Source organism: Streptomyces sp. L500, assembly GCF_054551825.1.
In genome coordinates, this window is record NZ_JBTOLC010000005.1 from 1 (window position 1) to 228,466 (window position 228,466).

A 228,466-nucleotide genomic window follows, 5' to 3' on the forward strand; every position below is an offset into this window, starting at 1 on the left:
GCTTACCTAAGTCAATTGCTTCCCGACATGCTGTCGGCAAAATCCTGCTGTCACGTTACGGCAAGGTCAGGATCTCCGCACCCGATTCCGTCACAACGAGCGTGTGCTCGAACTGGGCCGTCCGCTTCCGGTCCTTGGTGACGACCGTCCAGCCGTCCTCCCACATGTCGTACTCGTGCGTGCCCAGCGTCAGCATCGGCTCGATCGTGAAGGTCATGCCCGGCTGGATGAGCGTGTCGTGGTGGGGGCTGTCGTAGTGGGGGACGATCAGGCCGGAGTGGAAGGACGAGTTGATGCCGTGCCCGGTGAAGTCGCGCACGACGCCGTAGCCGAAGCGCTTGGCGTACGACTCGATGACGCGGCCGATGATGTTGATCCGGCGGCCCGGCTTGACGGCCTTGATCGCCCGGTTGAGCGCCTCGCGCGTGCGCTCGACGAGCAGGCGCGACTCCTCGTCCACGTCGCCGCAGAGGTAGGTGGCGTTGTTGTCGCCGTGCACGCCGCCGATGTAGGCCGTCACGTCGAGATTGACGATGTCGCCGTCGCGCAGCACGGTCGAGTCGGGGATGCCGTGGCAGATGACCTCGTTGATCGAGGCGCACAGCGACTTGGGGAAGCCTCGGTAGCCGAGCGTGGAGGGGTAGGCGCCGTGGTCGCACATGTACTCGTGCGCGACGCGGTCCAGCTCGTCGGTGGTGACGCCGGGGGCGATGTGCTTGGCCGCCTCCTCCATCGCCCGCGCGGCGATGCCGCCCGCGATCCGCATCTTCTCGATGGTCTCGGCGTCCTGGACCTCGGGGCCGTCGTACGGGGTCGGCGCCGGCTTCCCCACGTACTCGGGGCGCCGGATCGAGGCGGGAACGGGGCGGGTGGGGGAGAGTCTCCCCGGGACAAGAAGCGACTGGCCAGACATGTCTGCGAGTGTAGTTGCGATGGAACACACGCTGGAGGAGAGCTGATGGCACTGTTCAAGCGGCGCGCGGCCGGGAAACCGGGCGAGTGGTACTACTGCCTCAAGCACGGCACGGTCGAGGAGGGCCCGGAGTGCCGGGCGGCGGACCGCATGGGCCCGTACGGCTCGCGCGAGGAGGCGTCCCACGCGATGGAGACGGCGCGCGAGCGGGAGGAGGAGTGGCGGGAGGATCCGCGCTGGAAGGACGAGGGGTAGTCCCTCCACCTGGGGCGAAGTCCCTCGCCCCTCCGGGGGGGGGCCGGGGGCTTGCCCCCGGGAAACAGTGAAAGGGCGGGGCTGGGGCATCCTCCCGCCGCGACGGCGAGCAACCCCCGGCCGCGGAGTCCGGCGGTGCCGGACGGCCTCAGGCCGCCTCCGCCACCGCGTCCGGCCCGGTCGCCCCCGCCGCCTTGCGGCGCCGCATCGCCTCCGCGTGCGGATCCGTCCGCTGGTCGTAGGCCATCAGCTTGGGCAGCGACACCGCCAGCAGGCCCACCGCCGCCACGCACGCCAGGCCGCCCGCCCAGACGGACGTGCGGACGCCCGTCAGCGTGGCCATGCCGCCCGCGCGGACCTGGCCGAGCTGCGGGCCGACCGAGTAGGACAGCAGCTCGATGCCCGCGAGGCGGCCGCGCAGCTCGTCCGGGATGGTCTGGTCCCAGATCGCCGAGCGGAACAGGCCGCTCACCGTGTCGCAGCCGCCCGCCACGGCCAGGAAGAACAGCACCGGCCAGATGTCGTCCAGCCACCCCGCCACCGCCATGGCCGCGCCCCAGCCCGCCGCCGCGAGGACGACCATCCGGCCGTGCCGGTGGACGCGGGAGACCCAGCCGCTGGTCAGGCTGACCACGAGGGAGCCGACCGCGCCCGCCCCGTACATCAGGCCCAGCGCCCAGGGGGCGTGGAGCTCGTCCGCCAGGAACGGGAAGATCGCGGTGGGCATCGCGAAGAACATCGCCGCCAGGTCCACCGCGTACGTGCCGAGCAGTTCCTTGCGGCCCCACGCGTAGCGCGCGCCCTCCACGATGCCGCGCAGCGACGGCTTCTCGGCGTCGTGCGAGGCGGGGGAGGGGGAGAGCCCGGCGGTCAGGACGAGGGAGACGGTGAAGGTGGCCACGTCCAGCCCGTAGGCCAGCGGCAGCCCGGCGAAGGCGATGACGACGCCCGCCAGGGAGGGGCCGACGATGGCCCCGAGCTGCCAGCGCATCGAGTTCAGCGCGATCGCGGCGGGCAGCTGCTCGTGCGCCACGATCCGGGGGACGATCGCCTGGAGCGCCGGCCGCTGAAGTCCCGTGAGCGCGCTGACCAGCGCGGCCACCACGTAGAGCGGCCAGATCATGGGATGCGGCAGCAGTGTGTTGAGCAGCAGCAGCGCGCTCAGGACGGCGAGCCCCGCCTCCGTCCACAGGATCAGCTTGCGGCGGTCCAGGGCGTCGGCGAGCGCGCCGCCGTAGAGGCCGAAGACGATCAGCGGTACGAGCTCGACCGCGCCGACCGCGCCCACCGCGAGGGCCGAGCCGGTGAGCTCCTTGAGCTGGAGCGGCAGCGCGATGAAGGTCAGGAAGCTGCCGAAGACCGTGACGAGGCCCGCCAGCCACATGCGGCGGAAGTCCGGGGAGGAGTGCCAGGGGGCGAGGTCGGGCAGCAGGGCGCGTATCCGGCCGGGGGAGGCGTCCGAGGAGGAGGCGTCGGAGGGCGAGTCCGAGGAGGAGTCGTCGGAGGGGGCGGCTGAGGGAGGGGGATGGTGCTCGGTCACGGAGCACCATGGTCCGGACCGCGCGGGCCCGGAGCAAACCGTTTTACCGCCCGCCGCCAGCGGGCCCGCCGCTCGCGCGCAGCGCTCACCGCCCGCCCGTACCGCTCACCACCGGTGCGGCGGCGCCGCCAGCTGGTCCACCAGCCGCGACAGCCGGTCGCGGAAGCGGCGCCCCCGCGCGCCCGGCAGCGGCCCGTTCTCCCCGGCGGCCGCGCTGACCAGGTGCTGCACCGTGTCGAGGTCCAGGCCCGCCGAGTCCGGCACGGCCAGCGCGTCATGGGCGAGCGAGCACAGGTCCCGGTGCGCCACGGGCTCCGGACCGCCGTCGGCCGTCCCGTCCAGGGCCAGTACCGTCGCCCCGCCGCGCCGGGCGTCGTGCACCCGTTCCAGCAGCCCCTCGCCGGCGTTCCCCTCCGCCACCACCAGCAGCGTCTCCCCGCGTCCCGCCGCCTCCAGCCTGCCCAGGCCCACCGACAGGTGCGCGGGCGCGCCGGGCGGCGGGCGGTGCCGGACGAGCGTGGGGGACAGCTCCGGCATACCGGACCAGGCGGCCTCGTCGTCCAGGTGCGCGGCCAGGTGCCAGGGCTCGTAGTGGGCCGTCCCCACCAGCAGCAGCCCGCCGCCGTGCGCCCCGACCGAGCCGCGCAGCGTCCCCGCGAAGCGGCGGGTGTCGCGCACCCACTCGGTCCCGGCCAGTGCCTCGCGCAGCAGCGCGACCCTTACGGCGTCCATGCGCCGCATCCTGCCCCAACCGCCTCATCCGAAAGCGGAGTTGGTGAATGGCTCACCCGTTCGGACGTGGCGGGACGCGGGCGTGACAGTATCGCTGTCATGACTACTTCTGAAGCAGCCAAGGAAGACGCCAAGAAGGTGCCCGCGAAGGACCCTTGGGACCTTCCCGACGTGTCCGGCCTGGTGGTCGGCGTCCTCGGCGGCACCGGTGACCAGGGCCGCGGCCTCGCCTACCGGCTGGCCAAGGCCGGCCAGCAGGTGATCATCGGCTCCCGCGCGGCCGAACGCGCCCAGGCGGCGGCGGAGGAGCTGGGCCTAGGGATCGAGGGGCTCGACAACGCCGAGTGCGCGCGGCGCAGCGACATCGTGATCGTCGCGGTGCCGTGGGAGGGCCACGCCAAGACCCTTGAGGCGCTGCGCGAGGAGCTCGCGGGCAAGCTGGTCGTCGACTGCGTGAACCCGCTCGGCTTCGACAAGCAGGGCGCCTACGCGCTCAAGCCGGAGGAGGGCAGCGCAGCCCAGCAGGCCGCCGCGCTGCTGCCGGAGTCGCGGGTGACCGCCGCCTTCCACCACCTGTCCGCCGTGCTGCTCTCCGACCCCGAGGTCGCGGAGATCGACACCGATGTGATGGTGCTGGGCGAGAAGCGGGCCGACACCGACGTCGTGCAGGCCCTCGCCGGCCGGATCCCCGGGATGCGCGGCGTCTACGCGGGCCGGCTGCGCAACGCCCACCAGGTCGAGTCGCTCGTCGCCAACCTGATCTCCGCCAACCGCCGCTACAAGGCGCACGCGGGCCTGCGCGTCACCGACGTCTGACAGCCGGCGTCACCGGGCGTCCGGCGTCCGGTGTCACCGGGCGTCCGGCGTCCGGTGTCACCGGCGTCCGGCGGCCGGCGGGCATGGGGGACAATGACCGGGATCGTACGCACATGCGCCCCGGACCCGGAGTAGGAGCCGCCCCCATGCCCCGCCTCGCCCTCTACGCCTTCGCCGTCTGCGTCCTCGCCGTCGCCGCGGCCGTCGTCTCGTTCGCGCGGGGCAGCTGGCTCGGCGTCGTGTGGATCCTGCTGCTGGGCGTCTCGTCCAACATCGCCTGGTACTACGTGCGCAAGGCGAAGAACGACAAGGCTGCCGCGGCCGCCGCCGGGCGCTGACGCGCCCGGCGCGAGCTGCCGGTCAGCCCAGGTCGAGCGCGTTCAGCGGCGGGATCTCCGGCGTCCCCTGCCAGAAGCGGAACAGCTCCTGGCCCCAGTAGGTGTCCCACTCCGTGATGCCCAGGGTCCGCAGGACCGCGTCGACCATGTCGAAGAACGCGTGGTTGACCTCGGGGATCCACAGGAAGCCGAAGACCGCGAGCAGCCCGAACGGCGCGAAGGGCTCCACCTGCCGGCGCACCTTCGGCGACAGCCACGGCTCGATGATCCCGTAGCCGTCCAGGCCAGGCACCGGCAGCAGGTTCAGGATCGTGGCGGTGACCTCCAGCAGGGCCAGGAACGCGAGGGCGTAGCGGAAGTGGTCCGGGACGCCGTCCAGCGCGTGCAGCCAGAACGGGGCGGTGACCACGACCGCGAACACGAGGTTCGTGAGCGGGCCGGCGGCGGAGATCAGGCTGTGCTTCCAGCGGCCCCGGATGCGGTGGCGCTCGATGAAGACGGCACCGCCCGGCAGACCGATCCCGCCCATGATCACGAAGACCACCGGCAGCACGATGCTCAGCAGCGCGTGGGTGTACTTGAGCGGGTTGAGGGTGAGATAGCCCTTCGACCCGATCGTGATGTCACCGCCGTGGAGGGCCGTGCGGGCGTGCGCGTACTCGTGGAGGCACAGCGAGACGATCCAGGCCGAGACGACGAAGAGGAAGACCGCGAAGCCCGGCGACGCCGAGTAGTCCGTCCACACCGCCCATATGGAGACCGCCATGATGGCGACGAGGGCGAGGAAGACAGGGCTCACTCGCCCTTCGCCACGGGTCGCTTGCGTTGCCATGCCGCTGCTCCTGAACTCGTCTGGACCGTGGGAATTGTCCGGGCGTACGAACGTACCGGGTGACCGTACTCGGTGGGCCCGGGCCACGCGTAGTGGCCGACTGCTCGATCATGTACCGGACACGGGACAATGGGCCGGTGCGTTACGGCATCCTTGGCACCACCTCGGCCCACTCCGACGACGGTCAGCCCCTGGCCCTCGGCGGTTCCCGGCTGCGCGCGCTCCTGGCGGCGCTGGCTCTTCGCCCCGGACGGATCCAGAGCGTGCCCGCGCTGATCGACGCCGTCTGGGACGGCGAGCCGCCCGCCGACGCGACGGGCGCCCTCCAGGCGCTCGTCGGACGGCTGCGCCGGGTCGTCGGCCGGGAGGCGGTGGCCTCCGCGCCCGGCGGCTACCGGCTGTGCGCCGAGCCCGACGACGTCGACCTCCACCGCTTCGAGCGCCTCGCCGACGAGGGGGAACGGGCGCTCGCCGACGGCGACCCCGCGAAGGCGGCGGTCCTCCTCGACGACGCCCTCGCCCTCTGGCGCGGCCCGGCCCTCGCCGACCTGCCGGGCGCCACCGCCACGGCCGGCGCCCGGCCCGAGGCCCGCCGCCTCGCCGCCCGCCGCGCCCGGCTGGCCGCGACGGTGGCCCTCGGCGACGCGGCCGGGGCTCTGCCCGCCCTGGCCGAGCTGTGCGCCGAGCACCCGCTCGACGAGCCCCTCCACGCCCTCCGCCTGCGCGCGCTGCGCGCGGCGGGGCGGCCGGCGGAGGCGCTCGCCGCGTACGAGGCCGTGCGCCGGCACCTGGCCGATCGCCTCGGGACGGAACCGGGGCCCGAGCTGCGTGCGCTCCACGCGGAGCTGCTTTCGGGGTCGGAGCCCTCGGGGTCGGCCGAGGCCGGTTCGGCACCGCCGGTCACGAGCGTCGTGGCCGATCGCCGTGGCGGCGGGGAGGGTGCCCCAGTCCCGCCCCTTCCCGTTTCCCGGGGGCACGCCCCCGGCCCCCCGGAAGCCCGGACCGGGGAAGGAGCGGCGAGCCCGGCGGTGCCGGACAGAGCGCATCGTGGCAACCTCCGCGCCCGCCTCACCTCCTTCGTCGGGCGTGAGGACGACATCGACCGCATCCGGGAGGACCTGACGCGGCACCGCCTGGTCACCCTCCTCGGCCCCGGTGGCGCCGGGAAGACCCGGCTGTCGCAGGAGGCCGCCGAGACCGCCGCCGGGCCGTGGCCCGACGGCGTGTGGTTCGCCGAGCTCGCGCCCGTCGACGACCCGGCCACCGTGCCCGAGGCGGTGCTGACCGCCCTCGGCGCCCGCGAGACCGTGGTGCGCGGCACCACCGCCGAGGGGCTCCGGGCGGCCACCGACGCCACCGCGCTCGACCCCCTGGCCCGGGTCGCCGAGCACTGCGAGCGGCGCCGGATGCTGCTCGTCCTCGACAACTGCGAGCACGTGATCGACGCCGCCGCCCGGCTCGCCGAGACGCTCCTCGCCCACTGCCCCGGCGTCACCGTGCTCGCCACCAGCCGCGAACCGCTCGCCGTCCCCGGCGAGCTGGTGCGTCCCGTGGAGCCGCTGCCCGACCCGGTCGCGCTGCGGCTGCTCGCCGACCGGGGCGCGGCCGCCCGGCCCGGCTTCCGGGTGGCGGACGACCCCGAGGCCTGCGCCGAGATCTGCCGCCGCCTGGACGGCCTGCCGCTGGCCGTCGAACTGGCCGCCGCCCGGCTGCGGATGCTCACACCGCGCATGCTCGCCGACCGGCTCGACGACCGCTTCCGGCTGCTGACCTCGGGCAGCCGTACCGTCCTGCCGCGCCAGCAGACCCTGCGCGCGGTCGTCGACTGGTCGTGGGACCTGTTGGACGAACCCGAGCGCGCGGTGCTGCGCCGGCTGGCGGTGTTCTCCGGCGGCTGCGGCCTGGAGTCGGCCGAGGAGGTGTGCGCGGACGGCACCGCCGTCACGGCCCCGGACGTGGCGGCGCTGCTCGGCTCGCTGGTCGACAAATCGCTGGTGGTGGCCGTGCCCACGGCGGACGGCGAGATGCGCTACCGGTTGCTGGAGACCGTCGGGGAGTACTCCGCCGAGCGGCTGGAGGAGGCCGGTGAACGGGCGGACGCCCAGCACCGGCACATGGTGGCCTTCCGGGAACTCGCCCGTACCGCCGACCCGGCGCTGCGCGGCCCGGGACAGCGCGCCTGGCTGGACCGGCTGGAGCTGGAACACGACAACCTGCGCACCGCCCTGCGCCACGCCGTCGCCACGGGCGACGAGCAGGAGGCGCTGTGTCTGGTGCTGTCCCTGGGCTGGTTCTGGCAGTTGCGCGACCACCGGGCCGACGCCCGGCACTGGGCCGACGCGGCGGCCGGGCTGGGCCCGGACCCGTTCGCCGAGCCCGTCCCGCTCGCCCGGCCGCTGTTCGAGTCGTGCACCGCCGAGCCCCCGCCGATGGAGGGGGAGGTCCTGCTGGAGGCGCGGCGCGGGGTGCGGCTGCTGGCGCTGGCCAACAACGAGTCGGACCTTCGGGTGTTGGGCACCCCGGAGACGCAGCGGCGGCTGCGGGGCATCATCACCGCGTACGGCGAGGGGCAGCCGCAGAACTGCCGGGTGCCCGGGATGATGTGGTTCTTCGCGCTGTTGCTGACCGGCTCGGTCGAAGACCTGTGCGCGGTCGCGGACCGGGCCGTGGAGCGCTGCCGTGAGCTCGGGTACACATGGGAGCTCGCCAACACCCTCCAACTGCGGGCCAAGCTGCTCAACGAGCAGCCGGAACGGGCCGTTCAGGGCAGCCTGGACGCCGACGAGAGCCTGGAGATCTTCACCCGGCTCGGTGACGAGTGGGGCATCGCCGAGGCGCTGTCCAGCCGGGCGGAGGCCCACCAGCGGGAGGGCCGCTTCCACCACGCCGCCGAGGACTACCGCGCCGCGATCGAGCGGGTGCGCGCCGTCGGCTCCGAGGGGCAGGTGCCGCACCTGAGTTCCCGGCTCACCGATGTGCTCCTGGAGGCCGGCGCCATCGACCTGGCGGAGGGGGAGCGGCGGTACCGTGAGGCGCTGGAGGCGCTGGAGAAGGACCACCCCGACGCGGCCGCCTTCATCCACGTCCAGCTCGGCATCCTGCTCGCCCGCTCGGGCCGCACCACCGAGGCCCGCCTGCATTTCGGCCACATGGTCGACGAGTTCGGGCGGCGTCACCTGGCCCTCTTCGAGGGCATGATCCTGGGCCTGACCGCCTGGCTGGACACCCTGGAGGGCCGGCCGGAGGAGGCGCTGCCCAAGCTGCGCGAGGGGCTGGCGAAGCTGGACGGCGATCCGCTGGTCCATCTGGTCGCCGCGCACCTGCCGTCGGTGCACCTGCTGACCGCCGCGTTCGCCCACGTGGAGACCGGCGGCCGGGAGGGCGCGCTGCGGGCGGCCCGGCTCCTGGGCGCCGCCGTGACGCAGCGGCCGCCCGGCCACTTCGTCATCGCGCACGAGCGGGAGATCCGGGAACGCATAGCGGAGCGGGCCCGTGCCGAGCTCGGCGCCGAGGCGTACGAGCGCGCGTACGCCGAGGGCGCCCGCCTCTCCCCCACGGAGGCGGCCGCCCTCGTCTGAACCCGCGCCGACCGGACCGGCAACGTCCGGGTCGCGCGCCGTATGACGCGACCGGTGGCTGCCGTGCCGTCAGGTCTTGCGGCGGAACTTCGACACCGCCAGCGGCGCGGTCACCAGCGTGATCGCCGCCGCCCAGGCCAGCGTCATCCACACCGAGTGGGCCACCGGACCGCCGTTGATCAGGTTGCGGGCGGCGTCGGCGAGGTTGGAGAGCGGGTTGTACTTGGTGAAGCCCTCCAGCCAGCCGGGCATCTTCGTCGTGGGGGCGAAGATGGAGCTGCCGAACTGCAGGGGCATGAGCACAAGCATGGCGACCCCCTGGACGGCCTGGGCCGTCTTCATGGTCAGACCCAGCAGGATGAAGATCCACATCAGTGAGGCGCCGAAGGCCATGGCGAGCGCCACGGCCGCCAGCAGGTGGAGCACCGAGGTGTGGACGGTCAGGCCGAGGGCGAAGCCCATCGCCAGCAGGATCGAGGTCGCGACGAGCATCCGGCCGGCCTCGACGACGATCTTCGCGATGAGGACGGAGGACCGGGCTATCGGCATCGTGCGGAAGCGGTCCATCACCCCCTTCTTGAAATCGTCGTTGACGCCCGTGCCGACCGCCATGGCGATGTTCATGCCCATCATCGCCATCAGGCCCGGCACCAGGTAGTTCACGTACTCCTGCTCGTGGCCCTTGCCGGCGATGTTGCCGCCGAAGACATAGGTGAACAGCAGGATGAAGATGACCGGCATCAGGACGGCGTCGAACATCGACTCCGGGTCCGCCTTGATCTGCAGCATGTTGCGGCGCGCGAGCGCGCTGATGTGCCGCAGGTTGGCGCGCGGGCCGATCCGGCCGTCGTGGGCGGGCGCCGCCACGGGCGCGTCGATCGTCGCCGCGCTCATGCCGCGACCTCCTCGGGTGCGTCGGTACGGATGGTGTCGTCGCTGCCGGCGGCGTCCGTGGGCTCGGCCCCGGTGGACGCCTTCTTGCCCGTCACCGCCAGGAACACCTCGTCCAGGCTGGGCAGATGGGTGCTGATCCCCGAGATGGCGAAGCCGCGCTCGCCCAGCAGCCCGACCACGGCGGTCAGCTGCTCGTCGCTGACGATCGGGACGTTGACCACGCCCTCCGCCTCGTCGGCGGTCGCGCCGGCGATGCCCGCCAGCCCGGCCAGCTCCACCGCCTCGGCCATCCGCGCCAGCTCGGCGCGGTCGGCCGGGCGTATCTGCAGGGTGCGGCCGCCGACCTTGGCCTTGAGCTCGTCGATCCGGCCGCCCGCGATCACCCGGCCCCGGTCGACGACCGTCAGCTCGTCGGCGAGCTGCTCGGCCTCCTCCATGTACTGGGTGGTGAGCAGGACGGTCGCGCCCTCGGCCACCATCCGCTGGACCTCCGTCCACACCTCGTTCCGCGTGCGCGGGTCGAGGCCGGTGGTGGGCTCGTCCAGATAGAGGACCGACGGCTGCCCGATCATGGAGGCGGCCAGGTCGAGCCGGCGACGCATACCGCCCGAGTACTGCATGGCGGGGCGCTTGGCGGCCTCCGTCAGCGAGAAGCGCTCCAGCATCTCCTCGGCCCGGCGGCGGGCGTCCTTGCGGGAGAGGTCGAGCAGCCGCCCGATCATGTAGAGGTTCTCCACGCCGGAGAGCTTCTCGTCGACCGAGGCGTACTGGCCGGTCAGCCCGATGACCCGGCGCAGCTGCCGGGGCTGGGTCAGCACGTCGTACCCGGCGACCCGGGCGCTGCCGGCGTCCGGCCGGAGCAGCGTCGACAGGCATCTGACGAGCGTGGTCTTGCCGGCGCCGTTGGGGCCGAGGACACCGAGGACGGTGCCCTCGCGTACGTCCAGATCGACCCCGTCGAGGGCCTTGGTGGCACCGAAGTGCTTGACCAGGCCCCGTACTTCCACCGCGTTGCCGCCGCGGCGGGGGATGTCGTTTCGCGTCATGCCCACCACGGTGCCAGGGGGCACTGACATCGGGCCGACAGCCTGTGGACGACGTCGGCGGCCCACCGACAGATCACCGACAGGCCGCCGACACTAGACGTGTACGCCTAGTGGAACGAGTGCTCCTCCGCCGGGTAGGCGCCGTTCACGACGTCCTCGGCGAATCCCTTGGCCGCGTCCGCGAGGACATCGCGCAGCTTCGCGTACTGCTTGACGAAGCGCGGCAGGCGGCCGGGCGTCATGCCGGCCATGTCCGTCCACACCAGGACCTGCGCGTCGCACTCCACGCCCGCGCCGATGCCGACCGTGGGGATGTGGAGGATGCGGGTGACCTCGGCGGCGAGCTCCGCCGGGACCAGCTCCAGGACGACCGCGAAGGCGCCCGCGTCCTGGACGGCCTTGGCGTCGCGCAGCAGCTGCTGGGCCGCCTCCTCGCCGCGGCCCTGGACCGGGTAGCCGCCGTAGGCGTTGACGGACTGCGGGGTGAGGCCGATGTGGGCCATCACCGGGATGCCGGCCTGGACCAGCAGCTCGATCTGGTGGGCCGAGCGCTCGCCGCCCTCCAGCTTGACCGCGCCGACCCCGGCCTCCTTCACCAGCCGGGTGGCGCTGCGCAGCGCCTGGACCGGGCCCTCCTGGTACGAGCCGAAGGGCAGGTCGCCGACGATGAGGGCGCGCTTGGTGCCGCGTACGACGGCCGCCGACAGCAGGGTCATCTCGTCCATGGTGACCGGCACCGTGGACTCGTAGCCGAGGTGACAGTTGCCCATGGAGTCGCCGACGAGCATGACGGGTATGCCGGCCTCGTCGAAGACGGAGGCGGTCATCGCGTCGTAGGCGGTGAGCATGGGCCACTTCTCGCCGCGCTCCTTGGCGGCGGCGATGTCACGGACGGTGATGCGCCGGGAACTCGTACCTCCGTACAGCGCCTTGTCGCTCTTGCGGCTGCTGTCGGGGGTCTTCAAGGCATGCGTCATTGCCGTGGCTCCTGTGTTCGTCGTCTCGAGGCGCCCTGACGGCGTCCCCGGATCACCTCCATGCTGACACGCCCCTCCCGGGGGCGGTAGTGACCCCCCGGGAAACTTCTTGTACGACGCATGCGGTGTGTGGCGCCCCGCTCGCGGGCGTAATGACGGCGGTGTAAGGACGGCTGCGCAAGGACGGCTGCGTAAAGGCGGCAGTGCAAAGACCGCTCAATACGGAACGGGTCCGTCTCGAAATAACCGTAGGGTGGACGCATGGCAACCCCCGGGGCCGCGCCGCCCCCCTCCCGCCGGGTCCCCGAGGCCGTCCACCGCAGACGCTGGGCGATCCTCGCCGTGCTGCTGCTCAGCCTGCTCATGGTCGTCCTGGGCAACTCCGTCCTCAACGTGGCGATGAAGACGATCGCCGCGCCCGCCCCCACCGGTCTCGGCGCCACCCAGAGCGAGCTGGAGTGGGCCATCAACGCCTACACGCTCGTCTTCGCCGGGATACTGTTCACGGCCGGCCTGCTGGGCGACCGGCTGGGCCGCAAGAAGGTCCTGCTCTTCGGCATGGTGGTGTTCGGCCTCGGCTCCGCCCTCGCCGCCGTGGCGGGCTCGCCCGGAGAGCTGATCGCCTACCGGGCCGTGATGGGCCTCGGCGGCGCGTTCGTGATGCCCGCCACCCTCGCGATCATCATGAACGTCTTCGAGCGCGAGGAGCAGCCCAAGGCCATCGGCATCTGGGCGGGCGCGGTCGGGCTGGCCATCGCCATGGGGCCGATCGCCGGCGGCCTGCTGCTGAGCCGCTTCTGGTGGGGCTCGGTCTTCCTGATCAACATCCCGATCGTGGCCGTCGCCCTCGTCGCGATGACGATCCTCGTCCCCGACTCCAAGGACCCCCGCCCGGGCCGGCTCGACCCGCTCGGCGTGCTGCTGTCCGTCGTGGGGCTCGTCCTGCTGGTCTACGGCATCATCACGGGCGGCCGGCTCGCCGACTTCACCGTGCCCGAGGTCTACGGCACGGCGGCCGCGGGGCTGCTCGTACTGACCCTGTTCGTGCTGCACGAGCGGCGCAGCGAGCACCCCGCCCTCGACGTGCGCTACTTCCGCAACCCGGCCTTCTCCGCCGCGGTGACCTCGCTGGCGCTGGTCTTCTTCGCCCTGATGGGCGTCACGTTCCTCATGGTCTTCTACCTCCAGAGCGCCCGCGGCTACAGCCCGCTGCACAGCGGGCTGCTGATGCTGCCGCTGGCCGCCGCCCAGATGGTCTTCGCGCCGCGCGCCCGGCTGGCCGTCGCCCGCTTCGGGGCGCGGGCGGTGTGCACCGGCGGCATGGTGATGGTCGCGATCACCATGGCGGGCTACGTCCTGCTGGACCGGGACGGGCCGGTCTGGCTGATGGAGGTGCTCTTCTTCTGCCAGGGCACCGCGATGGCCCACATCAGCCCGCCGGCCACCGTCTCGATCATGCAGTCGCTGCCCCGGGAGAAGGCGGGCTCCGGCTCCGCCGTGAACAACACGTTCCGGCAGCTCGGCGCCGCGCTCGGGGTGGCCGTCCTCGGCTCGCTCCTCTCGGCCGTCTACCGCTCGGGCATCCGCGACCGGCTCGACGCCGTACCCGGCCTGAGCGCGGACGCCCGGCACGCGGCGGGCGAGTCCATCGAGGCCACCCTGACCGCCGCCCGGCGGCTCGGCCCGGCCGGCCACGAGCTCGTCGGCCCGGCCCGCGACGCCTTCGTCCACGCCATGCACGTCACCGTCCTCGGCGCGAGCGCCGTCGCCCTGCTGGGCGCGCTCGTCGCCGCGCTCTTCCTGCCCGCCGGCCGGCCCGGCCGCCCCGGCGGGGGCGCTGCCTCGCCGGGCGCGGCGGAGAGGGCGGAAGAGGCGGAAGAGGGCGCGGGGGCGGGCCAGTGAGCGGCGGGCGGGTGAGCGGTGCGCCCGTGAGCGACGGGCCCGTGAGTGGCGTGCCCGTTCCGGCGGAGCGGCGCGGGAGGCCGCGCAGCGCCGCCGTCGACCGGGCCGTCATCGAGACCGTGCTGCGGCTCCTCGAGGACGGCATGACGGTCGCCGAGCTGTCCATGGAGCGGATAGCCCGCGAGGCGGGCGTCGGCAAGGCCACCGTCTACCGGCGCTGGGCGGGCAAGGAGGCGCTGATGCTCGACGTGCTGCGCTCCCTCGACGCCGGCGCCCCCGAGCTCGCCGGCGGCCCGGCCCGCGACGACCTCGTCGCCCTGCTGGAGTTCCTGCGCCGGCGCGGCCTGGCCAAACGCTCCTCGGCCGTGCTGCGGACGGCCGTCGCGCAGGTCCGCGCCCACCCCCGGTTGTGGCAGGAGTACCACGACACGGTCGTCGCCGCCCGGCGCCGCGCCTTCCACGAGGTGCTGCGGCGCGGCATGGCGGCGGGGGAGATCCGGGCCGATCTCGACGTCGACCTCCTCACCGACCTCTTCGTCAGCCCCATGCTCTCCCGCGCGATCCTCCACGACTGGCAGGAGCTGCCGGAGGGGCTGGCCGAGCAGATCGTCGACACGGTCCTGGAGGGCGTGCGCGCCCGCCCGGCGGCCGGCCCAGGTGACTCGCCCGGGTCGTCCGGCGCCGCCGTTCCGGGCCGGAAGTCCTGATTCCGGAGGGTTCCGGGTGGCCTGGGACGTCCTCATGTGCCCGTTCTGTCACAGCATCCCGTGCCGGGCCCGCATCGCGGAACCCGGTGGGACCGGACGGTCGTCCTCCCACCCGACGCCCCGGCCAGGAGCGTTCGGGTCAGCCCCGCGTGCCATGATCACCTATCGTCCGGTACCGGGGGCGAGCAGCGATGGAGCAGTGAGGACAGCCGATGCCGCAGGCGCACATGGAGGAGACGGGCCTTGAGGGAGCGGGCCCCGCGCGGACCGATTCCGGGGCCCCGGCGCTCCAGAGCCGGCTGGACCGCTGGCGCCGCCAGTGGCAGGGCCCCGGCATCTGGCGGCGCGGCGTCGTGCTCGCGGTTCTCGCCGGTCTGCTGGGCCTGCTGATGCTGATCCACGCCGACCTGCCGAACAAGGTCGGCAACCTCGGCAGCCTCACCGAGACGTTCCTGCCGTGGCTGGGCCTGTTCGTCCCGGTGCTGCTGGCCCTGGCGCTGTGGCGCCGCTCGGCCACCGCGCTGATCGCCCTGTTGCTGCCCGCCGTCGCCTGGGTCAACCTCTTCGGCGGGCTGCTGACCGACAAGTCCGGCAAGGGCGGCAACTTCACCGTCGCCACCCACAACGTCAACGCCGAGAACCCCGACCCCGCCCGCACCGCCCGGGCCGTCGCCGCCTCCGGCGCCGACGTCGTGGCCCTGGAGGAGCTCAGCGACGCCTCGCGCTATGAGAAGGCGATGGCGGGCACGTACAAGTACCACTCCGTGCAGGGCACGGTCGGCGTGTGGAGCAAGTACCCGCTGACGGACGCCGGGCCGGTCGACATCAAGATGGGCTGGACCCGAGCGCTGCGCGCCACGGTCCAGACGCCGCAGGGCCCGGTGGCCGTCTACGTCGCCCACCTGCCCTCGGTGCGGGTCAAGTTCAACGCCGGCTTCACCGCCGGGCAGCGCGACAACAGCGCCCAGGCGCTCGGCCAGGCCATCGCCCGCGAGCCGGTGAAGAAGGTCGTCCTCCTCGGCGACCTCAACGGCACCATGAACGACCGCTCCCTCGCCCCCGTCACCTCCCAGCTCCGCTCGGCCCAGGGCGCGGCCGGCGACGGCTTCGGCTTCAGCTGGCCCGCGAGCTTCCCCATGGCCCGCATCGACCAGATCATGGTGCGCGGCATGGACCCGGTCTCCGCGTGGACCCTGCCTGCGACGCCCAGCGACCACCTGCCGGTGGCGGCCCGCGTCAAGATCTGAGGCCAAGGTCCGAGGCACGGACCCTTACGGACCGAGGCACGGACCTTTACGGGCCCTTACCCGGGAGTTCACCTCCCGGGTAAGGGCCCGTGGCCGTACCCCGTAGGCTGGAAGGCTGCTCCATACACCCTTCGCATCCTTCCGCCCTTCGAAAGGCCTCTCATGCCCCTGGCGCTGCTGGCGCTCGCCGTCTCCGCCTTCGGCATCGGAACGACCGAGTTCGTGATGATGGGCCTGCTGCCCAATGTCGCGGACGACCTCGGCACCTCCGTCCCCACCGCCGGCTACCTGGTCTCCGCCTACGCCCTCGGCGTCGTCTTCGGCGCCCCCCTGCTCACCGCCCTCGGCGCGCGGATCCCGCGCAAGCGGATGCTGATCCTGCTCATGGCGGTCTTCACGGTCGGGAACCTGGCCTCCGCGCTCGCCCCCTCCTTCGGCACGCTCGTCGCGGCCCGCGTCCTGGCCGGACTGCCGCACGGCGCGTTCTTCGGCGTGGGGTCCGTGGTCGCCGCCCGCCTGGTCGGCGAGGGACGGCAGGCCCGGGCCGTCTCCATGATGTTCCTCGGCCTGACGGTCGCGAACATCGTCGGCGTCCCCGCGGCCACCCTCCTCGGGCAGCACCTGGGATGGCGCGCGACGTTCCTCGTCGTGGCCGCGATCGGCCTCGCGGCGATGGCCGCCCTCGCCCGGCTGATCCCCGAGCTGCCGCCCGAGCAGGGCGGGGGACTGGCCAAGGAGCTGCGCGCCCTGGGCGGCCGTCAGGTGCTGCTGGGCCTGCTGACCACGGTCTTCGGCTTCGCGGGCGTCTTCGCCGTCTACAGCTACCTGTCCGCGATGGCGGTGGAGGTCACCGGCTTCTCCGAAACCTCGGTCACGTTCGTGCTGGCCCTCTTCGGCACCGGCATGACCCTGGGCGTCCTCGCGGCCGGCCCCCTCACCGACCGCGCCCCGCGCCCCACGCTCTACGGAGCCCTGGCCGGCCTCGCGGCGGTCCTCGTCGTCTTCGACCTCACCGTGCACGTGAAGTGGGCCGCGCTGGTGACGGTCGTCCTGCTCGGCGCCGCCGGCTCCATGACCAGCACGCCCCTCCAGATGCTCATCATGAACAAGGCCAAGGCCGCTCCCACCCTGGCCGCCGCCTCCAACCACTCGGCCTTCAACCTTGCCAACGCGGGCGGCGCCTGGCTCGGCGGCGTCGCCATCGCGGCGGGCTGGGGCTGGACCTCGCCCACGCTGGTGGGCGCGGCCCTGGCGGTGGTGGGCCTGGCGATCGCGGTCCTCGCGGGCGCCCTGGACCGGGGAGAGACCTCGCGTGTGGTCACGGGGGCACACTTGGAGCATGTGCCGCAGCATCAAGACGCTCAGACCGCCGGCCACACCCGAGCCCACTGAGGCCGACGTCCGCGCCGCCGCCCTCCAGTACGTCCGCAAGATCTCCGGCTTCCACGCCCCCGCCGCCCACAACCGGGCCGTCTTCGACGAGGCCGTGGACGCGGTGGCGGAGGCGACGGACCGGCTCCTGGCCGGGCTGGTCGTGCGCGGTGCGTCGTCCACGAACTCGTCCACGAACGCCGGACGGGCCGGCCAGGTGGCCGGCCCGTCCGGGGGCTGATCAGGGGTCGCGGGTTCGATCAGACCGTCTCGCGCCAGCCGTTGGTGATGGGGAGGCGGCGGTCCTTGCCGAAGCCCTTCGGGGAGATCTTGGTGCCCGGCGGGTACTGGCGGCGCTTGTACTCCGCCGTGTCGACCAGGCGCAGGATCCGGGTGACGAGCTCCGGGTCGAAGCCCGCCGCGACGATGTCGGCGCGGCCCCGGTCGCGGTCGACGTAGAGCTCCAGGATGCGGTCGAGGACGTCGTAGTCCGGGAGGGAGTCCGTGTCCACCTGGCCGGGGCGCAGCTCGGCGCTCGGGGGCTTGGTGATGGAGTTCTCCGGGATCGGCGGGGTCTCGCCGCGCTCGGCGGCCGCCTGGTTGCGCCAGTTGGCGAGGCGGAAGATGCCGGTCTTGTAGACGTCCTTGATCGGGCCGTACGCGCCGACCGAGTCGCCGTAGAGGGTGGAGTAGCCGCAGGCCAGCTCGGACTTGTTGCCCGGGGCCAGGACGATGTGGCCCTCCTGGTTGGAGATCGCCATCAGCATCGTGCCGCGCAGCCGGGACTGGAGGTTCTCCTCGGCGAGGCCGGTCAGGCCCAGCGAGCCCATGTACGCGTCGAACATCGGGGCGATCGGCACGGTCCGGAAGTGGAGGCCCGTCCGGCGGGCGAGCTCCTCGGCGTCGGCGATCGAGTGCTCGGAGGAGTAGCGCGACGGCATGGCCACGCCGTACACGTTGTCCGCGCCGACCGCGTCGCAGGCGATCGCGGCGACCAGCGCCGAGTCGATGCCGCCGGACAGGCCGATGAGGACGCTCCGGAAGCCGTTCTTCTCCGCGTACGCCCGCAGGCCCGCGACCAGGGCCGTGTAGACCTCCTCGTCGTCGCCCAGGTGGGGGGCGAGGCCGCCGGTGAACTCCGGCTCGTAGGCGGGGAGGGGGTCGGCGGAGACGGTGACGTGCTCGACGCGCAGGCCGTCGTCGACGACGCCCGAGGGGGCGGTCGCCGGGGCGGCCGGCAGGTCCAGGTCGAGGACGAGGCAGGTCTCCTCGAACTGCGGGGCGCGGGCGATGACCTCGCCGTCGCGGCCGACGACGATCGAGTCGCCGTCGAAGACCAGCTCGTCCTGGCCGCCGGTCGTCGCGAGGTAGGCGGTGACGCAACCGGCCTCCTGGGCGCGCTTGCGCACCAGCTCCAGCCGGGTGTCGTCCTTCTCACGCTCGTAGGGGGAGGCGTTGATGGAGAGCAGCAGCCCGGCACCGGCGGAGCGCGCGGCGGGCACGCGGCCGCCCTCCTGCCAGAGGTCCTCGCAGATGGCCAGCGCCACGTCCACGCCGTGGACGCGCAGCACGGGCATCGTCTCGCCGGGCACGAAGTAGCGGAACTCGTCGAAGACGCCGTAATTCGGCAGGTGGTGCTTGGCGAAGGTCAGCACGGCCTCGCCCCGGTGCAGCACCGCACCGGCGTTGCGCGGGGCCCCGGCGGGGCGGCCCAGGCGCGGGCGGGCCTCCTCGCTGCGGTCCAGATAGCCGACGATCACGGGCAGCTCGCCCAGGCCCTCGGCCTGGAGGCGGGCGGCCAGCGCGCGCAGCGCGTCACGGCTGGCCGTGACGAAGGAGGAGCGCAGGGCGAGGTCCTCGACGGGGTACCCCGTCAGCGCCATCTCGGGAAACGCCACCAGGTGGGCGCCCTGCTCGGCGGAGCGCCGGGTCCAGTGGACGATCCGCTCGGCGTTCCCGGCGATGTCGCCGACGCGGGAGTCGATCTGGTTCAGGGCGAGACGAAGTTGAGCCACGCGCCTCAGTGTAATCGTCTGACTGACGCGATGTGGTGTGAGGGCGGCCACGGCGACTCGGGAGAGATCCGTACCGATCTGGCCACGGAATGTGATCTTGTGACAAGCTGCGCGATCTGCCCATGGGGTGTCCTGCCGTGGGTCGGGTGATGTTTTGTCAGCATTAATCCCTAGGAGACCCGTTGAGCACGCAGCCGCCGCAGTGGAATCCGCAGCCTCCCGACAGTGGTCCCTACCCCCCGGCCGTGCCCGGCCAGGGTGCCCCCGGCCCGTACCAGGGCGGTTACGCGCAGCAGCAGCAGCCGCAGCCGCCCTATGGCGGGCAGCCGCCGCAGTACGGCGGCGGTCAGCAGCCTTATGGGGGGCAGCAGCCTTATGGGGGTGCGCAGTCTTATGGGGGTCAGCAGCAGCCGCCTTATGGCGCGCCGCAGCAGCCCTACGGCGGTCAGCAGCCCCACGGTGGCCAGCAGGCGTACGGCGGCCAGTCGCCCTACGGTGAGCAGCCGGCCTACGGCGGCCAGCCGCAGCCCTACGGTCAGCAGGCTTCCGGCTACGGCTATCCGCCCGCCGCCCAGCCCCCGGCCCCCTACGGGCAGCCGCAGGGCTCGGCCCACTACGGCCTGGCCATGAAGCGCCGCAACATCTTCGGCGTCTGGCTGGGTCTGCCGATCATCACCCTCGGGATCTATCTCCTGGTCTGGTACTACAAGATTCACAAGGAGATGGCGGAGTTCGACAGCCGCCGAAAGATCAGCCCGGGTGGCAGCCTGCTCACCATCATGTTCGGCGGCATCCTGCTCGTTCCGCCGTTCGTGTCCATCTACAACACCGGCAAGCGCATCGCCGACGCCCAGCGCGCGGCCGGTCTCCAGCCCAGCTGCAGCGGCGGTCTCGGCCTGCTGCTCATCTTCCTCTTCGGCCTGTGGCCGCTGTACTACCAGAGCGAGCTCAACAAGATCGTCGACCACTACCGGGGGACCGCGCCCGGCACCCAGGTGCCGCTCGCGGTCTGAGCCCGGGTGAACCGGTGAAGGGGAGGGCCCGGTGCGGGGCCCTCCCCTTTTCCCGCCCTACGCGCGGTAGCCGAGGACCGTCATCATCCCCGACTCCGCGTGGTAGACGTTGTGGCAGTGGATCATCCACAGCCCCGGGTTGTCCGCGTCGAAGTCGACCTCCAGCCGCTTGCCCGGCAGCACGATGGCCGTGTCCTTGCGCGCCCCGCCGCCCGGCAGCGCGAACGTGTGCCCGTGCAGATGCATGGGGTGCCACATCGTGGTGGCGTTGACGAAGGCGAGGCGCACCCGCTCGCCCGCCGCCACCGGCTGGCGGTAGGAGGGCGAGTACGTCCGTCCGTTGATCGCCCAGTCGTACTTCGCCATCGAACCCGTCAGCTTCAGCGTGATCGTGCGGTCCGGCCGGCGCTCCTTGAGCGCGACCCCGCCCTCCGCCTTCAGCCGGTCCGCCGTCAGCGGGGCGCTCTCCAGCTCCCGGGGGCGTACGTCCGCCCCGGGCGCCGAACCGCCGCCCGTCCGCAGCAGGGCCAGCGCGGCGTGCTTCTTGCCCTCGGCCAGCGCGGTCAGCGGGAAGACGCCGTCCTTCACCTCCACCAGGACGTCGTAGCGCTCTCCCATACCGAGCAGGAGCGCGTCCGTCTGTATGTGCTCGACGGGGAAACCATCCGTATGGGTGACGGTCATCCGGTGATCGCCGAGGGCGACGCGGAAGGCGGTGTCGCCGCCCGCGTTGATCAGCCGGATCCGGACCCGGTCGCCGGGCTTCGCGGTGAAGGTCTCCGGATCCTCCGGCGTCCGCCCGTTGACCAGGTAGTACGGATAGGCGACATCGCCGGCGTCACCGCCGAGGACGTCACTGGTGGCGCCCATCAGCATCCGGGGCGGGCCGGTGGGGGAGGGGGAGGAAGCCGTTGTCATCGACATGTGCGACATGTCGTGCCCCCCGCCATGGCTCATCCCGCCCCCGCCGTGGTCCATGCCGCCCATGTCCATGCCCTTGGCGAGCTCCGCGAGCACCGCGTCCGGAGTGCTGCCGTCGACCCCGTCGACCCAGTCGTCGAGCACGACGACCCACTCCTTGTCGTACTTCAGCGGCTCCTTCGGGTCCTCCACGATCAGCGGCGCGTACAGCCCCCGGTCCTGCTGGGTGCCGGAGTGCGGGTGCAGCCAGTACGTGCCCGGGTGGGTGACCGTGAAGCGGTAGTCGTGCGACGCCCCCGCCGCGACCGGGCGCTGTGTCAGCCCCGGGACGCCGTCCATGTCGTTGCGCAGCGCCAGCCCGTGCCAGTGCACGGACGTGGGGACGGGCAGGTGGTTGGCGAGGGTGAGCGCGAGGGTGTCGCCGGCCGTGACGCGGACCTCCCGGCCGGGCAGCGCGTCGCCGTAGGCCCAGCTCGCGACCGTACGGCCGCCCCCCAGGTCCAGCCGCGCGGGAGTCGCGGTGAGCCGCACCTGACGGACCGGGCCCGTGCCGCGCCGGGCCTCGGCGGCCGCCACCTCGCGGCCGTCGGGGGAGACGAATCCGCCGGGGGTGGCGGAGGGGGAGGGGCTGCCGCCGCTGCCCGTCGAGCAGGCGGCCAGCAGTCCGCTTCCGGCAGCGGCGATCCCCGCGCCGAGCACGGCGCGGCGGGTGGTTGTGCGCATGGGAGTGCACCTCTGTGGTGTCGGTGGGTGTGCGTGATGACGGGCGCGTGCGCTGCCGCCGACGAGGCGGGCAGCGGAACGCGCCCCTATACGCGCAGTACCGACAGCCGGGCGAGGGCCTTCTGTCGTGGCGGGGGCGGGACGGGCCACAGCGCGCGCGAGAACCACGCGCGGGCGGCCACCGGGCCCGTACCGGGCCGGTCGCGGAAGAAGCGGAGGAAGGCGGCCAGGGCGAGGGCGAGCAGGAAGGCCGTGGCCGACCCCGTGCCGAGCACGGCGAGACATACGGACAGTGGATCCATGCCGCGGTGACCGCCGCCGTGGGGGGTGGACGCTGCGGGAACGGAAGCGTGGCCCGCACCCGGTGTGGCGTGGCCGACCGATGCCATCGCGTGCCCGCCGGATGCCGTCGCGTGCGCCCCCGGCATCGCGTCGCCCGCCGTCCCGGCGGTCACCGCCACCGCCCCGTGGTCACGCGGGTGCCCGAGTGTGTGCATCGTCACGATGCCGAGAAGCAGCGCGGCGAACAGCAGCAGCCGGCCGCACCACGCGGCGACCCTCCGCCGTCCGTGCATCGCCCGCCTCCACAAGCCCGTTGACCTCCGGGCACCCTACCCCTCCGGGGTATCCGCCCTCCAGGCGGGCAGCGGAGCGAGCCGAGGGCGCGATGTGCGAACGGCGGCCCGGAGGCCCGATTATGGGACGAAACCGCTCGACGAACCGCACACGCGTGACGCACCGCCCGAAGGACGCTCTCCCAGCAATGACCATCACGGAACAGGTCCGGGACGAACGTCCCCAAACGGCTGCCCCCGCCACCGGAGCCGACGCAACAGGATCCGGCGCCACCCGCATCCAGTTCATCTCCTGGGCGACGCTCGCGATGATGACCACGGCGTCCGTGGCCAACCTCCGCCCGGCCCCCTCCATGGCCCTCTACGGCCTCGCCGCCGTCTTCCTCTACCTCCTCCCCGCCGTCGTCTTCCTGCTGCCGACCGCCCTGGTCTCGGCCGAGCTGGCCTCCGGCTGGACCGGCGGCATCCACCGGTGGGTGACCGAGGGCCTGGGCAAGCGGCTCGGATTCCTCGCGGTCTGGTGCCAGTTCGCGATGACCATCGCGTACTACCCCAGCCTGCTGGCCTACGTGGCGAGCACCTTCGCGTACGTCATCGACCCGTCCCTCGCGAACAACGGCCTCTACGTCGCGCTCGTCATCGTCGTCGTGTACTGGGCCGGGGTGCTGATCTCCGCGCGCGGCACGAAGGCCGTGGCCGGGCTCTCCAGCGTGGGGCTGGTCGTCGGCACGCTGATCCCGGGCGTCGTGCTCGTCCTCCTCGGCATGGCCTTCCTCGCCCAGGGCAACCCGTCGGCCGCGCCCATGGACGGCGGCCATGTCCTGCCGCCGTGGACCGGGCTCGCCAGCCTCGTCCTCATCGTCGGCAACTTCCTGTCGTACGCGGGCATGGAGATGAACGCCGTGCACGTCTCCTCGCTGCGCGAGCCCGGCAAGGAGTACCCGCGCTCGGTCTTCGCCGCCACCGGACTCGTTCTGCTGATCTTCATCCTCCCCGCGCTGGCCATCAGCTGGGTGATGCCGGGCAAGGACCTGAGCCTGACGGCCGGTGTGATGCAGGCATTCCAGGGCTTCTTCGACCACTTCCACGTGGGCTGGCTGACCAAGGTCGTCGGCGTCCTGCTCGTCGCCGCGGCGCTCGGCGGCATGCTCACCTGGCTGGCCGGGCCCTCGCAGGGCCTGCTGATGGTCGCCCGTCAGGAGGGCTATCTGCCGCCCGCCCTGCAGAAGCTCAACAAGAACGGCGTCCCGCGCAACATCATGGTCGCCCAGGGCGCCCTGACCACGCTGATCGCCCTGCTCTACGCCTTCATCCCCGACGTCTCCAGCGCGTACTGGATCTTCTCGGTGGTCACGACGCAGATCTACCTCGTCGTCTACCTCCTGATGTTCGCCGCCGCCCTCCGGCTGCGCCGCACCCGTCCCGACCAGCCGCGCGGCTTCAGGGTCCCGGCGCTGGGCCTCGTCGCGGGCGTGGGCTTCGCGGCCTCCGTGGGGGCCATGTTCATCGGCTTCGTGCCGCCGGAGCAGTTCGGGGGCCAGCCGCTGTGGCGCTATCTGCTCATCGTCGGCGGCGGGCTGCTGACGCTCGGCTTCCTCGTCCCGCTGGCCTTCCTCGCCCTCCGCAAGCCGCACTGGGTGACGGCCGGGCGACAGGAGGCCACCCCCGTCGAGTAGCTTGTCGGTGCTCTCCGAAGCGGGCCGCCGACGACCGCCGGCCCGCGGGGACGGACCGAGGGGGACTCGATGAGCGCTACGGGCGGCGGCACGCACGGCACGGAACGGCCACCGGGACGGCCGCCGGGCCGGATGCTGCGGGTCGGCGGCGTGACCCTCCACGTGCTGCGCGAGGGCTCGGGGCCCGTGTGCGTCCTCAGCGCCGGGCTCGGCATGGGCTGGTTCGACTGGGAGCCGGTCGTCCCCCTGCTCACCCCGCACCGCACGGTCGTCCGCTTCGACCGCCCCGGGCTCGGCTTCAGCGCGGCGCCGCTGGAGCCCCCCACCGTCGCCGCCGAGGCCGCCCGGATGGCGGGCGTCCTCGACGCGCTCGGGCTGCCGGGCCCGGCCACGGTCGTCGGCCACTCCCTGGCCGGCTTCCACGCCGAGGCCTACGCCCGGACGTACCCGGAGCGCACGGCCGGGCTCGTCCTCGTCGACGCCAGCGTCGTGCCGGACGCCCGGCCCGTGCCCGCCCGCGAACTGCGCACCGCCGCCGCCCGGGTGCGCGGCCGGGCCCTCGCCGCCGCCGGACTGCCGCGCGCCCTCGGCCCCGCCCTGCGCCGCCTCGCCGTCCGCGCCGCCTCCGTCACCCGCCACGACCCCGCCCCCGAGGACGTGGTGCGCCGGACGTACGGCACCGCGCGCGTGGCGCGCGCCATCGTCATGGAGAACGCCCGCTACCGCGACGTCGCCGCCGAACTCGAGGACCTGCGCGCCCACCACGGGCTGCCGCCCGTCCCCGTCACCGTGCTCGCCGCCTCCCCGGGCACCGGCTCCGCCGAGGAACGCCGCTGGCTGGAGCGCCAGCGCGCCCTCGCCGACCGCCTCGACGCCCGCTTCGAGGCCGTGGCCCCGGCCGGCCACCTGCTGATGTACGACCGCCCCCAGGCCATCGCCGCGGCCGTGCTCGCGACTCCGTTCATACGGACCTGAGGCCGCGTACGGCGCCACCCGGTCGGCGGCTGCCGACGGGTGCGGCGTGGCGGGGTGCGCGAGGGTGGGCGGCGGAACGCACCGTCGCGGCGAAGGAGCACCCACGTGAGCACGGAGCACCACGGCATCCCCTTCACCGGTGACCGCGGTGAACCCGGTGGACCGGACCGCGGCGCCCGCTACGTCATCCGCTGGCGGAGCGACCCGCGTTACGTCCTCTGCGGGCACGCCACCGAGGGCTTCGTCGACGTCCGCGACCGCGCCACCGTCTCCGCGCGGCACTGCGGCTGGCACATCGACGCGGACACCGGGATCGTCACCCTCGCCGCCGACGCCGAGGAGTACATCCCCCGGGTGCTGACCCTCCTCCTGGGCCCCTCCGGCCACGGCCCGGCCCTCCGCCGCCTCGCCACCCCCGCCGACCGCGACCAGCGCTGGACCTGGACCGGCCGAGCTCTCCTCAGCCACAAGCACTCCACCGCCGATAAACTCGCCGTCCACGTCGGCCACCGGGCGGGCGAGGGCGCGTACGGCCTGAAGATGGTGCTGCCGGGAAGCGGGGGACCGGAGCACGAGTGGGAGCTGGTCCGGGCGAGCGGCTGATGGTCAACGGGCCCGCCGTGGGGCCGGGCTCCACCGGGACCCGGCCCCACGACACGGCTCGACCGCGGACCGGATCAGGTGATGGCCTTGATGCCCTTCCAGCCGGCGGTGCCCACGAGCACGGGACTGCTGTGGGCGCCGTTCTTGGTGGGGTAGAAGAGCAGGGTGCCGCTGCCGTCCGTGGTCGTGGCCCACAGATCGGTGGTGCCGTCGGCGTTCGCGTCGCCGGGCATGGCGAGCAGCGGACGGTTGGAGCTCTGCCAAGCGGCGGCGCCGTACACCGACGTGGCGCCGACGACCAGGCTGACCGGGTCGATCCCGCCGGTGCCGGCGGCGGGCGCGCCATGATGGGTCACGAGCTGACCGGTGGCGTTGTCACGGACGAGGAGATCGGGGTTTCCATCGCCGGTGAGGTCGCCGGGGGCGATGAGATCCCGGCCGGACCAGCCGCTCTCGGCCAGGGGATAGGCGTCGTCGATGTAGTTGCCGTGGTGCCCCGCGAGGAACCAGAGGCTGTCCCCCACCTTGGCGACAAGATCTGGGGCTCCATCGCCGTTCGTATCGCCGAGGGAGATGATCTGGCTGATCTTCGCTGTCTGCAGCTCGGGGATGAACTGACGCAGCTCCTGCCGGTTGTCGGTGTCGAGGGCCCCGAATCCGGTGTTGCGGTAGATCCACAGCTTGCCGTCGGGGTGACGGGCGACGAGGTCGTCGTATCCGTCGTTGGTGTAGTCGCCCCGCCGAGTGATGAGGGTGTCCTGGAAACCGCCTTCGGCGACCACCGTCGCGGGCCCGAACACTCCGTCGCCGGTGCCGGGGTACATGCGGAGCTTGTTGTCGCCGTCCACGGCCCATAGATCGGGGCTGCCGTCTCCGTTCAGATCCCCGGGCTTGTCCTTGACACCCGTGCCGGCGGCGTAGAAGAGGTAGGTGCCGGTGTCCGAGCGGTTGCCGGCGGCGTCCTCGCTGTAGGAGTAGAGAATGTGGGGGCCTGCGCTGGGCGGAGTGAAGGCGACGGTCACGCTACCTCCGGCGGAGGCGGGGCTGGCGACGGTGACCGGGTTCTTGCGGTCGAAGTCGTAGACGTACTTCACGACGTCCTTCGCCCCGCCGCTGCCGAGGGTGAAGGTCCCTTTGGTCCGGGCGGGCGCGCCCGGGATGCCGTCGTCACCGTTGGGGAACTCCTTGGAGCTGACGGTGGGCGGTGTGCTGGGGCGGGACTTGTCGACGGTGAAGCGGCAAGGCGTATCCGGCCGCCAGGAGGATGTCGTACGGCCATCGTCCGACCGTACCTGCCACTGGTAGGTGACGCCGTCCTTGAAGATGTCCTTGGGGACGATCACCTTGGCGACGCTGCCACTGGTGACGGACACCGTCTCATTGAAGACGGCGGGATCGCCATCCTTGATCCACATGTTGAACCGGGTCCGCAGCGTGCCGCCGTCGGGGTCGGAGACTCTGGCATAGAGCTGGACGTCGGTGTTGCCGATCTGCTGGGCGGGGGCCGCGTCGCAGGCGACGGAGGGGCTGCTGCCGTAGCTGGTCGGATTGTCGGGGCGCCGGTTGTACTCGACGATCAGCTTGGGGTCGCTGCTGAACTTCTTCCAGTCGTAGACGTTCGACTCGTTGCTGGCCCGCAGCCCGATGGTCATGGTCGACCACGCCTTCTCGGCGGCCTCCCTCGCCATTGAGGTGACGTCGAAGTCCACGCCCTTGTCGGAGCAGCCGAATACGTCATTGCCGTGGGAGAAGTTCAGCGTCTTCACCTGTCTGATCCACCGGGGCTGGTTGTTCCAGGTTGTGGACGAGGAGATGGTGCCGGTGTCCCACAGCTCCACGGGTCTGGCATCGCAGGACCAGGAGTGGGTGTTGACGATGTTGAACTGGGCGTCGATGATTTCGGCTCCGGCCAGACCTTTTGAGTCCATCTGGAAGAAGGACCTGGCCGTTCCGCCGTCGTCGCCCTCGTGGCCGATGCGGGCCTCCGAGGTGCTCTTGCCGTTGCCACCCCATCCCGTGCCGTTCCAGAACGAGGAGTTGGGCGTCGGCTTGTAGGCGATGGTCCAGGCCTGGCGCCTACCGCCGAATTTCGGGTCGATGTAGACGGGGTAAGTGGTGTCCTTCCCGTTGAGCACCGACTGGTCGGGCGTCAAGGTCAGTTTTCCGCTGTCGTAGGAGAGCCCGACGTTCGCGTGCTTGACTCCCGGTTCGAGGTCGGCGGCAGTCGGCGCGGCCGCACTCCTGAGGGAAACAGCGCGTTTGCCGTCCGGCCTCACCGATGAATCCCACATGCGCGGCGTGGACGAGGTGAAGAGTTCCTGACCCGCCGGGTTGAGGGCGCGTACGGTGCCGGTCACCTTGTCGACGTCGACGCGTAGCCCCCGTGCCTCCAGGCCGAGTTGAAGTCGCTGGAGTCCCGGGTTCCTTGCGGCCTCGGCGTTCTTGACGACGAGAACCTGGGAGATGGTCTCGGCCGTCGCCCGGACCTTGAGGTCCACCCCGGCGAACACCTCAGGATAGGTGGCCTCGTTGGCGTCGAGGACGGGCGTGGGGAGGCGCTCGGGCCACTGGATGGACAGACGACGCCCCTGCTCCGTGAGCGTGGCGAGCGTGGTGTCGCCACCTGCGGAGAAGGTGGCGTCAAGGGTGGTGGCCTTGGGGGCGATGCGGTCCCCGGCGTGCTGCAGAGCGGTGTCGATGGGCACCAATTGGCCATTTTTCCGGGCGCGTACGGGTTGGGCATGCTGGGTGAGCGTAAACGTACCGGAAGGGGTGGCCATCACTTCCTGTGTCTCGGTCCGCAGGGCGGTGACCTCGACCGGTTTTCCGGTCCGTCGCGCTTCGGCCGAAGCTCCCCTATCCGTACGGGTTTCCGTGCTGCCCTGATCACCCGCGACGGGGCGTTCGTCGGCCGATGCGGACGTCGCGAATGGTGCGACTCCTAAGGCGGTGAGGCCCACAGCGAAGACGGTCGCAAAGGATGTCAGGGCGTGTGCAGATCTTTTCGGTCGTGATGGCCGAGAACGGCCGCTTGTGCGTATCACGAGCTTTCCTTCCGAAGAGGAAACAAGCCTGAGATGGAACATTGGACAGATCTTGGGGGGATCTTGGCATATGCCCGGCGGAAAGCTTTACTGAAGTGACACATCGGGGGGTTGGTGAGGGGGCGCCCCTGCTTGTGCCCATCACCCTGGCCCCCTCGGAGGAGTCCACGGACGTGATCGCACCAGGCGACTGGTGGGCGTTACGGCGACGGTGGAGATCCACCGTCGCCGTCGTCTTCCTGTCCCTCATGGGGTCGCTGTTGGGAACCACGGTTCCGGCAGCGGCCAAGCAGGCCAATCCGAATCTGATCAAGCTTCAACAGGAAAAGCCCGTCAAGGGCGAGGAGTTCAAGCGCAAGAACGGGCCGAAGAAGAACGGCGCGGCCAAGGCATGGGAAGCGCCCAAGAGCACCCGGCTGCCGAGCGGACGTGCACGAGTGGGCCTCGCGTCGGCGTTGTCGGACGGTGTGGCGTCGCTCGCCACGCGCGACGGCGCGAGCAAGCCCGTGAAGGCCGGCGAACTACCGCTTTACGTCAAGCCCGCAGCCGCGGGGCAGTCGGAAGCAAGCTCGGCCGAGCCCGGCGTCGTCGATGTCGAGATGCCGGACGAGAAGGCACTGGCCGGACTGGGCGCCGAGGGCCCGGTGGTCAAGCTCACCGCGAGCGGCACCGAGGCCGCCGGTCAGGCGTCCGGCGCGAAGGCGAGCCCGGGCGTGGCCGCACCGGGGAAGCGCGGACCTCCGCGACAGGTCGACGTCGAGCTCGACTACTCCTCTTACGCGCAACGCTTCGGCGGTGACTGGGGTTCGCGCCTGCGACTGGTGGAGCTCCCCGCCTGCGCCGCCACGACCCCGGCCCGTGCCGGATGTTCCACCGGCACCCCGCTGAAGAGCGAGAACAACTCCAAGAAGCAGCGCCTGACCGCCCGGGTCACGCTGGCGCCCGGCGCACCGGTGATGCTCGCGGCGGCCGCCGAGGCCTCCGGTTCCACCGGGAACTACGGTGCCTCCTCGCTGTCCCCCTCCGGCTCCTGGGCAGCCGGCGGCCACGCCGGCGGATTCTCCTGGAACCACCCCATCGACACCCCCGACGCCCCCGGTGGCGCGGAGCCCGAGATCAAACTCGGCTACTCCTCCCAGGCCATCGACGGCCGTACCGCCTCCACCAACAATCAGGCTTCCTGGATCGGTGAGGGCTGGGACTACCACCCGGGCTTCGTCGAGCGCCGCTACAAGTCCTGCACCCAGGACATGGCCAACGGCGCCAACAACAAGACCAAAACCGGCGACCTGTGCTGGTTCACCGACAGCCTCACCCTCTCCCTCGACGGCTCCAGCAATGAGCTCGTCCGGGACGACAAGAGCGGCGAATGGAAGCTCGCCGACGACGACGGTGCCCGCATCGAGCTGAAGAAGGGCGCCGCCAACGGCGACAACGACGGTGAGCACTGGGTCCTCACGTCGAAGGACGGCACTCAGTACTGGTTCGGCCTGAACCGCCTGCCCGGCTGGGGAACCGGCAAGCCCGAGACCAACTCGGCCTTCACCGTCCCGGTTTTCGGCAACCACTCCGGCGAGCCCTGTCACGCCGACACCTTCGACAAGTCCTCCTGCTCCCAGGCATGGCGCTGGAACCTGGACTACGTCGTCGACCCGCACGGCAACGCCATGAGCCTGTGGTGGGAGAAGGAGACCAACCACTACGGCCAGCTCGGCAAAGCCGACAAACTCGCCGCGTACGACCGCGGTGGCTACCTCACCCGCATCGATTACGGCCAGCGCGCCGACTCCCTCTTCTCCGCGAAGGCGGCCGCACGCGTCCACTTCGTCACCGCCGAGCGCTGCCTGCCGTCGAAGGACTTCGACTGCGCCCCAGGCAAGCTCACCAAGGAGAACGCCAAGAACTGGCCCGACGTCCCCTTCGACCTCAAGTGCGAAGGCAAGGGCAAATGCGACAAGCCGTCGCCGAGCTTCTGGTCGACGAAGCGGCTGGTGAAGATCGCGACCGAGGCCCTCGTGGGCGACGACTACGCCAAGGCCGACACCTACGAGCTCACCCACCAGTTCCCGAACACGGACGCCACGAGCCCGGCCCTGTGGCTGGCCTCCATCACCCGCACCGGTCACACCGGCGGTACGGACACCACCCTCCCGTCGGTGACCTTCCGCGGCGAGAAGATGGACAACCGCGTCGACGGCTATGAGGGCATCCCGCCCTTCTCCCGCTTCCGTGTCAACGCGGTGGACACCGAACACGGCTCGACCATCGGCGTCACGTACTCCCCGCGTGAGTGTTCGACGATGCCCGGCAACGTGAAGCTGCCCACGCCGCACGACAACGGCATGCGCTGCTACCCGACCTACTGGACCCCGCCGGGAGAGAGCAAGCCGGTCCTGGACTGGTTCCACAAGTACGTCGTGACGGAGGTCCGCGAGGAGGACAACGTCACCGACGCCCTCCCGAAGGTGACCTCCTACCAGTACCTCGGCGCACCGGGCTGGGCGTGGGACGACGGTGAGTTCACCGAGCCCAAGGAACGCACCTGGAACCAGTACCGCGGCTACGCCAAGGTCCGTGAGCTGGTCGGCCGCGGTGACGACGGCAAGCGGTCGATGACCGAGTCCCTCTACTACCAGGGACTGGACGGTGACCCGCTGCCCGACGGCAAGAAGCGCGGCGCCGAGCTGACCGACTCCGAAGGCGGAAAGGTGCCCGACCTGCCGCAGTTCAACGGACAGCTGCGAGAGAAGGTCACCTATCTGGACGAGGGCGGCCAGGTGGAGTCCGCCACCAAGCTGACCTTGGCCTCGACGGTCACCGCCACCCGGGAGAGGGCAGGCACCACGGCGCTCCAGGCCCGCATGGGCCACCCCGAGAGCAATGAGGAACGCGAGCGCCAGGGCGACGGCAGTTGGCTGCGCAGCAAGGAGACGACGTCCTACGACGAGTACGGGCTCCCGGTCAGCACACACGACTTCGGGAACATCGACGACCCGGACGACGACGCGTGCACGACTGTCACCTACGCCCGTAACACCGACAAGTGGATCCTGGAGCTGGAGGCCCAGGAGAAGACCGTCACCGGCCCCTGTGGCGGCGACAGCGGCTCGGTCGTCTCGGACACGCGCACCTACTACGACGGGAAGGGCCTCGGAGAAGGCCCTGTCAGGGGCGACGTCACGTCAGTAGAGGAGATCACCGGCGACGGCAAGGGCTACCAGGTCGCCGAGCGCACGGAGTACGACGCGCACGGCCGCCCGACCGCCAGCTGGGACGTGGACGGCAACAGGACCACTACCGCGTACACCCCCGCCATCGGTGCCATTCCGGCGAAGACGGTGGTCACCAACCCGCTCGGCCACACCGAGACCACCTACGCCGACCCTGCCCGCGGCAGCACGACAGCGGTCGTCGACACCAACGGCCGCCGCAAGGACATGGTCTACGACGGTCTCGGTCGGCTGGTCAAGCTGTGGGACATCAACCGGGACCGGGCCGCCGGCCAGTCGCCCAGCTCCGAGCACGAGTACAAGATCACCAAGACGGCCCCGTCCACGGCGATCACCCGCTCCTTGACGGAGAGCGGCTCGTACTCCACCGCCGTGGAGATCTACGACGGCATGCTCCACGAGCGCCAGAGCCAGCACCCCGGCATCGGCGGCGGCCGCATTGTCAGCGACACGATCCAGGACACCCACGGCCGGACGGCCAAGAGCAACGACGCCTACTTCGTCGAAGGCGACGTCAGCGAGAATCTCCTGATCGTCGCCGACAACAAGGTGCCGCACCAGACGGTCGTCACCTATGACGGCCACGACCGCCAGGTCAAGGAGGTCACCCGCCGCTACGGCGACGACCAGCAGACGACGACCGCCGAGTACCAGGGCAACGAGTCGACGGTCTTCCCGCCCAAGGGCGGCACGGTACGGACGACCTTCACCGACGGCGACGGCCGTCGCACGAAGCTGCGCGAGTACCTCAACGAGGAGCGCACCAAGTACAACGACACCTCCTACGGCTACAACCGCAAGGGCCAGCTGACCAAGGTCACCGACCCGGACGGCAACGCCTGGACGTTCGAGTACGACGCCCGGGGCCGGCAGATCAAGGCGACGGACCCGGACAAGGGCACGGCCACCACCACGTACGACAAGGACGACCGTCCGGTCACCGTGACCGACGCGCGCGGCAAGAAGGTCTCGACGACCTACGACGCGCTCGACCGTCCCACTTCGCTGCGCGAGGGCGGGCCTGACGGGCCCAAGCTCGCCGAGTGGACGTACGACAGTGTCCTCAAGGGCCTGCCCGCGGCCTCCATCCGCTACAGCGGGGGGAAGGAGTACCGCAACGAGGTCGCCGGCTACAACCAGGCCTACCAGCCGACCGGCACCCGTCTGGTGATCCCGGACTCCGAGAAGAAGCTCGCCGGCACGTACACCTTCGAGCACGGCTACACGCCGAACACCGGCCTGCCCGAGTGGACGCAGATCCCCGAGACCGGGCCGCTCAAGAAGGAACGTCTCGTCACTCGCTACAACGGTGACGGCCTGCCCGTAACGCTGGCCGGCATCTCGGTCTACGCCTCCAACCTGCAGTACTCCGCATCCGGCGAGCTGCTGCGCAGCGAGGCCGGTGTCCAGGGCAGGAAGGTGTACTCGACGTCGTTCTACGACGAGCACACCCGCCGCCTGAGCCGGACCGTGCACGACCGCGACAGCAAGGACGCGAGCGGCGGCCGGATCGACGACATCGCCTACAGCTACGACCCGGCCGGCAACGTCACCAGGATCGCGCGCACTCCGGGCGCGACGATGCCGGACGGTGGTCAGAGCGACGTCCAGTGCTTCGCCTACGACGCGCTGCGGCGGATGACCGGTGCCTGGACAGCCACCGACGGCTGCCAGGCGGGGCCGTCCAAGGAGACGGTCGGCGGTCAGCAGCCGTACTGGCAGTCCTATACCTACGACGCGGTCGGCAACCGCACGAAACTCGTTGAGCACGACACGACGGGCGACAGCGGCAAGGACGTCACGCGCACGTACACCTACCCGGGCCCGGGCAAGGACCAGCCCCGGTCGCTGACGAAGGTGGAGTCCAAGGGCCCCGGCGGCACGTCGGTCAGCACCTACGCGTACGACGCCGTCGGCAACACGACCATCCGGCAGGTCGGCGGGAAGGTGCAGACCTTCTCCTACGACGCGGAGGGCAACCTCGCGAAGATCACCGAGGACGGAAAGGACACCGAGAACCTCTACGACGCGGAAGGCAATCGCCTCATCCACCGCGCGGCCAACGGCGAGACCACGCTCTACCTCGGTAGCGGCGAACTGACCGTCGACGCCGGCGGCAAGCTCTCCGCCACCCGTTACTACGAGCACCCCGGCGCCACCACCGTCCGTACGGCCGAGGAGGGCGACGGCACCAAGGGCGAAGGCAAGCTCGACCTGCTCCTCACCGACCATCACGGGAGCGCCTACAGCTCGGTGGGCCTGGATCAGGAAGGGCTGCCCGTCCAGCGGCGCCTGCTGGCCCCCTTCGGGGAGCAGCGCGGCACCAAACCCGGTCTCTGGCCGGGCAAACGCGGCTTCGTCGGCGGTCGCACCGACGAGAACACTGGACTCACGCAGCTCGGCGCCCGCGAGTACGACCCGGCCACCGGCCGCTTCATCTCGGTGGACCCGGTGATCGACTTCGGGATTCCGCAGCAGATGAACCCGTACGCCTACGCGAACAACGCGCCGGCGACGGAGTCGGACCCGGACGGCGAGTTCTTCCCGATTCTCGTCGCGATCGCCGCCCGCATCGCCCTCCAGGCCGCGATTCGCGCGGCCGCGCGTGAGGCCGCCCGCCGTGCGGCGATCGCCGCCGCGCGTGAGGCCGCGAAGCGTGCGGCCATCGCTGCGGCCAAGCGGCGGGCCGCGGCCGAGGCCGCCAAGCGGGCGGCCGCGGAAGCCGCGAAGAAGAAGGCGGCACAGGTCGCCGCCGCGAAGGCCCGGGCGGAAGCCGCGAAGAAGGCGGCGGCGAAGGCCGCGGCCAAGGCCAAGCAGCGGGTGGCCGCCAAGGCGGCTCCTAAGCGCGCGGCCAAGTACCGCGAGGCCCCGAAGCAACGCCCGAAGCCCCAAGCGAAGCCGCAGCCGAGACCCAAACCGAACCCGAAGCCGAAACAGGCGAAACCGCAGGGTTCGCAAGGGGTGAAGCAAGAGATCAAGAAGGAGGTCAAACAGGAGGTCAAGGAACAGGCGAAGGAGGCGGCACAGCCGCAGAGCTGCCCGACCGGCAACAGCTTCGTTCCCGGTACCGACGTTCTGATGGCCGATGGCAGTCGCAAGTCGATCGAGCAGGTCAAGACCGGTGACAAGGTCCTGGCCACCGATCCGGAGACGGGTGAGACCAAGGCCGAGCCCGTCGTCGCCACGATCATCGGCAGCGGCAGCAAGGACCTGGTCAAGATCACGGTCAGCGGAGACGACCGGACCGATGGCGGCACGCTCATCGCCACCGAGGGGCACCCCTTCTGGGTCCCGGACCTGAAGAAGTGGGTCGACGCCGGTCAGCTGAAGCCCGGTCAGTGGCTCCGGACCAGCGCGGGTACCTGGGTCCAGGTCACCTCGGTCAAGGCGTGGACGCAGAACGCCACGGTCTACAACCTGACGGTTCAGGGCACCCACACCTACTACGCGCAGGCAGCGGCCGTACCGGTCCTCGTACACAACTGTGGAGGGGGCGACAACCGGCCGGATTTCCATTCCGAGCAGTCGGCGAACAGTCACTATGCCAAGCACGTCAAGGGTGTCGACTTCCGCTACAAGAAGGGGAGGCAGCGTGAGCCGCGGGCTGTCGGGGTCGACATGCCCGAGTTCAGGGGGGCAGGCGCTCGCCGGGCGTTCCGGAACGCCGCGCGTGACTTCATGGACGGTGACGGGCCGGACGGGGCCATCAGCGTGCTCACGAAGGACGGTGGAGTACACCGGTTCCACTCGGCGACGGGGTACTACGGATACCGCAACAGCAGTGGCTCTATATCCACGTTCTTCCGCCCGGCGGACGGGCTGTCGTACTTCCGTCGCTCCACCATGAAATACAGGTAGGGCGAACCCGCGGCTGATCTAGGAGATGAGAGTGCTCTTTCTCGACAGGTTCAGGGAAATGGTCGATCGTTCGGAGTTGCGGCATCCAGTCACACCTCAGCGGGCGCTCGAAACCTGGGCGGAATTCGTCGAGGACTGTGGGGAGGGATACGGATCCACTCTCTACGAGTATTGGGACGACATCTCCATCAGGCGCTTCCTGCAAGCTGTCATCGCTGATCCGGTCATCCGGTCCACCCCGGAAGCGGAATGGTTCGCGGCCGAGGTGGGCCGGATCGACGATTCGTTCAGAGAGGTCCTCGAAGGAGGCTTCGCAGTGTCTGGCGGCTGGGGGTGGTGGGAACAGAGGATCCCGGCCTTCTGCGGTGAGGAGATGGCGTTCAATGTCAGAGAGCATTACGGGTTCGAAATTGAAGTCCGGTGAGAACCGAATAAGGGGTAATTGATATGCACGGCTCTGTGAGGAGCGTTCGTTGCATCTCGGCCGTAGGCCTGGCGGCTGCCCTCCTCGTCGGCTGCTCCACCGAAAAGGCAGCCAAGGACGAGTTCGAAAAGCTCGACAACAAGGAGTTCGAGGTCGTCTACGAGATCACCGGAAGCGACGTCAAGGACATCACCTACGGCACCGGTGATCAGAAGAACGAGGCCACCGAGACCGTCGAGGCCCCCGCGCTCCCGTGGAAGAAGAAAGTCACCATGAAGGGGGTGGCCACCGCGCCCAGCCTGAGCCTGATCCTGGGGGAGAAGGGCGGCGAGGCCCGGTGCGTGATCACGATCAACGGCAAGGAGGCCAAGCGCGCCACCGCCAAGGGTGAGTTCGGTACCGCCACCTGCGTGGCGGCCTCCCCGGCCGGCCACGCGGGGTAACGCTCCGTAGCTGCTCCGGCCTGTCGGCATCCGCGCCGCCGTGCCCCAGCCCCTCCGGCTGTGGCGCGGCGGCGCTTTTCGTATGGGCATAAGTACGATGACTGAAGGAAACCGAGGGGGGAGCGGCGTCGTCCGGAAACCCACCGGTAACCCGGGGACGTGATACTCAAGGTCCAGCCCGTGCCGCACCCGGTGAAACGAGCCGTCTGACCTGCAAGGATAGGTTGCCATGGATAAGCAGCAGGAGTTCGTGCTCCGCACACTCGAAGAGCGCGACATCCGGTTCGTCCGGCTGTGGTTCACCGATGTCCTCGGCTATCTGAAGTCCGTGGCCGTGGCCCCCGCCGAGCTCGAGCAGGCCTTCGACGAGGGCATCGGCTTCGACGGCTCGGCGATCGAGGGCTTCGCGCGGGTGTATGAATCGGACATGATCGCCAAGCCGGATCCGGGCACCTTCCAGATCCTGCCCTGGCGCGCCGAGGCCCCCGGCACCGCCCGGATGTTCTGCGACATCCTGATGCCGGACGGCTCCCCGTCGTACGCCGACCCGCGCTACGTCCTCAAGCGCATCCTCGCCAAGACCTCCGACCTCGGGTTCACCTTCTACACCCACCCCGAGATCGAGTTCTTCCTGCTCAAGGACAAGCCCGTCGACGGCACCCGTCCCGTGCCCGCCGACTCCTCCGGCTACTTCGACCACACGCCCACCGGCGTCGGCATGGACTTCCGCCGCCAGGCCATCACGATGCTCGAATCCATGGGCATCTCGGTCGAGTTCAGCCACCACGAGGGCGCCCCCGGCCAGCAGGAGATCGACCTGCGCTACGCCGACGCGCTCTCCACCGCCGACAACATCATGACCTTCCGCATCGTGATGAAGCAGGTGGCGCTGGAGCAGGGCGTCCACGCGACGTTCATGCCCAAGCCGTTCTCGGACTTCCCGGGCTCCGGCATGCACACCCACCTCTCCCTCTTCGAGGGCGACCGCAACGCCTTCCACGAGTCCGGCGCCGAGTACCAGCTGTCCAAGGTCGGCAAGTCCTTCATCGCCGGACTGCTCCGGCACGCGGGCGAGATCTCCGCTGTCACCAACCAGTGGGTCAACTCCTACAAGCGCATCTGGGGCGGCTCCCAGCGCACCGCCGGCGCCGGCGGCGAGGCCCCCTCGTACATCTGCTGGGGCCACAACAACCGCTCCGCGCTCATCCGCGTGCCCATGTACAAGCCCGGCAAGACCGGCTCCACCCGCGTCGAGGTCCGCTCCATCGACTCCGGCGCCAACCCCTACCTGACCTACGCCGTCCTCCTCGCGGCGGGTCTCAAGGGCATCGAGGAGGGGTACGAACTCCCCGCGGGCGCCGACGACGACGTGTGGGCGCTGTCCGACGCCGAGCGCCGGGCCATGGGGATCGAGCCGCTGCCGCAGAACCTCGGCGAGGCCATCGAGCTGATGGAACGCAGCGAACTGGTCGCCGAGACCCTGGGCGAGCACGTCTTCGACTTCTTCCTGCGCAACAAGAAGCAGGAATGGGAGGAGTACCGGTCGGAAGTGACCGCGTTCGAGCTGCGCAAGATGCTGCCGGTGCTCTGACCGCACGGCCGGCACGGCCGGCCGAGGACCACCCCGGACGATCAGCGAGAGGGCCAGCGATGACCGTGCCCGACGGGCGGCGGAGCAGTACCTACAGCCGGCTGCTGCGCTGCGGGTTCACCGCCGTGGCCGACGCCGAGCGGCTCCTGGGGACCCCCGCGCTGGGGTCCCTGGGCACCGGCCCCGTGCTGCTCGACGCCCTCGGCGCCACGGCCGACCCCGACCTCGCGCTGCGCGGGCTCGTCCGGCTCGCCGAGTCCCTCGCCGCCCGGGACGACGCCGACCGGCAGGCCCTCCTCGACACCCTCGCCGCCGCCAAGCCGCTGCGCGACCGGCTGCTGGGCGTCCTCGGCACGTCCGAGGCGCTCGGCGACCACCTCGCCCGGCACCCCGGCGACTGGCACGCCCTCGACAGCTTCGAGGCCACCGACCTCCACCCCGCCGTCCCCGAGTTCGAATGGGCCCTCGCCGACGGGGCCCGCCGCGGCCGCGAGGCCGGGCTGCAACCCGCCGACGCCCTGCGCGCCGCCTACCGGCGCGCCCTCCTCGGCATAGCGGCCCGCGACGTCAGCGGCAGCACCGACGTCGCCGAGGCCGCCGCCGAACTCGCCGACCTGGCCACCGCCACCCTCCGCGCCGCCCTCGCGATCGCCACCGAGGAAGAGCCGGCCGACGCCGCCGCCTGCCGGCTCGCCGTCATCGGCATGGGCAAGTGCGGCGGCCGCGAGCTCAACTACGTCTCCGACGTCGACGTCATCTTCGTCGCCGAGGCCCGCGACGGCACCGCCGAGGCCACCGCCCTGCGCTCCGCCACCCGCCTCGCCTCCCGGATGATGCGGATCTGCTCCGACGTCACCGCCGAGGGCACCATCTGGACCGTCGACGCCAACCTCCGCCCCGAGGGCCGCAACGGCCCCCTGGTGCGCACCCTCTCCAGCCACCTCGCCTACTACCAGCGCTGGGCCAAGACCTGGGAGTTCCAGGCCCTCCTCAAGGCCCGGCCCGTCGCCGGCGACCTCGCCCTCGGCCAGGACTACGTCGACACCCTCTCCCCGCTCGTCTGGCAGGCCGCCGAGCGCGACAACTTCGTCACCGACGTCCAGGAGATGCGCCGCCGCGTCGTCGACTCCATCCCCGCCGCCCAGGTCGACCGCGAGATCAAACTCGGCCCCGGCGGCCTGCGCGACGTCGAATTCGCCGTCCAGCTCCTCCAGTTGGTCCACGGACGCAGCGACGCCACCCTGCGCTCCGGATCCACCCTCGACGCGCTCGCCGCCCTCGCCGCCGGCGGCTACGTGGGCCGCGCCGACGCCAAACTCATGGGCGACGCCTACCGCTTCCTGCGCACCATGGAGCACCGCATCCAGCTCCACCGGCTGCGCCGCACCCACCTCGTGCCCGACCGCGAGGAAGACCTGCGCCGCCTGGGCCGCTCCCTGGCCCGTACGTACGAGTGGGCCCCCGGCAAGGAACCGGTCGCCGAATTCGGCCGGCAGTGGAAGCTCCACGCCCGCGAGGTCCGCCGGCTGCACGAGAAACTCTTCTACCGGCCGCTGCTCGACGCCGTCGCCCAGCTGGAACCCGGCGAGATCCGGCTCAGCCCCAAGGCCGCCGGCCAGCGCCTCGCGGCCCTCGGCTACGCCGACCCCGCCGCCGCCCTCCGCCACCTGGAGGCCCTCGCCTCCGGCGTCACCCGCAAGGCCGCCATCCAGCGGACCCTGCTGCCCGTGCTGCTGGGCTGGTTCGCCGACTCCGCCGACCCCGACGCCGGACTGCTCAACTTCCACAAGGTCTCCGACGCCCTCGGCAAGACCCCCTGGTACCTGCGGCTGCTGCGCGACGAGGGCGCCGCCGCCGAGAACCTCGCCCGCGTCCTGTCCGCCGGCCGGCTCGCCCCCGACCTGCTGCTGCGCGCCCCCGAGGCCGTCGCCCTCCTCGGCGACTCCGGGGGCCTGCGCCCACGCGGCCGCGAGGCCCTGGAACAGGAGGTCCTCGCCGCCGTCGGCCGCGCCGAGGACGCCGAGGCGGCCATCGTCGCGGTGCGCGGCGTCCGCCGCCGCGAGCTGTTCCGCACCGCGGCCGCCGACATCATCGGCGCCTACGGGCGCGTCGGCCCCGCCGCCCGCGCCCACGCCTCCGGCGAGCACGGCACCGGCTCGCGCGGCGCCGCCGAGACCGCCGGGAACGACCACGCCGCCCGCGCCGGCATCGTCGGCGACGCCGTCTCCGACCTCAACGCCGCCGCCGTCGCCGGCGCCCTGCGCGCGGCCGTCCGGGGCGAGTGGGGCGACACCCTGCCCACCCGGTTCGCGGTCATCGGCATGGGCCGCTTCGGTGGCCACGAACAGGGCTACGGATCCGACGCGGACGTCCTGTTCGTCCACGAGCCGCGCGAAGGCGTCTCCGACGAGGACGCCGCCAAGGCCGCCTTCGCCGTCGCCGGCGAGATGCGCCGGCTGCTCCAGCTCCCCACCACCGACCCGCCGCTGCTCGTCGACGCCGACCTGCGGCCCGAGGGCAAGTCCGGGCCGATCGTCCGCACCCTCGCCTCCTACGCCGCCTACTACCGCCGCTGGTCGCTGGTGTGGGAGAGCCAGGCCCTGCTGCGCGCCGAGCCCGTCGCGGGCGACGCCGACCTGGGCCGGCGGTTCATCGAGCTGATCGACCCGCTGCGCTACCCGCCCGAGGGCCTCGGCGAGGACGCCGTCCGCGAGATCCGCCGCCTCAAGGCCCGCATGGAGTCCGAGCGGCTCCCGCGCGGCGCCGACCCCACCACCCACACCAAGCTGGGACGCGGCGGCCTGTCGGACGTCGAATGGACCGTCCAGCTCCTCCAGATGCGGCACGGCCACTCCGAGCCCGGCCTGCGCACCACCCGCACCCGCGACGCCCTCGCCGCCGCGTGTGCCGCCGGGCTGCTCACCGCCGAGGAGGCCCGCATCCTCGACGAGGCGTGGGTGCTGGCGACGAGCGTCCGCAACGCGGTGATGCTGGTGCGCGGCCGTCCCGGCGACACGTTCCCGGGCGAGGCCCGGGAACTGGCCGCGGTGGGCCGGTACCTGGGCTACCCGGCGGGGCACGGCGGGGAGATGCTGGACGACTACCGGCGGACGACGCGGCGGGCGCGTGCGGTGGTGGAGGACCTGTTCTACGGGAGCCCGGGCCCCCGCTGAGCGGGCACCTGGATCCCCGACAACGTAGTACTCCTGGGGAGACACAAGGCAGCTTCGTTCTTGTTTGGAGTCACTGATGACCGTTCGTCGTGTCGTGCCCAACATCCGGTCCGAGGCCGGGCGGGAGAGCCGGGAGTTCTATGGCCTGCTGGGCTTCGAGGAGGTCATGAACCACGGCTGGATCATGACGCTCGCTTCCCCGTCCAGCCCGGCGGCGCAGATCAGTGTCATGACCGGCGACAGGACCGCGCCCGTCGCCCCCGACATGAGCGTCGAGGTGGACGACGTGGACGCGGCTTACGCGGTCATGCTGGAGAGCGGTGCGGAGATCATTCACCCCTTGCAGGACGAGGAGTGGGGCGTGCGGCGGTTCTTCGTCCGCGACCCCAGCGGACGGGTGGTCAACGTGCTGGGCCACCTCTGACGGCCCCTCTCCACTACACCAGTAACGGCTACAGAGCGTAAAAAAACGCCCGGGTCCCGCTGAGCGGGGCCCGGGCGGGGCCGCTACTTCCTGATGGCCCGCCAGTACCGGCCCAGGGCCTCACGGAAGGTGGTAGCGCAACCCGCCATTCGGGCTCTGGGAGAAGCGGGCGAAGCGCTGGCACAAGACGGCGCCGGGACGGAGCAGGACTGCGTCGTCCCCTCCGTGCCGTTCCACTGCTCCGGGACGTCCCGGAAGTCCGCGGTCTGCTCGACGGCACGGCGTGAAGCCCCAGCCTCCCGGCCTGGCCCGGCCCATGCCGCCGGGCCGACCCGATTCCCTAGCGCACCCGCTCCGTCGTGCGGGAACGCCGCCCGCCCGGGGCCACCGGTTGCGGGCGGGACGGGGCGCGGCGGCGTTGCCGCGGCGCCCGGCCGGCGGGGTTGCCCGTGCCCGGACCGCCCGGTCCAGCGTCCCGCCGGTCGTCCTTGATCGCCACATGGCGGGGCAGCCGGTGCGGCAGCGCCCCGAACCACACCCGGGACAGGGTGAGGCCGAGCGCCAGGCAGAGCAGGCCGCCCACCGCGTCCAGCCAGAAGTGGTTGGCGGTCGACACGATCACCACCAGCGTCGCCACCGGGTAGAGCACCCCCAGCACCCGTACCCACACCGGCCGCGCCAGCGACGCGATGACGACGCCGCACCAGGTCGACCAGCCGATGTGCATCGAGGGCATCGCCGCGTACTGGTTCGAGACGTCCGCGAGGTTGCCCGAGGCCATCGAGCCCCAGGTGTGGTGGACGACGACCGTGTCGACGAAGCCGAGGTCCTCCATCAGCCGTGGCGGGGCGAGCGGATACAGGTAGTAGCCGAGCAGGGCCACACCGGTGGTGGCGAACAACGTCAGCCGGGCCGCCGCGTACCGCCCGGGGTGCCAGCGGTAGAGCCAGACCAGCACACCGATGGTCAGGACGAAGTGGAGCGTCGCATAGTAGTAGTTCATGCCCACGATCAGCCACGTCACCGAATTCACGGCCCGGTTGACCGTGTGCTCCACGGCGATGTGGAGGCTCTGCTCGGCCTGCCAGATCCAGTCGGCGTTGCGCAGCGCGGCGGCTCTCTGCTCCGGCACGGCGTTGCGGACGAGCGAGTACGTCCAGTAACTCACCGCGATCAGCAGTACCTCGAACCACAGGCGTGGGCGCCGTGGCGCACGGGGCCGCCGCAGCCGGAAGCGGTTCGTCCGCGGCCGGACCGCGCCCGTCGCGCCACCCGCCTCGGTGGGTGGCGCGGCGGCCGTGGGGCCTTCCAGGGTCTTTGCTGTCGCTTCACCCATAGGGAAAGAGTCTGCCAGATAGCCGCCGACGGCAGATCGGCACCCGGTCCGGTTCACGCCGCCTACGCCCCGGTTCGTCCTCCTTCGGACGGCCCGTGCCGGGCGCCTGTACGAGGGTTACGTACGCGCTCCCGGCGCCGAGGCCGTGGAGCCCCTGACGACCAGTTCGGGCAGGAAGACGAACTCGCCGTACGGCGCGGGCGTCCCGCCGACCTCCTCCAGCAACGCGCGCACCGCGGCCTGACCCATCGACTGGACCGGCTGCCGGATCGTGGTCAGCGGCGGATCGGTGAACGCGATGAGCGGCGAGTCGTCGAAGCCCACCACCGAGATGTCGCGCGGGACTTCGAGACCGTGCTGCCGCGCCGCCCGGACCACCCCCAGCGCCATCATGTCGCTGGCGCACACCACCGCCGTGCACCCCCGGTCGATCAACGCGGCGGCCGCCGCCTGACCACCCTCAAGAGTGAACAGCGAATGCTGGATCAGCTCCTCGGCCTCTTCCCGGCCCATCGAGAGCCGCTCCCGCATGCTGTCCAGGAAGCCCTTGATCTTCCGCTGCACGGGAACGTACCTGCGGGGCCCGAGGGCCAGTCCTATCCGGCGGTGGCCCAGTGCGGCCAAATGGGTGACGGCCAGCTGTACGGCGGCCCGGTCGTCGGGGGAGACGAAGGGCGCCCGGACCTCCGCCGAGAAGCCGTTGATCAGCACGAACGGCACGCCCTGGGCCCGCAGCCGGGCGTAGCGCTGCATGTCCGCCGAGGTGTCCGCGTGGAGCCCGGAGACATAGATGATCCCGGCGACGCCCCGGTCGACGAGCATCTCCGTGAGCTCGTCCTCCGTGGAGCCGCCCGGCGTCTGGGTCGCCAGCACCGGCGTATAGCCCTGGCGGGTCAACGCCTGCCCTATGACCTGCGCGAACGCCGGAAAGATGGGGTTGTCCAGCTCCGGGGTGATCAGTCCCACCAGGCCCGCGCTGCGCTGCCGCAGCCGTACCGGCCGTTCGTAGCCGAGCACGTCGAGCGCGGCCAGCACTCCCTCGCGGGTGGAGGCGGCGACCCCCGGCTTTCCGTTGAGGACGCGGCTGACGGTTGCTTCGCTGACACCCGCCTGGGCTGCGATGTCGGAGAGCCGGGCGGTCACAGGAGGTGACTGTACCGGTCGCATGTCAGACTGCCCACCACACGCATGAATCCGAGGGGATCCGCACCGTACCGCCCGTGCAGCGGCCTTCCGGGATGGAGATGGCCAGGGCGGTGCTCGCCAGTACCGGGCGGCCCGGCACCGGCAGCGTCACCTCGTCGCCGAGCGTGTTGAGCGTGCACACGAAGCCCGGCCGGGAGAACATCAGCACCCCCTCGGGGGCGTCCAGCCAGGTCATCTCCCCGTCGCCCAGCCCCGGCAGCTCCCGTCGGACGGCCAGCGCCGAGCGGTAGAGCTCCAGCGTCGAGCGGGGGTCCCCCGACTGCGCCTCCACCGACAGCTCCGCCCACGCGGCGGGCTGCGGCAGCCAGCTGCCGCCGGGCCCGAAGCCGTACGGGGCCTCCTCGCCCGACCACGGCAGCGGCACCCGGCAGCCGTCGCGCAGCCCGTCCTGGCCGTCGCCCCGGAAGAACGCCGGGTCCTGGCGCACCTCGTCGGGCAGCTCCACGACCTCCGGCAGCCCCAGTTCCTCACCCTGGTAGACGTAGGCCGAGCCCGGCAGCGACAGCATCAGCAGCGCCGCCGCCCGCGCCCGCCGCAGCCCCAGGCCGGTGTCGCCGGAGCCGTAGCGCGTGGGGTGCCGCACCACGTCGTGGTTGGACAGCACCCAGGTGGTGGGCGCCCCCACCGAACGCGTCGCCTCCAGCGACGCGTCGATCACCGTCCGCATCTGACCGGCGTCCCAGTCGCAGGTGAGGAACTGGAAGTTGAACGCCTGGTGGAGCTCGTCCGGCCGGACGTACAGCGCGAGCCGCTCCGATGTCGGCGCCCACGCCTCCGCCACGCCGATCCGCTCGCCCGGGTAGGAGTCCAGCAGCCGCCGCCAGTCGCGGTGGATCTCGTGCACCCCGTCCTGGTCGAAGAACGGCAGCACCTGCGCGCCGATCAGCTTGGCCTGCTCGGTGCGGCCGATGTCCGGCAGCCCCGGCGCCTTGACCATGCCGTGCGCCACGTCGATGCGGAAGCCGTCCACGCCCAGGTCCAGCCAGAACCGCAGCACGGACGCGAACTCCTCGCGCACCTCCGGGTTCTCCCAGTTGAGGTCCGGCTGCTCGGACGCGAACAGGTGGAGGTACCACTCGCCCGGGGTGCCGTCCGGACCGGTCGTCCGGGTCCAGGCCGGGCCGCCGAAGACGGACTCCCAGTCGTTCGGCGGGAGTTCCCCGGCCGCGCCCCGGCCCGGCCGGAAGTGGTAGCGCTCGCGGGCCGTCCCCCCCGGACGGTCCGCGAGCGCCTCCTCGAACCAGGCGTGCCGGTCCGACGTGTGGTTGGGCACGATGTCGACGATCACCCGCAGGCCCAGCCGGTGCGCCTCCCGCACCAGGTCGTCCGCGTCCGACAGCTGCCCGAACAGCGGGTCCACGGCCCGGTAGTCCGCGACGTCGTAGCCCCCGTCCGCCTGCGGCGAGGCGTAGAACGGCGTCAGCCACAGTGCGTCCACGCCCAGCCCCGCCAGGTACGGCAGCCGCTCGCGGATCCCGCGCAGGTCGCCGATGCCGTCGCCGTCGCTGTCGGCGAACGAACGCACGTACACCTGGTAGATGACGGCGCTGCGCCACCAGCCTTCCGCCGCCGGCGCGGCGTCGGTGGCGGCGTGGGCGTGGGCGTCCGGGCGGACGGAGGGCGCGAGGTCCTGGGTCATGTACGTCCTATCGGTTCGTAGGGTCGCTGTCGGTTCGGGGTGCGTCGTCGCGCGGGCCGACCCGGCGGGCTGTCGGGTCGTCGGGTCGTCGGGTCGGCGGACCGAAGGGTCAGCCCTTGGTGCCGCCCGAGGTGAGCCCGGCGACCAGGTGCCGCTGGGCGAGGAAGAAGACCACGCCGGCGGGGACGGTGATGAGCACGGCCGCCGCCGTCATCAGCCCCCACTCGGCCTTCTGCTGGCCCACGAAGGTCTGCAGGCCCACGGCGAGCGTGTAGTGCTCCTCGCTGCTCATGAACTGGGAGGCGAAGGCGACCTCGCCCCAGGCCGTGATGAAGGAGTAGAACGCGGTGACGGCCAGCCCCGGCCGGGCCAGCGGCACGATCAGCCGCCAGAACGTGCCGAAGGGCGTCAGCCCGTCCACCCGGCCCGCCTCGTCGATCTCGGCGGGGATCGTGTCGAAGTAGCCCTTGAGCATCCACGCGCAGAACGGCACCGAGATCGAGCAGTAGGTGACGATCAGGCCGGTGTAGGAGTCGAGGAGCTCCAGCTGCCCGAGGAGGTTGTAGAGCGGGACGATCAGCACCGCCATCGGGAACATCTGCACGACGAGGAACGTCCACATCAGCGGCCGGTGGCCGGGGAAGCGCATCCGCGAGACCGCGTACCCCGCGCTCGCCGCGACGAGCACGCCCAGGACGGTCGCCCCGAGGGCGACGACCACGGAGTTGCCGAACCACGTCAGGAACTTCGTCTCGCCCAGCACATGGGTGTAGTTGTCCAGGCTGAAGCCCACGAAGCGGGTGGGCTCCTGCCAGCCGTCGCGGCCGCGCAGCGAGACGAAGACGACGAACAGGACGGGGAACAGCGCCACGGCCGAGGCGACGATCAGCGCGGTGTGTAGCCCGGCCGAGGCCGCCCGGGAGCGCTCGCCGCGGGGGCGGGGGGTGGTGCTCGTCATCGCGAGGCCTCCTGTCGGGCGAGCGTCCGGCGGTAGAAGACGGCGAAGACCAGGAGGAGGGAGAGGATGAGGATCCCGTAGGTCGCCGAGCCCGCGTAGTCGCGGATGCCCTGGAAGGCGAGCCGGTAGGAGTACGTCACCAGGATCTCGCTGTCCGAGCTGGCCCCCGCGCCGATCAGCAGGTAGATCACCTGGAACATGTTGAACGTCCAGATGACGCCGAGCAGGATCACCGTCCCGCTCACCTCCCGCAGCCCCGGCAGCGTCACGTGCCGGAACCGCTGCCACGGCGAGGCGCCGTCCATCTCGGCCGCCTCGTGGAGCTCGGCGGGGATCGACTGCAGCCCGCCCAGGATGGCCACCATCATGAACGGCACGCCCAGCCAGACGTTGACGGCGACCGCCGACACCTTCTGCAGGAAGCTGTCGCCGAGCCAGTCCACCGGGTCCAGGCCCAACGTGGTCATGAAGGAGTTGAGGACGCCGTATTTCTCGTTGAACATCAGCCGCCAGGAGAACGTGGCGACGAACGCCGGCACCGCCCACGGCAGCACCAGCAGCACCCGGTACAGCGTCCGGAACCGCATCTGCCGGTTGAGCAGCAGCGCCAGCCCCAGGCCGATCGTGTAGTGGAGCACCACACAGGACGCCGTCCACACGACCGTCCAGCCCAGCCGCGAGTAGAAGTGGCCCTCCTGGCCGGAGAGCACCTTCCAGTAGTTGTCGAGGCCGACGAACTGGTAGCTCGACGGGATGTGGTTGACGCCGATCGTCCGGCCGATGTTGGCCTCGTTGGCGTCGGTGAAGGACAGGTAGATGCCCCGCCCCAGCGGATACCCGACGAGGACCGCCAGGACGATGACGACGGGCAGCACCATCGCCCACGCGTACCAGTGCGTGCCGAAGGAGCGCTTGACCCGGGTGACGACTGTGGCAGCCATGGGGGTCCTACTCCTCGACCCCGTAGTCCTTGAGGAGCGCGGACTGCCAGGCCTTGGCCGTGGCCGTCAGGCCCGCCTTGGGCTCCTCCTTCAGCGTCAGGATCTTGGTGTAGTGCTGGAGCCACTCGGTGAAGAGGTCGCCGCCCTGCGGGATCGGCGGGCGCGGGTGGGCCTTGCTCAGCGCCTCGTAGTAGGACTTGCGCACCGGGTCGGCCAGCACGGCCTGGGTGTAGGCCGACTTGCGGGTCGGCAGCACGCCGACGGCGGTGGAGACGCTCTCCTGCTGGGCGGCCTCGGTCATGAACCGGGTGAAGAGATAGGAGGCGTCGAAGTTCTTGGACCCGGCGTAGACGACGAGGTTGTGGCCGCCGACCGGGGCGCCCGCCGTACCGGTGGAACCGGCCGGGATCGGCGCGATGCCCAGGTTGTCCCGGGACTTGTAGGCGTCGCCGCCGAAGATCTCCTTGGTCGCCCAAGGACCGTCGATCAGCATCGACAGCTTGCCGTTCTTGAAGTCCGTCTTGAGGACGTTGTAGCCGTCGGTACCGGCGGGCTTCGGCGCGGCGCCGGACTTCACCAGGTCGACGGCGGTCTCGATGCCCTTGAGGGACGCGGCGTTCGCGATGGTGATCTTCTTCTTGGCGGCGTCGACCATGTCGCTGTTCTCGCCGTAGAGGAAGGGCAGCGAGTAGTAGCTGTCGGGGCTGAGGCCGATGCCCTCGGCGCCCGTCTTCTCCTTGACCTTCGCGGCCGCCTCCTTCACCTCCTGCCAGTTCGCCGGGGCCTTCTCCACGCCGGCCTTCTGGAAGAGCTCCTTGTTGTAGAGGAGCCCGAGGGTGTCGGTGACCTGGGGGACGCCATAGGTCTTGCCCTGGTACGCCGCGTTCTTCAGCGGGCCTTCGAGGAAGTCGCCGGTGTTGTCCAGAGCGGGGGTGCCGGTGAGGTCCTTGAGGTAGCCGAGCTGGGCGAAGCCCGGGGTCCAGCCCACGTCGGAGCGGAGCACGTCCGGGGCGCCCTTGCCGGTGGAGGCCGCCGTCTTGAACTTCTGCTGCGCCTGGTCGAAGGGGACGTTGACGTAATCGACCTTGATCTTCGGGTACTTGGCCTCGAAGTCCTTGACGAGCTTCTTGAAGGCCGGCGCCTCGTTGGTCGCGTCGGAGGTGTCCCACCAGGTGATGGTGCCGCTCACGGCGCCCGGGTCGTTCGCCGCCTTGGAGCCGTCACCGCCGTTGTCGCCGCCACCGCCGCACGCGGTCATGGTCAGGGCCAGCGCACCGACAACGGCGGCGACCGATATGCCTCTTCGCATATGGATGCTCCTCTTCCAGGAGGCCGCCTGAGGGGAGGGCGGCCCGAGCTGAGGAGGAAGCTAACAGGCTGCAATCTCTTGCGAAAGACCTTGCAAGAAGGGAATCCCAAGATTTCGCGGTTGTAACCATCCCGTGTCCAGAGGGTTGACCGGTGCGGCCGGGGCTCGTACGGTCTCGACCGGCAAGGGGTTGCGGTCGTGCGGGCACCTTTGCTGCAAGAACCTTCATGACCCTTCATGGGCCTTACGGGCAAGGCGGGTTGCCTCGCGGGGTCGTCGTACGCCGCACCGCCGCCCCCACCCCCACGCCAGGAGACGCCGTGCCCCCCACTCGCACGCCCGGAAACATGCCCGGAGGAATGCCCGGAATCGCCCGGAGAATCCTTACTGTCGCGGCCGCCGCCCTGCTGGCGGGAACGGCCGTCGGCGCCCCACCGGCGGCGGCGAGCGCCCCCGGCGGGAAGGACGTCACCGCCGTCCTCTTCGAATGGGACCTCAAGTCCGTGGCCCGCGAGTGCGCGAACACCCTCGGCCCCGCCGGCTACGGATACGTCCAGGTCTCCCCGCCCCAGGAACACATCCAGGGACCCCAGTGGTGGACCTCCTACCAGCCCGTCGGCTACCGGATCGCCGGCCGGCTCGGCGACCGGGCCGCCTTCGCGGAGATGACGCGCGCCTGCCACGCGGCGGGCGCGAAGGTCGTCGTCGACGCCGTCGTCAACCACATGGCGGCGGGCGCCGGCGTGGGCACGGGCGGCACGTCGTATACCAAGTACGGCTACCCCGGTCTCTACGGCGACACCGACTTCCACACCTGTCGCAAGCCCATCAGCGATTACACCAGCCGCATGGACGTCCAGAACTGTGAACTGGTCGGTCTCGCCGACCTCGACACCGGCAACGACCACGTCCGCACCGCCATCGCCGGCTACCTCGACGACCTGCTCTCCCTCGGCGCCGACGGCTTCCGCGTCGATGCCGCCAAGCACATCGCCGCCGACGACCTCGCCGCGATCAAGGCGAAACTGAGCCGGCCGGACGTCTACTGGAAGCAGGAGACGATCTACGGTGCCGGCGAGGCCGTCCGGCCCGAGGAGTACACCCGCACCGGTGACGTCCAGGAGTTCCGCTACGCCCGCGACCTCAAGCGCGTCTTCCAGCGCGAACGGCTGGCCTATCTGAAGAACTACGGCGAGGGCTGGGCCTATCTGTCGAGCGACAAGGCGTCGGTCTTCGTCGACAACCACGACACCGAGCGCAACGGCGACACCCTCTCCTACAAGGACGGCGCGAACTACACGCTGGCGAATGTCTTTATGCTCGCCTGGCCGTACGGCTCGCCGGACGTCCACTCCGGCTACGAGTTCACCGACCGCGACGCGGGGCCGCCTCGCGAGGGCGCGGTGGGAGCGTGCTGGCAGGACGGCTGGAAGTGCCAGCACGCATGGCCGGAGATCCGGAGCATGGTGGCGTTCCGCAACGCGGTGCGGGGCACGCCGGTGACGGGGTGGTGGGACAACGGCTACCAGGCGATCGCCTTCGGGCGAGGCGACAAGGGGTACGTGGTGGTCAACCACGAGGGGTTCGCGCTGAGCCGGACTTTCCAGACGTCGCTGCCGGGTGGGGACTACTGCGACGTCCAGAGCGGCCGTCGCGTCACGGTGGGCGCGGACGGCCGCTTCACGGCGACGGTCGCACCGAACACGGCGCTGGCGCTGCATGTGGGCGCGCGGACGTGCGGCTAGCTCCCCAGCCCCGCCCTTTCACCGTTTCCCAGGGGGCTGCCGCCCCCCTGGAACCCCCCGCCGGGCTGAACTCGGCCCGCCCGGCCTTCGAGGGCCGGGGGTCCGGGGGCGGAGCCCCCTGGAAGAAACGGTGAAAGGGCGGGTCAGGGGCACAACAACTCCCGTACCCGAACCGAAGGAGCCCGTTCGATGAGACGCCTGGCCGTCGCCTTAACGGCCCTGATACCCCTCCTGGGGCCGAGCCCCGCCCATGCTGAACCACCCCGCGTCCCCGACGCGAAAGTCCAGTGGCTCGACAAACAAACCGTCGCCTGGCCCAAGAACCTCGGTGACCCCACCCGCCCCCACCGCCTCGTCCACGAACGCGGAACGTTCACACTCACCCCCCGGCCCGGCGGGCTCAGCGCCGCCTACGCCGCCTACGACGCCTTCCACGTCGAGGCGACCCCGGAACAGGTGCGCTCCGCGCTCCGCGGCCCCCTCACCGCCGAAACGGACGACGGCGTCCGCACCGGCGTCCAGATCCCCGGCGTCCTGGACGACCTCTACGCCCCCGCCGCCACCAAGGCCCACCTGGGCCCCGTCTTCCGGGACGGCCGGCCCACCCTCTCCGTCTGGGCGCCCACGGCGAAGACCGTGGCGCTCGAGCTCGACGGCCGTACGCTCCCCATGCGCCGCGACGCCGCCAGCGGCGTCTGGAGCGCCACCGGGCCCCGCTCCTGGGCCGGCAAGCCCTACCGCTACGCCGTCACCGTCTACGCCCCGACCAGCCGCGAGACCGTCGTCAACCACGTCACCGACCCGTACTCCACCGCCCTCACCGCCGACTCGTCCCGCAGCCTGGTCACCGACCTGTCGGCTCCCGCCCTCGCCCCGCCCGGCTGGGCGCGCCTGCGCAAGCCCGCACCCGTCCCCTTCCGGGACGCCCGCATCCAGGAGCTCCACGTCCGGGACTTCTCCCCGCGCGGCGACTACCTCGCCTTCACCGATCCCGCCTCGCCCGGCATGCGCCACCTCAAGTCCCTCGCCGACGCCGGGACCTCCTACGTCCACCTCCTGCCCGTCTTCGACTTCGCGACCGTCCCCGAACGCCGCGCCGACCAGGCCACCCCGCCCTGCGACCTGGCCGCCTTCCCCGCCGACTCCGAAGAACAGCAGAAATGCGTCGCCCGCACCGCCGCCCGCGACGCCTACAACTGGGGCTACGACCCGCTGCACTACACCGTCCCCGAGGGCTCCTACGCCTCCGACCCCGACGGGCCCCGGCGCACGGCCGAGTTCCGGCGGATGGTGCAGGGGCTGGCGGGCGCCGGGCTGCGCACGGTCATGGACGTCGTCTACAACCACACCGCCGCCTCCGGCCAGGACGAGCGGTCCGTCCTCGACCGGATCGTGCCCGGCTACTACCACCGGCTCCTCGACGACGGCTCCGTCGCCACCTCCACGTGCTGCGCCAACACCGCGCCCGAGCACGCCATGATGGGCAAGCTCGTCGTCGACTCGGTCGTCACCTGGGCGAAGGAGTACAAGGTCGACGGCTTCCGCTTCGACCTGATGGGGCACCACCCCAAGGCCAACATCCTCGCCGTGCGCGCGGCCCTCGACGCCCTCACGCCCGCCAAGGACGGCGTCGACGGCAAGTCCGTGATCCTCTACGGGGAGGGCTGGAACTTCGGCGAGGTCGCCAACGACGCCCGCTTCGTCCAGGCCACGCAGAAGAACATGGCCGGCACCGGCATCGCCACCTTCTCCGACCGCTCCCGCGACGCGATCCGCGGCGGCGGCCCCTTCGACGACGACCCCCGCGTCCAGGGCTTCGCCTCCGGGCTCTTCACCGACCCCAACACCTCGCCCGCCAACGGATCGCCCGAGCGGCAGCGGGCCCGGCTGCTGCACGCCCAGGACCTGATCAAGGTCGGCCTGACCGGCAACCTCGCAGCGTACCGCTTCACCGACACCACCGGCCGGTCCGTGCGCGGCGCCGACGTCGACTACAACGGTCAGCCCGCCGGATACGCCGCCGCGCCCGGTGACGCCCTGTCCTACGCCGACGCCCACGACAACGAGACCCTCTACGACGCCCTCGCCTACAAACTGCCGCAGGTCACCACCCCCGACGACCGGGCCAGGGCCCAGGTCGTCGCCCTGGCCGCCGCCACCCTCTCCCAGGGCCCGGCCCTCTCCCAGGCCGGTACGGACCTGCTGCGCTCCAAGTCCCTGGACCGCAACTCCTACGACAGCGGCGACTGGTTCAACGCGATCCACTGGAACTGCGCCGAGGGCAACGGCTTCGGCCGGGGCCTGCCGCCCGCCGCCGACAACGCCGCCAAGTGGCCGTACGCCCGCCCGCTGCTGGCCGACCCCGCCCTGCGGCCCGGCTGCGGTCCCATCACCGCGGCCTCGGCCGCCTACCGCGACCTGCTGCGCGTCCGCACCACCGAGAAGGACTTCAGCCAGCCGACCGCCGAGGCCGTGCAGGCCGCGCTGTCCTTCCCGCTCTCCGGCAGGGACGAGACGCCGGGCGTCATCACCATGCGCCTCGGCGACCTGGTGGTCGTCCTCAACGCCACCCCGCAGGAGCGCGCCCAGACGGTCCCGGCCCTCGCGGGCACCGGTTACCGCCTCCACCCGGTGCAGGCGCACGGCTCGGACCCCGTCGTGAAGTCCGCGTCCTACGCCACCGGAACGGGCACCTTCACCGTGCCCGGCCGGACGGTCGCGGTCTTCAGCCGGAGCTGACCGCCACCGGCGCGGGGGCGAACAGGGCCCGCAGCGGCTCGTCCACCGGCTCGTCCCCGAGGACCCGGACCAGCACCGCCGCCGTCTCCTCGTCGTACGCGGCGCTCACCGCGGTGAGCGCCGCGAAGGCGTGCACCAGCTGCCGCTCCAGCTCCGCGCGCGGGACGCGGCGGCCGTCCAGCCACAGCAGCGCGGTGCTCTCCGCCAGCGAGATCCAGGACCGCAGCAGCAGCTCCAGCCGGGCGGACGGCTCCCGTACGCCCAGATGGGTCAGCAGGTGGCCGTACGCGGCCTGCCGCACCCCGTCGATCATCGCGCAGGACGGGCCGGTGCCCGCCATCGCCGGGCCGCCGCGCAGCAGGGCGGCGAAGGCCGGACCGTAGGTCTCCACGAAGTCGAAGAAGCGGCGCATCACCCGCGCCAGCCGGCCGCCGGACGGGCCCTCGCACGGCTCGGCGAGCCGTGCGGTCAGCTCGTCGGCGGCGTGGCGCAGCGCGGCCTCGTAGAGGCTCTGCTTGCAGGGGAAGTAGTGATAGACGAGCGGCCGGGAGATCCCGGCCGCGGTGGCGATGTCGTCGACGGAGACGGTGTCGGGCGGGCGGTGCCCGAACAGGTCGAGGGCGACCGCGATCAGTTGCTCGCGGCGCTGCTCGACACCCATCCTGCGGCGTACCCCGGTCGTCATGGCGGTCATCCTAAACCGCCCCCCACCGGGGGCCGTTCGGCCCGGGCCGGACGGCTCAGCGCAGCTGCTCCAGCTTGCCGCCGTCCTCCAGACGGGCCGTCAGCTCGACCTGGGCGCCCTGGTGGGTGGGCACGACGAGGAGGGGGCCCCGGTCGCTGCCGTGCGCCCCGCCGGCGGCCGTGACGGAGGCGACGTCGCCGCCGCCCGCCGCCAGCGCGTACCAGGTGCCGCCCGGGGACTTCCACAGGACGCCCGCCAGGACGTGCGGTTCGCGGGCCCCGCAGGCGAGCGTGGACTCGGCGCGGCCGACGACCGGGGCGGGCGTGCCCGCCCGGCCGCCGGGGGCCAGGAACTGGGCCAGTACGCGGCTGCCCGCGCCGCGCCAGGTCTCGGCCCGGGTGCAGAACCATTCCGCGCTCCCGGCCGCGCCGGGGAGCGTCTGGGTGGCGAACTGCCAGGAGTTCACCGAGCGCACGCCCTGCCCCCGCACGGTCGTCAGCCGGCAGGCCGTGTGGGCCCAGGCCGCGCGGTCCTTGGCGCCGGTCGCGTCGTGCGGGGCGGCGGGGGAGCCCGCGGTGAGCCGGGCGGGGAGCAGCTCGCCGAGGTCGGTGACCAGGTGCTCGCCGAGGCGGAGGGCCGTCCAGGCGTGGCAGTCGCCCGCGCCGGCGGGGCTGGGCACGGAGTCGGTGACGCCGTCGGCGCCGCGGCGCAGCGGCTCGTCGGCGGCGCCGGGGGCGAGCAGGTCCCGTACGGCGGCGTCGGCGATCCAGGGGGCGGTCAGATAGCGGACGTTGCCGTCGGTGCGGCCGACGACGAGCGCGGCGGCGCCGGCCGTGTCGGCCGCGTCGGCGCGGGCGAAGTCCAGGGCGGCCGCGCCGGTGCCGCCGTCCTTGGACTCGGCGTAGCGCACGACGCGCAGCCCGTCGTAGAGGAGGACGACCGTCGCCGCGTCGACCTCGCCGGCGTACAGCAGTTGCGGGGGGCCGGCGGCGGGCCCGGTGGCGGTGCCGGGCGTCGCGGTGAGCCGCACGGAGGGGCCCGGCCGGGCCCAGACGGCCAGCGCCCGGCGCAGCAGTTCCTTGTCGCCGGTGCGGCCGCCGCGCGCGGGCCAGGAGGCGAAGCCGGGCCGGTCGGCGCTCTTCCACGCGGTGGGGGCGGCGGTGACCAGCCGGGCCGGGTCGAGGGCCTGGGCGGCGGCCGTGTTCTGCGCGTACGGGGGCGCGGCCGCGCCGTCGGGGCCCCAGCCGCCGTCGGGCAGGGCGATGAGCGTCCCGCAGACCACGACGGCCGCGGCGGCGGCCAGGGCGGCCCTGGTGTGCTGGCGGCGGCGCATCAGGTCGGTGGGCCGGGCCTGGAGGGAGCAGGGGTCGAACTCCACCGACTCCAGCAGCGAGGCGTCCCGGCTGCCGGGCGGGATCCGCACCCCGTCGGCCTCGGCCAGCGCCGCGCCCGGCTCCATCACCCCGGCGGCGGCCAGCATCCGCACCACGTCGTCCTCGTCGGGGAGCTCCAGCGCGCGCAGCACGTAGGCGGCGCGGCCGGGCGCGGAGAGCGCGGCGAGCGCCTGGTCGAGCACGAGCTCGTCGGCGCCGCCCGAGCGCGGGAAGAGCCGCAGCCCCCACACCTGCGGCAGCAGCGGCGGCAGCTGCCCGGGGCGCGGCAGCCGGAACCGGCCGCGCGGGCGGGCGGCGGCCAGCGCGGAGTCCAGCACTCGCTGGCGGACGTAGGCGTACCCCGGGTCCTCCGGCGACCTGCGGGTGCCCCGGGGGCCCGGCAGGACGGTCTCCTCGTCCCGCGCGCCCGCCCTGCCCCGGGGCAGGGCCCGCTGGACGAGGGCGTGGGCGGTCAGCACGCGCCGGTTCCGGCCCAGCGACGGCGGCAGCACCAGGTAGGCGAGCCTTACCAGCCGCGGATAGTGCTCGATGAGCGCGGCCTCGGCCTGCTCGACGTCGACGGTGGGCGGGGCGGGGGGCCGGGAGGCCGTTGCTTGCTGCTGCACGTAGGTAGAACGAGTGAATGATGCGATGGTCACTTCACCCGTCACCCGACTGGGCGGCTCATCCGAGCGGGCCCCTCGGGGCGGCCGGGCGCGTTACGCGACGCAGCGGGCCCGGATCCGGTCCACCGCCGCGTCGGGGATGCCGAGCCCGTCGCGCACGTACCCCGTGATCCCGCCGTACGTCCGGTGCATCTCCTCCAGCGCCACCGCCAGGTAGCCGGGCCGGACGCCGAGGATGGCGTCGACGATGGCCGGGTCGCCGCCGGCGGCCGTGAAACGGTCGCTGACCGGCTTGAACGCCGCCCGGACGGCCGGCTCGACCGCCAGGTACTCCCGCTCGGCCGCCGCCTCGTCCGCCCCGAGCAGCAGCAGTATCAGCGTCGCCGCCCAGCCCGTGCGGTCCTTGCCCGCCGTGCAGTGGAAGAGCAGCGGCCCGCAGTCCGGCTCCGCGAGCGTGGTCAGCAGCAGCCGGAAGGCCTGGCAGGCGGACTCGGAGGAGACGAAGGAGCGGTAGACGTCGCTCATCACCTTCTCGGCCTTGCCGCCGCCCAGGTGCTCCTCGGCGGCGGCCGGGCTGCCCAGGACGTCCTCCAGCTTGCCGGGCACCTGCTCGCCGCCGCCCGGGTGGGTGGCGCCCGGCCCGGCGAAGACGTCCGCGACGATCAGACGGGCGCCCTCGGGCAGCCGGTCGGGGCGCTCGCGGCGCTCGTTCTCGCTGCGCAGGTCCACGACCGTGTGGATGCCGAGGGCGGCGACGGCGGGGTCGGCCACCACGTCGAGGCGGTCGAGCCCTCCGGAGCGGAGCAGCAGCCCGGGGCGGACGGCGGAGTTGCCGACGAGGGCGATGCCGCCGAGGTCGCGGAGGTTCGTGATCGTCGAGGCATCGAACTGCTGGGGCATGGGCCGGTCTCCCTCATCCGCGTTTTGCGGCTTATCGCATTTTCTGCCCTCTTATTGTGAGGAACGCCGGCCGAGTCCGCGACGGCGCCCCCCGCCCAGCGCCGGGCCCAGCCCCAGACCCAGCGTCAGCGCCAGCAGGTGACCCACGTCCGTGAAGGTCGTCCGGCCCCGCCCCCGAAGGCAGGGGCGGACACCGAGCGTGAGCAGCGCCGCGCACGCGGCCGTCCGGGCCGGGCCGCGCGGCAGGGCGGCGGCCAGGGCGCCCGCCACGGCGTTGAGGCCGTAGCTGACGCCCACGTCCGTCGCGGACCGCGTCCGGGGACCGGCGCGCAGGGCGCGCAGCCCCGCGTAGACGAGGAGCGAGGCGCCCGCGTGCCCGTAGGCGAACGCGCCCGCCGCCCACCACGCTCCGTACGCGTACTCCGTGTACCCCAGCACCGCCAGCAGGAGCAGCGCGTACGGCAGCTCCATGGGGGCCTCGACCAGGAAGGCGCTGCCGGCCAGGGTGTCCCAGCGGCCCGCGTCGAGGTTGTCGACGTTGGTGGAGCACCGGCGCAGCAGGCGCTCCCGTGCCTCCGGCGTGAGCAGGCTCCGCACGGCGTACGCGCCCAACTGCACGCCCCCGACATAGGCGGGGGCCAGCCAGGGCAGCCCACGCGGGATCCGGGACACTCCCTCACCCCCGGTCGAGATAGGCCAGCACCGCCAGCACCCGGCGGTTGTCGTCGTCGGACACCGGAAGCGCGAGCTTCCCGAAGATGTTGGACGTGTGCTTGGCGATCGCCCGCTCGGTCACCGTCAGCCGCTCGGCGATCGCCGTGTTGGATCGGCCCTGCGCCATCAGCTCCATCACCTCGCGCTCGCGCGGCGTGAGCCCCGCCATCGGCCGGTCCTTCTCACGCCGCGTCAGCAACTGGGAGATGACCTGCGGATCCATCGCCGTGCCACCCGCCGCCACCCGCCGTACGGCGTCGACGAACTGCTCCGCGTCGAAGACCCGGTCCTTCAGCAGATAGCCGACGCCACCGCTGCCGTCCGCGAGCAACTCCCGTGCGTAGAGCTGCTCCACGTGCTGCGACAGCACCAGCACCGGCAGCCCCGGGGTGGCCCGGCGGGCGGCCAGGGCGCACTGGAGGCCCTCGTCGGTGAAGGACGGCGGCAGCCGCACGTCCACCACCGCCACGTCCGGCCGCTCCTCGGCCAGCGCCCGGGTCAGCTCCGGGCCGCTGGCCACCGCCGCCGCTATCTCGAAGCCGTACGCCTCCAGCAGCCGGACCAGACCGTCCCGCAGCAGGAACAGGTCCTCGGCGAGCACTACGCGCACGGGTCCTCCGCGAGCGCGAAGTCCGCGTAGTCGAAACCGGGGGAGACCACGCAGGTCACCAGGACCGGCTCGGTGCCCGCCGGCTCGGCCGCCTGCCACACCCCGCCGGGGACCAGCCCCTGCGGCAACTCGCCCCGCTCGACGGCGGCGCCGAGGACGAGCTCCTCGGCACCCGCCTCGTCGGGCTCCGGGCCGTCGCCGCCCAGGCGCAGCCGCAGCGGGCCGCCCCGGTGCCAGAGCCACAGCTCGTCGGAACGGACCCGGTGCCAGCGGGAACGTTCACCCGGGTGGAGCAGGAAGTAGATGCCGGTGGCGTGGGCGCGCGGGCCCGGGTAGCCCTCGGGCACGGTCGTGCCGGGGGCCCGCCAGGTCTCGCGGAACCAGCCGCCCTCGACGTGGGGTTCCAGGCCGAGGAGCGCGACGAGCTCGGAGCGTTCGGCGAGGCTTTCGGAGGCTTCCGTCATGGGGCCACTCTCCCACCGGGCCCCGCCCAACGGGTCACCGGGTGAGCGCGCACGGGATCTCCATCGTGACCATCGTCGGGCCGCCGCGCGGGCTGCTGACGGCCAGCACCCCGTCGAAGGCGCCCAGGCGGCGCTCGATGCCGCGCAGCCCCGTGCCGCCCGCCGGGTCGGCGCCACCACGGCCGTTGTCGGTCACCGCGATCCGCAGGGTGCCCTCCGCGTGCCGGACGTCCAGCCAGATCCGGTCGGCGGCGGAGTGCTTGGCCGCGTTGGTGAGGGCCTCGCTGATCGCGAAGTACGCGGCGGACTCGACCGGTTCGGCGGCCCGGCCCGTCAGCTCCACGTCCACCTCGACGGCGAGCGGCAGCCGCAGCGCCAGGGCGCGCACGGCGTCCGCGAGCCCCCGCTCGGCCAGCACGGGCGGGTGGATGCCCCGGACGAGGTCGCGCAGCTCGGTGAGGGTCTCCGCCGTGCCGGCGCGCGCGGCCGCCAGCAGCCGCTTGGCCTCGGCGGGGTCCCGCTCGATCAGCGCCTCGACGGTGCCCAGGCTCATGCCCATGGCGACGAGCCGGGCCTGCGCCCCGTCGTGGAGGTCGCGCTCGATGCGGCGCAGTTCGGCGGCGGAGCTGTCCACGGCCTCGTACCGGGTCTCGGTGAGCCGGTCGACGCGCCGGGCCAGCTCGGTCTCCCGGGTGGGCCGCAGGAAGGCCGAGGCCAGCCCGAAGTGGAAGCGCAGCAGGCGCGGGTTGACGAAGAGCCCGAGGACGCCGAAGGCGAGACCGAGGGCGGCCGCCATGTTCGCCGACGTCTGGCCGGTGATGTGGATGAACGCGAACCACTCGTTGCCCCCGGCGTTCACGATCGGCTTCCACACGCCGAGCGCCAGCACCGGCCCCCAGAGCGCGTACACCAGCAGGACGGCCGGGAGCATCGCCGTGAGGACGCCGCCCGTCATCTCGACCAGCAGCCACTGCGCGTCCCGCCAGGTGGTGCGGTCCTTGAGCAGGGCCAGGCACAGCTCGACCCGGCCGACGATCCCGCCCTTGACCGCGGGCGGCGGCCCGTAGGGCACCGGGATGCGCACCCCGGACCAGTCCAGGGCCTGGGCCCGGCGCTGGTTGGCGTGGGCCCGGACGGCCTTCAGCATGAGCGGGGTCGTGAACAGCCCCACGCCCAGCACGATCACGACGACCGACACCATCGTGAACGCGAACAGCACGGTCGCCGTCACCGCCCCGGACACCGCCAGCCAGAATCCGCGCGCCCCGGCCAGCAGCCCTTCCCGGACCTTCATCGTTCCTTCTCCCCCACGGGTCGTTCCCGCGGGCCGTGGATCCGGCCCGCGGGAACAAGTCTGCGGGGTCCGGCCGCGCCCGGTCACGGGGGCTGGGCGACGGCCGGGGGTGTACCTGGCACCACCCCCGGGGAGGAGGAGGTCAGAGGGCCGCCGGGGGAGCGTACTTGTAGCCGACGCGGCGGACGGTGACGATCGACGAGCGGTACTCGGCGCCCATCTTGCGGCGCAGCCGGGCGACGTGGACGTCGACGGTCCGGCCGTCGCCCACGTGCCCGTAACCCCACACGGTCGTCACCAACTGGTCGCGGGTGTGCACCCGGTGGGGGTGGGCGACGAAGTGGGCCAGCAGCTCGAACTCGAGGTAGGTCAGGTCCAGCGGGCGGCCCGCGACGCTCGCCGTCCGCTGCTCGGGGTCGATGCTCACCAGCGCGTCGCCCTCGGTGGCGGGCGCGGCCCCGGGCGCGGCGTCGGGGGTGGCGTCAGAGGTGGCGTCGGGGATGGCCTGCCCGGTCCGGGCCGCCTGGCCGGCCCGGACCGCCAGTGCCGCCTGTCCGGCCTCGGCGTGCTCGGCCGGTACGAGGACCAGGTAGCCGATCATCGGCGGCCGGCCCGGCAGGGTGGGCAGCGCGTGCTGGGGCGCCGGCAGCCAGGTCGCTCCGGCGTGCAGCAGCTCGGCGACGGGCGGCACCTCGTCCGGCGCCACGGCTCGCAGCCGGTGGCGGCGGTCGGTACGGCCGGCCTGGGCGGGGATCTGCGGGGACGCGGTGAGGGTGCGGAGGTTCGTCATGGAGAGCTCAGCTCTTTCGCGCGAGAAGCCGTCGAGAGGACGTGCGTGGCGCGGGCCGCTTGGCCGGAACCGGTGCCGGCGGCTGACTTCGACGCGGGTCAGCGGGAGGAGTGGGCCTGCGCGGGAATCGCGCGACAACACACTCGGTCGAAATCGTGGTGCTGACGGGAAGGCCAGAACGGCTCGAGGTCGAAGCGACCCGTCGCGGAGTTCTGATAGCTGGCCATGCCCCCTATTGAAGCACGGCCGGCGACGGGACAGGAGCCCTGCCGGCCGGTGAATACGGAACCTTGGCGATCTTGGATGTTGCTACGGGAGCGGGCCGGGAGCGGACCGGGACCGGGGCCCGGATCCGCTCCCATGGGGTTACCGGCGGTCGGCGAGCAGGGTGATCAACTCGCCGAGGCGATCACCGGGTAGTGATCGCTGAGGTTGGTGTACGTGTACCCCTTGCCCCAGCTGGAGACCGTCCAGGGCGCGGAGCTCTCCTTGATCACGGAGTTCGTCCAGCCCCGGGGCCGGACGTGACCCTTGCGGTGGAGGACGTAGTCGAGGTCCTCGCGGGGGTCGGTGGGGTAGCGGTAGGCCGCGATCGAGTTCTCCTTGGTGTCGAAGGAGTACGGATGCCCGGTACGGCCGCCGTCCGCCGGGACCAGATCGGCGTCGGCGAGCATCGAGCCGTACTCCTCGCTCCGCGAGTCCACGTTCAGATCGCCCGCGACCATCACCTGCTCGTCCGCCGGGATGTTCTTCGCGTCGAGGAACGCGTCGATCTGCCGGAACTGCTTGGCGCGGTCGGCCTCCGCCTCGCCCGCCTTGCAGCCGCTGTCCGTCGACTGGGCGTGCGTCCCCACCAGGTGCACCTTCGTGCCGTTCACGTTCAGGACGACGTAGGCGAAGCCCTTGTTGGACCACCAGTCCGCGCCGCACGCGTCCTTGTAGATCACCTGCTCCTTGCGGACGATCGGCCACTTGCTGAGCACGGTCACCCCGCCGTCCTCCGGCGTGGTGGTGGAGTAGGAGCCCCCGGTGGCGTCCCAGCCGTCCTTGCTCCGGCCGACGACGGGCGTCTGGTACGGGTAGCCGGCGACCGCCCGGGCCTTCAGGTCGTCCGAGGCGGCGTTGTCGAACGCCTCCTGGAGGACCACGACGTCGTTGCCCTGGAAGAAACCGGCGGCGGCTATCTCCTCGGCGCGGTGCGCCTGGCCCCAGTTGGGGTAGAGCTTCGTGCTCATGAGGAACGTGTTGTAGGTGAGCACCTTCAGCTGGGGCGTGGCGGCCGCCGCGTGAGCGGGCTGGGCCAGGGCGGTGGTGAGCAGGGCGGCGGCGGACAGGGCGACGGATCCGGCGGTCTTCGTGAACGGCACTGCGACTCCCTCGACGGTCGGTGATCCTTTGGACGGCAACGGCCCGCCACATCAGATCAGTTGCCGTTAGCACCCGATGGCGGGCAGGTTTCCGTCAGCCGACGCGCGGGACAAGACCCGTCTCTGCCGCCGCCTCCTCTTCGGCGTGTCGCCGCCGTCGCGCCCCCAGCAGGAGGGTCGAGGCGAGCACCCCGCCCGCCAGGAACGCGGCCGCCGCGAGCACCGCCGACAGCCGCAGGCCGGCGGTGAACCCGCCCGCCGCCGTGGCCACCGTGCCGAACAGGGCCACCCCGGCCGCGCTGCCCACCTGCCGGGCGACGTTGAAGACCGCGGACGCCACGCCCGTACCGTCGGCCGGAGCCGCTTCGATGACGGCGGCGGTGGCGGAGAGCGCCGTCGTCGTCTGGCCCAGCCCCGTGGCGGCGAGCGCGAACAGCAGGGCGGGGTACGGGACGCCCGGCGAGGCGACGAGCCAGCCCAGGAAGCCCGCCGCCCCCAGGAACAGCCCGGCGGCCATGGGCACGTACGGACCCGTGCGCGCGGTCACCCGGCTCAGCAGCGGCGCCGCGATCAGGCCCATGCAGACCGAGGGCAGCAGGGCCAGGCCGGTCTCCAGGGCGTCGTAACCGCGCTCCTGCCGGAAGTAGAGGGTGGAGAGGAACAGCATGCCGTAGTAGCCGAAGCTGATCAGGAAGCCGATGGCGGCCGTGGTGGAGAACGCCTTCCGCCGGAACAGCGACGGCGGCAGCAGCGGCCGCCGGAAGAGTGTGGACCCGGTCTCCAGCCGGTGCTCCACGACGGCGAACGCCGCCAGCGCCACCACACCCGTCACGGCCGCCACCAGCACCGGGGGAGCGGTCCAGCCGGCCGTCCCGGCCTCGTTGAGCGCCCCGGCCAGCGCGACGAGACCGACCACGCCCAGCACCTGGCCGAGGGGGTCCATCCGCCCGGCCCCGGGGTCCCGGAGAACCCGGTCGGCAGGAATATGACGCACCGTCAGGAAGGTGGTGAGCCCGCCCACCGGCAGGTTCAGCCAGAACACCGCCCGCCAGTCCAGTCCGGCCACCAGCAGCCCGCCCACCACGGGACCCGCGCCGAAGGCGATCGCGGCGACGGCCCCCCACACCGCGACCGCCCGGGCCCGCGCGGCCCGGTCCGGATGGGCGGCCCGCAGCAGCGCCAGCGAGGCCGGCACCAGGAACGCCGCCCCCGCGCCCTGCGCCAGCCGCCCCGCCACCAGGGCGCCCGCCGTGGTGGCCAGCCCGCAGGCGGCCGACGCGGCGGTGAAGACGCCCAGCCCCCACAGGAACACCCGCCGGTGCCCGAACCGGTCGCCCAGCCCGCCGCCGAGCAGCAGCAGCCCCGCGAAGACGGTGCTGTAGCCGTCGACGCACCACTGGAGGGCGGCCGGCCCGGCGTCGAGCGAGGCACCGATGTCGGGCACGGCCACGGTGACGACGGTGACGTCCAGCATCACCAGGAAGTAGCCGAGGCTGAGGGAGACGAGGGGAAGCGATGTACGAAGGGAAGCTCTCACCGGACGAGTCTCGGCCCCGCACACTTCGTCGAACGACGAAAGGTGGACGTCGTAGATTGGCCGTGTGACCGACGTGATCAACCACCAGCCCGATGTCGCCCGCGCCGCCGCCCTGATCGCGGACCCGTCCCGCGCCCGGATCCTCAAGGCGCTGTGCTCCGGCCGTGCCCTGTCGGCGGGCGCCCTCGCCACCGAGGCGGGCGTGAGCGCCCCCACCGTCAGCGCCCACCTCGCCCGGCTCACGTCCGGCGGCCTGATCACGGCCGTCAACGAGGGCCGGCACCGCTACTACCGCCTCACCGGCCCCGACGTCGCCGGCGCGCTGGAGGCCCTCGCCCTCATCGCCCCGCCCCTGCCGGTGCGCTCGCTGCGCGAGAGCGGCGTCGCCAACGCCCTCCACCGCGCCCGCACCTGCTACGACCACCTGGCCGGCCACCTCGGCGTCACCCTGATGCGCGCCCTCCTCGACCGCGGCCTGCTCACCGGCCACGACGGCACCCACCGCCCCGACACCGCCGTCCGCGACCGCCCCGCCGCCTACGGCCACGACGCCGCCTACCGGCTCACCGCCCCCGGCCGCACCGCCCTGACCGCCTTCGGCGTGGACGTCGCGGGTCTGCCCCGGCGCCGCCCGGCCATCCGCTACTGCGTCGACTGGAGCGAGCACCAGCACCACCTCGCCGGCGCGCTGGGCGCCGCCCTCACCGCCCGGCTCTTCGCCCTCGGCTGGCTCCGGCACGGGGTGAGCCCGCGCGTCGTCCACCTCACGGAGGCGGGGACGCGCGGGCTCGCGGACGCGTTCGGGGCGGTCGACCTGGCGGCGTGAGGAGCCGGCCGCGCGAGGGGCCTGGCCGCGCGTGAGGGCCCAGCCGCGCTAGGACCGGCCCGAGGACCGGCCCAGCGCCTCCCGGACGGCCTCCTCGGAACGTCCCACCACGGCCGTGCCGTCGTCGGCGGTGATGATCGGCCGCTGGATCAGCTTCGGATGCGCCGCCAGCGCTTCCACCCACCGATCGCGGGCCGTCGCGTCCCGGGGCCAGTCCTTGAGGCCGAGCTCCTTGGCCTCGGCCTCCTGGGTCCGCGTGATGTCCCAGGGCTCCAGCCCCAGCCGCTCCAGCACAGCGCGGATCTCCTCGACGGTGGGCACGTCCTCGAGATAACGCCGGACGGAATAACCGGCTCCCTCGGCGTCGAGCAGCGACAGCGCGCTACGGCACTTCGAACAGGCGGGATTGATCCAGATCTCCATACCGTCGAGCCTAGAGCCCACCGGCCCCTAGCGGCCGCCCACCCGCTCCACCTCCCGCTCCACCCGCTCCGCCAGGAACCCCTCCCACGTCCGCCGACCCCTCATGGCCCCGTCGAGGTTCAGGTTCTCCCCGGCCCGGTACGCGCGGCCGAGCCTGCCCGGCACCCGGACCGGCAGCATCGGCCGGCGCTTGCCCACGGCCCGCAGATAGCCGCGGCTCAGCTCGGCCAGCTCGTACACCTCCGGCCCGGCGAGGTCGGGCACCGCCCCGGCGGGCTCGCCGAGCGTCAGCTCCACGAGCCGGGCGGCCACCTCCCGCGCGTCGACCGGCTGCCACCGCACCCCGCCGGGCGCCGGGACCACCGGCAGCTTCCCCATCGCCGTCACCACCTTCAGGGCCAGGTCGTGGAACTGGGCGGCGCGCAGCGTCGTCCACGGCAGCCCGGACTCCGCCACGGCCCGCTCGGCCTCCAGCTTGGCCCTGAAGTAGCTCAGCGGCACCGTGTCCGCCCCGATGACGGAGATGTACACCAGATGCCCCACCCCGGCCGCCCGCGCGGCCCGCACCAGATTCCGGGTCGCCACGTCGTCCCCCTTGGCGCCACCCGCCAGGTGCAGCACGACCCCGGCCCCCTCGACGGCCGCCTCGACCCCCTCGTCCTTGAGCAGATCGCCGGTGACATACGTGACCCCGCCCCCGCCCTCCCGCTCCCGCCGGCTGAGCACCCGCACCTCACGACCGGCGCCCCGCAACAACGGCACGACCAGCCGCCCGAGCGTGCCCGTACCGCCGGTGACCAGGATGGTGGACGTCGTCATGGCTACTTCCTCGTTCGCTCGAGCGGTTCTTCCGTGGCCTTCGCCGCCATGACGTACGGCGAGGAAGGAATGTGACAAGCGAGCGAAAAAAGGCCGTCGGCCGCGCCTTCCCGAAGGGGAAGGCGCGGCCGACGGCCTGTGCTGTGTCGCGGTGGTTCTTAGATGTCGAAGTACATCTCGAACTCGTGCGGGTGCGGGCGCAGCTGGATCGGGGCGATCTCGTTGGTGCGCTTGTAGTCGATCCAGGTCTCGATCAGGTCGGAGGTGAAGACGCCGCCGGCCTGGAGGTACTCGTTGTCCTGCTCCAGGGCCTCGAGGACGGCCGGGAGGGAGGTCGGGACCTGGGGGACGTTCGCGTGCTCGTCGGGGGCGAGCTCGTAGAGGTCCTTGTCGATCGGCTCGGCCGGCTCGATCTTGTTCTTGACGCCGTCGAGGCCGGCCAGGAGGAGGGCCGAGAAGGCGAGGTAGGGGTTCGAGGACGGGTCCGGGGCGCGGAACTCGACGCGCTTGGCCTTCGGGTTGGAGCCCGTGATCGGGATGCGCATCGCGGCGGAGCGGTTGCGCTGCGAGTAGACCAGGTTGACCGGGGCCTCGAAGCCGGGGACCAGGCGGTGGTAGGAGTTCACCGTGGGGTTGGTGAAGGCCAGCAGCGACGGGGCGTGCTTGAGGATGCCGCCGATGTAGTAGCGGGCGGTGTCCGAGAGGCCCGCGTAGCCCTGCTCGTCGTAGAAGAGGGGCACGCCGCCCTGCCACAGGGACTGGTGGACGTGCATGCCGGAGCCGTTGTCACCGAAGATCGGCTTGGGCATGAAGGTCGCGGTCTTGCCGTTGCGCCAGGCGACGTTCTTCACGATGTACTTGAAGAGCATCAGGTCGTCGGCGGCGGCGAGCAGCGTGTTGAACTTGTAGTTGATCTCCGCCTGGCCGGCGGTGCCGACCTCGTGGTGCTGGCGCTCGACCTGCAGGCCGGCCTTGTCCAGCTCCAGGGAGATCTCGGCGCGCAGGTCGGCGAAGTGGTCGACCGGCGGGGCCGGGAAGTAGCCGCCCTTGTAGCGGACCTTGTAGCCGCGGTTGTCCTCCAGCGCACCGGTGTTCCAGGCGCCCGCCTCGGAGTCGATGTGGTAGAAGGACTGGTTCGCGCTGGTCTCGAAGCGGACGCTGTCGAAGACGTAGAACTCGGCCTCGGGGCCGAAGTACGCGGTGTCCGCGATGCCGGTGGAGGCGAGGTAGGCCTCGGCCTTCTTGGCGATGTTGCGCGGGTCGCGGCTGTACTGCTCACCCGTGATCGGGTCGTGGATGAAGAAGTTGATGTTCAGCGTCTTGTCGCGGCGGAACGGGTCCATACGGGCCGTGGAGAGGTCCGCGCGCAGCGCCATGTCCGACTCGTGGATGGCCTGGAAGCCGCGGATCGAGGAGCCGTCGAAGGCCAGCTCCTCGTCGGGGTCGAACACCGAGGCAGGGATCGTGAAGTGCTGCATCACGCCCGGCAGGTCGCAGAAGCGGACGTCGACGAACTTGACGTCCTCATCCGAGATGAACTTCTTGGCCTCGTCGGCGTTCTGGAACATCCAAGTCCTCCTAGCCCGGCCGCTCGCGGTCGGGGATTGCTTCGGTGGCGCGTGTACCGCATGGACGCGCTGCCGCCGACCCTAGAGAGACGGGATTTCTCAAGGATGACCCATCTGTTTCGCCGAGGTTAACCGGTCTGGTGGCGGTCTTGTGGGGTACGCCGGGTAGCGGGCGCCGTTCCGGGCCCGCTCCGGGGCCCGGGAGCGGGGACCCGGGACCCGGGAAACGTATGCGGGCCCAGTACCGTGGACGGGTGGACAACAGGCAAGCAATCGGATCATGGCTCTCCGGGCCCCGCGCGGCCGCGGAGGACATGGGCATCGAATTCGGCCACCGGGGTGAGCGCCTCGGCCTGCCGGCGAGCGGGCCGGGCTCCGTCGCCCCGATCGGGCGGCGGTTCGGCGCCCTGGTCATCGACTGGGCGCTGTGCATGCTCATCGCCTACGCGTTCCTCGCCCAGGGGAACCAGCAGCGCGCCGGCAACTGGGCCCTGCTGATCTTCCTCGTGCTCAGCCTGCTCACCGTCGGCACGGTCGGCTGCACCCCCGGCAAGCGCCTCCTCGGGCTGCGCGTCATCTCCGAGGACGGCACGCGGCTGCCCCTGCCCCGGGTGCTGCTGCGCAGCGTGCTGCTCCTGCTCGTCATCCCCGCCGTCATCTGGGACCGCGACACGCGTGGTCTGCACGACCGGCTCGCCCGGGCCGTTCAAGTTCGGATCTGATCAAGTTCGGATCTGAAACGCATACGAATTCGGATCTGAAACACATACGAACGGGGGCGGCCGGAACCTTTCGGTTCCGGCCGCCCCCGTTCGTATGCGGTCGTATCTGTGCGGTCAGCGGCCCTTCGGCATCCGCATGCCCTTGCCCGGGATCGGGCCCTTCGGGATCGGCATGTTGCTCATGAGGTCGCCCAGCGCCCGGAGACGGTCGTTGACGGCCGTCACCTTCGCGCCCGGCAGCACGCGCGGCAGCTTGAGCAGGGTGGTGTGCAGCTTCTTCAGCGACACCTGGCCCTCGCCCTCGCCCACGACGATGTCGTGCACCGGCACGTCGCCGACGATGCGCGACATGCGCTTCTTCTCGGCGGCCAGCAGGGCCTTCACCCGGTTCGGGTTGCCCTCGCCGACCAGCACGATGCCCGCCTTGCCGACGGCCCGGTGGACGACGTCCTGGCTGCGGTTCATCGCGACCGCGGGCGTCGTCGTCCAGCCGCCGCGGCGGATGTTCTCCAGGACCGCTGCGGCGGCTCCCGGCTGGCCCTCCATCTGCCCGAAGGCAGCGCGCTCGGCGCGGCGTCCGAAGACGATCGCCATCGCGAGGAAGGCCAGCAGGAAGCCGAGGATGCCCAGGTAGACCGGGTGGTCGAGCCAGAAGCCGATGGCAAGGAGTACACCGAAGGTGACAATGCCCACAGCCGCGACGACAAGACCGACCTTCGAGTCGACCTTCTTGGTCATCTTGTAGGTCTGGGCGATCTGCTTCAGTCGCCCGGGGTTCTCGGATGTTTCCTTCCTCGCCATACGGCGCAGTTTACGTCGCCCGCGGGCCGGGGGCCGCCACGGCCTCCAGCACGTGCTGGGCCTCCCGCCGGTCCTTGGCGCGGCGGCGGTCCTCCAGCACGGCGGTCCACGCGTTGCGCCGTGCGGTGCGCTGGCCACCGCGCATCAGCAGCCGTTCCAGCGCGCGCAGGGCCCCGGTGACGGACGGGGGCCGTACGGAGAGCGTGGACGGCAGAGCGGAGGAGGCGCGTGTGGCGGTCGCCAAGACTGCGTTACCGGGCGCGGCCTGCATGTCGATGTCCCCTCGGGAGCGGAAGAATTCGGTTGCGTGGAGGGTGTCGCACTGCTGTGCGTGGTTCCATCGTCACCGAATGGTGTTACCAACGCATGACCTCTTGGTCAAACACCTATGAAACGTTGACGCGGCCCGTACCGTTCGCTTGCTTTCGCAAGGAACGGTACGGGCCGCGTCAGGGTCCGCTGCAGGGGCCGAACGGGTCGGCCGGCGGGCCGGGCGGGCCGGGCCGCCCGGGTCAGACCGCCTGGGTCGAGGCGGCCGCCTCGCGCTTCTCCGTGCTGTTGGTCGCGCTCCGCCTCGCTTCCGCTGCGGCCGGGTGCCCGCCCTCGTACCTCGGTCGGACCCCCGACCTACGCTTCAGCTCGGCTACGCCGCTCGATCGCCTGCTGGTGGAGGCGACCCGCCCGGTACGAGGAGCGGACGAGCGGGCCCGACATGACACCCGCGAAGCCGATCTCCTCGGCCTCCTCCTTGAGCTCCACGAACTCCTGCGGCTTCACCCAGCGCTCCACCGGGTGGTGGCGCACCGACGGGCGCAGGTACTGGGTGATCGTGATCAGATCGCAGCCCGCGTCGTGGAGGTCCTGGAGGGCCTCGCTGATCTCCTCGCGGGTCTCGCCCATGCCGAGGATCAGGTTGGACTTCGTCACCAGGCCGTAGTCGCGCGCGTCGGTGATGACCTTGAGCGAACGCTCGTAGCGGAAGCCCGGGCGGATGCGCTTGAAGATCCGCGGGACGGTCTCCACGTTGTGGGCGAAGACCTCGGGGCGGGACTCGAAGACCTGCTGGAGCAGCTCCGGCACCGCGTTGAAGTCGGGCGCGAGCAGCTCGACCTTGGTGTGGCCCGCCTCGCGGCCCGCGGTCTGCGCGTGGATCTGGCGCACGGTCTCGGCGTACAGCCAGGCGCCGCCGTCCTCGAGGTCGTCGCGGGCGACGCCGGTGATCGTGGCGTAGTTCAGGTCCATCGCGACCACGGACTCGCCCACGCGACGGGGCTCGTCGCGGTCGAGCGCCTGCGGCTTGCCGGTGTCGATCTGGCAGAAGTCACAGCGCCGGGTGCACTGGTCGCCGCCGATGAGGAACGTGGCCTCGCGGTCCTCCCAGCACTCGTAGATGTTGGGGCAGCCGGCTTCCTGGCACACCGTGTGCAGGCCCTCGCGCTTCACCAGGCCATGGAGCTCTTTGTACTCCGGGCCCATCTTCGCGCGGGTCTTGATCCACTCGGGCTTCCGCTCGATGGGGGTCTGGGCGTTCCGGACCTCCAAGCGCAGCATCTTGCGTCCGTCGGGTGCGACAGCGGACACGTCCGGCTCCCTATGACTTCGATTCCTCGGCGGACACCAGGGTACGCCCGTTATTTCCTGTGCTCTTCATTCTGCGCCCTGGGTAACCGATGGATCCCGGTGCGCATTCCCCGCCTCGCGGTCGGCTCGGCGGGTTCGGTTCCTCGGCGGGCTCGGTTCCGTTCAGCCCGCCGCGGCCGGTTCCACGGCCCGGGGGCTCGGGGCCTCCTCCGTCAGGACCTCCCGCAGGTGCTTCTCCACCAGCGGCACCACCTCGGCCACCGGTACCCGGCGGCCCAGCTCGTTCGACAGGGACGTCACGCCCGCGTCCCGGATGCCGCACGGGACGATCCGGTCGAACCAGGTGTTGTCGGGATCACAGTTGATCGCGAAGCCGTGCATCGTGACGCCCTTGGCGATCCGGATGCCGATCGCCGCCAGCTTGCGGTCCTCGCGGCGCTGGCCCGCGTTGGACGGGGCGTACTCCGGGCCGTTGAGGCGGGGGTCGAACTCCTCGTCCGTCAGCCGGGGGTCGAAGTCCAGGCTCAGGCCGCCGATGGCCGGGCGCCGCTCCACGGGGTCGCCCAGCACCCAGACGCCGCTGCGGCCCTCGACCCGGGTCGTCTCCAGGCCGAGCTCGGCGCAGGCGCGGATCAGGGCCTCCTCCAGGCGGCGGACGTGCGCGATGACGTCCACCGGGCGGGGCAGCTTGAGGATCGGGTAGCCGACGAGCTGACCGGGGCCATGCCAGGTGATCTTGCCGCCGCGGTCCACGTCGACGACCGGGGTGCCGTCCAGGGGGCGCTCGCTGTCCTCCGTGCGCCGTCCGGCCGTGTAGACCGCCGGGTGCTCCAGCAGCAGACAGGTGTCGGGGATCTCGTCCGCGAAGCGGGCCGCGTGGACCTCGCGCTGCTTCTGCCAGGCCTGCTGGTATTCGACCGCGTCCGCACCGAAGCCCAGATGGACAAAGCGCAGCTCACTCACGGCAGCTCCTCCTCGAACCGGTTCCGAACCCGTTCCGGCCCGGTCTGGTGGTCTTGAGGGCGGCCCGCCGCGTGCCGTCGCGCCTCGCACGCCCGTGCCCACTGTACGACCGCGACCGGCGGACCCCGCAGTCGGCCGGAGTCCGGACGATCTTCCCCCGGGCGGCCCCGGGGGGCTCGGGGGCCTCTTCCCGGGTATTCGGCCTGTCCTCACACGATCGGATGAATGCGGGGCGAAGGCGGCTTTCGGGGCGAGGAAGACCGCTAAGTTCACGCCGTTCCAGGAACAAAAGATCAGGGAGACCGGCAGGCTGATGACGGAACGACCCCCACAGCGCATCCCCAACCGTCAACTCGCCGCGCTCATCGCGGAGGCCGGCTTTTCCAATGCGGGCCTGGCCCGCCGTGTAGATCAGCTGGGGCTCGAACACGGCCTCGACCTGCGCTACGACAAAACGTCCGTCACGCGGTGGCTGCGCGGACAGCAGCCGCGCGGGACCACGCCCGCGCTGATCGCCGAGGTGTTCACCCGGCGGCTCGGGCGGCGGCTGTCCGCCCAGGACCTCGGGCTGGACGCGTGCGCGCCCGTGTACGCCGGGCTGGAGTTCGCCGCCTCGCCGGAGGAGGCCATCGACATCGTCAGCGGGCTCTGGCGCAAGGACTCCGGGAGCCACACCGAACTACGGAAGATCGCGTTCACCCCGGCCGGGCTCGTGGTGCCGAGCCGCGACTGGCTGATCGGGCGCGCGGATGAACGGGTGGCGCGCGGCATGAGCCCCGCGCCCTCCGGAGAGGGCGCGCGCCTGCCGCTCCAGGCGCGCGGCGGGCAGCTGCCGCGCCAGCGGGCCGCGGAGCGCGCTCCCGGGGGGCGGGTGTCCATGGGCGACATCGCGGCCCTGCGTTCGGTGGGCGAGCTCTTCCGCACGATCGACCACGCCTACGGGGGCGGGCACGCCCGGCAGGCGCTGGTGCGGTACCTCGAGCACGAGACCGAGCCCATGCTGCGGGGCACCTATGGGGAGACCACCGGGCGGCGGCTTTTCGCCGCTGCCGCCGATCTCACCCGGCTGGCCGGGTGGACCTCCTACGACATCGCCGCCCACGGGCTCGCGCAGCGGTACTACGTCCAGGCGCTGCGGCTCGCCCAGGCGGCCGGGGACCGGGCGTACGGGAGCTATGTGCTCGTGACCATGAGCCGGCAGGCCGTCTATCTCGGGCACGGGCGCGAGGCCGTGCAGCTGGCGCGGGTCGCTCAGCAGGGGGTCGGGTCCGGGGCGCCGCCCGTCGTGCAGTCGCTGCTGCACGCGGTGGAGGCGCGGGGGCACGGGGTGCTCGGCGAGGTACGGGCGTGCTCGGCCTCGCTGGCACGGGCGGAACGGGCCCTGGAGAGCTCGCGGACGGGCGACGACGTGCCGTACTGGGTGCGGTTCTTCGACGAGGCGCAGTTGGCGGACGAATTCGCGCACTGCCACCGCGATCTGCAGCAGTACCGCGCTGCCGCGCAGCACGCGGAGCGGTCGCTGCAGTTGCGGTCGCCCGCGTACGCGCGGTCGCGGCTGTTCTGCCGGGTGGTGCTGGCGTCGGCGCGGCTGGGGCTGGGCGAGCTGGAACAGGCGTGCGCGCTGGGGGTGGAGGCGGCGCAGGCGGCGGCGGAGATGCGGTCGGTGCGGGCGCTGGAGTACGTGCGGGACTTCGAGAGGCGGCTGGAGCCCTATCGGGACGCGGCGCCGGTGCGGGGGTACCGGGAGAAGGTGGCCGGGCTGGTCTGACCTGCTCGTCGGAGGTGGGGTGGGCGAACCCGCGCCGAAGGCGCGGGCACCCCCACCGGCGGGCAGCCGGGGACGGCTACGCCGCTCGTAGGGCGGGGGTGCCGTGGCCGGGGCGGATGCCCAGGTCGCGGAGGACCGCCTGGGCGGCGCGGCGCCCGGAGAAGAGGGCGCCCTGGACCGTGCTGGTGTCGCGGTGGTCGCCGCAGACGTAGAGCCCCGAGAGCAGCCGGACCTGGCGGCGGACGTCGTGGGGGGCCGGCATGGCCGGGACCGCGTCCGGGTCGTGGTGGGCGCCGACGAGGCGCCAGGACGACGTCGACGCGCCGTAGACGTGGGCCAGCTGCTCGCGGGCCAGCCGGTCCAGTTCGGCCGTAGGCCGCGCCGCCGACGGGCCCAGGACCGTCGAGGTGATCAGTGTGCGGCCCAGCGGCGCGCGGTCCGGGTCGACCTCGCTGGCGACCGTGGTGTGGGCCACCGGCCCCCGGCACGTCCCGGTGAGGATCAGCGAGGCGTCGCGCAGGGGCGGTTCGTCGGCCGTGTGGTGGAGGACCGTCACCGGGTGGAAATCGGGGAGCCGGAGGCCGGGGATCAGTTCGGCCGCCGCCCTCGCGCCCGTCGCCACGATGACGGAGCGGCAGGTGAACGTGCCGTGCCCGGCCGTGCCCACGGACGTCGTGCCGACGGAGACGGCCTCCACCCCCGTGCGGACCGTGCCGGGCGGGAGCTGGGCGGCCATCAGTTCGGGGATGACGCCGGAGCCCCCGGCGGGCAGGCAGAGCCGGCCGCGCGCGTAGCCGCGCAGCACCAGGTCGGCGCAGCGGCTGGACGTGGTGAGGTCCGGGTCGGAGAGCAGGGACGTCAGCAGGGGGCGCAGGAAGCCCTCCACCGTGCGGGTCGGCAGGCCCCGGGAGGTGAGGGTCGCCGACGTGGGACGGTCCGGCCGGGCCAGCATCCGGTCGATGGGCAGCGCGGCCAGGCGGGCCAGTGCCGCGCCGAGCCGCGCTTGATCGAGGCCGGCGCTCCGCGACGCGCGGGCCGCCGCGAAGGCGCGGGCGGTGGTGAAGGCGCGCTTGGCGCCGCGGAGTTCGCCGGTGCGGTGGTTGCGTCCGTCGGCGTGGACCAGCACCCCGGGGGTGAAGGGGCGCAGCTTGAGCGCCTCCAGGCCCGGGGTGCGGATCAGCTCGGGGAAGGAGGTGTTGAGCAGCTGGCCGGAGCGGTCCAGCAGGAACCCGTCGGCCTTGTCGGTCGTCATGCGGCCGCCGGTGCGGTGGGCCGTCTCCAGGACGGTGACCGTCACCCCCGCGGCGGTGAGCTGTTGAGCCGCGGAGAGGCCGGCCAGGCCGGCTCCCACGATGACGACGTCAGCGTGGTGTGCGGTGTGGCGTGCGCTGTCGAGCACGTGCCCTCCCGGGGTCGGTCCGCTCGCTGGGGGCCTGATGCCCCCAACGGGCGGCGGCAATGCGCGAGTTCGCCTCGACCGTAGAGAGAAATCCGGTCAATAACAGTCGCGCACGGGGCGAGCACGGTCGCACGGCGGTCGCACGGACGGGGTTCTTGAAGCTTGGAGCGGATGCGTCAGCTGTCGGTCAGCGCCGCGCGTACGGCGCTCTCGACGTCCGGGCAGGCGAAGCGGAAGCCGGAGCCCAGCAGCCGGGTGGGCAGGGCACGGCAGCTGGCCAGCACTTCCGTGGCCATCTCGCCCAGGGCAAGCCTGAGCGCCGGAGCGGGCGCGGGCAGCAGTGCCGGACGCTTCAGCGCGCGCCCCACCGCCTCGGTCACCTCCCGGTTGGTGGCCGGGTGGGGCGCCGTGAGGTTCACCGGGCCGGAGACGTCCGCGTCCAGGAGGTGACGCAGGGCCGCGACGTGGTCCCGCAGGGCGATGAAGCTCCAGTACTGGTGGCCGTCGCCGAGCCGGCCGCCGAGGCCCGCCCGGAACAGCGGGAACAACTTCGCCGCCGCCCCGCCGTGCCGGGAGAGGACGATCCCGGTGCGCAGCAGGACCGTCCGCACGCCCGCTTCCGTCGCCGTGCCCGCGGCGGCCTCCCAGTCCCGGCAGACCTCGGCGAGGAAACCGCTGCCGGGCGGGCTGTCCTCGTTCACCGGACGGTCGCCCGTGTCGCCGTAGAAGCCGATCGCGCTGCCCGAGAGGAACACGCGGGGCGGGGTGGCGAGGGAGGCCAGCGCCTCGGCGAGCGCCCCCGTGCCGTGCACCCTGCTGTCGCGGATCTCCTTCTTGTACGCGGCGGTCCAGCGGTGCGCCGCCACCCCGGCGCCCGCCAGGTGGACGACGGCCTCGCAGCCGGACAGTTTCGCGGGGTCGACAAACTGGCGGCCGGGGTCCCACTCGGCCTCCCCGGGGCCCCGGGGAGCGCGGCGCACGAGCCGCACCACCTCATGGCCGTCCTGTTCCAGCGAACGGGTCAGCGCCGAGCCGATGAGGCCGGTCGACCCGGTGATCGCGACGCGCATCGTCACTCCCGGAAGCGGTCCCAGAGGGCGGGGAAGCGTTCGGCCAGCACGGCTTCGTCCTCCAGGTCGAAGGGGGCGCCCACCGGTTCGGGGGGCTGGGGCGGCAGGCCCAGGTCCGGCGTCTCCGCGCCGGTCAGCTGCTCGTACGCCTCGTCCGCAGCGTAGCCGAGGCTCTCGCCGTCCCCGTCGACCTCGTCGTCGAAGTCGTCCAGGAGCTCCGCCAGGCTGTCCGGATCGTGCACCGCGCCCTCGAAGACCTCCCGGCCCTGGCCGATCAGCCAGCACCGGAAGTAGTCGAACACGTCGTCGCTCGCCCCGTCGAGGAGGACGGCGGCGGCCCCCCACAGGTCCCAGAGGTAGGCGCGGTTGTAGCGCGCCTCGAAGTGCCGGGCGAAGTCCAGCACGGCGTCCGGGTCGAGCTGCGTCAGTCTCTCGACCAGGAGGTCGGCCTGTTCCTCGGCGTCCCCGTCGGCGGCCTGACGAGTGCTGTCCATCAACTCCCAGAACTCGGTCTCGTCCATCACGGCTCCAGCATCGGTCCTGCCGGGGGGCCACGCACCCGGAGGGGCTCGGATGCGGCCGTGTTGTTATCGGGGAGTACCGGGGAGGGTGATGCCGCGATGCGATATGTCCTTCGGATACCCGACATAAGGTGTCCGGTTTCGGTGCGAACGTCATGTCCGTCGCACGGAACGAGTGAGAGGACATGTTGTCGTGACTGCAGCGGAGAGCGCCGTTCGTCCCCTTGACGGCAAGGTGGCGCTGGTCGCCGGGGCCACCCGGGGCGCGGGGCGGGCCATGGCCGTGGAGCTGGGGCGCGCCGGCGCCGTCGTCTACGCGACCGGGCGCACCACCCGCGAGCGGCGCAGCGAGGTGGGCCGGCCCGAGACCATCGAGGAGACGGCGGAGCTGGTGACGGCGGCGGGCGGCACGGGCATCGCCGTGCCGGTCGACCACCTGGAGCCGGAGCGGGTACGGGCGCTGGTCGAACGCATCGACAGGGACCACGGGCGGTTGGACGTGCTCGTCAACGACGTCTGGGGCGGGGACCACCTGCTCGAGTTCGACAAGAAGGTGTGGGAGGTCAAGCTGGAGGACGGCCTCCGCATGCTCCGCCTCTCCCTCGACGCCCACGCCATCACCAGCCACTTCGCCGTCCCGCTGCTGATCCGGCGGCCCGGGGGACTGCTCGTGGAGATCACCGATGGCACGGAGGAGTCCAACCGGGCCTACCGGGGCAATCTCTTCTTCGACCTCGCCAAGTACGGCCCGATCCGGATGGCCTTCGGGCTCGCCCAGGAACTGAAGGAGTACGGCGGCACGGCGCTCTGCCTGACGCCGGGCTTCTTGCGGTCGGAGGAGATGCTCGACTACTTCGGCGTCACGGAGGGGACGTGGCGGGACGCGATCGGGAAGGAGCCGCATTTCGCGATCGCGGAGTCGCCGGTGTTCATCGGCCGGGCGCTCGCGGCGGTGGCTTCCGACCCGGAACGGGCCCGTTGGAACGGGCGGTCCGTTTCGAGTGGGGAGCTGGCGAAGGTGTACGGGTTCACTGACGTGGACGGGTCGCGGCCGGATTGCGACGGGTACTTTCGGGATGTGGTCTTCGGGGGAGTGACCGCGTCCGCGGAGGACTACCGGTAGGGCACGGCTGGCTTCAGGGTGCCCCCGGTGGGGGTGCCCGCGCCTTCGGCGCGGGTTCTACCCCACCCGCCCGCCCGATTGCCCGGCATGGATCGTTCAGCCAGGGGGCTGGGGTGGCGTAAGGGCCCGTCCGCCCCACCCCGCCCCCTGCCTACAGATAAGCCGCCGCCATACGCGCCGCCGCCTCCGCGAAGCGGGCCCGTAGGGGAGGCGGCCCCAGCACCTCCACCTCCGGCCCCAGCGCCAGCAGCTGCGCGTACGCCACCTCCAAGGACTCCACCGAAAGCGTCACGGTGGCGGCGCCCCCCGCCAGCGCCTCCTCCGCCGCTCGCCGGTCCGTGACGTGTGGCAGCAGCCGCGCCCCCTCCGCCGTCAGCCGCACCTCCACCCGGTCGCGCAGGATCGAGCGCGCGAACTCCGCCGCCCGCTCCTCCCAGAAGGCCGGCAGGTCGAAGGACTCGGACCGCTGGAAGCGGGCCTCCCCGACCGCCACGGCCGTGAAGCGGTCCACCCGGTAGACCCGGAAGTCATCCTCGACACGCGCCGCCACGTACCAGACCCCCGCCTTGAGGACCAACCCATAAGGCTCCAGGTCCCGCTCCACCTCCTCCCCGTCCCGCCGCGCGTAGCGGGCCGTCACGCGGCGGTCGTCCCAGACGGCGTCGGCGACGGCGGGCAGCAGTTCGGGCGGGTCGCCGGAGCGCCACCAGGCGGGGGCGTCCAGATGAAAGCGCTGGGCCGCGCTCACCGGCGCGTCGCTGAGCTCGGGGACGAGCGCGGCGGCGACCTTGAGGCGCGCGGCGGACGCGGCGTCCGCCAGCCCCATGTCGCGCAGGGCGGCCGGCACGCCGGAGAGGAAGAGGGCCTCGGCCTCGGCCCGGCCCAGGCCGGTGAGCCGGGTGCGGTAGCCGCCGACGAGGCGGTAGCCCCCCGCCCGGCCGCGGTCCGCGTACACGGGCACCCCGGCCTCGGAGAGCGCGGTGACGTCCCGGGCGACCGTGCGCTCGGAGACCTCCAGCTCGCGCGCCAGTTCACCGCCGGTCATCGACGGGCGGGACTGAAGGAGCAGGACAAGCTTGATCAGACGGGCCGCACGCATGCGCCCATCATGCCGGGGCGCGACGACAGGAACCCGCGTGCCAGCCAGGGCAGCGGATTGAGCGCGCGAGGTCCTGTCGTCACCCCTGAGCCGTACCGCGACACAGGACAGGGCGGCGCGGTGCGACTCCAGCGGAGACGATACGCCTTTGATCGATGATCGATCAATCCCTCCCGGCCAAGTCCGGGCCAAGAAGATCAGATCTGCGGCGCGCAGCTCAGCACATGCCGCTTCAGCAGCTCCCCGATGCCCGGATCCCGCTCCCGGAACGCCCGGACGATCGCAGCGTGGTCCTCCGCGTGGGCCCGCGGCTCCGGGCTCAGCCAGCGGATCGACAGGGTCGTCCACACCTCGATGCCCAGGGACTCCCAGGTGTGGAGCAGCACGGAGTTCCCGGAGGCCCGGACGATCTCGCGGTGGAAGGCCACGGTGTGCCGCGCCTGGGCCTCGCTGTCGTGCGCGAGGTCGGCCGTCCGCAGGGCGGCCACCTCGGCCTCCAGCCCCGAGACGTCCTCGGCGAGGGCGCCGGCCGCGAGCTCGGCGGCCACCGCCTCCAGGCCGGCCCGGACGGGATAGCTCTCCTTGAGGTCGGCGGCCGTCAGATCCCGCACCCGTACCCCCTTGTTGGGCGCGGATTCGATCAGCCGCAGCGACTCCAGCTCCCGCAGCGCCTCGCGCACGGGAGTCTGGCTGACGAGCAGTTCGGCGGCGATCCGCCGCTCCACGATCCGCTCGCCCGGCTGCCAGCGGCCGCTGACGATCCCTTCGAGGATGTGCTCGCGGATCTGTTCGCGCAGCGAATGGACGACGGGGGGTGACATGGCTTGCTCCTCGGCGGTGGATCTGGGCCCATTATCCGGGCATGGCCGCTCATGCCGAAGGGCGCGGCCCCGGCTCGTACGGATACGAAGCCGGGGCCGCGCCCTTGGCACATGCAGCCGTGGGGGCTACCGGGATCAGAGACCGATCTCGGTCTCGAACTCGGCGGCCTCCAGGATCTGCTTGACCGCGGTCAGGTAGCGGGCGGCGTCGGCGCCGTCCACCAGACGGTGGTCGTAGGAGAGCGTCACGTACGTCATGTCGCGGACGCCGATGGTGGTGCCCTCCTCGGTCTCGATGACCACGGGGCGCTTGACCGTGGCACCGATGCCGAGGATCGCCACCTGGTTCGGCGGCACGATGACCGTGTCGAACAGCGCGCCGCGCGAGCCGGTGTTGCTGATCGTGAAGGTCGCGCCGGCCAGGTCGTCCGGGCTGATCTTGCTGGAGCGGACCTTGCCGGCCAGCTCGGCCGTCTTCTTCGCGATACCCGCGATGTTGAGGTCACCGGCACCCTTGATGACCGGGGTCATCAGGCCCTTCTCCGAGTCGACGGCGATGCCGACGTTCTCGGAGTCGAAGTAGGTGATGGTGTTCTCGTCCTCGTTGATCCGGGCGTTGATGACCGGGTGGGCCTTCAGCGCCTGGACGGCGGCCTTGACGAAGAACGGCATCGGGGAGAGCTTGACGCCCTCGCGGGCGGCGAAGCCGGCCTTGGCCTTCTCGCGCATCCGCATGATCTTGGTGATGTCCACCTCGATCACGGAGCTCAGCTGAGCCTGGCCGTGCAGCGCCTTCATCATGTTCTCGGCGATGACCTTGCGCATGCGCGGCATCTTGACCGTCTGACCGCGCAGCGGCGAGACCTCGAGGGCCGGGGCGGCCTTCGGGGCGGCAGCGGCGGGCGCGGCGGCCGGGGCCGGCGCGGCCTTGGCGGCCTCGGCGGCGGCGATGACGTCCTGCTTGCGGATGCGGCCACCGACGCCGGTGCCCGCGACGGAGCGCAGGTCGACGCCGGACTCGGCGGCGAGCTTGCGGACCAGCGGGGTGACGTAGGCGCCGTCCGTCGCCGGGGCGACAGCCGGAGCGGCCGGGGCGGCCGGAGCAACCGGCGCGGGGGCCGGAGCAGCGGCAGCCGGGGCGGCGGCCGGAGCCGGGGCGGCAGCAGCCGGAGCCGGAGCCGGGGCGGCCGGGGCAGCCGGAGCGGCAGCCGGGGCCGGAGCGGCGGCGGGAGCCGGAGCAGCGGCCGGGGCGGCGGCCGGAGCGGCCGGAGCGGCCGGAGCGGCAGCGGCGGCGGCACCAGCGGCGCCGATGACGGCGAGCTTGGCGCCGACCTCGGCGGTCTCGTCCTCGGCGACGAGGATCTCGAGCAGGACACCCGAGGTGGGGGCCGGGATCTCGGTGTCGACCTTGTCGGTCGAGACCTCGAGCAGCGGCTCGTCCTCGGTGACCTCCTCGCCGACCTCCTTCAGCCAGCGGGTGACGGTGCCCTCGGTGACCGACTCGCCCAGCGCGGGCAGGACGACGTCGGTACCGGCGGCAGCGGCGGCCGGAGCGGCGGCGGGGGCCTCGGCGGCCGGAGCCGGCGCGGCGGGGGCCTCGGCCACGGGGGCCGGGGCGGGCTCGGCGGCCGGGGCCGGAGCCTCGGCGGCGGCCGGAGCCGGGGCAGCGGCGGGGGCGCCGGTGCCATCGTCGATGACGGCCAGCTCGGAGCCGACCTCGACCGTCTCGTCCTCGGCCACCTTGATGGAGGCGAGGATGCCGGAAGCAGGGGCCGGGATCTCGGTGTCGACCTTGTCGGTGGAGACCTCGAGCAGCGGCTCGTCGGCCTCCACGCGCTCACCCTCGGCCTTCAGCCAACGGGTGACGGTGCCCTCGGTCACGCTCTCGCCGAGCGCCGGCAGGGTTACGGAAACCGCCATGATTGCGGTTGCTCCTTACGAGTAGTGCGGATGCTTGGTGCGCTCGGGACTCAGTCGTGCGAGTGCAGCGGCTTGCCGGCGAGAGCCAGGTGGGCCTCGCCCATGGCCTCGTTCTGCGTCGGGTGCGCGTGGATGAGCTGGGCGACCTCGGCGGGCAGCGCCTCCCAGTTGTAGATCAGCTGGGCTTCGCCCACCTGCTCACCCATGCGGTCGCCGACCATGTGGACGCCGACCACGGCACCGTCCCGCACCTGGACGAGCTTGATCTCGCCCGCGGTCTTCAGGATCTTGCTCTTGCCGTTGCCGGCGAGGTTGTACTTCAGGGTGACGACCTTGTCGGCGCCGTACAGCTCCTTGGCCTTCGCCTCGGTGATACCGACGGAAGCGACCTCGGGGTGGCAGTACGTGACGCGCGGCACGCCGTCGTAGTCGACCGGCACGGGGTTCTGCCCGGCCAGACGCTCCGCTACCAGGATGCCCTCGGCGAAGCCGACGTGCGCGAGCTGGAGGGTCGGGACGAGGTCACCGACGGCCGAGATGGTCGGCACGTTGGTGCGCATGTACTCGTCGACGAGGACGTAGCCGCGGTCCATGGCGACCCCGGCCTCCTCGTAGCCCAGGCCCTGGGAGACCGGGCCGCGGCCGACGGCGACGAGCAGCAGCTCGGCCTCGAAGGTCTTGCCGTTCTCCAGGGAGACCTTCACACCGTCGGCGGTGTACTCGACGCCGGAGAAGCGGGAGCCGAGCGCGAAGTTGATGCCGCGCTTGCGGAAGGCGCGCTCCAGCAGCTTGGAGCTGTTCTCGTCCTCGACCGGGACGAGGTGCGGCAGGGCCTCGACGATGGTGACGTCGGCGCCGAAGGACTTCCACGCGGAGGCGAACTCGACGCCGATGACGCCGCCGCCCAGCACGATCGCGGACTTCGGGACGCGGTCCAGGACCAGCGCGTGGTCCGAGGAGATGACGCGGTCGCCGTCGATGGTCAGGCCCGGCAGCGACTTCGGCGTGGAGCCGGTGGCCAGCAGGACGTGGCGGCCGGTGATGCGCTGGCCGTTGACGTCGACGGACGTGGGGGAGGACAGGCGGCCCTCACCGGTGATGTAGGTGACCTTGCGGGAGGCGACCAGGCCCTGCAGACCCTTGTACAGGCCCGAGATCACGTCGTCCTTGTACTTGTGGACGCCCGCGATGTCGATGCCCTCCAGGGAGGCCTTGACACCGAACTGCTCGGCCTCGCGGGCCTGGTCGGCGATCTCACCGGCGTGCAGCAGAGCCTTGGTGGGGATGCAGCCGCGGTGGAGGCAGGTGCCGCCCAGCTTGTCCTTCTCGATCAGGGCGACGTCGAGACCCAGCTGGGCTCCACGCAGGGCGGCGGCGTAACCACCGCTGCCGCCTCCGAGGATCACTAGGTCGAAAACGGTGCTGGCGTCGTTCGCCACGTCACGTCCTCCATGCATGGGTGCGCCGTCCGGTCGTCGGTGACCGGGCGGCGGCTGTCGTACGGCCGCTTTGCTTCGGCCCTGTGATGGGTGGGCCCTGTCCTGCCGGGACAACATCTTCGCACTTGTTGACGGAGGGCGGGACGCCGGGCCGGGCCTGAGTGACGACTGATGCGTCACCTTCGGGGGTTACCAGTGCGTAGAAATGTGAGTTTTCGCCCCGAGCGAACACGCGCCCGGGAGAAAACGCGAGCGCCGGGAGGAAACGCGACGCGGCCCCGGGTCATTCCCGGGGCCGCGTCGCCTCGGCCCCCGAGGGGGCCTCAGCCGAGGTCGCCGTCGGCGGTGCGCTCCGCCAGCCGGACCAGGGTGCGGACGGCCGAGCCGGTGCCGCCCTTCGGGGTGTAGCCGTAGGGGGCCTTCTCGTGGAACGCCGGGCCCGCGATGTCCAGGTGCGCCCAGGTGATGCCCTCGCCCACGAACTCCTGCAGGAACAGGCCGGCCACCAGGCCGCCGCCCATGCGCTCGCCCATGTTGGCCATGTCGGCCACCGAGGAGTCCATGGACTTGCGCAGTTCGGCGGGGAGCGGCATCGGCCACGCCTGCTCGCCGACCTCCTCGGCGATCTCGTGGATCGCGGCGCGGAAGGCGTCGTCGTTGGCCATGACACCGAAGGTCCGGTCGCCCAGGGCGAGGACCATGGCGCCGGTGAGGGTGGCGACGTCCACGATCGCGTCCGGGTTCTCCTCGGAGGCGCGGGTCAGGGCGTCGGCCAGCACCAGGCGGCCCTCGGCGTCGGTGTTCAGCACCTCGACGGTCTTGCCGCTGTACATCTTCAGCACATCGCCCGGACGGGTGGCGGTGCCGGACGGCATGTTCTCCGCGAGGGCCAGCCAGCCCGTCACGTTGACCTGAAGACCGAGCTTCGCGACGGCCACGACCGCGGCGAACACGGCGGCGGCGCCGCTCATGTCGCACTTCATGGTCTCGTTGTGGCCGGCCGGCTTCAGGGAGATGCCGCCCGAGTCGTAGGTGATGCCCTTGCCGACGAGGGCGAGGGTCTTCTCCGCCTTCGGGTGGGTGTAGGCGATGCGCACGAGGCGGGGCGGGTTGGCCGAGCCCTGGCCGACGCCCATGATGCCGCCGTAGCCGCCCTTGAGCAGCGCCTTCTCGTCCAGCACCTCGACCTTGAGACCGTGCTCCTTGGCGGCGGTCTGGGCCTCGGCCGCGAAGCTCTTGGGGAAGAGGTCGTTGGACGGGATGTTGATCAGGTCGCGGGCGCGGTTGACCTCGGCGGCCACGGCGGCGGCCCGCTCGACGGCGGCTTTGGACGCCTTGTCGCGGGGCTTGGCGCCCAGGATCGCGGCCTCGGCCAGCGGCGCGCTCTTGTCGTTCTTGGCGGCCTCCTTCTTGCCGTCCGTACCCCGGTACGACGTGAAGGAGTAAGCGCCCATGATCGCGCCCTCGCCGATGGCGGCGACGGACTCGGCGTCCTCGACGGGCAGGGCGAAGGCGGCCTTCTTGACGCCGGCCAGCGCACGGGCGGCGGTGCCGGCCGCGCGGCGCAGCGCCTCCTCGGCGAAGCCCTCGTCCTCGGCGGGCAGTTCGCCGAGGCCGACCGCCAGCACGACCGGGGCCTTCAGGCCGGACGGGGCGGGCAGCTTGGTGGCCTCGCCCTCGCCGCCGGAGGCGCCGAGGGTCTCCAGGACGGCGGCCAGCTTGCCGTCGAACGCCTGGTCCACGGCTTCGGCGCCGGGCGCGACGACGGGGCCCTTCGGGCCCTTCGCCACACCGACGACAACGGCGTCCGCGCGCAGCGTCGCCGCACTGGAAGTGCTGAGAGTCAGAGCAGTCACGGTGGTGGGTGTCCCTACTTCCGTTGAATTCTCGGCCGATAGTGGTGGGCCGGCCGCACCCAGTGATCGTATGTGCCGTGCACGGACCGTCCGGCCCCGGGCCGCCCGGCACGCGAGAGCGTATCCCCGGCGGTCACGCCGGGCCCAGGGCCATGACGACCAGGGCCGCCGTCGCGGCTGTTTCGGCGAGCGCCCCGAACACATCGCCGGTGACCCCGCCGAATCGTCGTCGGCAGTGCCGCAGCAGTGCTTCGGCCGAGGCCAGGGCGAGGAGGACGGCCAGGGCGCAGCGCGCCGCGTCGTACGGGCCGAGGAGCGCGCCGGCCCCGGCCGCGGCGGCGGTGACGGCGGCGGCGGCCGCCCAGGCGGCCGTCCGGGGGACGACGCCCGCCACGGCGGCGCCCAGGCCCTCCGGGCGGGCGGCCGGTACGCCCGCGCGGGAGGCGAGGGTGAGGGCGCAGCGGGCCGCGAGGGCCGCCGTGAGGGCGGCGAGGGCGCCGCGTGCGGGGTCGCTCTCGTAGGCCCGGGCGAGGGCGGCGGTCTGGCCGAGGAGGGCCAGCAGCAGGGTGATGACGCCGAACGGGCCGATGTCCGACTGCTTCATGATCCGCAGGGCGTCGGGGGCGGCTTTGCCGCTGCCCAGTCCGTCGGCGACGTCCGCGAGCCCGTCGAGGTGGAGGCCGCGGGTGAGCGCCGCCGGGACGGCGACGGCGGCGACGGCGGCGAGCAGCGGGCCGCCGCCGAGCCACAGGAGGGCCAGGCCCGTGGCGGCGGCGCAGCCGCCGACGGCCAGCCCGGCCAGGGGTGCCGCCAGCATGCCGCCGCGCGCGGCCGCGCGGTCCCAGCGGGTGAGGCGCACGGGGAGGGCGGTGAGGGTGCCGAAGGCGAAGCGCAGGGCGTCCCCGGTGGTGGCCCGGGCGGAGGTCGTGTCGGTCATCGCGGGCAGGGTATCCCGCACCCGACGGCAGTATTTTGCTGAAGGCGGGCGAAAATGCTGGTCACGGCGGGTGCGGGAGCGAGCGGAGAGTCCGATGGGTCACTGGCTGGCACGCAACATCGTCGAGCCGGGCAAGCTGCCGCTGTTGCTGGCGCTCGGGGCGTTCGTGCTGACGTTCCTGGTCACCCGCGTCATCACCCGGCTGATCCGGGCGGGGAAGGGCCCGTTCCGCAACATCCGGCCGGGCGGGCTGCACGTCCATCACGTGGTGCCCGGCGTGGTGCTGATGGTGGTCGGCGGGTTCGCGGCGGTCGCCGAGGGCCGGCACGGCTTCGGGGCGGCGCTCGCGGCGGTGCTCTTCGGCATGGGCGCGGGACTGGTGCTGGACGAGTTCGCGCTGATCCTCCACCTGGACGACGTGTACTGGACCGAGCAGGGCCGCAAGAGCGTGGAGATCGTGGTGCTGACGGCCGCGCTGGTGGCGCTGGTGCTCGCGGGTTTCTCCCCGTTCGGGGTGAACGAGCTGACGCCGGACGAGCTGCAGAACCGCACCATCGTGGTGACCAACACGCTGGTGAACTTCCTGCTGGCGCTGGTCTCGCTGGCCAAGGGCAAGCCCCGGCTGGCGCTCATCGGGGCGGTGGTGCCGCTGGTGGCGATCGTGGGCGCGGTGCGGCTGGCCCGGCCGGGCTCGCCCTGGGCCCGGCGCTTCTACCGGCGACGGCCCCGGGCCCGTCGCCGGGCCCGGGTGCGCGCCTACCGGCACGACGCGCGCTGGGCGGCCGTGCGCATCAGGATCCACGACCTCCTGGCGGGCGCGCCGGATCGCTGAGCGCGCTCCCGGCGTGGGCGCCGGGCCGCCGGTCGCGCTCGCGGTGGGCGTCCCGGCGGGGCTTGCGGCGGCGGCGCAGCTCGTCCACGGCGCACATCGCCAGGATCACCGTCATGGCGGCGATGTGTTCCTTGCCCGCGAGGTTGGGCTTGACGATCACCTCGCCCGCCATGGCCGCCACCACCAGGCCGCAGGTGAACCAGGCCCGGTAGCGCCAGGAGACGTAGATCGCGAGGCCCACGACGGCCGCCGAGGGGCCGGTGTCGATGACCTTGGCGGCCTCCGGCGGCAGCCCCAGCGGCGAGCCGGGGCCGAGGTCGACGCCCAGCCGGGCGTACATCGTGCCCGCGAGGGTGGCGGTGTAGGCCACGGCCAGGGTGCGCCACTTGCCCAGGCACGCCTCGGCCAGCCCGAAGACGATCAGGATCTGGGCCAGCGCCCCCCACACCGGGAGGTCCAGCGCGGGCACGAACAGCGACAGGGGAGTGCGCAGCAGTGCGATCCACCAGGGCAGCTGGGCCTGGACGGAGCCGAGCCGCTGGACGGGTTCGAAGCCCCAGGACTGGTTCTGGATCACCTGGAAGACCGCCGTGAGGGCGACGGCCGTGAGCGTCATGGGGACGGCCGCGAGCCGCTTACGGGTGAACGTCCCCCGTACGGCCGCGTACAGCGGGCCCCATTCGGTGCGCGCGGCGCGGAGCAGCGCCGCGCGGGTCATCGCCGGCTCTCCAGGTGTTTGCGATTGAGCCACTTGGGCAGGCCGGGCGCCTCCAGGAAGCCCTCGGCCCGGGCGGCGGCCACACCGATCCGCAGCAGGTCACTGCTCTTCTCGAACAGCATGAAACGAGGCTCCCAGATAGGCCGGTACTTCGCATTTGCTCGGTAGAGCGACTCGATCTGCCACCAGCGGGAGAAAAAGCTCAGCAGCGAGCGCCACATCCGCAGCACCGGGCCGGCGCCGAGCCGGGAGCCCCGTTCGAAGACGGACCGGAACATCGCGAAGTTCAGCGACACCTGGGTGACGCCCAGCTCCTTGGCCCGCTGGAGCAGCTCGATGACCATGAACTCCATCAGGCCGTTCTCGGAGTCCCGGTCACGGCGCATCAGGTCGAGCGAGAGGCCCTTGGGGCCCCAGGGCACGAAGCTCAGCACGGCGCGCAGCTCGCCCTCGCCGTCGTGGCACTCCAGCATCACGCAGCGCCCGTCGTCCGGGTCGCCCAGGCGGCCCAGCGCCATGGAGAAGCCGCGCTCGGTCGCGCCGTCGCGCCAGTCGTCGGCGCGGCGCAGCAGCGTGGCCATCTCCTCCTCGGGGATGTCCTCGTGGCGGCGGATGGTGACGGTGTATCCGGCGCGCTTGACGCGGTTGTACGCCTGGCGGACGGTGCGCATGGCCCGGCCCTCCAGGGTGAACTCGGCGGTGTCGACGATCGCCTCGTCGCCGAGTTCGAGGGCGTCCAGGCCGTGCCGGGCGTAGATCGTGCCGCCCTCCTCGCCGGCACCCATCACGGCGGGGATCCAGCCGTGTTCGCGGGCCTCGGCCAGCCAGGGCTCGATGGCCCCGGGCCAGGCCTCGGGGTCGCCGATGGGGTCGCCGGAGGCCAGCGACACCCCGCCGACGACGCGGTAGGTGACGGCGGCCTTGCCGGAGGGGGACCACACGACGCTCTTCTCGCGGCGCAGCGCGAAGTAGCCCAGCGAGTCGCGGTCGCCCCAGCGGCCGAGCAGCTCGCGCAGCCGGGACTCGTCCTCGGCGGTGAGCGGGTCGGTGGCGCGGCGGGAGCGGAAGGCCGCCCAGACCACCACGATCAGCAGGATCGTGCTCATCACGTTGATGGTGACGTCGACCCAGCCGGGCGTGGCGATGCCCGCGTAGCGGGAGTCGTCGGCGGCGATGGAGATCAGCCGCATCACGCCGTAGTGCCAGCGGTCCAGGAAGGTGGAGCGCTGCTCGTCCGTGGACTCGTTGGTGATCGTCACCAGCCCGGCCGCCAGCAGCGAGGTGACGAGCAGTCCGGCCGCCGCGACGGCGCTGGCGAGCTTGGGGTTGGAGCGGTCGCCCTTGGCGTAGAACTCCCGGCGGCCCACCAGCAGGGCGAGGGTGAACAGGGCGGTGACGATCAGGGAGAACCAGTTCAGCGGGTGCCGGCGGAACTCGGGGAAGAACATCGCGAACGCCAGTACCAGCAGGAGCAGCCCGGCCAGCACCAGGTTGAGGATCCACGCCGCCCGCTTGCGCCGGCGCATGGTGATCGCCATGAACAGCGACACCACCGCGGGGGAGAAGCCCGCCGTCAGCAGGTAGGGAGTGAAGAACTCGTCGACGTTGTGCCTGCGGATGTCGGCGCCGAAGGACACCCAGACCGCGCCGAGCAGATTGACGAACGTAACGGCACGCAGGTACCAGACGGCGAAGCCGGCGGCTCGCCGCCGCCGGACCGCGCCGCGGTCGCTGTGGACGCCCTCATCCGGAGTCAAGCGGACTTCTCCCATGAAAAGTGAGCATATGGGGCACCGTCTGCGGAGGAATTCCGTGCGCTCACCGTGATCCGCCGGCCCGTCACGGCCGGCGTCAGGAGCGCTCGGGAAGCTCCGCCGCCAGGGCCGCGGCCGCCTGCACCAATGGCAGGGCGAGCAGCGCCCCTGTCCCCTCGCCCACTGTGACGCCCTGGTCGAGGAGAGGGTTGAGTGCCATCCGTTCCAGCGCCTTCGTCTGCGCCGGGTCGCCGCTGCCCTGGCCCGCCAGCCACCAGTCCGGCGCCCGGAAGGCCACCCGCTGGCCCACCAGCGCGCACGCGGCCGAGACCACCCCGTCGAGGATCACCGGCGTCCGGCGCACCGCGCTCTGCAGCAGGAACCCGGTCATCGCGGCCAGGTCCGCGCCGCCCGTCGCGGCCAGCAGCGCCAGCTGGTCGCCCAGCACCGGGCGGGCCCGGCGCAGCGCGTCCCGGATGGCGGCGCACTTGCGCATCCAGGCCAGGTCGTCGATGCCGAAGCCGCCCCGGCCGGTGACCACGGACGCGTCCGTGCCGCACAGCGCCCCGATCAGGGTGCCCGCGGCCGTCGTGCCGCCCACGCTCAGATCGCCCAGGACGACGAGGTCGGTGCCGGAGTCGGCCTCCTTGTCGGCGAGCGCCATGCCCGTGCGGAACGCCCGCTCGGCCTCCTCGGCGCTCAGCGCGTCCTCGGTGTCGATCCGGCCCGAGCCGCGCCGCACCCGGTGCCGGGTGACCTCCTCGGGCAGCTCCGCCGGGTCGCAGTCCACCGCCATGTCGATCACGCGCAGGCCCACGCCGTAGCGGCGGGCCAGGATCGCGACGGTGCTCGTGCCGTCGAGGGTCGTCCGGACGAGCTCGGCCGCCCCGCCCTTCGGCCCGCCCGACACGCCCAGGGACGCCACCCCGTGGTCGCCCGCGAACAGCAGCGCCTTGGGCCGCTCCACCGGCTTCACCGGCACCGTGCCCTGGGCGGCGGCGAGCCACTCGCCCAGCTCGTCCAGCCGCCCCAGCGCGCCGGGCCCGGGGCCCAGGCGCGCCCGCCGCGCCTCCGCGTCGCGCCGGGCGGCGGAGTCGGGGCGCTCGATCAGCGTGGCGAAGTCATCCAGATTCAGACCGCTCATCCGCGACACACTACCGTTCCTGTGCAAGTTGGCCAGTGCCGTCCAACTTGCCCTATTCCAGGCGTCGCTGGCCGGTGCCCGGACGGGCCCGCCGACGCCGCCCCCGCCGCAGGTCAGCCCGCCCCCGGCCGCACCAGCCCCGACTCGTACGCGACGACCACCAGCTGCGCCCGGTCGCGCGTGCCGAGCTTGGCCATCGCCCGGTTGACGTGGGTCTTGACCGTCAGGGGGCTGACCGACAGCCGCCCCCCGATCTCCTCGTTGGACAGCCCTCCGGCCACGTGCGTCAGCACCTCCCGCTCGCGCCCGGTCAGCGCCGCCAGCCGCTCGGCGTGCTCCGCCGGGGGCCCGGCGGGGCTCCCGCCCTGCGCCAGGAACGTCGCGATCAGCCCCTTCGTCGCCGCGGGGGACAGCAGGGCCTCGCCCGCCGCCGCGATCCTGATCGCCGCGAGCAGCTCGTCGGGCTCCGCGCCCTTGCCGAGGAACCCGGACGCGCCCGCGCGCAGCGACTCCACCACGTACTCGTCGACCTCGAACGTCGTCAGCATCACCACCCGCACGGCCGCCAGCGCCGGGTCGGAGCAGATCTCCCGGGTCGCCGCCAGCCCGTCCGTGCCCGGCATCCGGATGTCCATCAGGACCACGTCGGGCGTGTGGGCGCGGGCGAGCTCCACCGCCCGGGCGCCGTCCGCCGCCTCGCCCACCACCCGCATGCCCGGCTCGGAGTCCACCAGCACCCGGAACGCGCTGCGCAGCAACGCCTGGTCGTCGGCCAGGAGAACGGTGATCGGATCGCTCATGCGCCCACCCTAGGGGCGGGCGCGCCGGGGCCCGGCAGGGGCAGCACCGCGCACACCCGGAAGCCCGGCGTCCCCGGGCCGCGCGGGCCCGCCGAGCAGCTCCCGCCGAGCGCGACGGCCCGTTCCCGCATGCCCAGCAGCCCGTGCCCGCCCGCCTCCTCCGTGCCGCCCGCCTCCGCCGCGCCGCTCGCCGGGGGCGCCGCGGCCTCGGGGCGCTTCCCGCCGTCGTCCACCACCGTCAGCTCCAGGGCGTAACGGCCGCGGCGCAGCGTGACCTCGGCCCGCGCGCCGGGGCCCGCGTGCTTGTGGACATTGGTCAGCGCCTCCTGGAGCACCCGATAGGCCGTCAGATCGACGGCCCCGGGCAGCGCCCCCACGGCGGCCGCGGCCGCCTCCGCGCCCACGGCGCGGCCGGGCGCGCCGGGCGGTGCCGGGACGGCGGCGACGTCGACGGACAGGCCCACCCGGGCGAAGCCCTCGACGAGCCGGCCGAGGTCGCCGAGGCCCGGCGCCGGCTCGGTGGGGGCCGCCGGGTCGCCGTACTGCCGCAGCAGGCCGACGGTCGCCCGGAGCTCGGCGAGCGCCGAGCGGCCGGCCTCCCGGACGTGCGCGAGCGCCTCCTTGGCCTGCTCAGGGCGGCTGTCCATGATGTGCGAGGCCACGCCCGCCTGGACGTTGACGAGCGCGATGTGATGGGCGACGACGTCATGGAGCTCACGGGCGATGCGCAGCCGCTCCTCGGCCACCCGGCGGCGGGCCTCCTCCTCGCGGGTGCGCTCCGCCCGCACGGCCCGTTCCTCGATGGCCGCGACGAAGGCCCGGCGGCTGCGGACGGCGTCCCCCGCCGCGCCGGCCAGCCCGGTCCAGGCCATGAGGCCGAAGTTCTCCTGCGCGTACCAGGGCGGGGCGCCCAGGAGCATCACCACGCCGGTGAGCGCGGTGACGGTCGTGACGACCGTCCGCAGCGCGGCGGGCCGCTCGCTGCGGACGGCCACCGTGTAGAGCGCGACCGCGGCGCTCATGGCGATCTGGGTGCGCGGGGGCCCGTCGCCCCGGGTGAGCACGACGGCCACGACCGTCAGCGCGCACGTCACCGCGAGGACCGTACGGGGTGCCCGGCGGCGTACCGCCAGCGCGCCGCAGGCGGCGGCGGACAGCAGCAGGAAGACGGCGCCCGGCGGATGCCGCTCGGCGCGCGGCGCCAGGAACGCGCCCACGACGACGAGGCATAAGACGAGGCCGGCGAGGAGGGTGTCGGCGGCGAGCGGATGGCCGCTCAGCCAGCGGCGCGGACGGGCCAGGCCCGTGGCGGCGAGGGAGTTCATCGCGATCCCATCGGGGGCCGTCGCGGAGGATGCGGAAAGGGGCACGGAGACCGGCCGCGCCCCCGTCCCCGGAGGGAACGAGGGCGCGGAGGCGTGCCGGAGTGCCGTGGAGGCGCGCCGCCCGTGGCGGGGGCGGCGGACTCAGCCGGGGATCAGGCCGTCGTCGCTGAGCATGTCCCGGACCTCGGCGAGCGAGGCGTCGGGCGCGGGCAGGATCAGCTCGGAGGGCTCCAGCGCGTCGTCGGGCAGCGGGGTGCCCAGCCGGCGCACGGCGTCGAGCAGCGCTCCCAGCGTGCGGCGGAAGCCCTCCTCGTCGCCGCCCTCCATCTCCGCGAGCAGCTCGTCGTCCAGGCTGTTGAGCTCGGCGAAGTGGCTGTCGGCCAGTTCCACCTGGCCCTCCCCCATGATCCGTACGATCATGACGGTCTCCCTTGCTCGGTCGGCTCCCGTTTTAGTGGGGGGTGGCTCAGCTCTTGTCGAAGCGCGGCCGGTCCTGGGGCTGGGCCTGCCGCTCCTGCCCCGGCGCCCCGCCCTCGATGGCCGGCTTGGCGGCCGTACCGCCGGCCAGCTCGGCCTTCATCCGCTGAAGCTCGATCTCCACATCGGAACCGCCCGAGAGCCGGTCCAGCTCGGCGGTGATGTCGTCCTTGGCCATGCCCGTGGGGTCGTCGAGCGCGCCGGAGGCCAGCAGCTCGTCGATGGCGCCCGCGCGGGCCTGCATCTGCGCGGTCTTGTCCTCGGCCCGCTGGATGGCCATGCCGACGTCGCCCATCTCCTCGGAGATGCCGGAGAACGCCTCGCCGATCCGCGTCTGGGCCTGGGCGGCCGTGTACGTCGCCTTGATGGTCTCCTTCTTCGTCCGGAAGGCGTCCACCTTGGCCTGGAGGCGCTGGGAGGCGAGCGTGAGCTTCTCCTCCTCGCCCTGGAGTGTCTGGTGCTGCGTCTCCAGATCGCTGACCTGCTGCTGCAGCGCGGCACGACGGGTCAGCGCCTCGCGCGCCAGATCCTCCCGGCCGAGCGCCAGGGCCTTGCGGCCCTGCTCCTCCAGCTTGCCGGACTGGTTCTGGAGCTGGTTGAGCTGGAGCTCCAGACGCTTGCGGGACGTGGCCACGTCGGCCACCCCGCGTCGCACCTTCTGCAGCAGCTCGAGCTGCTTCTGGTACGAGTAGTCGAGGGTCTCGCGCGGATCCTCGGCCCGGTCCAGGGCCTTGTTGGCCTTCGCGCGGAAGATCATCCCCATCCGCTTCATGACACCGCTCATGGGCCTCGCGCGCCCCCTTCTGACCGACCTTGGCTCGGGCTTAGGCTCCGGCACATCTTTCAGAACCCACAGTACGGGCCCCACTTCCATTACCGCACCGTCCGGGCCCGGATGCGCTCCTCCTCCAGGACGATCAGGAAGCCGCCGCCTCACGCGCAAGGAGGAGTGGAAACCCCGGGGGAGGGGAGGCGCGCGCGCCGGGGCGCACGCCGGTCGTTGCCGGATCGTGCCCGCCCGGACCGCGATCGGGCACGGAAAGCCCGTACCCTTGGGTTCCGTGTTCCGAAGCCGTTCGAAAGCGCAGGCCGCGACCCCCGAGGTGACCGCGGACCAGCCCAAGAAGCCCCGTGACCCGCAGGCGCCCAAGGGCCGCCCCACTCCCAAGCGCAGTGAGGCCAACTCCCAGCGCCGCACCCTGGCCGCCACCCCGGCCAACCGCAAGGAGGCCACCAAGCGCGCCCGCGAGGCCCGCCGCGCGGACATGGCCAAGCAGCGCGAGGCCCTGGCCAGCGGCGACGAGCGCTATCTGCCCGCCCGTGACAAGGGCCCGGTGCGCTCCTACGTCCGCGACTTCGTCGACGCGCGCTACTCGGTCGCCGAGTTCTTCCTGCCGCTGGCCGTGCTCATCCTCGTGCTGAGCATGATCAACCGCGGTGCCTTCCAGGCGTACGTGCTGCTCGCGTGGCTGGTGGTGATCGTCCTGATCGTCATCAACTCCGCGATCACCGGCATCACCCTCAAGCGTGCCCTCAAGCAGCGCTTCCCCGACGAGAACCTGCGCGGAGCCGTCCCCTACGGCCTCATGCGCACCCTGCAGATGCGCCGGCTGCGCCTGCCCAAGCCGAAGGTCAAGCGCGGGGAGAAGCGCTGAGCGCCTTCGGGCCCGGGGGGTTGCGGAACACCGTTCGTCAGGAACTGGTCGCCCGCCAGATCGACGAGCAGATAGCCGCCCGGTTCCCGGTGGGCCGGCGGCTGCGCGTCCTCGACGTCGGCCTCGGCCAGGGCACCCAGGCGCTGCGCCTGGCCCGTGCCGGCCACGAGGTCACCGGCCTGGAATCGGATCCCGAGATGATCGCCGGGGTCCGCGCCGCGCTGGCGGGCGAGCCCGAGGGCATCCGGGAGCGGGTGCGGCTGATAGAGGGCGACGGCCGCGACACGGGCGCCCACTTCCTGCCGGGCGCCTTCGACGTGGTGCTCTGCCACGGCGTCCTGATGTACGTACCGGAGCCGGACCCGCTGCTCGCGGCGCTGGCCCGGGTGCTCGCCCCGGGCGGGCTGCTCTCCCTGCTCGTCCGCAACGCGGACGCGCTGGCGATGCGGCCGGGCCTGTCCGGTGACTTCGCCACCGCGCTGCGGGCGTTCGACTCGCCCGCGTACACCGACCGCCTGGGCCTGGAGGTCCGCGCGGACCGCCGGGAGACGCTGACGGCGACGCTGGCCGGCATCGGCGCGCCGCTGCGGGCCTGGTACGGGGTGCGGGTGTTCTCCGACCTGGCGGCGACGGCTCCCGCGGACCTCGACCAGCTGCTGGCCGCGGAGGAACGCGCGGGCCGCACGGACCCCTACCGGGCGGTGGCCGCGCTGCTGCACCTGTGCGGGGTACGGGGCGGCTGACCGGGGCTCCCTCCCGGACCCTTGTCCTCAAACGCCGGACGGGCTGCGTTGCAGCCCGTCCGGCGTTCGTCAGCTGTCCGCCGCCTCGTGGAGACTCATCGGCGCGGCATAGATCTCCGTGTCGTCCTCGAACAGACGGACCTGGTCCACGCCGCCGTCCAGCAGGGCGCGCCACTCCTCGCCGATCCAGGACTCCGCGTCCCCCTGCGTCGTGAACTCCTCCGGCTCCACCGACGGCTCCGTCTCCGTCCCGTCGGCCTTCTCGAACCGCCACGTCCACGCCATGTCCGCCTCCTGGGCGATCGGGAACCTCTGCGGTCGCAGCCTAACGGTCACCGGTGACGCCTAGTAGTGATGGATCGCGCCGGGCTCGCCGACGCGAGACGATCAGGGGGTGGAACTGACTCTCCTCGGCACCGGGGCCCCCGAGGGCCTGCCGCGCCCCGACTGTCCGTGTGCCGCCTGCGCCTGCGCCGTGGGCGACGAGGCGCGGGCCGCGACGTCCCTGCTCGTCGACGGCGCGCTGCTGCTCGACCTCACCCCCGGCCCCGCCTTCGCCGCCGCCCGTGCCGGGCGGTCGATCGCCGGGGTGCGCCAGGTGCTGCTCTCCCACCCGCACGACGGGCCCGCCGTGGAGTTCCCGGCCGGGCTGCCCGCGCCGGTGCGGGTGCCGGACGGGCGCGAGCTGTCGGTGATCAGCGGGCACCGGGTCCGGGCGATGGCGCTGGACGCGCCGGGCACGGGGTACGAGGTGACGGCGCCGGACGGCGAGCGGCTGCTCTACCTGCCGCCGGGCGCCGCGCCGGCCGGGCTCTCGCAGGCCCCCCGGCCCGGCCCGTACGGGATGGTGCTGCTCGACGTGCTCGGGCGGCCCGACGCGCTGGCCCGGCTGCGGGAGACGGGGGCGGCGGGCCCGACGACCGACGTCATCGGCGTCCACCTGGACCACGACGTGCCGCCCGGCCGGGAGCTCCACCGCAGGCTGGCGGCGGCGGGGGCGCGCACGGTCCCGGACGGCACCTCGCTCGTCGTCGGCGACTACCACGCCGTACCGGACCTGCCCCGGCGGACGCTCGTCGTGGGCGGCGCCCGGTCGGGGAAGTCCGTGGAGGCCGAGCGGCGGCTGGAGTCCTTCCCCGAGGTCCTCTACGTGGCCACGAGCGGCACCCGCGAGGGCGACCAGGACTGGGCGGCGCGCGTCGCCCACCACCGCGAGCGCCGGCCGGGCTCCTGGCGCACGGCCGAGACCTGCGACCTCGTGCCGCTGCTGGCCGCCGACGGCCCCCCGATGCTGATCGACTGCCTGGCGCTGTGGCTGACCGACGCGATGGACTCCGTCGGCGCCTGGGACGACGCCACGTGGGCGAACGGCGGCGAGGAGGCCCTGGCCGGGCGGACGGCGGCGCTGGTCGCCGCGATACGGGCGACCCGGCGGACGGTGGTGCTCGTCAGCAACGAGGTGGGCTCCGGCGTGGTGCCCGCGACGGCGTCGGGGCGGCGCTTCCGCGACGAGCTGGGCCGGCTCAACGCGGCGGTCGGCGACGAGTGCGAGCACGTGCTGCTGGTGGTGGCGGGGCAGGCGCTGCCCCTGCGGTGACGGGCGACGGCACGACGAAGGCCCCGCACCGGGAGAGTGCGGGGCCTTCGTCCGTCGGAATCCGTGCCGGTTACGGCAGCGCGAGCATCCGCTCCAGCGCCAGCTTGGAGTAGCGCGCGACCTCGGGGTCGACCTGGATGCGGTTGACGACCTTGCCCTCGGCGAGGGACTCCAGGGCCCACACCAGGTGCGGCAGGTCGATCCGGTTCATGGTCGAGCAGAAGCAGACCGTCTTGTCGAGGAAGACGATCTCCTTGTCCTCGCTGGCGAAACGGTTCGCCAGGCGGCGGACCAGGTTCAGCTCGGTGCCGATGGCCCACTTGGAGCCCGCCGGGGCGGCCTCCAGCGTGTTGATGATGTATTCCGTCGAGCCCACGTAGTCGGCGGCGGCCACGACCTCGTGCTTGCACTCGGGGTGCACCAGGACGTTGACGCCCGGGATGCGCTCGCGCACGTCGTTGACGGAGTCCAGCGAGAAGCGGCCGTGCACCGAGCAGTGCCCGCGCCACAGGATCATCTTCGCGGCGCGCAGCTCCTCGGCGGTCAGGCCGCCGTTCGGGCGGTGCGGGTTGTAGACGACGCAGTCCTCCAGCGACATGCCCATGTCGCGGACGGCCGTGTTGCGGCCCAGGTGCTGGTCGGGCAGGAAGAGGACCTTCTCGCCCTGCTCGAAGGCCCAGGTCAGGGCGCGCTGGGCGTTGGAGGAGGTGCAGATGAGGCCGCCGTGCTCGCCGGTGAAGGCCTTGATGTCGGCGGAGGAGTTCATGTACGAGACCGGGACGGTCACCTCGGCGATGCCGGCCTCCGTCAGCACGTCCCAGCACTCGGCGACCTGCTCGGCGGTGGCCATGTCGGCCATCGAGCAGCCCGCGGCCAGGTCCGGCAGGACGACCTGCTGGGCGTCGGACGTCAGGATGTCCGCGGACTCGGCCATGAAGTGGACGCCGCAGAAGACGATGTACTCGGCGTCGGGCCGGGCGGCCGCGTCGCGCGCGAGCTTGAAGGAGTCGCCGGTGACGTCCGCGAACTCGATGACCTCGTCGCGCTGGTAGTGGTGGCCGAGGACGAAGACCTTGTCCCCGAGCTTCGCCTTGGCCGCGCGGGCGCGCTCCACCAGGTCCGGGTCGGACGGCGCCGGCAGATCGCCGGGGCACTCCACGCCGCGCTCGCTCCGCGGGTCGGACTCGCGTCCGAGCAGCAGGAGGGCGAGGGGGGTGGGCTGGACATCCAAGGGCTGGGCGGTGGTCACGACACGCACCCTTTCTGTTCTGCGGACGGCTCTGCGGACGGTGCGCACGGGTCCTTCCCGCCGAACCTTGTCGTCAATATGACGCTATCTATCATAACCGCTTCACGTCACTTTGACGATGGCCATCGCGTCGATGTGACGCATTCCCGTTCGGCCGACCGGTGTGCGAGCATGAAAGGCGGACATCACAGTCCACGCCCGGAATGAATCCGGGACCTCGGCGGTTGCTGGCGAGAGCAAGCAGTCCGCACCCGTACCGAACGACCCGGGAGTGAAGCAGATGTCCGTTCAGGACGAGAAGACCACGGTGAGCGACGGCATTCTCCTGTCCGACGCCGCTGCCGCGAAGGTCAAGACCCTGCTGGAGCAGGAGGGCCGCGACGACCTCGCCCTGCGCGTCGCCGTTCAGCCGGGCGGCTGCTCCGGTCTCCGTTACCAGCTCTTCTTCGACGAGCGCTCGCTCGACGGTGACGTCGTCAAGGACTTCGACGGCGTGAAGGTCGTCACCGACCGCATGAGCGCCCCGTACCTGGGCGGCGCCTCCATCGACTTCGTCGACACCATCGAGAAGCAGGGCTTCACGATCGACAACCCCAACGCCACCGGCTCCTGCGCCTGCGGCGACTCCTTCAGCTAAAGCAGACGCGAAGGGCGGCACCCCCCACCGGGGGTGCCGCCCTTCGCCGTACCCGCGCGTACCGCGCTACTTCTGCTGCTGCTCCCGCACGGTCTCGCCGGACCCCAGGTCCACGACCTTGCGGTCGTCCAGCGGCCGGTCCAGCGACACCGTCGTGTCGAAGTGCTTGAGCATCATCACGCAGTACCGGCCCGGCTCCTTCTCCGTGCCCGTGACCTTCACCGTCACCGCCGCCCCGGACTCCTCCTTCGACGCCGCGTAGTCGCTGCACACCCCGCCCCAGAAGTGCAGGACCAGCTTCCGGCCGCCGTCCGTCGCGGTGTACGACTCCACGCGCACCACCCCGGACTTCGCCGGCCCGGACCCCGGCGTCGTGCCCGGCGAGCCCGGCGGGGGAGCGCTCTGCCGGGCGATGAACCTCGGGTCCACGGCCGGCTGGGCGATCGTGACCGTGTCGCCCTTGCCGCCGCCCGGCAGATCCGCCGTGAACAGCCACGAGGGCACCAGCGCCGGCCGCCCGCCCACGGACTGCGCGGACAGCCCCGGCACCGCGCCGCGCACGGTGACCGTCGCGGGCCCGTCCGGCTTCCCGCCCGGCTTCCCCTCGCAGGGCGCCGCCGCGTCGTCCTTGTACGGCACCGGCGTCGCGCAGCCGCCGACGGCCGGAGTGCCCGGCGCCGGGACCTTGTTGAGCTCGGCCAGCGCCCTGTCCGCGCTCAGCAGCGGATAGCTCGCGCCCTTCGCCGGGACCAGCAACCGTCCGCTGCCGCCGACCAGTTGCGCGTCCGACCCCACCCGCAGACTGGTCTGCCAGCCGTAGGTGGGCAGGGAGTCCACCACCGGGTCGGCGGTGACGATCCGCACGGCCCCGTACGTCTTGCGGGCGTCCGTCCGCGCGCCCTCCAGGCCCAGGGCCTTGAGCACGGGCGCGGCCACGCTCTTCGCCTTGTCCTCCGGCACGGGCTGCGAAGCGGCCGGGTCCGGGGGGAGGGACGGGACGCCGTCGCGGAAGGACGGGCAGCCCGGGGAGTCCGTGCCCTTCTTGGGGCCGGCGCCCGGCGGGTGCTCGCAGTGCGCCCCGCCCGGCACGCCGTAGCGCGAGTACGCCCAGTCGCCCGGGCCCTTCCGGCCCACCTGGAGCGTGGGGCCCGCCGCGTCGGGGGAACCGCCGACCGTCCAGGTGTCCTGGACCAGCCGGGGCGTACCCGAAACCCCGAGGGCCTTGGCGAGCGCCGCCACCTGCTCGGCGGTCACCTCGCGGTCGGCGACGCGCACGGCGCCGGTCCGCGGCCCGTCGGGCAGTTCGCCCTCCGCCCGGTAGCGCACCCCGTGGGGGTCCGGCTCGCCGACCGCGATGCCCTGGGACGGGCCGCCGGAGCCGCTCGTACGGCCGTAGCCGTCCAGCGTGAGCGGTGGGGGAGTGCCTCCGGTGTCGGCCGCCCGGGGTGGGGTGCCGCCGGCACCGCCCGTCGCCGTCGCCGCCCAGTACGCGCCTCCGCCGCCCGCCAGCAGCACGGCCGCCGCCACCGACGCCACCGCCAGCGGCGAGTGCCTGCGCCGCCGCTTCTCGGGGCCGCCGCCCGGACCGCCGCCCTCGGTGCTCACCACATCGCTCCTTCGCTCCGCTCAAAGTGATGTACAACCACCTCCCCCGGGAGGGGGACGGCGCTTGGACGGAGCGCAGGAGCGAGCGGTTCCACCGGGCGGTGACACCGGGTGGGCCCGGGTGGCCGGCTCAGTCGCCGTACTCGGACATTCCGTCCAGCAGCCGGGCCGAGCGGGCGGGCACCGAGACCCCGTGGATGAGCGAGATCGGCGTCCTCCCCACCCGCCGCGTCTCCCGGGAGGCGGGGGGAACGGTCCAGTCGCGTGCCATCCGTGCGCAGTCCTCGCGCAGTCCGGCCAGGGACTCCGGGTCGGGTGCGGAGACGTGCGGAGTGACGTCCTTCACAGTCTTCGGCATATCCGCACCGTACGCACGGGAGAGCCCGCGATGAAAGACCTACTATTAGGTAGATTTACGTACCGAGTGGCGAGAAGCGGACCTGGTCATCCGGCCGGAACCCGGTAGCGTGGTGTGGCTCTGCTTGAGAGCCGTCGTTCGTCTCATCCACAGTTACCGCCCCCCAGGGAGCAGACCCGTCGTGCGTATCGCTGTCACCGGCTCCATCGCCACCGACCACCTGATGACCTTCCCCGGCCGCTTCGCCGATCAGCTCGTGGCGGACCAGCTGCACACGGTCTCCCTCTCCTTCCTCGTCGACGAGCTCGACGTCCGGCGCGGTGGCGTGGGCCCGAACATCTGCTTCGGCATGGGCCTGCTCGGTCTCAAGCCGGTCCTGGTGGGCGCCGCCGGTGCCGACTTCGCGGACTACCGCGCCTGGCTCGACCGCCACGGCGTCGACACCGCCTCCGTGCACATCTCCGAGGTCCTCCACACCGCCCGCTTCGTGTGCACCACGGACACCGACCACAACCAGATCGCGTCCTTCTACACCGGCGCGATGAGCGAGGCCCGGCAGATCGAGCTCCAGCCCGTCGCCGACCGCGTCGGCGGCCTGGACCTGGTCCTGATCGGCGCGGACGACCCCGAGGCGATGCTGCGCCACACCGAGGAGTGCCGCGCCCGCGCCATCCCCTTCGCGGCCGACCCCTCCCAGCAGCTCGCCCGCCTCGACGGCGACGACATCCGGGTGCTGATCGACGGCGCGGCGTACCTCTTCACCAACGAGTACGAGAAGGCGCTCATCGAGTCCAAGACGGGCTGGACGGGCGAGGAGATCCTGGCCAAGGTCGGCACCCGCGTCACCACGCTGGGCGCCCAGGGCGTGCGCATCGAGCGCCTCGGCGAGCCGGTGATCGAGGTCGGCCCCGCCCAGGAGGAGGCCAAGGTCGACCCGACCGGCGTGGGCGACGCCTTCCGCGCGGGCTTCCTCGCGGGCGTCACCTGGGAGCTGTCGCTGGAGCGCGCGGCCCAGCTGGGCTGCATGCTCGCGACGCTCGTCATCGAGACGCTGGGCACGCAGGAGTACGAGCTGCGGCGCGGCCACTTCATGGAGCGGTTCGCGAAGGCGTACGGCCACGAGGCGGCCGCCGAAGTCCAGGCCCACCTGGCCTGACCCTTCAGCCCGCCCGTTTGCCCGGCATCGACGTTGCCGGGCAAACGGGCGGGCGGTGGGCGAAACGTCAGGCGCGGCGCCGCACCCGATACGCGACCCCGCGCTCGGCCGGTCGCTCCCCGAGATACTCCTGCGAGCGCATCTCGCACCACGCGGGGATGTCGAGCCGCGCGGCCTCGTCGTCGGACAGGACGGTGACGAGCCCACCCACCGGCACGTCCCCGATGACCTTCGCCAGCTCGATCACCGGAATCGGACACCGCTTCCCGAGCGAGTCGAGGACGACCTCCTCCTCGCTCCCGGCGGAGGCGGGCGCGCCCCCCGTCGGGGCGCCCAACCGCTCCCGTACCTCCCGGACGGCACCGGGAAGCACCCGGAGGAACTCCTCCACGTCCTCCGAAGACGCCCCCCGAGGCAGCGAAACCCGCACGTTCCCCTCCGACAGCACCCCCATCGCCCGCAGCACATGGCTCGGCTCCAGCGTGCTGGAGGTGCACGAAGACCCCGACGAGACCGAGAAACCCTCCCGGTCCAGCGCGTGCAGCAACGTTTCCCCGTCCACGTAGAGGCAGGAGAACGTCACCAGGTGCGGCAGCCGCCGTACCGGGTCGCCGACGACCTCCACGTCCGGGACGAGCTCGGGCACCCGGGCGCGGATCCGGTCGACCAGCGCCCGCAGCCGTGCGGCCTCCTCCGCCGCCTCCGCGCGCACGGCCCGCAGGGAGGCCGCGGCGGCGACGACCGCCGGGAGGTCGGGGAAGCCCGGGGCGCGGCCGGACTCCCGTTCGTCCACCGGTCCGCGCGCCGCGAACCGCACGCCCTTGCGCACGGCCAGCAGGCCCACCCCCGCCGGGCCGCCCCACTTGTGGGCGCTGGCGGTCAGCAGCGACCAGCCGGGGGCCACCGGGCCCCAGCCGAGCGACTGCGCCGCGTCCACCAGCAGCGGCACCCCCGCCTCCCGGCACGCCTCGGCCACCTCGGCGACGGGCTGTTCGGTGCCCACCTCGTGGTTGGCGGACTGGAGGGCCGCGAGCGCGGTGTCCGGGCGCAGGGCCGCCGCGTAGCCGGCGGGGTCGACGCGGCCGGCGCGGTCCACGGGGACCCGGGTGACGCTGCCGCCCTCCGCCTCCAGCGCGTCGCCCGAATGGAGGACGGCGGAGTGCTCCACGGCCGACACCACCAGATGGCGGCCGGCCCGGCGGCGTCCGGCGAGCGCGCCGGCGATGCCGTCGTGCAGGGCGCGGGTACCCGAAGGAGTGAATGCGAGCTCGTCGGGCCGGCAGCCGACGGCCTCGGCCGCGGCCTCGCGCGCGGCGTCCAGCAGCAGCCGGGCGCGGCGGCCCTCGCGGTAGAGGCGGGCGGGGTCGGCCCAGCCCTCGTCGAGGGCGGCGAGCAGCGCCTGGCGGGCGACCGGGTGGAGGGGGGCGGCGGAAGCGGCGTCGAAGTAGGGCACAGATGAACGCTAACTCCGGGCGGGGGCAGGGTGCGGAGGCGTTCCCGCCCGCCCGTCGCCGGGGTCGTCGCCGAAGCCGCCGACAGGGCTCTGGGCTGCGCGGATGCCTCTGTCTGACGGTCCTCCAGATGGCCTCCGGAGCCCTTGATTCCACCCCTTCGGGGACCGGATCGGCGCGTTGGGCACCCTCCCCGCGCGACCCCAAATAGCGTCCAGTAGGGTTTGGTCCGCATAAACATCCAAACCCCTGCCCGCAGCGGGCCGGCGACCGACCAGCGAGACGGCCGCAGCCGGCCGCACGGGCGAGACTCTCGGGAAGGCGCTACGTGAGTCCCAACGGCTCCGACCGCTCGTCGCGGCGCCCGGTGCGGCGGAAGCTGCTGCAGGCGCTGGCCGCGGGCGCTGTCCTGGCGACCGCCACCGGTTGCACATCGAAGGACTTCCCCCGCCTCGGCATGCCAACGCCCGTCACGGAAGAGGCACCGCGGATCCTCTCCCTCTGGCAGGGCTCCTGGGCCGCGGCTCTCGCGGTCGGTGTCCTGGTGTGGGGCCTGATTATCTGGAGCGTCATCTTCCACCGGCGCAGCCGCTCGAAGGTGGAGATTCCCACGCAGACCCGGTACAACATGCCCATCGAGGCGCTGTACACCGTGGTCCCCATCATCATCGTCTCGGTGCTCTTCTACTTCACCGCGCGTGACGAGAACAAGCTCCTGACGAACCCTGACAAGCCGCAGCACGTCGTGAACGTGGTCGGCTTCCAGTGGAGCTGGGCGTTCAACTACATCGAGAACGTCGACGGCAACACGGCCACCCCGGCGCAGCCGCTCCGTGAGAACAAGGAGCTCAACGCCATTCCCGACCGGTTCCTGAAGAAGGCGCCGCAGGGAGCGGAGGGTGTCTACGAGGTCGGCGTCCCCGGCGACCGCAACCCGCAGACCGGCAACCCGGGTCCGACCCTGTGGCTGCCCAAGGGTGAGACGGTCGAGTTCGTCCTCACTTCGCGGGACGTCATCCACTCCTTCTGGGTGGTGCCGTTCCTGATGAAGCAGGACGTCATCCCGGGCCACACCAACAGCTTCACGGTGACCCCCAACAAGGAGGGCACCTTCCTGGGCAAGTGCGCCGAGCTCTGCGGCCAGGACCACTCCCGGATGCTCTTCAACGTCAAGGTCGTCTCTCCCGAGCGGTACAAGGCGCACCTGAAGGAGCTGGCGGCCAAGGGCCAGACCGGTTACCAGCCGGCGGGCATCGCGCAGACGGATCACGCGAAGAACGCGGAGACCAAGAACAAGTGAGCATCCTCAACGAACCCCAGGGTGCCGCCGCCGCAACAGCCACGGCAGCACCGCCCGTACGCCAGAAGCAGCCCGGCAGTCAGGTGATCAAGTGGCTCACCACCACTGACCACAAGACCATCGGCACGATGTATCTGGTCACGTCGTTCGCGTTCTTCTGCATCGGCGGCCTGATGGCGCTCCTCATGCGCGCCGAGCTGGCCCGTCCGGGCACGCAGATCATGTCGAACGAGCAGTTCAACCAGGCGTTCACGATGCACGGCACGATCATGCTGCTGATGTTCGCGACGCCGCTGTTCGCCGGATTCGCGAACTGGATCATGCCGCTGCAGATCGGCGCGCCCGACGTGGCGTTCCCGCGGCTGAACATGTTCGCCTACTGGCTGTACCTGTTCGGCTCGCTGATCGCGGTGGGCGGCTTCCTCACCCCGCAGGGTGCGGCCGACTTCGGCTGGTTCGCCTACTCCCCGCTGTCGGACGCGGTCCGTTCGCCGGGTGTCGGCGCCGACATGTGGATCATGGGTCTGGCCTTCTCGGGCTTCGGCACGATCCTCGGTTCGGTCAACTTCATCACCACGATCATCTGCATGCGCGCGCCCGGCATGACGATGTTCCGCATGCCGATCTTCACCTGGAACGTGCTGCTGACCGGTGTGCTGGTCCTGCTCGCCTTCCCGGTGCTGGCCGCCGCGCTGTTCGCCCTGGAGGCGGACCGTAAATTCGGGGCCCAGGTATTCAGTGCGGAAAACGGTGGAGCACTGCTCTGGCAGCACCTCTTCTGGTTCTTCGGACACCCCGAGGTGTACATCATCGCGCTGCCGTTCTTCGGCATCATTTCCGAGGTCATTCCGGTGTTCTCCCGGAAGCCGATGTTCGGTTACTGGGGCCTGATCGCGGCGACGATTTCCATCGCCGGTCTTTCCGTGACCGTGTGGGCGCACCACATGTATGTCACCGGTGGCGTGCTCCTGCCGTTCTTCTCCTTCATGACGTTCCTCATCGCGGTCCCGACCGGTGTGAAGTTCTTCAACTGGATCGGCACCATGTGGAAGGGCTCGCTGTCCTTCGAGACCCCGATGCTGTGGGCCGTCGGCTTCCTGATCACCTTCACCTTCGGTGGTCTGACCGGCGTCATCCTGGCCTCGCCGCCGATGGACTTCCACGTCTCGGACTCGTACTTCGTCGTCGCGCACTTCCACTACGTCATCTTCGGCACCGTGGTCTTCGCGATGTTCTCCGGCTTCCACTTCTGGTGGCCGAAGTTCACCGGCAAGATGCTGGACGAGCGCCTGGGCAAGATCACCTTCTGGACGCTGTTCGTGGGCTTCCACGGCACGTTCCTGGTGCAGCACTGGCTGGGTGCCGAGGGCATGCCGCGTCGTTACGCGGACTACCTCGCCTCCGACGGCTTCACCACGCTGAACACCATCTCGACCATCAGCTCCTTCCTGCTGGGCCTGTCGATCCTGCCGTTCTTCTACAACGTCTGGAAGACCGCCAAGTACGGCAAGAAGGTCGAGGTCGACGACCCGTGGGGTTACGGCCGCTCGCTGGAGTGGGCGACCTCCTGCCCGCCGCCGCGGCACAACTTCCTCACGCTGCCGCGCATCCGCTCCGAATCCCCCGCGTTCGACCTCCACCACCCGGAGATCGCGGCCCTGGAGCTCGAAGAGAACCTCGCGGGCGAGAAGGCCCTCGCGGGTGGCAAGGAGGCCGGCAAGTGAAGATCCAGGGCAAGATGTTCATCTGGCTCTCCGTCTTCATCCTCGCCATGGCGATCGTCTATGGCGTGTGGTCGAAGGAGACGGTCGGCACGACCGCGCTCTTCATGTCCTTCGGCCTGTGCATCATGGTCGGCTACTACCTGGCGTTCACCGCGCGCCGGGTGGACGCGGGTGCCCAGGACAACAAGGAGGCGGACGTCGCCGACGACGCCGGCGAGCTGGGCTTCTTCGCCCCGCACAGCTGGCAGCCGCTCTCCCTGGCGGTCGGTGGCGCCCTCGCCTTCATGAGCATCTGCTTCGGCTGGTGGCTCATGTACTTCTCGGCCCCGATCATCCTGATCGGCCTCTTCGGCTGGGTGTTCGAGTTCTACCGCGGCGAGAACCAGAACCAGTAGGTTCCACGCATCACGCGACGGGCCCCGCGCACCTCACGGTGCGCGGGGCCCGTCGCGTCGTTCACCCGTGTGCGTCGTTCACCCGTGTGCACTCGCACCGGAAGCCGCGCGCGTCGATCCTTCCTACGGTGTGACCATGAGTCAGTCACCCCGACACGGCACGGTGCCCTTCTGGACCCTGCTGCTGTCCTCCGTGGCCCTGGTGGTGGTCACCGCGTGCGGCGGCTCGTCGAACCCGCTGGCCGACGAGCCCTACGACGCCACGGACGTCGGCCTGGCCGGCGGCGCCGGGGACGGCCAGAAGGCGGATCCCGGCAGGCCCGTCGAGGTGACCGCCGAGGGCGGCGACCGCATCACGGACGTGACGGTCACGGACGCCTCCGGCCGGCGCGTCAAGGGCGACCTGGACGCCGACGGGTCCCGCTGGCGCAGCACCGGCGCCCTGTCCGCCGGGGTGCGCTACACCGTGCGCGTCAGCACGGAGGACGAGGACGGCGCCCAGGGGCGCCGGACGATGGATTTCGAGACCAGCCGGGCCAACCGGGTGCTCCGGGTCGCGTTCGGCCCGCAGAGCGGCACCTACGGCGTCGGGCAGCCCATCACCGCCGAGCTCAGCGAGCCCGTCCAGGACCCGGCCGCCCGCGCCGTCGTCGAACGCACCCTCAAGGTGGAGTCCGAACCCGCCGTCCAGGGCTCCTGGTACTGGGTGGACAACAAGACCCTCCACTACCGCCCGCAGGAGTACTGGCCCGCCCACGCCACCATCGACGTGCGCGCCACCCTGGAGGGCATCAAGGTCGGCAGCGGCCTCTACGGCGGCCCCGTCAAGGGCGTACGGATCACCACCGGCGACCGGGTGGAGGCCGTCACCGACGCCAGCGCCCACTACATGACCGTCCTCAAGAACGGCCAGGAGCTCCGCTCCATCCCCGTGACCACCGGCAAGCCCGGCTACGCCACCCGCAACGGGGTCAAGGTCGTCCTGGGCCAGGAAGCCTTCGTACGGATGCGCGGCACCAGCATCGGCATCTCCGAGGGCAGTTCGGACGCCTACGACCTGCCCGTCTACTGGGCCACCCGGGTCACGTGGAGCGGCGAATACGTCCACGCCGCCCCCTGGTCCGAGGGCTCGCAGGGGGCGGACAACGTCAGCCACGGCTGCACGGGCATGAGCACCGCCAACGCCAAGTGGTTCTTCGACAACGTGCGCGTCGGCGACATCGTCAAGGTCGTGGGCAGCGCCGGGGCCACCATGACGCCCTTCGACAACGGCTTCGGCGACTGGAACATGCCCTGGAAGCAGTGGCGCGAGGGCAGCGCCCTGACCGCCGGGAAACGCGAGGGCACCGGCCCGGCCGACACGGCCCGGCTGCGCCCCCGCCTCTAGCGCGGCGCGCCCGCGCCCGTCAGGCGTCCACCGCCTGCCGCTGCCTCAGCAGCCCCGCCAGCGCCCCCGCGAGGGCCACCGGGTCCACCGGATGGGTGACAGCCGCGTCGGCCCTGCTCCAGGTCGCCAGCCAGGCGTCCTGCGGGCGGCCGATGAGCAGCAGCACGGGCGGGCAGCGGAACACCTCGTCCTTCAGCTGCCTGCACACCCCCATGCCGCCCGCGGGCGCCGTCTCGCCGTCCAGGACGCACACGTCCACCCGGTGTTCCTTCAGGGTCCGCAGGACCGCCGGCAGGGTCGCGCACTCCAGATAGCGCACCTCCGGCACGTCGGCGGCCGGCCGCCGGCCCGCGGCCAGCCGCACCTGCTCCCGCTTGCTCGCGTCGTCGCTGTAGACCAGCACCGTGGCGGTCGTCCGCATCGTTCCTCCATGCTCGTGGGCAGGCAGGGCTGTTGTGCGCGGATGCTACTCCGCGAAGACCGCCCGGCAGGAGGGGCCGACGGCGCCCGCGAGGCGCCCGAAGTGCCGCTTCCTCCCTTTGGGGGACCGCCCCAATGGGCCATACGAGCTGGCCATACGGTCTTGACACACCGAACGGCACCCCCCGGGGTGAGCGCGAGATAAGCGACCGACATAATGTCGGTCGTGGCGACAGCAACAGCAACAGATACCGGGCACGCGCACCCGTCGGTCAATCGACCGAACCTCACCAGCGTCGGAACCATCATCTGGCTGAGTTCCGAGCTGATGTTCTTCGCGGCCCTCTTCGCGATGTACTTCACCCTGCGATCGGTGACAGGCCCCGACCACTGGAAGGAAATGGCGTCCGCGCTGAACCTTCCGTTCTCGGCCACCAACACCACGATCCTGGTGCTCTCCTCCCTCACCTGCCAGCTCGGCGTCTTCGCCGCCGAGCGCGGTGACGTGAAGAAGCTGCGCATGTGGTTCGTGATCACCTTCGTGATGGGTGCCATCTTCATCGGCGGCCAGGTCTACGAGTACACCGCCCTGGTCAAGGAAGAGGGCCTCTCCCTCTCCTCGGACCCGTACGGCTCGGTCTTCTACCTGACGACCGGCTTCCACGGCCTGCACGTGACGGGCGGTCTCATCGCCTTCCTGCTGGTCCTGGGCAGGACGTACGCGGCCAAGAGGTTCACCCACCACCAGGCGACGGCGGCCATCGTCGTGTCCTACTACTGGCACTTCGTCGACGTGGTGTGGATCGGCCTCTTCGCCACGATCTACTTGATCAAGTAATCGGTCCCGTCCCGCACCGGACCAACAGTCCAGATCGACGCAGAAGATCCTGACACCGGGGTAATCCGTGAAAAAGCTCTCCGCACGACGACGCCATCCGCTGGCGGCGGTCGTCGTCCTACTCTTCGCGCTGGCGGTAACTGGGGGGCTGTACGCCGCGTTCGCGCCGGCCGACACGGCCAAGGCCGATGACAGCGCCCAGTCCCTCGCCATCGAGGAGGGCAAGAAGCTCTACTCCGTGGGCTGCGCAAGCTGCCACGGCACCGGCGGTCAGGGCACCACCGACGGGCCGAGCCTGGTCGGCGTGGGCGCCGCCGCCGTCGACTTCCAGGTCGCCACCGGCCGTATGCCGCTCCAGCAGCAGGGCGCCCAGGCGCCCCGCAAGAAGGCGATCTACTCCCAGGCCGAGATCGACCAGCTGGCCGCGTACATCGCCTCCCTCGGCGCGGGCCCCGCCCAGCCGACCAAGAGCCAGTACAGCCCGGAGGGCGCCGACATCGCGAAGGGCGGCGAGCTCTTCCGCACGAACTGCGCCCAGTGCCACAACTTCACCGGCAAGGGCGGCGCGCTCTCCAACGGCAAGTACGCCCCGTCGCTCGAGGGCGTCAACCCGAAGCACATCTACGAGGCCATGCAGACGGGCCCGCAGAACATGCCTTCCTTCCCCGACACCACGATGTCGGAGAAGAACAAGAAGGACATCATCGCGTACCTCGACACGGTCAACAGCGACAAGACCAAGAGCCCGGGCGGTCTCGAGCTGGGCGGGCTCGGCCCGGTCAGCGAGGGTCTGTTCGCGTGGATCTTCGGTCTCGGCGCCCTGATCGCCGTCGCCATCTGGGTCGCGGCCCACACCGCTAAGGCCAAGAAGTCATGAGTAGCCAAGACATTCCTGAAGAGACCCTGCCCGCCGCGCAGGGCGACGCGCACGGTGCCGTAGCCACCGCCGACGACCCGTTCGCCGACCCGGGGCTGCCGCCGCACGAGCACCGCAAGCAGGACATCGACGAGCGGGCCGCCCAGCGCTCCGAGCGCGTGGTCGCGTTCCTGTTCACGCTGTCCATGCTGGCCACGGTCGGCTTCATCGCCGCCTACGTGTCCCTCCCGGTCGACAAGAGCATCTACGTCTTCCCGATCGGTCACATCAGCGCCCTGAACTTCGCGCTGGGCCTGACCCTCGGCGTGGCGCTGTTCTGCATCGGCGCGGGCGCGGTCCACTGGGCCCGCACCCTGATGTCCGACGTCGAGCACGCCGACGAGCGGCACCCGATCGAGGCCTCCCCGGAGGTCAAGGCCAAGGTGCTGGCCGACTTCAAGGCGGGCGCCGAGGAGTCGACCTTCGGCCGCCGCAAGCTGCTGCGCAACACCATGTTCGGCGCGCTGGCCCTGGTGCCGCTCTCCGGTGTGATGCTGCTCCGCGACCTCGGTCCGCTGCCCGGCACCAAGCTGCGCAAGACCGCCTGGTCCGAGGGCAAGATGCTCATCAACCAGAACACGCTGCAGCCGCTGCGCCCGGAGGACGTCCAGGTCGGCTCCCTCACCTTCGCCATGCCCGAGGGCATGTCCGAGGAGGACCACGACTTCCAGAAGGAGATCGCCAAGGCCGCCCTGATGATCGTCCGGCTCCGCCCGGAGAACATCAAGGACAAGAAGTCCCTGGACTGGTCCGCCGACGGCATCGTCGCGTACTCCAAGATCTGCACCCACGTCGGCTGCCCGATCAGCCTCTACGAGCAGCAGACGCACCACGTGCTGTGCCCGTGCCACCAGTCGACCTTCGACCTCTCCGACGGCGGTCGAGTGATCTTCGGCCCGGCCGGCCACGCCCTTCCGCAGCTGCGGATCAAGGTCAATGACAAGGGCTACCTTGAGGCCATGGGCGACTTCTCCGAGCCCGTCGGTCCTGCGTACTGGGAGCGCGGATGAGTACTGCCACCACTGACAACCGCCGCAAGGCACCCGCGGGCGAGCGGGTGGCCGACTGGGCCGACGGCCGACTGGGCATCTACAGCCTGGCCAAGGTCAACATGCGGAAGATCTTCCCGGACCACTGGTCCTTCATGCTGGGTGAGGTCTGCCTCTACAGCTTCATGATCATCATCCTCACGGGTGTGTATCTGACGCTGTTCTTCCACCCCAGCATGAACGAGGTCGTCTACCACGGCTCGTACGTCCCCATGCAGGGCATGCGGATGTCCGAGGCGTTCAAGTCGACCATGGACATCAGCTTCGACGTCCGCGGTGGTCTGCTCATCCGGCAGATCCACCACTGGGCGGCGCTCATCTTCGTCGCGGCCATGCTCGTGCACATGATGCGCGTCTTCTTCACCGGCGCGTTCCGCAAGCCGCGTGAGGTCAACTGGGTCTTCGGCTTCCTGCTGCTGGTCCTCGGCATGTTCACCGGTTTCACCGGTTACTCGCTGCCGGACGACCTGCTCTCGGGCACCGGTGTCCGGTTCATGGAGGGAGCGATCCTCTCCATCCCGATCGTCGGCACCTACGTCTCGATGTTCCTGTTCGGGGGCGAGTTCCCCGGCTCGGACTTCGTGCCGCGGTTCTTCTCGATCCACGTCCTGCTGCTGCCGGGCGTCATGCTCGGCCTGCTGGTGGCGCACCTGATCCTGGTCTTCTACCACAAGCACACCCAGTTCCCCGGCCCCGGCCGGACGAACAACAACGTGGTCGGCATGCCGCTGCTGCCGGTCTACATGGCCAAGGCCGGAGGCTTCTTCTTCCTGGTCTTCGGTGTGATCGCGGCCATCGCCGGCCTCGCGTCGATCAACCCGATCTGGGCCATGGGCCCGTACCGCCCGGACCAGGTGTCCACCGGCGCCCAGCCCGACTGGTACATGGGCTTCTCCGAGGGCCTCATCCGTGTGATGCCGGGCTGGGAGATCAACCTGTGGGGCCACACGCTCGTCCTGGGCGTGTTCATCCCGCTGATGATCTTCCCGCTGGTGCTGGCCGCCATCGCCGTCTACCCGTTCATCGAGTCCTGGGTCACCGGCGACAAGCGTGAGCACCACCTGCTGGACCGCCCGCGCAACGCCCCGACGCGCACCGCGTTCGGCGTCGCCTGGCTGACCTGGTACCTGGTGCTGCTGGTCGGTGGTGGAAACGACCTGTGGGCCACCCACTTCCACCTGTCGATCAACGCCATCACCTGGTTCGTCCGGATCGGCTTCTTCGTCGGCCCGGTCCTCGCCTTCATCGCCACGCGCCGGATCTGCATGGGTCTCCAGCGCCGCGACAAGGAGAAGGTGCTGCACGGCCGCGAGTCGGGCATCATCAAGCGCCTGCCGCACGGTGAGTTCGTCGAGGTCCACGAGCCGATCTCGCAGGAGCAGATGCACACCCTCACGGCGCACGAGCAGCCCAGGCCGCTCGAGCTGGAGCCGGAGGTCGACGAGAACGGCGTGGCCCGGAAGATCGGCGCCGGCCAGAAGCTCCGTGTGAAGCTCTCGAAGGGCTTCTACGGCGAGGGGACCCACATCCCCAAGGCCACCGCGGAGGAGTACCGGGAGATCACGAGCGGCCACGGCCACCACTGATCCCCGCAGCTGATCACTGATCGCCACGGCAAGAGCCCCGTCCAGTACTGGACGGGGCTCTTCGCCGTTCCCGGACGTGGATAGGCTGGACCGCGTAACGGGGCCCCCGACGGCCCCGACCAGGGACCGACCACCAGGAGTGTGGACCATGAACGTGACCCCCGCAGGCGGCGAGCGCTCGGTGGCCCACACCTGGCCGGGCCTCCTGGACGCCCTGCTGAGCGGAGTGGACCTCGGCGCCGACGACACGGCCTGGGCCATGGACCGGATCATGCGCGGGGAGGCCACCGACGCCCAGATCGCGGGCTTCGCCGTCGCCCTGCGGGCCAAGGGCGAGACGGTCGCCGAGATCTCCGGCCTGGTCCGGGCGATGTACCGGCACGCCAATCTCATCGAGGTGCCCGGCCCCAGTGTCGACATCGTGGGCACCGGCGGCGACGGCGCCAAGACCGTCAACATCTCCACCATGTCCTCGATCGTCGTCGCGGGCGCCGGGGCGAAGGTCGTCAAGCACGGCAACCGCGCCGCGTCCTCCGCGAGCGGCGCCTCGGACGTCCTGGAGAAGCTCGGGGTGAATCTGGAGCTGACCCCGCGCCGGGTGGTGGAGGTGGCCGAGGAGGCCGGCATCACCTTCTGCTTCGCGGTGAAGTTCCACCCCGCCCTGCGCTATGTGGCCCCCGCCCGCCGTGAGCTGGGCATCCGCACGACCTTCAACGTCCTGGGCCCGCTGACCAACCCCGCGCGGGTCAAGGCCCAGGCGACCGGCGTCGCGGACGCCCGGATGGCACCGATCCTGGCCGGGGTGCTGGCCGAACGCGGCTCGTCCGCACTGGTCTTCCGCGGCGACGACGGGCTCGACGAGCTCACCACGACGGCCACCTCGCGGGTGTGGATCGTGGGGGACGGCCAGGTGCGGGAGGAGTCGTTCGACCCCCGGGACGTGGGCGTCGACCTGGTGCCCATCGAGGCGCTGCGGGGCGCCGACGCCTCGTACAACGCCGATGTGGCCCGCCGGCTGTTCGCTGGGGAGACCGGCCCGGTCCGGGACGCGGTGCTGCTCAACTCCGCCGCCGCGCTGGCCGCCCTGACGCCGACGGACGCGCCGCTCACGGAGCGGATCCGGGCCGGGATGGCGCTGGCGGCCGAGTCCATCGACTCGGGCGCGGCCCGGCGGGTGCTGGAGAAGTGGGTGGAGGCCAGCAACCGCTGACTCTCCCCGCACAGGGCGCGGTCCGCATCGCGGACCGCGCCCTTGCGCATTCAAGATCCTGTGGCATGATGCTGCGCAGGTCACGAGTGACAGCGTTTCGGCCCCGGCTTGCTGTCCGGCAACCCTCCTTCCGTGGCGGGGTGCCCCGGGTGATGACCAGGCCGCAGGCAGACGCCTGTGGCAAGCGCGGATCCCTCGCCAGGGATCCTGGTTGTCGAGGGAGACCCTTCCGTGTTGCAGCGAATGCGATAGGGCCTACGGCCCCGTTTCCGGTAATCCCGCGTACGCCCTCGTGCGGCGTGCGCGTGCTGTCCTCCATCACCCCTGCCGGGAGAATTCGCCATGTCCGCATGCCCTGTTGCCCCTGTTGTCACTACCGCCGAGCCGCTGCCCGTTCTCGGTCACGACGTCCGCGCACCGCTCGTCACCGGGGGCGAGGTGACGTACGCGGCGCTCGACTACGCCGCCAGCGCACCGGCGTTGCGGCGGGTGTGGGACGACGTCGCCGCCTACGCGCCGTACTACGGCAGCGTCCACCGGGGCGCCGGGTACCTCTCACAGCTGTCGACCGACCTGTTCGAGGGATGCCGGGCCACCGTCGCCGGCTTCCTCGGCTGCCGCGAGGGCGACCAGGTGGTCTTCACCCGTTCCACCACGGACTCGCTCAACCTGCTGGCGTCCGTACTGCCCGCCGGCTGCCGGGTGTTCGTCTTCGAGACCGAGCACCACGCGGCCCTGCTGCCCTGGCGGGACGCCGAGGTCACCTACCTCGACGCCCCGCGTTCGCCGGGGGAGGCCGTCGAGACGCTGGAGCGGGCGCTCGCCGATCGAGAGCCCTACGGCCCGGCGCTGGTCTGCGTGACCGGCGCGTCCAATGTGACCGGCGAGCTGTGGCCGGTACGGGAGCTGGCGGCGGCCGCGCACGCGCACGGCGCGCGCATCGTGCTGGACGCCGCCCAGTTGGCTCCGCACCACCCCGTAGACGTCGCCGGGTGGGACGTCGACTGGGTCGCCTTCTCCGGGCACAAGCTGTACGCGCCGTTCGGCGCCGGCGTCCTCGCCGGGCGGGCCGACTGGCTGCGGGAGGCCGAGCCGTATCTGGCGGGCGGCGGCGCCAGCCGCAGGGTGGCACGCGACGCCGAGGGCGGCGTCGAGGTCGAGTGGCACGACACCGTGGCCCGGCACGAGGCCGGTTCGCCCAACGTCATCGGGGCCTACGCCATCGCCGCCGCCTGCAAGGCGCTCCAGGAGACCGGCTTCGACCGGCTGGTGGAGCGCGAACGGGAGCTGATCGCGCGGGTGCGGGGCGGGCTGGCGGACGTCCCGGGGGTGCGGGTGCTGTCGCTGTTCGGCGCGGACGCCCCGCGTGTGGGCGTCCTGTCCTTCGTCGTGGACGGCTGGAACAGCTCCCACTTCGCGGCGGCGCTCTCCGCGGAGTATGGGATCGGGGTGCGGGATGGGCTTTTCTGCGCGCATCCGCTCGTCCGCGTCCTGCTGGACGGCGATCAGGGGGTGTCCGGCGAGTGCGGGCCGTCCGACGGGCGGTCGCTGAATGCCATTCGGGTGAGCTTCGGGGCCGGTACGCCCGATGAGCACGTCGAGCGGTTCGTGCGGGCCGTACGGGAGCTTGTCACCGAGGGGGCTCGGTGGGAGTACCGCACCGAGGGTGGGCGGTGCGTTGCGGCTCAGCCGCGGGCCGGTTTGGGCTGAGCGCGCCCACGCGGCGGCAGCCGCATATCGACGCTGCGCCGCGCCCCTGCGGGGCCCGGCTAGTTGTCGAGGCCGATCGCGAAGGCCGCTTCCAGGTCGTGCTGGGAGTACGTGCGGAACGCGATGTGGGTCTCCGTCGAGGCCACGCCCGGGACCTTGCTGATGCGGCCCGGGATGAGGTCCGCGAGGTCGTCGTGCCGGGCCACGCGGACCATCGCGATCAGATCGGCCCCACCGGTGACCGAGTAGACCTCGCTCACGCCCTCGATGGCGGCGATGTTCTCGGCGATCTCGGGAATCCGGTCCACGTCGGTCTTGATGAGCACGATCGAAGTGATCACGTCGGTTTGTCTCCTTCGGTGGACCTGGCTGCGCCCTTCACTCTAGCCGCAGGTGTGCGAAGGCCCCAGGCGTAGCCGAATCCGAGTGCGAATCCCACGACGTGGGCCAGATAGGCGACCCCGGGGCGCCCGGCGTCCGTCCCCGTCGCCAGCCACTGGAGTGCGAACCAGAACAGCAGTACGGCCCAGGCGGGGAAGCGCAGCGGCAGGAAGAACAGGAACGGGAAGAGGCTGGTGACCCGCGCCCTGGGGAAGAGATAGAGGAACGCGCCGAGCACCCCGGAGATGGCTCCCGACGCGCCCACGAGCGTGCGTTCGGAGTGGGCGTGCACGGCGGCGTAGCCGAAGAGGGCGAGATAGCCGGTGAGGAGGTAGCAGCAGAGGAACGCGGCACGGCCCAGGTGGGCCTCGGTCATGGCGCCGAAGACGTAGAGGAAGAGCATGTTGCCCAGCAGATGCAGCCAGTTCCCGTGCACGAAGAGCGCGGTGAGCGGGGTGCACAGAGCCCAGGGCGAGCCGTGGATCAGCTCCTGCGGCACGACCCCCCAGTGCGCGAAGTAGTCGGTCTGGGCGGCCAGCAGTCCGGGTCCGGTGCCGTAGACCGGATTCAGGCCGGAGACGGGGCCGATCAGGAAGACCGCGCCGCAGACGGCCAGGATCGTCCAGGTCACCCAGGGGGTGTCCGGGTGGCCCGGGCGCCCTGCCGTTTCGATCATGGCCAGATCATGGCGTACCGGGCGCAACCCGTGCAGAGCGCCTCGCCGGGCCGTCCGTGCGGGCCGCACGCCCCGCGTCCGGCGACCGGCAGGCCGTAGGGTTACGGGGAGCACCCCGCGGACCACAGACGAGGACGGACGACACGATGGGCGTTGTTCCCCAGCCGACAGCCGGGAACCGGTGGCGCTGCACCCTGTGCGGCAACCTCACGCGTTTCGACGTCACGCGGACGACCAAAGCCGTGGAGTTCGTGCACCTCGACCTGGCGGGGGAGCCCGCGGTGGAGGAGCGCGAGATCGTCAGTGAGACGATCGAGTCCGTGCGTTGCCGCTGGTGCAACGCCGTCGACCAGATCGAGCTGGTGGCCCGGCCGGGCGCCGATGCCTGACGAACGGGAGCGATAAGCGGTGGTGGAGCACACGGACGGCGTGGAGGCGGCCGGTGACGCCGGCGGGGCCGACGACGGCGTCAGCGAGGTGCTCGACCGCCCCCTGCCCGAAGGCATCCGGCGGCGGGTCATCGGGCTCGTCGCGGAGGCGTTCGGCGGACTGACGGTCGCGGAACTGCCCGCCCAGTTGCGGCAGTACGCCCGGTTCACCCCGTCCCGCCGGGCCAAGTTCGCGGGGAACGCCATGGCCGCGGCCGTGGAGAGCGACTCGGCCTTCCGGCAGCGGATCTCCGCGCGGCTGCGGGAGACCGGTTCCGAGCTGGCGGAGGCCCTGGAGGCCGGTTCGCCGCCGGCGGCCGCCGATCCGGAGGACGTGGCCGCCATGGCGTTCGTGCTGCGGCCGGCCGGCTGGGTCAAGCTGGTCACGGCGGCGGGCGAGGAGGCGGCCCGGGCGAGCGCCGAACGGGCCGACGAGGAGGCCCGGCACGAGCTGACGCGGCTGCGCGAGGAGCTGGCGGCGGCACGGGCGGAGGCGAAGGCCGAGGCCGACCGGGTCCGTGCCGAGCTGGAGACCGTCCGGCGGGACGCCGAGTCGTTGCACCGCAAGCTGCGCAGCGCGCAGAGCGATGTGCGGCGCGGCGAGGCGGCGCTGCGCAAGGCCCAGGGCGAGCTGGAGGCGTTGCGCGCCGAGGCCGCCGCCGAGAAGGCGGCGGCGCAGGGCGAGGCGCGCCGGGCCAAGGCCCGGCTCGCGGAGGCCGAGGCGGCCCTGGAGGCGAGCCGCCGGGCGACGCGCGAGGGCCGCAGCGTGGAGGACGTCCGGCTGCGGCTGCTGCTGGACACCGTGCTGGACGCGGCGCAGGGGCTGCGCCGCGAGCTGGCGCTGCCGCCGGTCTCGGTGCCGCCGGCGGACACGGTGGACGCGGTGCGGCCGGGCACGATGACGCCCCGGGACATCGCGACGCGGGCGCTGTCGGAGACCGATCCGGCACTGCTGGACCAGTTGCTGGCGCTGCCTCAGACGCATCTGCTCGTCGACGGCTACAACGTCACCAAGACCGGCTATCCGACGATGCCGCTGGACAAGCAGCGGCTGCGGCTGCTGGGCGGGCTGGCGATGCTGGCCGCGCAGAGCGGCGCCGAGGTCACGTGCGTCTTCGACGGCGCGGAGCTGGCCGCCCCGGTGCTGCTGGCGCCGCCGCGCGGGGTGCGGGTGCTGTTCAGCAAGCCGGGTGTGACGGCGGACGAGCTGATCCGTCAGCTCGTGCGGGCCGAGCCGCCGGGCCGGCCGGTCGTCGTGGTCTCCACGGACCGCGAGGTGGCGGACGGGGTGGCCAAGGCGGGGGCGCGGCCCGTGGCATCGGCCTTGTTGCTCAAGCGACTTGCCCGCACCTGACCGTCCGCGCAGCTGACCGTCAAGCGGTCATTACCGACTGTGTCAGGTTGGTAAAGGATGTACCGCTGACAAAGATTTTTCGCAAGAAAATTTGAACGGTGGCGACGGTGGTCACTAGGGTCATGCCTCGAACCTTCATTCGCGGAATCACCCGTTCGGGGTGTGCGGTGAAGGTCCCGCCGCGCCCCAGGACTTCGCGCGGCGGGCGGCCCAGAGTAGAAGGAGCTCGTCTCCGTGGCGTCCCACCGTCGTCCCAAGAAGCCGAGCCGCACTCGGGCCACCGTGCTGACCGCGACCGCGGCCATGGCCGTCGCCCTCTCGGCGCAGGCCGCGCACGCCGACACCAAGCTGTCGAAGTCCGAGGCCAAGGACCAGGTCGACAAGCTCTACGAAGAGGCCGAGCAGGCCACCGAGAAGTACAACGGGGCCAAGGAGCAGCACGACAAGCTGGAGAAGCAGGTCAGTGAGCTCCAGGACAAGGTCGCGCGCGGCCAGGACGAGTTCAACCGGATGCGCGGCGCCCTCGGCCTGATAGCCACCTCGCAGTACCGCACCGGCTCGATCGACCCCACGCTCCAGCTGCTGCTCACCTCGGACCCCGACACCTACCTGGACCGGGCCTCCAGGCTCAGCCAGCTGAGCGCCAAGCAGGCCGACACGCTCCGGCTGATGGCCGCCAAGCAGCGGACCCTCAAGCAGGAGCGCGCGGCCGCCTCCTCCAAGCTCGCGGACCTGGAGTCCACCCGCAAGGCCGTGGAGCAGCACAAGGACGAGGTCCAGGGCAAGCTGGCCGACGCCCAGAAGGTGCTCAACCAGTTCTCCGAGAAGGAGCGCGCGGAGATCACCGGCGGGGACCAGAAGGGCGCCTCCGGAAGCAAGGCCGACAGCGGCAAGAGCGGTGGCGACAGCGGCCGCGCCAGCCGCTCCGACAGCCGCCCCAACATCCCCGCGGGCTCCGGCCACGCCGCCGCCGCTCTGGCCTACGCGCAGAGCCAGGAGGGCAAGCCCTACGAGTACGGCGCGACCGGAATGTCCACCTGGGACTGCTCCGGCCTCACCCAGTGGGCCTACGGCCAGGCCGGCGTCTCCCTCCCGCGCATCTCCCAGGACCAGGCCAACGCCGGCACCCGGATCTACGACCAGAGCCAGCTCAAGCCCGGCGACCTGGTCATCTTCTACGGCGACCAGCACCACGTCGGCCTCTACGCGGGCAACGGCCAGGTCTTCCACGCCCCCCGCACCGGCGCCTACGTGCGCTACGAGGCGATGAGCAACATGCCCTTCCAGTTCGGCGTGCGCGTCGGCTGATCGGGTTAACACCTCTGCTGAACCTCTGCCGTTCATCACTTCCGCCGCGCCATGCCGCCCTTTCGGGCGAATCGCGACTACGGCAAGTGACACCGCGCCCCGCCGATGACCTGCGTCTGTCGGCGGGGCGCCGTTTTTGCCGCCCGCGAGGTCTTTGAACCCGGGGTGAGCGCGCCGCTACTGTCTGGCGCGCGGTGCCCGGCCGTCGTCCGCCCGTCGACCGGGCGGCAGGGTCCGCACACAGTGGAAGGGAGTGCGGCACCCCGTGGCGTCCCATCGCCGTTCGCAGTCCGGTCTCACCCAGAGTGTCCGGGTCACCGTCCTGTCCGCCGCCATGGCCACCGCCGCGGCCGCCTTCTCGGCGGCCCCCGCGCTCGCCCGGCCCGGTGACCCCGCCGACGACTCCAAGACCTCGGGGACGGTGAAGGCGCGGCTCGACCAGCTCTACGAGCAGGCCGAGCAGGCCACGGAGAAGTTCAACGCGGCGGGGGAGCGCGCCGACGCCCTGCGCGAGCGCGTGGAACAGGTCGCCGACCGCGTCGCGCGCGGCCAGGAGAAGGTCAACCGGATGCGCGACGCCCTCGGCCTGATCGCCACCGCCCAGTACCGCCACGGCGCCGTCGACCCCGCCATCGAGCTCATCCTCTCCTCGGACCCCGACGGCTACCTCGACAAGGCCGCCACCCTCGACCGCGTCACGGGCCGTCAGGCCGGGCAGCTGCGCGCCCTGCTGGCCGCCCAGCGCACCCTGCGCCAGGAGCGCCAGGAGGCCGCCCGCACCCTCGCCGAGCTGGAGGACAGCCGCCGGGCGGTCGAGCAGCACAAACGGGAGGTCGAGGACAAGCTCGCCTCCGCCCGCCGGCTGCTCAACTCCCTGCCGGACGCCGCCCGCGAGGAGTACGCCCGCGCCTCGCGCTCCGAGGAGCGCTCGGGCGGCCCGCTGCGGGCCGCCGCGGCCGCTCTGCCCTCCTTCGGCGACGTCTCCGCGGCCGTCGGCTCCGGCCGGGGCCTCGCCGCGGCCATGGCCGTCCGGCAGGCCGTCGGCTCGCCCTACGCCTGGGGCGCCACCGGGCCGGGCGCCTTCGACTGCTCCGGGCTGATGCAGTGGGCGTACGGCCGGGCCGGAGTGGGCCTGCCGCGCACCTCGCAGGCGCAGCGCAACGCCGGGCGGCACGTCTCGCTCTCCGAGGCCCGCCCCGGCGACCTGGTGATCTACCGCGACGACGCCAGCCACGTGGGGATGTACGTGGGCAATGGCCAGGTCGTCCACGCCCCCTACCCGGGGGCGCGGGTGCGCTACGACCGGGCCGACATGATGCCCATCTCGTCCGTCACCCGTCCCTGACGGCGGCCGCCCGCACGGTGCGTACGATGCGGGGGTGACGGACGGTGACGGCAGCGGCAATACGGGGATCGGGCGGCGGGCGGTGTGCGCGCTGGGCGTCGCCGGGCTGCTCGGGCTCTCCGGCTGTGGGCCCGCCGCGACGCCCGAGCCGGACGAGGCGTCCGTGCGGCGGCTGCTCGACCGGTGGGCGGCGGCGGTGCGGCAGCGGGACGAGGCCGCCTACCTGGCCGTCATCGACCCCGCCGCCGACGGCTACCGCGCCGAGCGCCGCATGGTCCTCGCCAACCTCGCCGCCGTGCCGCTGGCCTCCTGGGAGTACCGGCTGGTGCGGCTCGCGCGCGGCGCCGTCGCCGAGGCCGAGCTGCGCTACCGGCTCGCCGGCCACGACGCGGCCCCCGTCACCGCCCCGCTCCGGCTGACGCTCACGCGGCGGGACGGCCGCTGGTACGTGGCCGGGCAGGAGGCCCGGCACCCGGCGGGGCAGCTGTGGGAGCAGGGCCGGGTCACGGCCGTCCGGGGCGGGCACAGCCTCGTCCTGGGCGTGGGCCAGGACGAGTCCCTGCTGCGCGCGGTGGCCGGCCTCGCGGACGCGGCGGTACCGGCGGTGGACGCGGCGTGGGGCGGGCGCTGGGCCCGCCACGTCGTGGTCGAGGTGCCCGCTTCGCTGGAGCGGATGGGCGCCCTCTTGGAGACGCCGGCCGCGAACTACCGGGGCATGGCGGCCGTGGCCACGGGTGACCGGGTCGTCGTCAATCCCGAGGCGTACGGGGAGCTCGCCGACTTCGGGCGGCGGATCGTGTTCACGCACGAGACGACGCACGTCGCGACGCGGGCGGTGACGACGGCGGCCACGCCGAAGTGGCTCTCCGAGGGCTTCGCCGACTGGGCCGCGTACCGGGGCACGGACCGCACGGCCCGGCAGGCCGCGCCCGAGCTGGCCGCGTCCGTCGACGCGGGCGACCTGCCGTCGGGGCTTCCCGCCGCCGACGACTTCGCCTTCACGGGCGGGGCGGGGCGCTTGGCACGCGCCTACGAGGGCGGCTGGCTGGCCTGCCGCCTGATCGCGGAGGGGTGGGGGGAGGGGACGCTCAGGGCGTTCTACCGGGAGGGGAGGGATGGGTTCCGGGGAGTGCTCGGGATCAGTCCCGAGGACTTCACGACGAGGTGGCGGTCGTACGTGGCGGGGGCCTTTTGACGGTCGGCCCGCGTTGTGGGCAGGCGTTCCGCGGGGCTGGGGGCACCTCCCAGCGGTAGCTGGGGGAGGGTGGGCACAACGCGACCACCGGCCCGCACCCGGCCACGGCCTACCCCGGCACCAGCGCCGACTCCCGTTCGGCCGGAGGATCCGGCTCCCCCTGCGGCAGGTGGCCCTCGGTAACCGTCTCGCGCCACAGCCGCGAACACGCCACCACCGTCGCCGCCACCAGCAACCCGTTGCGCAACGTCAGCGTCGCCACCCCCAACTTGTCGCTCGCGACCACGTGCGAGAACCAGATGGGAAACTCCAGCTGCGTCAGCGGCGCGGCCATCAGCACCAGCAGGATCGGCAGCCGCTGCCGCGGCGTCCCCATCGTGACGCAGACCGCCGCCAGGCCGATCAGCCAGATCATGTACTGGGGGCTGATCACCCGGCTCGTCGTGGTGAAGAGCAGCACCGCCGCGAACGCCGCGTCGTACGGCGTCGTCGGCGTGAAGCGGCGGGCCCGCAGCCGCCACAGCAGCAGCCAGCCGAACGCCAGCACGCTCAGCCCCAGCGCCAGCGCGCTCACCGCGTGGACGTGCCGGCCGAGGAATTCCACCGAGCCGTAGTTGAGGCGCGCCTTGCCGTGCCAGCCGATGTGCCGGGCCAGGTGGAAGACCAGCGACCCCAGGGACTCCACCTCGGTGCCCCGGTCGCGTTGGAAGGTCAGGAACGCCAGCGCCCCCGGCATCGCGGCCGTGAAGAACATGCCCAGCACCCCCGCCGTCACCAGCGCCGCGCTCCAGACGGACCGGGTGGCGCGCCCGCGCGGGGTGCCGATGACCAGCAGGACCGGCCAGATCTTGAGCAGCGCGCCGAAGCCCGTCAGGGCCCCCGCCAGCCGGGTGCGGCGGCCCACCGTCAGCAGCGCGGCGACGGCGACGGCGGTGACCATCACGTCGTAGCGGGCGTAGACGATCGGCCCGAGCAGCGGGACGCCCGTCACCCACACCCAGACGCCCAGCGGTCCGCGCCGGCCGTCGCGCGCCGCGTACAGCAGCATCCCCATGACGGCCGCGTCGGCCGCGAGGCAGAGGACGAAGAACGCCGGCGCGTAGTTGAGGAACGGCAGCAGCCCGGGGGCGAGCACGGCCAGCGCGGCGGCCGGCGGGTACTGCCAGGTCACGTCGTCGTACGGGAAGATGCCGCTGCGCAGGACGCCGTACCAGCCCTGGTAGATCACCTCGATGTCGACGGACACGTCCGAGCCGGGCATGTCCCACACCCGGAACACGCACATCATCAGAACGGCCCGGGTGACGGCCCACACCCCGATCGAGAGCCGCAGACCAGTGCCCGCCACCATCACTTCACCTCATCCCGCCGTAGGCATGTGGTAACTGAGAGGAATCATGCCGGTCGAGGGGGCCCACGCGCGCGGCGACGCGGCGCGGTTGACGCCTGTTCGAACCCGGTACTGTCGGCGGCGATGGACAAGACCCTGATCGTCACGAACGACTTCCCGCCCCGCCCCGGCGGCATCCAGGCATTCCTCCACAACATGGCGTTGCGTCTGGACCCGGCGAGCATCGTCGTCTACGCCTCCACCTGGAAGCGGAGCGAGGAGGGCCGCGAGGCCACCGCGCGCTTCGACGCCGAGCAGCCCTTCCCGGTGGTCCGCGACCGGACGACCATGCTGCTGCCCACGCCCCGGGTGACCCGGCGCGCGGCCGAGCTGCTGCGGGAGCACGGCTGTACGTCGGTGTGGTTCGGGGCGGCCGCGCCGCTGGGGCTGATGGCGCCCGCGCTGCGGCGGGCCGGGGCCCGGCGGCTGGTGGCCACCACCCACGGTCACGAGGCGGCGTGGGCCCAGTTGCCGGGCTCGCGGCAACTGCTGCGCAGGATCGGCGAAGGCGTCGACACGATCACCTATCTGGGGGAGTACACGCGGTCCCGGATCGCCTCCGCGCTGACGGACGAGGCGGCGGCCCGCATGACGCAACTGCCGCCCGGCGTGGACGAGAAGACCTTCCACCCGGCATCCGGCGGCGCCGAGGCCCGGGCGCGGCTCGGGCTCGCGGACCGGCCGGTCGTGGTGTGCGTCTCCCGGCTCGTCCCCCGCAAGGGCCAGGACACCCTGATCGAGGCCATGCCCCGGATCCTCGCGGCCGTGCCCGACGCGGTGCTGCTGATGGTCGGCGGCGGCCCCTACGCGGACGACCTGCGCGAGCTCGCCGACAGGACCGGTGTCGCCCACGCGGTCCGCTTCACCGGGCCCGTCCCCTGGGAGGAGCTGCCCGCCCACTACGGCGCCGGAGACGTCTTCGCGATGCCCTGCCGGACGCGCCGGGGCGGCCTGGACGTCGAGGGGCTCGGCATCGTCTACCTGGAGGCGTCCGCGACGGGCCTGCCGGTGGTCGGCGGCGACTCGGGAGGCGCCCCGGACGCGGTGCTGGAGGGGGAGACGGGCTATGTCGTGCGCGGCGGCTCCGCCGAGGAGGCGGCCGACCGGATCGTCACCCTGCTGAACGACCCGGAGCTGCGCCGCCGCATGGGCGAACGCGGCCGGGCGTGGGTGGAGGAGCGCTGGCGCTGGGATCTGCTGGCGGAGCGCCTGAAGGAACTCCTCTGACAATGGGTAAGGGGCTCGCGCCATGGCGCGAGCCCCTTACCCATTGTCAGCCGGGTCACCCGTGGTAGATCGCCTCGATCTCGTCCGCGAAGTCCTTCGCGACGACGTTCCGCTTGAGCTTCAGCGACGGCGTCACATGGCCGGACGCCTCCGTGAACTGCGCGGGCAGGATGCGGAACTTGCGCACCGACTCGGCCTTGGAGACCGCCGCGTTGCCGTCGTCCACCGCCTTCTGCACGTCCGCGAGCAGCTCCGGGTCGTCGGCCAGCTCGGCGGCCGTGAGCCCGGCGGGCTTGCCGTGCTGCTCCAGCCAGCGCGGCAGGAAGTCCTCGTCCAGGGTGACCAGCGCGCCCACGAACGGGCGGCCGTCGCCGACGACCATGCACTCGGCGATCAGCGCGTGCGCCCGGATGCGGTCCTCGATCACGGCGGGGGCGACGTTCTTGCCGCCGGCGGTGACGATGATCTCCTTCTTGCGGCCGGTGATGCGCAGGAAGCCGTCCTCGTCGAGGGTGCCGAGGTCGCCGGTGTGGAACCAGCCGTCGGAGAGCGCCTCGGCCGTGGCCGCCTCGTTGTTCCAGTAGCCGGTGAACAGGTGCTCGCCGTGCAGGAGCACCTCGCCGTCGTCGGCGATCCGCACCACGGAGCCCGGCAGGGGCTGGCCGACCGTGCCGATCCTCGGCTTGTCCCACGGGTTGAAGGCGGTGGCGGCGCACGACTCCGTCAGGCCGTAGCCCTCCAGCACCGTGAAGCCGATGCCCCGGTAGAAGTGGCCCAGCCGTTCGCCCAGCGGGGCGCCGCCGGAGATCGCGTGGGTGGCGCGGCCGCCGAGGACCGCGCGCAGCTTGCCGTAGACCAGCTTGTCGAAGATCTTGTGCTTGAGCCGCAGGCCGAAGGAGGGGCCCGCCGCGGTGTCCAGCGCCCGGCTGTAGGCGATGGCCGTCTCGGCGGCCCTGTCGAAGACCTTGCCCTTGCCGTCGGCCTGGGCCTTGGCCCGGGCGCCGTTGTAGACCTTCTCGAAGACGCGCGGTACGCCGAGGACCAGCGTGGGGCGGAAGCCCTGGAGGTCGTCGGTGAGATTGCGGATGTCGCTGACCATGCCCAGCCGGATCGGGGCCATCACCGAGGCGATCTCGACCAGGCGGCCGAAGACGTGGGCGGCGGGCAGGAACAGCAGCACGGACGACTCGCCCACGTTGAACAGCGGCTTGAGCCGCTCGACGACGTTGCCGCACTCCGCGAAGAAGCTGCGGTGGGTGAGCACACAGCCCTTGGGACGGCCCGTGGTGCCGGAGGTGTAGACGATGGTCGCGGGCGAGTCCGCGGTCGCCAGCGCGCTGCGCTCGTCCACCGCCTCGTCCGTCAGCGCCTCGCCCGCGGCCCGCAGCCGGTCCAGGGCGCCGCGCTCGATCTGCCAGATGTTGGCGAGGTCCGGCAGCCGGTCGCGCACGGACTCGACCGCCGCCTCGTGCGCCGGCGTCTCCACCAGGCAGGCCACGGCGCCGGAGTCGCCGAGGATCCACTGGATCTGCTCGGGGGAGCTCGTCTCGTAGACCGGCACGGTCACCGCGCCCGCGCTCCAGATGGCGAAGTCCAGCAGCGCCCACTCGTAGCGGGTGCGCGACAGCAGGCCGATCCGGTCGCCCGGCTCGATCCCCGCGGCCATCAGTCCCTTGGCGACGGCCCGCACCTCGGCCAGGAAGCCCTCGGCGGTGACGTCCTCCCAGCGGTCGTCGACCTTGCGCCCTATGACGGCCACCTCGGGGTGGAGTGCGGCGTTCCGGCGGATGAGATCCGTCAGGTTGCCGTCGGCGGGGACCTCGTACAGGGCCGGAAGGCTGAACTCGCGCAAGACTGCTGCTCCTCGTCGGGCGCCGGCGCCGCCGCGTCTTCGAGGGGCGCTGCGTCGGCTGCGGTCCATTGATCAGGCAGGGGGATGCTGGACAGCGTGGACTGCCCGGACGTTACCCACCAGTACGGATTTCGAACAGAGGGTCGTGCCCAGATGTTCCATGCGTCACATGCCACGGGACCGCTCCCCGCACCCTAGCCCCTAGGCCAGGTGACCGGGAAGTAACCGCAGGTCGGGACCCTTCCGGAGGCCCCGCCGCAACACCTAGGGTGATCCGTATGCGAGTCCATGTGGTCAGCGACGTGCACGGCAACGCCGAGGGGCTGGCGCGCGCGGGAGACGGCGCCGACGCCCTCGTCTGTCTCGGCGACCTGGTCCTCTTCCTCGACTACGCCGACCACTCGCGCGGCATCTTCCCCGAGCTGTTCGGCGTCGAGGCCGCCGACCGGATCGTCGAGCTGCGCACCGCCCGCCGCTTCGAGGAGGCCCGCACCCTCTCCCGGGCGCTGTGGGAGGGCATCGACCGCGAGCGGGCCGTCGAGGAAGCGGTGCGCAAGCAGTACGCCGAGCTCTTCGCCGCCTTCCCCACCCCCACCTACGCCACCTACGGCAATGTGGACATCCCCAGCCTCTGGCCGGAATTCGCCCGCCCCGGCACCACCGTCCTCGACGGCGAGCGCGTCGAGATCGGCGGCCTCGTCTTCGGCTTCGTCGGCGGCGGCCTCCGTTCCCCCATGCGCACCCCCTACGAGATCGACGACGAGGTCTACGCCGCCAAGCTCGCCGCCCTCGGCGAGGTCGACGTGCTCTGCTCCCACATCCCGCCCGACGTCCCCGAGCTCTGCTACGACACCGTCGCCCGCCGCTTCGAACGCGGCAGCGCGGCCCTGCTGGAGACCATCCGCGCCACCCGCCCCAGATACGCGCTCTTCGGCCATGTCCACCAGCCGCTGGCGCGCAGAATGCGCATCGGGGCGACCGAATGCGTCAACGTCGGCCACTTCGCCTCCACCGCGACACCCTGGGTGCTGGAGTGGTGACTCGCGGCGGGAGGTAGCCTTCACCGGCAGACCTTTCAGCTGACCATTCACCAGGGCGCGCACCGGTACGGAGGAGCCACACAGATGGCCGAACACACCAGCTCGAGCATCACGATCGAGGCGACGCCGGACGAGGTCATGGCGGTCATCGCCGACTTCGGCCGTTACTCGGAGTGGACGGGCGAGGTCAAGCAGGCCGAGGTGCTCGAGACGGACGAGCAGGGCCGCGCCAGCAAGGTGCGCCTGGTCCTGGACGCCGGCGCCATCAAGGACGACCACACCCTCAACTACAGCTGGCCCTCGCCCGGCGTCGTCGAGTGGTCCCTGGACAAGTCCCAGATGCTGCGCCAGCTCGACGGCTCGTACAGCCTGGAGCCCGAGGCGGGCGGCAAGCACACCAAGGTGACGTACACCCTCACCGTCGATGTGAAGATCCCGATGCTCGGCATGATCAAGCGCAAGGCGGAGAAGGTCATCATCGACCGCGCCCTCGACGGCCTGAAGACCCGCGTCGAGAGCGGCGCCGCGTCCTGACGCCCTGACCTCCACGCATTACTCCGCCCGGAAGGCTCTCCTTGCGCACGGTCCTCGTCACCGGTCCCGGCGGCGCGGGCCGCACCACCGTCGCGGCGGCCACCGCGCTGGCCGCCGCCCGCGCGGGACGCCGGACACTGCTGCTCACCAGCGACCGCGGCCCCGCCCCGGACGCCGTCCTCGGCACCGCCCTCCCCACCGGGGGCGCCGACGACGGCCGGGGCGGACCGTGGGCGCCGCCCGTGGCCGCCGCCCCCGGACTGTGGGCCGCGCGCGTGGCCCCGGCCGCCCACTTCCGCGCCCTGGCCGGCGAGCTCCAGGAACGCGGCGCCGCCGTCTTCGACCTCCTGGGCGCCACCCCCCTCGACCCCGAGGAGCTCACCGAACTCCCCGGCGCCGAACCCCTGGCCCTCCTCGCCGCCCTCCGGGCCGCCCACAACGAGCCGGACCGCTGGGACCTGCTCGTCGTCGACATGCCGCCCCTGCTGCAGACCGTGGCCCTGCTGGGCCTCCCCGAGCAGCTCGGCCGCTATCTGCGCCGCCTCCTGCCCCCCGAGCGCCAGGCCGCCCGCGCGCTGCGCCCCATGCTCGCCCAGCTCGCCGGCGTGCCCATGCCCGCCCAGCGGCTCTACGAGACCGCCGAACGCTTCCAGCGGGAGCTGGCCGCCGTCCGCGACGTCCTGGAGGCGCCCGGCACGACCGTACGGCTCGTCGCCGAACCCGGCCCGCAGGCCCTCGCCGCCCTCCGCACCGCCCGCGCCGGGCTCGCCCTCCAGGGCTGCCGGATCGATTCGCTCGTGGCGAACCGGCTGCTGCCCGAGGACTCCACCGACCCCTGGCTGGCCGCCCTCGCCGCCGAGCGGCGCGGCGCCCATAAGACGCTGTGCGACGAGTTCCTCGCCGACGGCGTCACCGTCCGCGAACTGCCCCACCTCGGCCGCGCCCCCCAGGGCCTCGCGGACCTGGAGCTCCTCGCCGCCCGCGCCACCCTGCCCGCCGCGGACCGGCCGCCCGCCGAACCCTGGGCCGTCGAGGACCGCCTCGCCGCCGACGGCATGCTGATCTGGCGTATCCCGCTGCCCGGCGCCACCCGCGAGGGCCTCGGCCTCGTCCGCCGGGGCGACGAACTCGTCGTCTCCGCCGGTCCGTTCCGCCGCGTCCTCACCCTGCCCTCCGCGCTGCGCCGCTGCGGCGTCGCGGGGGCCGGGCTGCACGACGGCGAGCTGTGCGTGCGTTTCGTCCCCGACCCCGGCCTGTGGCCCCGGACACCCTGACCGGGACGCCCGGAACGGCCCGGCGTCGGTCGGGTAACGTCGAAGGAAAATCCAGCCAGCGGGAGTCCGTCATGAGCGAAGCCACCGAGCGCCCCGGCCCCGGCCAGGCGCCCGACCCCGACGCCTGGGAGCGGGCCTGCGCCGAGGACCTCGCCGCCGAGAACACCCGCCGCGCGGCCGGCGGACCGGGCGAGCAGCCCGGCAGCGCCGCCGAGGAACTGCGCAGACTCGTCGAGGCCGTGGCCGGCAAGGTCACCGACCGGCTGCCGCTCGCGGGCGCGGCCGCGCAGGGAGCCGTGCGCGAGATCGTCGAGACGGCCAAGGCGGCCGCCCTGCCCGTCATCGAGCGCAACCCCCAGGTCTTCGACCACCTGGCCGCCGCCGGCTCCGAACTGCTGGCCGCCTACCGCGCCGCCGTGACGGGACAGGAGGCGCGCTGGACCCGCGACGAACCGGCGCACGAGCCCCCCGCGCCCCGCGCGGGAGAGGCCGAGCCGCGCGAGGGCGAGGCGAGGAACGGGGGGAGCGAGCGCATCGACCTCGACTGATCCCGCCCTCCGGTACGGTTACTCCTGGCGGGGTTCGAGCGAAAAACCGAGGTACACATGGGACTCACCATCGGCGTCGACATCGGCGGCACGAAGATCGCGGCCGGCGTGGTCGACGAAGAGGGCTCGATCCTCGCGACGTGCAAAGTGCCGACCCCGGACACCCCCGAGGGCGTGATCGACGCGATCGCCGACGCGGTCCGCACGGTCAGCGAGGGCTTCGAGGTCGAGGCCGTCGGCATCGGCGCCGCCGGCTACGTGGACGACAAGCGGGCCACGGTCCTCTTCGCCCCGAACATCAACTGGCGGCACGAGGCGCTCAAGGACAAGGTCGAGCAGCGCGTCGGCCTCCCCGTCGTCGTCGAGAACGACGCCAACGCCGCCGCCTGGGGCGAGTACCGCTTCGGCGCCGGCCAGGGCCACGACGACGTCATCTGCATCACCCTCGGCACCGGCCTCGGCGGCGGCATCATCATCGGCAACAAGCTCCGCCGCGGCCGCTTCGGCGTGGCCGCCGAGTTCGGCCACATCCGCGTGGTGCCGGACGGGCTGCTCTGCGGCTGCGGCAGCCAGGGCTGCTGGGAGCAGTACGCGTCGGGCCGCGCGCTCGTCCGCTACGCCAAGCAGCGCGCCCAGGCCACCCCGGAGAACGCGGAGATCCTGCTGGGCCTCGGCGACGGCACCGTCGAGGGCATCGAGGGCAAGCACATCAGCGACGCCGCCCGCCAGGGCGACCCGGTCGCCATCGACTCCTTCCGCGAGCTCGCCCGCTGGGCCGGCGCGGGCCTGGCCGACCTGGCCTCGCTCTTCGACCCCTCGGCGTTCATCGTCGGCGGCGGCGTCTCCGACGAGGGCGACCTCGTCCTCGACCCGATCCGCAAGTCCTTCCGCCGCTGGCTCGTCGGCGGACAGTGGCGCCCCCACGCACAGGTGCTCGCCGCCCAGTTGGGCGGCAAGGCCGGCCTGGTGGGAGCGGCCGACCTGGCCCGTCAGGGCTGAACCTGGGACGAGTTCCTTGAGCGGAGGGGCGATGCTCGCGGACCTGCCGGAATCCTCGACCGAAGCGGACGGGTCCGTGGTCCGCGTGCTCTCCTACAACATCCGCTCCATGCGTGACGACGTCGCGGCGCTGTCCCGGGTCATCCGGGCCTGTGCGCCCGACGTCGTCTGCGTTCAGGAGGCGCCGCGCTTCTTCCGCTGGCGCAAGGCGGCCGCCCGCCTCGCCCGGGAGTCGGAGCTGGTGTACGTCACCGGTGGCGGCACCGCCTCGGGACCGATGATCCTCGCCTCGCTGCGCGCCCATGTGGAGCACGCGGAGGACGTGCTGCTGCCCCGGCGCCGCGGGCTCCACCAACGGGGGCTGGCCACGGCCGTCCTGCGCTTCGGCCGGGCCCGGCTGGGCGTCGTCAGCTGCCACTTGAGCATCGACGCGGACGAGCGGTACGCGCAGGGACGGCTGTTGCTGGAGCGGGTACGGGGGCTGGAGGTGCCGCACGCCGTCGTGGCGGGCGACCTCAACGACCGGCCCGACGGGCGGACGTTCGGCCTGCTGGCGGGGGAACTCCAGGACGGATGGGCCGTCAAGCCGTGGGGGCGCGAGCACACGACGCGGCTCGGGGACCCGCTCCAGCGGATCGACGCGGTCTTCGCGACCGGGGGCGTCGAGGTGCTGGGGTGCGGGGTGCCGATGGGGTTGGCGGGGGTGAGCGAGGCGGATCTGCGATCCGCCACGGATCACCTGCCGGTGCTGGCGGCTCTGCGGGTGCCGACCGCTCCCTGATCGGCTAAACCACCGCTCCGCGGCCCGGGTCGTCATCGTCCTCGTCGCCGTCCTTCATGCGCAGGACGAGCGTGGCGAAGCCGCCCAGGAAGCCGCCCACGCCCAGCGTCGTCACCCACCAGGTCAGCTCCTGGCGCAGCAGCACCATGACGAGCAGCAGCAAGGGGCCGCCGAGGACCGCGAGCCAGGCGAAGCGGGAGGTGACGTCGCCCGTGGGCAGGGGCGGGGGCTCCGGCGGGACGAAGTGGCCCTCGTCCGCCGCCGGGGCGCCGGCGCCGGTGTCGGTGGGACCGGACTCCGGCTCCGGCATGGTCCAGTCGCGCGGGCCGATGCCCGGGGCGAAGACGACGGAGCCGCCCGGCCGCTCGGGCGCGGCCGGCGGGGGCTTCTCCTCGGGGGCCGACTCCGGCCGGGCCGGCTCCGGCGCGGCGTCCTTCGCCTCGTCCAGGTCGCCGGTCGCGGGCCAGCGGCCCTTCTCCGGGTCGGGCTGCTCGCCGTAGGCGGCGACGAGCTCGGCCCAGGCGCGGTCCTCGTCCAGGGGGTCGCGGCTGTCGTCGCGGTCGCGGTTCGCGTCGGGCTCAGCCATGGGACGCCGCCGCGGGGGAGCCGGCGAGCCGGCTGATGAACGCGTGGGTCTCCTCGAAGATCGTCTCCGCGTCGTGGTCCAGGGTGGCCACGTGGTAGCTCTTCTCCAGCAGCCGCTCGGTGACGTCCAGGGAGGAGACCCGGGACAGGATGCGCGCGGAGTCGGCCGGCGGCACCACATGGTCCTGGGGGCTGCGCATCAGCAGCAAGGGCTGCGTGACCTGCGGCAGTTCGGTGTCGAGCTTCCGCAGGAAGCCGCGGAAGGAGTGCGCCGCGTGGAGCGGCACCCGGTCGTAGCCGGTCTCCTCGATGCCCGGCTTGGCTATGTCGCTGGCGATGCCCTTGGTCGTCGGCACGAGGTGGCGCATCACCGGCAGGGTCCGGGCGGCCAGGCCGTGCACCTTGTTGGCGGGGTTGACCAGGACGACGCCGGAGACGGCCGCCCCGTGGCGGGCCGCGAGGCGCAGCGTCAGGGCGCCGCCCATGGACAGCCCGCAGACGAAGACCCGGGAGCACCGCTCCCGCAGCCTCCACAGCTCACGGTCGACCTCCGCGTACCAGTCCTGCCAGCCGGTGATCGCCATGTCCTGCCAGCGGGTGCCGTGCCCGGGCAGCAGGGGAAGCGAGACCGTCAGGCCCCGCTCCGCGAGATAATTGGCCCAGGGCCTTACGGACTGCGGGGAACCGGTGAAGCCGTGACACACGAGGACGCCGACCTCTCCGCCGTCATGGCGGAACGGCTCGGCTCCGGGGAGGAGCGGCACCGGGATCTCCGATCAAGGGAACGAGACAACGGACAACGAGAGGGTCTGGCCCTCAGCCTACGCGGAGCGCCGCACGGCGGGTAGGCAGGTTAAGGTCTCCTCGTCACACACAGGAGGTTCTCGGTTGTTCTACGGCGCAATGAAGCTGTCCATCGGCGGGTCGCTGAAGCTTGCCTTCCGGCCGTGGGTGGAGGGCTTGGAGAACATCCCGGCCGAGGGGCCCGCGATCCTCGCGAGCAACCACCTGTCGTTCTCGGACTCCTTCTTCCTTCCCGCGGTACTGGATCGCAAGATCACGTTCATCGCCAAGCAGGAATACTTCACCTCCCCCGGGGTCAAGGGGAAGCTGACGGCGGCGTTCTTCAAGGGCGTCGGCCAGCTCCCGGTCGACCGTTCCGGTGCCCGTGGTGCCGGTGAGGCCGCGATCAAGAGCGGTATCGAGGTGCTGGAGCGCGGTGAGCTCTTCGGTATCTACCCGGAGGGCACCCGTTCCCCGGACGGCCGTCTCTACCGCGGCAAGCCGGGCGGGCTCGCCCGGGTGGCGCTGGCCACCGGCGCGCCCGTGATCCCGGTCGCCATGATCGACACGGAGAAGGTGCAGCCGCCCGGGAAGGTCCTGCCGAAGATGATCCGGCCGGGCATCCGGATCGGAAAGCCGCTGGACTTCAGCCGTTACCACGGCATGGACGGCGACCGCTTCATCCTCCGCTCGGTGACCGACGAGGTCATGTACGAGATCATGAAGCTCTCCGGCCAGGAGTACGTCGACATCTACGCGACCGCCGCCAAGCGGCAGATCGCGGAGGAGGCGAAGAAGAAGGCCGAGGAGGAGAAGGCGGCCAAGGCCGCCGGCCTCGACAAGGCCGACTCGACGGAGAAGGCGGAGAAGACGGAGGACAAGCCCGAGGCGTAGCCGCCCGGGCCTCGGGGGGTCACGTCACATGACACAGCGCACCGGCACCGGGCGCCCGCGTGCCGTGCGGATGTCGGTGGAGCTGCCGCTGTGGCGTGCCCTCACCGGCTACCGCATTCTGACGCTCGGCTACGCGCTGGCCCTGTTCTGCGTCAACTACCACGAGTACGCCCACCCGCTCGGCGCGGCGCTCTACATGGGCGTACTCACCCTGTGGATGCTGCTGACCTGGAACAAGGTCTCGGCCCCCGAACGCTGCACCAGGTCCTTCCTGATCGCCGATCTGAGCATCGCGCTCGGCGGAGTCCTGCTCAGCGCCGTCGTCGACTCCGCCCAGCGCGTCGACGGAGGCGCGGCCACCCTCCCGTCCATCTGGACGGGCGGCGCGGTACTGGGCCTGGCCATCAAGGGCGGCTGGCGCTGGGCGGCCGTCGGCTCCACGCTGGTCGCCGTCGCCAATCTCGTCGAGCGCGGCCACCCGGCCCGGGACACCGTCCACAACGTGCTCCTGGTCTGGGTCTCCAGCATCGCCATCGGCTACATCGTCGAGGTCGCCCGCGCCAGTGAGCGCACCCTCGCCCGCGCCCTCCAGATCGAGGCCGCCACCCGGGAGCGCGAGCGCCTCGCCCGCGACATCCACGACAGCGTCCTCCAGGTCCTCGCCATGGTGCAGCGCCGGGGCGCGGCCCTCGGCGGCGAGGCGGCCGAGCTGGGCCGGCTGGCCGGCGAGCAGGAGATCGCCCTGCGCACCCTGGTCGCGGGCGGCCTGGTGCCCCGGAGCCGCTCGGAGGCGGACCTCGGCCTCGTCGAGGACGCCGGGCAGCCCGCCGGCGCCGCCGAGCCCGCCCCGCCCGCCGGCCCCTGCGACCTGCGGGCACTGCTCGCCCCACGGGCGGGCGCCGCCGTCACCTTCTCCGGGCCCGGCACGCCCGTGCTGCTGGAAGCGGCCGCGGCGGCGGAGCTCGCGGCCGCCGTCGGTGCCGCCCTGGACAATGTCACCCAGCACGCCGGAACGGCCGCACGGGCCTGGATCCTGCTGGAGGACGAACCGGACGAGGTGATCGTCACCGTGCGGGACGACGGCCCGGGCATCCCCGAGGGACGGCTGGCGGCCGCCGAACGGGAGGGACGCATGGGCGTCGCCCTGTCCATCCGCGGCCGGCTGCGGGACCTCGGCGGCACCGCCGAGCTGCTCTCGGTGCCCGGGCAGGGCACCGAGGTCGAGATGAGAGTCCCACGGGGGAGCGAGAAGAGATGACGACGGAGACGACGGAGCCGACGGAGACGGGTGTGACGGAGGCGGACGCGGTGAAGGTCATGGTGGTCGACGACCACCCCATGTGGCGCGACGCCGTCGCCCGCGACCTGGCCGCCGCCGGGTACGACGTGGTGGCCACCGCCGGCGACGGCCCCCAGGCCGTGCGCCGGGCCCAGGCCGCCCTCCCCGACGTCCTGGTCCTCGACCTCAACCTGCCCGGCCTGCCCGGCGCGGCCGTCTGCAAGCAGCTCGTCGCCGACCGGCCCGAGCTGCGCGTCCTGGTGCTCTCCGCGAGCGGCGAGCACGCCGACGTCCTGGAGGCCGTCAAGTCCGGCGCCACCGGCTACCTCCTGAAGTCCGCCGGCGCGGAGGAGCTGCTGGACGCCGTCCGCCGCACGGCCGTCGGCGACCCCGTCTTCACCCCCGGCCTGGCCGGGCTGGTCCTCGGCGAGTACCGCAGGCTGGCCGCCGACCCCGCCCCCGCCGCCCCCGACGAGCCCGGGGCGCCCCGGCTCACCGACCGCGAGACGGAGGTCCTCCGCCTCGTCGCCAAGGGACTGTCGTACAAGCAGATCGCCGAACGGCTGGTTATTTCCCACCGGACGGTGCAGAACCATGTGCAGAACACCTTGGGCAAGCTCCAGCTGCACAACCGCGTGGAGCTCGTCCGCTACGCGATAGAGCGAGGTCTCGACGACGCCTGACCGCGCGTTCCCGGCCGGGCGGCCCTTCGAGGCCCCCGGCGAACGGAAAGGTGTGTCATGCGGATCGGAGTGCTCACCGGCGGCGGCGACTGCCCCGGCCTCAACGCGGTCATCCGCGCGATCGTCCGCAAGGGCGTCCAGGACCACGGTCACGACTTCATCGGCTTCAAGGACGGCTGGCGCGGCCCCCTCCACGGCTCCGTCGTCCCCCTCGGCATCCCGGCGGTCCGCGGCATCCTGCCGCGCGGGGGCACGATCCTCGGATCCTCCCGGACCAACCCCTTCAAGGAACCCGACGGCGTCCGCCGCATCACGGAGAACCTCGCCGAGCACGAGGTGGACGCCCTGATCGCCATCGGCGGCGAGGACACCCTCGGCGTCGCGGCGCGGATCGGCACCGAGTACGGCGTCCGCTGCGTGGGCGTGCCCAAGACCATCGACAACGACCTCTCCGCCACGGACTACACCTTCGGCTTCGACACCGCCGTCAACATCGCCACCGAGGCCATCGACCGCCTCCACACCACCGCCGAGTCCCACATGCGGGTCCTCGTGGTCGAGGTCATGGGCCGGCACGCGGGCTGGATCGCGCTCCACTCCGGCCTGGCGGGCGGCGCCAACGTCATCCTCGTCCCCGAGGTGCGCTTCGACGTCGACGAGGTCTGCGGCTGGGTCACCTCCCGCTTCCGGGCCAGCTACGCGCCGATCGTCGTCGTCGCGGAGGGGGCCATGCCGCAGGACGGCGATCTGGTCCTCAAGAACGCCGCCACGCCCCTGGACTCCTTCGGGCACGTCCGGCTCTCAGGGGTGGGGGAGTGGCTGGCGAAGGAGATCGAGTCCCGCACGGGGAAGGAGGCACGGACGACCGTGCTGGGGCACGTGCAGCGTGGGGGGACGCCGAGCGCGTTCGACCGGTGGCTCGCCACGCGGTTCGGGCTGCACGCGATCGACGCCGTGCGGGACGGGGATTTCGGGACGATGGTCGCGCTTCGGGGCGCGGATATCGTCCGCGTTCCGTTGGCCGATGCGACGGCACGCCTGAAGACCGTGCCGGTCGCGCTTTACGAGGAGGCCAAGACGTTTTTCGGCTGACCCACCGTGGGGTTTCCGCGCCTTCGGCGCGGTCCTCCCCCACCCGCCCGCCCGATTGCCCCGGAACGCCGGGCGGGCGGGTGGGCGGAACCGCCGCGTCAGCGGCGGCTACACCAGGACGGCGGTCAGTAGCTCCGCCACGATCGCCGAGCCGTTCAGCGTCAGGACGGACTCCGGGTGGAATTGCACCCCCGCGAAGCCGGGCCCCCGCAGCGCGTGGACATCCCCCGTGCGGGGGTCCCCGCACAGCTCGACGCCGTCGGCCCCCGCGCCCCGCGCGGTGAACGTGTTGTAGAACCCCACCGTCTCCTCCCGCCCGAAGAAGTCGATCCGCTCCTGCGCCCCCTGGAACGGCACGTCCTTCCGGACGATCTCCAGCCCCAGCTCCGCCGCGATCAGCTCGTGCCCCAGGCACACGCCCAGCAGCCCGTGCCGGTGCCCCCGCAGCAGTTCCCCCGCCAGCCCGCGCAGCGTCCGCATCTTCGGGTCGGCCGCGTCCGAGGGGTTGCCCGGGCCGGGCCCCAGCACCACCGGGCCCTCGTGGCCCAGCGCCGCGTCCCGCAGCCCGGGCTCGTCGTAGCGCCGCACCGACACCGTCAGTCCCGAGGTGCGCAGAAGATGGGCGAGCATCGCCGTGAAGGTGTCCTCGCCGTCGACGACCAGAGCGTGCCCGCTCAGCGCGGGAGCGGAGTCGGCCCGGTGCATGCGCAGCCAGAAAGGCGCCAGGTCGGCTCGGCGCGCGTCCAGCGCGCTCCGTACCCGGGGGTCGTCGGCGAGCCGGACGTCCGGGGCCGTCGCCGGGCGTACCGGTCCTCGGCGCACGCCCAGGGCCGTCAGGACGCCCGCCGCCTTGGCGTGGGTCTCGGCGACCTCGCCGTGCGGGTCGGAGCGGCGCACCAGCGTCGCGCCGACGCCGACCCGGAGCCGGCCGTGGCGGTCGATGTCGGCGGTGCGGATGAGGATGGGCGAGTCCAGCGTCTGGGCGCCGCCCGCGTCCCGGCCGATCAGGGCGAGGGCGCCCGCGTAGTAGCCCCGGCCGTGGGGTTCGTGGCGCTCGATGACGCGGCAGGCGTTCTGCACGGGCGAGCCGGTGACGGTCGCGGCGAACATCGTCTCGCGCAGCACGTCGCGCACGTCCAGCGAGGAGCGGCCGCGCAGCTCGTACTCGGTGTGGGCGAGGTGAGCCATCTCGCGCAGCCGGGGGCCGACGACGACACCGCCCATGTCGCCGACGGTGCACATCATCTTCAGCTCCTCGTCGACGACCATCGAGAGCTCCTCCACCTCCTTGCGGTCGTGGAGGAAGCCGAGCAGGTCGTCGGCGGACGGGCCCCCGGCGGGATAGCGGTAGGTGCCGCTGATCGGGTTCATCACGACCGTGCCGCCCGCCATCCGCACGTGCACCTCGGGGCTGGCGCCCACCAGCGTGCGCTCGCCGGTGTGCACGACGTACGTCCAGTACGCCCCGCGCTCGCGGATGAGCAGCCGGCGGAAGAGGGCCAGCGCGTCGGCGGCCTGGAAGCCGTGGATCTCGCCCTCGAAGGTGCGGCGGATGACGAAGTTGGCGCCCTCGCCGGTGCCGATCTCGTCCTCGACGACGCGCCGGACGATCTCGGCGTACTCCTCGTCTGCCACGTCGAAGGCCCCGCCCTCCACCCGCACCTCGTGTGCGGGGAGCGCGCCGAGGACCTCGTCCAGCGGCAGCTCGTGGGCCGCCTCCGGCCGCAGGACCAGCAGGGGGGTGCCGTCGTCGCGGACGTCGAAGCCGCGCTCGCGGATCTGGCGGAAGGGCACGAGCGCCAGCGCGTCGTGCACGGGCGCGCCGCCGGCGGGCGCTCCTGCCGGGAGCGGGATGCCGGTCAGGTGCTCCACCTCGGCGACCGGGCCGGTGAGCAGTTCGACGACGCCCTCGGGGTGCCCGGGGGCGCGGCGGTGGAGCAGGGCGAAGGGCGGGTGGCCGGCGGCGGTGAGCCGGGCGAGGAGGGCGGCGGTACGGGACGCGGCACGGGACATTGGGCGGGTTCCTTCCTGGTGGGGGAGGAACGGCCCTTGTCCGGCGCCTTCAGACGCCGAAGGCCGCCCCTCGGGGCGGCCTTCGCGAGAGCGCTGGTGGGTACGCGCGTCAGTGGGCCGCCGAAGGAGCGGTCCACCACCAGAGCTGGTTGGAGAGCACGTACATGGGCGGCACAGTACCGGACGACCGGCGGGGATGTCGCCGGTTTTCGGGGATTCCGTCTCAGTCCGTGTCTCAGAGTCCGGTCCGGCCCTTGGGTCGCCGTCGCGACCCCGTAATGTTGAGGGCGTGACCGTGAACGCTGAAATCCACGCCGGTGGCAACACCTGGCGCTCCCTGCCCGCGGCGCAGCAGCCTGACTGGCCGGACCAAGAGGCTCTGCGCGATGTGATCGCCGAGCTCGAGTCCTATCCGCCCCTCGTCTTCGCGGGCGAGTGCGACCAGCTGCGCCAGCGTCTGGGAGCCGTCGCCCGTGGAGAGGCGTTCCTGCTGCAGGGCGGCGACTGCGCCGAGGCCTTCGACGCCGTCGGCGCCGACCAGATCCGCAACAAGCTCAAGACGCTCCTGCAGATGGGCGCGGTGCTCACGTACGCCGGTTCGGTGCCGGTCGTCAAGGTCGGCCGCATCGCCGGCCAGTACAGCAAGCCGCGTTCGAAGCCGACCGAGACCCGCGACGGCGTGACCCTGCCGACCTACCGCGGCGACTCCGTCAACGGCTTCGCCTTCACCGCCGAGGCCCGTACGCCGGACCCGCAGCGGCTGAAGCGGATGTACCAGGCCTCGGCCTCCACGCTGAACCTGGTGCGCGCCTTCACCACCGGTGGCTACGCCGACCTGCGCCAGGTCCACGCCTGGAACCAGGACTTCGTGAAGTCCTCGCCCTCCGGCCAGCGCTACGAGCAGCTGGCCCGGGAGATCGACCGCGCGCTGAACTTCATGAACGCCTGCGGGGTGGACCCGGAGGAGTTCAAGACCGTCGAGTTCTACGCCTCGCACGAGGCGCTGGTGCTGGACTACGAGTCCGCACTGACCCGTGTGGACTCGCGGACCGGGCAGCTGTACGACGTCTCGGGCCACATGGTCTGGATCGGTGAGCGCACCCGGCAGCTGGACGGGGCGCACATCGAGTTCGCCTCGAAGATCCGCAACCCGATCGGGGTGAAGCTCGGGCCGACGTCGACGCCCGAGGAGGCGCTCACCCTCATCGAGCGGCTCGACCCCGAGCGCGAGCCGGGCCGGCTGACGTTCATCACCCGGATGGGCGCGGACAAGGTCCGCGAGAAGCTCCCCACCCTGGTGGAGAAGGTCACCGCCTCCGGCGCCCAGGTGGCCTGGATCTGCGACCCGATGCACGGCAACACCTTCGAGGCGGCCTCGGGCCACAAGACCCGCCGCTTCGACGACGTGCTGGACGAGGTCAAGGGCTTCTTCGAGGTCCACAAGGCCCTCGGCACCCACCCGGGCGGCATCCACGTCGAGCTCACCGGTGACGACGTCACCGAGTGCGTGGGCGGCGGCGACGAGATCTTCGTCGACGACCTCCACCAGCGCTACGAGACGGCGTGCGACCCCCGCCTCAACCGCAGCCAGTCCCTGGACCTGGCGTTCCTCGTCGCCGAGATGTACCGCGACCAGTAGGAAAGATCTGTAGCGAGACGCCGTGGGGCGCGGATCGACGTGATCCGCGCCCCACGGCGTTGTCTTTCGGCCACCCGGACGGGTAAGGTAAGGGTTACCTTATTGATCAATAAGGTATTGGGCCCTTCTCGTTCCCCGGCAAGGCGGTGACCGCGTGTACGTCTGCTCGTGCTTCGGCATCACGGAGCAGCAGGTGCGCGAGCACGCGGACAAGGGGGCGTGCACGCCCCGCAAGATAGCCTCCGCCTGCAAGGCCGGCACCGACTGCGGCGGCTGTGTGCGCCGCATCCAGGCCCTCCTCGGCCGGGGCGCGTGCCCCCGCCGGGAGCTGGCCGACCAGGGGGGCGCCGACGTGCTGGGCGCCGACACGGCGCTCGTACCGGCCTCCGCGCCGGTCGCCGCCTAGCCGGCGCTGCCCGGCCCGCGCCGCCGGCCTAGTCGCTGCCGCCGTTCTCCTGCTCGATGAACTGGGCGATGTACAGCGGCTCACCGAGTTTCTCGATCAGCTCCAGCTGGGTGTCGAGATAATCGATGTGATCCTCCTCGTCCGCGAGGATCGACTCGAAGATATTGGCCGAGGTGATGTCGCCCTTGGCCCGCATGACCTCCACCCCGCGCCGCAGCCGGTCGATGGCCTCGACCTCGACCTGGCGGTCGGCCTGGAACATCTCGGTGATCGTCTGGCCGATCCGGACGTGGAAGAGCCGCTGATAGTTGGGCAGCGCCTCCAGGAAGATGATCCGGTCGGTCAGGGTCTCCGCGTGCCGCATCTCGTCGAAGGACTCGGCACGGGTATGCGAGGCGATCTTGGTCCAGCCGTGGTGTTCCTGGAGTTTGGCGTGCAGGAAGTACTGGTTGATGGCCGTCAGCTCGGCCGTCAGCTGTTCATTGAGGAACTCGATGACCTCGGGGTCTCCCTGCATCGCAGAGGCTCCTTCCCAGCAGGTGTCCAGCAGTTTGCGCGCATCCTCGCACCGCCCGGGGGAGCCGTCCAGTAAGTGCACACTTAGTGGGAGTTGCCCGGATATGGAGTGACGGGGCCCGCCGTGGGGCGTCCCCCGGTCATCAGCACCCCCACGGGTCTGACACCATTGAGCCATGGGGCTCTCGAAAAATACCGAAAGCCGCAAAGGGGAACATCTTCAGCTGCCTCCGGGGCAGCGGCTCCAGCGCGGATGGCCGGTGACGCACTACGGCCCGGTACCGAAGTTCAAGCCGGACCGCTGGGAGTTCCGTGTCTTCGGCTCGACCGCCGACGGCGACAAGCGCTGCTGGACGCACGACGAATTCTCCGCGCTGCCGTACACGACGGTGGTGGCGGACCTCCACTGCGTCACGAAGTACAGCATGCTCGACGCCGAGTGGGGTGGGGTTTCGGCCCGGACGATCCTCGAACTGGCGCCGCCCGCGCCCGAGGTCACGCATGTGATGGTGTGGGCCGAGTACGGCTACAGCTCGAATCTGAGGCTGTCCGACTTCATGGCGGAACAGACCATTTTCGCCACCCACAAGGACGGTGAACTCCTCACCGCCGAGCACGGCTTCCCCGCCCGGCTGGTCGTCCCGCACCTCTACGCCTGGAAGGGCCCCAAGTGGGTGCGCGGCGTGGAGTACATGACCACCGACCGGCGGGGCTTCTGGGAGGAGCGGGGCTACCACAACGTCGGCGACCCCTGGCGCGAGCAGCGCTACTCCTACCAGGAGCTGCCCGGCGAGGGCCCGGAGCTCTGAGGCGCCGCCGGGTCTCTCAGACCGGCTCGCGCAGCGCCTTCAGGCGGGCCACGTCGGCGGCGTGGCCCTCCTTGCCGCCGGGCGTCTCGATCGTCAGCGGCACGCCCGCCGTCTCCGGGTGGAGGAACAGCTCGGCGAAGGGCTCGGCGCCGATGTGGCCGGAACCGATGTTCTCGTGGCGGTCCTTGTGGGCGCCGACGACGTCCTTCGAATCATTGGCGTGAATCAGCCCCAGCCGCCCCGGGCCGGTCACGGCGACCAGCTCGTCGAGCGTCCGCTTCATCCCGCCGGGCTCCGCGAGGTCGTGCCCGGCCGCGAAGAGGTGGCAGGTGTCGAGGCAGACGCCCAGCTTCGGATGGTGCTCCAGCGCCTCGAAGTACGGGCCGAGGTCCTCGACCAGGGAGCAGAGCGAGGAACCCTGCCCGGCCGTGGGCTCCAGCAGCAGCCGGGGGTCGTCGTCGTGGGTGAGCTCCGCCAGCAGCGGCAGCAGCCGCTCGTGGACCTGCGCCAGCGCCTGCCCGCGCGGCCGCCCGCCGGTCGCCGAGCCGGTGTGGACGACGACGCCGAGCGCGCCGATCTCCCGGCCCCGGCGCAGTGAGTGCCGCAGCGAGTCCACGGACTTCTCGACGGTGGCCTCGGTGTGCGAGCCGAAATTGATCAGATAGGGGGCGTGGACGTAGGCCGGTACGCCCTCGGCGGCGCAGGCCGCCCGGAACTCCTCGTCCTGCCGGGGGTCGCCGGGCGGGGTCGCCCAGCCGCGCGGGTTGGCGACGAAGACCTGGACGGCCTCGGCGGCCAGCTCCCGCGCGTAGGCCAGGCCGACCCTGGCGAGCCCGCCGGCGACGGGGACATGACCGCCGACGGGATTGCGCGCCGGGCCGGGCAGGAGGTCGTGGGTATCGCTCATGACGCTCAGAAACCGCTCTTCAGCTTGATGACGATGGTGTCGCCCTTGGCCGCCTGCGAGCCGCCCCGCACGGACTGGCTGTCGACGGAGTCCTGCGGGAAGAAGAACGGCCGGTCGACCTTCACCTGGAAGCCCGCGGCGGTCAGGATCTGCTTGGCGACGGCCTCGCTCTTCCCGGTGACGTCCGGGACCGTGACCATCTCCCTGCCCTTGGAGATCGTGAGGGTGACGGTGTCGCCCTGGGCGGCCTTCTCGCCCTGGCCCGGGGACTGCTGGGCCACCGCGCCCTGCGGCTTGTCGGAGTACACCTGCGCGTCCGCGACCTTGACGTCGAAACCGGCGTCCCGCAGCGTGGCGGTGGCGTCCGCCTGCGGCATGCCCGTCACGTTCGGCACGGGGATCTGCTTGCCCTTGCTGACGACGACGGCCACGGCAGTGTCGGGCCGCAGCTCGGTGCCCGGCCTGGGGTCGGTGGACAGGACCGCGTCCTTGGGGGTCTCGTCGCTGAACTGCCGGGTGACGTCCCCGACCGTCAGGCCCTGGCCCTGGATCTTCTTCTTCGCCTCGTCGAGGGACAGCCCGGCGACATTGGGCACCTCGGCCTTCTGCGGGCCGCGCGAGACGGTGATGGTGACCTTGCCGGTGTTGCGGATGCGCTCGCCCGGCTTGGGGTCGGTGGCGATGACGTGGCCGCGCTCGACGGTGTCGCTGAACGCCTGCTGCGTCTTCACGCCGAGCCCGGCCTTGTCCAGCTCGGCCGTCGCCTTGTCCTGCGTCATGTCCAGGACCGCCGGCACGGAAGTGAACTGGCCGGAGTTGATGTACCAGACGCCGGTGCCCGCCAGCACGGCCAGCAACGCGGCCGCGACCGCGAGGACCCAGCGCCGGGACAGCCCCGCCAGCGGCCCCCGGCGCGGGCCGGGAGCGGGCGGGTGGGCGTGCCCGTGCCCGTGCGCGTGTTCGGGGGTCGGCGGTGGGGGCGGCGGCGTCGCCGGGAGCTCCAGCCGGGTGGTGCGGTTGAGCGCGTCCTCCTGGGCGGGCAGTGGCGCGGCCGGGCGGGGGATCACGCTCGTACGGTCCTCGGAACCGGCCGGGGCGGGGGTCGCCGCCCTCGGCGGGACCAGGTCCAGCTGCTCGTCGGACAGGGCCGCGCGCGCCTGGCGGAGCTGCCCCAGCAGGCCGGCCGCGTCGGCCGGGCGCAGCCGCGGGTCCCGGGCCGTGGCCGAGGCCACCAGGGCGTCCAGCTCCGGCGCGAGCCCCGGGACGGCGGCCGACGGGGCCGGCACGTCCTCGTGGAGGTGCTGGTAGAGGACCTGCGCGGGCGTGCCGCCGCTGTGCGGCTTGGCGCCGGTCAGCATCTCGTACAGGACGACGCCGCACGCGTAGACGTCCGCGCGGGGATCGGCCGTGCCCTGCTCGATCTGCTCGGGTGCGAGGTACGACACCGTGCCCAGGACGGCACCGGTGCTGCTCGTGGTGTTGGTGTCCACCGTGCGGACGAGCCCGAAGTCGGCGACCTTGACCCGGCCGTCGTCGCCGATGAGCACGTTCTCCGGCTTCATGTCCCGGTGCACCAGCCCCGCGAGGTGGGCGGCGCCCAGGGCGGCCAGCACCGGCTCGGCGATGTCGAGCGCGGCACGCGGGCCCAGGGCGCCGCGCTCGCGCAGGATGTCGCGGAGGGTGCAGCCCGCGACGTACTCCATCGCCAGATAGACGTACGCGCCGTCCGTGCCTTGGTCGAAGACGCTCACCACGTTGGGGTGGTCGAGCCGGGCGACGGATTTGGCCTCGCGGATGAAGCGCTCCACGAAGGCGGCGTCCGCGGCGAGCGAGGGGTGCATCACCTTCAGGGCGAGCACCCGGTCGAGCCGGGTGTCCAGGGCGCGGTAGACGGTGGCCATGCCGCCCACGGCGACTCGCGCCTCGACGCGGTAGCGGCCGTCGAGCAGCTGGTCGACAAGGGGGTCGGGCAGGGTCGTATCCACGGCACACGAGTCTACGAGTCGTTGCGACTGCGGCGGGCCGGGGCCGGATCCCGGGGGGCGGGCCGCGTTTCCGGGTGCGGCCCGGTGGCCCGGTTTGTGCCCACCTGTTCCGCCCTGCGGAACGCCTGCCCACAAACCGGGGGGTCCTAGGGGGCGCAGCCCCCTAGGAAACGGTGAAAGGGCGGGACCGGGGCCGGCTCGCCGCAGGCGCACCCGCGTCACGCGAACGCGGGCCGCTCCGGGTCCAGCATCGCCAAGCCCTCCGCAGGAGACGACGCCTCCGCGAAGTGCCGCCGCGGGATGCGCCCCGCGCGGTGGGCCAGCCGGCCCGCCTCGACCGCGTGCCGCATCGCCTCCGCCATGAGCACCGGCTCCTGCGCCCGCGTCACCGCCGACGCCAGCATCACCGCCGCGCACCCCAGCTCCATGGCCAGCGCCGCGTCCGACGCGGTGCCCGCGCCCGCGTCGAGGATCACCGGGACGGTGGCGCGCTCGGTGATCAGCTGGAAGTTGTGGGGGTTGCGGATGCCCAGGCCCGAGCCGATGGGCGCGCCCAGCGGCATGATCGCCGCGCAGCCGACGTCCTCCAGCTTCCGGGCCAGGACGGGGTCGTCGTTGGTGTACGGCAGCACGGTGAAGCCGTCGTCGACGAGGATCTCCGCCGCGTCCAGGAGCTCGATCGGGTCGGGCAGCAGGGTGCGCTCGTCGGCGATCACCTCCAGCTTGACCCAGTCCGTGCCGAGCGCCTCCCGGGCCAGCCGGGCGGTGAGGACCGCCTCGCCCGCCGTGAAGCAGCCCGCCGTGTTCGGCAGCACCCGGATGCCGTGCTTCTCCAGGACGGAGAGCACGGACCCCCGTACCGTCGCGTCCAGCCGCCGCATGGCGACCGTCGTCAGCTCCGTGCCGGAGGCGATGAGGGCGCGTTCCAGGACGTCCAGGCTGGGGGCACCACCCGTGCCCATGATCAGCCGGGAGGTGAACGGGGTGTCCGCGATGGTGAGCAGATCGTCCGCCATCTGTACTGATCAGCCTCCCTGCACCGCGGTGAGCACCTCGACGCGGTCGCCCTCGCCGAGGGCGGTCGCCGGCCACTGGCCCCGGGGGACCACGGCCTCGTTGACGGCGGCGGCGACCCCGCCGCGCGCCGTGGTGAGCGTCGCCACGAGCCCGTCGAGCGTCGTCCCCGCCGGGACGGCGCGCCGCTCGCCGTTGACGCTGATGATGTGCGTGGTCATGCGGGCTGCTCCTGGAGTACGGGGGTGGTGAAGCGTCGGGGGGAGAACGGGCGGGCCTCCTCGGGCAGCCGGCCGGTGGTCAGCACCTCGGCCATCACGTCCCCGGTGACGGGGGTGAGGAGCACGCCGTTGCGGTGGTGGCCGGTGGCCGCGTACAGGCCCGGCAGGGCGGTCGGGCCCAGCAGCGGGGCGTTGTCGGGCGAGCCGGGGCGCAGCCCGGCGAGGGTCTCCACGAGCGGCAGCTCGGTGATGCCGGGCACCAGCTCGTGGGCGTCACGCAGCAACTCGTAGACGCCCCCGGCCGTCACGGTCGTGTCCCAGCCCAGTTCCTCGGTCGTCGCCCCGACGACCAGCTCGCCGTTCTCGCGCGGCACGAGGTAGACGTGCCCGCCGCGCACCACGGCCCGGACGGTCCGGGAGAGGAACGGCCCGTTCACGGCCGTGTACGACCCGGGCACGCTCAGCCGCAGGACCTGGCCCTTGACCGGGCGCACCGGCGGTACGACGTCCTCGGGCAGGCCCGCCAGCCGGCCGCTGAGGCTTCCGGCGGCCAGGACGGTCCGGCCGGCGGCCAGCCGGGTGCCGTCGGCGAGCAGCGCTCCCGTGGCCCGGTCGCCGGTCAGCAGCAGCCGTACCGCCTCCGAGCGGTGGAAAGCGACCCCCTCGCGCTCGCAGGCCACGAGCAGCGCCCGGGCGAGCCGCCGGGGGTCGGTCTGGTGGTCGCCGAGGGCGTGGAGCCCGCCGCGCACGCCCGGCGCGAGCATCGGCTCCAGCCGGCGGCACTCGCGCCCGGTCAGCCATTGCGACTCCAGGCCGCAGCGCTGCTGGAGGGCGTGGAGCTCCCGCAGATGGGCCCGGTCGTCGGCGTCCAGGGCGACCGCGAGCGTCCCGCAGGCGCGGTAGCCGGTGTCCTGGCCGCTGGCCTCCTCCAGCTCGGCCGTGAAGGCGGGGTAGCGCCGGGCGGAGGCCAGGTTGAGGGCGAGGAGGGTCTCCTCGCCGTAGTGGAGCTCGGTGACGGCGGCCAGCATCCCGGCGGCCACCCGGGCCGCGCCCCCGCCGGGCGCGGGGTCGGCCACGGCCACGCGCAGCCCCCGCTGGGCCGCGCGCCAGGCCGTGACCAGGCCGATCAGACCACCGCCGACCACCAGGACGTCGGGTGTCCGCGGGCCGGGGCCGAGATGGCGCGGGCGCGTGGGACGCGCCCTGGTTCGATGTGCCGGTGTTCGATCCCCAGGGGTTCGATGCGCGTGCATGGGCGTCCAGCCCCTCCCTTCGCCGGCATGACCCGGATCAGGTTCGTACGGTCGGAGGCCGTCCAGCCTCCCTCTCAGCCCGGTCCGCCCGGGCTCCCGCGAGTGCTTGCAGCTTGCCACCCTAGTACGGCCCGAGGACCGCCCGGAAGGGCGGCCGGGCCCGGCCGGCGGCCCGTACGGCCCACCGCGTCGCGACGCCGCCGTCATGACGTTGTGTCAGAGGTCTCCTCACGCGGTGCTCCGGCCTACCGGGGCGTCGGGCCTACAGTTGATCGTGTGAGCGAGGAGACGAACACCAGCAGTGACCGGCGCGTCGTGATCGTCGGCGCGGGCATGGCCGGGGTGCAGACCGCCATCGCCCTGCGCGAACAGGGCTGGCAGGGCGCGATCACCCTCCTGGGCGCCGAGCCCCACCAGCCCTACGACCGGCCGCCCCTGTCCAAGTCCGTGCTGCTCGGCAAGGCCGAGGGCTCCGCCTTCGCCGTGGACTTCGGCTCGCTCGGCATCGACCTGCGGCTCGGCCTCACGGCCACCGGTCTGCGCGCCGCCGAGCACGTCCTGGACACCGACGCGGGACCCCTCGGCTACGACGTCCTGGTCGTCGCCACCGGCGCCGAGCCCATCGGCCTGCCCGGCGCCGGGGACCTGCCCGGCGTCCACGTCCTGCGCACCGTCGACGACGCCGAGCGGCTGCGCCCCGTCCTCACCCGGCAGCAGGACATCGTCGCCGTCGGGGCGGGCTGGATCGGCGCCGAGTTCGCCACCGCCGCCCGCGAGGCGGGCTGCCGGGTGACGGTCGTCGAGGCCGCCGACCGGCCGCTCGCGGGCGCCATGCCCGCCGAGGTCGCCGCCCACATGGTCGACTGGTACGCCCACAGCGGCGCCCGGCTGCTGACCGGCGCCCGGGTCACGGCCGTCGAGCCCGGCGCGGTCGTCCTCGACGACGGCACCCGGCTGCCCGCCGACGCGGTCGTCGTCGGCATCGGGGCGCGCCCCGCCACGGGCTGGCTCGCGGGCTCGGGCGCCGAACTGGCGGCGGACCGCTCCGTCGTCACCGACGACCGCCTGCGCACCTCGCTGCCGGACGTCTACGCGGTCGGCGACTGCGCCTCCTTCCCCTCGGCCCGCTACGGCGAACGGCTGCTCGTCCACCACTGGGACAACGCCCTCCAGGGCCCCCGGACCGTCGCCGAGAACATCGTCCACGGCCCCGAGGAGGGCTCGGTCTACGACCCCGTGCCGTACTTCTGGTCCGAGCAGTTCGGCCGGTTCGTGCAGTACGCGGGGCACCACGCCTCCGCCGACGAGCTGGTCTGGCGCGGCAACCCCGCCGGTGCGGCCTGGACGGTGTGCTGGCTGCGCTCGGGCGTGCTGGTGGCCCTGTTGGCCGTGGGGCGGCCGCGCGATCTGGCCCAGGGGCGCAAGCTCATCGAGAAGGGCGCGGTCCTCGACCGGACCAGGGCGGCGGACGCGTCCGTCCCGCTGAAGGCCGCCGTGGTCTGACGGGACCGGAGGGGCCGGTGGGGTGGCCGGGGCCCGGCTCGGGTCAACCCGGCTACCGACTGTCAGTCCCGGATGGCAGGCTTGTCCCGTGACCGAGATTGACGTGAAGATCGATGCGCTCGTACCCGCCTGGCTCAACCTCCCCGACATCGCGGAGATGATGGGCGTCGAGGTGACGCGTGTCCGGCAGCTGGTCAAGGAGGGCCAGCTGATCGCCGTGCGCCGTGGCGAGAACCGTGTGCTCATGGTGCCCGCCGCTTTCATCAGCGAGGGCAAGGTCGTCAAGGGCCTGGCCGGGACCCTGACGCTGCTGCGTGACGACGGCTTCAGCGATGAAGAGATGCTGGAGTGGCTGTTCACCGCCGACCCGACCCTGCCCGGCACCCCCGCGCAGGCGCTGAGCGAGAATCGCGGCACGGAGGTGAAGCGCCGCGCCCAGGCGCTCGCCGTCTGAGCCGTACGTAGCACCGCCAGCACCATCCGCACCGCCTGAGAACCACCGTCCGGTGTGCGGGCCCGAGGCCCCGGCCCGCGCCCGCACACCGCCCACCCGGGGGAGATGCACCCATGTCCGTCACCGCGCGCGAGCGGCTCGCCGAGGCCCGGCTGTACCTGTGCACCGACGCGCGCAAGCGCCAGGGTGATCTGCCGGAGTTCCTCGACGCGGTCCTCTCCTCCGGAGTGGACGTCGTCCAGCTCCGCGACAAGGGCATGGAGGCCGGGGAGGAGCTGGAGCACCTCGCCGTCCTCGCCGAGGCCGCCCGCCGCCACGGCAGGCTCCTCGCGGTCAACGACCGCGCCGACGTCGCCCACGCCGCCGCCTCCGACGTCCTCCACCTGGGCCAGGGCGATCTGCCCGTGCCCGCCGCCCGGGCGATCCTCGGCGACGAGATCCTCATCGGCCGCTCGACGCACGCCGAGGCCGAGGTGGCCGCCGCCGTCGCCGAGCCCGGCGTGGACTACTTCTGCACCGGCCCCTGCTGGCCCACCCCCACCAAGCCCGGCCGCCACGCCCCCGGCCTCGACCTCGTCCGCTACGCGGCCTCCCTCGCGCCCGCCCGGCCCTGGTTCGCCATCGGCGGCATCGACGCGGGCAACCTGGAGCAGGTGCTGGAGGCGGGTGCGCGCCGTGTGGTCGTGGTCCGCGCGATCACCGAGGCGGACGACCCCGGCGAGGCCGCCGCCCAGCTCGCCAAGCGCGTCCGCGCCTACGACGCGTGACCGCCGCTGTCCAAGGAGTGGGACGGATCATGGGCATCCGCCGGATCAAACGGGCATAACGCCATTCTTGGTTGGGGTGCCCGGCGCGCCGCTGGTTAACTTGCCGGTATGGCCCTTGGCACTGCCTCCACCAGGACGGACCACGCGCGCACCGTCCGTGAGCTGCTCGCCTCCGGAGAGCGCTCGTACTCGTTCGAGTTCGCCGCCCCCAGGACGGAGAAGGGCGAACGGACCCTGTGGGACGCCATCCGGCGGATCGAAGCCGTCGCCCCCACGTTCGTCTCCGTGACCTACGGCGCCGGCGGCTCCTCCCGCGAGGGCACGGTCCGCGCCACCGAACGCATCGCCACCGACACCACGCTGACCCCCGTCGCCCACCTCACGGCCGTCAACCACTCGGTCGCCGAACTGCGCAACGTCATCGGGCAGTACGCCGACGTGGGCATCCGCAACATGCTCGCGCTGCGCGGCGACCCGCCCGGCGACCCCATGGGCGAGTGGGTGCGCCACCCCGAGGGTGTCCGGTACGCCGCCGAGCTCGTCAGCCTCATCAAGGAGTCCGGCGACTTCTGCGTGGGCGTCGCCGCCTTCCCCGAGATGCACCCGCGCTCCACGGAATGGGAGTCGGACATCCGGCACTTCGTGGACAAGTGCCGGGCGGGCGCCGACTTCGCCATCACCCAGATGTTCTTCCACCCGGAGGACTATCTGCGGCTGCGCGACCGGGTCGCGGCGGCCGGCTGCGACACCCCGATCATCCCCGAAATCATGCCGGTCACCAACGTGCGGCAGATCGAACGGTTCGCACAGCTCAGCAACGCGGCGTTCCCCTCGGAGCTCGCTGAACGGATCCTCGCGGTCAAGGACGACACGGCCGCTGTACGCTCAATCGGGATCGAGTACGCGACGGACCTGTGTGCTCGGTTGATGGCCGAGGAGATTCCCGGGTTGCATTTCATTACCCTGAACCACTCCACGGCCACGTTGGAGATCTACCAGAACCTGGGACTGCACCAGCGGTCCTGACGGCCGGCCGGCGACGGCGGCCGTACGAGAGGGGCGTTGGATGGGCTGGACGGTCCTCTACATCGCGTTCGGCGTCGTCGCGCTCTGGCTGCTCGCCGAGGTGCTGCTGCAGTACAAGGCGCGGTTGCGCTGGCGGCTGCTCGCCTTCACCGGCTTCCTCGGCGTGGTCGCGGGCGTGCTCGTGCCGTCCGTGGTCGTCATCGTCATCGGCGCCCTCGCCTTCGGGGTGGGGCAGACCTTTGTGACGCTCTCCTTCCGGCGCGGCTTCTCCCGGGGCTGGGCCCTACGCCGGGGCGCGGCCGAGGACGGCGACGGGCCGGGCGGCGCCGGCGCGGAGCCGGGCGGACCGGCCGATTCCGCTGGTGCCACCGGTTCCAGCCGTTCCAGCCGTTCCGCCGCGGGGAAGTCCCGGGCCGCCGGCGGCCGCGCCGGGCGCCGCCGCAAGGGCGGCGAGCGGCCCCCGGCCCCGGCCGGCCCCTCCCCGGCGCCCTCCGACCTGACCCTGCCCGCCTCCGGCCCCGACGCCCTGCCGACGCTCGGCGCCCCGGCGGGCGCCCCGGCCATGAGCGCCGGCCTCGGCGGCACCCCCGACCTGACGCACGGCGTCCCCCCGCAGCCGACCGCCGAACAGCCCCACCTCATGGGCCACGAAGCCCCGGCCGCGACCGACTTCGGCCAGTACGGCGGCCAGCCCGCCCAGGGCGGCCAGTACGGCGGCGGCTTCGACTACGGGCAGGCCCAAGGCCAGTACGCGTCCTACTCCGACCCGTACATCGGCAACCGTCCTCCGTCCTACGAGACGTACGACGCCTACGGTCAGCAGCAGTCCTACCCCCACCAGCAGCAGTACGGTGTCGGCGCCTACTCGGCGGGCGCGTACGCCCCCCAGCAGTACGACACGGACACCCCACCCGGCGGGGTCTGGGTGCCGCAGCAGCGCGACACCGACGCGGCCCCGGGCACCACCCCGCCGGCCCCGCACGCGCCGCACGCCCCGCACGAGCAGAACCCGCCGTACGGCCAGGGCCAGGGGTACGACGAACAGCGCTACCGCTACTAAGTGCTCCGCTGGAGGTCCGGCGAGTCATCCGCGGGTGCGTCGTGGCTGGTCGCGCGGTTCCCCGCGCCCCTTGGGGGCGCTGCCGAAGTCTGCCCGGTAGCTACTGGGAGCCGCGCCAGTCGGCCCCGGAGACGACCAGGCCCGCGACCATCGCCCCCGACATCCCGGCGTGCGCCAGCCCGCCGCCGGGGTGGGCGAAGCCGCCCACCAGGTAGTACCCGGGCAGCCGGGTGAGATTGCCCGGCCGCAGGAACGCCCCCCGCGCCCCGGCCAGTACGGGCGCGGGCACCCCGCCGCCCTCGGCCCCGGTCGCCGCCTCCGTGTCGGCGGGGGTACGCACCTCCCGCCACAGCAGCCGCTCCGCGAGACCCGGGACCGCCGCCTTCGCGGATTCGACCACGCGATCGGCGAAGGCCGCGACGGCCCGCTCGTCACGCCAGTCGGCGCGCTCGCCGTGCGGCGCGACGGTGGCCGTCAGGGTCACGGCCTCGTGCCCGGCGTCGGGCACGGTGGCCGGGTCGTCCGGCCGGAGCACGGTCACCGTCGGTCGGTACGAGGCCGTGCCCGCCACGCCGAAGACGGCGTCCAGCTCCGCCGCGCGGTCACCGCCGTGGACGACCGTGCGGTGGGCGGTGCCCTCGGGGCGGGCTCCGGAGAGCGCCAGGAACACGCTGAACCTGCCCGGGGGCACGGGCGCCGCCGGTGCGGTCTCCACCGCTCCCGGGGCGATGGCCGCCAGCCGGGCGGGGGAGACCCCGGCCACCACCACGTCCGCCTCGGCCACGCTTCCGTCGGCCAGCCGCACCCCGGCCGCGCGCCCGTCCTTCTCCACGACGCCGACGACGTCCGAGCCGAACCGGAACTCCACGCGCCGCGCCAGGCACCGCTCGTACAGCGCGTCCGCGAGGCCGCGCATGCCGCCGGTCACGTACCAGCTGCCGAAGGTCTGCTCCAGGTACGGCAGGACCGTCGCGCTCCCGGGCGCCTCGCGCGGGTCGAGCCCGTAGGCGAGGGCGTGGCTCTCCAGCAGGGCGATCAGCCGCGGGTCCGCCAGCTCCCGCTCGGCGACGGACGCGAGCGTCACCGGCACCGGGCGGCGGAACAGCCCCTTGCGGTGGGGCAGCGCCGGGTACGGATCGCGGCCCAGCGCCTCGGCGCGCTCCGCGCGCAGCGGCTCCTCCAGCAGCGGCCGCCGCGTCGCGTCCCACACCTCGCGCGCCCGGTTGACCAGCTCGCTCCACCGCTCGCCCGCGCCCGCTCCCACCGCCGCGTCGAGCGCGGCGACCACACCGGCCCGGGAGGCGTTGGGCAGCGCGAAGTCCGTGCCGTCGGGGAAGAGATGGCGGCTCGCCGGGTCGACCTGGACGAGCCCGAGGCTCTGCTCCAGCGACTCCTTGCCGGTCTTGACGAACAGGTCGCGGTAGACGGCGGGCAGGTGGAGGAGGGCGGGGCCGGTGTCGAACGCGAAGCCGGCGCGGGTGAGGCGTCCGACGCCTCCGCCGTGGGTGTCCGTTCGCTCGTGCACCGTCACCCGGTTGCCCGCGACGGCGAGCCGGGCGGCGGCTGCCATCGCGCCCATCCCGGCGCCGATCACCACAATCTGTGCCATGACGCCGACCCTATCGGGGTGGTGAGAGTGCCCCAGCCCCGCCCTTTCCCCGTTTCCTGGGGCTCCGCCCCAGACCCCGCGCCTCAAACGCCGGCGAGGCTGGATCGCCGTTCACGACGGCGCCGCAGGAACGCCCGCACCCGCTTCCACAGGAAGACGACCAGCCCGACCCCCGCCGCCAGCAACGTCGCCGCGATGACCGCCGCCGCCACCGGGTGGAAGATCGCGAACACGATCAGCGCCGCGACCCCGAGGTCCTCCACCACGCTCAGCACGATGTTGCTCGCCGGCTCCGGTGACGTGTTGATCGCCATGCGCGTGCCCGTCTTCACCAGGTGGCTCAGCAACGCGGCCGAGCCGCCCACCGCGCCCGCCGCGAGCTCGGGGAGGGAGCCGTGCTGGCCGGCGAGCAGCGCGCCCACCACGCCTCCGGCGACGGGCCTGATGACGGTGTGGACCGCGTCCCAGACCGTGTCCACGTACGGGATCTTGTCGGCGACGGCCTCGCAGAGGAAGAGCACGCCCGCCGCGATGAGGACGTCGGGGCGCTGGAGCGCCCCGGGCACGTCGTCGCTCACCCCCGTCGCGCCGAGCAGGCCGAGCAGCAGGACCACGGCGTAGGCGTTGACACCGCTGGCCCAGCCGCTTGTGAACACCAAAGGAAGCACCGACACGCGGAAGATCGTAACCGCCGTCCCGGGGTGCCTGAGTACGCGTACTCAGGGACGGAGATGAGTACGCGCGCGGATGGGGCGCACCCCGTCCGGGAGGAAGAGTGGTGGTCGCGGAAGGGGCCGCCGGAGCCGGCACCGCCGATACGGGGCGGCGGAACGGCGGACGGCGGACCCCGACGCGGGCGGGGGAGGTACGGGGGAACGCGGGGGAATCACGGGGGAACGCCGGCCCGGTGCGGACCGAGGGGGATCGGGCCGCACCGGGCCGGCGGCACGTCCGCGGGCTAGCGGCCCGCGCCGCTCACCCGCCCCTGCAGCAGCCGCGACAGCGCCGAGTGCACCTCGTCGATCGACCGTTCCGGCTGGAACGACTGCCAGTCCAGCGCCGCCACCAGCACCATGCCGAACAGCGCCGACGCCGTCAGCGGGATGTCCAGCTCGGTGCTCAGCTCGCCCGTCGCGACCGCTTCGGTCAGGACGGCCTCGATGACGGCGATCGCCTTCTGCCGCACCTGCATCAGCGTCGACTGCCACGCCCGGTTGGTGCGCCACAGCTCGGCCACGTAGAGCTGGGTGAGCGAGGGGTAGCGGGTGATGAAGTCCAGGCCGGCCCGGATCATCGCGTCCAGGGCGTCGACGCGGCTGCCGCCGCGTTCGGCCGTCTCGTCGGCGGCGGCCTGGAGGGAGTCGGTCAGCAGCTCGATGCCGTGCCGCAGCAGCTCCTCGAAGAGCACGGTCTTGCTGGCGAAGTTGTAGTAGACCGTGCCCTTGGCGACGCCGGCGCGCTCGGCGATCTCGTCCACGGTGGTGGAGGAGAAACCCTGTTCGGCGATGAGGGTGACCGCTGCTTCGAAGAGCTTGCGCCGGGTGTTCTGCCGCCGCGTACCGCTGCTGTCCATGACGGTGATTCTCCCCGTACCGGCCGTGTCCGCGCTCACAGGCTCAGCTCCGGGTGCAGCCGGTCCACGGACCAGACCTGTTTGCCCCGCGCCGAGAGGGCCGTCAGGGCCAGGGCGGCGGCCGTGAAGGCCGCCAGGACGCCGCACGCCTGCCAGACGGGGGCGAGCCCGCCGCCGGTGATGAGGTGGCGCAGCCCCTGCACGACGTAACTCATCGGCAGGAAGGGATGGATCGCGTTGAAGAAGCCGGGGCTGGTCTGCACCGGGTAGGTGCCGCCCGCCGAGGTCAGCTGGAGCATCAGCAGGGCGAGGACGAGGATGCGCCCGGCGGGCCCGAAGCGGGCGTTCAGCCACTGGACGACGGCCGCGAAGCACGCGACGACGAGGACGACGAAGCCCGCCGTGCCCGCCGCCCGCACCGGTCGCAGGCCCAGCCCCCAGTGGAGGACGGCCAGCAGCGCGGCCGCCTGGACGACGCCGATGGCGACGACGGGCAGCCAGCCCGCCACGGCGATCCGCCAGGCGGAGGCACCCGCGGCCAGCGCGCGCCGGTTGAGGGGCTGGATCAGCATGTAGGCGACCATCGCGCCCACCCAGAGCGAGAGCGGGATGAAGTAGGGGGCGAATCCGGTGCCGTATTCGGGGGCCTTGTGGAGCGCCTTGGCGGCCAGGGAGACCGGGTCGGCCATCACCTCGGTGCGGGCGTCGCGCTCCTTCTTGCCGTAGTCGGGGATCTTCGCGGCGCCGTCGTGGAGGCCGCCCGCGAGCTTGGCGGAGCCGTCGGACAGCTTGACCATGCCGCCCTGGAGGGTGTCCGCGCCCTCGCGCAGCCGGCCGATGCCGTCGTCGAGGTCGGCGGCGCCCGTCCTGGCGGTGCCGAGCCCGTCGCGCAGCCGTCCGGTGCCCTCGCCGATGCGGCCGGCGCCCTCGGCCACCTGCTGGGCGCCGTCGTTGAGGGCGTTGACCTTTTGTACGGCGCCGTCGATGTCCCGCGCGAGGTGCGGGGCCTCGTCGGCGAGCCGTTCGGCGGCGGCCCGCAGGGCGTCCAGCTGCCCGGGGAGCCGGTCGAGTTCGCCGTTCTCGTTCCGCACGAGGGCGTCGAGCTTTTCCGCGCCCTCGGCCGACTGCCGCGCGGCGAACACGGCTTTCTTCAGGGCCGGGCAGTAGTCGCCCGTCGCGGAGGCGCCGGTGGCGGTGGTGGTGCCGGGCCCGGTGCTGGTGCCGGTCGCGCACAGCTTGTCGTACGCGGCGGACAGGTCGTCCGCGCCGCGCCTGGCGGCCCTGGCGAGCGGGCCCGTGACGGCGGGGGAGGGGAGGTCGGCCAGGTGCTCGCGGACGGTGCGCGCCTCGCGGGCGACGCCACGGGCGGCCTCCCCTATCTCGCCCGCGTGCTCCTTGACGAACGCGCCCTCCTTGCCGGCGACGCCGTTCACCTTGTCGGCCAGCTGCCGGGTGCCGTCCGCCACCCGCGCGGCGCCGCCGGCCAGTCGCCGGGCGGCGGAGTCCAGGGTGCCGGCGCCGTCGTGCAGCCGGTCCACGCCCTGCTCGAGATCGCCGCTGCCGTGGTGGGCGCGGGTCAGGCCGTCCTTGAGGTCCCCGGCGCCCTTGCGGGCCTCGCCGATGCCCTCGCCGAGCCGGTCGGCGCCGCCCGCCGCCTCCTCCGTCTTGCCGTGGAGACCGGAGAAGGAGACGAAGATCTTGTCGTAGAAGGTCCGTGACGTCCTGCGCGACGCGGCCGCCCGGACCTCGGAGAAGACCGAGCGGGAGATCTGGCCGACGATGTAGTTGTTCGCGTCGTTCGTCCGGACCTGGAGCGCGCCGGTCACGGGGGAGCCGCCGGAACCGGTGCCGGCACTGGAGGCGAGCAGCTTGCTGAAATCGGCCGGGATGGTCAACGACAGGTAGTACGTCCCCTTCTCGACCCCCTTGCGGGCCTCGGCGGCGCTCGTCTCGTGCCACTGGAAGGACTTGGAGTCGCGCAGCCCCTTGACGATCGAGTCGCCGGCCGCCAGCCGCTCGCCGTCCACCGTCGTGCCCCGGTCGGCGTTGACCAGCGCCACCGGCACCTTGTCGAGCCGCCCGTAGGGGTCCCAGAACGACCACAGGTACAACGCGCCGTAGAGCAGGGGCAGCAGGAGGAGGGCGACGAGCGCGGCGCGCGGCAGCCGGCCCCTCCCGAATCGTTTCAGCTCAAGGACGGCCAATTTCGGCGAGCGCATCCGCCGCTCCCTTCGGGGCCTGTGACATGGTCCGGTCGGTGCGGACGACCAGCGCGTCGCCCGGTGGCGGCGCCTCCGCGCACACCGCGAGCACGGTCGTACCGGCCCCGGCGAGGGCGCGCAGCAGCGCCCACGCCTGCTCGCGTTCGGCCGCTGTGAGCTTGAGGTCGGTGTCGTCCACCGCGACGAGCCGGGGCGAGCCGACGAGCGCGAGGGCCAGCGACAGCCGCAGCGCCTCCAGCCGCCCCAGGTCCCGTACGGCCGTGCCGGCGCCCTTGGGCAGCGCGGACACCTCCAGCCCGGCGGCCGCGAGCGCGGCCTCGGTACGGGCCGCCTCCCGCGCCGCCTTCTCCGCCTTGGGGCGGAACAGCGCGCCGGGCGAGGCGCCGAACCTCCGCTGGAGCAGCGCGCGTTCCCGCAGGTGCTCGCCGACGGTCAGGGAGGCGTCGAGCTCGGCGACGCCCGGGACGTGCGCGAGCGCGCTCAGGCGCCGGACGGCCGCCATCCGCCGGGGCAGGGCCAGGCCCGCGATCTCGGCGTGCCCGGCGGACGGCCGCATACGACCGGTGAGAGTGAGCAGGAGACAGGTGCGGCCCGAGCCGGAGGGGCCCTCGACGGCCACGAGCGAACCGGGTGGCGCGTCGATGTCCACCGCGCGGAACGCCCAGCCGCGCGGCCCCCGGACACCGAGGCCCGTCGCCGCGATCGCGGCTCCGTGCGGGATGCCGTCCACAGGACCTCCAAGCAACCTTGGACTGACCGGTCAGTGCAAAAGTATGCGGATCGCTCCCTTCCTCCGTCAACCCCGTTCCGGAACGCGGGAGTTCGCGCAGGTCGTGGCCGGTTCGCACCGATGCGGGAGGGCGCGTGGCGAGAGGTGCGGGGTGGTGCTGCCCGGCCCATTAGGCTGGTGCCGCCCGACGTCAGTCACCCGCAGTCACCCGCCGAGGAGTCACCCGCCGTGTCAGACCCGCTGCGCCCCCGGGCGTCCCTCCGTACCGCCGTGGTCTGGGAGGTCCTCAAGGACGCCCTCGACCGCCGGGTCAAGGCCGCCGGACGGGGGGCCCTGGACGTCCTCGACACCGGTGGCGGCTCCGGCAAGTTCGCGGTGCCCCTCGCCCGGCTCGGCCACCACGTCACCGTCGTCGACCCCAGCCCCAACGCGCTGTTCGCGCTGGAGCGCAGGGCCGCCGAGGCCGGGGTCGCCGAGCGGGTGCGCGGCGTCCAGGGCGACGCCCACGGCCTGTTCGACGTCGTCGACCGCGACGGATTCGACGTCGTGCTCTGCCACGGCGTGCTGGAGTACGTCGAGGACCCCGCCGACAGCGTCCGCAACGTCGTCGCCGCCCTCCGCCCCGGCGGCACCCTCAGCCTGCTCGCCGCCGGCCTCGGCGGCGCCGTGCTCGCCCGTGCCCTCGCCGGGCACTTCACCGAGGCCCACCAGGCCCTCGCCGACCCCTCCGGCCACTGGGGCGCCGGCGACCCGCTCACCCGCCGCTTCTCCGCCGAGCAGCTCTCCGGCCTCGTCGGCGACGCGGGCCTGGAGGTCTCCGCGGTGCACGGCGTGCGCGTCTTCGCCGACTTGGTGCCCGGCGTGCTCGTCGACCACGAGCCCGGCGCGCTGGACGCGCTGCTGCGGCTGGAGGCCGCCGCGGCCGAACTGCCGGCCTTCCACTCCATCGCCACGCAGCTGCACGTCCTGGCCGAGCGGGACTGACGCGACCCCCCGTCCCCGCCTCGTCCCCACCTCGGGCGGACCCCACCCGATCAGCTCGTTCGCCCCGTATGATCGGGGGACACCGTCCGGCATGGCCGATCGGCAGGCAGGGAATGTACGTCCCGACGGCATCGATCGCCACACCGGGGCCGGTGGCCGAATTGGCGCAGAGGGGCGGGTTTCACGGGGGCGATTCCCTGCCTATCCTGAAAGGGTCGCACCCGGTCGCCCCCCGCGACCGACGAGTAGGAGGACTCCGTGCCGCTCTCGGAGCACGAGCAGCGCATGCTCGAGCAGATGGAGCGAGCGCTGTACGCCGAAGATCCCAAGTTCGCCACAGCGCTCGAGGGCAGCGGCCTGCGCACGTACACCCGGCGACGGGTCTACCAGGCGGTCGCGGGTTTTCTGGTGGGCATCGCGCTCCTCATGGCCGGAATGGTCACCCAGCGGATCTGGATCAGCGTGGCGGGCTTCCTCGTCATGCTGGGTTGCGCCGTGCTCGCGGTGACGGGGTGGCGCAAGGCGCCCAGGCCCGGCGTCCGGCGCGTCGGCGGTCCCGGCGGGCCCGGTGGTCCGGGCATGGCGCGGCGGCCGGTCGGCCGTCGGCGCGGCATGATGGACCGCATCGAGCAGCGATGGCAGCGGCGACGGGATGAGCAGGGGCACTAGCCCGCTTTGCCTTTACGCGTGTTGTCTTTACGCGTGTTGTCTTTACCCGTGGGGCCAGGACGGACGTCCTGGCCCCACGGGCGTATGCGGGCCGCGCCCGGGGTCCGGGGCGGAGCCCCGGTCAGGGGAAGGGGCGGGAGCGGGGGATCAGCCGCCGCAGGCGCGCCCTCGCCGCCGACCGGACACCCGCCCAGAACCCGGCGCATGCCCACACCACCCGCACCGCCGACCGGGGCGCCACCACGGCCCGCACCCGCGCCCGGCGCCCCGCCGAGGCCCGCAGGCCCGCCCGGGCGGCCTCGACGTCGGCGCCGGCCGTCGCCCCGGCGGGCGGCGGCGACGGCGCGTACAGCACCTGCTCGACCGCCGTCGCCAGCCGCCCCACGGCCTCCGCGTGCGGCCCGGCCAGCCGCGCGTCCCGGACGATGCGGGCCGCCGCCATCCTGGGGGTCAGGGAGTCGTCCGGCGGGATGCCGTAGTCCCACGCGGAGTCGGTCAGCTCGCGCCAGGCGGCCAGCGGGCGCGGCCCGGCCCGGCCGTCGAGCCGCCGGGCGCGCTCCCGCCTCCGCCACAGGTGGGGCAGCGCGGGCAGCAGCAGCGCGGCCAGCGCTGCCACGATCACGACGGCCAGGGTGAGCGGCGACGTATCGCCGGAGGACTCGCCCGCCTCCAGCCGTACGACGCCGCCGCAGCCGTCGACCTTCTTCAGCTCGGGCGGGCAGCCGCCGTCCGCCGAGGGCGCCGGCTGCGGCGCCCTGCTCCGGCCGGGCTCCGGGGCCGGGACGCCCGGGTCGGGGGCGGAAGGAGCCTGCGCGACCGTGTACTCGGGCGGGGTGCCCCGGCTGGGCGTGGGCTCGAACCGGGTCCACCCGGCGCCCTCGAAGTACAGCTCGGGCCAGGCGTGGGCGTCCTTGGTGCCGACCGACACCGTGCCGTCCGGCTGCGGGGTGCCCGGGGTGAAGCCGACCGCCACGCGCGCGGGGATGCCCAGCGTCCTCGCCATGGCCGCCATGGCGAAGGAGAAGTGGACGCAGAAGCCCTGCTTCTCCTCCAGGAAGCGCGCTATGGCGTCGGGGCCGCTGCCCGAACGCACCTCCGTGTCATAGCGGAAGCCCCCGCTCGCGGCGAACCAGTCCTGCAGCTTCACCGCCTGCTGGTAGGAGTCGGCCGCGCCGGCGGTCACCTTCCGGGCCGTCTCCGCCACGACCTTGGGCATCGCGGGCGGCACCCGCGTGTATTCGCGCAGCAGTTGCTCCGGGGGCGCGGGCGCGGCGGCGAGCTGAGCGGCCGTCGGCTCCACGAGCAGCCCCGCCACCTGATAGCGCACGCCCCGTGTGGTCTGGCCGTGGTCGCCGACCAGCGCCCGGCCCTCCGGCTCGTACCGCCACTGGCCCGGGACCCGCACCCGCTCGGCCGGATAGGGCAGGGGCAGATAGTTCTGGCCGTAGCCGTCGGAGGCCGCGACGGAGACCCCGATACGGGCCGTACGGACCCCGGTGGTCAGGCCGGCGGGGGTGGGCAGCGGGTCGGGCACATCGGTGATGCGCCGCTCGGAGGCGCGCCATGACGCGCCGTCGAACCGGTCGAGGGCGACGATGCGCAGGTACAGGTCCTGGACGGACGGCGCGGAGGTGCGGTAGCGCAGCAGCTCCCGGTTCTCCGGCTGGTTGAGGCTGTTCTGCAACGACACCAGCGGGTTGACGGCGGAGATGGTGCCGCCGTCGGAACCGGGGCCCTCGCCCGCGCCGCGCGCGGCCAGCAGCCCGCCGCCGATCGAGGGCAGCGCGACCGGGAGCGCCAGGGCGAGCCCCAGCGCGAGCGCCCCGATGCGCCGCCCGGTGCGCACCGGGGCCAGGGCCGGGCCGCCGCCCGCCGCGAGGCCGGCGGCGACGCCGGGCGGGGCGCCGGCGGCCCCGCCGCCGAACACCCTGCCCCAGCGCGCGAGCCGGTCCCGGCCCTCGGCCAGGAGCAGCAGCAGATAGCCGGCGGCCGCCATGAGGAACCACAGCCAGTCCGCGCTGCCCTTGGACAGCCCGGCGCCGACCGAGTAGAGCGCCAGCAGGGGCAGGCCCGCCGGGGCCGCGCCGCGGAAGGTCACCGCCAGGGCGTCCACCACCAGCCCGACCACCAGCACGCCGCCGACCAGCAGCAGCCGGATGGACGTCGTCGCGGGCGCCGGGATGGCGTAGCGCCCGACGTCGTCCACGCCCTGCCGCAGCAGTCGGCCGAACTCCTCGAAGGTGTCGGGGCCCGGCAGTATCCCGCCGACGGCCCGTTCGCGGGCGAAGACGAGCGTGAGCAGCAGCAGGACGACGAGGGCCTGCGCCGCGACCGTCAGCCACCGGGCCAGCGGCACGCGGCGGGCCGCCACGCCGACCGCCGTCTGGACGCACAGCAGCAGCGCGGCCTGGAGGATCCAGACGGTCCGCTCGACCAGCGGCAGCATCGCGCAGGCCGCCCCCAGGGTGGCCAGCACCCCGCACACCGCCAGCCGCGACCGCCCGCTCACGCCCGGCCCCCCGCCCCGCCGCCGGGGGCACCGCCGCCCGTCGCCCCACCGCCTGCGGCGCCACCGCCTGCCGCGACCGCCCGCGCCGGGCCGGCCGTCGTGCCGTCGGCCGCCGCCCCCGGGGCCGTCGCCGTGCCGTACCCACCCGCGCCGTACCCGTCGGCCAGGGCGGCGCCCGGCACGCCGTACGGGCCGCCCGGCGCGTCGTACGCGCCCACGCCGTACGGGCCGCCCGATCCGCCGCCCGCAGAGCCCGGTGCTCCCGCCAGCCGCCACAGGTCGGGCAGTGCCGCGCCGGGGGCGACGGGCAGGGCCGTCCAGCCCGCGTCGCGCAGGACGCGCAGGCGTTCCTCGGCCTCGTGGTAGGCCGGGTCGCCCTCGGGGGCGCCCGACCAGGTGGGCGTGGACAGGACGAAGGCGACCGCCGTGCCGCCACGGGGGCGCATCCGGGCGGCCAGGGCCGCCTGCGGCTCGTCCAGGTCGCCGAGGAACGCCACCAGCAGGCCCTCGCCGCCGGCACCGAGCAGCGCGTCGTGGGCGGGGGACAGGCCGCTGCCCTCGGAGTGGTCGATCACGGCGAGGGCGTCCAGCATCAGCCCGGCGGCGCCGGACGGGTCCGGCGAGGAGCTCGCGTAGCCGCCGGAGGAGGCGTCGTGGCCCGGCAGGGCGCTGCCCGTGTCGGTCAGCAGCCGGACGGTGAAACCCCGCTCCATCAGGTGCGATGCCACCGAGGCCGCCCCGGAGACGGCCCACTCGAAGGGCGAGCCGGGCCCGGCGCCCTCGTAGGCGACGGCCCGGGTGTCCAGCAGCACCGTGCAGTGGGCGCGCCGGGGCCGCTCCTCGCGGCGCACCATCAGCTCGCCGTAGCGGGCGGTGGAGCGCCAGTGGACCCGGCGCAGATCGTCGCCGTGCCGGTAGCCGCGCGGAATGACATCGTCCTCCCCGGCCAGGGCGAGGACGCGGTAGCGGCCGTCGCCGTGGCCCGCCGCCTCGCCGCCGAGGCGCACCGGCGGCAGCCGGTCGACGCGCGGCACGACGGTCAGGGTGTCGTAGGCGCTGAAGCCCCGGGTCAGCTCGCACATCCCGAACGGGTCCGTCAGCCGCAGCTGGAGCGGGCCCAGGGGGTAGCGGCCGCGCAGATCGGCGCGGACCCGGTAGGAGACCTCGCGCCGCCCGCCCGGCTCCATCCGGTCCAGGACGAAGCGCGGGCGCGGGCCCAGCACATAGGGCACCCGGTCCTGGAGCATCAGCAGGCCGGTGGGGAGCCGCGAGACGTTGTCGACGCGCAGGCTCACCCGGGCCTCGGCGGAGGCGGGCACGCGCGCGGGCGCGAGCCGCCGGCTGCCGGTGACCCGGTGCCGGGTGAGGTGGAGCACCGCCACGCACACCACGGGCAGCACGGCCAGCAGCAGCCCCACCCGCAACAGGTTCTCCTGGCCCAGCACATAGGCGCAGGCCGTCGCGGCGACGCCCGCCGCCAGGAAGGAGCGGCCCCTGGTGGTCAGCCCGCCGAACGCCGCCCACAGCCCGCCGCGGTCCTCCTCGTCGCCGGGCGGGCCGCCCGGGGCGGGCATCACAGCCCCCGCGCGCCCGGCGGCTGCCGGCCGAACGGGTCGGGCAGCGGGGTGCGCCGCAGGATGTCCACGACGATCTGCTCGGCGGTGCGCCGGCCGAGCTGGGCCTGGGCCGTGGGCAGCAGCCGGTGGGCGAGCACCGGCACCGCCAGCGCCCGGACGTCGTCGGGCAGGGCGAACTCCCGCCCGGCCAGCGCCGCCGCGGCCTTCGCCGCCCGCAGCAGATGGAGCGTCGCGCGCGGCGACGCGCCGAGTCTGAGCTCGGGGTGCTGCCGGGTGGCGCCGACCACGTCCACCGCGTAGCGCAGGACGGGCTCGGCGACGTGCACCGCGCGGACCGCCTCGATCAGCTTGCCGATCTCATGGGCGTGGGCGACGGGCTGGAGATCGTCCAGCGGGGAGAGGGCGCCGTGCGAGGCCAGCATCCGCAGCTCGGCCTCCGGCCCCGGGTAGCCGATGGACACCCGGGCCATGAAGCGGTCGCGCTGGGCCTCGGGCAGCGGGTACGTGCCCTCCATCTCGACCGGGTTCTGCGTGGCCACGACCATGAAGGGGCTGGGCAGCTCGTAGGTGTGCCCGTCGATGGTGACCTGGCGCTCCTCCATCGACTCCAGCAGCGCCGACTGGGTCTTGGGCGAGGCGCGGTTGATCTCGTCGCCGATGACGATCTGCGCGAAGATCGCGCCGGGCTTGAACTCGAAGTCCCGGCGCTGCTGGTCGTAGACGCTCACGCCGGTGATGTCGGAGGGCAGCAGGTCCGGGGTGAACTGGATGCGCCGCACCGAGCAGTCGACGGACCGGGCCAGCGCCTTGGCGAGCATCGTCTTGCCCACGCCCGGCACGTCCTCGATCAGCAGGTGCCCCTCGGCGAGCAGCACGGTCAGCGCCAGCCGCACGACCTCCGGCTTGCCCTCGATCACGCTCTCCACCGAGCGGCGCACCCGCTCCGCGGTGGCGGTCAGCGCGGCGGTCGGCCCCGCCGCTCCGCCCGGCTCCGCCGGAGCGGGCGGACCCCCGTGGCTGGCTCGCTCGTCATACGTCGTCACCCGGCCCTCCTCGGCCCTTCACAGGGCCGGAAGGCCCGCCGGAAACTCCGGCGGCGCGTGGCCGGCCCACCCCGCTGCGGCGCCCGGGGCCGCGTGGCGGCCGGGCGTCCCTACGCATTCTGGCCGTCCGCACGGCGTGGCGTCACCGCCTGTGGACAACTGGTGCGGCGCGTGCCGCGCCAGTTGTCCACAGGGCTTGCGGTCAGGGGCGCGGGTCGATCTCGCGCAGCAGGCCGGTCGTCACGTCGAAGACGAAGCCCCGCACGTCGTCGCGGTGGGGCAGGAACGGGGAGGTCCGCACCCGCTGCATGGACTGGCGGACGTCCTGGTCGAGGTCCTTGAACGCCTCCACGGCCCACGGCGGCCGCTGGCCGACCTCGGCCTCGATGTCGTGCCGGAAGTCCTCGGTGAGGTCCAGCAGACCGCAGCCGGTGTGGTGGATCAGCACGACCGAGCGGGTGCCCAGGGCGCGCTGGCTGATGGTGAGGGAACGGATGATGTCGTCGGTGACGACGCCACCCGCGTTGCGGATGGTGTGGCAGTCGCCCAGCTCCAGGCCCAGGGCCGCGTGGAGGTCGAGACGGGCGTCCATGCACGCGACCACGGCGACCTTCAGCACGGGCCGGGCGTCCATGCCCGGGTCGGCGAACGCGGCGGCGTACTGGGCATTGGCCTGTACCAGCCGGTCGGTGACGGTGGGTTCCGGGGAGTCCGTGCGGTCCTGGCCGGTGCCGGGCGTGGGGGACTGTGACGCGGATATGGGCATAGGGATGAACGTAGCCGCTGACCGGCTCCCGCGCACGCGCGACCGCCCCTGACCAGGGCAGCGCTCGGTAACCGGCCGCTCACCGGGCCCGCCCCGCCGCCCCGCCGGAGCCCCTCGTGCCGCCGGGGGCCACCGCCGCCCGGGCGGTGGGACGCGCACGCACCGGCCGGTTGATTGACCGCGGGGGCGAGTGGACTAAAGTGGCGCGAAGTGGGAGGCGTGACGCTCCCCGGAACGCTCCCCGGAACCGAAGAACCACCACGTGGCACGGTGCGTACGTACCCCTCGGCCTCCTCCCGCTCCCGGTCGCCCGGCGTCACTTCCCCGGCGCCGGAACGTCCGTTCCCCTTCGAGCGGGCGGGGACCCGGCGGTACGCCGCGCCGCGCCTCCCCGTATCTCAGAAGGGCGCATGAGCAGCAACGCGCGACACGTCCCCGTCATGCTCCAGCGCTGCCTGGACATGCTCGCCCCCGCGCTGACCGCGCCCGGAGCCGTCGTGGTCGACTGCACCCTCGGCGCCGGCGGGCACAGCGAGGCGCTGCTCAAGACCTTCCCCGACGCCCGGCTCGTCGCCCTCGACCGCGACCCCACGGCGCTCGCGCTCGCCGGTGAGCGGCTCGCCCCCTACGGCGACCGCGCCACGCTGGTGCGCGCCGTCTACCACGAGCTGCCCGAGGTGCTGGAGCGCCTGGGCATCCCCAAGGTCCAGGGCGTCCTGTTCGACCTCGGCGTCTCCTCCATGCAGCTCGACGAGGCCGACCGCGGCTTCGCCTACGCGCAGGACGCCCCGCTGGACATGCGCATGGACCAGACGACGGGTATGAGCGCCGCCGAGGTCCTCAACACCTACCCGCCGGGCGAGCTGGTGCGCATCCTGCGCCAGTACGGCGAGGAGAAGCAGGCCAAACGCATCGTCTCAGCCATCGTCCGGGAGCGGGCGAAGGAGCCCTTCAGCAACAGCGCCCGCCTCGTCGAGCTGATCCGCGACGCCCTGCCGCAGGCCGCCAAGCGCACCGGCGGCAACCCCGCCAAGCGCACCTTCCAGGCGCTGCGCATCGAGGTCAACGCCGAGCTGGCCAGCGTGGAGGCGGCCATCCCGGCCGCCGTCGCGTCCCTGGCCGTCGGTGGCCGGATCGCGGTGCTGTCCTACCAGTCGCTGGAGGACCGCATCGTCAAGGGCGTCTTCGCCGCCGGTGCCACGAGCACCGCGCCGCCCGGCCTGCCGGTGGTGCCCGAGCAGTACCAGCCGCGCCTGAAGCTGCTGACGCGCGGCGCGGAGCTGCCCACGGAGGAGGAGATCGCCGAGAACCGGCGGGCCGCCCCCGCCCGGCTGCGCGGCGCCGAGCGCATCCGCGAGGACATCCGGTGAGCCCGGCCGGACGCCGGGGCGGCCGCCTGGTGCGGCTGCTGCCCGCCGGACCCGCAGGGGCGAAGCGCACGCCGTTCGTCCTGCTGGTCGTGGTGCTCCTCGGTTCCGGCCTCATCTCGCTGCTGCTGCTGAACTCCTCCCTGAACCAGGGATCCTTCGAGCTCAGCCGGCTCCAGCGCACCACCACCGAGCTGACCGACGAGCAGCAGGCGCTCCAGCAGGAGGTCGACCAGCTCGCCGCCCCGGACGCGCTGGAGCGCCGCGCCCGGGAGCTGGGCATGATCCCCGGCGGCAGCCCCGCCTTCCTGCTGCCCGACGGGACGGTCAAGGGTGCCCCCGCCCCGGCGACCACCGCCAACCCCGCCGACCCGGCGGCCTTCGCGCCCCCCGAGCCCCGGGGCCTGCCCCCGCTGGCCCCCGACCCCCTCGTCGCCCCGGCCCCGCCCGGGCAACCGCCCGTCGTGCTCCGCGGCGGGGACGCGCCGTCCCCGGCCGCCCAGGCCCCGGCGGCACAGCCCCCGGCCGACGGGCGGCCCGCCGGCGCCCCGGCGCAGCCACAGCCCCACCCGGCCCTCCCCCCGGCCCCGGTGGGCGGGAACCCCCAACAGGTCAGGTAGGTGAGTCGTGACGGCGCCCAGGCAGCCCCGCCGCCCGGTTCCCGGGCCCGCGCGCCCCGTCGCCCGGCCGGCGCGCCCCCGCCCCGGTGACCGCTCCCTGCGGCTGGGCAACCCCCGGCCCCGGCTGCGGGCGATCGGCGTGGGTCTCACGCTCGTCCTGCTGGTCTTCACGGTCCGGCTCCTCCAGGTGCAGGCCGTCGACGCCAGCGCCTACGCGGCCCGCGCCAACGTCAACCGCTACATCCCGGTGACGCTGGCCGCCGAGCGCGGCGCCATCACCGACCGCACCGGCGTGGACCTGGCCACCACCGTCGACGCCTACGACATCACCGCCGCCCCCGACCTCCTCGCCCCCGACCGGATCAAGACCGAGGGCGCGGCCGCGCGGGCCGCGAGGCTGCTGGCCCCCGTCCTCGGCGAGGACGCGGACGTGCTGGAGCAGAAGCTGACCGCCAACCCCAAGTCCAAGTACGTGGTGCTGGCCCGCCGGCAGACCCCGCAGGTCTGGAAGAAGATCTCGGAGCTGAAGAAGGCGCAGGCGGAGAAGGCCCGCCGCAAGGAGGGCGCCAACGTCCTGGCCGGGGTGAACCGCGAGTCCCACAGCAAGCGCGTCTACCCCAACGGCGACCTGGCCGCCGGCCTCCTCGGCTTCGTCAACGGCGACGGCCGGGGCAGCGGCGGCCTGGAGGCCCTGCTCGACGAGACCCTCGCCGGCAAGAACGGCAAGCGCGTCTACGCCCAGTCCGGCGGCCGGCAGGTGCCCACCGGCGACCTGAAGGAACAGGCCGCCGTGCCCGGCTCCGACGTGGAGCTGACCATCGACCGCGACATCCAGTGGGCCGCCCAGAACGCCGTCGCCAAGCAGGTCCGCGAGTCCGGCGCGGACCGGGGCTACGTCGTCGTCCAGGACACCCGCACCGGACAGATCCTGGCCATGGCCAACGCCCCCGGCTACAACCCCAACGACCTGGAGCACGCCGACCGCTCCGCGCTGGGCAACGCCGCCCTCCAGGACGCCTACGAGCCCGGCAGCGTCAGCAAGATCATGACGATGGCCGCCGTGCTGGAGGAAGGCGTCGCCACGCCCGACACCCATGTGGAGGTCCCCAACCGGCTGCCGCGCGCCGACCGCGCCTTCGCCGACGACGTGGACCACCCCACCTGGCACCTGACGCTGAACGGGGTGCTCGCCAAGTCCAGCAACATCGGCACGATCCTCGCCAGCGAGCAGCTGGGCAAGACCCGCGAGGAGGCCAACGAGGTCCTCTACACCTACCTCCGCAAGTTCGGCATCGGCCGCCCCACGGGCCTCGGCTTCCCCGGGGAGACGCCCGGCCTGCTGGCCCGGCCGGGGGAGTGGAAGTCCTCGCGGGCCTACACCATCCCCTTCGGCCAGGGGCTCTCCCTCAACGCCGTCCAGGCCGCCTCCGTCTACTCCACCATCGCGGCCGGCGGCGAGCGCGTACAGCCCTCCCTGGTGCGCGGCGCCAAGGGGCCCGACGGCCGCTTCACCCCCGTCCCGACGCCCCCCCGCACCCGGGTGATCAGTGAGAAGACCGCCCGGCAGCTCTCCGCGATGCTGGAGTCGGTCGTCGACGACCAGGAGGGCACCGGCACCAAGGCCAAGATCCCCGGCTACCGGGTCGCGGGCAAGACCGGCACGTCCAACCGGGTGGACCCCACCACCGGCCGCTACCACGGCTACACCGCCTCCTTCGCCGGCTTCGCCCCCGCCGACCAGCCCCGGATCACGGTCTACTGCGCCATCCAGAACCCCACCAAGGGCAGCTACTTCGGCGGTCAGGTCTGCGGACCGGTCTTCAAGCAGGTCATGGAGTTCGCGCTGAAGACCCTCCAGGTGCCCCCGTCGGGCACCCGGCCGCCGCGGCTGCCGGTGAGCTACTAGCGAGCCGGGCCGGCCGTGACGACGATCACTCCCGACCCGGGGAACCACGACCGGCGACGCCCCTCGCTTCGCGACGAGGCGGGTACGCCCGGTACGCTCACCGCCGTGCCCCACGCTGATCAGTCCCACACGACCTCCCAGGACGCGCCCGCCGTGTCCCCGGGAGCGCCCCGCCCCACCCGGGTCCGTCCCGTGCCCCTCGCGGAGCTGGCCGCTCAGCTGGGCATCGCCGCCCCCGAGGGCGCGTCGGCCGTCGCGGTCACCGGGATCACCCACGACTCGCGCGCCGTCCGCCCGGGCGACGTCTACGCCGCCCTGCCCGGCGCCCGCTTCCACGGCGCGGACTTCGCCGCGCAGGCCGCGGGCCTCGGCGCCGCCGCCGTGCTGACCGACCCGGCGGGCGCCGAGCGCGTCGGCGCCACCGGCCTGCCCGTGCTGACCGTCGCCGCCCCGCGCGAGCGGATGGGCGCCCTGGCCGCCACGATCTACGGCGAGCCCGCCCGCGAGCTGCTGACCGTCGGCATCACCGGCACCTCCGGCAAGACCACCACCGCCTACCTGATCGAGGGCGGCCTGCGCGCCATGGGCGGCCCCACCGGCCTGATCGGCACGGTGGAGTCCCGGATCGGCGACGAGCGGGTCAAGTCGGAGCGCACCACCCCCGAGGCCACCGACCTCCAGGCGCTGTTCGCGGTGATGCGCGAGCGCGGCGTCCGCTCGGTCGCCATGGAGGTCTCCAGCCACGCCCTGCGCCTGGGCCGCGTCGACGGCTGCGTCTTCGACGTCGCCGTCTTCAACAACCTCAGCCCCGAGCACATGGAGTTCCACTCGGGCATGGAGGACTACTTCGCCGCCAAGGCGGAGCTGTTCACCAAGGAGCGCAGCCGCCTCGGCGTGGTCAACGCCGACGACGAGTACGGCCGCCGCCTCGCCGCGGGCGAGGCCGAGGTCCCGGTGATCACCTTCTCCGCCGAGGGCCGCGCGGACGCCGACTGGCGCGCCGCCGACGTCGAGATCGGCCCGTTCGACTCCACGTTCACCGTGCTCGGCCCCGAGGGCGTCTCCGCGACGGCCCGGGCGCCGCTCGCCGGCCCGTTCAACGTCGCCAACGCCCTGGCCGCGATCGTCGCGCTCGTCGCCGCGGGCGCGGAGCCGCAGGCGGCCGCCGACAGCGTCGCGGCCGTCCCCGGCGTCCCCGGCCGGCTGGAGCGCGTGGACGCCGGCCAGCCCTACCTGGCCGTCGTCGACTACGCGCACAAGACGGACGCCGTCGAATCGGTTCTCCGCGCCCTGCGCGCGGTCGGCAGCGGCCGGGTCCACGCCGTGCTCGGCTGCGGCGGCGACCGCGACACCACCAAGCGCGCCCCCATGGGCCGCGCGCTGGCCCGCCTCGCCGACACGGCCGTACTGACCTCCGACAACCCCCGCTCCGAGGATCCCCTCGCGATCCTCGCCACCATGCTCGCGGGCGCCGCCGAGGTGCCCGCCGCCGAGCGCGGCACCGTCCTCCTGATGGAGGACCGCGCCGCCGCCATCGCCGCCGCCGTGGCCCGCGCCGAACCCGGCGACACCGTCCTGGTCCTGGGCAAGGGCCACGAACAGGGCCAGGACATCGCCGGAGTGGTACGCCCCTTCGACGACCGCCAGGTGCTGCGCGAGGCCATCGAGCACCGTGAAGCGGCCATCACGCACCGGAACGACCAGGGATGACCAACCGCCATGCGCGCACAACCCTCCCCCCGGCAGCTCCTCCGAACGGCAGGAGGTGACCTCCGGTGATCGCACTGTCCCTCGCCGAGGTCGCCGCGATCGTCGGCGGACAGCAGCACGACATACCGGACCCGGGGCTCATCGCCACCGGCCCGGTCGTGATCGACTCCCGTGAGGTGCGGCCCGGCAGCCTCTTCGCCGCGCTGCCCGGCGACCGCGTCGACGGCCACGACTACGCCGAGCGCGCCATCGCCTCCGGCGCGGCCGCCGTACTGGCCGCCCGTCCCGTCGGCGTACCCGCGATCGTCGTCCCCGACGTCGTCGAGGCGCTGGGCACCCTCGCCCGCGCCGTCGTGGAGCGGCTCGGCACCACCGTCGTCGGGCTCACCGGCTCGGCCGGCAAGACCAGCACCAAGGACCTGATCGCCCAGCTGCTGGAGCGCCTCGGCCCCACCGTGTGGACGCCCGGCAACTTCAACAACGAGATCGGCCTGCCGGTCACGGCCCTGATGGCCGGCGAGGACACCCGTCACCTCGTCCTGGAGATGGGCGCCCGCGGCATCGGCCACATCCGCTACCTCGCCGGGCTGACCCCGCCGCGCGTCGGCCTCGTCCTCAACGTCGGCACCGCCCACATCGGCGAGTTCGGCGGCCGCGAGGCGATCGCCGAGGCCAAGGGCGAGCTGGTCGAGGTGCTGCCCGCCGCCGCCGAGGGCGGCATCGCCGTGCTCAACGCCGACGACCTCCTCGTGCGCGCCATGAGCGCCCGCACCAAGGCCCGGGTGGTCCTCTTCGGCGAGTCCCCGGACGCGGACGTCCGCGCCGAGAACGTCCGGCTCGACGACTTCGGCCGGCCCTCCTTCACGCTCCACGCACCCACCGGGTGCGCCGACGTGACCATGCGGCTGTACGGTGAGCACCACGTGTCGAACGCGCTCGCCGCGGCCGCCGTCGCCCATGAGCTGGGCATGCCCGTAGCGGAGATCGCCGCCGCGCTCTCCGGGGCCGGTCAGCTCTCCCGCTGGCGCATGGAGGTCACCGAGCGCGCGGACGGCGTGACGATCGTCAACGACGCCTACAACGCGAACCCCGAATCCATGCGAGCGGCGCTGCGCGCGCTGGCCGCGATGGGCGAAGCCGCCCGGGCTAGGGGTGGACGGACGTGGGCAGTACTCGGTCGGATGGCCGAGCTGGGCGAGGAGTCACTCGCCGAGCACGACGCGGTCGGACGGCTGGTCGTCCGGCTCAATGTCGGCAAGCTCGTGGCAGTCGGGGGCAGGGAAGCGGCCTGGTTGCAGATGGGCGCCTATAACGAGGGTTCGTGGGGTGAGGAGTCGGTGCACGTGTCCGACGCGCAGGCGGCCGTCGACCTGTTGCGCAGTGAGCTGCGCCCGGGAGACGTCGTGCTGTTGAAGGCGTCCCGGTCGGCGGGGCTGGAGCGGGTGGCCGAGGCGCTGCTCGCGGTCGACGGCGAGGTCGCCGGCTGATGAACCAGATCCTCTTCGCGGGTGTCATCGGTCTGTTCCTGACCCTCATCGGCACCCCGCTGCTGATCAAGTTCCTCGCCCGCAAGGGCTACGGCCAGTTCATCCGTGACGACGGCCCGCGCGGCCACGCCGGGAAGAAGGGCACGCCCACCATGGGTGGCATCGCCTTCATCCTGGCCACGCTGATCGCGTACGCCGTCACCAAGGTGATCACCAGCAAGGCGCCCACGACCTCGGGCCTGCTGGTGCTCTTCCTGACCGCCGGCATGGGCCTGGTCGGCTTCCTCGACGACTACATCAAGATCGTCAAGCAGCGCAGCCTCGGTCTGCGCGCCAAGGCGAAGATGGCCGGCCAGCTGATCGTCGGCATCGCCTTCGCCGTCCTCGCGCTGCAGTTCGCCGACACCCGGGGCCAGACCCCGGCGTCCACGCGGCTGTCCTTCACCCAGGACTTCGGCTGGTCCGTCGGCCCCGTGATCTTCGTGATCTGGGCGCTGTTCATGATCCTCGCGATGTCGAACGGCGTGAACCTCACCGACGGCCTCGACGGCCTGGCCACCGGCGCCTCCGTGATGGTCTTCGGCGCCTACGTCTTCATCGGCACCTGGCAGCACGGCCAGTGGTGCGGCAACTCGCTCACCGCCGGCGCCGCCTGTTACGAGGTGCGCGACCCGCTCGACCTCGCCGTGGTCGCCTCGGCCCTGATGGGCTCCTGCTTCGGCTTCCTGTGGTGGAACACCTCGCCCGCCAAGATCTTCATGGGCGACACCGGCTCGCTCGCCCTCGGCGGCGCCCTCGCGGGCCTGGCGATCTGCTCCCGCACGGAGCTGCTGCTCGCCCTCCTCGGCGGTCTGTTCGTCCTCATCACCATGTCCGTGGTGATCCAGGTCGGCTCGTTCCGCCTCACCGGGAAGCGTGTCTTCCGGATGGCCCCGCTCCAGCACCACTTCGAGCTCAAGGGGTGGAGCGAGGTCCTTGTGGTGGTCCGCTTCTGGATCATCCAGGGCCTGTGCGTGGCCGTCGGACTCGGAATCTTCTACGCCGGATGGTTGGCCATCAAGTGAGTACCGCGGAGTTCAGCGGCAAGCGCGTCACCGTCGCCGGCCTCGGTGTGAGCGGCGTCAGCGCCGCCCGCGCCCTGGCCGGCCTCGGCGCGGGCGTGACCGTCGTCGACGGCGGCGACAGCGAGGCCCTGCGCGAGCGCGCCGCCTCCCTGGAGACCACCGGGATCACCGTCCGCCTCGGCGACGCCGCCACCCTGCCCGAGGGCACCGACCTCGTCGTCACCTCGCCCGGCTGGCGGCCCGACAGCCCGCTCTTCGCGGCCGCCGCCGAGGCGGGCGTGGACGTCGTCGGCGACGTCGAGATCGCCTGGCGGCTGCGCGGCCCCGACGCCGCGCCCTGGCTGGCGGTCACCGGCACCAACGGCAAGACCACCACCGTGCAGATGCTCGCCTCCATCCTGAAGGCCGCGGGTCTCCGCACGGCCGCCGTGGGCAACATCGGCACCCCGATCATCGACGTGGTGCTCGGCGACGAGCCCCACGACGTGCTCGCCGTCGAGCTCTCCAGCTACCAGCTGCACTGGGCGCCCTCGCTGCGCGCCCACTCCGCGGCCGTGCTCAACCTCGCCCCCGACCACCTCGACTGGCACGGCTCCATGCGCGCCTACGCCGCCGACAAGGGCCGGATCTACGAGGGCAACACGATCGCCTGCGTCTACAACGTCGAGGACCCGCGCACCGAGCGCCTGGTGGAGCAGGCCGACGTCGAGGAGGGCTGCCGCGCCATCGGCTTCACCCTCGGCGCCCCCGGCCCCTCCATGCTCGGCGTCGTCGAGGGCCTGCTCGTCGACCGCGCCTTCGTGGAGAACCGCCGGCAGCAGGCGCAGGAGCTCGCCGAGGTCTCCGACGTCCACCCGCCGGCGCCGCACAACATCGCCAACGCCCTGGCCGCCGCGGCCCTGGCCCGCGCCTTCGGCGTCGACGCCCGGGCCGTCCGCGACGGGCTGCGCGCCTTCCGGCCCGACGCCCACCGCATCGCCCACGTCGCCGACGCCGACGGCGTCGCCTATGTGGACGACTCCAAGGCCACCAACACCCACGCCGCCCAGGCGTCCCTCGCGGCGTACGAGTCGATCGTGTGGATCGCCGGCGGCCTGGCCAAGGGCGCCACCTTCGACGATCTGGTCGCCTCCGCCGCGAAGCGGCTGCGCGGAGCCGTCCTGATCGGGGCCGACCGGGCGCTGATCAGGGAAGCCCTGGCGCGACACGCCCCGGATGTGCCGGTGGTGGACCTCGACCGGACCGACACTGGGGCGATGGCCGAGGCGGTCCGCGAGGCGGCGCGGCTCGCCGGCCCGGGGGACACCGTCCTCATGGCCCCGGCCTGTGCGTCGATGGACATGTTCACCAACTACAACGAGCGCGGCGAGGCCTTCGCCGAGGCGGTGCGGGCCCTGACCGCCGGCCGCGGCACGGACGCGTAGCCCGCCGGTCCCCGCGGCCGGGCGCCGCGCCCGTCAGGAACCGACGAGCGCGGCGAGCCGGCCCCGGCGACACGGCCGGACGCCGCGGGAGACCGAAGGGGCGACCCGGATGCACGCGGACGACATGCTGACGCCGGCCGGCGTGTGGCGGGCCCTGCGCGGGCCCGCGGCGGGCTCCCGGTCCGTACGGGCGCCCCGCCCCGCCGCCCGTGGCGGGTCCGGGCGCGCTCCCGCGCCCCGGCGGCCCCCCGGCGGCCGGGGCGGCGGCCTGCGGGGCCTCCACGCCCGCGCCAGGCGCGCCTGGGACCGGCCGCTGACCGCGTACTACCTGGTGCTCGGCGGCTCCCTGCTGATCACCGTGCTCGGCCTGGTGATGGTCTACTCCGCCTCCCAGATCAAGGCCCTCCAGAACGGCCTCGCCCCCAGCTACTTCTTCCGCAAACAGCTGCTGGCCGCCGCCATCGGCACCGTCCTGCTGCTCGCGGCCGCCCGCACCCCGGTCCGGCTGCTGCGCGCCCTGGCCTACCCGTTGCTGGCCGTCTCGGTCTTCCTGCTCTGCCTGGTCCAGGTGCCCGGCATCGGCGAGACCATCAACGGCAACACCAACTGGATCTCGCTCGGCGGGCCCTTCCAGATGCAGCCCAGCGAGTTCGCCAAGCTCGCGCTCGTGCTGTGGGGCGCCGACCTGCTGGCCCGCAAGCACTCCAAGAAGCTCCTCACCCAGTGGAAGCACCTGCTGGTGCCGCTGGTCCCGGTCACCTTCCTGCTGCTGGGCCTGATCATGCTCGGCGGCGACATGGGCACCACCGTGGTCCTCACCGCCGTGCTGCTCGGGCTGCTGTGGGTGGCGGGCGCCCCCACCCGGCTCTTCTCCGGGGTGTTCGGCGTCACCGCCGCCCTCGCCGTACTCTTCATCAAGACCAGTGCGAACCGGATGTCCCGGCTGGAGTGCATCGGGGCCACGGACCCGGGCGACCACGACCAGTGCTGGCAGGCCGTCCACGGCATCTACGCGCTGGCCAACGGCGGCTGGTTCGGTGCCGGACTCGGGGCGAGTGTGGAAAAATGGGGTGAACTGCCCGAGCCCCACACGGACTTCATCTTCGCGATCACCGGCGAGGAGCTGGGTCTGGCGGGGACGCTGTCGGTACTCGCCCTGTTCGCGGCTCTAGGCTATGCGGGTATCCGCGTGGCCGGACGCACGGAGGACCCCTTCGTGAGGTACGCCGCGGGAGGCGTGACCACCTGGATCACGGCCCAGGCCGTGGTCAACATCGGTGCGGTGCTCGGCCTGCTGCCGATCGCCGGTGTCCCGCTCCCGCTGTTCTCCTACGGAGGGTCAGCCCTGCTGCCGACCATGTTCGCCATCGGACTGCTCATCGCCTTCGCGCGCGACGAACCCGGTGCGCGGGCGGCGCTGGCCATGCGGCAGCCTGGGGTGAGATGGAAGACGATGAGACGGCGCGTCAAGAAGCGACCGTCCGGAGAGCGGTGAATTTCGGTGCATGTCGTACTCGCCGGCGGAGGAACCGCCGGACACATCGAGCCCGCGCTCGCCCTCGCGGACGCCCTGCGCAGGCAGGACCCGACCGTGGGGATCACAGCGCTCGGCACGGAGCGGGGCCTGGAGACCCGCCTGGTGCCCGAGCGGGGCTACGAGCTGGGGCTGATCCCCGCCGTACCGCTGCCCCGCAAGCCCACCCCGGAGCTGATCACCGTCCCCGGGCGGCTGCGCGGCACCATCAAGGCCGCCGAGCAGATCCTGGAGCGCACCAAGGCCGACTGCGTGGTCGGCTTCGGCGGCTACGTGGCCCTGCCCGGCTACCTGGCCGCCAAGCGGCGCGGCGTGCCGATCATCGTCCACGAGGCCAACGCCCGCCCCGGCCTGGCCAACAAGATCGGCTCGCGCTACGCCGCCGGCGTCGCGGTGTCCACCCCGGACAGCAAGCTGCGCAACGCCCGCTACGTGGGCATCCCGCTGCGCCGCACCATCGCGACCCTGGACCGGGCGGCCGTCCGCCCCGAGGCCCGGGCCGCCTTCGGGCTCGACCCCAACCTGCCCACGCTGCTGGTCTCCGGCGGCTCGCAGGGCGCCCGCCGGCTGAACGAGGTCGTCCAGACCGTCGTGCCGTTCCTCCAGCGCGCGGGCATCCAGGTGCTCCACGCGGTCGGTCCGAAGAACGAACTGCCGCGCGTCGACAACATGCCCGGAATGCCGCCCTATGTCCCGGTATCGTATGTAGACCGGATGGACCTCGCGTACGCCGCGGCCGACATGATGCTCTGCCGCGCGGGCGCGATGACCGTCGCGGAGCTGTCCGCCGTCGGCCTCCCGGCGGCCTACGTCCCGCTGCCCATCGGCAACGGCGAGCAGCGGCTCAACGCCCAGCCGCTCGTCAAGGCGGGCGGCGGCCTGCTGGTCGACGACGCCGAGCTCACCCCCGAGTGGGTGACGTCCAACGTCCTTCCGGTGCTGTCCGATCCGCACCGGCTGTACGACATGTCCCGGGCCGCCGCCGAGTTCGGCCGGCGCGACGCCGACGAGCTGCTGGTCGGCATGGTGTACGAGGCGATCGCCGCACACAGAGCGGGCTGACGGCCCGTAGGAGCAGGAGGCTGGGGAGCGTGGCCGGACCGACGACCGCCCGGCGTGGGGCGGCCAAGAACGGCAAGTCCAAGTCCTCCGGGACCGCGAGGTCTTCCGGGCCCTCCGGACCGGCCGGGCGGCCCAAGCCGTCCCGGTCCCCGTCCTCCGGCACGCCCCGGCGGGGCCGCGCGCCCCGCCGGAGCGGCCCGGGCGGCCCCCGGGCCCGCCTCCGCTCCGGCGCGCGCGGACCGCTCCTCTGGGCGGTCGTCAGCCTGCTGTCCGGCGCCGCCGCCATCTGGGTGCTCTATGGCTCCGGCTGGCTGCGCGTCACCCGCGTGGAGGTCAGCGGCACCACGGTGCTGACGGCCGCACAGGTGAGCGAGGCGGCCCGGGTGCCGCTGGGCGACCCCCTGGCCTCCGTGGACACCGGCGCCATCGAGGAACGGCTGCTGACCCGGCTGAAGCGGATCGAGTCGGTGGACGTCGTACGTTCCTGGCCGCACACGATCGGTCTGAAAGTGACCGAACGCCGCCCCAAGGTCCTGCTCGAAAAGGGCGGGAAGTTTATTGAAATCGACGGCAGCGGAGTGCGGTTCGCCACAGTCGATCAAGCCGTGGCCGGGGTGCCCCGGCTCGTGGTGGAGGACTCCGGCTCGCCCGGAAACCGCCGGTTCGGCGTCGAACGGCTGGAGCGCGAGGCCGCCCGCGTCGCCGCCGACCTGCCCGCCGAGGTGCGCCGGGACACCCGCGCCATCCGGGTGCGCTCCTACGACTCCATCACCGTGGAGCTGACGGATGATCGGACGATCGCCTGGGGCAGTGGTGAGCGGGGCGAGGCGAAGGCCCGTACGCTCGTCGCGCTCCTCAAGGCGGCGGGGGGCGCGAAACACTTCGATGTGAGCGCCCCGGCGGCGCCCGCGGTGTCCGGGAGTTGACGTCGATCCCGGCTGGCCAGCACCCTGGTTGGCTACGGCTATGGGTGATCACATAGGGTGAAAAGAAAAACGGGAGGTTCGGCGTGTTCGTTGAAGCCGCGCCGCTTGTCGACTTAGTGTCCTGTTTCGGAGAACCCAGGGAACAGTGGCACCGGTAACCCTAAAGTTCAACGTTAGGGTTCGGGTCGGCATTGAGAACCGCCCCCAGGCATACGTAACTCGAGGCGAGAGGCCTTCGACGTGGCAGCACCGCAGAACTACCTCGCAGTCATCAAGGTCGTCGGCATCGGCGGCGGTGGCGTGAACGCCATCAACCGGATGATCGAGGTCGGTCTCAAGGGCGTCGAGTTCATCGCGATCAACACCGATGCACAGGCCCTGCTGATGAGCGACGCCGACGTCAAGCTCGACGTCGGCCGGGAACTCACGCGTGGCCTCGGTGCCGGCGCGAACCCCGATGTCGGCCGCAAGGCGGCCGAGGACCACCGCGAGGAGATCGAGGAGGTCCTCAAGGGGGCCGACATGGTCTTCGTCACCGCCGGCGAGGGCGGCGGCACCGGCACCGGCGGCGCGCCCGTCGTGGCCAACATCGCCCGCTCGCTGGGCGCCCTGACGATCGGTGTGGTCACCCGACCGTTCACCTTCGAGGGCCGGCGCCGGGCGAACCAGGCCGAGGACGGCATCGCCAGCCTCCGCGACGAGGTGGACACGCTCATCGTCATCCCCAACGACCGGCTGCTGTCCATCTCGGACCGCCAGGTGAGCGTGCTCGACGCGTTCAAGTCGGCCGACCAGGTCCTGCTCTCCGGTGTCCAGGGCATCACCGACCTGATCACCACCCCCGGCCTGATCAACCTGGACTTCGCGGACGTCAAGTCCGTGATGTCCGAGGCGGGCTCGGCCCTCATGGGCATCGGCTCGGCCCGCGGCGACGACCGCGCCGTGGCCGCCGCCGAGATGGCGATCTCCTCGCCGCTGCTGGAGGCGTCCATCGACGGCGCCCGCGGTGTGCTGCTCTCCATCTCCGGCGGCTCCGACCTCGGTCTCTTCGAGATCAACGAGGCCGCCCAGCTGGTCAGCGAGGCCGCCCACCCCGAGGCCAACATCATCTTCGGTGCCGTCATCGACGACGCCCTGGGCGACGAGGTCCGGGTCACCGTCATCGCGGCCGGCTTCGACGGCGGCCAGCCGCCGGCCAAGGGCAGCCGCGACAAGGTGCTCGGCGGCTCCTCCTCCTACGGCTCCGGCCGCGAGGAGAGCCCGGTCGGCGCCGCCGGCCGGCCGGCCCCGGCGCCGTCCGAGCCGTCCCGCCCGTCCTTCGGTGGCCTCGGCAGCGTGACCCCGCGCACCGAGGAGCCCGCGCCGGCCGAGCCGTCGCCGGTCGCCGAGGTCCCCCCGCCGCCGGTCAGCTCCCCGCAGGTGCCGCCGGCCCGGCCGTACCAGGACTCGACGGCCGAGGAACTGGACGTCCCCGACTTCCTGAAGTGACCGCACTTCACGGGAGCTCGCCCGAGGCGGCACCGCCTCGGGCGAACCGGTCCACCGGCGACCGGCCCTGAAGTCGAACCAGCCCGAAGTGACACCGAAGAACCACTGAACGGCAGCGAGTGATAGGGCAACAGCACACAGTGCCCCCCGTAGAACACGTGGCACACGCGAGCGGCGCGCACTTCGCCTCCACCGACAGGTGGGGCGGGGTGAGCGCCGCTCCGTATGCGGAGCTCAACCTCGGCGGAGCGGTCGGCGACGATCCGGCCGCCGTGCGGACCAACCGGGCACGGGCCGCCGAGGCCCTCGGCCTCGACCCGGCCGGCGTCGTCTGGATGAACCAGGTGCACGGCAAGGATGTCGCGGTCGTGGACGGACCGTGGCAAAAGGGCGAAACCCCGGCGGTGGACGCGGTGGTGACCACCCGTCGGGGCCTGGCCCTCGCGGTGCTCACCGCCGACTGCGTCCCGGTGCTCCTCGCCGACCCGGTCGCCGGGATCACGGGCGCCGCCCACGCCGGGCGCCCCGGGCTCGTCGCCGGAGTGGTCCCGGCGGTGGTGACGGAGATGCTCCGGCTCGGCGCCGAGCCGGACCGGATCCGCGCGCACATCGGCCCCTCGGTCTGCGGCGGCTGCTACGAGGTGCCCGAGGCGATGCGCGCCGAGGTCGCCGAGGCGGCACCGGAGTCCTGGGCCACCACCCGGTGGGGCACCCCGGCGGTGGACGTGGCGAACGGGGTCGCGGCCCAGCTCGGCCGAATGGGCGTCACCTCCGTGGGCAGATCGGACATCTGCACGATGGAGTCCGCCGACCACTTCTCCTACCGGCGCGAGCGGACCACGGGACGGCTGGCCTCCTACGTATGGCTGGAGGAGCAGTCGTGACGGACCGCAAGGACCAGTTGGCCCACAACCTCGCTCGGGTGGAGGAACGTATCTCCGCCGCCTGCGCCTCGGCGGGCCGGCCGCGCGAGGAGGTGACCCTCATCGTGGTCACCAAGACCTACCCCGCGAGCGACGTTCGTCTCCTCGCGGAGCTGGGGGTCCGTCATGTAGGGGAGAACCGCGACCAGGACGCCGCCCCCAAGGCGGCGGAGTGCTCGGATCTGCCCCTTACCTGGCACTTCGTCGGACAGTTGCAGACAAACAAGGTCCGGTCGGTGGTGAATTACGCCGGTCTGGTGCACTCCATTGACCGGGACCGACTGGTCGCCTCCCTGTCCCAGGCGGCCGTCCGGACCGGGCGGGAGACCGAGCTCGACTGCCTGATCCAGGTGGCGCTCGACGCGGAGTCGGGGGAGCGCGGGGCGCGGGGCGGTGTCGCGCCCGACGGCGTGGCGGCCCTGGCCGACGAGATCGCCGCGGCGGAAGGGCTGCGACCGGCGGGTTTGATGACGGTCGCTCCGCTCTCCGGCCCCTTCGCGGGCAGACCGCGGGCCGCCTTCGACCGGCTGATGGAAATCGCAACGCACCTGCGCGCGGCTCATCCGACTGCGAACATGGTGTCAGCAGGGATGAGCGCGGATCTCGAGGACGCCGTTGCGGCCGGTGCGACACATGTACGTGTCGGCTCAGCGGTACTCGGAGTCCGACCCCGGCTCGGGTAACGTCGCCAGGAAGTCGGACCACAGCAGAAAATATGGTCATTCCCGTCAAAAGGCGGGCGGACCACGTGGATCCGGGCGCCGTTGACGGAGCCGATCCACCACAGAGCGGAGGATGCGGAGAATGGCCGGCGCGATGCGCAAGATGGCGGTCTACCTCGGCCTCGTGGAGGACGATGGTTACGACGGCCCGGGGTTCGACCCCGATGACGAGTTCGAACCCGAGCCGGAGCCGGACCGGCGCCGGCAGCAGCAACACCAGGCGCACACGGCACAACAGACGCAATCGGACGAACCGGTTCGAGTCGCCCAGCCGCCCGCACAGCGTGAACCGGCTCCGCTCGTAGCGGAACCGGGACGACCCGCCCGAATCGCCCCCGTGTCGTCCATCACACCCGAACGCCACTCTCTGGAGAAGAACGCACCGGTGATCATGCCCAAGGTTGTGTCCGAGCGGGAGCCCTACCGCATCACGACATTGCACCCCCGGACCTACAACGAGGCCCGTACCATCGGGGAACACTTCCGCGAGGGCACTCCGGTGATCATGAATCTCACCGAGATGGACGACACCGACGCGAAGCGACTTGTCGACTTCGCGGCCGGTCTGGTCTTCGGACTCCACGGCAGCATCGAGCGGGTGACACAGAAGGTGTTCCTGCTGTCGCCTGCTAACGTCGATGTCACGGCGGAGGACAAGGCCCGCATCGCAGAGGGTGGGTTCTTCAACCAGAGCTGAGACGCAACACCGGGCAATCCGGACAACGGCCGGTCAGGTCGAGTACGAGCAAGGGGAGAGGGAAGCGCGAGATGGGCATCGCACAGCAGGTGATCTACATCGCGCTGTACTGCTTCCTGATCGTGCTGATCTTCCGGCTGGTGATGGACTACGTCTTCCAGTTCGCCCGCTCGTGGCAACCCGGTAAGGCGATGGTGGTCCTCCTGGAGGCCACCTACACTGTCACCGATCCGCCACTCAAGCTTCTGCGGCGGGTCATCCCGCCGCTGCGTCTCGGGGGCGTAGCGCTCGACCTGTCCTTCTTCGTACTGATGATCATCGTCTACATCCTGATCACCGTCGTGAGCCGGCTGTGAACGCGGCTGTGAACGATACGGTCTTGCCGATTGCCGACGACTACGTTGAGGTGAAGAAGAGATGCCGCTGAGCCCCGAGGACGTGCGGAACAAGCAGTTCACGACCGTCCGCCTCCGAGAAGGCTATGACGAGGACGAGGTCGACGCCTTTCTCGACGAGGTGGAGGCGGAACTGACCCGCCTGCTCCGGGAGAACGAGGACCTGCGCGCCAAGCTGGCCGCCGCGACGCGTGCCGCCGCGCAGAACCAGCAGCAGAACATGCGCAAGCCCGAGCCCCAGGACCAGCGACCCGGCGCTCCGGTGCCCGCCGCCATATCGGGCCCGCAGCCGGTACCGCCGAACCAGCAGCAGATGGGCGGCCCGCCGCAGCTTCCGGGCGGTGCCCCGCAGCTGCCGGCCGGTCCGGGCGGTCACGGCCACGGTCCCCAGGGCCCGCACGGTCCCGGCCCGATGGGACAGAACGGACCGATGGGTCAGAACGGCCCCATGGGTCAGAACGGTCCGATGGGCCAGAACGGCCCGATGGGTGGCCCGATGGGCGGACCCATGGGGCAGAACGGACCGATGGGGCAGAACCCCATGGGGCAGAACGGTCCGATGGGCCAGAACCCCATGGCGCAGAACGCCCCCATGGGCGCACCGCAGCTGCCGCAGCCGGGCCAGGGCCCGGGTGGCGACAGCGCGGCCCGTGTTCTCTCGCTCGCGCAGCAGACGGCCGACCAGGCGATCGCGGAGGCCCGTTCCGAGGCCAACAAGATCGTCGGCGAGGCGCGCAGCCGCGCCGAGGGTCTGGAGCGGGACGCCCGTGCCAAGGCGGACGCCCTGGAGCGGGACGCGCAGGAGAAGCACCGTGTCGCGATGGGCTCCCTGGAGTCCGCCCGCGCCACGCTGGAGCGCAAGGTCGAGGACCTGCGCGGCTTCGAGCGCGAGTACCGCACGCGACTGAAGTCCTACCTGGAGAGCCAGCTGCGTCAGCTGGAGAACCAGGCGGACGACTCGCTGGCCCCGCCGCGCACCCCGGCCGCCGCGTCGCTGCCGCCGGCCCCCTCGATGAGCGGGTCGATGGCCTCGGCCGGCGCGGGCATGGGCGGTCACAGCATGGGCGGCAACCAGTCGATGGGCGCTCCCTCCACGGGTGCCCCGTCGTACGGCGGTCAGCAGCAGATGTCGCCGGCCATGACGCAGCCGATGGCTCCGGTGCGGCCGCAGGGGCAGCAGCCGATGCAGGCGCCTTCGCCGATGCGTGGGTTCCTCATCGATGAGGACGACAACTGACGGCTACAGCGCCGTCGGCACACATTGGGCCGGGCCCCTGGGATCTCCCAGGGGCCCGGCCCATTTGTGCGCCTCCGGCGCGGGATTCGCCCACCCACCCGCCCGTTCACCCAGAAACGTCATGACGTGTGTGGGTAAACGGGCGGGCGGGTGGGCGAAAGCCCCGGCGCGCAGCGCCGGGGCCTCGGGATCACCCGTCTGCTTACGCCTTACGGAGGCGGAACGTCAGTCCGAGCCCCTCGTCGGTGAACGGCTCGCCGTAGGAGCCATCCGCCTCGCCGGCCGCGAAGTCCGTCGCCAGGACCTCGTCCGCGATAAGGCCCGCGTGCTCGCCCAGCGCCGTCACGACATCCTCATCGGTGGAGACCCACCGCAGCGCGATCCGGTCGGCCACATCCAGCCCGCTGTTCTTGCGCGCCTCCTGGATCAGCCGGATCGCGTCGCGGGCCAGGCCCGCGCGTCGCAGCTCGGGCGTGATCTCCAGGTCGAGCGCGACGGTCGCACCCGAGTCGGAGGCCACGGACCAGCCCTCGCGCGGGGTCTCGGTGATGATGACCTCGTCCGGAGCGAGGGCGACGGTCTCACCGTCGACGACGACCGAGGCCGTCCCCTCGCGCAGGGCCAGCGACAGCGCCGCCGCGTCGGCCGCCGCGACCGCCTTCGCCACCGCCTGGACGCCCTTGCCGAAACGCTTGCCCAGCGCACGGAAGTTCGCCTTGGCCGTGGTGTCGACCAGCGAGCCGCCGACCTCCGAGAGGGAGGCGAGCGAGGAGACGTTCAGCTCCTCGGCGATCTGGGCGCGCAGCTCCTCGCCCAGCGTCTCGAAACCGGCCGCCGCGACCAGCGCGCGCGACAGCGGCTGGCGCGTCTTGACGCCGGACTCGGCGCGCGTGGCGCGGCCCAGCTCGACCAGGCGACGGACCAGCAGCATCTGCTGGGACAGCGCCGGGTCGATGAGGGAGGCGTCCGCGACCGGCCACGTGGAGAGGTGCACCGACTCCGGGGCCTGCGGGTCGACCGGGACGACCAGGTCCTGCCACACCCGCTCGGTGATGAACGGGGTGAGGGGGGCCATCAGCCGCGTGACGGTCTCGATGACCTCGTGGAGCGTGCGCAGCGCGGCCGCGTCGCCCTGCCAGAAGCGGCGGCGGGAGCGGCGGACGTACCAGTTGGAGAGGTCGTCGACGAAGGACGACAGGAGCTTGCCGGCGCGCTGGGTGTCGTAGGCCTCCAGGGCCTGGGTGACCTGGTCGACGAGCGTGTTGAGCTCACCGAGCAGCCAACGGTCGATCAGCGGGCGGTCGGCCGCCGCCGGGTCGGCCGCGCTGGGCGCCCAGCCGGACGTCCGGGCGTACAGGGCCTGGAAGGCGACGGTGTTCCAGTAGGTGAGGAGCGTCTTGCGCACCACCTCCTGGATCGTGCCGTGGCCCACGCGACGCGCGGCCCACGGGGAGCCGCCGGCCGCCATGAACCAGCGGACGGCGTCGGCGCCGTGCTGGTCCATCAGCGGGATGGGCTGGAGGATGTTGCCCAGGTGCTTGGACATCTTCCGGCCGTCCTCGGCGAGGATGTGGCCCAGGCAGACCACGTTCTCGTACGACGACTTGTCGAAGACGAGCGTGCCGACCGCCATCAGCGTGTAGAACCAGCCACGCGTCTGGTCGATGGCCTCGGAGATGAACTGCGCCGGGTAGCGCTGCTCGAAGAGCTCCTTGTTCTTGTAGGGGTAGCCCCACTGGGCGAACGGCATGGAGCCCGAGTCGTACCAGGCGTCGATGACCTCCGGCACCCGGACGGCGGTGTGCGAGCATCCCTCGGCCGTACAGCCGAAGGTCACGTCGTCGATGTACGGACGGTGCGGGTCGAGGCCGCTCTGGTCGGTGCCGGTCAGCTCGGAGAGCTCGGCGAGCGAGCCGACGCAGGTGAGGTGGTCGTCCTCGCAGCGCCAGATGGGCAGCGGGGTGCCCCAGTAGCGGTTGCGGGACAGGGCCCAGTCGATGTTGTTGTTCAGCCAGTCGCCGAAGCGGCCGTGCTTGACCGAGTCGGGGAACCAGTTGGTCTTCTCGTTCTCCTGGAGCAGCCGGTCCTTGACGGCGGTGGTGCGGATGTACCAGGACGGCTGCGCGTAGTAGAGGAGCGCGGTGTGGCAGCGCCAGCAGTGGGGGTAGCTGTGCTCGTAGGCGACGTGCTTGAAGAGCAGGCCGCGCTCGGCGAGGTCGGCGACGAGCTTCTCGTCGGCCTTCTTGAAGAACTCGCCGCCGACGAGGCCGAGGCCCTCCTCGAAGGTGCCGTCGGGACGGACCGGGTTGACGACCGGGAGGCCGTAGGCGCGGCAGGTCCTGAGGTCGTCCTCACCGAAGGCCGGGGCCTGGTGGACCAGACCGGTGCCGTCCTCGGTGGTGACGTACTCGGCGTTGACGACGAAGTGGGCGGCCTCGGGGAACTCGACCAGGTCGAACGGGCGACGGTAGGCCCAGCGCTCCATCTCACGGCCGGTGAAGGACTGGCCGGTGGCCGTCCAGCCCTCGCCGAGGGCCTTCTCCAGGAGAGGCTCGGCGACGACCAGCTTCTCGGTGCCGTCGGTGGCCACGACGTAGGTGACGTCGGGGTGGGCGGCGGCCGCCGTGTTGGAGACCAGCGTCCACGGGGTGGTCGTCCACACCAGCAGCGCGGCCTCGCCGGCGAGCGGGCCGGAGGTCAGCGGGAAGCGGACGAAGACGGAGGGGTCGACGACCGTCTCGTAGCCCTGCGCGAGCTCGTGGTCGGACAGGCCGGTGCCGCAGCGGGGGCACCAGGGGGCGACGCGGTGGTCCTGGACCAGCAGGCCCTTGTTGAAGATCTCCTTCAGCGACCACCAGACGGACTGGACGTAGTCCGGGTCCATGGTGCGGTAGGCGTCGTCCAGGTCGACCCAGTAGCCCATGCGGGTGGTGAGGTCGGCGAAGGCGTCGGTGTGGCGGGTCACGGACTCGCGGCACTTGGCGTTGAACTCGGCGATGCCGTACGCCTCGATGTCCTGCTTGCCGGAGAAGCCGAGCTCCTTCTCGACGGCGAGCTCGACCGGCAGGCCGTGGCAGTCCCAGCCGGCCTTGCGGGCCACGTGGTAGCCCTGCATCGTGCGGAAGCGGGGGAAGACGTCCTTGAAGACGCGGGCTTCGATGTGGTGGGCGCCGGGCATGCCGTTGGCGGTGGGCGGGCCCTCGTAGAACACCCACTCGGGGCGGCCCTCGGACTGCTCGAGGGTACGGGCGAAGGTCTTGTGCTCGCGCCAGAAGTCGAGCACCGCGTGCTCGAGGGCGGGCAGATCGACCTGTGCGGGTACCTGGCGGTACTGCGTCATCGGCTTCCTCCGGCGGAACGTCGTCGCACTGTCCGTCGGAGGGACGAGACGCGCTGCGCGCTCCCGCGGTACCACCCTCCTTGGCCGCAGACGATCCCCGTCTCCGGCCCCCTCATTAGGGTCGCGACGCCGGTTCTACTGGCCCCCGTCGGTCCGGGGGCGTTCTTCCGGCGGCTCCGGGCTGATCTTCACCCCGCGCACACCCCCGGGCTCGCACCGTCCCCGGATCGCTGATGGCTGCGTGCGGCGCTACTGGTCCCTTCCACGCCTTTCGCTGCGCCCAGTGTACGGGGCGGACGGCGCGGCGGCCGACCGAATAAGGGGCCGGAGGCGGGGCACGGAGGGGGAGACCGGCGAGCCCCGTTGCCGAGGGGGTCCGGACGATTTATCGTTCCCGCACGATTTGCGCCCAAGATCATAAAATGTGAAGGGATCGCGGCCATGGCGGAGAAGTCGACGGCGGCGAAGTCGGCTGCGCCTGCGCTCGCGGGGGAGACGGCGCCTGCCGCGAAGCGGGCCGCGAGGCGGCCCGCCGGGCCGGCGGCGACGTCGGCCGCGTCGTCCGGACGGAAGGCGAACGCCGTGGCGGCGGCGGGGAAGGCCGCCAAGGCGGCGAAGGCCGCGCCTGCGAAGAAGACGGCGAAGTCGGCGAAGACGGCGAAGGCCGCGCCGGCCGAGCCCACAGCTAGGGCGTCGTCCGCGCCCAGCAAGAAGGCGACCTCGGCCAGGAAGGCCACCCCGCCCAAGAGGGCCGCTGCCGGGAAGGCGAAGACGACCGCTGCCAAAGGCGCTCCCGGCGGTGAGGCCGCTCCGGCCAAGAAGGCAGCGTCCTCAGCGAAGGGGCGTGCCTCCGCGGTGAAGGCGGCCGCTGCCAAGAGCGGTGCCCCGGCCCGTGAGGGCACTCCCGCAGACGGGACCGCCCCGGGCGGTGAGGCGGCCCCGGCGAAGGGACGCGCTTCCGCCGCGAAGGCGGCCCCGGCCAAGAAGGCGGCCCCCGCCAAGAAGGCCGCGAAGGCCACGAAGGCCGCCCCCGCCAAGAAGCGCACGCCCGGCGCGGAAGCCGCGTCGGGAGCCGAGGCGTCTTCCGGCAGTGGGGTCGTCCCGGCCAAGAAGGCCCCGGCGAAGGGGCGCGCCTCCGTCGAGGAGGGCGCCCCTGCCGCCAAGGCGCGCACCCCCCGTACGAAAGCCGCGCCTGGGGCCCAGGCGCCTTCCGGCGGCACGGCGGCCGCCCCCGCCAAGCGGGGCGCTCCGTCCCGTGCGGCCGCCAAGGGGGGCGCCCCGGCCAAAAAGTCGGGACGCGCGGGAGAAAGCGTCGCGGCGGGGAAGACTGCCACGGTGGCCACGGCCGCGGCGGCCCGGAAGGGCGGAGCCGCCGGGGCCACCGCACCAGCGAAGAAAGGCGGCCGGGCCCGGCAGGGCGCGGCCGCCGCCGATGAGCTCGCACCGGCGGCGACGGCGGTGTCCGCTGAGGAGACGGGAGCCAGGACGGTGGCTGCGAAGAAGACCATGGGGCAGGCCGCGAAGAAGGTGCCGGGAGCCCGCGCGGGCGCGGGCGCGGGCACGGGCACCGCCGCACCCGGCGAGCTCGCCGTGCGGCCGGGGGAGGAGCCCTGGTCGCCCGCGGAGGTGGCCGAGGCCCGTACCGAGCTGATGGGCGAGGTGATGCGGCTGCGCGCGGAGATCGAGGCCGCCCGGGCCGCGATCAGCGGCCTGATGCGCGACTCGGGCGACGGCGCCGGCGACGACCAGGCGGACACCGGGACCAAGAACATCACCCGGGAGCACGAACTGGCCCTCGCGGCCAACGCCCGGGAGATGCTGACGCAGACCGAGCGGGCGCTGGAGCGCCTGGACGCCGGTACCTACGGCCTCTGCGACAACTGCGGCAAAGCGATCGGCAAGGCCCGTATGCAGGCATTTCCCCGGGCCACGCTGTGCGTGGAGTGCAAGCAGCGGCAGGAACGTCGCTGACCGCCTCCGCACCACGTGCCGTACCCTCGTCCTCAGCCAGCAGGGACGACATCCAGGGACTCACGTGACTGAGGCGGAACAGGCCGGACGGCCCACCGAGCCCACCGGGGCGACGGCGACGGCCGGTGAAGGGAGCGCGCCCAAGGGCCCGCGGCGCATCGGGACGCTGCTGGCCGTGGCCGCCTTCGCGTACCTCCTCGACCTGGGCAGCAAGCTCCTCGTGGTCGCCCAGCTGGAGCACCACGACCCCATCCAGGTGTTCGGCAGCTGGCTCCAGTTCGAGGTGATCCGCAACCGGGGCGCGGCCTTCGGCATCGGCGAGGCGATGACGATCGTCTTCACGGTCATCGCCGCCGCCGTGATCGTGGCGATCGCCCGGATCGCCCGCAAGCTCCACAGCATGCCGTGGGCGATCGCGCTCGGCCTGCTGCTGGGCGGCGCCTTCGGCAACCTCACCGACCGGCTGTTCCGCTCGCCCGGCGGCTTCCAGGGCGGCGTGGTGGACTTCATCGCGCCCGCCCACTTCGCGGTCTTCAACCTCGCCGACTCCGCGATCGTCTGCGGCGGCTTCCTGATCGTGATCCTCTCCTTCCGGGGCCTGGACCCGGACGGCACCGTCCACGAGGACTGAGCCGAGGCCCGGGGCGGGGTCGCCGCGTCCGTCCGTCATACTCGACGGGTGAGCACCATTCCCGAGATCCGCGCCCTCCCCGTTCCCGACGGCCTTGAGGGCGAGCGCGTCGACGCCGCGATCGCCCGCATGTTCGGTTTCTCCCGCACCAAGGCCGCCGAGCTGGCTGCCGCGGGCAAGGTCCAGCTCGACGGGGCCGCGGCCGGGAAATCCGACCGGGTGACCGGCGGCGCCTGGCTCGAGGTCGAGATGCCCGCGCCGACCGCGCCGGTGCAGATCGTCGCCGAGCCCGTCGAGGGCATGGAGATCATCCATGACGACGACGACATCGTCGTGATCGTCAAGCCGGTGGGCGTGGCCGCGCACCCCAGCCCCGGCTGGACGGGCCCCACCGTGATCGGCGGCCTCGCCGCGGCGGGCTACCGCATCTCCACGTCGGGCGCCGCCGAGCGCCAGGGCATCGTCCACCGCCTGGACGTCGGCACCTCGGGCCTGATGGTCGTCGCCAAGTCCGAGCGCGCCTACTCCCACCTCAAGCACCAGTTCCGCGAGCGGATCACCGACAAGCGCTACCACGCGCTGGTCCAGGGCCACCCGGACCCGATGAGCGGCACCATCGACGCCCCCATCGGCCGGCACCCCAACCACGACTACAAGTGGGCCGTCATCGCCGACGGCAAGGCGTCCGTGACCCACTACGACCTCATCGAGGCGTTCCGGGCCGCCAGCCTCCTCGACATCAAGCTGGAGACGGGCCGCACCCACCAGATCCGCGTCCACATGTCCGCCCACCGGCACCCCTGCGTCGGCGACATGACCTACGGCGCCGACCCCACCCTCGCCAAGCGGCTGAAGCTCACCCGCCAGTGGCTGCACGCCGTGCGCCTCGGCTTCGAGCACCCCTCGGACGGCCGCTGGGTCGAGTTCGAGAGCGAGTACCCGGAGGATCTGCGGTACGCCCTGGACAGGGTGCGCGCCGAGAGCGCGTAGCCACCCGGTCCGGAGAACGACCTGGAGGGCGGGCGGGAGAACGACCCGGAAGGCGAGCGGGAGAACGGCCCGGAGGGCGGGCCGGAGGCGGGTGAGGCAGGCTGGGGGAACGGCCCCGGCAGTCACACCCGCACCGACCCGCCCGGAGGGAATCCGTGGACCAGCTCGCCCTGCTGTTCGTCCTGCTGCTGGGAGCGCTGGTCACCGTGCCGCTGGGCGACCGGCTCGGGCTGCCGTCGCCGGTGCTGATGACGCTCGGCGGGATCGTTCTGGCGCTGCTGCCGTTCGTGCCGAACATCGACATCGCGCCGGAGTTCATCCTCCCGCTGGTCCTGCCGCCCCTGCTCTACGCCTCCGCCCAGCGCACCTCCTGGCGGCAGTTCGCCGCCAACCGGCGGCCGATCTTCCTGCTCGCCGTCGCGCTGGTCTTCGTCACCACCGCCGCCGTCGCGGCCGTCGCCAACGCGATCGTGCCGGGGATCTCGCTGGCCGCCGCCGTGGCGCTGGGCGCGCTCGTCGCCCCGCCCGACCCGGTGGCCGCCACCGCCGTCGCGGGCTCCCTGGGGCTGCCCCGCCGCCTCGTCTCCATCCTGGAGGGGGAGGGGCTCTTCAACGACGTCACCGCCATCGTGCTCTACCACGTGGCCGTCGCGGCAGCCGTCAGCGGCAGCTTCTCGCTGCCGAGGGCGGCCGGCGAGCTGGTGTTCTCCGCCGTGGTGGCCGTGGGCGTCGGCCTGGCCCTCGGCTGGATCGCCAAGCGGCTGATGGACGTCCTCGGCGACCCCACGCTCCAGATCGGGCTCACCCTGCTGGTGCCGTTCGTCTCCTACGTCCTCGCCGAGGAGTTCAAGGGCTCCGGGGTGCTCGCGGTGCTGACCACCGCGCTGTTCCTCGCCGAGTTCGCGAGCGACGCCGACGACGTCCTGGGGCGGCTGGCCGGGCACACCTTCTGGGAGATCGTCGACACCCTCGTCACCGGCGTCGCCTTCGGCCTCGTCGGCCTCGAACTGCACAACGCCCTCAGCACCGCGTCCGGCCGCTGGGGCGAGATGCTCGGCATCGGCGGCGTCGTCATCGCCGTCGTGGTGGGCGTCCGCCTGGCATGGCTGCTGCCCGCCGCCTGGCTGGCCAAGCGGCTCCACAAGGGCCGCGACATCGACGAGGAGATCCTCACCAGCTGGCGGGAGACCATCATCATGTGGTGGTCCGGGATGCGGGGCGTGGCCTCCGTGGCGCTCGCCCTGGCCATCCCGCTGACCACGGACGACAAGTCGCCCTTCCCCGCCCGCGGCGAGATCCTCTTCATCGCCTTCGCCGTCATCATCTCCACCCTCGTCGTCCAGGGCCTGACGCTGCCCCGGCTCGTCAGGCTGCTCGGCGTGCGCGCCGACTCCGACTGGACCCGGGAACTGGAGCGCCAGCTGGCCATCCGCGCCGCCAAGGCCGCCAAGCACCGGCTGCTGGAGATCGAAGAACAGGAGGAGCTCCCCGAGGACCTGGTCGAGATGCTCCACCGGCGCGCCTACGACATCGGCGCCCGCATCAGCCCGGAGATGGTCGACGAGGAACGGCGCGAGGCCCACGTCCAGCGCGTCCAGCGGCTGCGCACCATCCAGACCATCCACGCCGAGCTGCTCTCGGCCGCCCGGCACGCGGTCCTCGACGCGCGCAGCGAGCCGTGGATGGACCCGGAGGTGGTCGACCGGGTGCTGCGGCAGCTCGACATGCGCAGCCTGCGCGGGGCGTGAGCCGGCCGGCCCTTCGCGTCGTCCGCCGGTCCTTCACGTCGTCCGCCGGTCCTTCACGTCGTCCCCGGCCCCGGCCCGATGTCCCCCGAGGTGGGCGGGGCCTGCCGGCGGTCCGGCGCCTCCTCCAGCCCGGGTGCCTGAGCGGTGTTGATCCGCGGCAGCGCGTACGGGTGCTCCCGGCGCAGCCAGGCGACCAGGGCCTCGCGGACCACGCAGCGCAGCGTCCAGATGTCGTCGGGATCCTTGGCCGTGACCAGCGCGCGCACCTGGATGGTGGAGGGCGTGGTGTCGGTGACGACCAGGCTCCAGCCGCGCCCGTCCCACTCCGGGCACTCCTTGAGCACCTCGTGGAGCCGCTCGCGGATCAGGTCGATGGGGGCCGTGTGGTCCAGATGGAGGAAGACGGTGCCGGTCATCCGGGGATTGCTCCGCGACCAGTTCTCGAACGGCCTGCTGGTGAAGTACGACACCGGCATGGTGATGCGCCGCTCGTCCCAGGTCGTCACCACCAGATAGGTGAGGGTGATCTCCTCGACGGTGCCCCACTGGCCCTCGACCACGACCGTGTCGCCGATGCGCACCATGTCGCCGAAGGCGATCTGGAGCCCGGCGAAGATATTGCCCAGCGTCGACTGGGCGGCTATGCCCGCGACGATGCCGATCACGCCGGCCGAGGCCAGCAGGGACGTCCCCGCCGCCCGCATCGCGGGGAACGTCAGCAGCATCGACGCCACCGCCACGACGGAGACGGCCGCCGTGACGACCCGCTGGATCAGCGTCACCTGCGTCCGCACCCGGCGCACCCGGTAGGGGTCCTGCGCGCCGGCCGCGTAGCGCGCGTAGCCGGACTCCACGACGGCGGCCGCCACCCGCACCGCCAGCCAGGCGCACGCCGCGATCAGCACCAGCGTCAGCACCTGCCCGACCGCGTCCCGGGACCCCTTCGGCAGCTCCGCCGAGGGATAGCCCGCGCGCAGCAGCGCGGTGCACAGCACCAGCCGCAACGGCATCCTGCACCGCTCCAGCAGTCCCCACAACGGCGTCTCGGGATGCAGCGCCCCCGCGCGGCGCACCGCCTGGTCGGCCGCCCACCCCGCGATGAAGGTGATCAGGACGGCCCCGCCGAGAACCGCGAGGGGACGCAGTATGTGCTCCATGGGCAGCACCTCCGCTCCTTCGAACGTAACTGGCTGGCACGATGGGGGCACGTGTTTCATGCCGTAAGGAAGTGACCTCCAGTGACGTCCCCTACCACGATTGTTCTATTCCATTCCGCATACGGCCTGCGGCCGGCCGTCCACGCCGCCGCCGACCGCCTGCGGGCCGCCGGGCACGAGGTGCACGTGCCCGACCTGTACGAGGGACGCACGGCGGAGACCGTCGAGGACGGCATGGCCATCAAGGACGAGATCGGCCGCGAGGAACTCCTGCGGCGCGCGGTGACGGCGGTGGCATCGCTGTCGGACCGCGGCCTGGTCTACGCGGGCTTCTCCCTCGGCGGCTCCATCGCCCAGAACCTGGCCCTGGCCGACGAGAAGGCCCGCGGCCTGCTCCTCCTCCACGGCACGTCGGACCTCCCGGAGAACGCCTCCGTGGACGACCTGCCGGTCCAGCTCCACGTCGCGGACCCGGACCCGTTCGAGCCGCACGACTGGCTGAACGCGTGGTACCTGCGCATGGGCCGCGCCGGCGCGGACGTGGAGATCCACCGCTACACCGGCGCCGGCCACCTCTTCACGGACCCGGACCTGGACGACTACGACGCGGAGGCGGCGGAGCGGACGTGGGCGGTCGCCCTGGCGTTCCTGGAGGACGTGGCGGCGTAACCGCCCGTGAACGGCCCCCGCGCGGGCGGGGGCCGTTCACGGCACGGCTCAGACGAGGCCGATCCCGGCCTGGGCCTTGATGGTGTCCACGGCGTCGCTGGTGAGCCACCGCAGCGGGACGACGGTCCAGCGGGCACCCTTGCGCATGATCACGGCCTTGCCGTCCTTGGTGCGCCCGACGTGGACGAAGCCGTGGTCGCGCCGCAGGTCTTTCGCCAGGTTCTCGCCGTGGACCATCGCGCTACTTCCCTTCGCGCTCCTCGTCGTCGGCCATGCTGCTGTAGACGTTACCGTTCTGGGAGACGTGCGTATCGGGGTCGGTGACCTGGTCCCGGTTCTCGTTCGGGTCCCAGTCGTCGTCCTTCTTGCCCATGCGTGTTTCCTTTCTGGTTGTCAGCGTTGTGTCAGCGTGGAGCCTCGTGTCCGCACGGCTCCGAGTGGTGCTTCCTGCTGTGTTCCGCGAGGGCGGAATCGCCTTCCGCTTCTGCTGAGGACCTCAGCATTCGCCCGCCCTTGATCTCCGACCAGCGGCCCCGTGTAGGCCAGTTGTCGGCCAGACTGGGGCTGTGGGAGGGAACATCGGGGCCAACATCCGGCGTCTACGCGAACAGCGCGGGTGGAGTCAGGCGCGCTTGGCCCGTGAGACGTGCCGTGCCGCAGGGATCGCCGGGGACCCGATCGGGCGTCAGGAGACCAGCCGGTACGAGACGGGCAAGCGCACACCGCGTGAGTGGCTGCCGTTCCTCGCGGCTGCCCTGAAGGCAACGGTGGAGGCGATCACCGGGCCCCCACCGGCTCTCGAACTGCCCGCACCGCCCCTGGCCGACTACCTGCCCGCCGGAGATCCACTGGCGCCCTTGACCGCTCGCGGCGGGCGCCGCGCTGCTTTCCCAGATCGGCGAGTTGGCCCAGATCGCCGGATGGATCGCCAGTGACGCCGGACAGTACGCCGAAGCGGAGACGGTCTACCGCCTCGGTATCAGCGCCGCCCGGCAGGCAGGCGACTTGACTCTGACCGGGAACCTCGCCGGTTCACTCGCCTACCAGCTCAGCAATACCGGGCGGGAGGCCGAAGGACTGGGCCTGGCACGCGCCGCCCTGGAAGAGGCAGGGCCCGACGCTCCGCCCAAGGCACGGGCCCTGCACCTGGACCGCGTCGCATGGGCGGAGACCAGGATGGGGCACGCCCAGGCGGCCATGAGGGCCCTCGGTCGAGCCGGCGAGGCACTGGCCCAGGACACTGCCGGAGCCGAATCACCCGGTTACCTCTACTGGGTGGACACTGGTGAGCTCCTGGTCATGGAGGCCCGTGCATACACGGAACTGCGTCGCCCTCTCCGGGCCGTCCCGCTGCTCCGTGACGTGCTCGGCCGGTACGACGCGACGCATACGCGGGAACTGGCTCTCTATCTGTCGTGGCTGGCCGTCGCCTTGGTCGATGCGAACGAGCCCGAGGAAGCGGCGGTCGTCGCGGAACGCGTGATCTCCCTGTCCGCCGGCATCGCCAGTGACCGGACGACGCGGAGGGTGCGGGTCGTGCTGGACCGTCTTGCCGAGTTCCGGGACGTGCCGGAGGTCAGGACCGTGCTCGATGGCGTGGCCTGACCGGGGCGCCGCTGCCGGGCCCTCTCCGGCCCAGGGGCGGCGCCCCGAAAAACCTCACCGCACCGGCGCGTCCACCCGCTCCACCCGCTGCGACCCCGAGCGCGTGGCGTACGAGCGCGCCCACGAGACCGTCGCCTTCGCGTCGCGCTTGTCCGACAGGACGTAGTAGTCCATCTGCGCGCGGTCGGCCGTGACGTCGAGGACGCCGTAGCCGTGGCCGTCCATGTCGAGCCACTTCACGTGGCGGTTGGACGTCTTGATGGCGGCCGCCGCCGGTACGGAGACCGTGTGGGGGGCGACGTGGAGCAGGTCGTCGAGGTTGTCGGAGGACACCGACGTCACGACGAACTCCGTGGCGACGGACGACGACAGCGGGTAGGTCGCGGCCCGCTTGGGGACGTCGTTGGCCCAGGCCATGTGGATGTCGCCGGTGAGGAAGACCGTGTTGCGGATGGAGCGTCGCTCCAGGTGGTCGATGAGCTCGCGGCGGTCCTCGGTGTAGCCGTCCCACTGGTCGGTGTTGACGGCGATGCCGCCCGCCGGGAGGCCCAGGAGTTTGGCGATGGGCTCCAGGAGGTGGGCGGGGAGGGCGCCGAAGGCGACCGGGGAGATCATGACGGGGTTGCCGACGAGGCGCCACGTGGTGTCGGAGCTCGCCAGGCCCTCCTTGAGCCAGTCGAGCTGGGCGCGGCCGGTGATGGTGCGGCCGGGTTCGTCGACCTTGCCGCTGCCCGGCTTGACCTGCTGGGAGCGGAAGGATCTCAGGTCCAGCAGGTGGAGGTCGGCGAGCTTGCCGAAGCGCAGCCGGCGGTAGGTGGTGCCCTCGACGGAGGGGCGTACGGGCATCCACTCGAAGTAGGCCTGCTTGGCTGCCGCGACGCGGTCGGTCCAGGCGCCCTCGGCGCCCGGGGTGTGGTTCTCGGCGCCGCCGGACCAGGCGTCGTTGGCGAACTCGTGGTCGTCCCAGATGGCCACCATCGGGTGGGCGTGGTGGACGGCCTGGAGGTCGGGGTCGGTCTTGTACTGGCCGTGGCGGGTGCGGTAGTCGGCCAGGGTGATGATCTCGTGGGTGGGGGCGTGGGGGCGGACCACGTACTTGGGCGTGGGGTATTCGCCGGTGCCGTACTCGTAGATGTAGTCGCCGAGGTGGAAGACCGCGTCCAGGTCCTTGCGGCCGGCGAGGTGGCGGTACGTGGAGAAGTGGCCGGACTCCCAGTTGGAGCAGGACACCACGCCGAAGCGCAGCCCGGCCGTGGCCGCGTCGTGGGCGGGGGCGGTGCGGGTGCGGGCGGTGGGGGAGACGGCGTCCCCGGCGGTGAACCGGTAGAAGTAGCCGGTGGCCGGGCGCAGTCCGCGGACGTCCGCCTTGACGGTGTGGTCGTGGTCGGCGGTCGCGGTGACGGTGCCCCGGGCGACGACCCGGGTGAAGCCCGCGTCCTCGGCGACCTGCCAGGCGACGTCCACGGCCGGGCCGCGCCCGGAGCCCGGCACGGCGTCCGGGACGGGCGTGACGCGGGTCCAGAGCAGGATGCCGTCGGGCAGCGGGTCGCCGGAGGCGACGCCGTGGAGGAAGGCCGGGCGGGGCGGTCCCGGCGGGTCCGAGTCGGCGAGGGCGGCCGGGGCCGCGGCCAGCGGGAGCAGGGCGGCGGTCGTGGTGGCGGCGACGGCCGTGACGGCTGTGCGGCGGGATATGTGGTGGGATGTCACGGGCCGTCACTTTACTGCCCGGTAGAACCGGCGGTAAGTCCTGTGGCAAGGGCTTCGGCGGACGATCACCGAGTGTTCGTCCGCCCGTCGCCTACCGCCGGTAGCTCGACGTCACTTCACGAGCGCCCCGTCGACCAGCGACGTGAACGTCTTCGGGTCCTGCGGCGCCTGGCCGCGCTGGTCGCCCAGCACCTTGCCGTTGAGCTTCAGCCCCGGCGTGCCCTGGATGGGCTTGTTCGGGCCGACCTGCTTGTCGAAGGCGGCGGACATCTCCAGCGCCCACTTGTCGAAGGTGCCGTCCTTGACGCTCTTCTCGAAGGCGGCGTTGCCCTTGAGCGCGGGCACCTCCTGGGCGACGGAGATCAGCTTGCCGTCGTCGGAGAAGGCGTCGTCCCGCTCGTCGGGGTGGTTCTTGGCCGAGTAGAGCGCCTTCTTGTACTCCAGGAACGCCTCCGGGCTCACATTGAGCGCCGCGCCCAGCGCGCTCAGCGCGTTCTTCGAGCCCGAACCCTTGATCATCGGGTTGCGGTCGAGGAAGGTGCCCACCTCGAACTGGGCCTTGTACTTGCCGTCCTTGATGTCCTTCTGGATGGTCTCGCCGACGGCCTGCTCGAAGCCGGAGCAGACCGGGCAGCGCATGTCCTCGAAGACCTCCAGGGTGTTCTTCGCGTCCTGCTTGCCGATGACGACCACCGTGCCCTTGTCGCCGGTGGTGTTGGCGGGCTGCCTGAACCCCCGGTCCTTGGCGGCGGTCTCCCAGTCCTCGCTGCTGACCTTGGTGTTCTTGCCGCCGTCGGTGGCCTTGGAGACGGCCACGCCGATGCCGCCCGCCGCCGCGAGGACGGCGACGATCGCGCCGCCGATGAGGAGCTGACGACGGGTCTTGTCGCGCTTGGCCTGCTTCTCGCGCTCGGCGCGCAGGCGTTCGCGGGCGGTGGCCTTGTTCTGCGGGGTGTTGCTCATGACTCAGCTCCGTGGTGGAAGAAGGTACGGGTGCGGGACCGGTGCTCAGGCGGATGCCATGAGCGGCGGCGGTCCCCGCCGTACGACGGAGTGGACGAGCTGGGGGAGCGTCCGGGCGGCCAGGGTGTCGCGGACGGGCCGGACGGGCGCCGCACCGACGGGGCCGTACGACCGGAGCGCGGTGGCCGGCAGGAGGGGGTGGAAGGCGAGCGCGGCCAGCGCGCGCAGCAGCCGGGCCACGGCCACCTCGCCGCGCCGCAGCCAGGCGGCCGCGATCAGCCCGACCGTGACGTGCGCGGCGAGCAGTAGCCAGGGCGTCGCGGAATCCGCGGCGGCCGGTCCGCCGGCCAGCGGTGAGCCGAACTCGCCGCCCTGGCAGACCAGGTCGACGCCCATCGAGTGGAGGGGGCCCGCGACCGGGCCGCCGGCCTGGCCGTAACAGGCGTGCTGGCCGGTGGTGAAGACGGTGTCGGCGGCCAGTTCCAGCGGGACCAGCAGGGCGGCTATCGGCCAGAAGCCGCGCTCGCGGCCGGCCAGCGCGTAGGCGACGGCGAAGAAGACGGCCGCCAGTACGGTGACCGTGGACAGCGGCAACGGGGTGTGCGAGAGCAGCACGTGGGCGGCCGCGGACAGCGTGAGGCAGAGCGCGGTGAACAGTCCGGCGCGCATCGCCCTGAGCCGAACGCCCGTCCCCTCCATGAGGGCGAGTGTGCCACGGCCGCCACCGGCCTGTCTGGTCAAGATTCGGCATCGGTGAGGGGCGGGCCGGGCCCGCCCCTCGGGGCGTTACTTCAGCTGCGCGGCGACCAGCTCGTTGAACTTGTCGGCCGTGTTCGGGGCGCCCTCGCCGTAGGCGGTCTTCACGCTCAGCTTCTTGCCGTCGAGCTTGATCGTGGGGGTGCCGGTGACGTCCTTGTGGCTGTCGAAGGAGTCGGACATCTCCAGGGCCCACTTGTCGTAGGTGCCCTCCTTGACGTCCTTCTCGAAGGCCGCGTTGCCCTTGAGCGCGGGGACCTGCTGGGCGACCTTCAGCAGGACGTCGTCCTTGGCGAAGTCGTCCTTGGTCTCCTCGGGGTGGTTGGCCTTGGAGTAGAGGGCCTTGTTGTAGGCGCTGAAGGCCTCGGTGCCGACGTTCAGCGCGGCGCCGAGGGCGCTGAGCGCGTTCTTCGAGCCGTCGCCGCGGATCTGCGGGTTGCGGTCGAGGAAGGTGCCGATGTGGTACGACACCTTGTACTTGCCGTCCTTGACGTCCTTGTCGATGGTGTCGCCGACGTTCTGCTCGAAGACGGAGCAGATCGGGCAGCGCATGTCCTGGAAGACCTCCAGGGTGTGCTTGGCGTCCTTGTTGCCCACGACGATCTCGGTGCCCTTGTCGCCGCCGGTGTTGGCGGGCTTGACGAGGGTCTTCTTCGCGGCGGCGGTCCAGGCGGAGTCGCTCTTCTTGCCCATCTGCGTCACCGCGACGCCGACGCCGGCGGCTATCGCCAGGACGCCGACGATCGCGCCGCCGACGAGGAGCTGGCGGCGCGTCTTGTCGCGCTTGGCCTGCTTCTCGCGCTCGGCGCGCAGCCGCTCGCGGGCGGACTGCTTGTTCTCCCAGTTGTTGCGCTTGCTCATGGTGGTCTTCTCCGTGGTGCGTGTCGTGGCTGTCGGTCGCGTGCCGCCCGGCCCGCGCGGGCCCGTCCCCATGGACGGCCCGGCGGTCAGCAGGGCGAGGGCAGTGCGACCGGCGGGCCGCGTCGTACGACGGAGTGCACCAGGAGGGGGGAGGCGTGCCGGGCCGGGGTCTCGTGGCCGGGCCGCACGGACAGCGCGGGCCCGGAGCCGACGCGCGCGTCCAGCACCGCGGCGGCGAGCCGCAGCGGGCGGAAGGCGACGGCCGCCGTGGCGCGCAGCAGCCCGGCGAGCGCGGCCTCGCCGCGCCGCAGCCAGGCGGCGGCCAGCAGGCCCACGGCGACGTGGCCGGCGAGCAGCAGCCAGGGGGCGGTGCCGGGGGCGGCCCAGCGGGCCAGCGGCCCGCCCATGCCGCCGCTGCACAGCCAGGTCAGCGCCCCGGCGGGGGCCGGGTGGCCGGGGCGGCCGTAGCAGGTGTCCTGCCCGGCGGTGAAGAGCGCCGCGGCGCCCAGCTCCAGCAGGACGAGGAGCGCGGCGATGCGCCCGTAGCCGCGCTCGCGGCCCGCGAGGGCGTAGGCGAGCGCGAAGACGGCGGCGCCGGCCCCGGCGACGGTCGCGAGCGGCAGCGGCTTCCCGGACAGCAGCACGTGCGAGGCCGCGGACAGCAGTACGCACAGCGCCGCGAAGAGCGCCGCGCGCAGTGCCCGCCACCGTGCCGCTGATATGTCCATGAGGGCCGAGTCTGTCATGCCGCGCGATAAACCTCGGCTAAAGCCCCGGAATGCGGCCGTTGCGGAACAGATCGACGAAGATCTGGTGGTCCGCGCGGGCCCGGGCGCCATAGGTGTGGGCGAAGTCCACGAGGAGCTCCGCGAAGCCCTCCTCGTCGGCGGCGATCACGGCGTCGATGGCGCGCTCGGTGGAGAACGGCACCAGCGAGTGGCCGCTCTGGTCGTCGGCGGCCGCGTGCATGGCGGCGGTGGCCCGGCCCAGGTCGGCGACGACGGCGGCGATCTCCACCGGGTCGTCGATGTCCGACCAGTCCAGGTCCACGGCGTACGGCGAGACCTCGGCGACGAGCTGGCCGTGGCTGCGACCGTCCTCCTGGAGCTCGGTCCAGCCCAGCCACGGGTCGGCGTGCGCCTGGAGCGCCCGCTGCGAGATCACCGTGCGGTGGCCCTCGTGCTGGAAGTACTGGCGCACCGCGGGGTCGGTGATGTGCCGGGAGACCGCCGGGGTCTGCGCCTGCTTCATGTAGATGACGACGTCGTTCTCCAGGGCGTCGCTGTTGCCCTCCAGGAGGATGTTGTACGAGGGCAGGCCGGCGCTGCCGATGCCGATGCCCCGGCGGCCCACGACGTCCTTGACGCGGTAGGAGTCCGGGCGGGCCAGGCTGGTGTCGGGGAGGGTCTCCAGGTAGCCGTCGAAGGCCGCGAGGATCTTGTAGCGGGTGGCGGCGTCCAGCTCGACGGTGCCGCCGCCGGGCAGGAAGCGCCGGTCGAAGTCCCGGATCTCCGTCATCGTGGCCAGCAGCCCGAAGCGGGTAAGTGAGCGGGCCTCGCGCAGGGCGCCGAGGAGCGGGCCGTCGGCGGTGTCCAGGGTGAAGGGTGGGATCTCGTCGTCCTTGGCGCCGGTGGCCAGGGCGTGGATCCGCTCGCGGTAGGCGGCGGCGTAGATCCGCACCAGCTCGGAGATCTTCTCGTCGCTGAGCGCCTTGGCGTGGCCCAGCAGCGCCACGGAGGCGGCGAAGCGCTTGAGGTCCCAGGTGAAGGGGCCGACGTACGCCTCGTCGAAGTCGTTGACGTTGAAGACGAGGCGGCCGTTGGCGTCCATGTACGTGCCGAAGTTCTCGGCGTGGAGGTCGCCGTGGATCCACACGCGGCCGGTGCGCTCGTCCAGGTAGGGACCGGCGTCGCGCTCGTGCGCGAGGTCGGAGTAGAAGAGGCAGGCGGTGCCCCGGTAGAAGGCGAACGCGGAGGCGGCCATCTTCCGGAACTTCACGCGGAAGGCCGCGGGGTCGGCCGCCAGCAGCTCACCGAAGGCGGTGTCGAAGACGGCGAGGATCTCCTCGCCGCGCCGTGCGGCCCGCTCGTGCTCGGTCGCCATCGCGGGGTCCTCCTGGGGTGGGGCATGGAACGAACGTCAGTGCTGTGGTGCTCAACGCGTGAGGGTACCGGCGCGTGCCCCCGGCTGTCGGTGGGGGCCGGTAACCTTCGAAGTTGTCCCCGCCGACCCGCTGCCCCGCCCCCGGAGGTCGTCCACCGTGGCCAAGACGCCGTTCACGCACCTGCACGTCCACACCCAGTACTCGCTGCTGGACGGTGCCGCGCGGCTCAAGGACATGTTCAATGCCTGCAATGAGATGGGCATGACACACATCGCCATGTCCGATCACGGCAACCTCCACGGCGCCTACGACTTCTTCCACTCCGCCCAGAAGGCCGGGATCACCCCGATCATCGGCATCGAGGCGTACGTGGCCCCCGAGTCCCGGCGCAACAAGCGCAGGATCCAGTGGGGCCAGCCGCATCAGAAGCGGGACGACGTCTCCGGCTCCGGTGGTTACACCCACAAGACGATCTGGGCGGCCAACGCCACCGGTCTGCACAACCTCTTCCGGCTGTCCTCCGACGCCTACGCCGAGGGCTGGCTGACCAAGTGGCCCCGGATGGACAAGGAGACCATCAGCCAGTGGTCCGAGGGGCTGATCGCCTCCACCGGCTGCCCCTCCGGCGAGCTGCAGACCAGGCTGCGCCTCGGGCAGTTCGACGAGGCCCTGAAGTCCGCCTCCGAGTACCAGGACATCTTCGGCAAGGACCGGTACTTCCTGGAGCTGATGGACCACGGCATCGAGATCGAGCGCCGGGTCCGCGACGGACTGCTGGAGATCGGCAAGAAGCTCGGCATCCCGCCCCTGGTCACCAACGACTCGCACTACACCTACGCGCACGAGGCGACCGCCCACGACGCCCTGCTGTGCATCCAGACCGGCAAGAACCTCTCCGACCCCGACCGCTTCCGCTTCGACGGCTCGGGCTACTACCTGAAGTCCACGGAGGAGATGTACGCCATCGACTCCTCGGACGCCTGGCAGGAGGGGTGTGCCAACACCCAGCTGATCGCGGACCAGATCGACACCGAGGGCATGTTCCAGTTCCGGAACCTGATGCCCAAGTTCGACATCCCCGAGGGCTACACCGAGGTCACCTGGTTCCGCGAGGAGACCATGCGGGGCATGCACCGCCGCTTCCCCGGCGGCATCCCCGAGGACCGCATGAAGCAGGTCGAGTACGAGATGGACACGATCATCTCGATGGGCTTCCCGGGCTACTTCCTCGTGGTCGCCGACTTCATCATGTGGGCCAAGAAGCAGGGCATCGCGGTCGGCCCCGGCCGTGGCTCCGCGGCCGGCTCGATCGTCGCCTACGCCCTCGGCATCACCGACCTCGACCCCATCCCGCACGGCCTGATCTTCGAGCGGTTCCTGAACCCCGAGCGCATCTCGATGCCCGATGTCGACATCGACTTCGACGAGCGCCGGCGCGCCGAGGTGATCCGGTACGTCACCGAGAAGTACGGCTCGGACAAGGTCGCCATGATCGGCACCTACGGCACCATCAAGGCCAAGAACGCCATCAAGGACTCCGCGCGCGTCCTGGGCTACCCCTACGCCATGGGCGACCGCATCACCAAGGCGATGCCCGCCGACGTCCTCGGCAAGGGCATCCCGCTCTCCGGCATCACCGACCCCAAGCACCCGCGCTACAGCGAGGCCGGCGAGGTCCGCGCGATGTACGAGAACGAGCCGGACGTCAAGAAGGTCATCGACACCGCCATGGGCGTCGAGGGCCTGGTCCGGCAGATGGGTGTGCACGCGGCCGGCGTGATCATGTCCAGCGAGACGATCACCGACCACGTCCCCGTCTGGGTCCGGCACTCCGACGGCGTGACCATCACCCAGTGGGACTACCCGAGCTGTGAGTCGCTCGGCCTGCTGAAGATGGACTTCCTCGGCCTGCGCAACCTCACGATCATGGACGACGCCGTCAAGATGGTGAAGGCCAACAAGGGGATCGACATCGACCTCCTGGCCCTCCCGCTCGACGACCCCACGACCTTCGAGCTCCTCCAGCGCGGCGACACCCTCGGCGTCTTCCAGTTCGACGGCGGGCCCATGCGGTCCCTGCTGCGGCTGATGAAGCCCGACAACTTCGAAGACATCTCCGCCGTGTCTGCCCTGTACCGGCCGGGCCCGATGGGCATGAACTCGCACACGAACTACGCGCTGCGCAAGAACGGCCAGCAGGAGATCACTCCGATCCACCCGGAGCTGGAGAAGCCCCTGGAAGAGGTCCTGGCCGTCACCTACGGCCTGATCGTCTACCAGGAGCAGGTGCAGAAGGCCGCCCAGATCATCGCCGGGTACTCGCTCGGCGAGGCCGACATCCTCCGCCGCGTCATGGGCAAGAAGAAGCCCGAGGAACTGGCGAAGAACTTCACGATCTTCCAGGCCGGCGCCCGGAAGAACGGCTACACCGACGAGGCCATCCAGGCCCTGTGGGACGTGCTGGTCCCCTTCGCCGGCTACGCCTTCAACAAGGCCCACTCCGCCGCGTACGGCCTGGTCTCGTACTGGACGGCCTACCTCAAGGCCAACCACCCCGCCGAGTACATGGCCGCCCTGCTGACCTCGGTCAAGGACGACAAGGACAAGTCCGCGACCTACCTCAACGAGTGCCGCCGCATGGGCATCAAGGTGCTCCCGCCGAACGTCAACGAGTCGGAGTCCAACTTCGCCGCCCAGGGCGACGACGTGATCCTCTTCGGCCTCACCGCCGTGCGCAACGTCGGCGCCAACGTCGTCGACTCGATCATCCGCTGCCGCAAGGCCAAGGGGAAGTACACCTCCTTCCCCGACTTCCTCGACAAGGTCGAGGCCGTCGTCTGCAACAAGCGCACCGTCGAATCGCTGATCAAGGCCGGCGCCTTCGACGAGATGGGGCACACCCGCAAGGGCCTCACCGCGCACTACGAGCCGATGATCGACAACGTGGTCGCGGTCAAGCGCAAGGAGGCCGAGGGGCAGTTCGACCTCTTCGGCGGCATGGGCGAGGAGGACAGCGGCGAGCCGGGCTTCGGGCTCGACGTGGAGTTCTCCGACGTCGAGTGGGAGAAGTCCTACCTGCTCGCGCAGGAGCGCGAGATGCTCGGCCTCTACGTCTCCGACCACCCGCTCTTCGGCATCGAGCACGTCCTCAACGACAAGGCCGACGCCTCGATCTCCCAGCTCACCGGCGGTGAGCACGCCGACGGCGCCATCGTCACCATCGGCGGCATCATCTCCGGCCTCCAGCGCAAGATGACCAAGCAGGGCAACGCCTGGGCCATCGCCACCGTCGAGGACCTGGCCGGCTCCATCGACTGCATGTTCTTCCCCGCCACCTACCAGCTGGTCTCCACCCAGCTCGTCGAGGACGCCGTCGTCTTCGTCAAGGGCCGCCTCGACAAGCGCGAGGACATCCCCCGGCTGGTGGCCATGGAGCTGATGGTCCCCGACCTCTCCAACGCCGGCACCAACGCCCCGGTGATCATCTCCATCCCCACGGTCAAGGTCACCCCGCCGCTGGTGGAGCGGCTGGGCCAGGTGCTCAGCCACCACCGGGGCTCCACCGAGGTGCGGATCAAGCTCCAGGGCGCCCGCAAGACGACCGTCCTGCGGCTCGACCGCCACCGGGTGACACCCGATCCGGCACTCTTCGGCGACCTGAAGCAGCTGCTCGGCCCGTCCTGCCTGGCCGGCTGAGCCATCGCGCGCGAATGAGGGGCGCGCCCGCTTCGGCGGGCGCGCCCCTCAAGCGCGTCCAAGCGCCGGTTCAGTTGTGACCGAACCGCTTCTGCTTGTTCTTGCGGGCCAGATCGCCCGGGGTGACCTGCGTCGACCGCTGCCCGCTCTGGGCCTCCATCGACGACTTCTGGGCCTGCTCCTGACTGCGCTCCGCCGCACTGGACTTCTGCTGGCTCCGGTCCTGCTTCTTGTTCTTCGCCATGCTGCTGTGCCTCCGGATCGGGGTGACGACCCCCCACGGCTCACCCTTGCACGCCCCCACGAAGGACGCATTTCGGGTCATTACCTTCGGTGACAGGGTTACTTCTCCGCCGCCGCCCGTATCCGCCACGCCGAAGATCCAGTTCGGACTGATAACCCCCGCGCGGTCGGGCAGACTCCTGGCAAACCGAGGAGACCGGGGCACGGCCGTGCCGGGGGACGACCGCACTTCCGAACTCAGACATCTGAACTCACGGAAAGAGGGTGGAACGTGGACCGCTGCGTCGTCCTGGTGGACGCCGGCTATCTGCTGGGCGCCGCCGCGAGCCTGCTGGCGGGGGAGCCCGCCAGGTCGCGCATCACCGTCGACCACGCGACCCTCATCCAGGGGCTGCGCGAGCGCGCCGAAGCCGACACCCAGCGTCCGCTGCTGCGGATCTACTGGTTCGACGGCGCCCCCGACCGGGTCCCCCAGCCCGAGCACCGGCGGCTGCGCGTCATGTCCCGCGTCACGGTCCGGCTGGGCGCCCTGACCCGCAGCGACGGCCGCTGGGCCCAGAAGGGCGTGGACGCGGCCATGCACGCCGAGCTCACCGAGCTCGCCCGCAACCGCGCCTGCTCGGACATCGTGCTCGTCACCGGCGACGGCGACCTCCTGCCCGGCCTGATGTCCGCCAAGGAACACGGCGTCGCCGTCCACCTGTGGGCCGTGCAGGCAGCCGACGGCGACTACAACCAGTCCGAGGACCTCGTCGCCGAGGCCGACGAGCGCCGCGTCCTGGACCGCACCTGGATCACCCGCGCCGTACGGCCCAAGGAGCTCACCGGCCCCTGCGCCCCGCCGCCCGCGCCCCGGCCCGAGATCGCGGCGATCCTCTCCGCCCCCCTGCCCGAGACCGCCGCGGCGGCCGCCGCGGCCGCGGCCGCCTCCGGGCACGGCGGGGAGAGCCGCCCGGCCGCCGAGCGCAACGGCACCCGGCCCGCGACGACGGCCCCAGCGGGCGGCAACGACTCCCCCGCCACGCGCGGCGTGCCCACCCCGAAGGACCTCGCCGGACTGGGGCGCGGCCCGGCGGGCACCCCGGCGCAGCCGGCCGGCGCCGCCGTGCCGGGCCCCGGCCCGGGCGCCGGCCCGTCCCCGGCCAACGGGCAGTCGGGCGCCGGGGTGACGCCCAACGCGACCCTGCGCTGGTCCTCCGACAAGGGCTGGATCGACCGCGGCGGCGCCGGCAACGGCCTGGGCGAGTCCCCCGAGACGGCCTCCCTGCCCATGCTCGCCCAGCTCACCAGCGCCGAGCAGCGCTGGGCCGACCGCGAGGAGGACATCACCACCGTCGGCGGCGACCCCTTCGAGGTCGGCCAGGTCTTCGCCCGCCGCTGGGCCGAGCGCCTGACCGACTCCGTCCACCTCCAGCACCTGTCCACCGAGTACCCCCGCATCCCCCACCGCATCGACGGCGAGCTCCTGCGCTACGCCGCCCGCTTCGGGCTCCTCGCCCACAAGGACGACCAGATCGACGAGCACGACCGTTACGCGATCCGGGCGGGTTTCTGGCGCGAGATCGACGCCCGGACGGCGGCGGAACACGCGCAGGCGGGGGACTGACCCGGCGGCCGGCGGCGTTCGGCTCCCGCCGGCACCCCAAAGCGAGCCGCGGGCGCCGGGGCGCGTACCCTCATAGCTCGTGAGAACGGTCGGGAAACAGGCGGAGCGTGCCGCGGGCGCCACGGTGTGCACCGTGCGGGGGCTCGTCAAGACCTACCCGGCCGCGCGCGGCCGCCGCGGCCGCCCGGGCCCGGATCCGGTCCGGGCCACCGACGGCATCGACCTCGACATCCGGCGCGGTGAGATCTTCGGACTGCTCGGCCCCAACGGCGCCGGCAAGACCACGCTCGTCCGCCAGCTCACCGGACTGCTCCGCCCCGACGCCGGCAGCGTCGACCTCCTCGGCCACGACCTCGTCCGCCACCCCGAGCGCGCCGCGCGCCTCGTCGGCTACCTCGGCCAGGAGTCGACCGCGCTGGACGAGCTGACGGTGTCCCTGGCCGCCGAGACCACCGGCCGGCTGCGCGGCCTGGACCTGCGCACGGCCCGCGCCGAACGGGACGCCGTCCTCGACGAGCTGGGCCTCGCGCCCCTCGCCGACCGCCCGCTGAAGAAGCTCTCCGGCGGCCAGCGTCGCCTCGCCTGCTTCGCCGCCGCGCTGGTCGGCGACCGGCCCCTGCTCGTCCTGGACGAGCCGACCACCGGCATGGACCCCGTGGCCCGCCGGGCCGTGTGGGCCGCCGTGGACCGGCGCCGCGCCGAGCGCGGCACCACCGTGCTGCTCGTCACCCACAACGTCATCGAGGCGGAGACCGTGCTGGACCGGGTCGCGGTCCTGGAGCACGGGCGGATCATCGCCTGTGACACCCCGTCGGGGCTCAAGGAGCTCGTCGGCGACGAGGTGCGCGTCGATTTGGTCTGGCGCACCGAGCCGCCGTTGGACGTGCCCGAGGTCGCCGCGCTGCGCGACGCCGCCCTGGAGACCGGCCGCCGCTGGTCGCTGCGGCTCGGCCCGGCGGAGGCGCGCGCGGCCGTCGCCGCGGTGACCGGCGGTCCCGCCTTCGCCGCGCTGGACGACTTCACGCTCGCCACGCCGAGCCTGGAGGACGTCTACCTCGCCCTCGGCGGCGGCCGGGCGCAGGGGCTGGTGAAGGCGTGACGAGGTCCGTAGCGAACAGGAGCTGTGCCGCGTGAGTGCCGTATCCGCAGAGGCGGTGTCCGGGACGGTCCGGGACCGGGGTGGGGAGCGGCCCGGGGCCGGGGCCGAGGACGGCGCCGCCGCCCCCCTCGCGCCCGGGGCGCGGTTGCTGCCCGCGCTGGCGGCCGTCTACCGGGCGCAGCTCTCGCGCGCCCGCGTGGCGCGGATCCCGCTGCTGTTCGTGGCGACGTTCCAGTCCGTCGGCATCATGGTCATGATGCGCGGCGTCGTCGACGGCGGCGACGAGGCGCGGTCCGTCGTGGCCGGCTCCAGCGTCCTGGTCGTGGCGTTCGTCGCGCTCAACCTCCTCGCCCAGTACTTCGGCCAGTTGCGCGCCGGTGGCGGCCTCGACCACTACGCGACGCTGCCGGTGCCGCCCGCGGCGGTCGTGCTGGGGGCGGCCGGGGCGTACGCGTCCTTCACCGCGCCCGGCACCCTCGTCACGGCGGTGGTGGGCAGCGTGCTGTTCAAACTGCCGATGGCGCACCTGTGGGTGCTGGCGGCCGTGATCCCCGTCTCGGGCGCGGCCCTCGCCGGACTGGGCGCCGCCCTGGGGCTGCTCGCGCCGCGCCAGGAGCTCGCCACGCTGGGCGGCCAGCTGGGCATGTCGGCGGCGCTGCTGCTGGGCGTGCTGCCGGCCGCGCACATGCCGGCGCCGATCGCGTTCGCGCGGGATCTGCTGCCGTCGACCTACGGCGTGGAGGCGCTCGCGCGGTCCTTCGACGCCCGCCCGGACTGGCTGCTGGTGGTGGCCGACCTCGGGGTGTGCGCGGCCGTCGGCGTCGTGTCGCTGGCCGTGGCCACCTGGGCCTACCGCCGGGCGGCGGTGCGGTGACGCGCCGCACCGACCCTCCTGGCGCCGGGGCGCCCACGCCGACCTGGCACGATGGCGGGGTGACCGCACCGCTGACTCCGCAGGACGACTCCTCCTCCGACGGCCCGAGCCCCGAGCCCGCCCCCGACCGGCAGGACGACCAGGCCGACCAGGCGCGGGAGCGGGCCCGGGCGGAGGCGCGCGCCGAGCTGCGGCAGGGCGCGGTGATCCTCGCGGCGGTGACGCTGGCCGGTGTGCTGCTGGGCCTGCTGTGGGTGTGGCTGGCGCCCCGGGTGCCGCTGATCTCCGACGGCAAGGCCGTCTACCTGAAGAACACCGAGGGCGAGCAGGCCATCGGCGCGGACGGCTGGTTCGGCCTGCTGGGGCTGGGCTTCGGCGTGCTGAGCGCGGCCCTGGTGTTCCTCTTCCGCCGCGCCGGCGGCATCGCGATCGTCGTGGGCCTGGCCGTCGGCTCGCTGCTGGCCTCGCTGGTCGCCTGGCGGCTCGGCATCCGGCTCGGCCCGACCGGCGATGTGGCCGCGCACGCCCTGGCCGTGGGCAAGGGCGTCGTCTTCGACGCGCCGCTGCGGCTGGGGGCGAAGGGGATGCTGCTGGCGTGGCCGCTGGCCGCGATGGCCACGCACCTGGGCCTGACGGCCCTGTTCGGCCCGAGGGACCCGGAACCGCCGATGGTCCCGCACTGGCCGGAGCGGTAGCCCGGCCCCGCCCTTTCACCGTTTCGTCCTCAAACGCCGGACGGGCTGCTGTGCTTTGTCCTCAAACGCCGGACGGGCTGCATTCAGCCCGTCCGGCGTTCGGCCCTACGCCGGCCTACGGCCGTGGTTGGCGCGGCCCTTCTTCAGCCGCCACCGGCGCTTACGGGTGCGCTTCGACATGGGCGTCCCCTCCCATAGTGGACCGCTCGCGTGGCGGTCCCCTTCGGTCGTAACGACGGCGCGGACCGCCGTCAAGGGCGTGCGATCGCCGCCACCACCGCCCCCATCAGCGCCGCCAGATCCTCCGGCGCGAGCTCGACCTCCAGCCCTCGCCGCCCCGCCGACACACAGATCGTGGCGTGCGTCCGCGCGGACGCGTCCAGCGCGGTCGGGAGGCGCTTGCGCTGCCCGAGCGGGGAGATGCCGCCCCGGACGTACCCGGTCGTGCGCTCCGCGGCGGCCGGGTCGGCCATCGCGGCGCGCTTGCCGCCGACGGCCGTGGCGAGCGCCTTGAGGTCGAGCGAGCCCGACACCGGCACGACGGCCACGGTCAGCGCGCCGTCGACCTCGGCGACGAGGGTCTTGAAGACCCGCCCGGGCTCCACGCCCAGCGCATGCGCGGCCTCCTCGCCGTAGGAAGGGGTGGCCGGGTCGTGCTCGTAGGCGTGGACGGTGAAGGCGGCACCGGCCTTCTCCAGGGCGACGATCGCGGGCGTCGAGCCCGCGCCCTGCCGTTTGCCGTTCTTCTTCGCCAAAACCTCGTCCTGTCGATCAGTTGGGGCTGGTGGGCCGCCGGGTGAGCTCGACGGCGGGCAGGGAGGGGAGTTTGCCCATGACGGCCGTCTCGGCGCGCAGCAGCCGCAGCTCGTCCGCGAGCCGCGAGGCGGTGTCGGGCGCCTGGAGCAGCCGCTGCTTGGCCGGGGTGTCCAGCACGGCCGCCGCCGCGACCAGGTAGGACAGCACCCGTGGCTCGCCCGGCAGCTCCGCGCGGCCCGCGAGCGAGGCGTCGTTCGCCCCGGCCAGCCGCTTCTGGTAGGCGCGGAAGGCCCGGACGACGCCCGAGGCGAGGGCCCCGGCCCCCTCGCCCTGCCGCTCCTCGACGTGCTCGATCTCGGCGGTCAGGTACGGGCCCGAGGCGTCGACGGACAGCAGCCGGAAACGGGTCGTGCCGGTGGCGAGGACCTCGTAGGAGCCGTTGGGGCGCTTGCGGATGGTGGCGGCGTCCGCGACGCAGCCCATGGCGAAGAAGGACGCGATCGGGTCGGGGCCGAAGCCGGAGGCGGGGCCCGGCTCGGGGCGGGCCTCCTCCGGCAGGCCCGGGGCGCTGGGGGCCACCTCGTGGCCGTCGCGGATGGCGACGACGCCGAAGCGGCGCGGTGTGTCCTCGGGCAGCTCCGCCAGGTCACGCATCAGCGTGCGGTACCGCCGCTCGAAGACGTTCAGCGGGAGCACGAGGCCCGGGAACAGCACCGAGTTCAGCGGGAACAGGGGAAGGCGCTCGGTGGTCACGGGCCGTAAGCCTAATGGCCGGGCGGCCCGGTGGAGCGGGGATTTCACCGGGGGCGGAGCGCCCCCGGCCGTGGGCTCCCTGTCGGCTCACTGCCGGCGCAGCAGCCGGGAGGCGCCCGCCGCGACCGTGGTGGCGAGGATCCAGCCGAGCAGGGTGAGGGCCGCGACCACCCACTGGGCGGCGCCGGCGGGCCGCCACGCGGTGCCCTGGCCGAGGTCGATGACGGGCAGCAGCAGGTCCAGGGAGTACAGCTCGGGGTTCCAGACCGGGCCCTCGCCCTCCTTGACCGGCGGCAGCGGCCGGTAGGAGAAGTAGCAGGCGCCGATCGCCCACAGCACCGCCATCCACACGGCGGCCCGGCCCGGCCGGTAGCCGTAGGCCACCGTCCAGTCCTGGAGGTGGCCCCAGGCCCGGCCCGCCGGGGGCAGCGTCTCGCGTCTGCGGCGCTGCTTGGCGAGGAGGACCTCCCGCGCCTCGGCGTCCTCGCCGCTGGCGCGCAGGGCGCCCGCCAGCCGCTCGTAGGGCTCCGGCGCGTACTCGGGGGTGGCCGCCGCCAGCCAGTCCAGGCGGCGGGCCAGGGGGAAGGAGCCCATCGGGATCAGGTTCTCGTAGGTGAAGCCGGCCATGGCCAGCCCGCCGGGGCCGGGCCAGCTGTCGAAGCGGTCGACCAGGTTGACCACGCGCGCCCCGGACAGCACCACCCGGCCGCGCTGCTGCCGCTCCCCGAGGAAGCGCAGCTCGGGCGTCTGCACCCGGCGCAGCGACAGCTCCTGGTCGGACTCCATCACGAAGCGGGCCTCGCTGAGGTCCACGGCGTCGCCGAACCGCCCGTCGTCCAGCCGCGCCCCGCCCAGGCACTCGAAGCGCCGCTGCCGGGCGTTCTGCTCGGGCACGGAGGTGGCGATGCCGAACGGGGGAGTGGCGCCGCTGGTGTAGCGGGCGTAGCCGAGGCCCGCCGAGGTCAGGTAGAGGGTGCGCTCGACCTTCAGCTGCGGGGCGTTGAGCGCGCGGCGGCCGAAGGGGTTGTTGAGGGTGGAGCCGCGCAGGCTCAGCGAGGCGCCGATGGTCGCGCCGCGCATGCTCAGCTCGCCGTGGGAGCGCATCATCTCGGCCTGGAGGTCCTGCCCCACGGTCATCCCGTCGGCGGCGATGGACAGCCCGCGCCGGTCGCGGCGCACCACCAGCTGGTTGAGCAGCAGGTCCGTGCCGATGTGGGCGTCCGTCAGCCGGATGCCGTGCTGGACGACGCAGCGCGGCAGGTGGAGATCGCCCTCGGTGCGGATCCGGGCGGCCTCCACCCGGGGGATGGCACAGCCGACCAGCCGGAGGGTGGAGAAGGTGCTCTCGGGCAGCAGCAGCTGCTGTTCGAACCGGCAGTTGTTGAGCTCGACGTAGGGGGTGACGGTGCCGCCGGAGAGGTCCAGGGTGCCGGTGATCCGTACGCCGTTGAGCTTGAGCGCGGCGACCCGGCCGGGGTGCGGCGGCGGGCCGCTGAGCAGCAGCAGGGCGACGACCCGGGCGCGGACGGTGCGCTCGGGGCCCCAGGGGTGCTGCCCGCTGGGGTCGTTGAGCTCGGGCCGCGGGCCGCGCAGGTCGAGGGTGGCGCCCTTGCGGAAGGCCTCCCACATGTCCCGCTCGGCGGTGGTCAGCTCGAGATCGGCGGGCGGTGCGCCCACGGCTCCCTCGGTCACGGTCTCCCCCCTCTCGCGGCCTCTCCCGGCCCGAACGTTTTCCATGGCGGGGCGCGTACGTTCGTAAGCGCCCCGCGTACCCGCCCCATTCCCGCCGGGTGACCGTTCGAACACCGGCGGTGAGTGGCGATTGTCCGTCCACCGTCAGCCAAAGATCAACTCATTGGCGGCATATCACTGGGTGGTACGGGGAGCGGTGCGACAGGACGGGTCTGAGACAATTGACGGCGTGATCTCCCGAATCGATCTGCGCGGCGACGCCTTCCCTGTGAACGGCATCGACCGCGACCTGCTGCCCCGTGCCGAGCTCGACGTCGAGGCCGCCCTGGAAAAGGTGCGGCCCATCTGCGACGACGTGCATCATCGCGGCACCGCGGCCCTGATCGACTACGCGGAGCGCTTCGACGGAGTGAAGATCGACCGGGTGCGGGTCCCCGCCGAGGCGATCACCGAGGCCCTGGAAGAGCTCGACCCGGCCGTGCGCGCCGCGCTGGAGGAGTCCATCCGCCGCGCCCGCCTCGTCCACCGCGAGCAGCGCCGCACCGACACCACCGTCCAGGTCGTGCCCGGCGGCACGGTCACCGAGCGCTGGGTGCCCGTCCGGCGCGTCGGCCTCTACGTCCCCGGCGGCCGGTCCGTCTACCCCTCGTCCGTCGTGATGAACGTCGTCCCGGCCCAGGAGGCCGGCGTCGGCTCCATGGCCGTCGCCTCCCCGCCCCAGGCCGACTTCGGCGGCCTGCCGCACCCCACGATCCTGGCCGCCTGCGCGCTGCTGGGCGTCGACGAGGTGTACGCGGCCGGCGGCGCCCAGGCCGTCGCCATGTTCGCCTACGGCACCGACGAGTGCCCCCGGGCCGACATGGTCACCGGCCCCGGCAACATCTGGGTCGCCGCCGCCAAGCGGCTGCTCAAGGGCCGCATCGGCATCGACGCCGAGGCCGGCCCCACCGAGATCGCCGTCCTCGCCGACGCCACCGCCGACCCGGCGCACGTCGCCGCCGACCTCATCAGCCAGGCCGAGCACGACCCGCTGGCCGCCTCCGTCCTCGTCACCGACTCCGAGGAGCTCGCGAACGCGGTCGAGAAGGAGCTCGCGGTCCAGGTAGCCGCCACCAGGCACGTGGAGGACCGGATCCTCCCCGCGCTCGGCGGCCGCCAGTCCGGCATCGTGCTGGTCGACGGCATCGAGCAGGGCCTGGAGGTCGTGGACGCCTACGCCGCCGAGCACCTGGAGATCCAGACCGCCGACGCCGCCGCCGTGGCCGCCCGCGTCCGCAACGCCGGCGCGATCTTCGTCGGCGCGTACTCCCCGGTGTCCCTGGGCGACTACGCCGCCGGCTCCAACCACGTCCTGCCCACCGGCGGCTGCGCCTGCCACTCGTCCGGGCTGTCCGTGCAGTCCTTCCTGCGCGGCATCCACGTCGTGGACTACTCCCGCGAGGCGCTGGCCGACGTCGCGGGCCACGTGGTGACGCTCGCCGAGGCCGAGGACCTGCCCGCCCACGGCGCGGCGGTCAAGGCGAGGTTCGACTGGAAGGTTCCGGAAGGCAAGTGACCGGTATCGACGACCTCCCCATCCGGGACGAGCTGCGCGGAAAGTCCCCGTACGGCGCCCCCCAGCTCGACGTGCCCGTACGCCTGAACACCAACGAGAACCCCTACCCCCTCCCCGAGCCCCTGGTGGCCCGGATCGCCGAGCGCGTCGCCGAGGCCGCCCGGCACCTCAACCGCTACCCCGACCGGGACGCGGTCGAGCTCCGCACCGAGCTCGCCAAGTACCTCACCCGCACCACGGGCCACGAGGTCACCATGGCGAACATCTGGGCCGCCAACGGCTCCAACGAGGTCCTCCAGCAGCTCCTCCAGACCTTCGGCGGACCCGGCCGCTCGGCCATGGGCTTCGAGCCCTCGTACTCGATGCACGCCCTGATCTCCCGGGGCACCGGCACCGGCTGGATCTCCGGCCCGCGCCGCGCCGACTTCCGCCTGGACGTCGACGCCGCCGTGGCCGCCATCGCCGAGCACCGGCCCGAGGTCGTCTTCATCTGCTCGCCGAACAACCCCACGGGCACGGCGGTCGACGAGGAGACGGTCCTGCGGCTGTACGAGGCCGCGCAGGCGGCCCGCCCCTCGCTGGTCGTCGTCGACGAGGCGTACGGCGAGTTCAGCCACCGCCCCTCGCTGCTGCCGCTGATCGAGGGCCGCCCGAACCTCGTCGTCTCCCGCACCATGTCCAAGGCCTTCGGCGCCGCCGGGCTGCGCCTCGGCTACCTCGCCGCGCACCCCGCAGTGGTCGACGCCGTCCAGCTCGTCCGGCTGCCGTACCACCTCTCGGCCGTCACCCAGGCCACGGCGCTCGCCGCCCTGGAGCACACGGACACGCTGCTCGGCTACGTCGAACAGCTCAAGGCCGAACGCGACCGCATCGTCACCGAGCTGCGCGCCATGGGCTGCGAGGTGACCGATTCCGACGCCAACTTCGTCCAGTTCGGACGCTTCGACGACAGCCACGCCGCCTGGCGAGCCATCCTCGACCACGGGGTCCTCGTACGGGACAACGGCGTCCCGGGCTGGCTGCGGGTGACCGCGGGCACGCCCGAGGAGAACGACGCCTTCCTGGACGCAGTACGCGCCATTCGCAAGGAGAGCACCACATGAGCCGCGTTGGGCGCGTCGAGCGCACCACCAAGGAGACCTCCGTCCTGGTCGAGATCGACCTCGACGGCACCGGGCAGGTCGACGTGTCGACCGGGGTCGGCTTCTTCGACCACATGCTCGACCAGCTCGGCCGCCACGGCCTCTTCGACCTCACCGTCAAGACCGACGGCGACCTCCACATCGACACCCACCACACCATCGAGGACACCGCCCTCGCGCTGGGCGCCGCCTTCAAGCAGGCCCTCGGCGACAAGGTGGGCATCTACCGCTTCGGCAACTGCACCGTGCCCCTGGACGAGTCCCTCGCCCAGGTCACCGTCGACCTCTCCGGCCGCCCCTACCTCGTGCACACCGAGCCCGAGAACATGGCGCCGATGATCGGCGCCTACGACACGACGATGACCCGGCACATCCTGGAGTCCTTCGTCGCCCAGGCGCAGATCGCCCTCCACGTCCACGTCCCGTACGGGCGCAACGCCCACCACATCGTGGAGTGCCAGTTCAAGGCCCTCGCCCGCGCCCTGCGCTACGCCAGCGAGCGCGACCCGCGCGCGGCCGGGATCCTCCCGTCGACGAAGGGCGCCCTCTAACCGTGAACGGCACCTCCACCGCGCTCATCCTCGTCGGCCTGTTCCTGGTCGGCGGCATCTACTCGTTCGTCAAGCAGGGCATGCCCAAGGGCGTGATCGTGCTGCTCGGCATAGGCGCGGCCATGTCCCTGGCCGCCGGCGTGCTGCGTATCGAAGGACTGTGGTCATGAGCACCCCGAAGAAGGTCGTCGTCTTCGACTACGGCTTCGGCAACGTCCGCTCCGCCGAGCGGGCCCTCGCCCACGTCGGCGCCGACGTGGAGATCACCCGCGACTTCGACGCGGCCATGAACGCCGACGGGCTCCTCGTCCCCGGCGTCGGCGCGTTCGACGCCTGCATGCGCGGGCTGCGCTCCGCGCGCGGCGACTGGATCGTCGGGCGCCGGCTGTCCGGCGGCCGTCCCGTCATGGGCATCTGCGTCGGCATGCAGATCCTCTTCGAACGCGGCATCGAGCACGGCGTCGAGACCGAGGGCCTCGACGAGTGGCCCGGCACGGTCGAGCCGCTCAAGGCCGACGTCGTCCCCCACATGGGCTGGAACACCGTCACCCCGGCCGAGGGCTCCGCGCTCTTCGCCGGCCTCGACGCGGACACCCGCTACTACTTCGTGCACTCCTACGCCGTGCGCGAGTGGAAGCTGGAGGTCGGCAACGCCAACATCCGCGCCCCCAAGGTCACCTGGGCCACCCACGGCGAGCCGTTCGTCGCCGCCGTGGAGAACGGTCCCCTGTGGGCCACCCAGTTCCACCCCGAGAAGTCCGGCGACGCCGGAGCGGTTCTGCTCCGCAACTGGCTGGACACGCTGTGACCGCAGCACCCCGCCGTCGCCGCGCCGACGGCCGTGACACCCGGCCGGCTCCCTCATCCGTAAGGTCCACTTCATGACCCACCGCCTCGAACTCCTGCCCGCCGTCGACGTCCGCGGCGGCCAGGCCGTCCGTCTCGTCCATGGCGAGTCCGGCTCCGAGACGTCGTACGGCGACCCGCTCGCCGCCGCTCAGACCTGGCAGCGCGCGGGCGCGGAATGGCTCCACCTCGTCGACCTGGACGCCGCCTTCGGCACCGGCGACAACCGCGCGCAGGTGGCCGAGGTCGCCCGCTCGATGGACATCAAGGTCGAGCTGTCCGGCGGCATCCGCGACGACGCCTCGCTCGCCGCCGCCCTCGCCACCGGCTGCACCCGCGTCAACCTCGGCACCGCCGCCCTGGAGACCCCCGAGTGGGTCGCCAAGGTCATCGCCGAGCACGGCGACCGCATCGCGGTCGGCCTGGACGTCCGCGGCACGACCCTCCGCGGCCGCGGCTGGACCCGCGACGGCGGCGACCTCTACGAGACCCTCGCCCGCCTCGACTCCGAGGGCTGCGCCCGCTACGTCGTCACCGACATCGCCAAGGACGGCACCCTCCAGGGCCCCAACCTGGAGCTCCTGAAGAACGTCTGTGCCGTCACCGACCGTCCGGTCGTGGCCTCCGGTGGCGTCTCCTCTCTTGACGATCTGCGCGCGATCGCCACCCTGGTACCGGAGGGCGTCGAAGGCGCGATCGTCGGGAAGGCCCTCTACGCCAAGGCGTTCACCTTGGAAGAGGCCCTGGAGGCAGTGTCCGTATGAGCGATACCCCGGCCCGGCGGCACGTCCAGACGAACAGTCCTTGGGAAGCGGAGATCGGCTTCGCACGTGCCGTCGCGGCCGGGGACCGGGTGCACGTCGCGGGGACGATGCCGCTGGTGAACGGCGTCCTCCACGGCGAGGGCGACCCCTATGTGCAGGCCCGCACGGCCTTCGGCAACGCGCTCGCCGCGCTGAAGGAGTTCGGCCTCGGCACGGAGTCCGTCGTCCGCACCCGGATGTATCTCACCCACGCGCGGGACGTGGACGCGGTCGGCCGCGCCCACAAGGAGCTCTTCGACGCCGTCCGGCCCGCCGCGACCATGGTCGTGGTCTCCGGCTTCGTCGACTCCCGCGTGCTGGTCGAAGTAGAAGTAGAAGCTTTCAGAGGAGCAACGGCGTGACCCTCGCGGTCCGAGTCATCCCCTGCCTGGACGTGGACAACGGCCGGGTCGTCAAGGGCGTCAATTTCCAGAACCTCCGCGACGCGGGCGACCCCGTCGAAATGGCCCGGATCTACGGGCGGGAAGGCGCCGACGAGCTGACCTTCCTCGACATCACGGCCTCCTCCGGCAACCGCGAGACCACCTACGACGTGGTGCGCCGCACCGCCGAGCAGGTCTTCATCCCGCTGACGGTCGGCGGCGGCGTCCGCACCGCCGAGGACGTCGACAAGCTGCTGCGCGCCGGCGCCGACAAGGTCGGCGTCAACACCGCCGCCATCGAACGGCCGGAGCTCATCCGCGAGATCGCCGAGCGCTTCGGCCGCCAGGTCCTGGTCCTGTCCGTCGACGCCCGCCGCACGGCCTCCGGCTCCTTCGAGGTCACCACCCACGGCGGGCGCCGCGGCACCGGCATGGACGCCGTGGAGTGGGCCCACCGCGCCGCCGAGCTGGGCGCCGGCGAGATCCTGCTGAACTCCATGGACGCCGACGGCACGAAGGACGGCTACGACACGGAGATGATCACCGCCGTGCGCCGTCACGTCACCGTCCCCGTCATCGCCAGCGGTGGCGCGGGCCGCCTGGAGCACTTCGCCCCGGCGGTCGAGGCGGGCGCGGACGCGGTCCTGGCCGCGTCGGTCTTCCACTTCGGCGACCTGCGCATCGGGGACGTCAAGGAAGCCCTGAAGGACGCCGGGCACGCTGTGCGCTGAATTTCAGCCCGTCCGGCGTTGAGGACCGGGGGTTCGGGGGCTCCGCCCCCGGACCTAGGCCCGGATCAGCAGGAAGATCGCCCCCACCACCAACGCCAACGCGATCGCCCCCACCCCGTACACCACCCGATGCGCCCGCAGCACCGGCAGGTAGTGGTCCACCGCGTACACCCCCGGCCCGGTCAGCGCCAGCGCCGCCGCGCTCACGGCCACCAGCAGCGTGAACTCCACCCCGCTGGGCAGCAGGAATCCGCCCTCCCAGGTCACCCCCAGCGCGTTGACCATCGTTCCCAGCACCGCCGCCGCAGCCAGCGGTGTGAGCAGCCCCAGGAACAGCCCGGCCCCGCCGAGCGACTCGCTCAGCCCGGCGATCACGGCCATCGCCTTCGGCGCCGGGTAGCCGGCCTGCTTGAAGTACTGGGCCGTGCCGTCGACGCCCGCCCCGTCGAACCACCCGAAAAGCTTCTGCGTACCGTGCGTGACCATGATGATGCCGAGCATCATGCGCAGCAGCAGAAGCCCCCAGGAGTAGCCGGCCAGCGCTGACGACGGCTGGTCACGCCCCTGCCCGGCGAAGACGCGCGTCGTTCTGCTCCGAAAAGCCATGATCGGCACCTTCTTCCACCCCCGCTACCAGTGTCACCCCGGGTGTCAGGAGAAGCGAGCCTCGGATGCCTCCTACAGCCCCAGCGACGCCGCCCTCAGCTTGGCGATCGCCGTGTCCTCGCCCGCCAGCTCCACCCGCGCCGCGTCCTGCCGGCCGAAGGCGAACAGCAGCAGCTCGCCGGGCTCCCCGGTGACCGTCACCACGGGCGCGCCCTTCTGGGCGACCGCCGTCCGGCCGTCCGGGCGCCGCAGCACCAGGCCCACCGGCGACTTCCGGCCGACCAGCCGGGCGGTGCGTTCCAGCCGGCTCCACAGCGCGTCCGCGAAGACGGGGTCCGGCTCGCGGGGCGTCCAGTCCGGCTGGGCCCGGCGCACGTCCTCGGTGTGGACGAAGAACTCCACGGTGTTGGCCGCCTCGTCGACCTGCTTGAGGGCGAACGGCGAGGTGCGCGGCGGACCGGTGCGGATGAGCTGGATCAGCTCCTCGTACGGCTTGGCCGCGAATTCCGCCTGCACCCGCTCCAGCCGGCCGGCCAATGGCTTGATCACGACGCCGGCGGCGGCGTCGGGCCGCCGCTCGCGCACCACGGTGTGGGCGGCGAGGTCGCGGGCCCGCCAGCCCTCGCAGAGGGTGGGGGCGTCGGGGCCGACCGTCTCCAACAGGTCGGCGAGGAGCAGACGTTCGCGCTGCGCGTGGGTTGACATGGCGTCAGCCTACGACGCGGGGGACAATGGGGCCATGACCGGCAACACCCGCCCCCTGTCCAACCTCGACCCCGCCATCGCCGCCCGGCTCAAGCGGAGCGTCGACGGCCTGATCCCCGCCATCGCCCAGCAGTACGACACCGGCGAGGTGCTCATGCTCGGCTGGATGGACGACGAGGCCCTCCACCGCACGCTCACCACCGGCCGCTGCACGTACTGGAGCCGCAGCCGCCAGGAGTACTGGGTCAAGGGCGACACCTCGGGGCACGTACAGCACGTCAAGTCCGTCGCGCTGGACTGCGACGCGGACACGATCCTGGTCAAGGTCGACCAGGTCGGCCCGGCCTGCCACACCGGCACCCGGACCTGTTTCGACGCGGACCTGCTGCCCCTGGACCGCTGACCCCGCGCAGCCAGTAGGCTCCGCGCCATGGCTGCCACGTCCGCACACGCTTCCCACGGCCCCGGCGGAGCCGACGGGGATGTCACCCCCGACGCGGGGACCTTCCGCACGCTCGCGAAGGACCGCCGGGTCATCCCCGTCACCCGCCGTTTCCTCGCCGACGGCGACACGCCCGTGGGCCTCTACCGCAAGCTCGCCGCCGAACGGCCCGGCACGTTCCTGCTGGAGTCCGCCGAGAACGGCCGCACCTGGTCCCGTTACTCCTTCGTCGGCGTCCGCAGCGCGGCCACCCTGACCGTGCGCGACGGCGAGGCCCACTGGCTGGGCACCCCGCCCGTGGGCGTGCCGACCGACGGGGACCCGCTGGCCGCCCTGCGGGCCACCGTGGCGACGCTCCACACCCCCCGCGACCTGATCGAGGGCGAGGGGCTGCCGCCCTTCACCGGCGGCATGGTCGGCTACCTGGGCTACGACATCGTCCGCCGCCTGGAGAAGATCGGCGAGCACGGCGAGGACACCCTCGGGCTGCCCGAGCTGACCATGCTCCTCACCTCGGACCTCGCCGTCCTCGACCACTGGAACGGCACGGTCCTGCTGATCGCCAACGCGATCAACCACGACAACCGCGAGACCGGCATCGACGAGGCGTACGCCGACGCCGTCGCCCGCCTCGACGCCATGGCCGCCGACCTCCGCCGCTCGGTGGACACCCGGCCCACCGCCCTGCCGGCCTCCGAGCTGCCCGAATACACCGCCCGCTGGGGCGGCCCGGACTTCATGGCGGCCGTCGAGGACATCAAGGAGCGCATCCGCGCGGGGGAGGCCTTCCAGGTCGTGCCCTCGCAGCGGTTCGAGACCCCCTGCACGGCCTCCGCCCTCGACGTCTACCGGGTGCTGCGGGCCACCAACCCCAGCCCGTACATGTACCTGTTCCGCTTCCCGGACGGCGACGGGGGCGCGTTCGACGTGGTCGGCTCCAGCCCCGAGGCGCTGGTGAAGGTCGAGGACGGGCGCGCGCTGGTGCACCCCATCGCCGGCACCCGCCCGCGCGGCGCCACCCCGCAGGAGGACGCCGCCCTGGCCGAGGAGCTGCTGGCCGACCCCAAGGAGCGCGCCGAGCACCTGATGCTCGTCGACCTCGGCCGCAACGACCTGGGCCGGGTCTGCGAGCCCGGCAGCGTCGAGGTCGTCGACTTCATGTCGATCGAGCGCTACAGCCATGTGATGCACATCGTCTCCACCGTCACCGGCCGGCTCGCGCCGGGGCGCACGGCCTTCGACGTCCTCACGGCCTGCTTCCCGGCCGGCACCCTCTCCGGCGCGCCCAAGCCGCGCGCCATGCAGATCATCGAGGAGCTGGAGCCGGCCCGCCGGGGCCTGTACGGGGGCTGCGTCGGCTACCTCGACTTCGCCGGGGACTCCGACACCGCCATCGCCATCCGCACCGCCCTCCTCCGCGACGGCACCGCCTACGTCCAGGCCGGCGCCGGCATCGTCGCCGACTCCGACCCGGCGGCGGAAGACGCCGAATGCCGCCACAAGGCCGGCGCGGTCCTCAGAGCAGTCCACACGGCGAACCGCCTGTAGTGGGGGTGTGGGCAATCGTTCCGCAGGGCTGGGGGCACCTCCCAGCGGTAGCTGGGGGAGGGTGGGCACACACCCACGGCCCGCACCCGCCCACCGGCCCGCACCCCCGACAAGGGATAGTGGTACCCGTGACCGCAGCAGTACCCACTTCCCGCCCCCAGGCACGCAAGAGCCTCGCCGCCGCCCTCCTCCTGGGCGCCCTGGGCCCCGCCCTGGTCCTCCTGGCCACCGGCCGCACCTGGTCCGAGGGCACCGCCGCCGCCGAGCGCGGCATCAGCATGGCCCAGCAGGCCAGCGGCCAGGAGGTCACGGCCCTGCCCGGCGCCCTGGCGGTCGTCGGCCTCGCCGCGCTCGTCGCCGTCTTCGCCGTGCGCGGCGCGGCCCGCCGCTTCGTCGCCGGGCTGCTCGTGATGAGCGGCGCCGGAGTGGTGGGCGCGTCGGTCACCGGGCTGAGCGACACCACCGCCCTGGAGGAGAAGGCCGCCAAGGTCGCGGGCCTGACCCGCGCCTCCATCGCCGACGTCGGGCACACCGCCTGGCCGTGGGTCGCCGTCGCCGGCGGCGTCCTGCTCCTCCTCGCCGGGCTGCTCGCCCTGCGCTTCGGGACGCAGTGGCCCGCCATGTCCGGCCGCTACGAGCGCGGCGACGCGCCCGCCCCGCGCCGCGCCAAGGCCCCCGCCGACCCGGAGCGGCCCGAGGAGCTGTGGAAGGCCCTCGACCGGGGTGAGGACCCCACGGGCGGCCCCGCGCGATGACACGCCCGGCCGGACGCCAACCCCGGCGCACGGCCGCCCGGCACGTCGGGGACAATGGCCCCAGCGATCTCCGCGCCCCCGGGCGCGCCACAGCAACGAGGAGTCAACTCATGTCGGGTACCGACCACGGACACACCCCGGCCGCCTGGACCGGTGTCACCATCGCCTTCATCGGCTTCTGCATCGCGGGCGCGTTCGTCGTCATGGCCAAGCCCGTCGGTTTCTGGGCCGGCATGGTCGTGGTGGTCCTCGGCGGCGTCGTCGGTGGGGTCATGCGGATGATGGGCATGGGCCAGTCCCCGAAGAAGGCCCCGCAGACCGCCGGGACCGGGGCCTGATCCGTCCCGTCCCTTCGGCGCCGAGGCGCGGCCCGGGCCCGTACGGGGTACCCCGTACGGATGTCCTGAGCTGCGCCTTCGTGCTACCCGGCGGAAACTGCCCGGTATGACGTCCGAGACCCTCCCGCGCCGCCTCGCCGCCCCGCTCGGCGTCGCCGCCGGGCTGGCCGCGGCCGTCACCCGGGTGGCCGTGGTGGACCCCAACCGTCCCGGTTCCTATCCGGCCTGCCCGCTGCTGCGCTGGACGGGCCTGTACTGCCCGGGCTGCGGCGGGCTCCGCGGCCTCCACGCGCTGGCCCACGGCGACCTCGGCACGGCGCTCGGCGCGAACGCCCTGGCCGTCGCCGGGTACGCCGCCTTCGCCGTGCTCTGGACGCTGTGGCTGGTCCGGGCGGCCCGGACGGGCGGGGGCATGCCCGTCGCGTTCCGGCCGGAACACGTCTGGGCGCTGGCCGGGATCGTGCTGCTGTTCACGGTCGTACGCAATCTGCCGTGCGGCTCGGCACTCGTGCCGTAGATCCCACCCGTAAGCCATACGTTCGGTGACGGATCGGTTCCGCCGACGGCGTCGACCGTCAGGGACCGCAACGGACCGGCGCTGACCGGTAAGGATTGTTGTGGATCGACACGGTCCGGTACGGACCGATCCTGATCGTTCGCGTACGGTGTACGTAACCTGAACACCGCGCGCGAACCCCGCACCACGCACCGTGCGCACCGGAGGGCACCCCTCCGGTCGTCCGATGGGCGGGATGCGCGTCAACCGGATGCGAAACCTTCGCCCTCCGGCAAGTACCATCGCAATTGCCTGATGTGGTGAAGTCGTGCCGCACCAGACCTGACCAGCCGATTCCGGAAGGGGGCCGCTCGCGTGAGTGTGCTCGACGAGATCATCGACGGAGTCCGCGCGGACCTCGCGGAGCGGCAGGCGCGCGTCAGCCTCGACGATCTCAAGGAGCGCGCGGCCAAGGCCCCCCAGGCCAAGGACGGCGCGGCCGCCCTCGGCGGCGAGAACGTCGGCGTGATCTGCGAGGTCAAGCGGTCCAGCCCCTCCAAGGGCGCCCTCGCCGCCATCGCCGACCCGGCCGGCCTCGCCGCGGACTACGAGGCGGGCGGCGCGTCCGTCATCAGCGTCCTCACCGAGCAGCGCCGCTTCGGCGGCTCGCTCGCCGACCTGGAGGCCGTCCGCGCCCGGGTCGACATCCCGATCCTGCGCAAGGACTTCATCGTCACGGCCTACCAGCTGTGGGAGGCCCGCGCCTACGGCGCCGACCTGGCCCTGCTGATCGTCGCCGCGCTGGAGCAGGAGGCCCTCGTCTCCCTCATCGAGCGGGCCGAGTCCATCGGGCTCACCCCGCTGGTCGAGGTGCACGACGAGGAGGAGGTCCAGCGCGCCGTCGACGCCGGGGCCCGCATCATCGGCGTCAACGCCCGCAACCTCAAGACCCTCGAGGTGGACCGGGGCACGTTCGCCCGGGTGGCCCCCGAGATCCCCGACGGCATCATCAAGATCGCCGAGTCCGGCGTCCGCGGCCCCCACGACCTCATCGCCTACGCCAACGACGGCGCCGACGCCGTCCTCGTGGGCGAGTCCCTGGTCACCGGCCGCGACCCCCGGACGGCCGTGGCCGACCTGGTCGCCGCCGGCGCCCACCCCGCCCTCCGCCACGGCCGGGGCTGACGAGCGCGATGACCACCGGCCGCGCACGCCGCACGGGACCGGGCCGACGCCCGGCCCCCGTCGGCGTGCCCGCGGCCGGGGCCGGGCGGCCGGGCCAGGGCCCGGACTCCCCTCAGCACTCCTACGCCGGGCTGGCCAGGGGCTGCCGCCCCCGCGGCTGCCGGGCGCCCGCGCGCCGCGTGCGCGGCCGCCGGGTGCGGTACCACATCGGCTGTGAGCCGGGTCAGATCAACGGGATGCGATGGCGTCGCGGCGTCCGGCCGTAACCTTCCGTCATCACCGGGCAGCGCGCCCGTAAGCGCGCCCGCGCCCGGAACTTCCGCACATCCCAGGAGTGCTCACATGTCCTCCGGCTTCTTCGTACCCGACCCCGAGGGCCAGGTGCCGAACGCGTCCGGCTACTTCGGCGCCTTCGGCGGCAAGTTCATCCCCGAGGCCCTCGTCGCCGCCGTCGACCAGGTCGCCGCCGAGTACGACAAGGCCAAGGCCGACCCGGCCTTCGCCGCCGAACTCGACGACCTGATGGTCAACTACGCGGGCCGCCCCAGCCCGCTCACCGAGGTGCCGCGCTTCGCCGAACACGCGGGCGGCGCCCGTGTCTTCGTCAAGCGCGAGGACCTCAACCACACCGGCTCCCACAAGATCAACAATGTGCTGGGTCAGGCGCTGCTCACCAAGCGCATGGGCAAGACCCGCGTCATCGCCGAAACGGGCGCGGGCCAGCACGGCGTGGCGACGGCCACCGCCTGCGCCCTCTTCGGCCTGGAGTGCACCATCTACATGGGCGAGGTCGACACCGAGCGGCAGGCGCTCAACGTCGCCCGGATGCGGATGCTCGGCGCCGAGGTCGTCTCCGTGAAGTCCGGCAGCCGCACGCTGAAGGACGCCATCAACGAGGCCTTCCGCGACTGGGTCGCCAACGTCGACCGCACCCACTACCTCTTCGGCACGGTCGCGGGGCCCCACCCCTTCCCGGCCCTGGTCCGCGACTTCCACCGCGTCATCGGCGTCGAGGCCCGCCGCCAGATCCTGGAGCGCGCCGGCCGGCTCCCCGACGCCGCCGTGGCGTGCGTGGGCGGCGGCTCCAACGCCATCGGCCTCTTCCACGCCTTCCTGCCCGACGAGGGCGTCCGGCTGATCGGCTGCGAACCCGGCGGCCACGGCGTCGAGACCGGCGAGCACGCCGCCACCCTCACCGAGGGCACGCCCGGCATCCTCCACGGCTCGCGCTCCTACGT

The 228,466-nt window shown here is 72.6% G+C and carries 204 protein-coding genes, 1 pseudogene and 2 riboswitches (1 of these 207 cut by a window edge); of the genes and pseudogenes, 110 read left to right on the top strand and 95 right to left on the bottom strand.

Features of this window, described 5'->3' with window-relative positions; translation table 11 throughout:
- Positions 1-55: 55 nt before the first annotated feature.
- Positions 56-913, bottom strand: coding sequence for a type I methionyl aminopeptidase (map, locus tag ACX9I7_RS07620; protein WP_189451862.1), 858 nt, complete (start codon positions 911-913; stop codon positions 56-58).
- Between the two features lie 45 nt (positions 914-958).
- Between map and ACX9I7_RS07625 the strand changes: the two genes are divergently transcribed.
- Complete coding sequence (locus ACX9I7_RS07625; protein WP_358626151.1) at positions 959-1,168, top strand: hypothetical protein; 210 nt, start codon at positions 959-961, stop codon at positions 1,166-1,168.
- Positions 1,169-1,316: 148 nt separating this feature from the next.
- Here the strand turns inward: ACX9I7_RS07625 and ACX9I7_RS07630 are convergent, their stop codons facing one another.
- Together ACX9I7_RS07630 and ACX9I7_RS07635 are read right to left on the bottom strand one after the other, a co-directional pair.
- Positions 1,317-2,609: an MFS transporter gene (locus tag ACX9I7_RS07630; RefSeq protein WP_459386959.1), complete on the bottom strand. Its 1,293-nt coding sequence runs from the start codon at positions 2,607-2,609 to the stop codon at positions 1,317-1,319.
- 204 nt (positions 2,610-2,813) lie between these two features.
- Positions 2,814-3,440 carry a hypothetical protein gene (locus ACX9I7_RS07635; protein WP_459386878.1) on the bottom strand — a complete coding sequence of 209 codons (627 nt, stop codon included), beginning with the start codon at positions 3,438-3,440 and terminating at the stop codon, positions 2,814-2,816.
- 99 nt (positions 3,441-3,539) lie between these two features.
- Here ACX9I7_RS07635 and npdG point away from each other — a divergent pair, with 99 nt between their 5' ends.
- Positions 3,540-4,256 (top strand): NADPH-dependent F420 reductase, encoded by a 717-nt coding sequence (gene npdG / locus ACX9I7_RS07640; RefSeq protein ID WP_387574517.1) that lies wholly within the window; start codon positions 3,540-3,542, stop codon positions 4,254-4,256.
- Between the two features lie 146 nt (positions 4,257-4,402).
- The gene (locus ACX9I7_RS07645) at positions 4,403-4,594 is read left to right on the top strand and encodes a hypothetical protein (RefSeq protein WP_387574515.1); all 192 of its coding nucleotides are present in this window, start codon (positions 4,403-4,405) and stop codon (positions 4,592-4,594) included.
- A gap of 22 nt (positions 4,595-4,616) precedes the next feature.
- On the opposite strand, the gene ACX9I7_RS07650 is transcribed toward ACX9I7_RS07645, so the two are convergent.
- The gene (locus ACX9I7_RS07650) at positions 4,617-5,426 is read right to left on the bottom strand and encodes a site-2 protease family protein (protein ID WP_387574513.1); all 810 of its coding nucleotides are present in this window, start codon (positions 5,424-5,426) and stop codon (positions 4,617-4,619) included.
- Between the two features lie 110 nt (positions 5,427-5,536).
- On the opposite strand from ACX9I7_RS07650, the gene ACX9I7_RS07655 reads away from it, so the two are divergent.
- The gene (locus ACX9I7_RS07655) at positions 5,537-9,004 is read left to right on the top strand and encodes an AfsR/SARP family transcriptional regulator (protein ID WP_459386879.1); all 3,468 of its coding nucleotides are present in this window, start codon (positions 5,537-5,539) and stop codon (positions 9,002-9,004) included.
- A gap of 69 nt (positions 9,005-9,073) precedes the next feature.
- Here the strand turns inward: ACX9I7_RS07655 and ACX9I7_RS07660 are convergent, their stop codons facing one another.
- The 3 genes from ACX9I7_RS07660 to panB form a co-directional block, all read right to left on the bottom strand.
- Entirely contained in the window at positions 9,074-9,898 is an 825-nt protein-coding gene (locus ACX9I7_RS07660; protein WP_189451854.1) for an ABC transporter permease, read from the bottom strand.
- Entirely contained in the window at positions 9,895-10,944 is a 1,050-nt protein-coding gene (locus ACX9I7_RS07665; protein ID WP_459386880.1) for an ATP-binding cassette domain-containing protein, read from the bottom strand. The genes ACX9I7_RS07660 and ACX9I7_RS07665 overlap by 4 nt, the downstream gene beginning before the upstream one ends.
- A 107-nt stretch (positions 10,945-11,051) precedes the next feature.
- Positions 11,052-11,921 (bottom strand): 3-methyl-2-oxobutanoate hydroxymethyltransferase, encoded by an 870-nt coding sequence (gene panB, locus ACX9I7_RS07670; RefSeq protein WP_387574506.1) that lies wholly within the window; start codon positions 11,919-11,921, stop codon positions 11,052-11,054.
- A gap of 261 nt (positions 11,922-12,182) precedes the next feature.
- Between panB and ACX9I7_RS07675 the strand changes: the two genes are divergently transcribed.
- From ACX9I7_RS07675 to ACX9I7_RS07695, 5 genes are all read left to right on the top strand, one after another.
- Positions 12,183-13,823: a DHA2 family efflux MFS transporter permease subunit gene (locus tag ACX9I7_RS07675; RefSeq protein WP_459386881.1), complete on the top strand. Its 1,641-nt coding sequence runs from the start codon at positions 12,183-12,185 to the stop codon at positions 13,821-13,823.
- A 26-nt stretch (positions 13,824-13,849) separates the two neighbouring features.
- A complete protein-coding gene (locus ACX9I7_RS07680) occupies positions 13,850-14,530 on the top strand; it encodes a TetR/AcrR family transcriptional regulator C-terminal ligand-binding domain-containing protein (RefSeq protein ID WP_387574502.1) in 681 nt (226 codons plus the stop codon).
- A 212-nt stretch (positions 14,531-14,742) separates the two neighbouring features.
- Positions 14,743-15,777, top strand: a complete 1,035-nt coding sequence (locus tag ACX9I7_RS07685) for an endonuclease/exonuclease/phosphatase family protein (RefSeq protein ID WP_189451849.1) — start codon at positions 14,743-14,745, stop codon at positions 15,775-15,777.
- Positions 15,778-15,939: 162 nt separating this feature from the next.
- Positions 15,940-17,169 (top strand): MFS transporter, encoded by a 1,230-nt coding sequence (locus ACX9I7_RS07690; protein ID WP_459386882.1) that lies wholly within the window; start codon positions 15,940-15,942, stop codon positions 17,167-17,169.
- Positions 17,117-17,389 carry a DUF2277 domain-containing protein gene (locus ACX9I7_RS07695; RefSeq protein ID WP_459386883.1) on the top strand — a complete coding sequence of 91 codons (273 nt, stop codon included), beginning with the start codon at positions 17,117-17,119 and terminating at the stop codon, positions 17,387-17,389. The genes ACX9I7_RS07690 and ACX9I7_RS07695 overlap by 53 nt, the downstream gene beginning before the upstream one ends.
- 19 nt (positions 17,390-17,408) lie before the next feature.
- Here the strand turns inward: ACX9I7_RS07695 and ACX9I7_RS07700 are convergent, their stop codons facing one another.
- Entirely contained in the window at positions 17,409-19,163 is a 1,755-nt protein-coding gene (locus tag ACX9I7_RS07700; RefSeq protein WP_387574491.1) for an NAD+ synthase, read from the bottom strand.
- Positions 19,164-19,333: 170 nt separating this feature from the next.
- On the bottom strand, positions 19,334-19,777 hold the full coding sequence (locus ACX9I7_RS07705; protein ID WP_459386884.1) for a hypothetical protein: 444 nt from the start codon (positions 19,775-19,777) through the stop codon (positions 19,334-19,336).
- 12 nt (positions 19,778-19,789) lie between these two features.
- On the opposite strand from ACX9I7_RS07705, the gene ACX9I7_RS07710 reads away from it, so the two are divergent.
- Positions 19,790-20,176 (top strand): DUF4234 domain-containing protein, encoded by a 387-nt coding sequence (locus ACX9I7_RS07710; RefSeq protein WP_387574486.1) that lies wholly within the window; start codon positions 19,790-19,792, stop codon positions 20,174-20,176.
- 57 nt (positions 20,177-20,233) lie between these two features.
- Here the strand turns inward: ACX9I7_RS07710 and ACX9I7_RS07715 are convergent, their stop codons facing one another.
- Positions 20,234-21,820 (bottom strand): multicopper oxidase family protein, encoded by a 1,587-nt coding sequence (locus tag ACX9I7_RS07715; protein WP_459386885.1) that lies wholly within the window; start codon positions 21,818-21,820, stop codon positions 20,234-20,236.
- 86 nt (positions 21,821-21,906) lie between these two features.
- Positions 21,907-22,395 carry a hypothetical protein gene (locus tag ACX9I7_RS07720; RefSeq protein ID WP_459386886.1) on the bottom strand — a complete coding sequence of 163 codons (489 nt, stop codon included), beginning with the start codon at positions 22,393-22,395 and terminating at the stop codon, positions 21,907-21,909.
- A gap of 188 nt (positions 22,396-22,583) precedes the next feature.
- Between ACX9I7_RS07720 and ACX9I7_RS07725 the strand changes: the two genes are divergently transcribed.
- The 3 genes from ACX9I7_RS07725 to ACX9I7_RS07735 all read left to right on the top strand — a co-directional run bounded on the left by ACX9I7_RS07725 (position 22,584) and on the right by ACX9I7_RS07735 (position 25,649).
- Positions 22,584-24,071 carry an APC family permease gene (locus tag ACX9I7_RS07725; protein ID WP_459386887.1) on the top strand — a complete coding sequence of 496 codons (1,488 nt, stop codon included), beginning with the start codon at positions 22,584-22,586 and terminating at the stop codon, positions 24,069-24,071.
- 69 nt (positions 24,072-24,140) lie between these two features.
- Positions 24,141-25,046, top strand: coding sequence for an alpha/beta fold hydrolase (locus ACX9I7_RS07730; RefSeq protein WP_459386888.1), 906 nt, complete (start codon positions 24,141-24,143; stop codon positions 25,044-25,046).
- A 105-nt stretch (positions 25,047-25,151) separates the two neighbouring features.
- Positions 25,152-25,649 (top strand): hypothetical protein, encoded by a 498-nt coding sequence (locus ACX9I7_RS07735; RefSeq protein WP_358239777.1) that lies wholly within the window; start codon positions 25,152-25,154, stop codon positions 25,647-25,649.
- 74 nt (positions 25,650-25,723) lie between these two features.
- Here ACX9I7_RS07735 and ACX9I7_RS07740 read toward each other — a convergent pair whose 3' ends face one another.
- A complete protein-coding gene (locus ACX9I7_RS07740) occupies positions 25,724-28,354 on the bottom strand; it encodes an FG-GAP-like repeat-containing protein (RefSeq protein WP_459386960.1) in 2,631 nt (876 codons plus the stop codon).
- A 512-nt stretch (positions 28,355-28,866) separates the two neighbouring features.
- Here ACX9I7_RS07740 and ACX9I7_RS07745 point away from each other — a divergent pair.
- From ACX9I7_RS07745 to ACX9I7_RS07770, 6 genes are all read left to right on the top strand, one after another.
- Positions 28,867-35,781 (top strand): polymorphic toxin-type HINT domain-containing protein, encoded by a 6,915-nt coding sequence (locus tag ACX9I7_RS07745; protein WP_459386889.1) that lies wholly within the window; start codon positions 28,867-28,869, stop codon positions 35,779-35,781.
- Between the two features lie 31 nt (positions 35,782-35,812).
- On the top strand, positions 35,813-36,205 hold the full coding sequence (locus ACX9I7_RS07750) for a hypothetical protein (RefSeq protein WP_358239782.1): 393 nt from the start codon (positions 35,813-35,815) through the stop codon (positions 36,203-36,205).
- Between the two features lie 35 nt (positions 36,206-36,240).
- Complete coding sequence (locus tag ACX9I7_RS07755) at positions 36,241-36,648, top strand: hypothetical protein (protein WP_459386890.1); 408 nt, start codon at positions 36,241-36,243, stop codon at positions 36,646-36,648.
- Between the two features lie 229 nt (positions 36,649-36,877).
- Positions 36,878-38,239, top strand: a complete 1,362-nt coding sequence (gene glnA, locus ACX9I7_RS07760; protein WP_126913842.1) for a type I glutamate--ammonia ligase — start codon at positions 36,878-36,880, stop codon at positions 38,237-38,239.
- A gap of 59 nt (positions 38,240-38,298) precedes the next feature.
- Complete coding sequence (locus tag ACX9I7_RS07765) at positions 38,299-41,412, top strand: bifunctional [glutamine synthetase] adenylyltransferase/[glutamine synthetase]-adenylyl-L-tyrosine phosphorylase (protein ID WP_459386891.1); 3,114 nt, start codon at positions 38,299-38,301, stop codon at positions 41,410-41,412.
- Between the two features lie 76 nt (positions 41,413-41,488).
- Complete coding sequence (locus ACX9I7_RS07770) at positions 41,489-41,836, top strand: VOC family protein (RefSeq protein WP_387574457.1); 348 nt, start codon at positions 41,489-41,491, stop codon at positions 41,834-41,836.
- Between the two features lie 340 nt (positions 41,837-42,176).
- Here ACX9I7_RS07770 and ACX9I7_RS07775 read toward each other — a convergent pair whose 3' ends face one another.
- From ACX9I7_RS07775 to ACX9I7_RS07800, 6 genes are all read right to left on the bottom strand, one after another.
- Positions 42,177-43,172 carry a phosphatase PAP2 family protein gene (locus ACX9I7_RS07775; protein ID WP_387574427.1) on the bottom strand — a complete coding sequence of 332 codons (996 nt, stop codon included), beginning with the start codon at positions 43,170-43,172 and terminating at the stop codon, positions 42,177-42,179.
- Between the two features lie 117 nt (positions 43,173-43,289).
- Positions 43,290-44,315 carry a LacI family DNA-binding transcriptional regulator gene (locus ACX9I7_RS07780; RefSeq protein ID WP_459386892.1) on the bottom strand — a complete coding sequence of 342 codons (1,026 nt, stop codon included), beginning with the start codon at positions 44,313-44,315 and terminating at the stop codon, positions 43,290-43,292.
- A gap of 25 nt (positions 44,316-44,340) precedes the next feature.
- Positions 44,341-46,017: a glycoside hydrolase family 13 protein gene (locus ACX9I7_RS07785; protein WP_459386893.1), complete on the bottom strand. Its 1,677-nt coding sequence runs from the start codon at positions 46,015-46,017 to the stop codon at positions 44,341-44,343.
- Between the two features lie 109 nt (positions 46,018-46,126).
- Complete coding sequence (locus ACX9I7_RS07790) at positions 46,127-46,975, bottom strand: sugar ABC transporter permease (RefSeq protein WP_358626200.1); 849 nt, start codon at positions 46,973-46,975, stop codon at positions 46,127-46,129.
- A complete protein-coding gene (locus ACX9I7_RS07795; protein ID WP_189451835.1) occupies positions 46,972-47,916 on the bottom strand; it encodes a carbohydrate ABC transporter permease in 945 nt (314 codons plus the stop codon). Before ACX9I7_RS07795 ends, ACX9I7_RS07790 begins: the two co-directional genes overlap by 4 nt.
- A 7-nt stretch (positions 47,917-47,923) precedes the next feature.
- Positions 47,924-49,225: an extracellular solute-binding protein gene (locus ACX9I7_RS07800; RefSeq protein WP_459386894.1), complete on the bottom strand. Its 1,302-nt coding sequence runs from the start codon at positions 49,223-49,225 to the stop codon at positions 47,924-47,926.
- 359 nt (positions 49,226-49,584) lie between these two features.
- Between ACX9I7_RS07800 and ACX9I7_RS07805 the strand changes: the two genes are divergently transcribed.
- Together ACX9I7_RS07805 and pulA are read left to right on the top strand one after the other, a co-directional pair.
- Positions 49,585-50,970 carry an alpha-amylase gene (locus ACX9I7_RS07805; RefSeq protein WP_459386895.1) on the top strand — a complete coding sequence of 462 codons (1,386 nt, stop codon included), beginning with the start codon at positions 49,585-49,587 and terminating at the stop codon, positions 50,968-50,970.
- Between the two features lie 456 nt (positions 50,971-51,426).
- A pseudogene (gene pulA / locus ACX9I7_RS07810) lies at positions 51,427-53,709 on the top strand (pullulanase-type alpha-1,6-glucosidase); the annotation flags it as partial.
- On the opposite strand, the gene ACX9I7_RS07815 reads toward pulA, so the two are convergent.
- The 10 genes from ACX9I7_RS07815 to ACX9I7_RS07860 form a co-directional block, all read right to left on the bottom strand.
- Positions 53,696-54,394 carry a TetR/AcrR family transcriptional regulator gene (locus ACX9I7_RS07815; protein ID WP_387574425.1) on the bottom strand — a complete coding sequence of 233 codons (699 nt, stop codon included), beginning with the start codon at positions 54,392-54,394 and terminating at the stop codon, positions 53,696-53,698. The pseudogene pulA and the gene ACX9I7_RS07815 sit on opposite strands and share 14 nt — an antisense overlap.
- Positions 54,395-54,449: 55 nt before the next feature.
- Positions 54,450-56,393: a hypothetical protein gene (locus tag ACX9I7_RS07820; protein WP_459386896.1), complete on the bottom strand. Its 1,944-nt coding sequence runs from the start codon at positions 56,391-56,393 to the stop codon at positions 54,450-54,452.
- A gap of 93 nt (positions 56,394-56,486) precedes the next feature.
- Positions 56,487-57,293 carry a tyrosine-protein phosphatase gene (locus ACX9I7_RS07825; RefSeq protein WP_387574419.1) on the bottom strand — a complete coding sequence of 269 codons (807 nt, stop codon included), beginning with the start codon at positions 57,291-57,293 and terminating at the stop codon, positions 56,487-56,489.
- A gap of 51 nt (positions 57,294-57,344) precedes the next feature.
- The gene (locus ACX9I7_RS07830; protein ID WP_387574417.1) at positions 57,345-57,965 is read right to left on the bottom strand and encodes a rhomboid-like protein; all 621 of its coding nucleotides are present in this window, start codon (positions 57,963-57,965) and stop codon (positions 57,345-57,347) included.
- A gap of 4 nt (positions 57,966-57,969) precedes the next feature.
- Positions 57,970-58,617 carry a response regulator transcription factor gene (locus ACX9I7_RS07835; protein ID WP_387574415.1) on the bottom strand — a complete coding sequence of 216 codons (648 nt, stop codon included), beginning with the start codon at positions 58,615-58,617 and terminating at the stop codon, positions 57,970-57,972.
- Entirely contained in the window at positions 58,608-59,081 is a 474-nt protein-coding gene (locus ACX9I7_RS07840; protein ID WP_387574413.1) for a cupin domain-containing protein, read from the bottom strand. The genes ACX9I7_RS07835 and ACX9I7_RS07840 overlap by 10 nt, the downstream gene beginning before the upstream one ends.
- Positions 59,082-59,115: 34 nt before the next feature.
- The gene (locus ACX9I7_RS07845) at positions 59,116-60,375 is read right to left on the bottom strand and encodes a sensor histidine kinase (RefSeq protein ID WP_459386897.1); all 1,260 of its coding nucleotides are present in this window, start codon (positions 60,373-60,375) and stop codon (positions 59,116-59,118) included.
- 142 nt (positions 60,376-60,517) lie between these two features.
- The gene (locus ACX9I7_RS07850; protein WP_459386898.1) at positions 60,518-61,165 is read right to left on the bottom strand and encodes a winged helix-turn-helix domain-containing protein; all 648 of its coding nucleotides are present in this window, start codon (positions 61,163-61,165) and stop codon (positions 60,518-60,520) included.
- Between the two features lie 392 nt (positions 61,166-61,557).
- Positions 61,558-62,532, bottom strand: a complete 975-nt coding sequence (gene sph / locus ACX9I7_RS07855) for a sphingomyelin phosphodiesterase (protein WP_459386899.1) — start codon at positions 62,530-62,532, stop codon at positions 61,558-61,560.
- 94 nt (positions 62,533-62,626) lie between these two features.
- On the bottom strand, positions 62,627-64,069 hold the full coding sequence (locus tag ACX9I7_RS07860; protein ID WP_459386900.1) for an MFS transporter: 1,443 nt from the start codon (positions 64,067-64,069) through the stop codon (positions 62,627-62,629).
- A gap of 64 nt (positions 64,070-64,133) precedes the next feature.
- On the opposite strand from ACX9I7_RS07860, the gene ACX9I7_RS07865 reads away from it, so the two are divergent.
- Entirely contained in the window at positions 64,134-64,895 is a 762-nt protein-coding gene (locus tag ACX9I7_RS07865) for an ArsR/SmtB family transcription factor (RefSeq protein ID WP_459386901.1), read from the top strand.
- Between the two features lie 48 nt (positions 64,896-64,943).
- Here ACX9I7_RS07865 and ACX9I7_RS07870 read toward each other — a convergent pair whose 3' ends face one another.
- From ACX9I7_RS07870 to glnA (ACX9I7_RS07880), 3 genes are all read right to left on the bottom strand, one after another.
- Positions 64,944-65,318: an arsenate reductase family protein gene (locus ACX9I7_RS07870; protein ID WP_459386902.1), complete on the bottom strand. Its 375-nt coding sequence runs from the start codon at positions 65,316-65,318 to the stop codon at positions 64,944-64,946.
- Between the two features lie 27 nt (positions 65,319-65,345).
- The gene (locus tag ACX9I7_RS07875; RefSeq protein WP_459386903.1) at positions 65,346-66,137 is read right to left on the bottom strand and encodes an SDR family oxidoreductase; all 792 of its coding nucleotides are present in this window, start codon (positions 66,135-66,137) and stop codon (positions 65,346-65,348) included.
- Between the two features lie 158 nt (positions 66,138-66,295).
- Positions 66,296-67,705 (bottom strand): type I glutamate--ammonia ligase, encoded by a 1,410-nt coding sequence (gene glnA, locus ACX9I7_RS07880; RefSeq protein WP_387574397.1) that lies wholly within the window; start codon positions 67,703-67,705, stop codon positions 66,296-66,298.
- A 254-nt stretch (positions 67,706-67,959) separates the two neighbouring features.
- On the opposite strand from glnA (ACX9I7_RS07880), the gene ACX9I7_RS07885 reads away from it, so the two are divergent.
- A complete protein-coding gene (locus ACX9I7_RS07885; RefSeq protein WP_126913820.1) occupies positions 67,960-68,427 on the top strand; it encodes an RDD family protein in 468 nt (155 codons plus the stop codon).
- A gap of 114 nt (positions 68,428-68,541) precedes the next feature.
- Here ACX9I7_RS07885 and ACX9I7_RS07890 read toward each other — a convergent pair whose 3' ends face one another.
- The 4 genes from ACX9I7_RS07890 to lipB form a co-directional block, all read right to left on the bottom strand.
- Entirely contained in the window at positions 68,542-69,228 is a 687-nt protein-coding gene (locus ACX9I7_RS07890; protein WP_126913819.1) for a DUF4191 domain-containing protein, read from the bottom strand.
- Between the two features lie 10 nt (positions 69,229-69,238).
- The gene (locus tag ACX9I7_RS07895) at positions 69,239-69,499 is read right to left on the bottom strand and encodes an SCO2195 family GlnR-regulated protein (RefSeq protein ID WP_229820178.1); all 261 of its coding nucleotides are present in this window, start codon (positions 69,497-69,499) and stop codon (positions 69,239-69,241) included.
- Positions 69,500-69,855: 356 nt separating this feature from the next.
- Complete coding sequence (gene lipA / locus ACX9I7_RS07900; protein WP_358217212.1) at positions 69,856-70,809, bottom strand: lipoyl synthase; 954 nt, start codon at positions 70,807-70,809, stop codon at positions 69,856-69,858.
- A gap of 162 nt (positions 70,810-70,971) precedes the next feature.
- Positions 70,972-71,772 (bottom strand): lipoyl(octanoyl) transferase LipB, encoded by an 801-nt coding sequence (gene lipB / locus ACX9I7_RS07905; RefSeq protein WP_459386904.1) that lies wholly within the window; start codon positions 71,770-71,772, stop codon positions 70,972-70,974.
- 313 nt (positions 71,773-72,085) lie between these two features.
- Here lipB and ACX9I7_RS07910 point away from each other — a divergent pair, with 313 nt between their 5' ends.
- Positions 72,086-73,540: a regulator gene (locus tag ACX9I7_RS07910; protein ID WP_387574393.1), complete on the top strand. Its 1,455-nt coding sequence runs from the start codon at positions 72,086-72,088 to the stop codon at positions 73,538-73,540.
- A 76-nt stretch (positions 73,541-73,616) separates the two neighbouring features.
- Here ACX9I7_RS07910 and ACX9I7_RS07915 read toward each other — a convergent pair whose 3' ends face one another.
- The 3 genes from ACX9I7_RS07915 to ACX9I7_RS07925 form a co-directional block, all read right to left on the bottom strand.
- Positions 73,617-74,939, bottom strand: a complete 1,323-nt coding sequence (locus ACX9I7_RS07915) for an NAD(P)/FAD-dependent oxidoreductase (protein ID WP_387574391.1) — start codon at positions 74,937-74,939, stop codon at positions 73,617-73,619.
- Between the two features lie 176 nt (positions 74,940-75,115).
- Positions 75,116-76,009: a TIGR01777 family oxidoreductase gene (locus ACX9I7_RS07920; RefSeq protein ID WP_387574389.1), complete on the bottom strand. Its 894-nt coding sequence runs from the start codon at positions 76,007-76,009 to the stop codon at positions 75,116-75,118.
- A 2-nt stretch (positions 76,010-76,011) separates the two neighbouring features.
- On the bottom strand, positions 76,012-76,530 hold the full coding sequence (locus ACX9I7_RS07925; protein ID WP_189451813.1) for a DUF4240 domain-containing protein: 519 nt from the start codon (positions 76,528-76,530) through the stop codon (positions 76,012-76,014).
- 193 nt (positions 76,531-76,723) lie between these two features.
- On the opposite strand from ACX9I7_RS07925, the gene ACX9I7_RS07930 reads away from it, so the two are divergent.
- A complete protein-coding gene (locus ACX9I7_RS07930; protein WP_459386905.1) occupies positions 76,724-77,653 on the top strand; it encodes an SDR family oxidoreductase in 930 nt (309 codons plus the stop codon).
- Positions 77,654-77,804: 151 nt separating this feature from the next.
- On the opposite strand, the gene ACX9I7_RS07935 is transcribed toward ACX9I7_RS07930, so the two are convergent.
- The 6 genes from ACX9I7_RS07935 to ACX9I7_RS07960 form a co-directional block, all read right to left on the bottom strand.
- On the bottom strand, positions 77,805-78,752 hold the full coding sequence (locus ACX9I7_RS07935; RefSeq protein ID WP_387574385.1) for a helix-turn-helix transcriptional regulator: 948 nt from the start codon (positions 78,750-78,752) through the stop codon (positions 77,805-77,807).
- Between the two features lie 197 nt (positions 78,753-78,949).
- Positions 78,950-79,573 carry a GntR family transcriptional regulator gene (locus ACX9I7_RS07940; RefSeq protein ID WP_189451811.1) on the bottom strand — a complete coding sequence of 208 codons (624 nt, stop codon included), beginning with the start codon at positions 79,571-79,573 and terminating at the stop codon, positions 78,950-78,952.
- Between the two features lie 135 nt (positions 79,574-79,708).
- Entirely contained in the window at positions 79,709-81,493 is a 1,785-nt protein-coding gene (gene sucB, locus ACX9I7_RS07945; RefSeq protein WP_459386906.1) for a 2-oxoglutarate dehydrogenase, E2 component, dihydrolipoamide succinyltransferase, read from the bottom strand.
- 50 nt (positions 81,494-81,543) lie between these two features.
- The gene (gene lpdA, locus ACX9I7_RS07950; RefSeq protein WP_126913808.1) at positions 81,544-82,932 is read right to left on the bottom strand and encodes a dihydrolipoyl dehydrogenase; all 1,389 of its coding nucleotides are present in this window, start codon (positions 82,930-82,932) and stop codon (positions 81,544-81,546) included.
- A 323-nt stretch (positions 82,933-83,255) separates the two neighbouring features.
- Entirely contained in the window at positions 83,256-84,788 is a 1,533-nt protein-coding gene (locus ACX9I7_RS07955; RefSeq protein ID WP_387574381.1) for a leucyl aminopeptidase, read from the bottom strand.
- Between the two features lie 133 nt (positions 84,789-84,921).
- Entirely contained in the window at positions 84,922-85,725 is an 804-nt protein-coding gene (locus ACX9I7_RS07960) for an adenosylcobinamide-GDP ribazoletransferase (protein ID WP_459386907.1), read from the bottom strand.
- A gap of 94 nt (positions 85,726-85,819) precedes the next feature.
- On the opposite strand from ACX9I7_RS07960, the gene ACX9I7_RS07965 reads away from it, so the two are divergent.
- Positions 85,820-86,557: a hypothetical protein gene (locus tag ACX9I7_RS07965; protein WP_189451807.1), complete on the top strand. Its 738-nt coding sequence runs from the start codon at positions 85,820-85,822 to the stop codon at positions 86,555-86,557.
- On the opposite strand, the gene ACX9I7_RS07970 is transcribed toward ACX9I7_RS07965, so the two are convergent.
- From ACX9I7_RS07970 to ACX9I7_RS08000, 7 genes are all read right to left on the bottom strand, one after another.
- Positions 86,517-87,275, bottom strand: a complete 759-nt coding sequence (locus ACX9I7_RS07970; RefSeq protein WP_387574376.1) for a hypothetical protein — start codon at positions 87,273-87,275, stop codon at positions 86,517-86,519. The two genes, ACX9I7_RS07965 and ACX9I7_RS07970, sit on opposite strands and share 41 nt — an antisense overlap.
- On the bottom strand, positions 87,272-89,047 hold the full coding sequence (locus ACX9I7_RS07975) for a phosphatidylglycerol lysyltransferase domain-containing protein (protein WP_387574374.1): 1,776 nt from the start codon (positions 89,045-89,047) through the stop codon (positions 87,272-87,274). Before ACX9I7_RS07975 ends, ACX9I7_RS07970 begins: the two co-directional genes overlap by 4 nt.
- Positions 89,048-89,126: 79 nt before the next feature.
- Entirely contained in the window at positions 89,127-90,173 is a 1,047-nt protein-coding gene (cobT, locus tag ACX9I7_RS07980; RefSeq protein ID WP_459386908.1) for a nicotinate-nucleotide--dimethylbenzimidazole phosphoribosyltransferase, read from the bottom strand.
- 113 nt (positions 90,174-90,286) lie between these two features.
- Positions 90,287-90,973 (bottom strand): response regulator, encoded by a 687-nt coding sequence (locus ACX9I7_RS07985; RefSeq protein WP_387574370.1) that lies wholly within the window; start codon positions 90,971-90,973, stop codon positions 90,287-90,289.
- A complete protein-coding gene (locus ACX9I7_RS07990; protein ID WP_459386909.1) occupies positions 90,970-92,298 on the bottom strand; it encodes a sensor histidine kinase in 1,329 nt (442 codons plus the stop codon). The genes ACX9I7_RS07985 and ACX9I7_RS07990 overlap by 4 nt, the downstream gene beginning before the upstream one ends.
- Before the next feature lie 141 nt (positions 92,299-92,439).
- Positions 92,440-92,718 (bottom strand): PspA-associated protein PspAA, encoded by a 279-nt coding sequence (pspAA, locus tag ACX9I7_RS07995; RefSeq protein WP_358626275.1) that lies wholly within the window; start codon positions 92,716-92,718, stop codon positions 92,440-92,442.
- 46 nt (positions 92,719-92,764) lie between these two features.
- Positions 92,765-93,559: a PspA/IM30 family protein gene (locus ACX9I7_RS08000; protein WP_126913799.1), complete on the bottom strand. Its 795-nt coding sequence runs from the start codon at positions 93,557-93,559 to the stop codon at positions 92,765-92,767.
- 277 nt (positions 93,560-93,836) lie between these two features.
- Here ACX9I7_RS08000 and ACX9I7_RS08005 point away from each other — a divergent pair, with 277 nt between their 5' ends.
- Both ACX9I7_RS08005 and ACX9I7_RS08010 read left to right on the top strand, forming a co-directional pair.
- A complete protein-coding gene (locus tag ACX9I7_RS08005) occupies positions 93,837-94,430 on the top strand; it encodes a DUF3043 domain-containing protein (RefSeq protein ID WP_240667270.1) in 594 nt (197 codons plus the stop codon).
- A gap of 20 nt (positions 94,431-94,450) precedes the next feature.
- Entirely contained in the window at positions 94,451-95,173 is a 723-nt protein-coding gene (locus ACX9I7_RS08010; protein WP_358626278.1) for a methyltransferase domain-containing protein, read from the top strand.
- A 69-nt stretch (positions 95,174-95,242) separates the two neighbouring features.
- Here ACX9I7_RS08010 and ACX9I7_RS08015 read toward each other — a convergent pair whose 3' ends face one another.
- The gene (locus tag ACX9I7_RS08015) at positions 95,243-95,458 is read right to left on the bottom strand and encodes a hypothetical protein (RefSeq protein WP_387574362.1); all 216 of its coding nucleotides are present in this window, start codon (positions 95,456-95,458) and stop codon (positions 95,243-95,245) included.
- Positions 95,459-95,567: 109 nt separating this feature from the next.
- On the opposite strand from ACX9I7_RS08015, the gene ACX9I7_RS08020 reads away from it, so the two are divergent.
- Positions 95,568-96,770, top strand: coding sequence for a bifunctional adenosylcobinamide kinase/adenosylcobinamide-phosphate guanylyltransferase (locus ACX9I7_RS08020; protein WP_387574360.1), 1,203 nt, complete (start codon positions 95,568-95,570; stop codon positions 96,768-96,770).
- A gap of 70 nt (positions 96,771-96,840) precedes the next feature.
- Here the strand turns inward: ACX9I7_RS08020 and nadA are convergent, their stop codons facing one another.
- Positions 96,841-98,028 carry a quinolinate synthase NadA gene (gene nadA / locus ACX9I7_RS08025; protein ID WP_387574358.1) on the bottom strand — a complete coding sequence of 396 codons (1,188 nt, stop codon included), beginning with the start codon at positions 98,026-98,028 and terminating at the stop codon, positions 96,841-96,843.
- A gap of 271 nt (positions 98,029-98,299) precedes the next feature.
- On the opposite strand from nadA, the gene erpA reads away from it, so the two are divergent.
- Positions 98,300-98,656: an iron-sulfur cluster insertion protein ErpA gene (gene erpA, locus ACX9I7_RS08030; RefSeq protein WP_121798529.1), complete on the top strand. Its 357-nt coding sequence runs from the start codon at positions 98,300-98,302 to the stop codon at positions 98,654-98,656.
- A gap of 66 nt (positions 98,657-98,722) precedes the next feature.
- On the opposite strand, the gene ACX9I7_RS08035 is transcribed toward erpA, so the two are convergent.
- Positions 98,723-100,261 (bottom strand): hypothetical protein, encoded by a 1,539-nt coding sequence (locus ACX9I7_RS08035; protein WP_459386910.1) that lies wholly within the window; start codon positions 100,259-100,261, stop codon positions 98,723-98,725.
- Between the two features lie 130 nt (positions 100,262-100,391).
- On the bottom strand, positions 100,392-100,619 hold the full coding sequence (locus ACX9I7_RS08040) for a hypothetical protein (RefSeq protein ID WP_126913795.1): 228 nt from the start codon (positions 100,617-100,619) through the stop codon (positions 100,392-100,394).
- Positions 100,620-100,800: 181 nt separating this feature from the next.
- Here ACX9I7_RS08040 and ACX9I7_RS08045 point away from each other — a divergent pair, with 181 nt between their 5' ends.
- Positions 100,801-101,775 carry a carbohydrate kinase family protein gene (locus ACX9I7_RS08045; protein ID WP_189455324.1) on the top strand — a complete coding sequence of 325 codons (975 nt, stop codon included), beginning with the start codon at positions 100,801-100,803 and terminating at the stop codon, positions 101,773-101,775.
- A 67-nt stretch (positions 101,776-101,842) separates the two neighbouring features.
- Here the strand turns inward: ACX9I7_RS08045 and ACX9I7_RS08050 are convergent, their stop codons facing one another.
- Positions 101,843-103,228 carry a cysteine desulfurase/sulfurtransferase TusA family protein gene (locus ACX9I7_RS08050; RefSeq protein WP_386730423.1) on the bottom strand — a complete coding sequence of 462 codons (1,386 nt, stop codon included), beginning with the start codon at positions 103,226-103,228 and terminating at the stop codon, positions 101,843-101,845.
- 326 nt (positions 103,229-103,554) lie between these two features.
- Here ACX9I7_RS08050 and ctaC point away from each other — a divergent pair, with 326 nt between their 5' ends.
- The 4 genes from ctaC (at position 103,555) to ACX9I7_RS08070 (ending at position 108,032) form a co-directional block, all read left to right on the top strand.
- The gene (ctaC, locus tag ACX9I7_RS08055; protein ID WP_189455320.1) at positions 103,555-104,526 is read left to right on the top strand and encodes an aa3-type cytochrome oxidase subunit II; all 972 of its coding nucleotides are present in this window, start codon (positions 103,555-103,557) and stop codon (positions 104,524-104,526) included.
- Positions 104,523-106,250, top strand: coding sequence for an aa3-type cytochrome oxidase subunit I (ctaD, locus tag ACX9I7_RS08060; RefSeq protein WP_358626291.1), 1,728 nt, complete (start codon positions 104,523-104,525; stop codon positions 106,248-106,250). Before ctaC ends, ctaD begins: the two co-directional genes overlap by 4 nt.
- Positions 106,247-106,645: a cytochrome c oxidase subunit 4 gene (locus ACX9I7_RS08065; RefSeq protein ID WP_126913790.1), complete on the top strand. Its 399-nt coding sequence runs from the start codon at positions 106,247-106,249 to the stop codon at positions 106,643-106,645. The genes ctaD and ACX9I7_RS08065 overlap by 4 nt, the downstream gene beginning before the upstream one ends.
- A gap of 136 nt (positions 106,646-106,781) precedes the next feature.
- Positions 106,782-108,032 (top strand): L,D-transpeptidase, encoded by a 1,251-nt coding sequence (locus ACX9I7_RS08070; RefSeq protein ID WP_387574349.1) that lies wholly within the window; start codon positions 106,782-106,784, stop codon positions 108,030-108,032.
- Between the two features lie 19 nt (positions 108,033-108,051).
- Here ACX9I7_RS08070 and ACX9I7_RS08075 read toward each other — a convergent pair whose 3' ends face one another.
- A complete protein-coding gene (locus tag ACX9I7_RS08075; protein ID WP_387574347.1) occupies positions 108,052-108,453 on the bottom strand; it encodes a hypothetical protein in 402 nt (133 codons plus the stop codon).
- Between the two features lie 216 nt (positions 108,454-108,669).
- Here ACX9I7_RS08075 and ctaE point away from each other — a divergent pair, with 216 nt between their 5' ends.
- The 6 genes from ctaE to ACX9I7_RS08105 all read left to right on the top strand — a co-directional run bounded on the left by ctaE (position 108,670) and on the right by ACX9I7_RS08105 (position 115,761).
- Positions 108,670-109,290: an aa3-type cytochrome oxidase subunit III gene (gene ctaE / locus ACX9I7_RS08080; RefSeq protein ID WP_126913787.1), complete on the top strand. Its 621-nt coding sequence runs from the start codon at positions 108,670-108,672 to the stop codon at positions 109,288-109,290.
- A 67-nt stretch (positions 109,291-109,357) separates the two neighbouring features.
- On the top strand, positions 109,358-110,167 hold the full coding sequence (qcrC, locus tag ACX9I7_RS08085) for a cytochrome bc1 complex diheme cytochrome c subunit (RefSeq protein ID WP_126913786.1): 810 nt from the start codon (positions 109,358-109,360) through the stop codon (positions 110,165-110,167).
- Positions 110,164-111,216, top strand: a complete 1,053-nt coding sequence (gene qcrA, locus ACX9I7_RS08090; protein WP_386730418.1) for a cytochrome bc1 complex Rieske iron-sulfur subunit — start codon at positions 110,164-110,166, stop codon at positions 111,214-111,216. Before qcrC ends, qcrA begins: the two co-directional genes overlap by 4 nt.
- On the top strand, positions 111,213-112,841 hold the full coding sequence (gene qcrB / locus ACX9I7_RS08095; protein WP_387574344.1) for a cytochrome bc1 complex cytochrome b subunit: 1,629 nt from the start codon (positions 111,213-111,215) through the stop codon (positions 112,839-112,841). Before qcrA ends, qcrB begins: the two co-directional genes overlap by 4 nt.
- A 148-nt stretch (positions 112,842-112,989) precedes the next feature.
- Positions 112,990-114,051, top strand: a complete 1,062-nt coding sequence (gene trpD, locus ACX9I7_RS08100) for an anthranilate phosphoribosyltransferase (RefSeq protein WP_459386911.1) — start codon at positions 112,990-112,992, stop codon at positions 114,049-114,051.
- Positions 114,052-114,129: 78 nt separating this feature from the next.
- A riboswitch (SAM riboswitch) is annotated at positions 114,130-114,244 on the top strand.
- A 149-nt stretch (positions 114,245-114,393) separates the two neighbouring features.
- Positions 114,394-115,761, top strand: a complete 1,368-nt coding sequence (locus ACX9I7_RS08105; protein WP_459386912.1) for an aminotransferase class V-fold PLP-dependent enzyme — start codon at positions 114,394-114,396, stop codon at positions 115,759-115,761.
- A 59-nt stretch (positions 115,762-115,820) separates the two neighbouring features.
- Here the strand turns inward: ACX9I7_RS08105 and ACX9I7_RS08110 are convergent, their stop codons facing one another.
- Both ACX9I7_RS08110 and ACX9I7_RS08115 read right to left on the bottom strand, forming a co-directional pair.
- Positions 115,821-116,102 (bottom strand): Lrp/AsnC ligand binding domain-containing protein, encoded by a 282-nt coding sequence (locus ACX9I7_RS08110; RefSeq protein ID WP_126913781.1) that lies wholly within the window; start codon positions 116,100-116,102, stop codon positions 115,821-115,823.
- Positions 116,099-116,818: a rhomboid family intramembrane serine protease gene (locus tag ACX9I7_RS08115; RefSeq protein ID WP_387574338.1), complete on the bottom strand. Its 720-nt coding sequence runs from the start codon at positions 116,816-116,818 to the stop codon at positions 116,099-116,101. The genes ACX9I7_RS08110 and ACX9I7_RS08115 overlap by 4 nt, the downstream gene beginning before the upstream one ends.
- A gap of 146 nt (positions 116,819-116,964) precedes the next feature.
- On the opposite strand from ACX9I7_RS08115, the gene ACX9I7_RS08120 reads away from it, so the two are divergent.
- The 5 genes from ACX9I7_RS08120 (at position 116,965) to ACX9I7_RS08140 (ending at position 122,448) form a co-directional block, all read left to right on the top strand.
- Positions 116,965-117,207 carry a hypothetical protein gene (locus ACX9I7_RS08120; RefSeq protein ID WP_126913779.1) on the top strand — a complete coding sequence of 81 codons (243 nt, stop codon included), beginning with the start codon at positions 116,965-116,967 and terminating at the stop codon, positions 117,205-117,207.
- 22 nt (positions 117,208-117,229) lie between these two features.
- On the top strand, positions 117,230-118,600 hold the full coding sequence (locus tag ACX9I7_RS08125) for an NYN domain-containing protein (RefSeq protein WP_358626438.1): 1,371 nt from the start codon (positions 117,230-117,232) through the stop codon (positions 118,598-118,600).
- 234 nt (positions 118,601-118,834) lie between these two features.
- Positions 118,835-119,908, top strand: a complete 1,074-nt coding sequence (locus ACX9I7_RS08130; RefSeq protein WP_387574335.1) for a C40 family peptidase — start codon at positions 118,835-118,837, stop codon at positions 119,906-119,908.
- A gap of 265 nt (positions 119,909-120,173) precedes the next feature.
- Positions 120,174-121,253: a C40 family peptidase gene (locus tag ACX9I7_RS08135; RefSeq protein WP_459386913.1), complete on the top strand. Its 1,080-nt coding sequence runs from the start codon at positions 120,174-120,176 to the stop codon at positions 121,251-121,253.
- A 34-nt stretch (positions 121,254-121,287) separates the two neighbouring features.
- Positions 121,288-122,448: a Cif family virulence factor gene (locus ACX9I7_RS08140; protein ID WP_459386914.1), complete on the top strand. Its 1,161-nt coding sequence runs from the start codon at positions 121,288-121,290 to the stop codon at positions 122,446-122,448.
- A 109-nt stretch (positions 122,449-122,557) separates the two neighbouring features.
- On the opposite strand, the gene ACX9I7_RS08145 is transcribed toward ACX9I7_RS08140, so the two are convergent.
- Positions 122,558-123,799 (bottom strand): glycosyltransferase 87 family protein, encoded by a 1,242-nt coding sequence (locus tag ACX9I7_RS08145; protein WP_387574331.1) that lies wholly within the window; start codon positions 123,797-123,799, stop codon positions 122,558-122,560.
- 123 nt (positions 123,800-123,922) lie between these two features.
- Between ACX9I7_RS08145 and ACX9I7_RS08150 the strand changes: the two genes are divergently transcribed.
- Positions 123,923-125,065 (top strand): glycosyltransferase family 4 protein, encoded by a 1,143-nt coding sequence (locus ACX9I7_RS08150; protein WP_459386915.1) that lies wholly within the window; start codon positions 123,923-123,925, stop codon positions 125,063-125,065.
- 55 nt (positions 125,066-125,120) lie between these two features.
- On the opposite strand, the gene ACX9I7_RS08155 is transcribed toward ACX9I7_RS08150, so the two are convergent.
- Positions 125,121-126,917 carry an AMP-dependent synthetase/ligase gene (locus tag ACX9I7_RS08155; RefSeq protein WP_387574327.1) on the bottom strand — a complete coding sequence of 599 codons (1,797 nt, stop codon included), beginning with the start codon at positions 126,915-126,917 and terminating at the stop codon, positions 125,121-125,123.
- Positions 126,918-127,195: 278 nt separating this feature from the next.
- On the opposite strand from ACX9I7_RS08155, the gene ACX9I7_RS08160 reads away from it, so the two are divergent.
- From ACX9I7_RS08160 to ACX9I7_RS08185, 6 genes are all read left to right on the top strand, one after another.
- Positions 127,196-127,957 carry a metallophosphoesterase family protein gene (locus ACX9I7_RS08160; protein WP_387574325.1) on the top strand — a complete coding sequence of 254 codons (762 nt, stop codon included), beginning with the start codon at positions 127,196-127,198 and terminating at the stop codon, positions 127,955-127,957.
- 84 nt (positions 127,958-128,041) lie between these two features.
- Positions 128,042-128,491: an SRPBCC family protein gene (locus ACX9I7_RS08165; protein WP_189455289.1), complete on the top strand. Its 450-nt coding sequence runs from the start codon at positions 128,042-128,044 to the stop codon at positions 128,489-128,491.
- Positions 128,492-128,532: 41 nt separating this feature from the next.
- Positions 128,533-129,765: an ArsA family ATPase gene (locus ACX9I7_RS08170; RefSeq protein ID WP_459386916.1), complete on the top strand. Its 1,233-nt coding sequence runs from the start codon at positions 128,533-128,535 to the stop codon at positions 129,763-129,765.
- A gap of 71 nt (positions 129,766-129,836) precedes the next feature.
- Positions 129,837-130,313 carry a DUF5304 family protein gene (locus ACX9I7_RS08175; protein WP_387574320.1) on the top strand — a complete coding sequence of 159 codons (477 nt, stop codon included), beginning with the start codon at positions 129,837-129,839 and terminating at the stop codon, positions 130,311-130,313.
- 57 nt (positions 130,314-130,370) lie between these two features.
- Positions 130,371-131,312, top strand: a complete 942-nt coding sequence (locus ACX9I7_RS08180) for an ROK family glucokinase (RefSeq protein ID WP_126913769.1) — start codon at positions 130,371-130,373, stop codon at positions 131,310-131,312.
- A 31-nt stretch (positions 131,313-131,343) separates the two neighbouring features.
- Complete coding sequence (locus ACX9I7_RS08185) at positions 131,344-132,093, top strand: endonuclease/exonuclease/phosphatase family protein (protein ID WP_459386917.1); 750 nt, start codon at positions 131,344-131,346, stop codon at positions 132,091-132,093.
- 4 nt (positions 132,094-132,097) lie between these two features.
- Here the strand turns inward: ACX9I7_RS08185 and ACX9I7_RS08190 are convergent, their stop codons facing one another.
- Both ACX9I7_RS08190 and ACX9I7_RS08195 read right to left on the bottom strand, forming a co-directional pair.
- A complete protein-coding gene (locus ACX9I7_RS08190; RefSeq protein WP_459386918.1) occupies positions 132,098-132,679 on the bottom strand; it encodes a hypothetical protein in 582 nt (193 codons plus the stop codon).
- Positions 132,672-133,442: an alpha/beta hydrolase gene (locus ACX9I7_RS08195; RefSeq protein WP_387574313.1), complete on the bottom strand. Its 771-nt coding sequence runs from the start codon at positions 133,440-133,442 to the stop codon at positions 132,672-132,674. The genes ACX9I7_RS08190 and ACX9I7_RS08195 overlap by 8 nt, the downstream gene beginning before the upstream one ends.
- 139 nt (positions 133,443-133,581) lie before the next feature.
- Here ACX9I7_RS08195 and ACX9I7_RS08200 point away from each other — a divergent pair, with 139 nt between their 5' ends.
- Genes ACX9I7_RS08200 through ACX9I7_RS08215 form a run of 4 tightly spaced genes read left to right on the top strand, consistent with a single transcriptional unit; the run spans position 133,582 to position 137,409 of the window.
- Positions 133,582-134,355: a lysophospholipid acyltransferase family protein gene (locus ACX9I7_RS08200; RefSeq protein WP_387574699.1), complete on the top strand. Its 774-nt coding sequence runs from the start codon at positions 133,582-133,584 to the stop codon at positions 134,353-134,355.
- A 28-nt stretch (positions 134,356-134,383) separates the two neighbouring features.
- Positions 134,384-135,613 (top strand): MacS family sensor histidine kinase, encoded by a 1,230-nt coding sequence (gene macS, locus ACX9I7_RS08205; RefSeq protein ID WP_459386919.1) that lies wholly within the window; start codon positions 134,384-134,386, stop codon positions 135,611-135,613.
- Positions 135,610-136,317: a response regulator gene (locus tag ACX9I7_RS08210; RefSeq protein WP_459386920.1), complete on the top strand. Its 708-nt coding sequence runs from the start codon at positions 135,610-135,612 to the stop codon at positions 136,315-136,317. The genes macS and ACX9I7_RS08210 overlap by 4 nt, the downstream gene beginning before the upstream one ends.
- 57 nt (positions 136,318-136,374) lie before the next feature.
- The gene (locus ACX9I7_RS08215) at positions 136,375-137,409 is read left to right on the top strand and encodes a 6-phosphofructokinase (RefSeq protein ID WP_459386921.1); all 1,035 of its coding nucleotides are present in this window, start codon (positions 136,375-136,377) and stop codon (positions 137,407-137,409) included.
- 108 nt (positions 137,410-137,517) lie between these two features.
- Here ACX9I7_RS08215 and ACX9I7_RS08220 read toward each other — a convergent pair whose 3' ends face one another.
- Complete coding sequence (locus ACX9I7_RS08220; protein ID WP_459386922.1) at positions 137,518-139,422, bottom strand: anthranilate synthase family protein; 1,905 nt, start codon at positions 139,420-139,422, stop codon at positions 137,518-137,520.
- Between the two features lie 289 nt (positions 139,423-139,711).
- Here ACX9I7_RS08220 and ACX9I7_RS08225 point away from each other — a divergent pair, with 289 nt between their 5' ends.
- Together ACX9I7_RS08225 and ACX9I7_RS08230 are read left to right on the top strand one after the other, a co-directional pair.
- Positions 139,712-141,061 (top strand): class II 3-deoxy-7-phosphoheptulonate synthase, encoded by a 1,350-nt coding sequence (locus ACX9I7_RS08225; protein WP_189455272.1) that lies wholly within the window; start codon positions 139,712-139,714, stop codon positions 141,059-141,061.
- 154 nt (positions 141,062-141,215) lie between these two features.
- Positions 141,216-141,467, top strand: coding sequence for a (2Fe-2S)-binding protein (locus ACX9I7_RS08230; protein ID WP_387574302.1), 252 nt, complete (start codon positions 141,216-141,218; stop codon positions 141,465-141,467).
- A gap of 28 nt (positions 141,468-141,495) precedes the next feature.
- Here the strand turns inward: ACX9I7_RS08230 and bfr are convergent, their stop codons facing one another.
- Positions 141,496-141,984: a bacterioferritin gene (gene bfr / locus ACX9I7_RS08235; RefSeq protein ID WP_126913763.1), complete on the bottom strand. Its 489-nt coding sequence runs from the start codon at positions 141,982-141,984 to the stop codon at positions 141,496-141,498.
- 175 nt (positions 141,985-142,159) lie between these two features.
- On the opposite strand from bfr, the gene ACX9I7_RS08240 reads away from it, so the two are divergent.
- Positions 142,160-142,792 (top strand): sulfite oxidase-like oxidoreductase, encoded by a 633-nt coding sequence (locus ACX9I7_RS08240; protein ID WP_387574300.1) that lies wholly within the window; start codon positions 142,160-142,162, stop codon positions 142,790-142,792.
- A gap of 16 nt (positions 142,793-142,808) precedes the next feature.
- Here ACX9I7_RS08240 and ACX9I7_RS08245 read toward each other — a convergent pair whose 3' ends face one another.
- From ACX9I7_RS08245 to thiO, 5 genes are all read right to left on the bottom strand, one after another.
- Complete coding sequence (locus tag ACX9I7_RS08245) at positions 142,809-143,699, bottom strand: deoxyribonuclease IV (RefSeq protein ID WP_387574298.1); 891 nt, start codon at positions 143,697-143,699, stop codon at positions 142,809-142,811.
- 5 nt (positions 143,700-143,704) lie between these two features.
- Complete coding sequence (pknB, locus tag ACX9I7_RS08250; protein ID WP_459386923.1) at positions 143,705-145,684, bottom strand: Stk1 family PASTA domain-containing Ser/Thr kinase; 1,980 nt, start codon at positions 145,682-145,684, stop codon at positions 143,705-143,707.
- Between the two features lie 218 nt (positions 145,685-145,902).
- Entirely contained in the window at positions 145,903-146,700 is a 798-nt protein-coding gene (locus tag ACX9I7_RS08255; protein WP_189455264.1) for a thiazole synthase, read from the bottom strand.
- A 9-nt stretch (positions 146,701-146,709) separates the two neighbouring features.
- On the bottom strand, positions 146,710-146,919 hold the full coding sequence (gene thiS, locus ACX9I7_RS08260; RefSeq protein ID WP_189455262.1) for a sulfur carrier protein ThiS: 210 nt from the start codon (positions 146,917-146,919) through the stop codon (positions 146,710-146,712).
- Positions 146,916-148,064 (bottom strand): glycine oxidase ThiO, encoded by a 1,149-nt coding sequence (thiO, locus tag ACX9I7_RS08265; protein ID WP_387574293.1) that lies wholly within the window; start codon positions 148,062-148,064, stop codon positions 146,916-146,918. The genes thiS and thiO overlap by 4 nt, the downstream gene beginning before the upstream one ends.
- Positions 148,065-148,169: 105 nt before the next feature.
- Positions 148,170-148,282: riboswitch (TPP riboswitch) on the bottom strand.
- Positions 148,283-148,505: 223 nt separating this feature from the next.
- On the opposite strand from thiO, the gene ACX9I7_RS08270 reads away from it, so the two are divergent.
- From ACX9I7_RS08270 to ACX9I7_RS08290, 5 genes are all read left to right on the top strand, one after another.
- Positions 148,506-149,675, top strand: a complete 1,170-nt coding sequence (locus ACX9I7_RS08270; RefSeq protein ID WP_387574697.1) for an NAD(P)/FAD-dependent oxidoreductase — start codon at positions 148,506-148,508, stop codon at positions 149,673-149,675.
- 88 nt (positions 149,676-149,763) lie between these two features.
- Positions 149,764-150,129, top strand: a complete 366-nt coding sequence (locus ACX9I7_RS08275; RefSeq protein WP_189455256.1) for an Rv2175c family DNA-binding protein — start codon at positions 149,764-149,766, stop codon at positions 150,127-150,129.
- A gap of 113 nt (positions 150,130-150,242) precedes the next feature.
- Positions 150,243-150,896, top strand: a complete 654-nt coding sequence (gene thiE / locus ACX9I7_RS08280; protein WP_459386924.1) for a thiamine phosphate synthase — start codon at positions 150,243-150,245, stop codon at positions 150,894-150,896.
- 108 nt (positions 150,897-151,004) lie between these two features.
- On the top strand, positions 151,005-151,922 hold the full coding sequence (gene metF / locus ACX9I7_RS08285) for a methylenetetrahydrofolate reductase [NAD(P)H] (protein WP_126913753.1): 918 nt from the start codon (positions 151,005-151,007) through the stop codon (positions 151,920-151,922).
- A gap of 40 nt (positions 151,923-151,962) precedes the next feature.
- Positions 151,963-152,982, top strand: a complete 1,020-nt coding sequence (locus ACX9I7_RS08290; RefSeq protein ID WP_459386925.1) for a hypothetical protein — start codon at positions 151,963-151,965, stop codon at positions 152,980-152,982.
- 100 nt (positions 152,983-153,082) lie between these two features.
- Here ACX9I7_RS08290 and ACX9I7_RS08295 read toward each other — a convergent pair whose 3' ends face one another.
- From ACX9I7_RS08295 to ACX9I7_RS08315, 5 genes are all read right to left on the bottom strand, one after another.
- Positions 153,083-154,591, bottom strand: coding sequence for a phytoene desaturase family protein (locus tag ACX9I7_RS08295; protein ID WP_459386926.1), 1,509 nt, complete (start codon positions 154,589-154,591; stop codon positions 153,083-153,085).
- A gap of 83 nt (positions 154,592-154,674) precedes the next feature.
- A complete protein-coding gene (locus ACX9I7_RS08300) occupies positions 154,675-155,265 on the bottom strand; it encodes a DUF4126 domain-containing protein (RefSeq protein ID WP_387574284.1) in 591 nt (196 codons plus the stop codon).
- 284 nt (positions 155,266-155,549) lie between these two features.
- Positions 155,550-156,164, bottom strand: coding sequence for a TetR/AcrR family transcriptional regulator (locus ACX9I7_RS08305; protein ID WP_126913749.1), 615 nt, complete (start codon positions 156,162-156,164; stop codon positions 155,550-155,552).
- A gap of 35 nt (positions 156,165-156,199) precedes the next feature.
- A complete protein-coding gene (locus tag ACX9I7_RS08310) occupies positions 156,200-158,383 on the bottom strand; it encodes a YhgE/Pip family protein (RefSeq protein WP_459386927.1) in 2,184 nt (727 codons plus the stop codon).
- Complete coding sequence (locus ACX9I7_RS08315) at positions 158,355-159,116, bottom strand: ATP-binding cassette domain-containing protein (protein ID WP_459386928.1); 762 nt, start codon at positions 159,114-159,116, stop codon at positions 158,355-158,357. Before ACX9I7_RS08315 ends, ACX9I7_RS08310 begins: the two co-directional genes overlap by 29 nt.
- A 228-nt stretch (positions 159,117-159,344) precedes the next feature.
- Here ACX9I7_RS08315 and ACX9I7_RS08320 point away from each other — a divergent pair, with 228 nt between their 5' ends.
- Both ACX9I7_RS08320 and ACX9I7_RS08325 read left to right on the top strand, forming a co-directional pair.
- Positions 159,345-160,100 (top strand): methyltransferase, encoded by a 756-nt coding sequence (locus ACX9I7_RS08320; protein ID WP_459386929.1) that lies wholly within the window; start codon positions 159,345-159,347, stop codon positions 160,098-160,100.
- A gap of 258 nt (positions 160,101-160,358) precedes the next feature.
- Positions 160,359-160,769 carry a DUF3040 domain-containing protein gene (locus tag ACX9I7_RS08325; RefSeq protein ID WP_189455239.1) on the top strand — a complete coding sequence of 137 codons (411 nt, stop codon included), beginning with the start codon at positions 160,359-160,361 and terminating at the stop codon, positions 160,767-160,769.
- Positions 160,770-160,890: 121 nt separating this feature from the next.
- Here ACX9I7_RS08325 and ACX9I7_RS08330 read toward each other — a convergent pair whose 3' ends face one another.
- The 4 genes from ACX9I7_RS08330 to ACX9I7_RS08345 form a co-directional block, all read right to left on the bottom strand.
- Positions 160,891-163,278, bottom strand: a complete 2,388-nt coding sequence (locus ACX9I7_RS08330) for a transglutaminase TgpA family protein (RefSeq protein ID WP_459386930.1) — start codon at positions 163,276-163,278, stop codon at positions 160,891-160,893.
- Positions 163,275-164,852 carry a DUF58 domain-containing protein gene (locus ACX9I7_RS08335; protein ID WP_459386931.1) on the bottom strand — a complete coding sequence of 526 codons (1,578 nt, stop codon included), beginning with the start codon at positions 164,850-164,852 and terminating at the stop codon, positions 163,275-163,277. Before ACX9I7_RS08335 ends, ACX9I7_RS08330 begins: the two co-directional genes overlap by 4 nt.
- Positions 164,852-165,898 carry an AAA family ATPase gene (locus tag ACX9I7_RS08340; RefSeq protein WP_459386932.1) on the bottom strand — a complete coding sequence of 349 codons (1,047 nt, stop codon included), beginning with the start codon at positions 165,896-165,898 and terminating at the stop codon, positions 164,852-164,854. The genes ACX9I7_RS08335 and ACX9I7_RS08340 overlap by 1 nt, the downstream gene beginning before the upstream one ends.
- Positions 165,899-166,100: 202 nt before the next feature.
- Complete coding sequence (locus ACX9I7_RS08345) at positions 166,101-166,664, bottom strand: beta-class carbonic anhydrase (protein WP_459386933.1); 564 nt, start codon at positions 166,662-166,664, stop codon at positions 166,101-166,103.
- 410 nt (positions 166,665-167,074) lie between these two features.
- Between ACX9I7_RS08345 and rsmH the strand changes: the two genes are divergently transcribed.
- The 16 genes from rsmH to ACX9I7_RS08425 all read left to right on the top strand — a co-directional run bounded on the left by rsmH (position 167,075) and on the right by ACX9I7_RS08425 (position 185,226).
- Positions 167,075-168,034 carry a 16S rRNA (cytosine(1402)-N(4))-methyltransferase RsmH gene (rsmH, locus tag ACX9I7_RS08350; protein WP_126913741.1) on the top strand — a complete coding sequence of 320 codons (960 nt, stop codon included), beginning with the start codon at positions 167,075-167,077 and terminating at the stop codon, positions 168,032-168,034.
- A complete protein-coding gene (locus ACX9I7_RS08355; protein WP_387574272.1) occupies positions 168,031-168,651 on the top strand; it encodes an FtsB family cell division protein in 621 nt (206 codons plus the stop codon). The genes rsmH and ACX9I7_RS08355 overlap by 4 nt, the downstream gene beginning before the upstream one ends.
- Before the next feature lie 7 nt (positions 168,652-168,658).
- Positions 168,659-170,557, top strand: a complete 1,899-nt coding sequence (locus tag ACX9I7_RS08360; RefSeq protein WP_387574270.1) for a peptidoglycan D,D-transpeptidase FtsI family protein — start codon at positions 168,659-168,661, stop codon at positions 170,555-170,557.
- 15 nt (positions 170,558-170,572) lie between these two features.
- Positions 170,573-172,267 carry a UDP-N-acetylmuramoyl-L-alanyl-D-glutamate--2,6-diaminopimelate ligase gene (locus ACX9I7_RS08365; RefSeq protein ID WP_459386934.1) on the top strand — a complete coding sequence of 565 codons (1,695 nt, stop codon included), beginning with the start codon at positions 170,573-170,575 and terminating at the stop codon, positions 172,265-172,267.
- A gap of 65 nt (positions 172,268-172,332) precedes the next feature.
- A complete protein-coding gene (locus ACX9I7_RS08370) occupies positions 172,333-173,754 on the top strand; it encodes a UDP-N-acetylmuramoyl-tripeptide--D-alanyl-D-alanine ligase (RefSeq protein WP_387574266.1) in 1,422 nt (473 codons plus the stop codon).
- The gene (gene mraY, locus ACX9I7_RS08375; RefSeq protein WP_189455224.1) at positions 173,754-174,818 is read left to right on the top strand and encodes a phospho-N-acetylmuramoyl-pentapeptide-transferase; all 1,065 of its coding nucleotides are present in this window, start codon (positions 173,754-173,756) and stop codon (positions 174,816-174,818) included. The genes ACX9I7_RS08370 and mraY overlap by 1 nt, the downstream gene beginning before the upstream one ends.
- Complete coding sequence (gene murD / locus ACX9I7_RS08380; RefSeq protein ID WP_459386935.1) at positions 174,815-176,242, top strand: UDP-N-acetylmuramoyl-L-alanine--D-glutamate ligase; 1,428 nt, start codon at positions 174,815-174,817, stop codon at positions 176,240-176,242. The genes mraY and murD overlap by 4 nt, the downstream gene beginning before the upstream one ends.
- Before the next feature lie 109 nt (positions 176,243-176,351).
- Complete coding sequence (gene ftsW, locus ACX9I7_RS08385) at positions 176,352-177,737, top strand: putative lipid II flippase FtsW (RefSeq protein WP_189455220.1); 1,386 nt, start codon at positions 176,352-176,354, stop codon at positions 177,735-177,737.
- 6 nt (positions 177,738-177,743) lie between these two features.
- Positions 177,744-178,838 (top strand): undecaprenyldiphospho-muramoylpentapeptide beta-N-acetylglucosaminyltransferase, encoded by a 1,095-nt coding sequence (murG, locus tag ACX9I7_RS08390; RefSeq protein WP_126913734.1) that lies wholly within the window; start codon positions 177,744-177,746, stop codon positions 178,836-178,838.
- Between the two features lie 29 nt (positions 178,839-178,867).
- On the top strand, positions 178,868-179,764 hold the full coding sequence (locus tag ACX9I7_RS08395) for a cell division protein FtsQ/DivIB (RefSeq protein ID WP_459386936.1): 897 nt from the start codon (positions 178,868-178,870) through the stop codon (positions 179,762-179,764).
- Positions 179,765-180,004: 240 nt separating this feature from the next.
- Positions 180,005-181,252 (top strand): cell division protein FtsZ, encoded by a 1,248-nt coding sequence (gene ftsZ, locus ACX9I7_RS08400; RefSeq protein WP_387574259.1) that lies wholly within the window; start codon positions 180,005-180,007, stop codon positions 181,250-181,252.
- Between the two features lie 119 nt (positions 181,253-181,371).
- A complete protein-coding gene (pgeF, locus tag ACX9I7_RS08405) occupies positions 181,372-182,136 on the top strand; it encodes a peptidoglycan editing factor PgeF (RefSeq protein WP_459386937.1) in 765 nt (254 codons plus the stop codon).
- On the top strand, positions 182,133-182,858 hold the full coding sequence (locus tag ACX9I7_RS08410; RefSeq protein ID WP_459386938.1) for a YggS family pyridoxal phosphate-dependent enzyme: 726 nt from the start codon (positions 182,133-182,135) through the stop codon (positions 182,856-182,858). The genes pgeF and ACX9I7_RS08410 overlap by 4 nt, the downstream gene beginning before the upstream one ends.
- A gap of 121 nt (positions 182,859-182,979) precedes the next feature.
- A complete protein-coding gene (locus tag ACX9I7_RS08415; protein WP_126913729.1) occupies positions 182,980-183,594 on the top strand; it encodes a cell division protein SepF in 615 nt (204 codons plus the stop codon).
- A 71-nt stretch (positions 183,595-183,665) separates the two neighbouring features.
- Positions 183,666-183,950, top strand: a complete 285-nt coding sequence (locus ACX9I7_RS08420) for a YggT family protein (RefSeq protein ID WP_086567466.1) — start codon at positions 183,666-183,668, stop codon at positions 183,948-183,950.
- Positions 183,951-184,011: 61 nt separating this feature from the next.
- A complete protein-coding gene (locus tag ACX9I7_RS08425; RefSeq protein ID WP_189455209.1) occupies positions 184,012-185,226 on the top strand; it encodes a DivIVA domain-containing protein in 1,215 nt (404 codons plus the stop codon).
- A 202-nt stretch (positions 185,227-185,428) separates the two neighbouring features.
- Here the strand turns inward: ACX9I7_RS08425 and ileS are convergent, their stop codons facing one another.
- On the bottom strand, positions 185,429-188,566 hold the full coding sequence (gene ileS, locus ACX9I7_RS08430) for an isoleucine--tRNA ligase (RefSeq protein WP_459386939.1): 3,138 nt from the start codon (positions 188,564-188,566) through the stop codon (positions 185,429-185,431).
- Positions 188,567-189,007: 441 nt separating this feature from the next.
- Between ileS and ACX9I7_RS08435 the strand changes: the two genes are divergently transcribed.
- From ACX9I7_RS08435 to ACX9I7_RS08450, 4 genes are all read left to right on the top strand, one after another.
- Positions 189,008-190,537: a TraR/DksA family transcriptional regulator gene (locus ACX9I7_RS08435; protein WP_459386940.1), complete on the top strand. Its 1,530-nt coding sequence runs from the start codon at positions 189,008-189,010 to the stop codon at positions 190,535-190,537.
- A gap of 64 nt (positions 190,538-190,601) precedes the next feature.
- Positions 190,602-191,168, top strand: a complete 567-nt coding sequence (gene lspA, locus ACX9I7_RS08440) for a signal peptidase II (protein WP_189455205.1) — start codon at positions 190,602-190,604, stop codon at positions 191,166-191,168.
- A gap of 48 nt (positions 191,169-191,216) precedes the next feature.
- Positions 191,217-192,158, top strand: coding sequence for an RluA family pseudouridine synthase (locus ACX9I7_RS08445; protein WP_387574248.1), 942 nt, complete (start codon positions 191,217-191,219; stop codon positions 192,156-192,158).
- A gap of 155 nt (positions 192,159-192,313) precedes the next feature.
- A complete protein-coding gene (locus ACX9I7_RS08450; protein ID WP_459386941.1) occupies positions 192,314-193,906 on the top strand; it encodes a Na+/H+ antiporter in 1,593 nt (530 codons plus the stop codon).
- Between the two features lie 53 nt (positions 193,907-193,959).
- Here the strand turns inward: ACX9I7_RS08450 and ACX9I7_RS08455 are convergent, their stop codons facing one another.
- Entirely contained in the window at positions 193,960-195,063 is a 1,104-nt protein-coding gene (locus ACX9I7_RS08455; protein ID WP_459386942.1) for a mechanosensitive ion channel family protein, read from the bottom strand.
- An 81-nt stretch (positions 195,064-195,144) separates the two neighbouring features.
- Here ACX9I7_RS08455 and ACX9I7_RS08460 point away from each other — a divergent pair, with 81 nt between their 5' ends.
- Positions 195,145-195,732, top strand: a complete 588-nt coding sequence (locus ACX9I7_RS08460) for a dienelactone hydrolase family protein (RefSeq protein WP_459386943.1) — start codon at positions 195,145-195,147, stop codon at positions 195,730-195,732.
- A gap of 48 nt (positions 195,733-195,780) precedes the next feature.
- On the opposite strand, the gene ACX9I7_RS08465 is transcribed toward ACX9I7_RS08460, so the two are convergent.
- Together ACX9I7_RS08465 and ACX9I7_RS08470 are read right to left on the bottom strand one after the other, a co-directional pair.
- Complete coding sequence (locus ACX9I7_RS08465; RefSeq protein WP_459386944.1) at positions 195,781-195,969, bottom strand: hypothetical protein; 189 nt, start codon at positions 195,967-195,969, stop codon at positions 195,781-195,783.
- A 4-nt stretch (positions 195,970-195,973) separates the two neighbouring features.
- Positions 195,974-196,105 (bottom strand): hypothetical protein, encoded by a 132-nt coding sequence (locus tag ACX9I7_RS08470; RefSeq protein WP_391903115.1) that lies wholly within the window; start codon positions 196,103-196,105, stop codon positions 195,974-195,976.
- Positions 196,106-196,298: 193 nt separating this feature from the next.
- Here ACX9I7_RS08470 and ACX9I7_RS08475 point away from each other — a divergent pair, with 193 nt between their 5' ends.
- Together ACX9I7_RS08475 and ACX9I7_RS08480 are read left to right on the top strand one after the other, a co-directional pair.
- The gene (locus tag ACX9I7_RS08475; RefSeq protein ID WP_459386945.1) at positions 196,299-196,667 is read left to right on the top strand and encodes a helix-turn-helix transcriptional regulator; all 369 of its coding nucleotides are present in this window, start codon (positions 196,299-196,301) and stop codon (positions 196,665-196,667) included.
- Complete coding sequence (locus ACX9I7_RS08480; RefSeq protein ID WP_459386946.1) at positions 196,636-197,337, top strand: hypothetical protein; 702 nt, start codon at positions 196,636-196,638, stop codon at positions 197,335-197,337. The genes ACX9I7_RS08475 and ACX9I7_RS08480 overlap by 32 nt, the downstream gene beginning before the upstream one ends.
- 54 nt (positions 197,338-197,391) lie before the next feature.
- On the opposite strand, the gene ACX9I7_RS08485 is transcribed toward ACX9I7_RS08480, so the two are convergent.
- The 6 genes from ACX9I7_RS08485 to ACX9I7_RS08510 all read right to left on the bottom strand — a co-directional run bounded on the left by ACX9I7_RS08485 (position 197,392) and on the right by ACX9I7_RS08510 (position 203,727).
- A complete protein-coding gene (locus ACX9I7_RS08485; RefSeq protein WP_387574238.1) occupies positions 197,392-199,044 on the bottom strand; it encodes an alkaline phosphatase D family protein in 1,653 nt (550 codons plus the stop codon).
- Between the two features lie 111 nt (positions 199,045-199,155).
- A complete protein-coding gene (locus tag ACX9I7_RS08490) occupies positions 199,156-200,007 on the bottom strand; it encodes a thioredoxin domain-containing protein (RefSeq protein ID WP_387574236.1) in 852 nt (283 codons plus the stop codon).
- A gap of 45 nt (positions 200,008-200,052) precedes the next feature.
- Complete coding sequence (locus ACX9I7_RS08495; RefSeq protein ID WP_459386947.1) at positions 200,053-200,676, bottom strand: hypothetical protein; 624 nt, start codon at positions 200,674-200,676, stop codon at positions 200,053-200,055.
- Positions 200,677-200,793: 117 nt separating this feature from the next.
- Complete coding sequence (locus ACX9I7_RS08500) at positions 200,794-201,624, bottom strand: thioredoxin domain-containing protein (protein ID WP_387574232.1); 831 nt, start codon at positions 201,622-201,624, stop codon at positions 200,794-200,796.
- 86 nt (positions 201,625-201,710) lie between these two features.
- On the bottom strand, positions 201,711-202,352 hold the full coding sequence (locus tag ACX9I7_RS08505) for a hypothetical protein (protein ID WP_459386948.1): 642 nt from the start codon (positions 202,350-202,352) through the stop codon (positions 201,711-201,713).
- Positions 202,353-202,389: 37 nt separating this feature from the next.
- Positions 202,390-203,727: a DUF2252 domain-containing protein gene (locus ACX9I7_RS08510; RefSeq protein ID WP_387574228.1), complete on the bottom strand. Its 1,338-nt coding sequence runs from the start codon at positions 203,725-203,727 to the stop codon at positions 202,390-202,392.
- A gap of 157 nt (positions 203,728-203,884) precedes the next feature.
- Here ACX9I7_RS08510 and dnaE point away from each other — a divergent pair, with 157 nt between their 5' ends.
- A complete protein-coding gene (dnaE, locus tag ACX9I7_RS08515) occupies positions 203,885-207,424 on the top strand; it encodes a DNA polymerase III subunit alpha (RefSeq protein WP_387574226.1) in 3,540 nt (1,179 codons plus the stop codon).
- 70 nt (positions 207,425-207,494) lie between these two features.
- On the opposite strand, the gene ACX9I7_RS08520 is transcribed toward dnaE, so the two are convergent.
- On the bottom strand, positions 207,495-207,668 hold the full coding sequence (locus ACX9I7_RS08520) for a hypothetical protein (protein ID WP_358634480.1): 174 nt from the start codon (positions 207,666-207,668) through the stop codon (positions 207,495-207,497).
- 270 nt (positions 207,669-207,938) lie between these two features.
- Here ACX9I7_RS08520 and ACX9I7_RS08525 point away from each other — a divergent pair, with 270 nt between their 5' ends.
- The 4 genes from ACX9I7_RS08525 (at position 207,939) to ACX9I7_RS08540 (ending at position 211,941) form a co-directional block, all read left to right on the top strand.
- On the top strand, positions 207,939-209,273 hold the full coding sequence (locus tag ACX9I7_RS08525; RefSeq protein ID WP_459386949.1) for an NYN domain-containing protein: 1,335 nt from the start codon (positions 207,939-207,941) through the stop codon (positions 209,271-209,273).
- A 124-nt stretch (positions 209,274-209,397) separates the two neighbouring features.
- Complete coding sequence (locus tag ACX9I7_RS08530) at positions 209,398-210,372, top strand: ABC transporter ATP-binding protein (RefSeq protein ID WP_189455366.1); 975 nt, start codon at positions 209,398-209,400, stop codon at positions 210,370-210,372.
- Between the two features lie 31 nt (positions 210,373-210,403).
- Positions 210,404-211,246, top strand: a complete 843-nt coding sequence (locus ACX9I7_RS08535) for an ABC transporter permease (RefSeq protein ID WP_358634483.1) — start codon at positions 210,404-210,406, stop codon at positions 211,244-211,246.
- Between the two features lie 59 nt (positions 211,247-211,305).
- Positions 211,306-211,941: a hypothetical protein gene (locus tag ACX9I7_RS08540; protein WP_459386950.1), complete on the top strand. Its 636-nt coding sequence runs from the start codon at positions 211,306-211,308 to the stop codon at positions 211,939-211,941.
- Between the two features lie 251 nt (positions 211,942-212,192).
- On the opposite strand, the gene ybaK is transcribed toward ACX9I7_RS08540, so the two are convergent.
- From ybaK to ACX9I7_RS08555, 3 genes are all read right to left on the bottom strand, one after another.
- Positions 212,193-212,696, bottom strand: a complete 504-nt coding sequence (ybaK, locus tag ACX9I7_RS08545) for a Cys-tRNA(Pro) deacylase (RefSeq protein WP_459386951.1) — start codon at positions 212,694-212,696, stop codon at positions 212,193-212,195.
- A 16-nt stretch (positions 212,697-212,712) separates the two neighbouring features.
- Positions 212,713-213,450, bottom strand: coding sequence for an LON peptidase substrate-binding domain-containing protein (locus ACX9I7_RS08550; protein ID WP_358634487.1), 738 nt, complete (start codon positions 213,448-213,450; stop codon positions 212,713-212,715).
- Between the two features lie 87 nt (positions 213,451-213,537).
- Positions 213,538-215,142: an oxidoreductase gene (locus ACX9I7_RS08555; RefSeq protein ID WP_459386952.1), complete on the bottom strand. Its 1,605-nt coding sequence runs from the start codon at positions 215,140-215,142 to the stop codon at positions 213,538-213,540.
- A 229-nt stretch (positions 215,143-215,371) separates the two neighbouring features.
- Here ACX9I7_RS08555 and hisD point away from each other — a divergent pair, with 229 nt between their 5' ends.
- The 8 genes from hisD to hisF all read left to right on the top strand — a co-directional run bounded on the left by hisD (position 215,372) and on the right by hisF (position 221,153).
- Complete coding sequence (hisD, locus tag ACX9I7_RS08560; protein ID WP_387577486.1) at positions 215,372-216,697, top strand: histidinol dehydrogenase; 1,326 nt, start codon at positions 215,372-215,374, stop codon at positions 216,695-216,697.
- On the top strand, positions 216,694-217,800 hold the full coding sequence (locus ACX9I7_RS08565) for a histidinol-phosphate transaminase (protein ID WP_387577488.1): 1,107 nt from the start codon (positions 216,694-216,696) through the stop codon (positions 217,798-217,800). Before hisD ends, ACX9I7_RS08565 begins: the two co-directional genes overlap by 4 nt.
- The gene (gene hisB / locus ACX9I7_RS08570; RefSeq protein WP_387577490.1) at positions 217,797-218,390 is read left to right on the top strand and encodes an imidazoleglycerol-phosphate dehydratase HisB; all 594 of its coding nucleotides are present in this window, start codon (positions 217,797-217,799) and stop codon (positions 218,388-218,390) included. Before ACX9I7_RS08565 ends, hisB begins: the two co-directional genes overlap by 4 nt.
- Before the next feature lie 2 nt (positions 218,391-218,392).
- Complete coding sequence (locus ACX9I7_RS08575) at positions 218,393-218,560, top strand: hypothetical protein (protein ID WP_189455162.1); 168 nt, start codon at positions 218,393-218,395, stop codon at positions 218,558-218,560.
- The gene (gene hisH, locus ACX9I7_RS08580) at positions 218,557-219,198 is read left to right on the top strand and encodes an imidazole glycerol phosphate synthase subunit HisH (RefSeq protein ID WP_459386953.1); all 642 of its coding nucleotides are present in this window, start codon (positions 218,557-218,559) and stop codon (positions 219,196-219,198) included. The genes ACX9I7_RS08575 and hisH overlap by 4 nt, the downstream gene beginning before the upstream one ends.
- Before the next feature lie 73 nt (positions 219,199-219,271).
- Positions 219,272-220,000, top strand: a complete 729-nt coding sequence (gene priA / locus ACX9I7_RS08585; protein ID WP_126913701.1) for a bifunctional 1-(5-phosphoribosyl)-5-((5-phosphoribosylamino)methylideneamino)imidazole-4-carboxamide isomerase/phosphoribosylanthranilate isomerase PriA — start codon at positions 219,272-219,274, stop codon at positions 219,998-220,000.
- The gene (locus ACX9I7_RS08590) at positions 219,997-220,401 is read left to right on the top strand and encodes a RidA family protein (protein ID WP_358634495.1); all 405 of its coding nucleotides are present in this window, start codon (positions 219,997-219,999) and stop codon (positions 220,399-220,401) included. The genes priA and ACX9I7_RS08590 overlap by 4 nt, the downstream gene beginning before the upstream one ends.
- Positions 220,398-221,153, top strand: a complete 756-nt coding sequence (gene hisF, locus ACX9I7_RS08595) for an imidazole glycerol phosphate synthase subunit HisF (protein ID WP_387577493.1) — start codon at positions 220,398-220,400, stop codon at positions 221,151-221,153. Before ACX9I7_RS08590 ends, hisF begins: the two co-directional genes overlap by 4 nt.
- A 54-nt stretch (positions 221,154-221,207) precedes the next feature.
- Here the strand turns inward: hisF and ACX9I7_RS08600 are convergent, their stop codons facing one another.
- On the bottom strand, positions 221,208-221,759 hold the full coding sequence (locus ACX9I7_RS08600) for a DoxX family protein (RefSeq protein WP_459386954.1): 552 nt from the start codon (positions 221,757-221,759) through the stop codon (positions 221,208-221,210).
- Between the two features lie 72 nt (positions 221,760-221,831).
- Positions 221,832-222,464 carry a TIGR03085 family metal-binding protein gene (locus tag ACX9I7_RS08605; RefSeq protein WP_126913697.1) on the bottom strand — a complete coding sequence of 211 codons (633 nt, stop codon included), beginning with the start codon at positions 222,462-222,464 and terminating at the stop codon, positions 221,832-221,834.
- Between the two features lie 34 nt (positions 222,465-222,498).
- Here ACX9I7_RS08605 and hisI point away from each other — a divergent pair, with 34 nt between their 5' ends.
- The 7 genes from hisI to trpB all read left to right on the top strand — a co-directional run.
- Complete coding sequence (hisI, locus tag ACX9I7_RS08610) at positions 222,499-222,867, top strand: phosphoribosyl-AMP cyclohydrolase (protein ID WP_189455150.1); 369 nt, start codon at positions 222,499-222,501, stop codon at positions 222,865-222,867.
- A 27-nt stretch (positions 222,868-222,894) separates the two neighbouring features.
- Positions 222,895-224,454: an anthranilate synthase component I gene (locus ACX9I7_RS08615; RefSeq protein WP_459386955.1), complete on the top strand. Its 1,560-nt coding sequence runs from the start codon at positions 222,895-222,897 to the stop codon at positions 224,452-224,454.
- A gap of 128 nt (positions 224,455-224,582) precedes the next feature.
- Positions 224,583-225,209, top strand: a complete 627-nt coding sequence (locus ACX9I7_RS08620) for a TIGR02234 family membrane protein (RefSeq protein ID WP_387577498.1) — start codon at positions 224,583-224,585, stop codon at positions 225,207-225,209.
- A 110-nt stretch (positions 225,210-225,319) separates the two neighbouring features.
- Complete coding sequence (locus tag ACX9I7_RS08625) at positions 225,320-225,547, top strand: HGxxPAAW family protein (protein WP_189455144.1); 228 nt, start codon at positions 225,320-225,322, stop codon at positions 225,545-225,547.
- A 106-nt stretch (positions 225,548-225,653) separates the two neighbouring features.
- Entirely contained in the window at positions 225,654-226,064 is a 411-nt protein-coding gene (locus ACX9I7_RS08630) for a DUF2752 domain-containing protein (protein ID WP_459386956.1), read from the top strand.
- Between the two features lie 354 nt (positions 226,065-226,418).
- Positions 226,419-227,228, top strand: coding sequence for an indole-3-glycerol phosphate synthase TrpC (trpC, locus tag ACX9I7_RS08635; RefSeq protein ID WP_387577502.1), 810 nt, complete (start codon positions 226,419-226,421; stop codon positions 227,226-227,228).
- Positions 227,229-227,570: 342 nt separating this feature from the next.
- A protein-coding gene (gene trpB, locus ACX9I7_RS08640) for a tryptophan synthase subunit beta (protein ID WP_358630348.1) crosses the window boundary here: on the top strand, positions 227,571-228,466 show its 5' portion. 364 nt of this gene lie beyond the right edge of the window; 896 of the gene's 1,260 nt are visible here — the first part of the coding sequence; it begins with the start codon at positions 227,571-227,573; the stop codon falls past the right edge of the window.

Excerpts from the sequence above, each read along its gene's own strand:
- map (WP_189451862.1), bottom strand. The coding sequence starts at position 913 with ATGTCTGGCCAGTCGCTTCTTGTCCCGGGGAGACTCTCCCCCACCCGC.
- ACX9I7_RS07625 (WP_358626151.1), top strand. The coding sequence starts at position 959 with ATGGCACTGTTCAAGCGGCGCGCGGCCGGGAAACCGGGCGAGTGGTAC.
- ACX9I7_RS07635 (WP_459386878.1), bottom strand. The coding sequence starts at position 3,440 with ATGGACGCCGTAAGGGTCGCGCTGCTGCGCGAGGCACTGGCCGGGACC.
- npdG (WP_387574517.1), top strand. The coding sequence starts at position 3,540 with ATGACTACTTCTGAAGCAGCCAAGGAAGACGCCAAGAAGGTGCCCGCG.
- ACX9I7_RS07645 (WP_387574515.1), top strand. The coding sequence starts at position 4,403 with ATGCCCCGCCTCGCCCTCTACGCCTTCGCCGTCTGCGTCCTCGCCGTC.
- ACX9I7_RS07650 (WP_387574513.1), bottom strand. The coding sequence starts at position 5,426 with ATGGCAACGCAAGCGACCCGTGGCGAAGGGCGAGTGAGCCCTGTCTTC.
- ACX9I7_RS07655 (WP_459386879.1), top strand. The coding sequence starts at position 5,537 with ATGTACCGGACACGGGACAATGGGCCGGTGCGTTACGGCATCCTTGGC.
- ACX9I7_RS07660 (WP_189451854.1), bottom strand. The coding sequence starts at position 9,898 with ATGAGCGCGGCGACGATCGACGCGCCCGTGGCGGCGCCCGCCCACGAC.
- ACX9I7_RS07665 (WP_459386880.1), bottom strand. The coding sequence starts at position 10,944 with ATGACGCGAAACGACATCCCCCGCCGCGGCGGCAACGCGGTGGAAGTA.
- panB (WP_387574506.1), bottom strand. The coding sequence starts at position 11,921 with ATGACGCATGCCTTGAAGACCCCCGACAGCAGCCGCAAGAGCGACAAG.
- ACX9I7_RS07675 (WP_459386881.1), top strand. The coding sequence starts at position 12,183 with ATGGCAACCCCCGGGGCCGCGCCGCCCCCCTCCCGCCGGGTCCCCGAG.
- ACX9I7_RS07685 (WP_189451849.1), top strand. The coding sequence starts at position 14,743 with ATGCCGCAGGCGCACATGGAGGAGACGGGCCTTGAGGGAGCGGGCCCC.
- ACX9I7_RS07690 (WP_459386882.1), top strand. The coding sequence starts at position 15,940 with ATGCCCCTGGCGCTGCTGGCGCTCGCCGTCTCCGCCTTCGGCATCGGA.
- ACX9I7_RS07695 (WP_459386883.1), top strand. The coding sequence starts at position 17,117 with ATGTGCCGCAGCATCAAGACGCTCAGACCGCCGGCCACACCCGAGCCC.
- ACX9I7_RS07710 (WP_387574486.1), top strand. The coding sequence starts at position 19,790 with ATGAAGCGCCGCAACATCTTCGGCGTCTGGCTGGGTCTGCCGATCATC.
- ACX9I7_RS07715 (WP_459386885.1), bottom strand. The coding sequence starts at position 21,820 with ATGCGCACAACCACCCGCCGCGCCGTGCTCGGCGCGGGGATCGCCGCT.
- ACX9I7_RS07720 (WP_459386886.1), bottom strand. The coding sequence starts at position 22,395 with ATGCACGGACGGCGGAGGGTCGCCGCGTGGTGCGGCCGGCTGCTGCTG.
- ACX9I7_RS07725 (WP_459386887.1), top strand. The coding sequence starts at position 22,584 with ATGACCATCACGGAACAGGTCCGGGACGAACGTCCCCAAACGGCTGCC.
- ACX9I7_RS07730 (WP_459386888.1), top strand. The coding sequence starts at position 24,141 with ATGAGCGCTACGGGCGGCGGCACGCACGGCACGGAACGGCCACCGGGA.
- glnA (WP_126913842.1), top strand. The coding sequence starts at position 36,878 with ATGGATAAGCAGCAGGAGTTCGTGCTCCGCACACTCGAAGAGCGCGAC.
- ACX9I7_RS07765 (WP_459386891.1), top strand. The coding sequence starts at position 38,299 with ATGACCGTGCCCGACGGGCGGCGGAGCAGTACCTACAGCCGGCTGCTG.
- ACX9I7_RS07770 (WP_387574457.1), top strand. The coding sequence starts at position 41,489 with ATGACCGTTCGTCGTGTCGTGCCCAACATCCGGTCCGAGGCCGGGCGG.
- ACX9I7_RS07775 (WP_387574427.1), bottom strand. The coding sequence starts at position 43,172 with ATGGGTGAAGCGACAGCAAAGACCCTGGAAGGCCCCACGGCCGCCGCG.
- ACX9I7_RS07785 (WP_459386893.1), bottom strand. The coding sequence starts at position 46,017 with ATGACCCAGGACCTCGCGCCCTCCGTCCGCCCGGACGCCCACGCCCAC.
- ACX9I7_RS07790 (WP_358626200.1), bottom strand. The coding sequence starts at position 46,975 with ATGACGAGCACCACCCCCCGCCCCCGCGGCGAGCGCTCCCGGGCGGCC.
- ACX9I7_RS07795 (WP_189451835.1), bottom strand. The coding sequence starts at position 47,916 with ATGGCTGCCACAGTCGTCACCCGGGTCAAGCGCTCCTTCGGCACGCAC.
- ACX9I7_RS07800 (WP_459386894.1), bottom strand. The coding sequence starts at position 49,225 with ATGCGAAGAGGCATATCGGTCGCCGCCGTTGTCGGTGCGCTGGCCCTG.
- ACX9I7_RS07805 (WP_459386895.1), top strand. The coding sequence starts at position 49,585 with ATGCCCGGAATCGCCCGGAGAATCCTTACTGTCGCGGCCGCCGCCCTG.
- ACX9I7_RS07815 (WP_387574425.1), bottom strand. The coding sequence starts at position 54,394 with ATGACGACCGGGGTACGCCGCAGGATGGGTGTCGAGCAGCGCCGCGAG.
- ACX9I7_RS07825 (WP_387574419.1), bottom strand. The coding sequence starts at position 57,293 with ATGCCCCAGCAGTTCGATGCCTCGACGATCACGAACCTCCGCGACCTC.
- ACX9I7_RS07840 (WP_387574413.1), bottom strand. The coding sequence starts at position 59,081 with ATGACGGAAGCCTCCGAAAGCCTCGCCGAACGCTCCGAGCTCGTCGCG.
- ACX9I7_RS07845 (WP_459386897.1), bottom strand. The coding sequence starts at position 60,375 with ATGAAGGTCCGGGAAGGGCTGCTGGCCGGGGCGCGCGGATTCTGGCTG.
- ACX9I7_RS07850 (WP_459386898.1), bottom strand. The coding sequence starts at position 61,165 with ATGACGAACCTCCGCACCCTCACCGCGTCCCCGCAGATCCCCGCCCAG.
- ACX9I7_RS07870 (WP_459386902.1), bottom strand. The coding sequence starts at position 65,318 with ATGGAGATCTGGATCAATCCCGCCTGTTCGAAGTGCCGTAGCGCGCTG.
- ACX9I7_RS07875 (WP_459386903.1), bottom strand. The coding sequence starts at position 66,137 with ATGACGACGTCCACCATCCTGGTCACCGGCGGTACGGGCACGCTCGGG.
- glnA (WP_387574397.1), bottom strand. The coding sequence starts at position 67,705 with ATGTTCCAGAACGCCGACGAGGCCAAGAAGTTCATCTCGGATGAGGAC.
- ACX9I7_RS07890 (WP_126913819.1), bottom strand. The coding sequence starts at position 69,228 with ATGGCGAGGAAGGAAACATCCGAGAACCCCGGGCGACTGAAGCAGATC.
- ACX9I7_RS07895 (WP_229820178.1), bottom strand. The coding sequence starts at position 69,499 with ATGCAGGCCGCGCCCGGTAACGCAGTCTTGGCGACCGCCACACGCGCC.
- ACX9I7_RS07910 (WP_387574393.1), top strand. The coding sequence starts at position 72,086 with ATGACGGAACGACCCCCACAGCGCATCCCCAACCGTCAACTCGCCGCG.
- ACX9I7_RS07920 (WP_387574389.1), bottom strand. The coding sequence starts at position 76,009 with ATGCGCGTCGCGATCACCGGGTCGACCGGCCTCATCGGCTCGGCGCTG.
- ACX9I7_RS07925 (WP_189451813.1), bottom strand. The coding sequence starts at position 76,530 with ATGGACGAGACCGAGTTCTGGGAGTTGATGGACAGCACTCGTCAGGCC.
- ACX9I7_RS07935 (WP_387574385.1), bottom strand. The coding sequence starts at position 78,752 with ATGCGTGCGGCCCGTCTGATCAAGCTTGTCCTGCTCCTTCAGTCCCGC.
- ACX9I7_RS07940 (WP_189451811.1), bottom strand. The coding sequence starts at position 79,573 with ATGTCACCCCCCGTCGTCCATTCGCTGCGCGAACAGATCCGCGAGCAC.
- sucB (WP_459386906.1), bottom strand. The coding sequence starts at position 81,493 with ATGGCGGTTTCCGTAACCCTGCCGGCGCTCGGCGAGAGCGTGACCGAG.
- ACX9I7_RS07960 (WP_459386907.1), bottom strand. The coding sequence starts at position 85,725 with ATGACCGACACGACCTCCGCCCGGGCCACCACCGGGGACGCCCTGCGC.
- ACX9I7_RS07965 (WP_189451807.1), top strand. The coding sequence starts at position 85,820 with ATGGGTCACTGGCTGGCACGCAACATCGTCGAGCCGGGCAAGCTGCCG.
- ACX9I7_RS07970 (WP_387574376.1), bottom strand. The coding sequence starts at position 87,275 with ATGACCCGCGCGGCGCTGCTCCGCGCCGCGCGCACCGAATGGGGCCCG.
- ACX9I7_RS07975 (WP_387574374.1), bottom strand. The coding sequence starts at position 89,047 with ATGGGAGAAGTCCGCTTGACTCCGGATGAGGGCGTCCACAGCGACCGC.
- cobT (WP_459386908.1), bottom strand. The coding sequence starts at position 90,173 with ATGAGCGGTCTGAATCTGGATGACTTCGCCACGCTGATCGAGCGCCCC.
- ACX9I7_RS07985 (WP_387574370.1), bottom strand. The coding sequence starts at position 90,973 with ATGAGCGATCCGATCACCGTTCTCCTGGCCGACGACCAGGCGTTGCTG.
- ACX9I7_RS07990 (WP_459386909.1), bottom strand. The coding sequence starts at position 92,298 with ATGAACTCCCTCGCCGCCACGGGCCTGGCCCGTCCGCGCCGCTGGCTG.
- pspAA (WP_358626275.1), bottom strand. The coding sequence starts at position 92,718 with ATGATCGTACGGATCATGGGGGAGGGCCAGGTGGAACTGGCCGACAGC.
- ACX9I7_RS08000 (WP_126913799.1), bottom strand. The coding sequence starts at position 93,559 with ATGAGCGGTGTCATGAAGCGGATGGGGATGATCTTCCGCGCGAAGGCC.
- ACX9I7_RS08015 (WP_387574362.1), bottom strand. The coding sequence starts at position 95,458 with ATGGCGTGGACGTGGCGGTTCGAGAAGGCCGACGGGACGGAGACGGAG.
- erpA (WP_121798529.1), top strand. The coding sequence starts at position 98,300 with ATGTCCGTTCAGGACGAGAAGACCACGGTGAGCGACGGCATTCTCCTG.
- ACX9I7_RS08040 (WP_126913795.1), bottom strand. The coding sequence starts at position 100,619 with ATGCCGAAGACTGTGAAGGACGTCACTCCGCACGTCTCCGCACCCGAC.
- ACX9I7_RS08070 (WP_387574349.1), top strand. The coding sequence starts at position 106,782 with ATGAGTCAGTCACCCCGACACGGCACGGTGCCCTTCTGGACCCTGCTG.
- ACX9I7_RS08075 (WP_387574347.1), bottom strand. The coding sequence starts at position 108,453 with ATGCGGACGACCGCCACGGTGCTGGTCTACAGCGACGACGCGAGCAAG.
- ctaE (WP_126913787.1), top strand. The coding sequence starts at position 108,670 with ATGTCGGTCGTGGCGACAGCAACAGCAACAGATACCGGGCACGCGCAC.
- qcrA (WP_386730418.1), top strand. The coding sequence starts at position 110,164 with ATGAGTAGCCAAGACATTCCTGAAGAGACCCTGCCCGCCGCGCAGGGC.
- qcrB (WP_387574344.1), top strand. The coding sequence starts at position 111,213 with ATGAGTACTGCCACCACTGACAACCGCCGCAAGGCACCCGCGGGCGAG.
- trpD (WP_459386911.1), top strand. The coding sequence starts at position 112,990 with ATGAACGTGACCCCCGCAGGCGGCGAGCGCTCGGTGGCCCACACCTGG.
- ACX9I7_RS08105 (WP_459386912.1), top strand. The coding sequence starts at position 114,394 with ATGTCCGCATGCCCTGTTGCCCCTGTTGTCACTACCGCCGAGCCGCTG.
- ACX9I7_RS08115 (WP_387574338.1), bottom strand. The coding sequence starts at position 116,818 with ATGATCGAAACGGCAGGGCGCCCGGGCCACCCGGACACCCCCTGGGTG.
- ACX9I7_RS08120 (WP_126913779.1), top strand. The coding sequence starts at position 116,965 with ATGGGCGTTGTTCCCCAGCCGACAGCCGGGAACCGGTGGCGCTGCACC.
- ACX9I7_RS08145 (WP_387574331.1), bottom strand. The coding sequence starts at position 123,799 with ATGGTGGCGGGCACTGGTCTGCGGCTCTCGATCGGGGTGTGGGCCGTC.
- ACX9I7_RS08150 (WP_459386915.1), top strand. The coding sequence starts at position 123,923 with ATGGACAAGACCCTGATCGTCACGAACGACTTCCCGCCCCGCCCCGGC.
- ACX9I7_RS08160 (WP_387574325.1), top strand. The coding sequence starts at position 127,196 with ATGCGAGTCCATGTGGTCAGCGACGTGCACGGCAACGCCGAGGGGCTG.
- ACX9I7_RS08165 (WP_189455289.1), top strand. The coding sequence starts at position 128,042 with ATGGCCGAACACACCAGCTCGAGCATCACGATCGAGGCGACGCCGGAC.
- ACX9I7_RS08175 (WP_387574320.1), top strand. The coding sequence starts at position 129,837 with ATGAGCGAAGCCACCGAGCGCCCCGGCCCCGGCCAGGCGCCCGACCCC.
- ACX9I7_RS08180 (WP_126913769.1), top strand. The coding sequence starts at position 130,371 with ATGGGACTCACCATCGGCGTCGACATCGGCGGCACGAAGATCGCGGCC.
- ACX9I7_RS08185 (WP_459386917.1), top strand. The coding sequence starts at position 131,344 with ATGCTCGCGGACCTGCCGGAATCCTCGACCGAAGCGGACGGGTCCGTG.
- ACX9I7_RS08190 (WP_459386918.1), bottom strand. The coding sequence starts at position 132,679 with ATGGCTGAGCCCGACGCGAACCGCGACCGCGACGACAGCCGCGACCCC.
- ACX9I7_RS08200 (WP_387574699.1), top strand. The coding sequence starts at position 133,582 with ATGAAGCTGTCCATCGGCGGGTCGCTGAAGCTTGCCTTCCGGCCGTGG.
- macS (WP_459386919.1), top strand. The coding sequence starts at position 134,384 with ATGACACAGCGCACCGGCACCGGGCGCCCGCGTGCCGTGCGGATGTCG.
- ACX9I7_RS08210 (WP_459386920.1), top strand. The coding sequence starts at position 135,610 with ATGACGACGGAGACGACGGAGCCGACGGAGACGGGTGTGACGGAGGCG.
- ACX9I7_RS08215 (WP_459386921.1), top strand. The coding sequence starts at position 136,375 with ATGCGGATCGGAGTGCTCACCGGCGGCGGCGACTGCCCCGGCCTCAAC.
- ACX9I7_RS08220 (WP_459386922.1), bottom strand. The coding sequence starts at position 139,422 with ATGTCCCGTGCCGCGTCCCGTACCGCCGCCCTCCTCGCCCGGCTCACC.
- bfr (WP_126913763.1), bottom strand. The coding sequence starts at position 141,984 with ATGCAGGGAGACCCCGAGGTCATCGAGTTCCTCAATGAACAGCTGACG.
- ACX9I7_RS08240 (WP_387574300.1), top strand. The coding sequence starts at position 142,160 with ATGGGGCTCTCGAAAAATACCGAAAGCCGCAAAGGGGAACATCTTCAG.
- ACX9I7_RS08245 (WP_387574298.1), bottom strand. The coding sequence starts at position 143,699 with ATGAGCGATACCCACGACCTCCTGCCCGGCCCGGCGCGCAATCCCGTC.
- ACX9I7_RS08255 (WP_189455264.1), bottom strand. The coding sequence starts at position 146,700 with ATGGCGGACGATCTGCTCACCATCGCGGACACCCCGTTCACCTCCCGG.
- thiS (WP_189455262.1), bottom strand. The coding sequence starts at position 146,919 with ATGACCACGCACATCATCAGCGTCAACGGCGAGCGGCGCGCCGTCCCG.
- ACX9I7_RS08270 (WP_387574697.1), top strand. The coding sequence starts at position 148,506 with ATGGCCGGGGTGCAGACCGCCATCGCCCTGCGCGAACAGGGCTGGCAG.
- thiE (WP_459386924.1), top strand. The coding sequence starts at position 150,243 with ATGTCCGTCACCGCGCGCGAGCGGCTCGCCGAGGCCCGGCTGTACCTG.
- metF (WP_126913753.1), top strand. The coding sequence starts at position 151,005 with ATGGCCCTTGGCACTGCCTCCACCAGGACGGACCACGCGCGCACCGTC.
- ACX9I7_RS08290 (WP_459386925.1), top strand. The coding sequence starts at position 151,963 with ATGGGCTGGACGGTCCTCTACATCGCGTTCGGCGTCGTCGCGCTCTGG.
- ACX9I7_RS08295 (WP_459386926.1), bottom strand. The coding sequence starts at position 154,591 with ATGGCACAGATTGTGGTGATCGGCGCCGGGATGGGCGCGATGGCAGCC.
- ACX9I7_RS08305 (WP_126913749.1), bottom strand. The coding sequence starts at position 156,164 with ATGGACAGCAGCGGTACGCGGCGGCAGAACACCCGGCGCAAGCTCTTC.
- ACX9I7_RS08310 (WP_459386927.1), bottom strand. The coding sequence starts at position 158,383 with ATGCGCTCGCCGAAATTGGCCGTCCTTGAGCTGAAACGATTCGGGAGG.
- ACX9I7_RS08335 (WP_459386931.1), bottom strand. The coding sequence starts at position 164,852 with ATGCCCGCCCCGGGCGGCCCGCCCGGCGACGAGGAGGACCGCGGCGGG.
- ACX9I7_RS08345 (WP_459386933.1), bottom strand. The coding sequence starts at position 166,664 with ATGCCCATATCCGCGTCACAGTCCCCCACGCCCGGCACCGGCCAGGAC.
- rsmH (WP_126913741.1), top strand. The coding sequence starts at position 167,075 with ATGAGCAGCAACGCGCGACACGTCCCCGTCATGCTCCAGCGCTGCCTG.
- mraY (WP_189455224.1), top strand. The coding sequence starts at position 173,754 with ATGAACCAGATCCTCTTCGCGGGTGTCATCGGTCTGTTCCTGACCCTC.
- ftsW (WP_189455220.1), top strand. The coding sequence starts at position 176,352 with ATGCACGCGGACGACATGCTGACGCCGGCCGGCGTGTGGCGGGCCCTG.
- ACX9I7_RS08415 (WP_126913729.1), top strand. The coding sequence starts at position 182,980 with ATGGCCGGCGCGATGCGCAAGATGGCGGTCTACCTCGGCCTCGTGGAG.
- ACX9I7_RS08420 (WP_086567466.1), top strand. The coding sequence starts at position 183,666 with ATGGGCATCGCACAGCAGGTGATCTACATCGCGCTGTACTGCTTCCTG.
- ACX9I7_RS08425 (WP_189455209.1), top strand. The coding sequence starts at position 184,012 with ATGCCGCTGAGCCCCGAGGACGTGCGGAACAAGCAGTTCACGACCGTC.
- ileS (WP_459386939.1), bottom strand. The coding sequence starts at position 188,566 with ATGACGCAGTACCGCCAGGTACCCGCACAGGTCGATCTGCCCGCCCTC.
- ACX9I7_RS08435 (WP_459386940.1), top strand. The coding sequence starts at position 189,008 with ATGGCGGAGAAGTCGACGGCGGCGAAGTCGGCTGCGCCTGCGCTCGCG.
- ACX9I7_RS08455 (WP_459386942.1), bottom strand. The coding sequence starts at position 195,063 with ATGGAGCACATACTGCGTCCCCTCGCGGTTCTCGGCGGGGCCGTCCTG.
- ACX9I7_RS08465 (WP_459386944.1), bottom strand. The coding sequence starts at position 195,969 with ATGGTCCACGGCGAGAACCTGGCGAAAGACCTGCGGCGCGACCACGGC.
- ACX9I7_RS08470 (WP_391903115.1), bottom strand. The coding sequence starts at position 196,105 with ATGGGCAAGAAGGACGACGACTGGGACCCGAACGAGAACCGGGACCAG.
- ACX9I7_RS08490 (WP_387574236.1), bottom strand. The coding sequence starts at position 200,007 with ATGAGCAACACCCCGCAGAACAAGGCCACCGCCCGCGAACGCCTGCGC.
- ACX9I7_RS08495 (WP_459386947.1), bottom strand. The coding sequence starts at position 200,676 with ATGCGCGCCGGACTGTTCACCGCGCTCTGCCTCACGCTGTCCGCGGCC.
- ACX9I7_RS08500 (WP_387574232.1), bottom strand. The coding sequence starts at position 201,624 with ATGAGCAAGCGCAACAACTGGGAGAACAAGCAGTCCGCCCGCGAGCGG.
- ACX9I7_RS08505 (WP_459386948.1), bottom strand. The coding sequence starts at position 202,352 with ATGGACATATCAGCGGCACGGTGGCGGGCACTGCGCGCGGCGCTCTTC.
- ACX9I7_RS08510 (WP_387574228.1), bottom strand. The coding sequence starts at position 203,727 with ATGGCGACCGAGCACGAGCGGGCCGCACGGCGCGGCGAGGAGATCCTC.
- ACX9I7_RS08520 (WP_358634480.1), bottom strand. The coding sequence starts at position 207,668 with ATGGCGAAGAACAAGAAGCAGGACCGGAGCCAGCAGAAGTCCAGTGCG.
- hisB (WP_387577490.1), top strand. The coding sequence starts at position 217,797 with ATGAGCCGCGTTGGGCGCGTCGAGCGCACCACCAAGGAGACCTCCGTC.
- hisH (WP_459386953.1), top strand. The coding sequence starts at position 218,557 with ATGAGCACCCCGAAGAAGGTCGTCGTCTTCGACTACGGCTTCGGCAAC.
- priA (WP_126913701.1), top strand. The coding sequence starts at position 219,272 with ATGACCCACCGCCTCGAACTCCTGCCCGCCGTCGACGTCCGCGGCGGC.
- ACX9I7_RS08590 (WP_358634495.1), top strand. The coding sequence starts at position 219,997 with ATGAGCGATACCCCGGCCCGGCGGCACGTCCAGACGAACAGTCCTTGG.
- ACX9I7_RS08600 (WP_459386954.1), bottom strand. The coding sequence starts at position 221,759 with ATGGCTTTTCGGAGCAGAACGACGCGCGTCTTCGCCGGGCAGGGGCGT.
- ACX9I7_RS08605 (WP_126913697.1), bottom strand. The coding sequence starts at position 222,464 with ATGTCAACCCACGCGCAGCGCGAACGTCTGCTCCTCGCCGACCTGTTG.
- hisI (WP_189455150.1), top strand. The coding sequence starts at position 222,499 with ATGACCGGCAACACCCGCCCCCTGTCCAACCTCGACCCCGCCATCGCC.
- ACX9I7_RS08615 (WP_459386955.1), top strand. The coding sequence starts at position 222,895 with ATGGCTGCCACGTCCGCACACGCTTCCCACGGCCCCGGCGGAGCCGAC.
- ACX9I7_RS08625 (WP_189455144.1), top strand. The coding sequence starts at position 225,320 with ATGTCGGGTACCGACCACGGACACACCCCGGCCGCCTGGACCGGTGTC.
- ACX9I7_RS08630 (WP_459386956.1), top strand. The coding sequence starts at position 225,654 with ATGACGTCCGAGACCCTCCCGCGCCGCCTCGCCGCCCCGCTCGGCGTC.